This is a genomic window from Salegentibacter sediminis (assembly GCF_002078605.1).
Taxonomy (GTDB): Bacteria; Bacteroidota; Bacteroidia; order Flavobacteriales; family Flavobacteriaceae; genus Salegentibacter; species Salegentibacter sediminis.
The window spans coordinates 1-195,902 of sequence record NZ_MSJR01000007.1 but is presented as its reverse complement, the minus strand read 5'-3'; the positions used below and the strand labels follow the sequence as shown (position 1 = coordinate 195,902).

General features: G+C 40.8%; 165 protein-coding genes, 6 tRNA genes and 1 rRNA gene. 108 read left to right on the top strand and 64 right to left on the bottom strand.

Going from position 1 to position 195,902, the window contains the following annotated elements; genetic code table 11:
* Window positions 1-110 precede the first annotated feature (110 nt).
* The 11 genes from rrf to BUW93_RS11620 all read left to right on the top strand — a co-directional run bounded on the left by rrf (window position 111) and on the right by BUW93_RS11620 (window position 10,284).
* Window positions 111-219: ribosomal RNA gene (gene rrf, locus BUW93_RS11675) — 5S ribosomal RNA — on the top strand.
* 613 nt (window positions 220-832) lie between these two features.
* The gene (locus BUW93_RS11665) at window positions 833-1,354 is read left to right on the top strand and encodes a c-type cytochrome (protein WP_081211874.1); all 522 of its coding nucleotides are present in this window, start codon (window positions 833-835) and stop codon (window positions 1,352-1,354) included.
* Between the two features lie 88 nt (window positions 1,355-1,442).
* Window positions 1,443-2,036, top strand: a complete 594-nt coding sequence (locus tag BUW93_RS11660) for a fasciclin domain-containing protein (RefSeq protein WP_081211873.1) — start codon at window positions 1,443-1,445, stop codon at window positions 2,034-2,036.
* 38 nt (window positions 2,037-2,074) lie between these two features.
* Window positions 2,075-4,042: a Sec-dependent nitrous-oxide reductase gene (gene nosZ / locus BUW93_RS11655; protein ID WP_081211872.1), complete on the top strand. Its 1,968-nt coding sequence runs from the start codon at window positions 2,075-2,077 to the stop codon at window positions 4,040-4,042.
* A gap of 91 nt (window positions 4,043-4,133) precedes the next feature.
* Window positions 4,134-4,748, top strand: coding sequence for a hypothetical protein (locus tag BUW93_RS11650; RefSeq protein ID WP_081211871.1), 615 nt, complete (start codon window positions 4,134-4,136; stop codon window positions 4,746-4,748).
* Window positions 4,749-4,763: 15 nt separating this feature from the next.
* A complete protein-coding gene (locus BUW93_RS11645; RefSeq protein ID WP_081211870.1) occupies window positions 4,764-5,207 on the top strand; it encodes a nitrous oxide reductase accessory protein NosL in 444 nt (147 codons plus the stop codon).
* Window position 5,208: 1 nt separating this feature from the next.
* Window positions 5,209-6,450 (top strand): nitrous oxide reductase family maturation protein NosD, encoded by a 1,242-nt coding sequence (locus BUW93_RS11640; protein ID WP_081211869.1) that lies wholly within the window; start codon window positions 5,209-5,211, stop codon window positions 6,448-6,450.
* Window positions 6,444-7,151, top strand: a complete 708-nt coding sequence (locus BUW93_RS11635; protein WP_081211868.1) for an ABC transporter ATP-binding protein — start codon at window positions 6,444-6,446, stop codon at window positions 7,149-7,151. The genes BUW93_RS11640 and BUW93_RS11635 overlap by 7 nt, the downstream gene beginning before the upstream one ends.
* Window positions 7,144-7,926 carry an ABC transporter permease gene (locus tag BUW93_RS11630; protein WP_081211867.1) on the top strand — a complete coding sequence of 261 codons (783 nt, stop codon included), beginning with the start codon at window positions 7,144-7,146 and terminating at the stop codon, window positions 7,924-7,926. Before BUW93_RS11635 ends, BUW93_RS11630 begins: the two co-directional genes overlap by 8 nt.
* Window positions 7,927-8,006: 80 nt before the next feature.
* Window positions 8,007-8,729, top strand: coding sequence for an iron-sulfur cluster repair di-iron protein (gene ric / locus BUW93_RS11625; RefSeq protein ID WP_081211866.1), 723 nt, complete (start codon window positions 8,007-8,009; stop codon window positions 8,727-8,729).
* A gap of 355 nt (window positions 8,730-9,084) precedes the next feature.
* A complete protein-coding gene (locus BUW93_RS11620) occupies window positions 9,085-10,284 on the top strand; it encodes a hypothetical protein (RefSeq protein WP_081211865.1) in 1,200 nt (399 codons plus the stop codon).
* On the opposite strand, the gene BUW93_RS11615 is transcribed toward BUW93_RS11620, so the two are convergent.
* Entirely contained in the window at window positions 10,281-10,877 is a 597-nt protein-coding gene (locus tag BUW93_RS11615) for a Crp/Fnr family transcriptional regulator (protein ID WP_081211864.1), read from the bottom strand. The two genes, BUW93_RS11620 and BUW93_RS11615, sit on opposite strands and share 4 nt — an antisense overlap.
* Before the next feature lie 257 nt (window positions 10,878-11,134).
* Between BUW93_RS11615 and BUW93_RS11610 the strand changes: the two genes are divergently transcribed.
* From BUW93_RS11610 to BUW93_RS11525, 18 genes are all read left to right on the top strand, one after another.
* Window positions 11,135-13,279 carry a glycoside hydrolase family 97 protein gene (locus BUW93_RS11610; RefSeq protein WP_081211863.1) on the top strand — a complete coding sequence of 715 codons (2,145 nt, stop codon included), beginning with the start codon at window positions 11,135-11,137 and terminating at the stop codon, window positions 13,277-13,279.
* Window positions 13,280-13,468: 189 nt separating this feature from the next.
* A complete protein-coding gene (locus BUW93_RS11605; RefSeq protein WP_081211862.1) occupies window positions 13,469-14,257 on the top strand; it encodes a DUF5694 domain-containing protein in 789 nt (262 codons plus the stop codon).
* 97 nt (window positions 14,258-14,354) lie between these two features.
* Window positions 14,355-14,807 (top strand): SRPBCC domain-containing protein, encoded by a 453-nt coding sequence (locus tag BUW93_RS11600; protein WP_081211861.1) that lies wholly within the window; start codon window positions 14,355-14,357, stop codon window positions 14,805-14,807.
* A 59-nt stretch (window positions 14,808-14,866) separates the two neighbouring features.
* The gene (locus tag BUW93_RS11595; protein WP_081211860.1) at window positions 14,867-16,234 is read left to right on the top strand and encodes a TIGR00366 family protein; all 1,368 of its coding nucleotides are present in this window, start codon (window positions 14,867-14,869) and stop codon (window positions 16,232-16,234) included.
* 89 nt (window positions 16,235-16,323) lie between these two features.
* Entirely contained in the window at window positions 16,324-16,797 is a 474-nt protein-coding gene (locus BUW93_RS11590) for a hemerythrin domain-containing protein (RefSeq protein ID WP_081211859.1), read from the top strand.
* 273 nt (window positions 16,798-17,070) lie between these two features.
* Complete coding sequence (locus tag BUW93_RS11585) at window positions 17,071-18,384, top strand: TolC family protein (RefSeq protein ID WP_081211858.1); 1,314 nt, start codon at window positions 17,071-17,073, stop codon at window positions 18,382-18,384.
* Between the two features lie 49 nt (window positions 18,385-18,433).
* A complete protein-coding gene (locus BUW93_RS11580; protein ID WP_081211857.1) occupies window positions 18,434-19,504 on the top strand; it encodes an efflux RND transporter periplasmic adaptor subunit in 1,071 nt (356 codons plus the stop codon).
* Between the two features lie 74 nt (window positions 19,505-19,578).
* The gene (locus BUW93_RS11575) at window positions 19,579-22,842 is read left to right on the top strand and encodes an efflux RND transporter permease subunit (RefSeq protein WP_081211856.1); all 3,264 of its coding nucleotides are present in this window, start codon (window positions 19,579-19,581) and stop codon (window positions 22,840-22,842) included.
* A gap of 64 nt (window positions 22,843-22,906) precedes the next feature.
* The gene (locus tag BUW93_RS11570) at window positions 22,907-23,212 is read left to right on the top strand and encodes a hypothetical protein (RefSeq protein WP_081211855.1); all 306 of its coding nucleotides are present in this window, start codon (window positions 22,907-22,909) and stop codon (window positions 23,210-23,212) included.
* A gap of 240 nt (window positions 23,213-23,452) precedes the next feature.
* Window positions 23,453-24,061 carry a TetR/AcrR family transcriptional regulator gene (locus BUW93_RS11565; protein WP_081211854.1) on the top strand — a complete coding sequence of 203 codons (609 nt, stop codon included), beginning with the start codon at window positions 23,453-23,455 and terminating at the stop codon, window positions 24,059-24,061.
* Between the two features lie 3 nt (window positions 24,062-24,064).
* On the top strand, window positions 24,065-25,321 hold the full coding sequence (locus BUW93_RS11560; protein ID WP_081211853.1) for a TolC family protein: 1,257 nt from the start codon (window positions 24,065-24,067) through the stop codon (window positions 25,319-25,321).
* Window positions 25,322-25,346: 25 nt separating this feature from the next.
* Window positions 25,347-26,231: an HlyD family secretion protein gene (locus BUW93_RS11555; RefSeq protein WP_081211852.1), complete on the top strand. Its 885-nt coding sequence runs from the start codon at window positions 25,347-25,349 to the stop codon at window positions 26,229-26,231.
* A gap of 9 nt (window positions 26,232-26,240) precedes the next feature.
* A complete protein-coding gene (locus BUW93_RS11550; protein WP_081211851.1) occupies window positions 26,241-27,155 on the top strand; it encodes an ABC transporter ATP-binding protein in 915 nt (304 codons plus the stop codon).
* A gap of 3 nt (window positions 27,156-27,158) precedes the next feature.
* Window positions 27,159-27,893 carry an ABC transporter ATP-binding protein gene (locus BUW93_RS11545; protein ID WP_081211850.1) on the top strand — a complete coding sequence of 245 codons (735 nt, stop codon included), beginning with the start codon at window positions 27,159-27,161 and terminating at the stop codon, window positions 27,891-27,893.
* 18 nt (window positions 27,894-27,911) lie between these two features.
* Window positions 27,912-29,021, top strand: a complete 1,110-nt coding sequence (locus BUW93_RS11540) for an ABC transporter permease (protein ID WP_081211849.1) — start codon at window positions 27,912-27,914, stop codon at window positions 29,019-29,021.
* Between the two features lie 18 nt (window positions 29,022-29,039).
* The gene (locus BUW93_RS11535) at window positions 29,040-30,161 is read left to right on the top strand and encodes an ABC transporter permease (RefSeq protein WP_081211848.1); all 1,122 of its coding nucleotides are present in this window, start codon (window positions 29,040-29,042) and stop codon (window positions 30,159-30,161) included.
* Between the two features lie 37 nt (window positions 30,162-30,198).
* Window positions 30,199-30,597: a hypothetical protein gene (locus BUW93_RS11530; RefSeq protein WP_081211847.1), complete on the top strand. Its 399-nt coding sequence runs from the start codon at window positions 30,199-30,201 to the stop codon at window positions 30,595-30,597.
* A 2-nt stretch (window positions 30,598-30,599) separates the two neighbouring features.
* Entirely contained in the window at window positions 30,600-31,028 is a 429-nt protein-coding gene (locus BUW93_RS11525) for a DUF2141 domain-containing protein (protein WP_232778353.1), read from the top strand.
* 186 nt (window positions 31,029-31,214) lie between these two features.
* Here the strand turns inward: BUW93_RS11525 and BUW93_RS11520 are convergent.
* A tRNA-Phe gene (locus BUW93_RS11520) sits at window positions 31,215-31,287 on the bottom strand.
* A gap of 105 nt (window positions 31,288-31,392) precedes the next feature.
* Here BUW93_RS11520 and BUW93_RS11515 point away from each other — a divergent pair.
* The 6 genes from BUW93_RS11515 to BUW93_RS11485 all read left to right on the top strand — a co-directional run bounded on the left by BUW93_RS11515 (window position 31,393) and on the right by BUW93_RS11485 (window position 39,026).
* Window positions 31,393-32,124: a type III pantothenate kinase gene (locus BUW93_RS11515; RefSeq protein WP_081211845.1), complete on the top strand. Its 732-nt coding sequence runs from the start codon at window positions 31,393-31,395 to the stop codon at window positions 32,122-32,124.
* On the top strand, window positions 32,121-33,368 hold the full coding sequence (locus tag BUW93_RS11510) for a porin family protein (protein WP_081211844.1): 1,248 nt from the start codon (window positions 32,121-32,123) through the stop codon (window positions 33,366-33,368). Before BUW93_RS11515 ends, BUW93_RS11510 begins: the two co-directional genes overlap by 4 nt.
* A gap of 18 nt (window positions 33,369-33,386) precedes the next feature.
* Entirely contained in the window at window positions 33,387-34,760 is a 1,374-nt protein-coding gene (locus BUW93_RS11505) for a hypothetical protein (RefSeq protein ID WP_081211843.1), read from the top strand.
* Window position 34,761: 1 nt separating this feature from the next.
* Window positions 34,762-35,331, top strand: a complete 570-nt coding sequence (gene lptC, locus BUW93_RS11500; RefSeq protein ID WP_081211842.1) for an LPS export ABC transporter periplasmic protein LptC — start codon at window positions 34,762-34,764, stop codon at window positions 35,329-35,331.
* A gap of 189 nt (window positions 35,332-35,520) precedes the next feature.
* Window positions 35,521-36,810 (top strand): hemolysin family protein, encoded by a 1,290-nt coding sequence (locus tag BUW93_RS11490; protein ID WP_081211840.1) that lies wholly within the window; start codon window positions 35,521-35,523, stop codon window positions 36,808-36,810.
* Between the two features lie 95 nt (window positions 36,811-36,905).
* Window positions 36,906-39,026, top strand: a complete 2,121-nt coding sequence (locus BUW93_RS11485) for a peptidylprolyl isomerase (RefSeq protein ID WP_081211839.1) — start codon at window positions 36,906-36,908, stop codon at window positions 39,024-39,026.
* Window positions 39,027-39,083: 57 nt separating this feature from the next.
* Here the strand turns inward: BUW93_RS11485 and BUW93_RS11480 are convergent, their stop codons facing one another.
* Together BUW93_RS11480 and BUW93_RS11475 are read right to left on the bottom strand one after the other, a co-directional pair.
* Entirely contained in the window at window positions 39,084-40,004 is a 921-nt protein-coding gene (locus BUW93_RS11480; protein WP_081211838.1) for a GYDIA family GHMP kinase, read from the bottom strand.
* Entirely contained in the window at window positions 40,001-41,320 is a 1,320-nt protein-coding gene (locus BUW93_RS11475) for a hydroxymethylglutaryl-CoA reductase, degradative (protein ID WP_081211837.1), read from the bottom strand. The genes BUW93_RS11480 and BUW93_RS11475 overlap by 4 nt, the downstream gene beginning before the upstream one ends.
* 194 nt (window positions 41,321-41,514) lie before the next feature.
* On the opposite strand from BUW93_RS11475, the gene BUW93_RS11470 reads away from it, so the two are divergent.
* The 3 genes from BUW93_RS11470 (at window position 41,515) to BUW93_RS11460 (ending at window position 45,904) form a co-directional block, all read left to right on the top strand.
* A complete protein-coding gene (locus tag BUW93_RS11470; protein WP_081211836.1) occupies window positions 41,515-43,680 on the top strand; it encodes a S9 family peptidase in 2,166 nt (721 codons plus the stop codon).
* Window positions 43,681-43,695: 15 nt separating this feature from the next.
* Entirely contained in the window at window positions 43,696-45,267 is a 1,572-nt protein-coding gene (locus tag BUW93_RS11465) for a peptide MFS transporter (RefSeq protein WP_081211835.1), read from the top strand.
* Window positions 45,268-45,367: 100 nt separating this feature from the next.
* Complete coding sequence (locus BUW93_RS11460; RefSeq protein ID WP_081211834.1) at window positions 45,368-45,904, top strand: thioredoxin family protein; 537 nt, start codon at window positions 45,368-45,370, stop codon at window positions 45,902-45,904.
* Here BUW93_RS11460 and BUW93_RS11455 read toward each other — a convergent pair whose 3' ends face one another.
* Genes BUW93_RS11455 through surE form a run of 5 tightly spaced genes read right to left on the bottom strand, consistent with a single transcriptional unit; the run spans window position 45,905 to window position 50,713 of the window.
* Entirely contained in the window at window positions 45,905-47,977 is a 2,073-nt protein-coding gene (locus BUW93_RS11455) for a ComEC/Rec2 family competence protein (protein WP_081211833.1), read from the bottom strand. It abuts the gene before it with no gap.
* 52 nt (window positions 47,978-48,029) lie between these two features.
* On the bottom strand, window positions 48,030-48,536 hold the full coding sequence (locus BUW93_RS11450) for a C40 family peptidase (RefSeq protein ID WP_081211832.1): 507 nt from the start codon (window positions 48,534-48,536) through the stop codon (window positions 48,030-48,032).
* Window positions 48,537-48,543: 7 nt separating this feature from the next.
* Window positions 48,544-49,656 carry a lipid-A-disaccharide synthase gene (lpxB, locus tag BUW93_RS11445; RefSeq protein WP_081211831.1) on the bottom strand — a complete coding sequence of 371 codons (1,113 nt, stop codon included), beginning with the start codon at window positions 49,654-49,656 and terminating at the stop codon, window positions 48,544-48,546.
* Entirely contained in the window at window positions 49,657-49,938 is a 282-nt protein-coding gene (locus tag BUW93_RS11440) for a hypothetical protein (protein ID WP_081211830.1), read from the bottom strand.
* Entirely contained in the window at window positions 49,931-50,713 is a 783-nt protein-coding gene (surE, locus tag BUW93_RS11435; RefSeq protein WP_081211829.1) for a 5'/3'-nucleotidase SurE, read from the bottom strand. The genes BUW93_RS11440 and surE overlap by 8 nt, the downstream gene beginning before the upstream one ends.
* 146 nt (window positions 50,714-50,859) lie before the next feature.
* On the opposite strand from surE, the gene BUW93_RS11430 reads away from it, so the two are divergent.
* Complete coding sequence (locus BUW93_RS11430; protein ID WP_081211888.1) at window positions 50,860-52,986, top strand: carboxy terminal-processing peptidase; 2,127 nt, start codon at window positions 50,860-50,862, stop codon at window positions 52,984-52,986.
* Window positions 52,987-53,119: 133 nt separating this feature from the next.
* On the opposite strand, the gene rodA is transcribed toward BUW93_RS11430, so the two are convergent.
* The 6 genes from rodA to purH are packed head-to-tail and all read right to left on the bottom strand — an operon-like array spanning window position 53,120 to window position 60,169.
* Entirely contained in the window at window positions 53,120-54,370 is a 1,251-nt protein-coding gene (gene rodA, locus BUW93_RS11425; RefSeq protein ID WP_081211828.1) for a rod shape-determining protein RodA, read from the bottom strand.
* Window positions 54,371-56,239: a penicillin-binding protein 2 gene (gene mrdA / locus BUW93_RS11420; protein WP_081211827.1), complete on the bottom strand. Its 1,869-nt coding sequence runs from the start codon at window positions 56,237-56,239 to the stop codon at window positions 54,371-54,373.
* A complete protein-coding gene (mreD, locus tag BUW93_RS11415) occupies window positions 56,236-56,742 on the bottom strand; it encodes a rod shape-determining protein MreD (protein WP_081211826.1) in 507 nt (168 codons plus the stop codon). The genes mrdA and mreD overlap by 4 nt, the downstream gene beginning before the upstream one ends.
* On the bottom strand, window positions 56,735-57,556 hold the full coding sequence (gene mreC, locus BUW93_RS11410; protein WP_081211825.1) for a rod shape-determining protein MreC: 822 nt from the start codon (window positions 57,554-57,556) through the stop codon (window positions 56,735-56,737). The genes mreD and mreC overlap by 8 nt, the downstream gene beginning before the upstream one ends.
* Window positions 57,557-57,569: 13 nt before the next feature.
* The gene (locus tag BUW93_RS11405; protein WP_081211824.1) at window positions 57,570-58,598 is read right to left on the bottom strand and encodes a rod shape-determining protein; all 1,029 of its coding nucleotides are present in this window, start codon (window positions 58,596-58,598) and stop codon (window positions 57,570-57,572) included.
* Window positions 58,599-58,636: 38 nt separating this feature from the next.
* On the bottom strand, window positions 58,637-60,169 hold the full coding sequence (gene purH, locus BUW93_RS11400; protein ID WP_081211823.1) for a bifunctional phosphoribosylaminoimidazolecarboxamide formyltransferase/IMP cyclohydrolase: 1,533 nt from the start codon (window positions 60,167-60,169) through the stop codon (window positions 58,637-58,639).
* A 144-nt stretch (window positions 60,170-60,313) separates the two neighbouring features.
* Here purH and BUW93_RS11395 point away from each other — a divergent pair, with 144 nt between their 5' ends.
* Entirely contained in the window at window positions 60,314-61,567 is a 1,254-nt protein-coding gene (locus BUW93_RS11395) for an ABC transporter permease (RefSeq protein WP_081211822.1), read from the top strand.
* Between the two features lie 56 nt (window positions 61,568-61,623).
* Here the strand turns inward: BUW93_RS11395 and BUW93_RS11390 are convergent, their stop codons facing one another.
* Complete coding sequence (locus tag BUW93_RS11390) at window positions 61,624-62,082, bottom strand: GAF domain-containing protein (protein ID WP_081211821.1); 459 nt, start codon at window positions 62,080-62,082, stop codon at window positions 61,624-61,626.
* 90 nt (window positions 62,083-62,172) lie between these two features.
* Here BUW93_RS11390 and xrtF point away from each other — a divergent pair, with 90 nt between their 5' ends.
* From xrtF to BUW93_RS11320, 14 genes are all read left to right on the top strand, one after another.
* Window positions 62,173-62,718 (top strand): exosortase family protein XrtF, encoded by a 546-nt coding sequence (gene xrtF, locus BUW93_RS11385; RefSeq protein ID WP_081211820.1) that lies wholly within the window; start codon window positions 62,173-62,175, stop codon window positions 62,716-62,718.
* Window positions 62,715-63,158: an exosortase F system-associated membrane protein gene (locus BUW93_RS11380; RefSeq protein ID WP_081211819.1), complete on the top strand. Its 444-nt coding sequence runs from the start codon at window positions 62,715-62,717 to the stop codon at window positions 63,156-63,158. Before xrtF ends, BUW93_RS11380 begins: the two co-directional genes overlap by 4 nt.
* Window positions 63,159-63,257: 99 nt before the next feature.
* Entirely contained in the window at window positions 63,258-63,647 is a 390-nt protein-coding gene (locus BUW93_RS11375; RefSeq protein WP_081211818.1) for an HYC_CC_PP family protein, read from the top strand.
* 102 nt (window positions 63,648-63,749) lie between these two features.
* A complete protein-coding gene (locus BUW93_RS11370; protein ID WP_081211817.1) occupies window positions 63,750-67,502 on the top strand; it encodes an efflux RND transporter permease subunit in 3,753 nt (1,250 codons plus the stop codon).
* Window positions 67,503-67,528: 26 nt separating this feature from the next.
* Window positions 67,529-67,882 (top strand): four helix bundle protein, encoded by a 354-nt coding sequence (locus tag BUW93_RS11365; RefSeq protein WP_081211816.1) that lies wholly within the window; start codon window positions 67,529-67,531, stop codon window positions 67,880-67,882.
* A gap of 4 nt (window positions 67,883-67,886) precedes the next feature.
* Window positions 67,887-69,161: a TolC family protein gene (locus tag BUW93_RS11360; RefSeq protein WP_110688295.1), complete on the top strand. Its 1,275-nt coding sequence runs from the start codon at window positions 67,887-67,889 to the stop codon at window positions 69,159-69,161.
* A gap of 84 nt (window positions 69,162-69,245) precedes the next feature.
* Window positions 69,246-70,961, top strand: coding sequence for an efflux RND transporter periplasmic adaptor subunit (locus tag BUW93_RS11355; RefSeq protein ID WP_081211815.1), 1,716 nt, complete (start codon window positions 69,246-69,248; stop codon window positions 70,959-70,961).
* Window positions 70,962-71,073: 112 nt separating this feature from the next.
* A complete protein-coding gene (locus BUW93_RS11350) occupies window positions 71,074-71,622 on the top strand; it encodes a DUF3347 domain-containing protein (RefSeq protein ID WP_081211814.1) in 549 nt (182 codons plus the stop codon).
* A gap of 33 nt (window positions 71,623-71,655) precedes the next feature.
* Complete coding sequence (locus tag BUW93_RS11345) at window positions 71,656-72,150, top strand: DUF305 domain-containing protein (RefSeq protein ID WP_081211813.1); 495 nt, start codon at window positions 71,656-71,658, stop codon at window positions 72,148-72,150.
* A gap of 177 nt (window positions 72,151-72,327) precedes the next feature.
* Window positions 72,328-73,035, top strand: a complete 708-nt coding sequence (locus BUW93_RS11340; RefSeq protein WP_081211886.1) for a PepSY domain-containing protein — start codon at window positions 72,328-72,330, stop codon at window positions 73,033-73,035.
* A gap of 39 nt (window positions 73,036-73,074) precedes the next feature.
* Window positions 73,075-73,662: a DUF3347 domain-containing protein gene (locus tag BUW93_RS11335; protein ID WP_081211812.1), complete on the top strand. Its 588-nt coding sequence runs from the start codon at window positions 73,075-73,077 to the stop codon at window positions 73,660-73,662.
* Between the two features lie 59 nt (window positions 73,663-73,721).
* Entirely contained in the window at window positions 73,722-74,288 is a 567-nt protein-coding gene (locus BUW93_RS11330) for a helix-turn-helix domain-containing protein (RefSeq protein ID WP_232778352.1), read from the top strand.
* Between the two features lie 129 nt (window positions 74,289-74,417).
* Window positions 74,418-74,738 carry a four-helix bundle copper-binding protein gene (locus BUW93_RS11325; protein WP_081211811.1) on the top strand — a complete coding sequence of 107 codons (321 nt, stop codon included), beginning with the start codon at window positions 74,418-74,420 and terminating at the stop codon, window positions 74,736-74,738.
* A 58-nt stretch (window positions 74,739-74,796) separates the two neighbouring features.
* Window positions 74,797-77,712 (top strand): heavy metal translocating P-type ATPase, encoded by a 2,916-nt coding sequence (locus tag BUW93_RS11320; RefSeq protein ID WP_232778351.1) that lies wholly within the window; start codon window positions 74,797-74,799, stop codon window positions 77,710-77,712.
* 173 nt (window positions 77,713-77,885) lie between these two features.
* Here BUW93_RS11320 and BUW93_RS11315 read toward each other — a convergent pair whose 3' ends face one another.
* A complete protein-coding gene (locus tag BUW93_RS11315) occupies window positions 77,886-79,172 on the bottom strand; it encodes a UDP-N-acetylmuramoyl-tripeptide--D-alanyl-D-alanine ligase (protein ID WP_081211810.1) in 1,287 nt (428 codons plus the stop codon).
* Between the two features lie 66 nt (window positions 79,173-79,238).
* On the bottom strand, window positions 79,239-80,933 hold the full coding sequence (gene gldJ / locus BUW93_RS11310) for a gliding motility lipoprotein GldJ (protein WP_081211883.1): 1,695 nt from the start codon (window positions 80,931-80,933) through the stop codon (window positions 79,239-79,241).
* Between the two features lie 420 nt (window positions 80,934-81,353).
* Here gldJ and porV point away from each other — a divergent pair, with 420 nt between their 5' ends.
* The 9 genes from porV (at window position 81,354) to BUW93_RS11265 (ending at window position 90,708) form a co-directional block, all read left to right on the top strand.
* A complete protein-coding gene (porV, locus tag BUW93_RS11305) occupies window positions 81,354-82,508 on the top strand; it encodes a type IX secretion system outer membrane channel protein PorV (RefSeq protein WP_081211809.1) in 1,155 nt (384 codons plus the stop codon).
* Between the two features lie 122 nt (window positions 82,509-82,630).
* On the top strand, window positions 82,631-83,113 hold the full coding sequence (gene cdd / locus BUW93_RS11300; protein ID WP_081211808.1) for a cytidine deaminase: 483 nt from the start codon (window positions 82,631-82,633) through the stop codon (window positions 83,111-83,113).
* Window positions 83,114-83,222: 109 nt separating this feature from the next.
* On the top strand, window positions 83,223-84,224 hold the full coding sequence (gene pdhA / locus BUW93_RS11295) for a pyruvate dehydrogenase (acetyl-transferring) E1 component subunit alpha (protein WP_081211807.1): 1,002 nt from the start codon (window positions 83,223-83,225) through the stop codon (window positions 84,222-84,224).
* A 3-nt stretch (window positions 84,225-84,227) separates the two neighbouring features.
* Window positions 84,228-85,853 (top strand): pyruvate dehydrogenase complex dihydrolipoamide acetyltransferase, encoded by a 1,626-nt coding sequence (locus BUW93_RS11290; protein WP_081211806.1) that lies wholly within the window; start codon window positions 84,228-84,230, stop codon window positions 85,851-85,853.
* A 70-nt stretch (window positions 85,854-85,923) separates the two neighbouring features.
* On the top strand, window positions 85,924-86,898 hold the full coding sequence (locus BUW93_RS11285) for a M20/M25/M40 family metallo-hydrolase (RefSeq protein WP_081211805.1): 975 nt from the start codon (window positions 85,924-85,926) through the stop codon (window positions 86,896-86,898).
* Window positions 86,895-87,575 (top strand): SDR family NAD(P)-dependent oxidoreductase, encoded by a 681-nt coding sequence (locus BUW93_RS11280; protein WP_081211804.1) that lies wholly within the window; start codon window positions 86,895-86,897, stop codon window positions 87,573-87,575. Before BUW93_RS11285 ends, BUW93_RS11280 begins: the two co-directional genes overlap by 4 nt.
* A 6-nt stretch (window positions 87,576-87,581) precedes the next feature.
* Window positions 87,582-88,181, top strand: a complete 600-nt coding sequence (locus BUW93_RS11275; protein ID WP_081211803.1) for a SprT-like domain-containing protein — start codon at window positions 87,582-87,584, stop codon at window positions 88,179-88,181.
* Between the two features lie 3 nt (window positions 88,182-88,184).
* A complete protein-coding gene (locus BUW93_RS11270; protein WP_081211802.1) occupies window positions 88,185-89,267 on the top strand; it encodes a mannose-1-phosphate guanylyltransferase in 1,083 nt (360 codons plus the stop codon).
* A 4-nt stretch (window positions 89,268-89,271) separates the two neighbouring features.
* The gene (locus tag BUW93_RS11265) at window positions 89,272-90,708 is read left to right on the top strand and encodes a DUF389 domain-containing protein (RefSeq protein WP_081211801.1); all 1,437 of its coding nucleotides are present in this window, start codon (window positions 89,272-89,274) and stop codon (window positions 90,706-90,708) included.
* Here the strand turns inward: BUW93_RS11265 and BUW93_RS11260 are convergent.
* On the bottom strand, window positions 90,705-91,469 hold the full coding sequence (locus BUW93_RS11260) for an ABC transporter ATP-binding protein (RefSeq protein WP_081211800.1): 765 nt from the start codon (window positions 91,467-91,469) through the stop codon (window positions 90,705-90,707). The genes BUW93_RS11265 and BUW93_RS11260 overlap by 4 nt on opposite strands.
* 3 nt (window positions 91,470-91,472) lie before the next feature.
* Window positions 91,473-92,210, bottom strand: coding sequence for an MlaE family ABC transporter permease (locus BUW93_RS11255; protein ID WP_081211799.1), 738 nt, complete (start codon window positions 92,208-92,210; stop codon window positions 91,473-91,475).
* A gap of 115 nt (window positions 92,211-92,325) precedes the next feature.
* Between BUW93_RS11255 and pafA the strand changes: the two genes are divergently transcribed.
* A complete protein-coding gene (gene pafA, locus BUW93_RS11250; protein WP_081211798.1) occupies window positions 92,326-93,960 on the top strand; it encodes an alkaline phosphatase PafA in 1,635 nt (544 codons plus the stop codon).
* 1 nt (window position 93,961) lies between these two features.
* Here the strand turns inward: pafA and BUW93_RS11245 are convergent, their stop codons facing one another.
* From BUW93_RS11245 to gcvP, 4 genes are all read right to left on the bottom strand, one after another.
* Complete coding sequence (locus BUW93_RS11245; RefSeq protein ID WP_081211882.1) at window positions 93,962-94,813, bottom strand: glycosyltransferase; 852 nt, start codon at window positions 94,811-94,813, stop codon at window positions 93,962-93,964.
* 51 nt (window positions 94,814-94,864) lie between these two features.
* Window positions 94,865-95,386: a class I SAM-dependent methyltransferase gene (locus BUW93_RS11240; protein WP_081211797.1), complete on the bottom strand. Its 522-nt coding sequence runs from the start codon at window positions 95,384-95,386 to the stop codon at window positions 94,865-94,867.
* Window position 95,387: 1 nt separating this feature from the next.
* Entirely contained in the window at window positions 95,388-96,446 is a 1,059-nt protein-coding gene (locus tag BUW93_RS11235) for a 3-oxoacyl-ACP synthase III family protein (RefSeq protein WP_081211796.1), read from the bottom strand.
* A gap of 125 nt (window positions 96,447-96,571) precedes the next feature.
* Complete coding sequence (gene gcvP / locus BUW93_RS11230) at window positions 96,572-99,421, bottom strand: aminomethyl-transferring glycine dehydrogenase (RefSeq protein ID WP_081211795.1); 2,850 nt, start codon at window positions 99,419-99,421, stop codon at window positions 96,572-96,574.
* A 129-nt stretch (window positions 99,422-99,550) separates the two neighbouring features.
* On the opposite strand from gcvP, the gene BUW93_RS11225 reads away from it, so the two are divergent.
* Window positions 99,551-100,405, top strand: a complete 855-nt coding sequence (locus tag BUW93_RS11225; protein ID WP_081211794.1) for a UbiA prenyltransferase family protein — start codon at window positions 99,551-99,553, stop codon at window positions 100,403-100,405.
* 222 nt (window positions 100,406-100,627) lie between these two features.
* On the opposite strand, the gene BUW93_RS11220 is transcribed toward BUW93_RS11225, so the two are convergent.
* The 4 genes from BUW93_RS11220 to BUW93_RS11205 all read right to left on the bottom strand — a co-directional run bounded on the left by BUW93_RS11220 (window position 100,628) and on the right by BUW93_RS11205 (window position 105,197).
* Entirely contained in the window at window positions 100,628-101,179 is a 552-nt protein-coding gene (locus BUW93_RS11220) for a sigma-70 family RNA polymerase sigma factor (RefSeq protein ID WP_081211793.1), read from the bottom strand.
* Between the two features lie 125 nt (window positions 101,180-101,304).
* Window positions 101,305-103,335 (bottom strand): M3 family metallopeptidase, encoded by a 2,031-nt coding sequence (locus tag BUW93_RS11215; RefSeq protein WP_081211792.1) that lies wholly within the window; start codon window positions 103,333-103,335, stop codon window positions 101,305-101,307.
* A 211-nt stretch (window positions 103,336-103,546) separates the two neighbouring features.
* Entirely contained in the window at window positions 103,547-104,038 is a 492-nt protein-coding gene (gene purE, locus BUW93_RS11210) for a 5-(carboxyamino)imidazole ribonucleotide mutase (protein ID WP_081211791.1), read from the bottom strand.
* Window position 104,039: 1 nt separating this feature from the next.
* Window positions 104,040-105,197: a 5-(carboxyamino)imidazole ribonucleotide synthase gene (locus BUW93_RS11205; protein ID WP_081211790.1), complete on the bottom strand. Its 1,158-nt coding sequence runs from the start codon at window positions 105,195-105,197 to the stop codon at window positions 104,040-104,042.
* Window positions 105,198-105,318: 121 nt separating this feature from the next.
* Between BUW93_RS11205 and BUW93_RS11200 the strand changes: the two genes are divergently transcribed.
* The 3 genes from BUW93_RS11200 (at window position 105,319) to BUW93_RS11190 (ending at window position 108,072) form a co-directional block, all read left to right on the top strand.
* Window positions 105,319-106,434: an adenylate kinase gene (locus tag BUW93_RS11200; RefSeq protein ID WP_081211789.1), complete on the top strand. Its 1,116-nt coding sequence runs from the start codon at window positions 105,319-105,321 to the stop codon at window positions 106,432-106,434.
* A gap of 35 nt (window positions 106,435-106,469) precedes the next feature.
* Window positions 106,470-107,477: a GTPase ObgE gene (gene obgE, locus BUW93_RS11195; RefSeq protein WP_081211788.1), complete on the top strand. Its 1,008-nt coding sequence runs from the start codon at window positions 106,470-106,472 to the stop codon at window positions 107,475-107,477.
* A 73-nt stretch (window positions 107,478-107,550) separates the two neighbouring features.
* Window positions 107,551-108,072 carry a DUF4136 domain-containing protein gene (locus tag BUW93_RS11190; protein ID WP_081211787.1) on the top strand — a complete coding sequence of 174 codons (522 nt, stop codon included), beginning with the start codon at window positions 107,551-107,553 and terminating at the stop codon, window positions 108,070-108,072.
* A gap of 258 nt (window positions 108,073-108,330) precedes the next feature.
* Here the strand turns inward: BUW93_RS11190 and BUW93_RS11185 are convergent, their stop codons facing one another.
* The 3 genes from BUW93_RS11185 to BUW93_RS11175 all read right to left on the bottom strand — a co-directional run bounded on the left by BUW93_RS11185 (window position 108,331) and on the right by BUW93_RS11175 (window position 115,699).
* Window positions 108,331-109,791: a glutamate synthase subunit beta gene (locus BUW93_RS11185; RefSeq protein ID WP_081211786.1), complete on the bottom strand. Its 1,461-nt coding sequence runs from the start codon at window positions 109,789-109,791 to the stop codon at window positions 108,331-108,333.
* A 2-nt stretch (window positions 109,792-109,793) separates the two neighbouring features.
* Entirely contained in the window at window positions 109,794-114,317 is a 4,524-nt protein-coding gene (gltB, locus tag BUW93_RS11180; RefSeq protein ID WP_081211785.1) for a glutamate synthase large subunit, read from the bottom strand.
* A 239-nt stretch (window positions 114,318-114,556) separates the two neighbouring features.
* Window positions 114,557-115,699 (bottom strand): acyl-CoA dehydrogenase, encoded by a 1,143-nt coding sequence (locus BUW93_RS11175; protein ID WP_081211784.1) that lies wholly within the window; start codon window positions 115,697-115,699, stop codon window positions 114,557-114,559.
* A gap of 91 nt (window positions 115,700-115,790) precedes the next feature.
* Between BUW93_RS11175 and BUW93_RS11170 the strand changes: the two genes are divergently transcribed.
* The 15 genes from BUW93_RS11170 to BUW93_RS11100 all read left to right on the top strand — a co-directional run bounded on the left by BUW93_RS11170 (window position 115,791) and on the right by BUW93_RS11100 (window position 129,320).
* Window positions 115,791-116,855, top strand: coding sequence for an anhydro-N-acetylmuramic acid kinase (locus BUW93_RS11170; protein WP_081211783.1), 1,065 nt, complete (start codon window positions 115,791-115,793; stop codon window positions 116,853-116,855).
* 63 nt (window positions 116,856-116,918) lie between these two features.
* On the top strand, window positions 116,919-118,145 hold the full coding sequence (locus BUW93_RS11165) for a Glu/Leu/Phe/Val dehydrogenase dimerization domain-containing protein (RefSeq protein ID WP_081211782.1): 1,227 nt from the start codon (window positions 116,919-116,921) through the stop codon (window positions 118,143-118,145).
* 10 nt (window positions 118,146-118,155) lie between these two features.
* A complete protein-coding gene (gene nhaD / locus BUW93_RS11160; protein ID WP_081211781.1) occupies window positions 118,156-119,532 on the top strand; it encodes a sodium:proton antiporter NhaD in 1,377 nt (458 codons plus the stop codon).
* A 117-nt stretch (window positions 119,533-119,649) separates the two neighbouring features.
* The gene (locus tag BUW93_RS11155) at window positions 119,650-120,351 is read left to right on the top strand and encodes a MotA/TolQ/ExbB proton channel family protein (protein WP_081211780.1); all 702 of its coding nucleotides are present in this window, start codon (window positions 119,650-119,652) and stop codon (window positions 120,349-120,351) included.
* 1 nt (window position 120,352) lies between these two features.
* Window positions 120,353-120,745 (top strand): ExbD/TolR family protein, encoded by a 393-nt coding sequence (locus tag BUW93_RS11150; RefSeq protein ID WP_081211779.1) that lies wholly within the window; start codon window positions 120,353-120,355, stop codon window positions 120,743-120,745.
* A 1-nt stretch (window position 120,746) separates the two neighbouring features.
* Window positions 120,747-121,571: an energy transducer TonB gene (locus tag BUW93_RS11145; protein WP_081211778.1), complete on the top strand. Its 825-nt coding sequence runs from the start codon at window positions 120,747-120,749 to the stop codon at window positions 121,569-121,571.
* 30 nt (window positions 121,572-121,601) lie between these two features.
* Window positions 121,602-122,792: a bifunctional folylpolyglutamate synthase/dihydrofolate synthase gene (locus tag BUW93_RS11140; protein ID WP_081211881.1), complete on the top strand. Its 1,191-nt coding sequence runs from the start codon at window positions 121,602-121,604 to the stop codon at window positions 122,790-122,792.
* 64 nt (window positions 122,793-122,856) lie between these two features.
* Window positions 122,857-122,931 (top strand) — tRNA-Val (locus BUW93_RS11135).
* Between the two features lie 190 nt (window positions 122,932-123,121).
* Window positions 123,122-123,196 (top strand) — tRNA-Val (locus BUW93_RS11130).
* A gap of 46 nt (window positions 123,197-123,242) precedes the next feature.
* Window positions 123,243-123,491 carry a GIY-YIG nuclease family protein gene (locus BUW93_RS15180; RefSeq protein ID WP_081211777.1) on the top strand — a complete coding sequence of 83 codons (249 nt, stop codon included), beginning with the start codon at window positions 123,243-123,245 and terminating at the stop codon, window positions 123,489-123,491.
* Between the two features lie 531 nt (window positions 123,492-124,022).
* Window positions 124,023-125,309: an L-lactate MFS transporter gene (locus tag BUW93_RS11120; RefSeq protein ID WP_081211776.1), complete on the top strand. Its 1,287-nt coding sequence runs from the start codon at window positions 124,023-124,025 to the stop codon at window positions 125,307-125,309.
* Window positions 125,310-125,358: 49 nt separating this feature from the next.
* The gene (gene pflB, locus BUW93_RS11115) at window positions 125,359-127,599 is read left to right on the top strand and encodes a formate C-acetyltransferase (protein WP_081211775.1); all 2,241 of its coding nucleotides are present in this window, start codon (window positions 125,359-125,361) and stop codon (window positions 127,597-127,599) included.
* Window positions 127,600-127,704: 105 nt separating this feature from the next.
* Window positions 127,705-128,493 carry a pyruvate formate-lyase-activating protein gene (gene pflA, locus BUW93_RS11110; RefSeq protein ID WP_232778350.1) on the top strand — a complete coding sequence of 263 codons (789 nt, stop codon included), beginning with the start codon at window positions 127,705-127,707 and terminating at the stop codon, window positions 128,491-128,493.
* An 85-nt stretch (window positions 128,494-128,578) separates the two neighbouring features.
* Complete coding sequence (hemG, locus tag BUW93_RS11105) at window positions 128,579-129,130, top strand: menaquinone-dependent protoporphyrinogen IX dehydrogenase (protein WP_081211774.1); 552 nt, start codon at window positions 128,579-128,581, stop codon at window positions 129,128-129,130.
* Window positions 129,131-129,245: 115 nt separating this feature from the next.
* Window positions 129,246-129,320, top strand: a tRNA-Val gene (locus BUW93_RS11100).
* A 74-nt stretch (window positions 129,321-129,394) separates the two neighbouring features.
* Here the strand turns inward: BUW93_RS11100 and BUW93_RS11095 are convergent.
* The 7 genes from BUW93_RS11095 to BUW93_RS11065 form a co-directional block, all read right to left on the bottom strand.
* Window positions 129,395-130,396 (bottom strand): alpha/beta hydrolase, encoded by a 1,002-nt coding sequence (locus BUW93_RS11095; RefSeq protein ID WP_081211773.1) that lies wholly within the window; start codon window positions 130,394-130,396, stop codon window positions 129,395-129,397.
* Between the two features lie 120 nt (window positions 130,397-130,516).
* Entirely contained in the window at window positions 130,517-131,929 is a 1,413-nt protein-coding gene (locus tag BUW93_RS11090) for a TolC family protein (RefSeq protein WP_081211772.1), read from the bottom strand.
* A 29-nt stretch (window positions 131,930-131,958) separates the two neighbouring features.
* Window positions 131,959-133,308 carry an HlyD family secretion protein gene (locus BUW93_RS11085; RefSeq protein ID WP_081211771.1) on the bottom strand — a complete coding sequence of 450 codons (1,350 nt, stop codon included), beginning with the start codon at window positions 133,306-133,308 and terminating at the stop codon, window positions 131,959-131,961.
* Window positions 133,301-135,043, bottom strand: a complete 1,743-nt coding sequence (locus BUW93_RS11080) for a peptidase domain-containing ABC transporter (RefSeq protein ID WP_232778349.1) — start codon at window positions 135,041-135,043, stop codon at window positions 133,301-133,303. The genes BUW93_RS11085 and BUW93_RS11080 overlap by 8 nt, the downstream gene beginning before the upstream one ends.
* A gap of 3 nt (window positions 135,044-135,046) precedes the next feature.
* Entirely contained in the window at window positions 135,047-135,724 is a 678-nt protein-coding gene (locus BUW93_RS11075; RefSeq protein WP_081211769.1) for a TetR/AcrR family transcriptional regulator, read from the bottom strand.
* A gap of 153 nt (window positions 135,725-135,877) precedes the next feature.
* Window positions 135,878-136,501, bottom strand: a complete 624-nt coding sequence (locus BUW93_RS11070; RefSeq protein WP_081211768.1) for a c-type cytochrome — start codon at window positions 136,499-136,501, stop codon at window positions 135,878-135,880.
* 126 nt (window positions 136,502-136,627) lie between these two features.
* Window positions 136,628-137,458: a universal stress protein gene (locus BUW93_RS11065; protein WP_081211767.1), complete on the bottom strand. Its 831-nt coding sequence runs from the start codon at window positions 137,456-137,458 to the stop codon at window positions 136,628-136,630.
* 156 nt (window positions 137,459-137,614) lie between these two features.
* Here BUW93_RS11065 and BUW93_RS11060 point away from each other — a divergent pair, with 156 nt between their 5' ends.
* Window positions 137,615-138,079 carry an RNA methyltransferase gene (locus tag BUW93_RS11060; protein ID WP_081211766.1) on the top strand — a complete coding sequence of 155 codons (465 nt, stop codon included), beginning with the start codon at window positions 137,615-137,617 and terminating at the stop codon, window positions 138,077-138,079.
* An 86-nt stretch (window positions 138,080-138,165) separates the two neighbouring features.
* A complete protein-coding gene (locus BUW93_RS11055; protein ID WP_081211765.1) occupies window positions 138,166-140,112 on the top strand; it encodes a M1 family metallopeptidase in 1,947 nt (648 codons plus the stop codon).
* 122 nt (window positions 140,113-140,234) lie between these two features.
* Here the strand turns inward: BUW93_RS11055 and BUW93_RS11050 are convergent, their stop codons facing one another.
* The 3 genes from BUW93_RS11050 to cfa form a co-directional block, all read right to left on the bottom strand.
* Window positions 140,235-141,671, bottom strand: coding sequence for a nicotinate-nucleotide adenylyltransferase (locus BUW93_RS11050; RefSeq protein ID WP_081211764.1), 1,437 nt, complete (start codon window positions 141,669-141,671; stop codon window positions 140,235-140,237).
* A 38-nt stretch (window positions 141,672-141,709) separates the two neighbouring features.
* Window positions 141,710-143,251: a SulP family inorganic anion transporter gene (locus BUW93_RS11045; protein ID WP_081211763.1), complete on the bottom strand. Its 1,542-nt coding sequence runs from the start codon at window positions 143,249-143,251 to the stop codon at window positions 141,710-141,712.
* Window positions 143,252-143,495: 244 nt separating this feature from the next.
* Window positions 143,496-144,668 carry a cyclopropane fatty acyl phospholipid synthase gene (gene cfa, locus BUW93_RS11040; protein ID WP_081211762.1) on the bottom strand — a complete coding sequence of 391 codons (1,173 nt, stop codon included), beginning with the start codon at window positions 144,666-144,668 and terminating at the stop codon, window positions 143,496-143,498.
* Between the two features lie 152 nt (window positions 144,669-144,820).
* Here cfa and era point away from each other — a divergent pair, with 152 nt between their 5' ends.
* Window positions 144,821-145,702 carry a GTPase Era gene (gene era / locus BUW93_RS11035; RefSeq protein ID WP_081211879.1) on the top strand — a complete coding sequence of 294 codons (882 nt, stop codon included), beginning with the start codon at window positions 144,821-144,823 and terminating at the stop codon, window positions 145,700-145,702.
* Window positions 145,703-145,817: 115 nt separating this feature from the next.
* Window positions 145,818-147,125 (top strand): ribosome biogenesis GTPase Der, encoded by a 1,308-nt coding sequence (gene der, locus BUW93_RS11030; RefSeq protein WP_081211761.1) that lies wholly within the window; start codon window positions 145,818-145,820, stop codon window positions 147,123-147,125.
* Between the two features lie 134 nt (window positions 147,126-147,259).
* Here der and BUW93_RS11025 read toward each other — a convergent pair whose 3' ends face one another.
* Genes BUW93_RS11025 through BUW93_RS11005 form a run of 5 tightly spaced genes read right to left on the bottom strand, consistent with a single transcriptional unit; the run spans window position 147,260 to window position 150,408 of the window.
* Window positions 147,260-148,057 (bottom strand): TPM domain-containing protein, encoded by a 798-nt coding sequence (locus BUW93_RS11025; protein ID WP_081211760.1) that lies wholly within the window; start codon window positions 148,055-148,057, stop codon window positions 147,260-147,262.
* Window positions 148,058-148,498: a TPM domain-containing protein gene (locus BUW93_RS11020; RefSeq protein ID WP_081211759.1), complete on the bottom strand. Its 441-nt coding sequence runs from the start codon at window positions 148,496-148,498 to the stop codon at window positions 148,058-148,060.
* Between the two features lie 3 nt (window positions 148,499-148,501).
* Complete coding sequence (locus tag BUW93_RS11015) at window positions 148,502-149,098, bottom strand: LemA family protein (RefSeq protein WP_081211758.1); 597 nt, start codon at window positions 149,096-149,098, stop codon at window positions 148,502-148,504.
* 2 nt (window positions 149,099-149,100) lie between these two features.
* Window positions 149,101-149,430, bottom strand: coding sequence for a MerR family transcriptional regulator (locus BUW93_RS11010; protein WP_081211757.1), 330 nt, complete (start codon window positions 149,428-149,430; stop codon window positions 149,101-149,103).
* Window positions 149,431-150,408, bottom strand: a complete 978-nt coding sequence (locus tag BUW93_RS11005) for a M23 family metallopeptidase (RefSeq protein WP_081211756.1) — start codon at window positions 150,406-150,408, stop codon at window positions 149,431-149,433.
* Window positions 150,409-150,538: 130 nt separating this feature from the next.
* On the opposite strand from BUW93_RS11005, the gene alaS reads away from it, so the two are divergent.
* From alaS to BUW93_RS10990, 3 genes are all read left to right on the top strand, one after another.
* Window positions 150,539-153,151 carry an alanine--tRNA ligase gene (gene alaS / locus BUW93_RS11000; RefSeq protein WP_081211755.1) on the top strand — a complete coding sequence of 871 codons (2,613 nt, stop codon included), beginning with the start codon at window positions 150,539-150,541 and terminating at the stop codon, window positions 153,149-153,151.
* A 52-nt stretch (window positions 153,152-153,203) separates the two neighbouring features.
* Window positions 153,204-154,139 (top strand): GSCFA domain-containing protein, encoded by a 936-nt coding sequence (locus tag BUW93_RS10995; protein WP_081211754.1) that lies wholly within the window; start codon window positions 153,204-153,206, stop codon window positions 154,137-154,139.
* Between the two features lie 282 nt (window positions 154,140-154,421).
* On the top strand, window positions 154,422-155,036 hold the full coding sequence (locus BUW93_RS10990) for a DUF4230 domain-containing protein (RefSeq protein ID WP_081211753.1): 615 nt from the start codon (window positions 154,422-154,424) through the stop codon (window positions 155,034-155,036).
* Window position 155,037: 1 nt separating this feature from the next.
* On the opposite strand, the gene BUW93_RS10985 is transcribed toward BUW93_RS10990, so the two are convergent.
* From BUW93_RS10985 to BUW93_RS14960, 4 genes are all read right to left on the bottom strand, one after another.
* Window positions 155,038-156,795: an aromatic amino acid hydroxylase gene (locus BUW93_RS10985; protein ID WP_081211752.1), complete on the bottom strand. Its 1,758-nt coding sequence runs from the start codon at window positions 156,793-156,795 to the stop codon at window positions 155,038-155,040.
* Between the two features lie 126 nt (window positions 156,796-156,921).
* On the bottom strand, window positions 156,922-157,464 hold the full coding sequence (locus tag BUW93_RS10980; RefSeq protein ID WP_081211751.1) for a DUF4136 domain-containing protein: 543 nt from the start codon (window positions 157,462-157,464) through the stop codon (window positions 156,922-156,924).
* Between the two features lie 17 nt (window positions 157,465-157,481).
* Complete coding sequence (locus BUW93_RS10975; RefSeq protein ID WP_081211878.1) at window positions 157,482-159,470, bottom strand: urocanate hydratase; 1,989 nt, start codon at window positions 159,468-159,470, stop codon at window positions 157,482-157,484.
* 5 nt (window positions 159,471-159,475) lie between these two features.
* A complete protein-coding gene (locus BUW93_RS14960; RefSeq protein ID WP_157893318.1) occupies window positions 159,476-159,646 on the bottom strand; it encodes a DUF5522 domain-containing protein in 171 nt (56 codons plus the stop codon).
* Window positions 159,647-159,726: 80 nt separating this feature from the next.
* Here BUW93_RS14960 and BUW93_RS10970 point away from each other — a divergent pair, with 80 nt between their 5' ends.
* The 4 genes from BUW93_RS10970 to hemL are packed head-to-tail and all read left to right on the top strand — an operon-like array spanning window position 159,727 to window position 163,106.
* Complete coding sequence (locus tag BUW93_RS10970) at window positions 159,727-160,005, top strand: hypothetical protein (RefSeq protein ID WP_317042196.1); 279 nt, start codon at window positions 159,727-159,729, stop codon at window positions 160,003-160,005.
* Between the two features lie 33 nt (window positions 160,006-160,038).
* Window positions 160,039-160,974 carry a 1-aminocyclopropane-1-carboxylate deaminase/D-cysteine desulfhydrase gene (locus tag BUW93_RS10965; RefSeq protein ID WP_081211749.1) on the top strand — a complete coding sequence of 312 codons (936 nt, stop codon included), beginning with the start codon at window positions 160,039-160,041 and terminating at the stop codon, window positions 160,972-160,974.
* Window positions 160,975-160,978: 4 nt separating this feature from the next.
* A complete protein-coding gene (locus BUW93_RS10960) occupies window positions 160,979-161,809 on the top strand; it encodes a glucosaminidase domain-containing protein (protein ID WP_081211748.1) in 831 nt (276 codons plus the stop codon).
* Window positions 161,810-161,813: 4 nt separating this feature from the next.
* Window positions 161,814-163,106 (top strand): glutamate-1-semialdehyde 2,1-aminomutase, encoded by a 1,293-nt coding sequence (gene hemL / locus BUW93_RS10955; RefSeq protein WP_081211747.1) that lies wholly within the window; start codon window positions 161,814-161,816, stop codon window positions 163,104-163,106.
* Between the two features lie 87 nt (window positions 163,107-163,193).
* On the opposite strand, the gene BUW93_RS10950 is transcribed toward hemL, so the two are convergent.
* A complete protein-coding gene (locus BUW93_RS10950; RefSeq protein ID WP_081211746.1) occupies window positions 163,194-164,708 on the bottom strand; it encodes a GH3 auxin-responsive promoter family protein in 1,515 nt (504 codons plus the stop codon).
* Window positions 164,709-164,821: 113 nt separating this feature from the next.
* Between BUW93_RS10950 and BUW93_RS10945 the strand changes: the two genes are divergently transcribed.
* Window positions 164,822-165,616, top strand: coding sequence for a DUF2797 domain-containing protein (locus tag BUW93_RS10945; RefSeq protein WP_081211745.1), 795 nt, complete (start codon window positions 164,822-164,824; stop codon window positions 165,614-165,616).
* A gap of 78 nt (window positions 165,617-165,694) precedes the next feature.
* On the opposite strand, the gene BUW93_RS10940 is transcribed toward BUW93_RS10945, so the two are convergent.
* Together BUW93_RS10940 and BUW93_RS10935 are read right to left on the bottom strand one after the other, a co-directional pair.
* A complete protein-coding gene (locus tag BUW93_RS10940) occupies window positions 165,695-168,382 on the bottom strand; it encodes an AsmA-like C-terminal region-containing protein (protein WP_081211744.1) in 2,688 nt (895 codons plus the stop codon).
* A gap of 22 nt (window positions 168,383-168,404) precedes the next feature.
* The gene (locus BUW93_RS10935; protein ID WP_081211743.1) at window positions 168,405-169,109 is read right to left on the bottom strand and encodes a queuosine precursor transporter; all 705 of its coding nucleotides are present in this window, start codon (window positions 169,107-169,109) and stop codon (window positions 168,405-168,407) included.
* A 107-nt stretch (window positions 169,110-169,216) separates the two neighbouring features.
* Here BUW93_RS10935 and folK point away from each other — a divergent pair, with 107 nt between their 5' ends.
* Window positions 169,217-170,350 carry a 2-amino-4-hydroxy-6-hydroxymethyldihydropteridine diphosphokinase gene (gene folK / locus BUW93_RS10930; RefSeq protein ID WP_081211742.1) on the top strand — a complete coding sequence of 378 codons (1,134 nt, stop codon included), beginning with the start codon at window positions 169,217-169,219 and terminating at the stop codon, window positions 170,348-170,350.
* 11 nt (window positions 170,351-170,361) lie between these two features.
* Here folK and BUW93_RS10925 read toward each other — a convergent pair whose 3' ends face one another.
* Window positions 170,362-170,904, bottom strand: coding sequence for an RNA methyltransferase (locus tag BUW93_RS10925; protein WP_081211741.1), 543 nt, complete (start codon window positions 170,902-170,904; stop codon window positions 170,362-170,364).
* Between the two features lie 127 nt (window positions 170,905-171,031).
* Here BUW93_RS10925 and BUW93_RS14955 point away from each other — a divergent pair, with 127 nt between their 5' ends.
* The 12 genes from BUW93_RS14955 to BUW93_RS10870 all read left to right on the top strand — a co-directional run bounded on the left by BUW93_RS14955 (window position 171,032) and on the right by BUW93_RS10870 (window position 187,786).
* On the top strand, window positions 171,032-171,178 hold the full coding sequence (locus BUW93_RS14955; protein WP_157893317.1) for a hypothetical protein: 147 nt from the start codon (window positions 171,032-171,034) through the stop codon (window positions 171,176-171,178).
* Window positions 171,179-171,367: 189 nt separating this feature from the next.
* A complete protein-coding gene (mutS, locus tag BUW93_RS10920; RefSeq protein WP_081211877.1) occupies window positions 171,368-173,956 on the top strand; it encodes a DNA mismatch repair protein MutS in 2,589 nt (862 codons plus the stop codon).
* Between the two features lie 156 nt (window positions 173,957-174,112).
* Window positions 174,113-174,185: transfer RNA gene (locus tag BUW93_RS10915), tRNA-Gly, on the top strand.
* Window positions 174,186-174,231: 46 nt separating this feature from the next.
* Window positions 174,232-174,317 (top strand) — tRNA-Leu (locus BUW93_RS10910).
* Window positions 174,318-174,772: 455 nt separating this feature from the next.
* Window positions 174,773-175,822, top strand: a complete 1,050-nt coding sequence (locus BUW93_RS10905) for a LacI family DNA-binding transcriptional regulator (protein WP_081211740.1) — start codon at window positions 174,773-174,775, stop codon at window positions 175,820-175,822.
* A 122-nt stretch (window positions 175,823-175,944) separates the two neighbouring features.
* Entirely contained in the window at window positions 175,945-178,410 is a 2,466-nt protein-coding gene (locus tag BUW93_RS10900) for a hypothetical protein (protein WP_081211739.1), read from the top strand.
* A 32-nt stretch (window positions 178,411-178,442) separates the two neighbouring features.
* Entirely contained in the window at window positions 178,443-181,490 is a 3,048-nt protein-coding gene (locus BUW93_RS10895) for a SusC/RagA family TonB-linked outer membrane protein (protein ID WP_081211738.1), read from the top strand.
* Between the two features lie 27 nt (window positions 181,491-181,517).
* The gene (locus BUW93_RS10890) at window positions 181,518-182,990 is read left to right on the top strand and encodes a RagB/SusD family nutrient uptake outer membrane protein (protein WP_081211876.1); all 1,473 of its coding nucleotides are present in this window, start codon (window positions 181,518-181,520) and stop codon (window positions 182,988-182,990) included.
* 19 nt (window positions 182,991-183,009) lie between these two features.
* Window positions 183,010-184,134, top strand: coding sequence for a glycoside hydrolase family 130 protein (locus BUW93_RS10885; RefSeq protein WP_081211737.1), 1,125 nt, complete (start codon window positions 183,010-183,012; stop codon window positions 184,132-184,134).
* Between the two features lie 12 nt (window positions 184,135-184,146).
* Entirely contained in the window at window positions 184,147-185,457 is a 1,311-nt protein-coding gene (locus BUW93_RS10880) for a sugar porter family MFS transporter (protein WP_081211736.1), read from the top strand.
* A gap of 270 nt (window positions 185,458-185,727) precedes the next feature.
* Window positions 185,728-187,203 (top strand): exonuclease domain-containing protein, encoded by a 1,476-nt coding sequence (locus tag BUW93_RS10875; protein ID WP_081211735.1) that lies wholly within the window; start codon window positions 185,728-185,730, stop codon window positions 187,201-187,203.
* Window positions 187,204-187,273: 70 nt separating this feature from the next.
* Window positions 187,274-187,786 carry a hypothetical protein gene (locus tag BUW93_RS10870; RefSeq protein ID WP_081211734.1) on the top strand — a complete coding sequence of 171 codons (513 nt, stop codon included), beginning with the start codon at window positions 187,274-187,276 and terminating at the stop codon, window positions 187,784-187,786.
* Between the two features lie 228 nt (window positions 187,787-188,014).
* Here BUW93_RS10870 and BUW93_RS10865 read toward each other — a convergent pair whose 3' ends face one another.
* The 10 genes from BUW93_RS10865 to BUW93_RS10825 all read right to left on the bottom strand — a co-directional run.
* Window positions 188,015-188,434 carry a hypothetical protein gene (locus BUW93_RS10865; RefSeq protein ID WP_157893316.1) on the bottom strand — a complete coding sequence of 140 codons (420 nt, stop codon included), beginning with the start codon at window positions 188,432-188,434 and terminating at the stop codon, window positions 188,015-188,017.
* Complete coding sequence (locus tag BUW93_RS10860) at window positions 188,431-188,844, bottom strand: GreA/GreB family elongation factor (protein WP_081211732.1); 414 nt, start codon at window positions 188,842-188,844, stop codon at window positions 188,431-188,433. Before BUW93_RS10860 ends, BUW93_RS10865 begins: the two co-directional genes overlap by 4 nt.
* A 30-nt stretch (window positions 188,845-188,874) precedes the next feature.
* Window positions 188,875-190,155, bottom strand: a complete 1,281-nt coding sequence (locus tag BUW93_RS10855) for a Glu/Leu/Phe/Val family dehydrogenase (protein WP_081211731.1) — start codon at window positions 190,153-190,155, stop codon at window positions 188,875-188,877.
* An 8-nt stretch (window positions 190,156-190,163) separates the two neighbouring features.
* Window positions 190,164-190,328: a hypothetical protein gene (locus BUW93_RS14950; RefSeq protein WP_157893315.1), complete on the bottom strand. Its 165-nt coding sequence runs from the start codon at window positions 190,326-190,328 to the stop codon at window positions 190,164-190,166.
* A gap of 174 nt (window positions 190,329-190,502) precedes the next feature.
* The gene (locus tag BUW93_RS10850; RefSeq protein WP_081211730.1) at window positions 190,503-191,825 is read right to left on the bottom strand and encodes a sigma-54-dependent transcriptional regulator; all 1,323 of its coding nucleotides are present in this window, start codon (window positions 191,823-191,825) and stop codon (window positions 190,503-190,505) included.
* A 2-nt stretch (window positions 191,826-191,827) separates the two neighbouring features.
* Complete coding sequence (locus tag BUW93_RS10845) at window positions 191,828-192,925, bottom strand: sensor histidine kinase (RefSeq protein ID WP_081211729.1); 1,098 nt, start codon at window positions 192,923-192,925, stop codon at window positions 191,828-191,830.
* A gap of 159 nt (window positions 192,926-193,084) precedes the next feature.
* Window positions 193,085-193,903 (bottom strand): hypothetical protein, encoded by an 819-nt coding sequence (locus BUW93_RS10840; RefSeq protein ID WP_081211728.1) that lies wholly within the window; start codon window positions 193,901-193,903, stop codon window positions 193,085-193,087.
* A 108-nt stretch (window positions 193,904-194,011) separates the two neighbouring features.
* Window positions 194,012-194,416 (bottom strand): GNAT family N-acetyltransferase, encoded by a 405-nt coding sequence (locus BUW93_RS10835; protein ID WP_081211727.1) that lies wholly within the window; start codon window positions 194,414-194,416, stop codon window positions 194,012-194,014.
* Between the two features lie 20 nt (window positions 194,417-194,436).
* Entirely contained in the window at window positions 194,437-194,931 is a 495-nt protein-coding gene (locus tag BUW93_RS10830; protein WP_232778347.1) for a DUF1569 domain-containing protein, read from the bottom strand.
* 141 nt (window positions 194,932-195,072) lie between these two features.
* On the bottom strand, window positions 195,073-195,902 hold an 830-nt coding region (locus BUW93_RS10825), incomplete at its 5' end, for a hypothetical protein (RefSeq protein ID WP_198537009.1).

Here is a 195,902-nt window from a genome sequence, read left to right as displayed (position 1 = left end):
TTTGAATGCTTGACCTCCAGGTTTATCTATATTCTTTGTTTCTTAAATATGTCAACTCATTAGGAGTTGGATAAGACGTTTGAAGACGTTTTATGCCAAGCTCAACGACTTAAGGTGGTTATGGCAACGGGGCTCACCTCTTCCCATTCCGAACAGAGAAGTTAAGCCCGTTAGCGCAGATGGTACTGCTATTTGTGGGAGAGTATGTCACCGCCTTTCTTTTAAGACCCTTACATTAATTTGTAAGGGTCTTTTTTTTGAAATTAATTGAGATCCCGCTGGAAAGCGGGATTAATACCCATAGCTTTTTATACTGCTTGCAGGCACGGGTATGCGAAGGTGGTCATTCAATAGGTCACTACCCCGCCCGCACCGAAGGCTACGTTCGGGTGGGCTTTCTTTTAAGACCCTTCATCATGTATTTGGTTAAGGGTTTTTTTATGGGGTAAAGTGAAATGGTTAAAATGGCTATTAAATAATCCTGACAAGAATAAACTTGCAAGCCTGGTGGCCAGAGCGAACGAAATTTTGGGTTGAAATAGGTAGCTAAGCTACTAACTGATTGCATAGGCCTTTAAATATCGTTCCGGGATTATTGAAGACCCTTCTAAATTCCTTTAAAACAGCTCAATTTGTATTCCTACCATTAGAATAAATATGGAGAGAGCTCCAATAAAATTGGCAACCTCTTGCATTTTAGCTTTTTAGTTCTCTGTTAAAGAGAATAAAAGCATTTTTTAAAAAAATTGTACCTTCATAAGTATATGACTTAAGTCATAAAAAATAAGGCTAATACCCGGTAATTTTACAATTAATTAAATATCTAATAATTATGAAAAGTTTGCTAAAAACAACTGGAATTTTTGCAGCAATGTTGCTAATGTTTTCTTGTGGTAATTCAGAGAAAAAAGAAAAAGATGAAATTCGTTTAGACGACTACAAGGAAGCCCCTGCTCCCGAAGAAAAGTCTAGCACCTCCCAGGAATCTGAGGCCGATAGCGGAGACGATCTATCCAATAAAGGAATTGGGCCTATAAAAAATGTTGAGTTGGGAGATGGTATTGATGCCGATATGGCTTCCAACGGAGGAGATATCTTTAAAAATATGTGCTCTGCCTGCCATAAGATGGATAAGAAATTTGTTGGTCCTCAATTGGCCGGAGTATCCGAAAGACGTTCTCCTGAGTGGATTATGAACATGATTCTTAATCCTGAACAAATGATCAAGGAAGATCCAATTGCAAAAAAATTGCTTATTGAATCAAATATGGCAGTGATGGCTAATCAAGGACTCGTTGAAGATGAAGCCCGGGCGATACTTGAATACTTTAGACAATATGATGAGCAAAACTGATGATTCTCATATTTTTATAAGTATTAGCCTTATAAATTCGCAACGAATTAGCTTTTTGATTGAATAAACCTAACCAAACCAACAAATGATGAAATCAATTCCCTTTTTAATGATGACTTTCCTGCTGATAAGTTCTTCAGTGCTTATAGGATGTAAGGATAACACCAATGATGAGAGTGAGACTCCTGCCGAAGTTAATGAAGTAAGTAATGATGCCGGCTCAAATAAAGGTCAGGCCTTTATCGACGATGACAGTGAAAATCCAAACGCCTTACGCTTAGCTATGGATTCTGAAGATCATACCACTTTGGTGACTGCAGTTAAAGCTGCTGGGGTAGAAAATTCCCTGGTAAATGTGGGACCGCTTACGGTTTTTGCTCCAACCAATGCAGCTTTTGATAAACTTCCTGATGGCACCGTTGAAGATCTTTTAAAACCTGAAAATAAGGCTAAACTGGCTTATATCCTTAAAAATCATGTGGCGCCCAGCAATTATCCTATCGATATGCTTGAAAAAAATATCGAAAAAGGACGCACCCTTTATATGGCGTCAGGAGAAAATGTAGAAGTTAGTAGTGACGGAGAAGACATTATTGTGGGGGGAGCTAAAATTATAGCGACCGTAAAAGTAAGTAATGGATGGGTCCATGTAGTTGAAGACGTCATTTTACCAAAAGAATAATCAATCCAATTTCAAACAATAAATTAAAACCCAATCTAATGAAAAATATTTTTAGAATCGCGGTCCTGGGTGTCCTGGGGCTTATTATCCAATCATGTGGCAATGGTGGATCTTCTGATGAGAAATCCGGAGCTCTTACCTCTAACGCGGCAGACCGTGTTTACGTGGCACCGGGAGAGCATGATGAATATTATGCATTCCTTTCAGGAGGATATAGTGGGAACCTAACCGTTTACGGCTTGCCTTCAGGTAGAATGCTAAAAGAGATCCCTGTTTTTTCTCAGTTTCCGACCAATGGTTATGGATATTCTGAGGAAACTGTTCCGATGTTAAATACTTCTTTTGGCTTCGTGCCATGGGGAGATTCCCACCACCCCGATATTTCTCAAACAAACGGAGAACTTGACGGACGTTGGATATTCATCAACGAAAATAACACTCCAAGGATAGCACGTATTAGCCTTGAAACCTTTGAAACCGAAGAGATCATCGAGATCCCTCACAGTGCAGGGAATCACTCTTCTTCTTTCATTACTGAAAATACCGAATATGTGGTAGCGGGAACGCGTTTCTCTGTACCTTATCCTCAAGAGGATATGGCTATCGATCAAATGAAAGGAAACTTTAAAGGCCCTCTTACCTTTATCGCTATTGGCGATGACGGAAAAATGAGTATCGATTTCCAGCTGAAAATGCCTGGATTTAACTACGACCTTTCTCACCCCGGACGTGGAGATTCCCACGGATGGTTCTTCTTTACTACTTATAATACCGAAGAAGCACATACAATGCAGGAAGTTAACGCTTCTCAGAATGATAAGGATTTCATTGCTGCTGTAAACTGGAAGAAAATCCAGGAATATGTTCAAAATGGAGGTGGTGAAGAAATTGATGCTGAATATGCACACAACTATTTTGATCACAGCACCCAGTCGGCTACAACTACTATGGAAAGTAAAGTGCTTACCGTAGATCCAAGAGAAGTAGAAGGAGCAGTATACTTTATGCCAACTCCAAAATCTCCTCACGGTTGTGATGTAGACCCAACTGGAGAGTACATTGTAGGTAATGGTAAATTATCTACCGACCTTACTGTTCACTCTTTTTCAAAGATGCTTAAAGCTATTGAAAATGAAGACTTTGAAGGTGATGCTTATGGTATTCCTATTCTAAATTTTGATTCTACCCTTGCAGGAACCGTAAAAGAAGGAGGATTAGGACCACTACATACCGAATTTGATGGTAAAGGAAACGCTTATACAACTTTCTTTATTTCTTCTGAAGTTGTTAAATGGAAATTAGGAACCTGGGAAGTACTTGACAGACAGCCAAGTTACTATTCAGTTGGTCACCTTATGATTCCTGGAGGTAACTCAAGAGAACCTTATGGGAAATATATGATCTCTATGAACAAAATCACCAAAGATCGTTACCTGCCAACAGGACCTGAGTTAGAGCACTCTGCACAGTTATATGATATTTCCGGAGAAAAAATGGAACTTTTATTAGATTTCCCAACTCACGGAGAGCCTCACTATGCTGCCGGTATTCCTGCAGACAAAATTAAATCAAAATCTCAGAAAATCTACAGGTTGGATGAGAACGAGCACGAATATGCCGCTACCAGTGAGTCTGAGACAAAAATGGTTCGCGATGGGAATGAAGTTCACGTATATATGACTACCGTGAGAAGTCACTTCTCTCCAGACAACCTTGAAGGGATTAAAGTAGGAGATAAAGTATTCTTCCACGTTACTAACCTTGAGCAGGATTTTGATGTACCCCACGGCTTCGCTATGATTGGTGCAAACACTTCTGAACTCCTGATTATGCCCGGGCAAACAAAAACGATTACCTGGGAACCTAAAAAAGAAGGAGTATGGCCATTTTACTGTACCGACTTCTGTTCAGCTCTTCACCAGGAAATGCAGGGATACGTAAGAGTATCTGGCCAGAATTCAAATGTGCCATTGAAATGGACTTTGGATGATGAAGAGATTAATTAGTTTATTTAGTTGAAAACTGGTTGTTTTTTAGATTGAGAAAGGCGGGTGGATGGAAAATTTACCCGCCTTCTTTTAAAAATCCCCTTAACAAATGAAAAAATCAGGAATTTTAATGGTAATAGGTTCGGTGCTACTGCTCGGCCTCTTTATCTATCCACTCTGGAATATACAACTGGAAGCGCCACAGTATCCAGATCCTCTGGGGATGAATATTTATATTAGTGGAATACAGGGCGAAGAAGAATTTGATATACAGAATATTGACGGTATTAACCACTATATTGGGATGAAAAAGATCCCTACTCCTGCAGAAATGTGGGAATTCAATACTTTCCCGCTAGTAATTGGCGGAATGGCTGCCCTTGGTGTCCTGCTGGGAATTCTGGGCTTCTTTAAAGTTATTGGTCCAAACTGGTTCTTAGGTTGGCTCATTCTCATGACCATTCTAGGTATCTTAGGAATGGTAGATTTCAATAACTGGCTAACAGACTACGGTACTGACCTTGATCCTAAAGCCATTATGAAGTTAACCGACTCTGAAGGTAATCCATTAAGCTACAAACCACCCTTGCTGGGATCTCAGAAAATTCTGAATTTTACAGCGCATTCCTATCCTAGAGCAGGTGCCTATTTGATGTTTGCAGGAATGTTACTAACTTTAGTCGCCTGGTGGGTTGGAAAAAAAGCCACTAAAGGCCGAAGCTAAAGAAAAATTAAAGCTATGAAAAAGATAATTTACCTCTTTGTGTTGGGGCTGTTCACTGCATGCAGCAATGAACCCCAACCAATAGACTACGGCAATGATAATTGTGATTTTTGCGAAATGACCATTGTAAATAAAGCCTATTCAGCGCAGGCCGTAAGCCAAAAAGGAAAGCAGTATAAATATGATGCTATAGAATGCATGGTTAACGACCAGCTTCAGCATAATTATGATATGGCTATAAACCTGGTTGCCAATTTTGAGCAGCCTGGAACAATGATAGACGTAAAGAATGCCGGTTTTGTTATAAACGATAGTATTAACTCCCCTATGGGTGGCAATCTTGCTGCTTTTAAGAAGGAAAGTCCTGTTGTTAATAATGGATCTGAAGGAACATTTAACTGGGAAGAATTAAAGACCCATTTCCTTGAAAAGGATTCATTAACAACAAGTCGCCAATAACATGGGTAGATTATTTATTCTTTTTTTATTTTTCGGGTTAACAACAGCAATATCTCAGGCTCAGGAGATCGAAGTCTGTAAGACTTGTGAGGTGAAGACTATTCAGGCTGCTGTAGACATGGCCGAAAATGGTGATGTTATCCGCATTAAAAGCGGCATTTATAAAGAACACGATATCTCCATTATCGATAAATCCCTTAACATTATAGGAGAAGGCTTTCCGGTGATTGACGCCGAAATGGAAGGCACCGCAATAAGCATAAGAGCTGAAAATTTTTCTATAGAAGGCCTAAAGATTATCAATGTTGGGAGAAGTCATGTAAATGACTTCGCCGGAATCCTGGTTTCAAACTCTAAGAATTTTGAGGTGAAGAATAACAGGCTGGATCAGGTGTTTTTTGGTATTCTTTTAGAAAGGTCTTCCGAGGGGATTGTCTCCGGTAATAATATTACCAGTAATGCAAAAGACCAGTCTACTTCGGGTAACGGTGTTCATATATGGAAGTCGGAAAAAATAAGCGTAAAAAATAATGAAGTAGTTGGCCTAAGGGATGGCATCTACCTGGAATTTGTGAATAATTCTGAGATCATTGATAATATATGTAAGGATAACTTACGTTATGGTCTGCATTTTATGTTTTCAGATCACGATTTGTATAAGGGCAATGTTTTTGAGAATAATGGTGCGGGAGTAGCAGTGATGTATTCCAAATTTATAGATATGCAGGATAACCAATTCAGAAAGAACTGGGGGAGTGCTTCCTACGGTCTTCTTCTGAAGGAGATAAACGATTCAGAGTTAAAAAATAATATTTTTGAAGATAACACTATTGCCATTAGTGCCGATAATACCAACCGAATAAATTATATCGAAAACGATTTTAAGAACAATGGCTACGCCGTAAGGATACGTGGAGCTGTTTATGACAATAACTTTACACAGAACAATTTTTTATATAATTCCTTTGATGTCGCCTATACCGGGAAACTCAATGACAATAAATTCAGCAATAATTACTGGAGCGGCTATACTGGCTACGATCTTAATAAAGATGGGATAGGGGATGTGCCTTTCAGGCCTGTGACCCTCTTCTCTTTCCTGGTGAATAAAACTCCCGAAGCGATCGTGCTTTTAAGAAGTATGTTTATAGATATGCTGGATTTTTCAGAGAAAGTTTCTCCTATTTTTACTCCGGCCGATCTCATCGATGAACAACCCCAAATGAAAAGAATTCAATGGTAAGTATAACAAATCTGCATAAAAAATTCGGTTCCCTGGTGGTACTGAATGGGCTTAACCTTCAAACTCCCGAAAACGGAATTATAGCGGTGTTAGGTCCCAATGGCTCAGGGAAGACCACGCTTATAAAAAGTATCCTCGGGATGGTAATACCCCAAAAAGGAGAAATTGAAGTTAATGGGGAAAGGGTGAAAAAACACTGGAATTATCGAAAGAATATAGATTACCTGCCGCAAATAGCCAATTTCCCCGGCAACTTAAGGGTGTTGGAACTTATCGATATGATCAAAGATCTGCGTGGTAAAGAAGCGCGGGATGAGGAACTTATTGACCTATTTAAGCTGGAACCCTTTCTGGACAAAAAACTCAGTAACCTTTCGGGAGGGAGTAAACAGAAGGTAAACCTGGTCTTGTGTTTTATGTTTGATAGCCCGTTAATAATTCTGGATGAGCCAACCTCAGGCCTGGATCCAGTTTCGCTTATCCGCCTGCGAAAGCTTATTCAGCAGGAAAAAGCAAAAGGAAAGACCATTCTGATTACCTCGCACATTATGAGTTTTGTGGAAGAAATATCAGACAGGATTGTATTTTTACTGGAAGGACAAATCTATTTTAACGGGACCGTGGAGGAACTAAAAACCTCTACAGGGGAGAAGGATTTCGAACACGCCATTGCCAACATCTTAACCGAAAACCATGCTTAAAATATTAAAATATAGTTTTTACGACCTTTCCCGTAGCCTCTGGAGCTATGTGTATTTCTTTTTCTACCTGCTTTTAGGGGTAGTGTTGTTGTTTTTGAACAACGATCTCTCCAATGCCGTGATTACTCTTATGAATGTCATAATTATCCTGGTGCCGCTTATCGGGACCATCTTTGGAGTGATGTATTTTTATAATTCACGGGAATTCACAGAACTTCTTTTGGCCCAGCCGGTAAGAAGAAGCTCTATATTTTTGGGACAATATCTGGGCGTGGCTATTTCGCTATCTGCCAGTCTTATCCTGGGATTGGGTTTACCATTTATTATTTACGGCTTGTTCCAATCGGGAGCGATCTGGGATTTTGCCTCTCTTTTGATTTCTGGAGTTTTTCTCACCTTTATCTTTACCGCTATAGCTTTTAATATTGCTTTGTCTTATGAGAATAAGATAAAAGGTTTTGGTCTGGCAATCCTGGTTTGGCTTTTCCTGGCGGTGGTTTATGACGGCCTCTTTTTATTGTCGCTCGTGTACTTTCAGGATTATCCCCTGGATAAGTTCTCCCTGGTGGCAAGTATGCTTAATCCTATAGATCTTTCCAGGATACTTATCCTGCTGAAACTGGATATTTCTGCTTTGCTGGGTTATACCGGTGCTGTATTCAAGCAGTTCTTTGGCACCGGCTTGGGAGCATTTACGTCAATTGCAGTATTAATTTTATGGGTGATAATTCCTGTTTGGAGAATTAAATATATTTCAGCGAAAAAAGATTTTTAGAAAACTTTCCTTTTATGACTGCGCTCATATAATTTCCTGCCTTAAGATATGATATTTACACCGTGATTAAGACAAGAAATATGAATAGCATAAAAGATAAAACAGTAGCTGAGTTAGTTACTGACAACATAAAAAATGCTCATGTCTTTAAGAAATACGGAATTGATTTCTGTTGTGGAGGAGGAGAAAAACTTGAAACCGCCTGTAAGAGGAGAAAAGTAAACCTTAAAGATATTGAAAGAGATTTGCTTAATGCCTATAACCATGGCAGCAGGGAATATAAATATAATAGCTGGGAACTTGATTTCCTATCCGATCATATAGTGAATGTTCACCATCAATATGTAGAAGAAAGTATTCCGATGCTGCTTAATTATTGCGAAAGGGTAGTGCGTTCTCACGCTAATGAACAACCCGAGCTTAGGGAAATAGAGAATTTGTTTCATCAATTAGCCGGAGAATTAAAAACCCATCTAAAGAAGGAAGAATTAATACTCTTTCCCTTTATCAATAAGATGGTAAAAGCTGAAAAAGAAGGCACAAAGCTGGAGCGTCCGCCTTTTGGGAATGCCAGTAGCCCGGTGAAGATGATGGAGGAAGAACATGAAAGTGCCGGAGACCTTATTAGGAAAATAGCAGAGTTGAGTGATGGTTTCACTCCCCCGCAGGGCGCCTGTAACACTTTTAAGGCCTTTTATTCAAAATTAGACGAATTTGAAAAGGATCTGTATTTACATATCCATCTTGAAAATAATATACTTTTCCCCAAGGCACTAGCTTTGGAAAAAAAAGTGATGATTTAGTTTAGTGATTGCAAGCCGGCTGTTTCAAAGTGAAACATTTTGCTTTGAAGCAGCCATTTTTGAGGAATCACCCATTATGCTTCCGGTATTGCAGGAAGAAATGGAAACTTATTTAAGATTAGTTTAGTGATTGCAAGCCGGCTGTTTCGTGGCTCGCAGGTAAAAAAAATTGATAAAACTTTACTGCCCCAATAGTATCGATCAATAAACCTGTCGCCCTGGAGCAGCCTTTTTGTTTCGTTTAAATCCTCACTTTCATGGTAATTCATTAAGCCTATGAGAGGCTGAGCTACCTATCTTGATGCTACTGAGAGATTCATCTTTACGATGCTAATTTTCCTATCTTGCAAACCAAATGATCGTCATAAGAAAGCATATCAGCCTGGCTTTGGGATATTTTTTCCTGGTTGCCCTTCTGGGTGTGGTTTTAAGGTTGTTTTCCTTCGCCGATGTCCCTGCGACCTTTAGGTTTCTGGTGCATACGCATTCTCACGTCGCATTGCTGGGCTGGGTTTATGTGGGGCTCACCAGTATTATTTATATGCTTTTTCTTAAAAATGCCGGGATAGATAAAGTCTACCGGAGGATTTTCTGGTTTACCCAGCTCACAATCCTGGGGATGTTGGTGAGCTTTCCTTTCCAGGGTTACGCCTTATTTTCCATTATTTTCTCTACGCTTTTTCTTATTGCCAGCTACTTCTTTGCCTGGATGGTTTTTACGAAGACCCCGGTCGAATTCAGAACACGTTTCTCCTACAAATGCATACGCACATCGCTTATTTACATGATTATCTCCAGCGTTGGCCCCTGGGCCCTAGGTGCCATTATGAGTACCCTGGGGAGCACCTCTATCTGGTATAAGCTGGCCATATATTTCTATCTACATTTCCAGTATAATGGATGGTTTATACTCGCTTTATGTGGGATGCTTTTCTTTATTGTTGAAAATAATAAGCTGGAAATCCCCCGCAGGGATTTTAAATTGTTTTTTATCTATATCAATGTAGCCATCCTGCTCACATTTTTTCTATCGGTGTTATGGACACAGCCCAATACAATATTCTATAACCTGGCTGGTATAGGGGCGGTAGTGCAAGTGTTCGCATTTCTGAAATTTCACCGCATCCTGAAATTTTCCGGTTTGGGGGATTATATCGGGTCCTTTTCCAGGCAACTGCTTATAATTACCGCCTGGGTACTGGTGGTTAAGCTTCTTGCGCAGCTGTTCTCTGCCTTACCATATTTTGCCGATTTGGCCTATAGAACCCCCGATTTCGTGATTGCTTACCTTCACTGGACTTTCCTGGGCTTAATAAGCCCCGTTTTATTTGCTTTATTACAATATTTTAAAATGATAAGACTTCCAAGAATCGGGTTCTGGATATTTTTTGCCGGTTTTTTGGTTACGGAATGTATTTTGGTTTACCGTGGAATGGCAATGTGGCAACGCTGGCAAATGCCAGAAGATATTGCAGTCTACCTTTTCGCGGGGAGTTGTCTCTTCCCAATCGGGATAGGTTGGATTCTGCTCACCAACTTAAAAAGGAGCGCTTAGCGATATACCTTTCTTGATTTTATCTTTAGTTCACCTTTTTTTTCCAAAGATTTCGTAGCCCTTATTACCGTTTCTACCCTAAGCCCTGTTAGGTCGGCTATTTGCTGGCGGGTGAGGTCTACTTTATAAGAAAAAGGCTCCTGGAGTTTGTGCACGTGTTTCTTTAGGTAATCCAGTAAGCGTAAAATGCGGTGTTCGGGTTCCTGGGTAGAGAGTTCAGAAGCGATTATGGCTTTGTAATAGAGTCGGCTGGCCAGGGTTTTGGTGAGGCCCAGGTGAATTTCAGGATGGGAGGAAAGCAGGTCCAGAAATTTTAGTTTATGAAGTTTCAGTAGAACGGAATCGGTTATCGCTTCGGCATTAGCAGGGTATTTCACATTGGCTAGCAAGGGCGGCTCCCCAAAGCTCTGTCCGCTAAAGAACATTCCCTGAACAAATTCCTTTCCATCGTAATTGAAATTGTTCATTTTTACTTCCCCTGAAATCACCTGATAGTAATTATTGGCATTTTCGCCTTCAGAAAAAATAACTTCCCCTTTAGGGTATTCAACTCGTTTGGCTCCAAATTCTTCCAATACCTCTACAGGAATCATAATTATTTAGTTTAGGATGCCCACAAAAATATGAGAAAATTAAGAATTTAAGAGGTATTAAAAAATGAATTTCAGAATAGAACTAATGAAAGCTAAGATTTTAATATTTCTATTTGGGTTTTGATATGAGCAAAGTTAAAAACGCGGCCTAATATCTTGTTTTGCTGATATGGGTCATATCTTTGAGAAAAATTAAGGGATAATTTTGCCTGAATTATCTCATAAAAACCTTTAAATAGCCCCTGAAAAAATAAGATATGAAGAAATTAATATTATTCTCCTGTTTCTGGCTTGCTGCAGTAGGAATCACACTTGGTCAAGATATTAAATCCCCGGATGGGAACCTGGAAATGAATTTTAATCTGCAGGAAGATGGCACCCCCGTGTACAGCTTAAACTACAAGGGACAGGAAGTGATAAAAACCAGTAAGTTAGGATTAGAGTTAAAGAATGACGAACATTCTCTTTTGGCTGGTTTTAGTATTGAGGATACCGCTACCTCCCATTTTGATGAGACCTGGGAGCCTGTTTGGGGAGAGGAAAAAGAAATTAGAAATCATTATAATGAGCTTGAAGTAAATCTGAAACAAGCCGAAACCAACAGAAAAATGGTTTTGCGTTTTCGGTTGTTCGATACCGGGCTTGGTTTTCGCTACGAATTTCCGCAGCAAAACGAGCTGGGACATTTCGTGATCAAAGAAGAGAGAACCCAGTTTGCTATGGCGGGAGATCATACGGCTTTCTGGATCCCCGGAGATTACGATACCCAGGAATATGATTATATTGAGTCAAAACTTTCGGAGATACGGGGACAAATGGAAAAGGCCATTACTTCCAATCTCTCGCAAACCTCCTTCTCAGATACCGGGGTGCAAACCTCTTTAATGATGAAATCTGATGATGGTCTGTACATTAATTTGCACGAGGCCGCACTTATCGATTATGCTGCCATGCATCTTAACCTGGACGACGAAAAGATGATCTTTGAATCCTGGTTAACTCCAGATGTGAATGGAGATAAAGGCTACCTGGTTTCTCCTACTCAATCCCCCTGGCGTACTGTGATGGTGAGTGATGATGCCAGGGATATCCTAAAATCCAGAATCACCTATAACCTTAACGAGCCAATTGCTATAGAAGATCCTTCCTGGATTAAACCGATGAAATATATTGGGGTTTGGTGGGAGATGATCACGGGGAAGAGTTCCTGGAACTATACCGATGAATTTACCGCGGTAAAACTTGGAGTAACCGATTTTGAAGCAGCCAAACCAAACGGCCGTCACGCTGCAAATAATGAAAATGTTAAAAAACATATCGATTTCGCTGCTGAACATGGCTTTGATGGAGTGCTTGTAGAAGGTTGGAATGTGGGCTGGGAAGACTGGTTTGGACATTCAAAGGATTATGTTTTTGACTTTGTAACTCCTTATCCTGATTTTGATGTGGAGATGATCGAAGAGTACGCTAAGAGCAAGGGTGTAGAGATGATCATGCACCATGAAACATCATCTTCAGTTAGAAATTATGAACGCCACCTGGATACGGCCTATGCATTTATGAAGAAACACGGCTACAATGCTGTTAAAAGCGGTTATGTGGGAGATATTCTGCCACGGGGTGAGAACCACTATTCCCAGTGGATTGTGAATCATTACCAATATGCCCTGGAGAAAGCTGCCGATTATAAAGTGATGGTCAATGCTCATGAGGCGGTGCGTCCCACCGGAATTGCAAGGACTTACCCAAACCTTATCGCCAATGAATCGGCGCGGGGGACCGAGTACCAGGCTTTTGGAGGTTCTAAACCCAATCACGTGACCGTTCTCCCCTTTACGCGTTTAATAGGAGGTCCTATGGATTATACTCCTGGAATTTTTGAAATGGATATAAGCAAACTGAATCCCGATAATGATTCCCATGTGAATAGTACCATTGCCAATCAACTTGCCTTGTATGTAACCATGTACTCGCCGCTTCAAATGGCCGCCGACCTGCCGGAGCATTACGAGCAATTTCCCGATGCTTTTCAGTTTATCAAAGATGTGGCTATAGACTGGGATGAAAGTATCTACCTGGAAGCTGAACCTGGTTACTACCTTACAATTGCCCGAAAAGAAAAAGGAGAGGACAACTGGTTCGTGGGAAATGTAAACGGAAACGAAGAACGAATTTCCAAAATCTCATTTGATTTTCTCGACAAGAACAAAGATTATATCGCCACTATATATTCAGATGGTAAAAATGCGCATTACAAGGACAATCCTCAATCTTACGAGATCAGGAAAGTTCGGGTAAACCATAGATCCAAGCTTTCACAGTTATCTGTGCCGGGTGGAGGTTATGCCATCAGCATTAAGGAAGTGAGTAAAGATGAAGCAAAGCAGCTGAAAAAGTTGTAGGTTTTATCTGAAATAACATCTTGACCTAAACCCTCACTTTAACCGGTGGGGGTTTTTATTTTGACCATAAGTTTTTAAGCTTTAAGTTGCATTTCTATAATTTCTCTTAGAAATTTTATAGTTTTATAGGGTGTTAATCAAAGGACCCGCCCAAAGCCCTACCTTCGGCGGGATTTTTTATACCGTATTATGACCAATCCCAAATATCTTTTTCTTTTATTCTTTTTCCTCGGAAGTTTTTTCGCAGAGGCGCAAAATGAAGAGAGAATCAAAGTTTTAAATTTTGCTACTTCTCATTTAACCAATACTTCAGATGCCTATTCATCTTACGTAGACGTTAATAAACCTGAGGTAAAGGCAGATATAGGCAGGATCGTGGCCCAATTGGTTGAATTCAGGCCTACTGTAATATGTGTAGAGATCGTTCCGGAGGAAGATGAGGCTACTAACAAGACCTATCAAGCCTATCTCAAAGACCAGACTAATCGGGTGAATTATTCCGAAGAGATAAATGTTATCGCTTTTGAAGTTGGGAGACTGGCCGGCGTGGAAATGGTCTACGGAATAGATGCGCGTATTGGCTTCAACTACCCAAAACTTATAGAAATGGCCAAAAGACAGGATACATCCAGAGAGTTTTTAGAAGAAAGTATCAAGACTGTGGAATGGATTAATGCCCAGCCACTTTTGAGGCAATTTGAAGTTTATAATTCTGAAGAATTCAAATCAGAAACCTTTAATTTCTATAATTTCCTGGCTACTATGCAGTCGCCCGGCAATAATGAAGGCGCAGAGATCATTTCAGATTTTTACAAAAGGAACCTGAGTATGTATGCCAACTTTTCTGCTATTCCCTTAGAAAAAGACGATCGCGTGCTAATAATCCTTGGAGGCACTCATACTGCCTATTTCGACATTTTTCTGAAACACAATCCGAAATATAAACTTATTGACGCCACTGAATACACCGATTTTTAAAATCATATTTTCACCTATTTTCAGTTTAGATGTAAGGAAAGCCGGCATGCTGATTAAAAATTCACTAATTTGAGACTTCATAAAGAAGCCTTAACCAATGCAAAAACTACTTCAGGTAAAAGTTGCCCTGCAGATACAGAAATCGGCTGCCGAGGTGTTTGAAGCCATCGTCAATCCGGAGAAAATGAAGAATTATTTTATTTCAGAGAGTACGGGGCCAATGGAAGAAGGAAAGGTATTGGTTTGGAGGTTTCCGGAGTTTGAAGAGGAAGCCCCGGTGCGTATTGATAAAATTGAACAGGATAGATACATCTCTTTTTACTGGGATATAGATGAAGAAGAATTGCTCACCGAGATCGAACTGCGTCCTGCCGGAAATTATTCTACCGTGGTACATATCACCGAGAAAAGTAGGGAAAATGATGAAATGGGCATACAATGGTTACAGAATAACACCGAAGGCTGGGCAAATTTTCTAGCCTGTCTTAAAGCCTACCTCGAATACGGCATTAATCTTAGAGAAGGAGCATTCGATTTTCTGCGGGAATAATTTCAATTAGACTTAAACTTCCAAAATAATTACCTTAGCAGGTAAACCAAGCAAATAGAATGTCTGCCTCCCATTTCGTAGAAAAAGTATTTAAAAAACTCATTCCGGCACCATTTACCCTGGCCGTATTATTAAGCCTGCTTACTTTAATAATTGCTTTTTTGTTTACAGGTGACCACAATGGGGAATCGGCCGTGCAGATCCTGGAATTTTGGCAAGCAGGCATGTGGGACCCGGCGCTGCTAGTTTTTATGGTGCAGATGATGCTTATTCTTGTTCTGGGTCACGTCCTGGTATTAAGCAAACCGATGGCCTGGCTAACGAGTCAGCTTACCAAAACCGTTACCAACAACGCCAGCGCCGTAGTTATTGTTGCAATCTCTACTATGCTGGTGGCTTTTTTTAACTGGGGCCTGGGTTTGATCTTTGGGGCTATTATGGCCAGGAAGGTAGCCGAAGCATCACAGCAACGTGGTTTTAAGATCAATTACCCTCTCGTAGGGGCTTCGGGTTATGTGGGATTAATGGTGTGGCACGGAGGAATTAGTGGTAGTGCCCCTTTAAAAGCTGCCGAAAGCGGGCATCTGGCAAGCCTGTTCCCGGGTGGAGATCCGGCCTTACTCGCGCGGTTACCCGATAGTATTCCTACCGATACAACTATCTTCGCCAGTTGGAATCTCATCATCTTTGGGGTTTTGCTCTTGCTTATTCCGCTGGTGCTGTACTGGCTCTCCCGCACAGCCGGAACCTCCTCTGTAAAACTTAAAAGCCGGGAGAAAGTAAATCTAAATCAAGTAATTTCAGGAGCCGAAAGACTGGATCATTCCAAATGGCTAAGACTGATTTTTGGTTTATTGTTACTAAGCGCTTTTTTTGCCAGTTATACTGAAGAGCTATTAGCAGGAAACCTAACTCCAAATATGCTCAACTTCCTGATGCTTTGTTTATGTATTCTTATGCACGATTCCTTCGCTTCTTTTCTGAGAGCTCTGGAAAAGGCCATAGGTGGAGCGGCGGCTATTCTAATACAATTTCCCTTGTATTTTGGGATTATGGGGATTATGCGGGAAACCGGATTGGTTGCCGATATCGCTAACTTTTTTGCGAGCTTCGCTACAGAGGTAAGTCTGCCGGTTTACAGTTTCTTTAGCGCGGGACTGGTAAATATCTTCGTGCCCAGTGGAGGCGGGCAGTGGGCTGTGCAGGGGCCGGTAGTTTTAGAGAGTGCTTTAAAACTTGGGGTGCCACTCAACAAGGCGGTGATGGCGCTTGCCTACGGAGACCAGATCACTAATATGCTCCAGCCGTTTTGGGCATTACCGCTTTTGGCGATTACTAACCTGAAAGCCAGGGAGATTTTACCTTATACCCTAATTCTAATGTTGGTGGGAATTCTGGTATATGTTGGAGGCTTGTTGCTGATATGATCAATGCTGAGGCCTTAAAACCTTACCGGATAGGCTAAAGTCAAAAAATAATATAATCCTTATCTTAGAGCTGTATTAAATTTCTCAAAATGGCTGACGCACCTAAAAACAAACCTATTAAAAGACATAAAGCGATCCAACCTCTAAGCCGGGAACACCACCAGGGCCTCTTGCTTTGCTGGAAAATAGGTAAAGGTTTTGAAAAGGACATTGAGCCGCAGCGAATAAAAACTTATTTGGAGTGGTTTTGGGATAACCACCTCAAACTTCACTTTGAAATTGAAGAAAAATATGTTTTCCCGGTGCTTGGCCCGGATCATAAGTTGGTGAAGCAAGCTTTAGAAGAACACGAACACCTCAAGCATTTATTTCAGGCGAAAGAAAATCTTACCGAAAACCTTAAATCTATTAGGAGAGACCTGGAAGCACATATTAGATTCGAGGAGCGGATTCTATTTAATGAAATTCAGAAGCATGCTTCCGAAGAAGACTTCCAAAAACTTCAGGAGCATCACGACCGGGAAATTTCCTGCGAAATCTGGCAGGACGAATTCTGGATATAAGCGCCAATGTGCATAAATGTCCCTGTAACAAATGTTACCTCCCGGGGCTGTAAGGTTTTTCTATTTCTTTAGAAAAGTCGGGAAAAAACATTCGATTTTCACTTTGATACTCTTTGAATGGCTTGTTTTCAAAGGGTTTTGCTTCATGTGGTCCATTTCCTTTTTAGACGTTTATAGTGAAATTCTTCTAAATGTTGCTTGTTTGCTTAGGTAACAAGGGTTACAGGCTTAGCCTATACTGCGGGTTATTTTTGCCAACAAATTAAGTAACCCATGAAACAATATACATTCATTTTCCTATTAACAATACTGGCGGGAAGTTTTCTCTTTGCCCAGGAAACAACACCGCTCTCTAAGGAGGAGGTTTTGACCAGGGTTCTGGAGAATAACCGAAGCTTAAAGATATCTGAACAGGAGTTTTTCCAGGCCAGGGCAGATTACCGGCAAACAAATGCAGTTTTTTTGCCAAATATAAAGGCTTCCCATACGGGCTTTACGACAACTAATCCTTTGATGGCTTTTGGCTCTAAACTCAATCAGGAAATACTTACCCAAAGTGATTTTAACCCAATGTTGCTCAATGACCCGGACCGGGTTAACAACTTTGCTACTAAAATCGAGGTACAACAACCACTTATTAATGTAGATGGTTTTCTGCAACGCCAGGCTGCTAAATCGAAGATGCAAGCCACCGAATTAGAGGGAGATCGAACCCGGGATTACGTGTTACTGGAAGTAGAAAAGGCTTATATGGAACTTCAGTTGGCTCATAAGGCAGTTGCGGTTTTGGAGAAAGCCCAGGAAGCTGCTTTGGAGAATAAAAAACTGGCCGATAACAGTTTTGAGCAAGGCTACCTGCAACGTGCCGATGTGCTTGCTGTGGAAGTTCGCGTTAGTGAAGTGAACAACCAATTGCAAATGGCACGGAGTAACGTGCAAAATGCATCAGATTATCTTTCCTTTCTGATGAATGAAGAAAGCGGAAAAACCTGGATGCCTTCAGACCAACTGGAAGCTGAAACTCTTTATTCCGCAGAAAACCTGAGGCTTTCTGATGATCGTGCCGATATCCAGGCTATGGAATTCGCCACCGATGCTTATGAGAAAATGAATAAGGCTGATAAAATGGCGTTTCTGCCCCGACTTAATGCCTTCGGGAGCTATGAACTTTATGACGAGGATATTTTTCAGGGTGCAGCCAGTGGATATATGGTGGGCGCTGAGTTAAGTTGGGATCTTTTCCAGGGAAGCAAACGCTTCGGGAAAGCTCAGAAAAGTAAAGCTGAATTAGAACAATCCAAACTGGAGCTCGATCAATATAAGGCAAAGAGTCAAATGGAAATCAACAGGGCAAAACGCAATGTGGAAGATCTATATGATAAGATGAAACGCAGTGAACTTGCCGTAGAGCAATCAGAAGAAGCTTTTCGTATAAGAACCAACAGATTTGAACAGGGGCTTGAGAAAACTACAGATCTCCTGCAATCCGAGACCCAGTTTCAGCAAAAACAACTGGAATACTTCCAGACGATTTTCGAGTATAATTTCGCGAAGTCTTATCTGGAATTTTTAACAAAAGCAGAATAATCAACAATTAAATATAATTTCTCAAAAGGAGAAGAAATCACTATAAAAAATGAAAACAAGAATTTTACTCACTTTAGGCCTGGCAGCAACATTATTTATTAGCTGTGGCGATAATGAGAAAGAAAATATAAAAGAAGTTGCCGCAATTCAGGTAACAACAAGTACCCCTGTTTCGGCTTCAGGAGGAAAACTTAGTGTTAGCGGTACTGTGGAAGCAGAGAATAATGCTACCCTAAGTACCCGAATGATGGGCTATATCAATAAAGTACACGTAAATATTGGGGATAAGGTTAAAAAAGGTCAGGTTTTGGTATCTATAAACAATGCCGATCTTCAGGCAAAGAGAGCCCAGGTAAACGCTGGAATAAATGAAGCTACTGTAGCTTTTCAGAATGCTAAGAAAGACTATGAACGTTTTCAGGCTTTATTTGCTGAAAATAGTGCTTCCCAGAAGGAAGTAGACGATATCACAGCTAATTATGAAATGGCTAAAGCCAGATTGGAATCGGCTAAAGCGATGAAGAATGAAATCGATGCTCAGTTTGCTTATGCAAATATAAGAGCCCCTTTCAGCGGAGTTGTAACGAACAAATTCGTTGAAAATGGAGATATGGCCAACCCCGGAATGCCTTTAATCGCTATTGAGGCTCCAGGGGATTTTGAAATTCGTGCCAGTGTGCCAGAGGCTTCAATTGGAGCAGTAAAAACCGGGGAAGAGGTTGAGGTTCTTATCAAATCTCTTGACCAGGCTTTAAAAGGTAAAGTAGTGGAGGTAAGCAGTTCTTCCAGTAAGACCGGGGGACAATTCCCGGTAAAAATCGCCTTGGAAAAAACCGATCTTCCTGTAAGATCAGGGATGTATGCCACGGTTCAATTTCCTATTGAAACCGATGAAAAAACACAAGGGCCGGTAACTGTGTCTAAAGAAGCCATAATCACACAGGGAGACCTGCACGGGGTTTATACGGTAAGTCAACAGAATACCGCCATGCTTCGCTGGTTGCGATTGGGGCGTAGTTATGGCGACCGGGTAGAGGTGCTTTCGGGTCTTTCAGCAGACGAAGCCTATATTATTTCTGCTGAAGGTAAATTGTACAATGGTGCAAAGGTGAAAATGTAATTCAACCTGAAGTAATTAATCTGATATTATAAAGAATGTTCTTCCTTTTATAGGGGGACTGAAAAAATATAAAAATGAAAGAAGGTTTAGCAGGAAAAATATCCAGAGGTTTTTTAGACTCTAAACTCACCATCCTATTAATGATCGTATTTATGGTGATTGGGGTTTACAGTTCGTTTTTAATACCAAGGGAAGAAGAGCCCCAAATAGACGTGCCAATGGCCGATATTTTTGTAGGCTATCCCGGGGCAAGCCCGACCGAAATGGAATCGAGGGTAATAAAACCTTTAGAGAAAATCGTTTCCAACATAAAAGGGGTAGAGTATGTTTATTCTACTTCTATGCAGGAACAAGGGATGGTGATTGTACAATTTTATGTAGGAGAAGATATTGAAAGGTCTTACGTGAAACTCTACAATGAGATCATGAAGCATATAGACCAGATGCCTGAAGGGGTTACGCCACCTATGGTGAAAACGAGGTCTATAGACGATGTGCCCATGCTGGGATTAACGCTTTGGAGTGAAAACTACGATGATTACCAGCTGAGGCAAATTGCCAATGAAGTAAACCACGAAATAAGCAAAGTGACAGATGTTGCCGCAACCCATAAAATGGGGGGAAGGAACAGGGAGATTCGCGTGGTGATGGATAAAAATAAAATGGCTTCGGCAGGAGTTGATCTGTTAGGGATTAGCGAAAAGATAAAAGCCAATAATACCCAGATGAGCTCTGGGAGTTTTAATCGAAATGATACTGAATTCCTTGTAAACACCGGGAGTTTTTTACAAACCACAGATGATGTTGAAAATCTCATTGTAGGAATCAATCAAAATCAACCTGTTTATTTAAAGCAGGTGGCTCAGGTGCTGGATGGGCCCGAATTGCCTTCGGAATACGTTAATTTCGGGTTTGGACAGGCCGTTACTGCAATAGCTTCAGATTATCCTTCGGAATATCCGGCGGTAACCATTTCGGTTGCCAAAAGAAAAGGCGCCGATGCGATGAAGATTGCCGATTTGGTGCTGGAAAAAGTGGAACACCTAAAGACAACTATAATACCTTCAGATGTACACGTCGAGGTAACCCGTAATTACGGTGAGACCGCTTCGCATAAGGTTTCCGAATTATTACTGCACCTTATTGGAGCAATAATTGCAGTAACCATCGTGGTTATGTTGGCGATGGGCTGGCGCGGTGGTTTGGTAGTATTCCTTTCGGTGCCGGTAACTTTTGCCCTTACCTTGCTTAGTTACTACCTTTTGGATTATACCCTGAACCGTATTACTCTTTTTGCTTTGGTTTTCGTGACCGGGATTGTGGTTGATGACTCCATCATTATTGCTGAAAATATGCACCGGCATTTCAAGATGCGAAGGCTTCCCTTTAAACAGGCTGCTTTGTATGCGATCAACGAGGTAGGAAACCCAACCATTCTGGCGACCTTTACGGTGATTGCTTCGGTATTACCGATGGCTTTTGTAAGCGGACTGATGGGGCCTTACATGAGCCCGATGCCTATTGGGGCTTCTATCGCTATGATACTTTCTCTTTTTGTGGCGCTAACCATTACGCCATATCTGGGATATTTATTCCTTAGGGAAAAGGGAGATAAAAAAGGTGAAGCACCTACCGAAGGTAAACGGCTTGAGGATTCCAGTATTTATAAAATTTACAAAAGGCTGGAACAACCGCTTTTGGATAGTCCGGCGAAACGTTGGTCTGCCCTTGGTATTACTTCTGTTTTGCTTGTAGGTTCGGTATTGATGTTCTTTACGGAGACTGTATTAGTGAAAATGTTGCCCTTCGATAATAAGAACGAGTTTCAGGTGGTGATAGATATGCCTGAGGGAACCACCTTAGAACGAACCGCTGTAGTGACTAAAGAGATAGGTCAATATCTTTCTGGACGTCCTGAAGTAGTAAATTATCAGTCTTACGTGGGGACTTCGGCGCCTATAACCTTCAACGGATTGGTTCGTCATTATGATATGCGGGGAGCTTCTAATACCGCCGATATTCAGGTAAACATCACAGACCGAAGTGAGCGTAGTGCCCAAAGTCATGATATCGCAAAATTAGTGCGCCCGGATATTCAGAAGATCGCTTCAAAATATGATGCGAATGTTAAGATCGTGGAGGTTCCCCCAGGACCACCCGTACTTTCTACTATTGTTGCTGAAATCTATGGGCCGGATTATGAAAAGCAGATCGAGGTGGCTGGAGAAGTTCAGGATATATTGAACAACACCACCGATGTTGTAGATGTAGACTGGATGGTTGAAGCCGATCAAACAGAATTCGTTTACGAGATAGATCGTGAGAAGGCTATGCGATACGGAGTAGCTCCGCAGCAAATTGTTTTTACCTTGAACTCAGCCTTAGGTGATAATGCGGTAACACATCTGTACGATGAAGACGCTACTGAAAGAGTTGCGATTCAACTAGCCCTTGATGAACAGGAAAAAGCAAGTCCGGAGGCAATAGCCCAACTGGAGATAGTTTCTGCCCAGGGGAATATGGTGTCGGTTGGCGATCTGGTGAACATTAAAGAGAGCACCCTGGATAAAAGTATTTATCGCAAGAACCAGAAGCGTGTAGTTTATGTACTCGGAGATATGGCGGGAACCCTGGAAAGTCCTGTTTACGCTATTCTTGGTATGGAAGAAAAATTAAAAGAGATTCCATTGCCTGCAGGTTACACTATGAATGAACTGTATATAGAACAACCTGAAAAGGAGGATGATTATACGGTGAAATGGGATGGAGAATGGCAAATTACCCTGGAAGTTTTCCGGGACCTTGGAATTGCCTTTCTGGGAGTTATCATCATCATTTATATGCTGATCGTTGGCTGGTTCCAGGATTTTAAAACCCCAATTGTAATGATGGTGGCTATACCGCTCTCCATGGTAGGAATTGTGTTAGGGCACTGGATCATGGGAGCTTTCTTTACCGCAACCTCCTTTATCGGGATGATTGCCCTGGCGGGAATCATGGTGCGGAACTCCGTCCTGCTCATAGACTTTGTTAATTTAAGGTTAGAAGATGGAATTCCTCTTAAGCAGGCCATCATTGAAGCCGGTGCAGTGAGGACTACGCCAATCCTGTTAACTGCCGGGACGGTAGTAATTGGTGCCTTTGTGATTCTTTTCGACCCAATTTTCCAGGGTCTGGCAATTTCTCTAATGGGAGGAACCATTGGTTCTACTTTCCTTACTTTGCTGGTAGTTCCTGTTGTGTACTATTTGCTGGTAAGAAAGAAATATCCTGAAGATAAACAAACGGCCAGAAGAGCTAAGATCGAGGAAGATGAAACAAAGGAAATTGAAGGCTAATTGTCGTAAATTTAATTGGAAGATTAACCACAGTGTTTTTAAATACTGAAATAAACATAAACCGATGAAATTATTAATGGTAACTACAGTAGCCGAATATCAGAAAGGGGTGCTTAAACTCTTTAAAGAAGCAGGGATAGAAGCCTTCAGTACCTCTGAGATAGATGGCTATAAAAGTAACGATTCCCTAATCGCCACCCAAAGCTGGTTTCCCAGTGAAAAAGGAGGAAGTGAATCGCTATTGTATTTCTCTTTTACTAAAAATAAAAAGATAGACGAGTTTTTTAAGCTGGTTGAAGAATATAATAAACACCTGGAAACCGATAACCCTATACGGGTTGTTGTGTTGCCAGTAGAAAGAGCAATTTAGGAGGGATCCTGAATTTTGCAGGGAGGAGAATATGAAAGGAGTTAACATTAACTCCCAAATAATTTTTTCTCATATTAATTAGGTTTTTTAGGTTAGAGACCGCTCCCAGAAATGGGGGCGGTCTCGTTTTTTAAATCACTTTTTCAGCAATGGCAATTAAATTTTAACATTTTTATAGCCAGTTCTTTAAGTTTTCAATTTATCTTTGTTAACCAAATGGTTAAACCTTATAGTTAAAGAATGAAAGCTAAACACGAAAATACCGAGGCAGAGATCCTGGAGGCCGCGAAAAGTATCTTTCAACAGAAAGGAATGGCTGGAAGCAGGATGCAGGAGATTGCGGATAAAGCGGGAATTAACAAAGCGATGTTGCATTATTATTTCCGTAGCAAGCAGATGCTTTTTGAAGCCGTATTTAAAAATGCCTTTAAGCTTCTGGCTCCCCAGTTAAAGAAGATTTTGGATGAGGATACCGATCTTTTTGATAAGATAAGAGGTTTTTCAAACAGCTATATCTCCTTCGTGATAAAACATCCTTATCTCCCCAATTTTATAATACAGGAACTAAATAAAAACCCTGATTTTATTGATCGACTTAGAGCGGGTAAGGATTTTCCCAATATCAGGAAATTCAAACTACAGGTTGAAAACAATGTAGCCCGGGGCGTAATTAAACCTATTAGTGGAGAACAACTATTTATAAATATTATGTCTCTGAATATTCTTCCTTTTATCGCGAGTCCTTTGTTTAAAGGATTTCTCGATGCCAGCGATAAGGAATACCAGGCTCTCATGAAGCAACGGAAGACTGAAGTAGCCGAATTTATCATCAACTCCATAAGACTGTAGAAAATGAGATTTTTAAGTGTAATAATAATTTTTCTGCTCACTTTTTCTGTTGAAGCACAGCATATTCTTAGCCTAGAAGATAGTTATGAGTTAGCAGAAAAAAACTATCCCCTGGCCAGAAAAGTAGAGTTGTTAGGTGATAAAACCACAGCTGAAGTCGCAGAAATTCAAAAAGATAAGCTACCCAGGATAGACCTTAATGCCCAGGCGCATTACCAATCTGAGGTTATCTCTTTTCCGCTCCAGCTTCCTAACACCACCATGGAGGCACCAAATAAAGATCAATATAGAGCTAGTCTTGATGTTAACCAGTTAATTTATAAGGGCGGGAGTATAGATGCTAGGTTGGCATTAAAAGAAGCTGAATTAAAAGCCAGTCAGCAGGAGGTTGCTGTAGATTTATATCAGTTAAAAGGTCGGATAAATCAGTTATATTTTTCTGTGCTGCTATTACAGGAGCAGGAAATTCTTTTGTTATCTAAGCAGAAACAACTGCAGTCGCAAATTCAGGAGGTAGAAACCGGAGTGAAGTATGGCGCTTTGCTGGCATCTTCAGCAGATATCCTGAAGGCAGAGCTACTGAAGATCGATCAGCAGCTTGTCCAGGTGCGTGCCGATAAAAAGAAACTGCGTGAAAACCTGGCAACTTTGCTTTATACCGAAATAGATGAGAATGTCATTCTTGAAAAACCAGCCATTGGGGAGATAGAGTTCACCGGTAATAACCGGCCAGAATTGGAGCTGTTTGATCTGAAGAAACAGCAATTGGAAGCTTCAAAAGAAGTGATCTCAAAATCTACGGTTCCGAGTCTTTCGGGATTTGCCCAGGCAGGTTATGGAAATCCCGGATTAAATATGTTGGATAATTCTTTCCAGGATTTTTATATGGTGGGCTTAAGGGCTAGTTGGAATGTTTTTGATTGGGGGAAAAACAAAGAGGCTAAAAAGGCACTGGATATTTCCCAGGATATCATTGAAACCGAAAAAGAAAGCTTTGTGATTAACAACAATATAGAATTACAGGAAGCTGAAAATGAAATTTTAAAAATGAAGCAAACAATCGCTACAGATAATGAGATCCTGGCTATAAGAGAAAAAGTGATTAAAGCATCGGCATCACAATTGAAAAATGGAGTGATCACTTCTTCAGAATATCTCACCGAGTTTAATAAACTTTTTGAATCGAAAATTGATCAGAAAGTACACGAAATTCAGCTTGCTCTTGCCCGGGCGAATTTCAGGCTAGCAAAAGGCAATTAATAACTCAATTCAGAATCTATAAATAATGAAAAGAATAAGTATCATAATTACTCAGGTCTTGCTTTTTGGGGGGCTTGTTTCCTGCAGCGATGAGGAGAAAGCCGATGGTTACGGGAATTTTGAAGCCACCGAGATCACAGTCTCGGCCGAGGCAAACGGAAAGATAAAATACCTCAATCTGGAAGAAGGTATTCTCCTTGAAAAAGGAGAGTTAGTAGGGGTTATAGACACCTTGCAACTGCATTACAGTAAGAAACAACTTAGAGCTTCAAAAAGAGCTGTTTCTTCTAAATCGCGGAATGTTCTTTCCCAAATTGGAGTTTTGGAAGAGCAGCTCAAAACAGCTAAAAATGAGAAGGAGAGAATAAACAGGATGTATGAGGAAGAGGCAGCTACTAAGAGACAGTTGGATGAGGTTGAAGGAAGGGTTAATGTTTTGGAACAACAAATAAGAAGTGTGGAAACCCAGAATGCTCCTATTCTAAATGAACTGGAAACCCTGGATGTGCAAATTGCTAAAATCGAGGACCAGATAGAAAAAAGTAAAATTATAAATCCGGTGAAAGGAACGGTGCTTTCGAAATATGCTGAGCCTGGCGAGATTACCGCTTTTGGAAAGCCCATTTATAAAATCGCTGATCTGGACGAAATGACTTTACGGGTTTTTATAAGTGAGACTCAGCTTTCTGAAGTGAAAATAGGAGAGGAAGTGAATGTGAAGATAGATGCTGCTGAAGGTATGAAAACCTTCCAGGGAAAGGTGAGTTGGATATCCTCTTCGGCCGAATTTACTCCAAAAATCATTCAGACAAAAGAAGAACGGGTTAACCTGGTCTATGCGGTTAAAATTAAAGTGAAAAATGACGGTAGCCTAAAAATAGGGATGCCTGCCGAAATGTGGTTGGAATAAGGATCTACAATGAGTATCAGCATTAAAAATATCAGCAAATCCTATAAAAAGCTCAAAGCTCTTGACGATGTTTCCCTGGAGATAGAGCAAGGAGAACTTTTTGGTCTCATTGGTCCCGATGGGGCCGGGAAAACAACGCTTTTCAGGATTCTCACCACTTTGCTGTTTGCAGATGAGGGGACAGCGAGTGTGGCAGGATACGATGTAGTGAAGGAGTATAAAAGCATCCGCCGCTCGGTGGGTTATATGCCTGGGAAATTTTCTTTATATCAGGATTTAAGTGTAGAAGAAAATCTTAATTTTTTTGCAACCATTTTCGGGACGACTATAGAGGAGAATTATGACCTGATAAAGGATATATACTTACAAATAGAACCCTTTAAAGATAGAAGGGCAGGAAAGCTTTCAGGAGGAATGAAGCAGAAACTGGCCTTGAGCTGTGCTTTGATCCATAAACCGAAAGTGCTTTTTCTTGATGAACCTACGACAGGAGTAGATCCCGTTTCCCGAAAAGAATTTTGGGAAATGCTAAAGCGGCTACGGGAGAAAGGCATTAGCATTTTGGTTTCCACTCCTTATATGGATGAAGCTGCGCTTTGCGACAGGATTGCGTTAATCCAGGGAGGAAAAATATTAAGGGTGGATACTCCCGAAAATATTATTGAAAAACACCCAAAACAAATCTATAATGTTCGTTCCAGAGAGACTTACAGGTTAATTCAGGACCTTAAAGATTACCCGGGTAGTGAGAACGTCTTTGCTTTTGGGGAATTTATACATTTTACATCTTCAGAAGAAACATTTGAACCGCAGGAACTTCAGGAATATTTACTTGAAAAGAAACACGAAGAACTGGAGATCTACCCGGCTAATGCCAGTGTAGAAGACGTGTTTATGGATCTGGCTTCCTCTTCAGAAACTTAAGCAATGGAAAAGGAAAAAGTTGTAGAAGTAAACGAGCTCACAAAGAAATTTGGTGACTTCACTGCTGTGGATCATATATCTTTTGATGTTTATAAAGGAGAGATCTTTGGCTTTCTCGGCGCTAATGGAGCAGGCAAGACCACGGCTATGAAAATGCTTATTGGAATCTCTAATCCTACGTCGGGGGAGGCTAGAGTGAGCCATTTTGATGTACACCATCAGGCCGAGGAGGTTAAGAAAAATATCGGTTATATGAGTCAGAAATTCTCTATGTATGATGATCTAACGATCAGGGAGAATATTAAATTCTTTGGTGGGATTTATGGCTTAAGCAGGAAGCATATAAAAGAAAAGACAGCTAATTTGATTGAGGAATTGCAATTGCAGGAAGTAGCTGATTCTTTAGTGGGCTCCTTGCCTCTGGGCTGGAAGCAGAAACTTGCTTTTATGGTTTCCCTGTTGCACGAACCCAGAATAGTTTTTCTGGATGAGCCTACTGGCGGAGTAGATCCCATAACCCGCAGGCAGTTTTGGGAGCTAATTTATGCTGAAGCCAATAAAGGCACTACCATTTTTGTAACCACTCATTATATGGACGAAGCTGAATACTGTGACAGGGTATCCATTATGGTAGAAGGAAAAATAGAGGCCCTGGATACGCCTAAAAAACTTAAGCAAAGTTTTAAAACCGATTCTATGAACGGGGTCTTTCTCAAGCTGGCAAGAAACGTTGAATGAACCTAATTCGAACTTATAATGTTTAAAAGATTTAAGGGTTTTGTGAATAAAGAGTTCTATCACATTTTTCGTGATAAACGTTCTATGATCATACTTTTTGGAATGCCCATAGTGCAGATCCTGCTTTTTGGGTTCGCAATCACCAACGAAATAAATAATGTAGAAGTAGCGATTCTTGATAAGTCGGCTGATTCTGAAACTGAGGTTATCATCAACAAGATTAATGCTTCCCCTTATTTTAATATAGAAAGTGAAGTGCAAAGTGAAAAGGAGATCGGGGAGGTTTTCCGGAAGGGGAAAGTCAAGGCCGTGTTGGTTTTTGAAAAAGATTTTGCAAACAATCTTCAGGTTTTAAATCAGGCAAATGTACAGGTGATCACAGATGCTACCGATCCCAACACCGCCAACACTATAAGTAATTATGTTCAATCTATTCTTCAGCATCACAGTGAAGAAATTAATCTCCAAAATGAAGTTCCTTATAAGGTAGAAGTAAGATCACAGATGTTTTATAACCCTGAATTAAAGAGTGTATTCAACTTCGTTCCCGGGGTGATGACTGTGATCTTAATGCTGGTTTCAGCAATGATGACTTCAATTTCTATCACCCGGGAGAAGGAGCAGGGAACCATGGAAATTCTTCTGGTGTCACCTCTTAAACCAATTCAGGTAGTAGTTGGGAAGGTCTTCCCTTATATTTTTCTATCGGTTATCAATGCAGTAATTATTTTATTGCTTGGGTTCGTAGTATTCCAGGTGCCTGTGGAAGGCAGTCTTGTGCTCTTAGCTTTAGAAAGTGTTTTGTTTATCATTACAGCGCTAAGCCTTGGGGTTCTTATCTCCACCATTGCGGCAACTCAGCAAGCCGCTCTCATGATATCTCTGATGGGTTTAATGCTTCCGGTGATTCTATTATCAGGATTTATTTTTCCTATTTCGAGTATGCCTGTGCCGCTGCAGGTACTTAGTAATATTATTCCTGCGAAGTGGTTTATTATAATATTAAAGGGAATTATGCTCAAAGGGGTGGGAATTGCATTCTTGTGGAAAGAGACCCTTGTGCTTATCGCTATGGCCCTGGTTTTTATCGGAATAAGTGTGAAAAAGTATAAGATTAGACTGGAATAAAAAAGTCGAAGAGAGAAAATGAAAACCATAAAATACATAGTTCAGAAGGAGATTAAGCAGATCATGCGGAACAGGGGCATGTTACCTATTATTTTCGTAATGCCTCTATTGCAGCTAATTATCCTTTCAAATGCAGCTACCTTTGAAGTTAATAATATCCGAATTTCATATATAGACAATGACCAGACCTCGATCTCCCGGGAACTGATCAGTAAATTTGAAGCTTCTGAGTATTTTTCGGTCTCGGAGATGTACCGGTCTAAAAAAGACGCTGATGATGCTCTGAAAAAAGGAGAAATTGATGTAGTTCTTGATATTCCCCGATATTTTGAACGAGACCTTGTTAGGAATAAACATAATTCGTTGGCGGTGTATCTTAATGCTATTGATGGGGCCAAGGCTGGGGTGGAAAACGTATATCTTAACCAGGTCGTGAGGGATTTTAATAGAAAGATTTCCCTGGAAATAATTCAACCGGAGGATAAAATGCTAAAGCAAATGAATATTCTTAGCATTCCTTCTTTTTGGTACAATGAAACCCTCAATTACAAGACCTTTATGGTGCCAGGGATCCTGGTTTTATTGGTGACTATGCTTAGCCTTTTTCTTTCAGGGATGAATATCGTTAGGGAAAAGGAGATTGGTACTCTCGAGCAAATAAATGTGACGCCTATTAAAAAACACCAGTTTATCATTGGTAAATTATTTCCTTTCTGGGTGCTGGGAATGATAATTCTAACCGTGGGGCTTATAATCGCCAGGCTAATCTTTAATGTGCCTATTGTAGGTAATATTGGATTGATCTATTTGTTTACGGCGGTATATCTTCTTGTAATTCTTGGAATGGGGCTTTTTATCTCTAATTATACAGATACCCAGCAACAAGCAATGTTTATCGCATGGTTTTTTATGGTGGTGTTTATCCTGATGAGTGGTTTATTTACCCCTATTGAAAGTATGCCTGATTGGGCCCAGAAGATCACCCTGCTTAACCCCATACGATATTTTGTAGAAGTGATAAGGATGGTGATGCTTAAGGGATCGGGATTAGGGGATATTTTATGGCAATTTGGGGTGATGAGCTTTTTTGCTGTCGTTTTAAATGCCCTGGCGGTATGGAGTTACAGGAAAACAAACTAGATCCAGGAATTAGCTCTGAAAATTAATTAAGGACATTATGAAAAGAGTATTTTATTATATCACCCTGGGATTTTTTCTTGTCTTCGCCTTAATAAGCTTATACCTAAGTAGTAGTATAATCTTCGATTGGTTTGAAATGAGGGAAGCTCAGAGGGATTATGTGCTCTTTGTGGTATGGGTAAATTTTATCGCCTCTTTTCTTTATCTGGGTGCTCTTTACGGATTTTTCAGATATAAAAAGTGGACCTGGAAGATTCTTGGAGTGTCTGCACTCATGATTTTTGTAGCCTTTCTAGGTTTGCTTATTCATATAGATTCGGGTGGCGAATTTAAACTGGAAACTATTCGGGCGCTGGTATTGAGATTTTTTATTACTACTGTATTCGCAGTCTTTGCTTATTTTAAACTTGTAAAATGGAGAAAAACAATAAACTGATTTTGAAGTTAATTTTCGGCTTTTTCCTTTTGTTTTCGACTAGGGCAATTAGCCAGGAAACTCATTCTCTTAGTATAAAAGTTAGAAATCTTAGAAATTCTGACGGGAAAGTATTGTTTGCGCTTTATAATAAGGATGGGACGGTGCCGGATCAAAAACTGGAAAAGTATTTTAAAAAGATGGTGGGGGTAATTAATTCAGAATCGGCGGAGGTGACCTTTCATGACCTCCCCAAAGCCAGATATGCGGTATTTATCCTTCATGATGAAAATGAAAACGGCGAAATTGATAAAAGATTTCTTTTGCCGACAGAAGGAGTGGGGTATTCCAATTATAAGAGTCTGGGTTTAAGGAATCGTCCCAATTTTAAAGATGCCAGTTTTTTTCTGAAAGATGACTTTTCGACCGAAGTGAAAGTTATTTATAAATAAAACTGGAAGATAAAAGGTCTTTGATTTCTAAAGGCGGCGGGATTTTGAATGTAAATGTTTCTGAAATTTTTGAATTTTCTGGGATATTAATTGAGGGAATTTAGGTTAAGATTTTAATCGGAATAAAAACACTTCTTCTTAAAATTAAAAAAGCCCGAAAACACTGCGTGTATCGGGCTTTTAAGGTGGTGCCTCCAGGAATCGAACCAGGGACACAAGGATTTTCAGTCCTTTGCTCTACCAACTGAGCTAAGGCACCAGTTGCTTGTTTTAAGCGGTTGCAAATATAATTTCATTTTTATTAACCCACAAAGGATTTTTTAAAAAAATGCTTTTGTAATTTAGCGAATTCAAAAGAATACCAGTGAATTTAGTTGTAGATATAGGGAATACTTTGGTGAAAATGGCTGTGTTTCAAAATGCTAGCCTCCAGTATAAAATTGCCATTCCGGGAAAAGATTTTTTTCAAAAAACCGAAGAAATTTTTAAATCCTTTCCTCATATAAAGTATTCTATCCTCTCTTCGGTAATCAAAAACACCGAAAGGGAAGAGAATTTCCTCGAGGAACGCAGCGAACTTGTGATTTTGACGATGGATATTAAGCAGCCTTTCACCAATCATTACGCCACACCAACCACATTAGGAAAAGACAGGATCGCATTAATCGCTGCTGCGGTTAAGAATTATCCTGGTGAGAATGTGCTTGTAATCGATGCCGGAAGTTGCATTACTTACGATTTTAAAAACAAGAACGATGAGTATTTGGGTGGGGCTATCTCTCCCGGGCTCGCGATGAGGTTCAGGGCTATGCATGAATTTACCGGTAATTTGCCATTGGTTAAGGCCGTGGCAAACCCCGCAGCCACAGGGAATTCTACACAAAGCGCTATGAATTCAGGAGCGGTGAATGGAGTGCTTTTTGAAATCGATGGATTTATTAATTTGTATAAATCTGAAAATAAAGATTTAACAATTATTTTAACAGGTGGGGATATGCTATTTTTGTCAAAGCAATTAAAAAATAGCATATTTGCCAACTCTAATTTTCTATTTGAGGGTTTAAACTACATTTTAGAATTTAACAAGACTCAATGATTAAACGATTTATAGTAATCGTAGCTATATTAACTACGGCACTCGCCGCGGCACAGGAAAATATCTCTTCTCCTTATTCATATTACGGAATTGGTTTAACTAAGTTTAAAGGGACCATCGAAAACCGATCCATGGGCGGGTTGAGTGTGTTTTCAGATAGTATTCACCTCAATCTTAGCAATCCTGCCGGGTATGGGCGTTTAAGACGCACTACTTATTCTATAGCAGGAAGTCACGAACAGAGTAACCTGACGTCTGATATGGGAAGTGATAATGCCAAGATCACATCTCTGGATTATCTCGCTTTAGGTATTCCGGTTGGGAAATTTGGTTTTGGTTTCGGTCTCATTCCTCAAACTTCAGTTGGGTATCGTATTCTGGATTTTCAGGAGGAAGTAGCCAGCAGGCTTCAGGGGCGTGGAGGCCTTAATCGTGTCTACCTTTCTGGAGGATATGAAATAAATAAAAATTTCAGCATTGGAATGGATGCCCGCTATAACTTCGGAAATTTCCAGAATAGAAGAACCCTGATTAGGGAGGGAATACAATTGGGTAGCCGGGACATAAGCCGGTCAGATCTTAAAGGTTTGAGTTTTAATTTTGGTGCTGATTTCCAGACCAGGATGGCAAACGGACTCAAAATGCACGCATCAGCTACGTATTCTCCGGAAACCAGTCTAACTTCAGAAAATGAAAGAGAAGTTGCGACAATCGCCTTTACACAAAACGGAGAAATACCGGTAGAAGTTAGGGATCTGGAGGTGCCTGATTCAGAATATAATCTCGCAGAACAATTCACAATAGGTGCGGGCCTTGGTCGTCCCAATAAATGGTTCTTTGGTGGGGAATATGTTAAAACGGGACGTAATGCTTATCTTGACCGAACCAACACCCTAAATGAAGCCGCGGTGTATAATGATGCTGCACAATACAGGTTGGGTGGGTACTATATTCCTCAATACAACTCCTTAACCAGTTATTTTAAAAGAGTGGTGATAAGAGGAGGTTTTAGATATGAAGAAACCGGACTGAGCCTCAATAATGAGGACATTGATGAGTTTGGCATCACTTTTGGATTAGGATTGCCTATAGGACCAGGATTCTCTAATATCAACCTTGGATTCGAGTATGGACAGCGCGGTACGACAGATTCGGGATTGGTGCAAGAGGATATTTTTAAGGTTTCAGTGGGTTTTTCCCTCACAGAAGCAAGAAAATGGTTTGAAAGAAGAAAATTTGATTAACCACTATAACTCAAGAAAATGAAAGCGAAGTTAATAGCATTAGTATTTGGAGCCGTATTCGGTTCAAGTGTAGTAAACGCACAGTCCAATGATTGTGCGACTATGGCGGCATTGGCCTACGACGATGCAAAAGCAAAAAATTATGATAAAGCCTACGAACCTTTAATGAAGGTGAGAAAGGAATGTCCAAAATATAGCCTGGCCACTTTCCAGTATGGAGAGAGAGCCCTTAAGTATAAAATTGATAATGCTGAAGGTGAAGAAAAAGAGGATTATATTGAAGAACTTATCGGTCTTTGGGAAGAACGATTAGAGCTTTTTCCTCAAAAAACTTCAAAGGGTAAAGTTTACGGCGATATCGCTCAGCTTAGATTCGATTATAAAATAGGCGATAAAGAAGATCAATATGAAGCTTTTGATAAGGCTTTTACCGAAGATCCTGAAAACTTTACCAGTCCTAAAGGAATCTACGCCTACTTCTCACTTCTTGTAGATATGCAGGATGAGGGAGAACGTTCTCTTGAAGATGTATTCGCAAAGTATGATGATGTTATTGCTAAAGTAGAATCTGAAGAAAATGCATTGGCAGAAAGACTGGCTCCGCTTTTAGAGAAGCAGGAACAAGCCGAAACCCTTTCTGCTAAAGAGAAAACTCTCGTGAAAAATTCAGAGATTAATCTTAAAGCATACAACCAGGTAAAGAATGCTATTAATGGTAAATTAGGACAAAGAGCAGATTGTGATAACCTGATCCCTCTTTATACTAAAGATTTTGATAGTAAGAAAACAGATGTTGATTGGTTAAGGAATGCCAACGCACGACTTTCGGCTAAAGATTGTACCGAAGACCCGTTGTTTATGAAGGTTTCTGAGGCGCTTCACCAACTTGATCCTTCTGCAAATTCAGCATTCTCTTTAGGACAATTAGCTGAAGCTGAAGGAGACAGATCTAAAGCTCTTCAGTATTATAATGAAGCAGCCGAACTTGAAACAGACAACTCAGCGAAAGCAAGAATATATTACAGAATCGCTGGAAACTATAAAGACAGGGGGAGTTTTTCTCAGGCCAGAAATTTCTATAGAAAAGCCGTTAGTGCCAGGCCATCTTTAGGTAGCGCTTACTTGCAGATTGCCAGTATGTATGCACAGAGTGCCAACAGTTGTGGAAACACTACTTTTGAAAAAAGAGCTGTTTACTGGGCTGCTGCAGACTATGCAAGAAGAGCTGCTAGTGTAGATCCTTCTATTGCAAGCAATGCAAGACAGGCTGCCAGCAGCTATATGGGAAGAGCACCACAAAAATCTGATATCTTCCAGGAAGGTAGAAATGCCGGAGAGGCAATTCAGATAGGTTGCTGGATAGGCGAGACAGTTCGCATCCCTAATTTGTAAAATGAAAATCACATATAACCAAATACTTTCTGGCATTGTCACGCTATTGGGCGTGACAATGCTTTTTTCATGTCAGGGCAACCTAAGTGAGATCAGGGCCCTGGATCTTGAAGGCGATGCGCCTCAGGCCGAAGCCCTGGACCTAAATCTTAAATACACCGATTCCGGCCGGCTGGTAGCTACCCTAAAGAGTGAGCGCATGCTTGATTTTACCAATAAAAATTTCCCTTACCGGGAATTTCCCGATGGCCTTGAGGTGGAATTCTTCGATCCAGAGAATAAAAGCAGTACTGTTAGCGCAAATTACGGGGTGGTCTATGAGAAAACCGGTCTTATAGATTTACAGGGAGATGTAGTGATTTATACCAGTGATAGTACACGTTTAGAAGCTGAACAACTATATTGGGATCAAAATCAGGGATGGGTTTTTACAGATAGACCTAATAAAATACGCTTCCCTAATGGAGCGCTAAACGAAGGACAGGGTTTTGATTCTAATCAAAATTTCGGTAATTTTCGTTCCCGAACCAACGTAGGGGTTCAAATTATAGAAGACAAAGAAGATGAGTAAATATTATAAGTTTTTTGAGTATGCTTACCTTGTAATCGGGGCATTTTTCCTTTTTGAAAGTATCAGAATTTGGGATGCCGAACGGGGCAGGGCCTACCTTTTTATCTTTTTTGTAGTGATATCTATATTTATGTTCTTCTTTAAGAGGCGTTTTAGGCGTAAGTTTGAAGAGCGCAACAAATAACTCCGATGCAAAGCGAGATATTGATAATTATTCTTTCCCTGATCTTTTCAGCATTTTTTTCTGGGATGGAGATTGCTTACGTTTCTTCCAACAAGATCTACATTGAGATTGAAAAACGCCAGAATGACCTTCTCGCCAATGTGTTAGGAAGACTCACTAAGAAGCCCTCCAAGTTTATTGCCACCATGTTGGTGGGTAATAACATTGCCCTTGTGGTTTACGGGTTCTTTATGGGCGATCTCATTATGAGCTGGCTAAACGGGCTTCAACCTATAGAAAGCGGGTTTATTGAATACCTGATAACTGACCTTAGCCTGCTCACCCAAACAGTTATTTCAACTTTGGTGATTCTCTTTACCGCCGAATTCCTTCCCAAAGTTTTTTTTCAGATCTATGCGAATTCGATGCTGAAATTTTTCGCCATACCCGCATATTTTTTCTACATCCTCTTCACATTTATTTCTGATTTTGTTATCTGGATCTCAGATTTTGTGCTGAAGAAATTTTTTAAAACCGAAGGCGACGAAGTACAGCTGGCCTTCAGTAAAATTGACCTGGGAAACTTCATCAATGAGCAGATGGAAACTGTGGAAAACGATGAAGATGTAGATACCGAAATACAAATTTTTCAGAATGCGCTTGAATTTTCAGATATAAAGGCCCGGGAGGTTATGATTCCAAGAACCGAAATAATTGCTGTAGATAAAACGAAGGCCCCCAAAGATCTTATTGAAACCTTTACCGAAACGGGATTGTCTAAAATTCTCGTGTATAACGAAACTATAGATGATATTATAGGTTATATTCATAGTTTTGAATTATTCAAAAGGCCAAAATCATTAAAGTCTATATTGCTGCCGGTAGTTTTTGTGCCCGAAACCATGTGGGTGAAGGATGTGCTGAATATCCTGATAAAAAAACGTAAAAGCATCGCGGTGGTGATTGATGAGTACGGCGGTACCAGCGGAATGATAACCGTAGAAGACATTGTTGAAGAACTCTTTGGTGAAATAGAAGACGAACATGATTCGCCGGTACTCATTGAAGAGCGCTTAGATGAAAATCATTATTTATTCTCTGCACGGCTGGAGGTAGATTATCTTAATGAAACCTATAAAATCAATATTCCTGAAGGTGAAAACTATGAAACCCTGGGTGGTTTTATCGTGAACCATACCGAAGAAATCCCCCAGCAGGGCGAGCTGGTTTCTATAGAAGACTTCGAATTTGAAATCAAAGAAGTTTCCAATACTAAAATAGAATTGGTGGAACTAAAAATAAAACCCGCAGATTAAATCCGGGATCGTTAATATTTTGCTAATTATAAGTTTCATAATTAGCTTAAAAACGCTATTTTCGCCCACTATATTCCGATAAATAATAACTACAAATGGCAGTATTAAATAAAATCAGACAGCGTTCTGTTTTCTTGATCATTATCATTGCTTTGGCTCTTTTTTCTTTCGTGTTAGCCGATGTAATCCGTAACGGAGGTTTTTCTTCCGCTAAATCTCAAAATGTTATCGCAACCGTAAATGGGGAAGAAATAGATAGGGAAGAATTTGCCCGAAATGTTGAAAACTTCCAGCGCAATATGGGGGCAAATGCGAGTACAACACAGGCCGTTAACCAGATTTGGGAAACCAAATTGCGGGAGATTATCATTGATGAAGAACTTGAAGAATTAGGGGTGAGAGCCGAGCAGGCACAAATCAAGGAAATGATGCAGGCCCAAATGGGGAATAATCCAAATTTCACCAATGAAGCGGGAATGTTTGATGAAAACAGAGTTCGGGAATATGTGGCTACTATGAAGGCGACTTCACCGGAAGCCTATCGCCAGTGGCTGGATTTTGAAAACAGCCTTGGAAGTTCTGCCCGTGAAAATATATATTTCTCTATGGTAGCAGCCGGGGTTGGTGCAACCTTAACTGAGGGAGAGCAGGCCTACCGATTTGAGAATGATAATATAGATATGAAATTCGTTCAGATCCCTTATACTTCAGTTTCAGATGATGAAGTGGAAGTAAGTAAAGAGGAAATCAGAGATTATATCAAGAAGAATCCGGCCAAATTTGAAACTGAAGCCTCCAGAAACATTCAGTATGTGTTTTTTGAAGAAGTTGCTTCAGAAGAAGATCGTAAGGAGGCAAAAGAATCTCTTACCGCCTTAATGCAAACCAGGGTGGAATATAATTCTGCTGCTCAGGCCAATGATACCTTACCAGGTTTCAACGATACTACAGATTATGAGGAATTTGTTAATTCAAACTCTGATCTTCCTTACCAGGATAGATATATGTTCAAAAATGATCTTCCATCCGATCTTCGGGATGAGCTTTTTAACCTTGAAGTTGGAGAAAGCTTCGGGCCATACGAGCACGACGGATATTTTAAGATCAGTAAGATGGTAGATGCCAAACAAATTGCAGATTCTGCAAAAGCCAGCCATATTTTGGTGTCGTACCAGGGGCTTCAGTTTGCACCTAACGTGACCAGAAGTAAAGAGGAGGCTAAACAATTGGCCGATAGTATTGCAAATGTAGTGCGTGCAGACAAGTCTCAATTTGCCGCTTTAGCTGCCCAGTACTCCTCAGACGAATCCAACAAAGCCGACGGGGGAGACCTTGGGTATTTTGGTCCTGGTGATATGGTGCCAGAATTTGATTCTTATATTTTTTATAATAATGCCGGTGATATAGGGGTTATAGAAACCGATTTTGGTTATCACGTTATTCATATTGAAGAGCAAAGCGACAGAGAAAGAGCGGTGAAAATTGCTACCATAGCTCGTGAAATTGAACCTTCTGAACGTTCAAGGAACAACCTTTTTAATGAAGTAACTAAATTTGAAATTGCTGCACGTGAGGGTGATTTTTCTGAACAGGTAAAATCAGAAAATCTTGAGCTTAGAACGGTGAGAGATGTTAAAGCGCTTGAGGAAAACATCCCTGGTTTAGGCAACCAAAGAAGGATTGTGCAGTGGGCTTTTGAAGACGAGGCAAAAGTTGGTGATGTAAAAAGATTTGATACTTCTCAGGGGTACGTTGTAGCTCAGCTTACCGCTAAAAGGGATGCCGGACTTATGAGCGCTGAAAATGCATCATCTGAAGTAATCCCAATTCTTACCAAGCAAAAGAAAGCGGAGATTATCAAAAACAAAATAAGTGGGAATAGCCTTGAAGAGATCGCAGCTGCTCAAAACAGCAGTGTTCAGTCTGCCAACGCTATCAACCTGAATAGTCCAACTCTGCCGGGTGCCGGAAGCGAGCCTTCAGTGGTAGGTTCGGTTTTTGCTATGGAACCTGGACAGGTAAGCAAGCCCATTACAGGAGAAAAAGGAGTGTATGTAGTGGAATTGCTTAGCAGAAATGAAGCTCCAGCTATGGAGTCTTATAAGAGTTTTGCAGATCAGGAAACCGCGAAACGACGTCAGGCTGCAGCTCAGCGTGCTTTTGAAGCGCTAAAGGAAAAGGCTGAAATCGAAGATAACAGAGCCAGGTTCTATTAGGTTATTGAGCTGAAAAAATAAAAAGTATTAAAACGCCTCCTTGCCGGGAGGCGTTTTTTATAATACCATATTGCTAAAAGGGATAATGGTTTGGTAGTTTTTATCCCTGAAATATTGTTGGTCTTCCTTAGAGCCTGTGGCAAGAATAAAATCGCCGCCCCAGGCCCCAAGGCTTTTTATGCTTCCGGAGAAATCGGGGAATAGCCTGGTTTTAATTTTTGGCTGGTTGATCGCTTTTGAGATCAGGGTTTCGTGAAGATCCATTAAAAGTCGGAATTTAGACAGGCTTTCACATTGAAGAAATTGTTCTGTAAGTCCGGATATTTTCTCTGTAAGAACACCGATATTCTCTTGGGGTTGACTGCGATAATGAGCAATAGCTTCCCGGCTATTCTGTTTTTGATTGAGGTAAACGAAAAAAAGTTGTTCCCGGAATTGCGGGTCAAATTGGCTTTTTAAAACCGAGGCCTGGCCTTGTATTAATTGATAGGTAAATGCAGAATCCTGTTGTGCTGCGGCGATATCATAACCGCTTCCTCCAAATGTTTTTTCAAGTAGTTTATAGGCATCAATATCCAGCCAGCTTGCGATATTATTTATTAAAGTAGAGGAGCTGCCTAAACCCCAATTTCGATTAAACTCGAGTTTTGTTGTGATTTGGAAACCCTTGTATTCAGAAAAGAATTCAGGATTAAGATCTCTGGCCGCATTTAGGATTTCGAGCAAACGGGTATTAGTATGATCTGGCTTGGTATTTCCTTCCTTAAGTAAAAATTGATCTTTTTTAAAAATAAAATCACCTTCAAACCATTTTTCTCCATTTTCATCAAGGCTTGTCCAGGAAATTCCGGGTTTGTCTGTGTTGTTCACCTGCATTTCCTGGCCGTATTTGGTAGGTAAAGCCAAGGCTTTAGCTCCATCCAAAACGGCATATTCGCCCGTGATCAACAATTTTCCGTGGCTGTAAAATGTTTTCATTGCCGGCGTATTTTTTCAAGTTGTTCAATAACACTGCTATGGGTTACCGTGTGGTGTTTAAAGTAATCGGTTAAGCTAAGTTTCTCTTCCCGCGTGGCGTTTTGTTGGTTTAGAATGTTCATTAGGTGCATTTTCATATGTCCCTGCTGAATTCCGGTGGTGATGAGGGAACGAACTGCAGCAAAATTCTGCGCCAGTCCGGTAACAGCTACAATTTTCATGAGTTTCTTTGCTGAAGGTTGCTGCAGGATGTCCAGTGCTAATTTTACTAATGGATGCAGGCTTGTTAGTCCGCCAACGGTTCCCAGGGCCAGGGGGATTTCCATCCAGAAGGTGAATTGTCCGTTTTCTACTTTAGCATGGGAGAGGCTCGTGTAGTTTCCGCTTTTAGAAGCGAAAGCGTGTATACCGGCTTCCACCGCCCTAAAATCATTTCCTGTGGCCAACACTACTGCGTCAATGCCATTCATAATGCCTTTATTATGTGTCACCGCCCTGTAAGGTTCTACTTCTGCAATTTTTATGGCCTGAATAAATTTTTCGGCAAATTCCTGGCCACTCATTTTGTCGTCTTCAGAAAGCTCTTCTACAGGACAGGTAACTTCGGCTCTCACTATACAATGGGGCACATAATTGGAAAGAATGCTCATTATGATCTGAATTTCTTTTTCTTCTTCAGAAAAAGATTCAAACGCTTTGGCCTCCTCCTGGAAAACATCGGCAAACTTTTCAAGACAGGAATTAATGAAATTCGCACCCATCGAATCCTGGGTGTCAAAAGTGCAATGCAACTGAAAATAGTTGTTTAAGCTTTCGGTTTTATCTTTAAGTTCAATATTTAATACACCGCCCCCACGCTTTTCCATATTTTTGGTAATGGGCTTAACTGCTTCTATCATTTTCGGTTTTACTTCTTCGAAAAAACCGCTAAGTTTCTGTGGGTCACCTGTGTAGTGGAAATGCACCTGTCCGATTTTTTGGGTGTCGATCACTTCAGCCTTAAAACCACCACGTGACCTCCAGAATTTCGCTGCTTTACTCGCGGCAGCGATTACCGAACTTTCTTCAATAGCCATGGGCAGGGCCAAAAGTTCGTTGTTAATAAGGAAATTTGGAGCCAGGCCAAACGGGAGATAGAAGTTCGACAGGGTATTTTCGGTAAATTCGTCGTGGAGTTGTTGCAGCCGGGAATCTTCATTCCAGTATTGCCTAAGTATGCGTACATCTTCAGGTTGATCCTTGAGATAAGTTTCAGCAAGCCAGTCTATTTTTTCCTTTTTCGTTAATTTGGAAAAACCACTAATGGGTGAGATCATAATTCATTTTATTTTCGAATTGCAAAGATACAAAGCTTAGGTTTAGATAGCCGAAAATTGAAAATAGAGGATGATTTTTTTAAAAACTCTGATTATATTTTTCTTTAACAAATCCTTAGTATTTAACACTCTTCATTAACATATTTTGCTGAAATTTTAGTAAACTTGGGCAATGAGATTTATATCCGAAAAATATGAAATTTAAAAATATTGTACTGGGGTTGATAATTGGTGCATCCTCAGTTGTTTATGCACAAGATAAACAGATTACCCAGGAGGAGATCTGGGATGGAACCTTTAGACAGGAACGTTTACAATCTCTCCAATCTCTCGATAATGGTAAGGAATATGTGGTTTTAAATCGCGGAAATGGGACTGCCAGCATAGATGTCTATGCTTATAAAAGCGGCGAAAAAACCCATAGCCTTGTTTCCACGAATAATCTAGATGAGATTGATTCTTTCCAGGGTTTTGAATTAAGCGATGATGAAAGTAAAATATTGCTTTCTACTGAGGTGGAACAAATCTATAGAAGGTCTTCGCGCGGAGTTTACTATATCTACGACACTGCCGATGGCAGTCTCATAAAACTTTCTGATAAAAAAGTTCAGGAGCCCACCTTCTCCCCCGATGCTTCGAAGGTAGCTTACGTTTTTGAGAACGACATTTATATTTTCGACATCAGATCAGGAGAAGAAACCAGAGTTACTTCTGATGGGGAAAAGAACAAGATTATTAACGGAGTTACTGATTGGGTTTACGAAGAGGAATTTGCTTTTGTAAGAGCCTTTGAATGGAATAAAAACGGAAAAAGGATCGCCTTTTTAAGGTTCGATGAAGAAGATGTACCTGAGTTCTCCATGGATATGTTTGGAGAAAATCTTTACCCAAGACAGGAGGTATTTAAATATCCAAAAGCAGGGGAAGCAAATTCTGAAGTGAGCTTGCATTTGTATGAGCTGGCTACCGAAAAAACAGAAGATGTTGAATTAGGGGAGTATCAGGATTTTTATATTCCGCGAATAAAATGGACCCAGGATTCTGAAATTTTAAGCGTGCAGGTGTTGAACAGGCACCAGAATGAACTTGACCTGATTTTTGTTGATGCTGAAGATAATGAAGCAGAAGTGATTATGACTGAAACTGATGAAGCCTATATCGACATCACTGATAACCTAACCTTCCTGGAAGATAACGACTTTATCTGGACCAGTGAGAACGACGGCTGGAACCATATTTACCTTTATGATGAAGATGGCGAACTTGAAAATCAAGTGACCTCAGGAAACTGGGAAGTCACCAACTATTATGGCTATGATAAAAAGTCTAATAGAATTTTCTACCAGAGCACCGAAAACGGAAGTGTTAATCGAGATGTTTACTCTATTAAGCCTAATGGAAAAGGCAAAACCCGTTTAACCGACAAAACCGGGATGAATAGTGCCGATTTCAGTGCCGATTTCACCTATTTCATCAATTCCTTTACCAATACGGAAACTCCGTATGAGTTCACGCTACACAATGCTAAAAACGGGAAGCTGGTAAGGAAGATCAAGGATAATTCGGCCTTACGGGAAAAAGAAGAAGCTTATAATTTTTCCCCAAAAGAATTGAGTACTATAGAGGTTAACGGCAACGAACTCAATATGTGGATGATCAAACCATCAGATTTTGATGCTGATAAGGAATATCCATTATTAATGTTCCAATATTCAGGGCCGGGCTCACAATCGGTTTCAAATTCTTACTTCGGGACTAATGATTACTGGTATCAGCTACTTGCAGATAAGGGCTATATCATAGCGACCGTAGATGGAAGAGGAACTGGTCTTAAAGGAGCTGCCTTCAAAAAAGTAACTCAAAATGAACTGGGTAAATACGAAGTAGAAGACCAGATAGAAGCGGCCAGAGTTTTAGGCGACAGAGAATACATCGATGAAGATCGAATAGGGATCTGGGGCTGGAGCTACGGTGGTTTTATGTCTTCAAACGCTATTTTGAAGGGTAATGATGTGTTTTCACTGGCTATCGCGGTTGCTCCGGTTACAAGCTGGAGGTTTTACGATACAATTTACACTGAAAGATATATGACTACCCCACAGGAGAATCCATCTGGATATGATGAGAACTCTCCAATTAATCATGTGGAAAAACTTAAAGGTGATTATTTATTGATCCATGGGGGAGGAGATGACAATGTGCATCTACAAAATACCATGCGTATGGTAGAAGCTCTTATTCAGGCAAACAAACAATTTGAATGGGCCATCTATCCCGATAAAAACCACGGAATATATGGCGGAAATACAAGACGTCACCTTTACACTAAAATGACCAATTTTATCACTGAAAATCTTTAAACCAAATCTAAGTTAATGGCAACGACAACAACACCAGCGCCCCAAAAGGAACTTTTTGGGCATCCAATGGGACTTTATATTTTGTTTTTTACTGAAATGTGGGAGCGTTTTTCCTATTATGGAATGCGAGCTATCCTGGTTTTATACCTGGTAAGTGCAACTACCGATGGAAATGCAGGCCTCGGCTGGACCCAGGGAGAGGCACTTGCTCTTTACGGGTGGTATACTATGCTTGTTTATATCGTATCTATCCCCGGTGGTATAATTGCCGATAAACTCCTCGGACAGAAAAAAACCGTCCTCTGGGGTGGAATAATCCTGGTGGCAGGGCACACCATCCTTGCCGTGGAAGAAATGTGGGCGTTTTATACTGGTTTAGGGCTAATTATTGCCGGTGTAGGTATGTTGAAACCAAATATTTCTACTATGGTAGGAGGACTCTACAAACCTGGTGATATAAGGAGAGATAAAGGATTTACCATTTTTTATATCGGAATTAACCTGGGAGCATTTCTTTCGAGTTTAATCGTGGGGTATGTTGGAGAGCAGGTTGGCTGGCATTGGGGCTTCGGTCTTGCCGGAATCGCGATGGCTTTTGGTTTAATAGTTTATCTTTGGGGTCAGAAATACCTGGTTAACGTAGGTAACCTTTTATCACAAGCTGAAAGAGATGAAGGAGCTTCCCTTACCGGACTTTTTTCAGATCTTGCCAAGTCGCCACTTCAGTTGGTTATTACCGCCATACTAATGATCGTTTCCTTATATGTCCTGATCTTCGAATCCTGGGCTTATGGTTTGCTTTTTATCTTCCTAACTCTGGTTACTGCGATGATGCTTATGGTATATAAAGATCTTACCACGCAGGTTATGAAAGATCGCTACGTAGTAATGCTCTTATCGTTTATTTTGGTAATTGTATTCTGGGGTGCCTTTGAACAGGCCGGGGGTCTTATGAATATATATGCTTTAGAAAAAACCAATAGAGCTCTTCCATTTACCCTTCCCGGTATTGGGAATGAAGTTCCGGCATCCTGGTTCCAGTCATTAAATGCTTTATTTATAATCACTTTTGGAGTGTTGGTGGCTAATTTCTGGGCGAAACGAAAAATAAAGAATAAAGAAGCCTCTTCAATCTTTAAAATGGCAATAGGGGTTATTATAATGGGCTTAGGATTTGTTTTTATGGCTGCGGCTTCTGTGCAGTTTGAAGCGAATGGGTCTTCCGCAATGTACTGGTTAGTGCTTGCATATCTTTTCCATACAATTGGAGAGCTTAGTAGCTCCCCTGTTGCATTATCTTTCATTACCAAACTGGCACCTATGAAATATGCTTCCTTAATGATGGGGGTTTATTTTGCCGCAACTGGCCTCGGAAATAAAGTGGCAGGTATTCTGGGAGAATTTGCTGCTGAAGCAGGGGATTTGGCAATCTTTTCAGGGATTACCATATTTACGGTAAGCTTTGCGGTAATTGTGCTAATTATGCTTAAACCGCTAAAACGTCTAACTCATGGAGTTGAAGATGAAGAGCACGAGATGCTTGAGCATGAGAATTATGAAATTGCCGACTCCGAGAAGAAGTATTAAGTTAAATGACTTTATTTTAAGAAAAGCGTTCCTTAAATTTGAGGAACGTTTTTTGTTAGGATAGCGTTATAATTCGACTAAGGCCTAAAATATTTTATTTATGCATAAGATTTCAACGCTAATTTTATTGTTTTTTGCCACAGGCTTCCTTCAGGCCCAGGAGATTAACTGGATGACTATGAATGAAGCCCTGGAAGCTCAGAAAAAGGAACCTAAAAAGATATTTATGGATGCTTACACCACCTGGTGTGGCCCCTGTAAGATGCTTGATAGAAATACTTTTTCCAATAAAGATGTGGTTGCATATGTAAATGAGAACTTTTATGCGGTAAAGTTTAACGCCGAAGGGAATGAAGTAGTCAATTTCCCTGATAAGAAATTTACCAATCCTAATTTTGACCCCAATAAAAAAGGTCGAAATACAACTCATCAATTCACCGCAGCCCTTGGAGTAAGAGGTTATCCAACACTGGTGTTCTTTGATGAAGATGCGAATTTAATAGCGCCAATAACCGGTTATCGAACTCCGCAACAATTGGAGATTTATTTGAAATTATTCGGTACCGATGATTATAAAAAAATGACAACAAAAAAAGCTTTTGCTGAGTATCAGGAAAGCTTTGAAGGCACTTTTTAATTAAAGTTTAAGTGTTAGTTGATATAGAGCCTTTGGTTCTGTAGAAATGCGGAAAGCTCCCTTTTCACCCGTGTGGTGGAAAGGGACTTTTTGTTTTCGGCAGGTTTCTTTCCAACGCGCTACAAAACTATTGTAATTACTGCCATCTGCAATTACCTGAGCGGGCTTGATTAAATTTAAAACACGCTCCAGATTAATCTTTGGAGACTGGGTAATTAAAAGGAGTTCGGGTTTTAAACCCGGGATGTCATAGATCGCGCTGCTATCTATTATCAGAAGGTTTTTGTCTCTAAACCTCAGGACATTTTTAATGGTATCGCTTTCTATTTTAGTGATATTTTTTCCGGTTCTATAATCGCTTATAATTCTTTGTGTAGAAGCCAGACTATCCGGATTATGATAGACTTGCAAATTTCTGTTTTGATAAAGGCCTATTAAATTATTCCTGCTTTTATGAAAAATCACAGCTTCTTCAGAAAATTGGTTTTGCTTTTCATAAATATTGCTTAGCTGAAAACTGATTACTGCCAGAAGTAGGAAAACCGTCGTTTTGTAGGTTTTTTGAATCAGCAGAAAAAACAAGCCTAGAATTATTAAATATGCCGTAATACTTTGAAGCATAGAAAAAGAGATTTCTTTAAAGAGAAAATCTTCCTGCCCGGCCACCCAACCTACAAACTGATTCATATAACTTATCAGTTGACCATAGCTTTCGGCTAATTGCTCAGGTAAGGCATTTAGCAGGCTCAACAGGATCACTAAAATTCCTAAGCCCAGGATAATCCCCAGGGCCGGAAGAATTATCAGGTTGGATAAAAAAAATAGGGTAGGAAATTGATGAAAATAGAAAAGGCTAAGGGGTAGAACGCCGAGTTGTGCTGCTGCACTTACAGTCAGTAATCCCCACATATATCGCAAAACCCTGAATTTTGGTCTTACCAACCCATAGAAATATGGTTGAAAAGCCACAATACTGAAAACGGCGAGATAGCTTAGCTGAAAGCCCACCTGAAAAATGAAATAAGGCTTAAGGAGTAGCAACACAAAAAGCGAAACAAACAGGCTGTTCATCACACTGGTTTTTCGTTTTAATTGCATCCCTATGGCTACAAAGGAAAACATGCTTACAGCTCTAACTACCGATGGTGATAGCCCCGCAAGAAGCGCGAATCCCCACATTAATAGAAGTAACAGGATGGTTTTTATTAGCCTTCCCTGCGTTAAGTTTTCCAATGGTTTAAGCATGAGATTGAGAAAGAGAAGAATGATCCCCACGTGTAAACCTGAAACAGCAAGTATATGTAGGGCTCCGGCTGCAGCGTATTGATCGTAGATCTTCCTTGAAATATCTCTGCGTTGCCCCAGGAGCAAAGCCTGGATAATGCTCAATTCTTCTTCAGAGAAACTGGCAGCCTGAAGCTTTGTTATTATCCGTTCTCTTAAATTTTCAGCGAAACTTATGGGGGATGAGGTCTGTCCAATTTTCAGGATTTCTTTGGGATTAATTCGGAGCTGTTTCAGCACCGCCTGTTTCTCCATATAATTTTTATAATCAAACTGGTATGGATTAAGTGGAGAATTGATTTCAACTGGACGGTAGGGGAGCAGGAGTATATCTCCTATCTGGAATTCTGTTGAGTCCTTTTCTGTGCTGAGCAGAAGCTTCCCTTCTGTTATTCTTGTTCCCTGGTTTTCGTTCTTTAAGGTTTCAGCTTCGATTATGTAACGCTGATTATAGGAGGCTGGTTTTAATTTTTCTATGATCCGGGCCTGAAGCAAGGTCTTTTCTGAATTTTCCGGAGCATTAATGTAATGAAGCGAACGATTTTTGGGGTTGTGGAGACTGGTCGTTAAAAACCCCAGGAAAAAAATAAATAGGAACACCAGAATTCCGAAGAAAGCATCTGGGAAGATTTGCTTTCTGGCACGATAAAAAGCCAAAATAAAAACCGGAACAAGCAGGCTCACTATCCCAAAAAGGACCTGTAGCGAAATATCCAGGTAAAACCCAGCTATTATTCCCGGGACAAAGCTTAGGCTTAGTTTTATAAATGTGAAATTCAGAAATCGCATCGCTTAATTTAAATAGCGATTTGGGGAATAGACTAAGGAAGATATGAAAAATTTATAAAATCCGGCGTGCCATCACAAAATTGGTCTTCCAGTAATTGTTCTCCAGAGACGAAATAATCACTCCCCGGGAGGTAGAAGAATGAATAAACAGGATCTCATCTGCAACTTCTACCACCAGACCAACATGGTTAATGACCTTTCTTTTTTTGTTGGTTTCAAAGAATAGCAAGTCCCCCGGTGAGACCTCTTTAAGATATAGTCTCTGGCCTTTAAGGGAAAGATCGCGTGAGGTTCGGGGCAGCGGGATATCTTCTTTGAGAAATGAAGTGTAGATCAATCCGGAACAATCCATGCCTTTTTTGGTGGTTCCGCCGTATTTGTACCGGGTACCTTCAAACTCTAAGGCGTGGGAGATAATATTTTGTACCTGTTTGTTTGCAGGTTCTATGCGGGTGGCACTTTCGGTTTTTGTAGTTATCACTTTGGAGCGGGAAGCACCACAGGAGGTAAGTAGTACTCCAGAAAAAATAATTAGCAAAAAATTTAACCGAAACTGCATATCAGCTTTATTTAATCGTATCAAAAATTAGTTGAGCGGTCTTTTTGCTGGCGCCTTTGCCACCTAATTTTTGTTCCAGCAGGTAATAGTCTTCGAACATCTTTTTTCTATGTTCATCCTCCAGAATTTTAGTGAGTTCTCTCTTCAAGGAGGCCTTGTTGAAATTTCGCTGAATCAGTTCGGTTACTACTTCGCGTTTCATAATTAAGTTCACCAGAGAAATAAATTCCAAATTTACGATCTGTTTAGCGATATGGTAAGAGATAAAACTTCCTTTGTAACATACGACTTCGGGAACCTTAAAAAGTGCTGTTTCCAAGGTTGCTGTACCAGATGTTACTAACGCAGCATGAGATAGACTTAGTATCTCATAGGTTTTATTCATTACCAGGGTAACCTGGTTTTTCTTTAAAAATGGCCGGTAAAAATCTTCCTCCTGGCTTGGTGCCCCGGCGATAATAAACTGATAATCCGGAAAATCATTTGTGATGCTCAACATGATTTCCAGCATTTTGGTTATCTCTTGTTTTCGGCTTCCGGGAAGAATTGCGATAATTGGTTTACTACTTAAATTATGCTGTTTTCTGAAATTAGAGGCATCTACAAGTTTTTGGCTGGAAATTGCATCAATTAATGGGTGCCCTACAAAGTGAACCGGAAAATTATGTTTTTCTTCATAAAATTCTTTTTCGAAGGGAAGAATAACATACATCTTGTCGATATCCCTTTTTATTGCCTTAATGCGATTTTCTTTCCAAGCCCATATCTGCGGTGAGATATAATAGTGGGTTTTAAAACCCTGGGCCTTCGCCCATTTTGCAATGCGCATATTAAAGCCCGGATAATCTACAAAGATGATCACATCTGGCCGGTATTTACTAATGTCGTCTTTGCAGAAACTTATATTGCGAAGTATTGTTCTTAGATTTCCAATGACTTCAGCAAAACCCATGAATGCCAGCTCCCGGTAATGCATCACCAATTCTCCTCCTTGCTGCTGCATAAGATCGCCGCCCCAGAATCGGAATTCGGCATTGGGATCTGTTTCCTTCAGAGCTTTCATTAGGTTTGAGGCGTGGAGGTCGCCTGAAGCTTCGCCGGCAATGAGATAATATTTCATTTAAAATATTTTTGAGAATGCAATGGCCACGGCCGCTACAATAGTGGCGAGTAAAACACCCCTGGCGTGATAATGCTGTTTCTTTTTTAGGAAAACAAAAAATGGCAGGAAATTGAGTATGGCTCCCAAGGCGATGATTTTACCAATATAATCGTTGATTATAGCATCTTCTATAGTTTGGTCTATTCCATAAGCTGAAAAAATAAGAATATAAAGAAGAATACCTCCAATATTGAAAGCCAGTCCCACAAGAAAGCCTATAAAAATATCCTGCTTAATCATTGAGTTCCCAGTTATTAAGATCGTCCATGACATGGTGTGCAGTAAGGTCGAATTGAACCGGGACTACCGAAACAAATCCATTGGCAAGAGCCCACTCATCAGTGTCTTCGCCTTTATCCTTATTAACAAATTTTCCGGTTAGCCAGTAATAGTCGCGTCCCTGTGGATTAGTTCTTTTATCAAATTCTTCCTCCCAATGAGCATTGGCCTGGCGACACACTTTGATGCCTTTAATTTCGGAAGATTGGAGCTTAGGTAAATTCACATTCAGGACAACGCCTTTTGGTAGCCCGTGTTTTAGAACTTTGCGTGTAATGGCTTTGACAAACTTTTTTGAAGGCTCGAAATCGGCGGTTAGTGAATAATCCAATAAGGAAAAACCTATTGCCGGAATTCCTTCAATCCCCGCTTCTACCGCAGCGCTCATGGTTCCTGAATAAATAACATTTATCGAGGAGTTTGACCCATGGTTTATCCCACTAACACAAAGATCGGGTTTGCGGTGCAGAATTTCCTGAGTTGCAATTTTGACACAGTCGGCAGGAGTTCCTGAACAACTAAATTCTTTATGTTTATAGTTTTCCTTAATGGTAACGGGTTCACAGAATAAGGTGTCGCTAATGGTTATGGCGTGACCCATTCCGCTTTGGGGACTATCCGGAGCAACAACAATAACTTCTCCGAGTTCTTTCATAACCTCGATTAAGGCCCGGATTCCTGGAGCAGTAATTCCGTCGTCATTGGTCACCAGAATCAATGGTTTTTCTTTATCCATGCATTTTAAAATTATTACGGCTAAAATAGTAATTTCCTAAGGAAAGCCTATCTTAGTAGTTTAACAAATTATTAGTGTTGAGGCCGTGTCTTGGCACAATTTTTAATGTATTTTGGTAAGCCATTATGATGAAATTTATGCGATTTATGAAAAGGAACCCTAAAATTCTTGTAGTACTGCTTTTAATGGCAGTAGCTTCCTGTAGTTTTACTACCAAAAGTTTTGATGATCCCAATAAAGATAAAGTACTAATAGACCTGATAACCTATGTGCTTAATCAGGGACATTATGACGCTAAAGATGTTAACGACGAATTCTCAAAAGGAGTTTATAAAGACTACCTTAGGAACCTGGATGGTTCTAAGCGCTTTTTCTATGCAAGCGATATTGAAGAATTCGGCGAATATGAAGAATTAATCGATGACCATATCAAGGCCAAGGATATCAGCTTTTTTGACCTTACCTACCAGCGCTTGATGCAGCGTTCAGATGAGTCGCGCGAAATTTATAAGGAAATTCTGTCTTCTCCTTTTGATTTCGAAAAGGATGAAGAACTCAATACAAGTTTTGAAGATCTGGAATATGTTGATTCCAAAAAGGAAATGATAGAAAGATGGAGAAAACAACTTAAGTTTTCTACGCTTATCACTTTTCACGATAAAAAAGAAGAAGAAAAGCAGAAAAAGGAAGAAGATCCAGATTACACTATAAAATCTGATGAAGAACTAGAAAAAGAAGCGCGGGAAGTGACCCTTACTTCGCTAGAGGAGTACTTCGATTTTACCGACGACCTTGAACGTAAAGATTATTTTTCAGTATATATCAATGCGATCGTAGAGGAGTTTGATCCTCATACATTTTATTTTGCCCCGCAGGATAAGGATAGATTCGATATGGCAATGTCGGGTAAACTGGAAGGAATTGGGGCAAGACTTCAGAAAAAAAGTGACAATATTACCATTATGGAAGTGATCTCTGGTGGGCCAGCCTGGAGAAGTGACGAATTGAGCGAAGGCGACGTAATCCTGAAAGTAAAGCAGGAAGATGAAGATGAAGCGGTGAGCATTGTGGGAATGCGCCTGGATGATGCTGTTAAACTTATAAAAGGCCCAAAAGATTCTAAAGTTACTTTAACCGTTAGAAAAAAATTAATGGGAACCATAGAGAATATAACCCTAACCCGGGATGTAGTAGAGATTGAAGAAACATACGCCAAAACCTCTATGGTTGAAAAAGATGGGAAGAATTTTGGGGTGATAAATCTTCCGAAATTCTATTTCGATATGGAAAATTATGCCGAAAGGAATGCTGCTTCAGATATTGAAAAGGATATTGTTCGCCTTAAAAAAGAAGGTATGGACGGCCTTGTGCTGGATTTGAGAAATAACGGCGGAGGTTCCCTTAAAACCGTGGTAGATATTGCCGGATTGTTTATTGAAAAGGGGCCAATTGTTCAGGTTAAATCAAGTGGACAGAAAAAGGAAATTTTAAAGGATAAAGATCCGTCTGTTTTATGGGATGGCCCTCTTGTGATTCTTGTGAACGAACTTTCGGCTTCGGCCTCAGAGATATTAGCTGCAGCTATGCAGGATTATAAGAGAGCAGTTATCATAGGTAGTAAACAAACTTACGGGAAAGGTACCGTACAAAACGTGATAGACCTGAACCGTTGGTTAAGAAACAATGAGTACGGTGATTTAGGAGCTCTTAAATTGACTACTCAAAAATTCTATAGAGTTGATGGAGGTTCCACTCAGTTGGAAGGAGTAAAAAGTGATGTCGTGGTTCCAGATCGTTACAGCTTTGTAGATATTGGGGAAAAGGATATGGAAAACCCATTACCCTGGGATAAGATTGATGCCGCCGATTATGAGATTTGGGATGGTTATGTAAATTTTGAGGAAACCATTGAAGGAAGCAAACAAAGAATGAATGAGAACCAACAGTTAAAACTCATCGAGGAGAATGCCAGGTGGATAAAAACTCAAAGCGATAATAATGTTCATTCTCTTAATTTTACGGAATACAGCAAAAATGCCGAGGAGAACAAGCGAGTAGCCAAACGTTTCGATTCATTAAAAGAATATGCGACAGATCTTACGTATACCTCGCTGCCTTATGAAAAAGAACTTTTTGTAAGTGACACTATCTTAAAAGAGAAAAGAGACAGATGGCATACCAACCTAAGCAAAGACATCTATATTGAGGAGGCTCTGAATGTGCTTTCTGAGCTTAAGGTTAATAATATTAAAGTGGCCAGAATTAATAATTAATGGCGATAAAAAAATAAATGCCCCGGGAATTCCCGGGGCATTTTTGATTTTTAAGTATGATAAAACGTAAATATATCTATCCGGTTATAATTCTGTTGGTTGCGGCATTGTTGCTTCTGGCAGAACGTTGTAATTAAATATATGAAATTCTTTCGGCATCCAGTTTGATGAAAATAAACAGTAAAATGGTAAATGCCCAGAGGCCGGAGCCACCATAACTAAAAAAGGGTAGGGGTATTCCTACGGTTGGGAATATACCTATGACCATTCCTATGTTAACCAAGAAGTGCATAAAGATAATGCCTATAACGCTGTAGCCATATACCCTGCTAAATTGGGAGCGTTGCCTCTCGGCCAGATAGAGTAACCTAACCAAAAGCAATACGAATAGAAATATTACAAAACTGCTCCCCAGGAACCCCCATTCTTCTCCTACGGTGCTAAAGATATAATCGGTATGTTGTTCTGGTACAAAATGACCTTTGGTTTGAGTGCCTTCTGTCCAGCCTTTTCCAAACCAGCCTCCACTACCTATCGCAATCTCACTTTGGTTGGTGTTGTAACCTATTCCGCGGGAATCAACCTCCTTTCCCAACACAATATTGAAACGATCCCGGTGATGCTGTTTAAATACATTTTCAAACACATAATTAACCGAAAGGGAAAAGCCTATGGCAACCGTCATCAGGAATAAATATTTGAGAATATTAGGTCTCCTTTTGCGATTTCTTAAAAACATGAGTCCCCCAATGGCCAGGATCCCGCCTATAACCCAGGGGATGCCGAAGGCCAGGGTGGCCACAAAAAGAATGGCAGCGAAAAAGCCCAGTAGTAAGTAAGCAAAATGTAAGCCCTCCCGATAAAGAGGAAAGATGAATGCAAAATAAACCATCGCACTTCCTGCATCGGGTTGCATCATAACCAGTAACACCGGTAGACTTATAATGACAAAAACTTTCAGCTGATGTTCAAATTCCTTTAAATTAACCTGAATGCCACTTACGTATTTAGCTACCGCCAGAGCTGTGGCTGCTTTAGCAAATTCGGCGGGTTGAAGGCTAACGGGGCCCATGACGTACCAGGCGGTTTGGCCTGCAATGGTTTTTCCAAATACAAATAAGCCGGCAAGACTTAAGAGACTAATTATATAAATTACACTGGAAAAACGCTGATAGAATTTGGGTTCAATAGAAAGTACGATAATCAGAATAAAGAAACTAAGTACAATCCATAAGCCCTGCCTACCGTAAACCTGGTTAAGGTCTAGAAGATTACCGGTATTAACACCCAGGGAAGCAGAATATATGTTGGCCCAGCCAAAACCAACCAGGAGTAAAAAAATCAAAATTGTAGTCCAGTCGTAACCTGTTATACTTTTGGCCATTTATTGGTTAATTGTAAAGGGTTCGCCACTTAAGGGTTTGGCATATTCATCTTCAAGACTGTTTTCAAGGATCCACTTTTCCATATCGGTGCGGGTAATCTCTCCTTTAATATATTTCTCTACCATTAAACTGGCAATACGTCCAGCGTAACGACTCCCCCAATAGCCGTTTTCTACAAAAACAGCGAGAGCTATTTTGGGATTATCTACCGGAGCAAAAGCTACAAAAATTGAATGGTCGGTGAGCTGTACTCTTTTTCCATCTATTTTTGTGAAATTTTCTGCAGTCCCGGTCTTCCCGGCAATTTCAATCCCAGGAACCTGAAGGCTTCTTGCAGTTCCGTTTATATAAACCTGATGCATCCCTTCTACAACCGGTTCAAAATGCCGCGGCTCTATGGTTGTATGATTTTTCACCGTAAATTTATCCTCTTTTATAGGCTCGCCTTCAATTTCTTTTAAAATATGCGGAGTATAATACCAGCCACGGTTAGCAATGGTAGCAGTCATATTCGCTAATTGAATAGGCGTCATAAGTACTTCCCCCTGGCCAATAGCATTAGATAAGGTAGCTGTAGAATACCATTTATAGGTAGGGTAGTTGTATATCTTGTTGTAATAATCAGAATCGGGGACTTTGCCTGGCCGACCGGTACTCAGGTCATTACCCATAAATTGTCCAAGGCCAAAACTGCTTAAATGATTTTTCCAGGCGTCAATTCCTTCCTGAGGGCTCGGGTACTTTTCTATTATCCTGCGGTAAACATTAGCGAAATAAGAATTACAGGAGGTCGAAATGCCCGGAATCATATCCACAGGACTGCTGTGGGCGTGACAACCCATTCTCCGACCTCTTCCGTAGGAATAGCCATTATTGCAATAAAATTCATCTTCAGTGCTAACTACATCTTCCTGCAAGGCAATTAAGGCATTGAGGGTTTTAAAGGGAGAGCCGGGTGGATATTCAGCTAAAAGCCCTCGATCGTATAAGGGCCGGGCTATGGAATCGTAATAAAGCCTGGTATAATTTGGAGATCTTTTTCTACCCACCAGCAGGGAAGGATCGTAACTTGGAGCTGTTACCAGGGCAAGTATTTCTCCGGTAGCGGGTTCGAGAGCGACTATTCCGCCTCGCTTGTTTTGCATTAGTTTTTCGCCATATTCCTGTAATTTGGAATCGATAGTGATATTTATATCCTTACCTTTTTCAGGCAGGGTATCGAAAATCCCATCCTTATAAGGGCCGATATCTCTGTTAAACCGATCTTTTTGAATGTATTTTACTCCTTTTACACCTCGTAGTAATTCCTCATATACGCTTTCCACCCCGCTACGCCCAATGAGGTCACCAGATATATAATAAGGATTATCCTTTATGATCTGTTTGTTAACCTGGGCGATATAGCCCAGTACATTCGCACTATGATCTACCTGGTAATCTCGCAAAGAACGCTTCTGAATATAGAACCCTTCATATTTGCGCATTTTTTCCTGCAAAAAGGCATATTCACTTTTTGTGAGTTGAGGGATTATAACTGAAGGTAGGAGCGGAGAATAGATCTTGGCCTTATCCAGTTTTTTTCCGAGTTCATCCGGAGTGATATTCAGTATTTTTGAGAATTCGAGAGTGTCGAAAGGTTTCAGGTTTCGTGGAATCACCATGACATCATAGGAGGGCTGGTTTGACACCATAAGCTCTCCGTTTCGGTCATAAATGTAACCGCGTTGCGGGTAATCATAATTTATTTCTATAGCATTATCCTGAGACCTAAGTGCAAGGGAGGTGTCAATTACCTGTAGATAGAACACCCGGGCCAGAAAAATCAGGCCGGTTGTTAGAATTATTATGTAGAGAAGTAACTTTCTCATCTATATTTTTTGCTGAAAAGGCTTAGGCTTAAGATCACCAGAATCACGGTGAATATACTTGAAAATAACGTTTTTTTCAAGACCAGTATTATATGACTTAGGCTAAACATTTCCAAAGAAAATAAGATGAAATGGTGAATAAGAACTATTAATAAAATATAACTCAATCTCGCCCCAAAAGGAGTAGCCGAAAGTTTGATATTCTGGTGGTCATAACTCACCCCAAATGAAAATCTTAATAGGTTTGGACGCACAAAAGCCGCGATTAAACAGGCGGCAGCATGTATGCCACCGCTATCTTCGAAAATATCAATACTAAGTCCAAGTAGAAATGCGAGAATTAGAAAGAAACTCTGGTTAGCGTTAAAAGGATACAAGAGAATAAAAAGCACATACAAATATGGATTAATATATCCCAAAAAATTAATATTATTCAGGATCAGGACCTGCAATAAGATCAAACCGATGAACCGGGCGGTATTTGAAAGTATACTATTATTCATCTTGGGTTTCTAATGATAATATTAAATCCCGGTCTACATTTTCAATTACGTACACAAAGCCAATATTGGTCATATCGTTAAACAAGCGCACATTGATTTCATAATAGCTTCCACTTTCATCCATTTCATAATCCTCAATACTGCCAATGGGTAGGCCTTCGGGGAAGATAAGCGATCGTCCCCCGGTGGTTATAGTATCTCCCTGCTTTACCGGAGCCTGTCTGGGTACATCGATAAGCTGAACGAGATTAGGATCCCGGCCATTCCAAACCAGGCTTCCAAAATGATTGGTTTTACTGAGTTGTGCATTAATTCTGGATTCGGTATGCAAAATAGAAATCACTCTGGAAAACCTACTGTTAACCCGATCTACAATGCCTATAACCCCTTTGCTGGTCACCACCCCAAATTCAGGTTTAATTCCGTTTTCTTCGCCCTGGTTGATGGTGAGATAATTATCTGCCTTGGCGTAATTATTATTGATAACCCGGGCAGCTCTAAAATAATAAGTACCGTCAAATGAGGTGCTGTCACGGTAATTTTCGATTGAAATAGTATCGTTAAGATTGGTGAGGATATTTCGCAACTCCTTATTCTCCTGGAGTAAACGTTCATTATATTCTTCCAGATAAAGATAATCCTTGATATCACTGGTCCAGGAATAGACTCCGCCGGTTACCGCATTGGCTGAACTTATAAACCTGCTTTTATGAAAAGAATGAGTTTGGATCGTAAAAAACACAGATAATGCCAGCAGGAATAAGAACAAAATATTATTCTTATTGCGGATAAGAAAATTAAAAATTTGCTGCATAAGCTATCTTCTCCTACTTAATCAAAATTCCCTTATATCGGTTCAAAGTTTTTAGGGTTATTCCGGTTCCTCTTACTACGGCTCTAAGTGGGTCTTCGGCAATGTAAACAGGTAGATCTGTTTTTTGAGATAAACGTTTGTCCAGTCCTCTTAACATCGAGCCACCACCTGCGAGATAAATACCGGTGTTGTAAATGTCGGCGGCAAGTTCAGGCGGAGTTTGGGATAGAGTTTCCATTACCGCATCCTCGATACGAAGAATAGATTTATCCAAAGCCTTGGCAATTTCCCGGTAGGAAATATTAACCTGCTTTGGTTTTCCAGTAAGCAGGTCACGTCCCTGAACACTCATTTCTTCCGGCGGAACTTCCAGATCTTCAGTGGCAGCACCTATCTGGATTTTGATCTTTTCAGCAGTTCTTTCACCTACATACAGGTTATGCTGGGTTCGCATATAATAAACAATATCGTTGGTGAAAACATCTCCCGCTATCTTGATTGACTTATCACAAACAATTCCGCCAAGGGCGATAACCGCGATCTCGGTGGTACCTCCACCTATGTCAACGATCATATTTCCTTTTGGCTGCATAATATCTACGCCAATCCCAATGGCTGCTGCCATAGGTTCGTGAATAAGATAAACCTCTTTCCCATTTACACGTTCGGCGCTTTCTTTTACCGCCCTCATCTCAACTTCGGTAATTCCTGAAGGAATACAGATCACCATCCTTAAAGCCGGAGTGAACATTTTTTTCTTCAATGCCGGAATCTCTTTGATGAACATCGTGAGCATTTTCTCACTGGCATCAAAATCGGCGATTACCCCATCTTTTAAGGGACGAATGGTTTTTATGTTTTCGTGGGTTTTTCCCTGCATCATGGCAGCTTCTTTCCCTACCGCGGTTATTTTTCCTGAAGTCCGGTCGCGGGCTACTATTGAAGGACTATCTACAACAACTTTGTCGTTGTGAATAATCAAAGTATTTGCGGTTCCTAAGTCTATCGCTATTTCTTCAATGAGAAAGTCAAAAAATCCCATAGTATGTTAAGTGTTGAGGTTTGGTAAATGTAATAAAATTAATGTTTAAAATGGCGTGTTCCCGTAATCATCATAGCAATATCATTTTCGTTACAATAGTCGATGCTTAGCTGATCTTTTATAGATCCTCCCGGCTGAATTACCGCTGTAATTCCGGCATTTCCGGCAATTTCAACACAGTCTGGAAATGGGAAAAATGCATCGCTGGCCATCACAGCTCCATTTAGATCAAAGTTAAAAGAACGGGCCTTGTCAATACTCTGATTCAGGGCATCTACACGCGAAGTTTGGCCGGTTCCGCTGGCGCAAAGTTGTTTGTTTTTTGCCAATACAATGGTATTCGATTTGGTATGCTTGCAAATTTTGGAAGCAAATAACAAATCAGATAACTCAGCATCGGTGGGTTTATTGTTGGTGGCCTGCTTTAAATCTTCAAGAGCATCGGTTTTTGAGTCTTTATCCTGAACCAAAACTCCATTTAGACAGGTTCTAACCTGTTTTTTAGGAAGTTCTATGTCTTTTTGAACCAGAAGAATTCTGTTTTTCTTTCCTTTCAGAATTCCTTCAGCTTCCGCAGAAAAAGAAGGAGCGATCACAACTTCACAGAAAAGTTTATGAATCTCTTCCGCAGTAGCCTTATCGATCTCTTTATTGCTGATTAAAATTCCGCCGAAAGCAGAAACAGGATCTCCCGCCAGCGCATCGGTATAAGCCTGAAGCAAAGTATCTCTTTGGGCAAGGCCACAAGCATTATTGTGTTTTAAAATAGCAAAAGTTGGTGCTTCTCCTTTGAATTCGTTCATAAGATTTACCGCGGCATCAACGTCCAGCAGATTGTTGTAGGATAATTCTTTCCCGTGTATCTTATTGAAGATCGCATCAAAATCTCCATAGAAAAATCCTTGCTGGTGTGGGTTCTCCCCATAGCGAAGTTCCTGGCCGTTTTGGATACTTTCTTTGTATACTTTAATTTCATTTTCAGCATTAAAATAATTGAAAATGGCAGTGTCATAATGCGAAGAAATATTGAAAGCCTTAGCAGCGAAATTTTTGCGATCTGCAAGACTGGTTTCCCCGTTCTTTTCAAGGAGTAAATTTTCAAAACCCTTATAATCCTCCACGGAAGAAACACAAAGCACGTCTTTAAAATTTTTAGCCGCGGCACGAATTAGCGAAATCCCGCCAATATCGATCTTTTCAATAATATCTTCTTCTGAAGCGCCGGATGCAACTGTTTTTTCAAAAGGGTAAAGATCTACAACCACAATGTCTATCTGCGGAATTTCATATTCAGCAAGTTCCTTCACATCACTCTCGGTATCCTGACGGTTAAGGATTCCTCCAAAAACCTTTGGGTGCAGGGTTTTAACCCGTCCACCAAGGATAGAAGGGTAGGAAGTGACATCTTCTACAGGAATAACTTCTATTCCCAGGTCTTTGATGAATTTCTCCGTACCACCGGTAGAATAAATAGTGATACCCAGTTCATTGAGTTTTTTGGCGATAGGAGCCAGGCCATCTTTACTGAATACAGAAATTAAAGCAGATTTTGCTTGTTTTAAGTCGCTCATTGTGTTGTGTTTGATGAAGTGGCAAAAGTAAGTATTTAAGTAGCAAACATAAAAGCGAATGAATTTATTTATCACTAAAAATGTAACGAATTTTCAACACCGGCGTCTTATCTTGTGATTCCTTTAAATACGGCAGTTAACTGTATGTTTATATATCTTAGACTTTTAAAAGAGAGCTTCACATTTGCGGTAAACGCACTTCGAAACAATAAGCTGCGTACCTTTCTTTCTTTATTGGGGGTTACCATTGGTATTTTCTCTATAATCGCCGTGCTTGCTGCTGTAGATTCTTTGGAAAAAGAAATTAAAGGCAGTTTGAGCGCCCTGGATAACAGCACCATTATTTTAATGCGCTTTTCATTTGGTCCCACCGATATTCCGCAATGGAAGCGACAACAATTCCCTGATGTTTCTTACGATGAATATCAACATTTAAAAAGAAATTTAGCCGATCTCGAAGCCATAAGTTACGTGATTGGTGTACCATCAGAACCTATTAAGTTCCAGGATGTAACCAGCGAAAATGTTGATGTAGGTGCGGTAACCAGTGAATATTACGATATCGAGGCTTTTGAGTTAGACCTGGGACGGTTTTTTAACGAATCGGAGTCGGTAAGTGGCTCCCCTGTCATTGTTCTGGGCCATGAAATTGCAAATAATCTCTTCGGAAATTCAAATCCGCTGGGAAAGGAGGTAAGGCTTTATGGCCGAAAACTTCAAGTGATTGGAGTTTTAGAAAAACAGGGCGCCTCTCTCTTCGGAAATTCCCGGGACGGACAGGCCTTTGTGCCCGTTAATATGGTGCGCAGAATTTTTGGGGATAACAATAAAGGGGTTTTCCCGCAAATAATTCTAAAACCTGAAGATGGGGTAGATAACGCTGAATTTGTAGCGATGGTAGAACAACAACTCAGAAATTATCGCGCGATCAAGCCCGGGGAAACCAATACTTTTTTTATTAATCAATTACAGGGTTTTGCCGATTTTATAGATAATATAACCGGGCAGATGAATATCATTGGCCTAATCATTAGTGGTTTTTCGCTCCTGGTAGGTGGATTTGGGATCGCCAATATTATGTTTGTAAGTGTTAAGGAGCGAACCAACCTTATCGGAATTCAGAAATCCCTGGGTGCTAAAAATAAATTCATCCTCTTCCAATTCCTGTTCGAAGCGGTTATTTTATCAGTAATCGGGGGATTGATAGGGCTGTTCCTGGTGTGGGTGGTTTCAATAATCGCCTCTCAATTTACCGGCGATTTTGAATTCGTGTTATCACTCTGGAACTTAATGCTGGGTACTATAGTTGCTGCTGTAATTGGGCTGATTTCAGGAATTATTCCGGCGATCTCTGCTTCTAAATTAGATCCTGTTGAAGCGATTAGAACGGGAATGTAATTTGTAAATAAAAGCTTAGAAGTAAGAGCTCCGGCCTTTACTTCTAACTTCATTTTCTAACTTAAAACCTCGGCTACTTTCTCATTAACCCATTCCAAAAATCTTTCATCTTCAATATTGAAAGGATCTTCAGTGTTCGAATCGATATCGATCTGGCCTATATTTTCCCCATTTAAGAAAAGAGGAACTACGATCTCTGCTCTCACATTAATACTACAAGCGATGTAATTGGTTTGGGTTTTAACGTCGGGCACAACGAAATTCTCATTGGAAACAGCTACCTGTCCGCAAATGCCTTTTCCGAAAGGGATAATAGTATGGTCGGTGGGCTCCCCTGCAAAAGCCCGTAGCTTTAATTCTTCTTTGTCGCCGTTTTTGAAATAAAAACCTACCCAGTCGTAATAAGGGATATTTTCTTTTAACAAGTCACATACCTGCTCCAAACGATGATCTACAGAAAGTTCTTCGTTAGATAAAATATTTTCTACTGCGGGTTTTAGTTTCTGAAATGGCATAACATTGTATTTTAGTGCAAAAGTATTTAAAAATTTGCGCAGGCTGGCTGGCTTATTTGTATAAATTTGTTAAAAAGCCTCTTATCAGTCTTGCTTAAACTATTAGTAAAATACAAATCGGTAATTCGGTTTATACTCATTTTTCTGGGGAGCTATTTTGTTTTAAGCCTTTTCTACAACTGGTACCTGGATCTTTTTAGATCGGAAGTTTATTACCCCGACTATGTTACACATATGGTAGCCCGGCAAACCGAAATGCTTATAAACAGTTTTGGGTATGCCGCCCAGATAGAACCGCACCAGTATCACCTTTCTATGAAGTTGATGATCAACGACCAATACCTCGCTCAAATCGTAGAAGGATGTAACGCGATGAGTATCATGGTGCTTTTTGTGGCCTTTATCCTGGCTTTCTTCGGAAGACTCAAAACTACCCTGGCCTTTCTCCTTGCTGGTTTGGTTATAATTTATGCGATGAATATCATTCGAATCGCCATCCTATCTATCGGAATCTATGAATATCCTCAACATACAGAGTTTCTGCATAGCATTATTTTTCCGCTCATCATATACGGAACAGTTTTCTTACTTTGGATCCTTTGGGTCTATATTTATTCTAAAAATCAAGCCCGATGAGACCAATTTACCGCATACTCATAATTGGAGTGTTGGTTGTACTTCTGGCGCTGGTACGGGTTTTTGAAGAACATCTTTTTTACGATCCTATAAATGAGTTTTATCGCAGTGGATTATATATGCTCGATCAGTTACCTCAATATAAATTACCGGAATTGCTGCTTAATCTCAGCTTTAGGTTTTGGTTGAATTCTATAATTTCACTACTAATACTCTTTACAGCTTTCCTGGATAAGAATATTGTGAAATTTGCAGCAATTTTATTCCTCGCTTTTTTCGTGGTGGGTGTTGCAGCTTACGCGTATTTACTGCTGAACCTGGACCGCGGGCACGTCATGAGTCTGTTTTATGTGAGACGATTTCTTATTCATCCGGTTTTCATCCTAATTCTGCTCCCTGCTTTTTTCTATCATCAGCTTCAGAAAAGAACAAAACCATAATTTTAAAATTATTTTCGATAATCCTGAAATTCCTTAGATTTAAAGGTGCATATCTTTGAAAATGCCTTTATATCAAAAAAATAACTATTTTTGTGGTTGATGAAAAAAGCTTTTCAAAATAGCGGTTCTGTTTTATTAGCCCTGTTGGTGATGTTTTCTACATTCTCCTTCACGGTAGATAAGCATTTTTGTGGAAGCTTTTTAGTAGATAAAGCTATCTTTTCCGAAGCTGAAACCTGTGGAATGGAAATGGAGAATTCTGTAGATAACTGCTGCACCAACGAGAAAGTGGTGGTAGACGGGCAGGATGAACTCAAACATACCTTTGAATCCCTTGATTTTGAACAGCAGCTTTTTATTGCAAGCTTTAGCTTTTCTTATTTAAACCTTTTTGAAACCCTACCCAGGGAAGTTGTTCCATTTAAAGATTATTCCCCTCCCTTGATTGTCAGCGATATTCAGCTGGAAGATCAGGTATTCCTTATTTGATTATTGAATTTTAGATACTTACCGGTTCATCTTTGAATCCGGCAATAGCCTCGTTTATATCTGGCTTTTTAATTTATTCTAAAATTTGATAATTGAAATATTATGCTGAACAAAGGCATTAAATTCTTAATAGAAAATAAACTCGTAGCGGTTATTTTACTCGTCCTTTTTGTGGGGTGGGGTGTCGTAAATGCGCCATTTAACTGGGACACCGGCTTTTTGCCTTCAGATCCCGTGGCTGTAGATGCGATTCCCGATATTGGTGAAAACCAGCAAATTGTATTTACAAAATGGCCGGGGCGATCGCCTCAGGATATTGAAGATCAGATCACTTACCCCTTAACTACTTCCCTGCTAGGAATTCCCGGGGTGAAAACCATTCGGAGTTCTTCTATGTTCGGTTTTTCCAGTATCTATATCATATTTGAAGAGGATGTAGAATTTTACTGGAGCCGAAGTAGAATTCTGGAAAAGCTCAATTCACTTCCCTCTAATTTGTTGCCAGATGGCGTTAGCCCTGCGCTGGGGCCAGATGCCACCGGCCTGGGTCAGATCTTCTGGTATACGCTGGAAGGCCGCGATAAAGATGGAAACGTTACCGGTGGATGGGATTTACACGAGCTAAGAAGTATACAGGATTACTACGTGAAATATGCTCTTTCTGGAGCGAGTGGGGTTTCTGAAGTAGCTTCAATTGGCGGCTATGTTCAGGAATATCAAATAGATGTTAATCCAGAGCTCATGCGCCAGTACGGGATTGGACTTCAGGAAGTGGTTGTAGCTGTAAAAGAAAGTAATCGCGATATAGGCGCACAAACCCTGGAGATCAATAATGCCGAATACCTTGTTCGTGGTTTAGGTTACGTGAAATCTGTGGAAGATATTGAAAATGCGGTGGTTACTTCTGAAGATTATACTTCAGTAAGCATAAAAGATATTGCGAAGGTTTCCTTAGGTCCAGCCCAAAGAAGAGGTATTCTCGATAAGGAAGGGGCTGAGGTTGTCGGCGGAGTTGTGGTAGCCCGTTATGGCGCGAATCCGCTGGAAGTGATCAACAATGTTAAGGAGCAAATAGATGAGATTAGTCGTGGTTTACCTTCTAAAACGCTTAAGGATGGAACCGTTTCCCAGGTTACCATCGTGCCTTTTTATGATCGTACTGAACTGATAAAGGAAACCCTGGACACCTTAAACGAGGCCTTAACTATGGAAATCCTTATCACGATCTTAGTGATTATTGTAATGGTGTTCAATTTACGGGCTTCGGTACTTATTTCGGGCTTGTTGCCGGTCGCGGTTTTAATGGTTTTCATCTCGATGAAACTATTTAATGTGCCGGCTAATATTGTGGCTTTATCTGGTATCGCTATTGCTATTGGGACTATGGTCGATGTTGGCGTTATTTTATCTGAAAATATTCTCCGGCATCTTGATGAACGCAGTACCGATGAACATGGAAATAAGCTTTCTATTAATAATGTTGTTTATAATGCCACTTCAGAAGTTTCCGGAGCGATTTTAACTGCAGTGCTTACCACTATTATTAGTTTTATCCCTGTCTTTACTATGATAGGAGCCGAAGGGAAATTATTTAGACCTCTTGCTTTTACCAAAACCATGGCGCTGGTGGCTTCTTTAATTGTGGCTTTATTTATAATTCCGCCTTTTGCTGCAACTTTCTTTAAGAAAAGAACCGCAAAAGCCAGCGTTGGATATGTAATTAATGCGATTCTAGTCATAGCGGGACTCACTGCGATGGTCTTTGGTTATTTTACCGGGATCATTTTAGTAGCTTTTGGCGTAACGGGCATTTTGATACTTCAGAAAAAGATCACACCGAAAAGGGCAAATCTTATCAATATTGTAATCTCAGCTTTCGCCATTGTCTTTCTGTTGGCCGAATACTGGAGACCGCTTGGTTTTGACCGTAGCATTTTTATGAACCTTATTTTTGTTGGTCTTATCGCTTTTGGTTTGCTAGGCATTTTTACCGTTTTCAGAAGAAACTATACCCGAATTTTGACCTGGGCGCTAGCCAATAAAATCCTTTTTCTATCGATTCCCACGGTAATAGTGATTTTCGGTTTCTTAATCATGAAAAATACGGGCAAGGAATTTATGCCTTCTCTAAATGAAGGCTCCTTTCTATTGATGCCAACTTCTATGCCGCATGCCGGCGTGGAAGAAAATAAGCGAGTTCTGCAACAATTGGATATGGCTGTAGCCAGTATTCCTGAAATTGAAACCGTGGTAGGAAAAGCTGGTAGAACAGAATCTGCACTGGATCCGGCGCCACTTTCTATGTATGAAAATATTATTCAGTATAAATCGGAATATATGCGGAATGCGGATGGAGAGCGCCAAAGATATAAGGTAAATGAAGATGGTTTATTTGTGTTGAAAAATGGCAAGCTGGCACTAAATCCCAATTCTGATATTGACGAAGATGTCAATTATAAAGAAGCTAAACTGGTCACTGATCCTCTTAGTCTGAAACACGAGCAATTGCTGCCCGATGATGATGGGGAATATTTCCGAAACTGGCGCCCCGGAATAGAATCACCCGATGATATCTGGAACGAAATCGTACAGGTTACCAAATTACCCGGAGTTACTTCGGCGCCAAAACTTCAACCTATAGAAACCCGCCTGGTTATGCTCCAAACCGGGATGCGCGCACCAATGGGAATAAAAGTGAAAGGGGATAACCTGCAACAAATTGAGGCTTTCGGTATGAAACTGGAGGAAATCCTTAAAGAAGCTGAAGGCGTAAAAGATGAAGCTGTTTTCGCCGATAGAATCGTGGGGAAACCTTATTTATTGATCGATATTAAACGCGATCGCCTTGCCAGATACGGCGTGTCTATTGAAGATGTTCAGGAAATTCTGGAAGTTGCGGTGGGCGGAATGCAAATAACACAGACTGTAGAAGGCCGAGAGCGATACGGAGTTAGAGTACGTTATCCACGAGAATTAAGAGCTAACCCCGAAGATATTAAAGGTATTTATGTTCCTGTAGAAGCAGGAAGTCCTATACCATTAAGCGAATTGGTAAATATAAGATATGAAAAGGGGCCACAAGTAATTAAAAGTGAGGACACCTTTTTAATTGGATACGTGTTGTTCGATAAGCTAGATGGTTATGCAGAAGTAGATGTGGTAGAAATTGCCCAGGCAACTATTCAGGAGAAGATAGATTCGGGGGAATTGGTAGTTCCACAGGGTATCAACTACCGTTTTACTGGAACTTATGAAAATCAGCTAAGGGCAGAAAAAACCCTTTCTGTTGTAGTGCCTTTATCCTTGATTATCATTTTTCTGATCCTCTATTTTCAGTTTAAATCTGTTTCGACTTCCTTAATGGTGTTTACGGGAATTGCAGTTGCTTTTGCCGGCGGTTTCCTCATGATCTGGTTTTATGGCCAGGATTGGTTTATGAATTTTAACTTTTTTGGAGAGAACCTTCGTGACTTGTTCCAAATGCATACCATAAATCTGAGTGTAGCGGTTTGGGTAGGTTTTATTGCCCTTTTTGGAATTGCGACCGATGATGGAGTGGTGATGGCCACTTATCTTACCCAAACTTTCGATAAATATCTACCTGAAACTAAAGACCAGGTAAGAGCATCTGTAATAGAAGCTGGTGAAAAACGGATAAGACCTTGTTTAATGACCACGGCTACAACGATCCTTGCTTTACTACCAATTTTAACTTCAACCGGGCGGGGTAGCGATATTATGATCCCAATGGCTATCCCGAGTTTTGGTGGAATGCTTATCGCATTGATCACGCTTTTCGTGGTGCCGGTACTGTTTAGTTGGAGGAAGGAAAGTCAGTTAAAAGTGAAAAACTAAAAGTGAAAAACTAAAAATTTACAATTATGGCTAAAAGTATTTTAAGAGATAAAAGCTATTCGTTTGCTCTTTTGGTTATTCAGAGATATAAAATAATTATTAATGAGAAGAAGGAGTTTGTGATAAGTAAACAAATTCTAAGAAGTGGAACAGCAATCGGTGCGCTTATTCGTGAAGCAGAATTTGCAGAAAGTAAAAAAGACTTTATTCATAAAATGAGCATTGCTTTAAAAGAGGCAAACGAGACTATTTACTGGTTGGACTTATTGAAAGATTCAGAGTTTATTGAGCATTCAGTTCATAAGGACCTTCATGTTAACTGCAAGGAATTGGTAGCTATGCTAGTGAGTTCGATCAAAACTGCCAAATCTAAAATTTAGTAAGATGAGAAATTTTCAAATAAAATTTATTGGGCATATCGAAGGACGAAAGTTAAGCTTTAAAAGCCTTCTCGTACTTTTTACTCTTCACTTTTCGTTTTTAACCTATAACTCCAATGCCCAGCAATTAGAGTCTTATATTCAGGTGGCTGAAGAGAATAATCCGCAGATCCAGTCTTTTAATTTGAAATATGAGATTGCAGAGGAAAAGATAAACGAGGTAAACGCTTACCCTGATACCGAGTTTGGAATAGGGTATTTTGTGAGTGAACCAGAAACCAGAACCGGTCCGCAAAAATTAAGGCTTTCCGTTAGGCAGATGCTTCCCTGGTTCGGAACTATTACCGCAAGGGAAAATTATGCGGGTTCTATGGCAGATGCAGAATATGTGGAGATAGCTGTCGCCAAACGCCAACTGGCCCTTGCTGTAGCTCAGGCTTACTACCGATTATTTGCGAACGAGGCTAAACAAAAAATCTTAAAGGAAAATATAGAATTACTGGAGACCTTTCACGAACTGGCGCTTAATTCCCTTGAAGTGGGCAGTGCTTCAGCGGTAGACGTGTTAAGGCTTCAAATGCGCCAAAATGATCTGGCTCAGCAAAAAGAAAGCCTGGAACAGGAGTTTAATGCGGAAGAAGTACTCTTCAATAATCTGCTGAACCGGGAAGAAGATCTTTCAGTAGAAGTGGTTGATTCCCTTTTTATTCCGATTCGAACTGATGAGAAGGAAAGAGTAGCTGAGGTGCACCCGGAATTATTGAAATTCGACAAACTCTATGAATCAGTAGTAGAAGCAGAAAAATTAAATCTAAAAGATGCGGCGCCAAAATTGGGATTTGGGCTGGATTATGTTAGCGTCGCTGAACGTACAGATATGACTTTAGCCGATAACGGAAAAGATATCCTAATGCCTATGGTATCGGTTTCTATTCCCATATTCAACAGTAAATATAAGTCGGTTACAAAGCAAAATGAACTTAGGCAAAAGGAGTTAAAGGCACAAAAAGATCAGCGCTTAAATCTTTTACAAACCAGGTTAGAAGAAGCGGTGAGCATTAGAAACTCGGCAAGGATGACTGCGAATACTTTTATTGAAAATTTAGAACAGGCGAAAGATGCAGAAGATATCCTGGTAAGAAGCTATGAAACCGGCACTATCGATTTTAATGATGTGTTGGAAATACAGGAATTACAACTAAAATTTCAAACCGGACTTATCGAAGCCGTGAAGAACTATTATATGCAAGCTGCAGTAATCAATTACCTAAGCAATTAGATAGAGAATAATTTTTGTCAAGATCAGGACTAGGTTCAGCTAGACAAAAATATTAGAATTAACAGAACAAGTAATATTTAAAAAATGAAAAAATATATCGTTTATATCCTAATCCTTATCAGTGGCCTGGTGCTGGGATATCTTTTCTTTGGAACGGGAGACGTAAAAAACGGAAAGCAAGAAACCGAAGTCGCAGACGGGCATGATCATGAAGGAGAAACTACTCAAATGTGGACCTGCTCTATGCATCCACAGATTATGCAACCCGAACCCGGTGACTGCCCTATTTGCGGGATGGAACTTATTCCTGCCGATGCCAATGCCGATGGCCTTGGGGCAGATGAGTTTAAAATGACCGATAATGCAATGGCTTTAGCCAATATCCAAACCATTACTGTTGGTGGAGGGGGAGAAGTTGAAAATACTCTTAATCTGTCAGGTAAGATACAGGTAAATGAGGAAGCCAATGCGGTGCAGGTAGCCTATTTCACGGGAAGAATAGAAAACCTTAATGTTAATTTTACCGGTGAAAGTGTAAACAGAGGGCAGCTTTTGGCAACTATTTATTCCCCAGAACTTGTTGCCGCACAACAGGAATTGCTTACAGCCGCAAAAATGAAGGAAAGTCAACCCGCGCTTTATAATGCTGTACGAAACAAACTGAAATTATGGAAGCTTTCAGACGCTCAAATAAATGCTATTGAAGATGCGGGCCAGATAAAGCAGAATTTTCCGGTTTTCGCAACAGTATCGGGAACGGTTACTGAAAAATTGGTGCAGGAGGGAGATTATGTTGAACAGGGACAGCCTTTGTTTAAGCTGGCAAATTTGAATTCGGTTTGGGCGGTTTTTGATGCCTATGAGAATCAGATTTCTGGTTTAGAGGAAGGTCAAAAGATCATGGTAACCACCAATGCCTATCCCGATAAGGAACTGGAAGCTACCATTTCTTTTATAGATCCGGTTTTGAATACGGCTAGTAGAACGCTGCGGCTAAGGGCTGTTTTGGATAATAAAAATGAAAATTTAAAACCCGGAATGTTCGTTAGGGCAAAACTTCAGAGGAATACTGGCCAGGAGCCGCAGTCTACTTTAAGCATTCCAAAAACAGCGGTTTTATGGACTGGGGAGCGTTCCCTGGTTTATGTAAAAACCAGCCGTGATGAACCTGTTTTTGAAATGCGGGAAATAGAATTAGGCGCTACTTTAGGCGAAACCTACGAAGTATTATCTGGTCTTGAAGGTGGCGAGGAAATTGTAACCAACGGTACATTTACCGTAGATGCCGCGGCGCAATTGCAAGGAAAAAAGTCTATGATGAACCAGGGTAAAGAGAAAGAGGATGCTGCCGAAATGAAAATGAATTTGCCAGATACTTTTCAGAAGGATTTTACCGGTGTGCTATCAGCTTATTTTGATTTAAAAGATGCCTTTGTAAACACCAATTCTGAAGATGTTAAAGCTGTTGCTTCCAAAATGCTTCAGAGAACTGAAAATCTTAAAGTCGCCAATCTTGGAGCCATGGAAACCCAACACCTTACAAAGATTAAAAGTATGCTCGAAGCTATTTTAGAAAATGACGATATCGAAAACCAGCGGGATCACTTTATAGTGCTTTCAGAAAACATAATTGCTTTTGCCTCCAATATGGAAACCCTGGAAAACCCGGTTTATATTCAACATTGTCCTATGGTGAATAACAATAAAGGAGCTAATTGGTTAAGCCTTTCTGAAGAGATTAGAAATCCTTATTACGGAGAGGTGATGATGAATTGTGGAGATACACAAAGAGAGTTATAATTGTTTTTAAACTAATGTTAAAATTAATCATATTTATAGAGGTTTCACAAAACATTTACAGCCTAGGGATTGAGAGGTTGTAACTTAGAAGTTAACCTAAAACTAATCAAAAATGAAAAATAGAATTTTAAATTTTGGAGCAATTTTTTTAATGACTATTGCTCTAATGTCCTGTGTGGATAACAAGGGAAAACAATCGGTTGAGATAGACACTCCTGAAGAGGTTAAAAAAACGGAAAAAGAAACCGCAGATATCGCCGATCAGGATTTTATAGATGGAATGACGGGAAAGGTCTGGCATAACTACCTGGAGATAAAAATAGCATTAACCAATGCTGATGCAGGCCAGGTCCAGGATGTGGCTCAAAGTATGATCGCATCATTTTCAGAAGAACGAGCAGAGCTAAAAGCTATTGCCCAGGAATTATCTGAAACCGAAGAACTGGAAAAGCAAAGGAAATTATTCGCGGCATTTACAGAAAAAGCGGGACCTATGTTTGAAGATGCACTTTCCGGGGGAACTATTTATAAAAAGTTCTGCCCTATGGCTTTCGACAATAAAGGAGCCTACTGGTATGCCGATATCGAAGAAATAAACAACCCATATTTCGGTGATAAGATGCCCGATTGTGGTTCTGTGAAAAAGACGATTAAAAAGTAAAAAAAACTAATCAACTATAAAACCAAAACAATAATGAATTCAGAAGAAAAAAAACAGCACAAAAAGAGTGGTGGTAATTACGGCAGATTTTTCCTAATGCTCGGACTCTCTTTTTTAGCCATGTACATTACCATGTATTTTAATACTTATGAGTTTGATCATGTATATTTTAGCCTAACACGATTTTATATGACTTGCCTGGGAATTTCGGCAATGGCGGTAATTATGCTTTCTTTTATGCTCAAAATGTATAAAAACAAGAAAAAGAATATTGCCATTTATTTGGGGAGTCTTATCCTGTTCGTTTCGGCCTTGGGATTAGTAAGAGCACAGCGCCCAATCATTGGAGATGTACTATATATGAAAGCGATGATCCCTCACCACTCTATCGCGATTTTAACCAGTAAGCGTGCAGATATAAAAGACCCTGAAACCAAAAAATTGGCTGAAGAGATTATTGAAGCTCAGAAAAGGGAGATCGCGCAAATGAAAAAGATAATATACCGCCTGGAGAATGAGGATAAGTAGATCGAAGAAGCCAGAAATCCCAAAGCTTTTTAAAAACTAAAGGTTTTAAGTGGGGGAGGTTGAAGGTAGGAGCCATTAGGTTTTGCGTCCGCTTATTTTTATTTTAAAAGTTTAGATTATTCTATTTTTGCATTGAAAAAAACCCCATAGTATCAATTGCCTACAATACAATAAATGATAGTTAAACGAAAAACAGCCTTTAAACTAAGGCAGGCCCATCGTTACCTGGGACTTTTTATAGGAATTCAGTTCATTATGTGGACTATTAGTGGGATGTACTTTAGCTGGACCGATCTTGATGAGATTCATGGAGATCATTTTAGAAAAGAAGTGGTAAAGCCTGCCACATTTTCAAACCTGTCTGGTCCGGGACAAATACTATCGGGCACTCCGGTTAATTCCCTCGAGCTAAAGGATATTGGAGGAAGGGCTTTTTACTTAGTAAATGGCGAAAACCTGATCGACCCTAAAACCGGAAAGGAAAGGCCGGATATCACCCCGGAAGAAGCCTTGAGAATTGCGGGACAACATATGCGGGAAGATCTCGAGGTAAGCGGAATAGAATTGATCGAGGAAACCGGGAAACACCACGAATACCGAAGTGGCGCTTTACCGGCATACGTGATCTCCTACAAAGAGCCATCAGACCTTAAAGCATATGTGTCTGTGCAGGACGCTGCATTCAACTCGGTGCGACATAGAGATTGGCGTTGGTTTGACTTTCTCTGGATGACCCACACCATGGATTATGAAGGCCGGGATGATTTTAATAACCTGGTACTTCGAATATTTTCCCTTATGGGCTTAATTACGGTCTTAAGCGGTTTTGTGCTTTGGTACATTTCGTCTCCCTCGATGAGAAAACTTCAGAAACGATTTAAATAAGTATAATTTTAAACCCAAATAAGAATAAAAACAGAAACGATGAAAAAGAATTTAAAAAATCTAATGATACTTAGTCTGGTGGCAGGAGCAATAACTATGACCTCTTGCCGAAATACCGAAGAGAATAAAGATGAACCCGCAGAACCTATGCAAAACGAAATGCACCAGGAGGCTGAAATGGATGGAAGGGATCATAGCAGCAAGGAAACTAATAAATATCAGGGCGAGGCTATAAACGCTGAATTCAAAGATGAAAATACAGCCAGAGCCTATGAGTTTTATGTGGAAATTAAAGATGCATTGGTGAATACAGATGCGGAAACCGCAAAAACCAGGGCTCAGGAATTAAGTGAAATCGAAGCAAAAGAAGAGATTACTGCTGCTGCACAAGAAATCGCTTCCAGTGATGATGTGAGCAAACAAAGAAAAGCATTTTCTGATCTTACTGTGGCTATGGAAAATCAACTTGAAGGCGCTCTTGCTTCGGGAGAGATCTACAAACAGTATTGTCCAATGGCTTTTGAAGGAAAAGGGGATTACTGGCTTTCCAATTCAAAAGATATCTATAACCCGTACTATGGCGAAAAAATGTTGAAATGTGGTAGGGTAGATGCTACCATTAAATAAATAGCTTAACCTTCAGGGTGAAAAAAAGCCCTGAAGGTTTTCTTTAAATCTCCGGAAATTTGGATACTAAAATCCTGCATATTAAAAATATGGTATGTGACCGCTGCTTGATGAGTGTGAAAAACCTTCTTGCAGCACAAGGTTTGTCTTATAAGAGTGTGAACCTTGGCAGGATTGAGCTGGAGGAAGAGATTTCAGAAGAGCAGTTGAGTGTGCTGGAAAAAGAATTGAACAAGACTGGCTTTGAACTGGTTTTGGAACGTAGCGACAAGATCGTAAATGCTATTAAGGCGACGATAATTGAAATGGTTTATCATCGCAGTGATTTTGGAAACAAAAAGCTTTCGCAAATTTTAAGTGACAGACTTAATTACGATTACAGTCACCTAACCGGAATTTTTTCAAAAGCAGAGAATCAGAGTATTCAGAGTTTCCAGAATAAGATAAAAATTGAGCGTATCAAGGAACTTCTTGAATACGACCAACTTAGTATTGCCGAAATTGCCGATGAAATGGGTTACGGCAGTGCGGCTTACCTTTCCACCTTCTTTAAAAAAGAGACCGGCCTAAAACCATCGGAATATAAACAGCAATACACTTCCCGGAATTCGCTGGATAGTATCTAAAGCTTTGGGCTATTCCATTCCATTAATAAGGCCGATTTTCGATTTTCTTATAACTTCTTACCATAATTTTAAAAGCTTTTTCATAAGTGAGTGGTTACCTTTGGGGTAAACCAATAAAAAATAAAAGTTATGAGAAATGAGAAGTTGATTCATGCATTGGGAAATTGTATAAACCACTGTAATTATTGTGCCGATGCCTGTCTGGAGGAAGATGATGTGAAAAAAATGGCAACCTGTATCAGGACCGATAAGGTTTGTGCTGAGGTTTGTTCGACTCTAAACCAGGTGCTGGCAACCAATTACAAGAATGTAGACGGCCTGGTGAAATATTGTATCGAAGTTTGTAATGATTGTGCCGATGAATGCAGTAAGCACGAACACGATCACTGCCAGGAATGTGCAAAAGCTTGCAGGCATTGTGTAGATGCTTGCCGTACCTATTTGGCGTAAACATAGAATTTGAATAAAAACCCTGTCGAAACAGGGTTTTTTTAAGCATAATAATAAGATGAAACACAGCTATAACATAACAGGAATGACCTGTCTTGGTTGCAGGTCTCAGGTGGAATCGGCTCTTAGAAACGTAGAAGGCGTCAAAGATGCATGGGTAGATCTAGAAGAACAGAGAGCAGAAATTGAGATGGAGGAGCATATCCAAATTGAGAAATTTCAGCAAGCCCTCAATAAAATTCCGGGAAACTATGGGATTAAGGCACCGGGTCCTATGATTCATACCTATTCGGTAAGCGGGATGACCTGTAATGGCTGTCGTTCTCACGTGGAAGAAGCGCTTAATAAGGTAGAAGGCGTTGAGGAAGCAAAAGTAGACCTCGAAAAAGCCGAAGCCGAGATTAGGATGAAGAAACACATTCCCCTAAAGAAATTTCAAAAAGCCCTGGAAGAAGATGGTGGAAAATATGGGATTCACCCTCCCGGTCCTGTAACCAGGAAATTTTCGGTTAGTGGAATGACCTGTAATGGCTGTCGTTCTCACGTGGAAGAAGCGCTTAATAAGGTAGAAGGTGTTGAGGAGGCAAAAGTCAACCTTGGGAAAGCCGAAGCCGAGATTAGGATGAAGAAACACATTCCGCTTAAAAAATTTCAGAAAGCACTGGAAGAAGATGGCGGGAACTATCAGATTCACCAGCATGGAGAAGAGTTTAAAAGCGAAAAGAAAAAACCTAAGGCTGGTGGTACCGGGGTTTATTACTGTCCTATGCATTGCGAAGGTGATAAAACTTACGACCAACCGGGAGACTGTCCCGTGTGTGGGATGGATCTTGTGGAAGAAGCCAGGCTCACTCCAGCGGCCACGCAATATACCTGCCCTATGCATCCCGAAGTGGTTGAAGATGAACCGGGAGATTGTCCTAAATGTGGGATGGAATTGGTCCCCATGGAACCTGAGTCTTCGGAAAGTAAATCCTATAAAAAATTGCTGAAAAAGTTTAAGATCGCGGTGGCCTTTACTCTCCCCATCTTTTTAATCGCGATGTCTGAAATGATCCCGAATAATCCGCTTTACGATTTGTTGGAGATGAAATACTGGAACTGGGTTCAGTTTGTACTTTCCATCCCGGTTGTGTTTTATGCCACCTGGATGTTTTTTGAACGTGCATGGCGATCTGTAAAGACCTGGAATCTCAATATGTTTACTCTTATCGGAATAGGAGCGGGAATAGCCTGGATCTTCAGCGTTTTTGGACTCGTGTTTCCCGGGTTTTTCCCTGAACAGTTTAAGACTGAAATGGGTACCGTGCATGTGTATTTTGAGGCTGCAACGGTGATCCTAACCCTGGTTTTACTTGGGCAAGTACTCGAAGCACGTGCTCACAGCAAGACGAATACTGCCATTAAAGAATTACTGAAACTGGCTCCTAATAAGGCCATAAAAGTGGTTAATGGCGAAGAAAAGGAAGTCTCTATTAATGAGATCCATTCGGGAGATATTTTAAGAGTAAAGCCTGGCGATAAGATCCCGGTGGACGGAGTTATGGAAAAAGGAAATTCCAGTATTGATGAATCGATGATCACCGGGGAGCCCATACCTGTTGATAAAGTAAAAGGTGATAAAGTAAGTGCAGGTACCATAAACGGCAACCGAAGCTTTACAATGAAAGCTGAAAAAGTGGGTGAGGAAACACTTCTTTCCCAGATCATTAAAATGGTGAATGATGCCAGCCGCTCCCAGGCGCCTATTCAAAAACTGGCCGACAGGATTTCCGGCTATTTTGTACCGGTGGTTGTAATGATTTCCGTAATTACTTTTATCGTGTGGGCAGTTTTTGGGCCTGAACCGTCCTATGTATATGCTCTGGTAAACGCCATCGCTGTGCTAATCATAGCCTGTCCCTGTGCCCTTGGTCTGGCTACCCCAATGTCGGTAATGGTGGGTGTTGGGAAAGGTGCCCAAAATGGAGTTTTGATCAAAAATGCCCGTGCCCTCGAACAAATGGATGATATCGATATCCTAATAATCGATAAAACCGGCACCATAACCGAGGGGAAACCCAAAGTGGAAAAGGTGGAGCTTACTTCCGAAGGGAATAAAGAGGAGATTATTAAATTAATTGCCTCTGTAAATTCCCAGAGTGAACATCCTTTGGCAAAAGCCAGTGTGGATTTTGCCAGAGAAAAGGGGTTGAATTTCGATGAAACTTCAGATTTTAATGCTTTAACCGGAAAGGGAGTAACTGGTATGGTTTCAGGCAAAAAAGTCGGTATAGGAAACGATAAATTAATGCAGGCAGAAGGGGTGCAGATCGCTTCAGAAATAAAGGAAAAGGTTTTTGCTGAACAGGAAATGGGCAAAACCGTTTCTTATGTTGCTGTGGATGGCAAAATTGCAGGATATTTAACCATTACCGATCCGATAAAGAAAACCAGTCGGGAAGCGCTGAAAGCTTTGATGGACGATGGTGTTGAAATTTTAATGTTTACCGGCGATAATGAAAAAACCGCAAAATCTGTTGCCGAAGAACTTGGCTTAAGCGGGTTTAAAGCCGGAATGTTACCGGAGGATAAACAAAATGAAGTTAAAAAACTTCAGCAGCAAGGTAAGAAGGTGGCAATGGCAGGTGATGGGATAAACGATGCGCCAGCCCTTGCCCAGGCCAATATTGGGATCGCAATGGGAACGGGAACCGATGTTGCTATAGAAAGTGCAGAGATCACTTTGGTAAAAGGGGATTTAAAATCGGTGAAGAAAGCCAAGAGCCTAAGTAAAAAGGTGATGCGCAATATTAAAGAAAACCTGTTTTTTGCCCTCATCTATAATTCGCTTGGGGTGCCTATTGCAGCCGGGGTTTTATTTCCGGTTTTCGGACTTTTATTGTCCCCCATGATAGCTGCTTTGGCCATGAGCTTTAGCTCGGTTTCAGTGATTGCGAATGCCCTGAGGTTAAAAAACACAAGTTTGGACTAATTATAAAGCAGACAAAAATTTAAGATAATCCGGGATTTTCCTGGCAAAGGGGGCTGGACCAGCGGCGAACCCCCTAAAAGCCAGTTATTGGAGCCAAACTTAAAATATATTGTGTTTTGTTATCCATTATTTGCTGGCGGGCTTGTTACTAAGTTTTTCTGTAATAAAATACCTTATAACACAGTTACTAGATCTTCAAGGGCCAGGGCACGGGAACCTTTAATGAAAAAATTGCAATTCCTGAATTCGGTCATGCTGAAATGCTTTTTTAGATTCTCCGTGTTTTCGAATTTTATGACTGTAGGAGTAGTTGTTTTGGTTTTTTTGAAGTTTCTCCCTACAAGATAAACTTCATCGAACTTGCGGGATTCTGCCAGATCTACAATATCCTGATGTTCCCTTTCAGAGGTTGGGCCTAATTCCAGCATATCCCCCAATACGGCAATTTTCTGTCCTTTAAGCTTCATTTCCCCGAAGTTCTCTATTGAAGCACGCATACTTGTGGGGTTGGCATTGTAGGCATCTAAGAAAAGGGTATTGCTATTTTTTTTCAGAATCTGAGAACGATTGTTTTCGGGAGTATATTCTTCTATAGCCTCTTTTATCTCATTTAATGGAACTTTAAAGTAAAGACCGATGCAAAGAGCGGCGGCCATATTATAGGCATTGTATGTCCCTGTTAACTTACTCTTAAAGTCGGTTTGATTAAAATGAAGTCTGGCGGTTTGATCCCCGGAGATATACTTTACCTGAACCTTGGAGGTTCGTCCAGTCCCAAAGCCAAAATAATGTTTGTAGGGAAGCTGGGCTCTCTGGTTTTCATCATCCAGGTTTAAAAAGAGAAGTTTTTTATCTTTCTTCAAATAATTATATAACTCACTTTTAGCCTGAATAACTCCTTCCAGGCTGCCAAAACCTTCCAGGTGTGCTTTTCCAAAGTTGGTGATGTAACCATAATCTGGCTTAGTGATGCTGCAAAGAAATTCTATCTCTCCAGGATGGTTGGCACCCATTTCTATAATGCCTATCTGGGTACTTTCATCCATCTCCAGGAGGGTGAGCGGAACCCCAATATGATTATTAAGGTTTCCTTTTGTGGCTGCAGTCCTGTATTTTTTAGAGAGAACCGCATGCATAAGTTCTTTGGTAGTTGTTTTCCCATTGCTACCGGTTATAGCTATAATGGGAATGGAGAGGAATTTACGGTGAAAGGTAGCCAGATGTTGTAAAGCTTCTAAGGTATCCTTGACCAGGATATATTTTTCTGATGGGACTGCAAATTCCTTTTGGTCTACCACTACACAGGCTGCTCCTTTTTCAAGAGCTTCCGCGGCATATTGGTTACCATTAAAATTTTGGCCTTTCAGGGCAAAAAAGATACTTCCGGGAAGGATTTTTCGTGTATCGGTGCTAACACCGCTACAAACCAGAAAACGTTGATGGAGTTTGGCTATATTCATAAAATTAAAGCTAAAAAAAAGCCCTAAATAAATAGGGCTTTTTTAGAATATTTTAAAAATTAAGCTTTAATTCCGTGCTTTTTTATTTTTTTCCTTGGATTTTGATCCAACTCTGGACATTGCATTTCTAAATCCAATATAGTCGGTAGCCATATCCTGTGGGAAAAATCTACGTTGTGCCGGATCTAACCAGTAAGCGCGATCTCTCCAGGACCCTCCTTTATAAACTCTCACCTCGTCACTAATAAGTGTGGTGCGCTGTGCTGAATCGTAGCCTCTATCTACAGCACCCGTACTATCCTCATAGGTGATATTGTCGTAAGTTGGAGAGTTGTACATTCTTTTGGATGGATCATCTATTTCCTGGAAAGGTTGAAAATATCTCGAAGAACTCTTATCTCCATCACGGAAATCTCTTTGGTCACTATTGGTATAATTAGTGCGCATATAGGTGTCTTCCTCGGTAACAGGTGTTTGCAGGATCTCTCCAGGAAGATTTCTAGCCACAATCTGCCCGTTGCTTAAAGTATCAAAACGTACATCATCTGGAGTTACAATTTTCACACTTCCATCTTCATTGATCTCGTGTTTGGTGTAAACGTTACCTCTATAGTAGTTAAAATCATTGAATTCGTCGTCTACTATTGGTCGGTACACATCGGCAACCCATTCCGCTACGTTTCCTGCCATATCATACAGTCCAAAATCGTTTGGCTCGTAAGTTTTTACTTCAGCGGTAATATCGGCACCGTCATCACTCCACCCGGCAATACCTCCGTAGTCTCCATCTCCTTGTTTGAAGTTTGCTAATTGGTCACCTTGTCTTTTTATGTCTCCCGAACGCGTGTATTGCCCATCCCATGGATATTTTTTTCTTCCGCGGTAAACGTTGTAATCTCTTATGCCTACAAGGCCTAATGCTGCATACTCCCATTCGGCTTCAGTAGGTAGGCGATATTCAGGCAGGATTACCCCGTCTTTACGCTGAACAAAAGTTTGTCCGCCGATAGTATTGCCTTCAGCATCAGTATTGTCGGCGTTCCGTTCAATCATCTTTTCTGATTCCTTACCTCCCTGGCTAATTTCTGTATTGCCGCCGTAAACCTGGCTTGGAGCGTTAAGATAAGTTTCTGTATTAAAGGTAGAACCGGCGTTCACATCGGTATATCTTGCGCCCTCTTTTATATAGCCTTCCTCTTCCAGCATCAATTCGTTTACCCTGTCGGTTCTCCATTTACTGAATTCAACTGCCTGAATCCAACTAACTCCCACCACCGGGTAATTCGCATAGGCCGGATGGCGCAGGTAATTATTTACCATAGTCTCGTTAAAACCAAGTCGGTTTCTCCAAACCAGGGTATCTGGTAAGGCTCCTTTATAAATGTTTCTGTAGTTTTCTTCACTTGGAGGGAAAACGTTCTTTAACCAATCGAGATATTCCATATACATCATATTGGTTACCTCAGTCTCATCCATATAAAAAGACTGGACGTGCTGCTGGGTAGGGGTGTTGTTCCAATCATGCATCACATCATCCTGAACCCGTCCCATAGTATATGTTCCACCTTCAACAAAGACGAGGCCGGGACCTGTTTCCTGCTCCTTATAGTCGGTTTTGTATTGGAAACCACCATCTTTAGAGTTGATATCCCAACCGGTAGCCCGCGAATTATTCTTATAGTCCCGCGAATTGTTACAGCCTACAAAACTACCCGCTAAAGCGACAGCTATTAAGGCTTTTAAAGCAACATTAATTCTCATATTAATCATCTCTTTTTGGTAGAAATTTAGGCTTTGCAATATAGTAATTAACGATAAATGTACAAGATTATTTTATTTTAATCAGAATACCTTAAAATCTTATAAGTCCCTGATGTTGTTGAGTCTTTGCTGTTTTTTATAAACAAGCCCGCAAGCTAATTATAACGGCGGCTGTGTGCTTCAGATTCGGCAAAATTAAGAGTTTTTTGCCAAAGCTTCTTAGAAAGACGTAAAATATCTTTAGTATCCTTGCTGAGAATACAATAATTATCTGTAATTTAAGTTATTATTACTTACCAGTGCCCGATGATCTCCCCAAGGCTACCTAGATTTGATATAAGCTTATGATGTATATTTTAGCGCTAAGGCACTTTCTTAACGAGAATAATAATATATATTTGTTAATCATTAATTAATGTGATGAGAAAAATTACAATCTTACTGCTTGGGGTCTTTCTTGCAAATAACTTTTCTGCGATCGCGCAGAATGAGGAAAGAGATAGGGTGATAACCACTGCAGTTCCATTCCTAATGGTGGCTGCCGACGCAAGAGCCGCCGGGATGGGCGACCAGGGTGTCGCTACTTCTCCTGATGTTTTTTCCCAGCAATGGAACCCGGCCAAGTATGCTTTTGCTACTTCTGAACATGGAGTTGGTGTTTCCTATACTCCTTACCTAAGCGATATCGTTAATGATATATTCCTTGGGAATATAAATTACTTTAACCGTATTAATGAAAGAAGTGCTTTTGGTGCAAGCCTGCGCTATTTCAGTCTCGGTTCTATTGAGACACGTGGTACCAGGGAGCAAGAACCTCTTTTGGTTAATCCTAATGAGCTTACCCTAGACCTTTCTTATGCCTTAAGGCTAAGTGACCATTTTTCCATGGCGGTTGCCGGAAGGTACCTGCATTCGGACCTCGGATTGCAGGATGAAGCCGATCTCGGTGCAGCGAATAGCTTTGGTGTGGATATCGCGGCATATTTCCAGAGTAATCAGGTGACCTATACCGCTTTTGATGGCCGATGGAAAGCGGGCGCAAATATCTCCAATATTGGACCTAAAATGAAATATGATGATGCCGGTCAGGAAAATTTTATCCCAACCAATTTTAAGGTAGGAGGAGGTTTCGATTTTATCTTTGATATGGAGAATAGGTTAGGTACTTATGTAGAGTTCAATAAATTGTTGGTTCCTACTCCTCAGGATTTTAACGGTGACGGGACCATAAACGCTGAGGACGATGCCGAATATAATGATATTGGAGCTATATCAGGAATTTTTAAATCTTTTGGAGATGCTCCCGGAGGGTTTGGAGAGGAAATGAGAGAGGTGACCTGGGCATTGGGTGCAGAATATCTTTTCCGTGAGGCATTTGCTTTTAGGGCCGGATATTTTAATGAAAGTGAAACCAAGGGATCCCGACAGTTTCTTTCTTTTGGTGCCGGTTTCGCCTATGAGATGATAGATGTAGATATTTCATATCTATTCTCGACATCCAAAGTGCAGAGTCCTTTAGAAGGGACTTTAAGGTTTGGCCTTACATTTAATTTTGGGGATCAATATTCCTATTAAAAAGATTCCGACGGAAAAATTTCTAAAAAGTATCATATTTGTCTTTGATACTTTTTTTGGTTTAAATCCCTACTTTTAAAGACAAAGCGGGTTCTGTATTCTAAAGCTTCAAATAAAATTAAATGAAATCCTTTAATATATCTGCTGAATTTGAAATCTTCGATTCCTTTGATGAACTGCCTGATAAGATAGTAGCATTGATGAAAAAAACCTTTGAGGCGAGGGAAAAGGCTTATGCGCCGTATTCCAGGTTTCAGGTTGGCGCTGCTTTGTTGCTGGATAATGGAGAGATCATCACCGGGAGCAATCAGGAAAATGCTTCTTATCCTTCAGGCCTATGTGCAGAGCGTACCGCCGTTTATTATGCGGGAGCTAAATTTCCAGAGGCCAAAATTAAATGCATAGCAATTTCGGCTACTTCCCTGAAGAGACCGGTAACTTCACCGGTACCTCCCTGTGGAGCTTGCCGTCAGGCTCTGGTAGAATATGAGGTGAAGCAAAAAACAGATATGGAAGTTTATTTTATGGGGGAGACGGGAGCGATCGTGAAAGCTAAATCGGTAAAAGATTTGCTGCCGCTCATTTTTGATAATTCCTACTTATAACGTTTTCGTGATTTTTGGGTTAAAACTGTTTTCCATTCTTATTGAAAATAGTATTTTTGTTACCCGCTTGGCAAACCCTATCTGTCTGGCCTAAAATTAATAGAGTTAAATGAAGAAAATAACAAAAGCCACATATTTAAAGTGGTACGAGGATATGCTGTTTTGGCGCAAATTTGAAGACAAACTTGCGCAGGTTTATATTCAGCAAAAAGTGAGAGGTTTTTTACATCTTTATAATGGGCAGGAAGCTATTTTGGCTGGAGCTTTACATGTAATGGACCTGGAGAAGGATAAGATGATCACCGCCTATCGTAACCATGTGCAGCCCATAGGAATGGGTGTAGACCCAAAAAGGGTTATGGCTGAACTTTACGGAAAAGGAACCGGTACCTCCCAGGGACTAGGTGGCTCCATGCATATTTTCTCCAAGGAACATGGGTTCTATGGAGGTCACGGGATTGTAGGAGGGCAAATACCGCTTGGTGCAGGGCTGGCTTTTGCCGATAAATATTTTAAACGCAATGCTGTCACCCTTACTTTCCTTGGTGATGGAGCTGCACGTCAGGGGTCTCTTCATGAAACGCTTAACATGGCGGTGAAATGGAACCTTCCGGTAGTTTTCTGTGTGGAGAATAATGGATACGCCATGGGAACTTCGGTTGCCAGAACTTCCAAGAGTCTTGATATCTGGAAGATCGGTAATGCTTATGAGATGCCGTGTGGTCCTGTAGATGCTATGAACCCGATTAAGGTTGCAGAAGCACTTGATGAAGCGATAAAAAGAGCCCGAAAAGGAGATGGACCAACCTTCCTTGAGCTAAAAACCTACCGGTACCGTGGGCATTCGATGAGTGATGCTCAGAAATACCGTACCAAGGATGAGGTGGCAGAATACCAGAAAATAGACCCCATCACCCAGGTGCTGGATGTGATCAAGGAAAAGAAATATGCTTCAGAAGACGAAATAAAGGCTATCAATAAGCGCGTAAAAGACAAGGTCTCAGAATGCGAGAAATTCGCTGAAGAGTCTGATTGGCCTGAGAAAAACGTTATGTATGATGTAGTATACGAGCAGAAAGACTATCCGTTTTTAGCACATAAACCTGAATAAATTATGGCAGAAGTAATTAACATGCCGCGTTTGAGCGATACCATGGAAGAAGGCGTGGTAGCAAAGTGGTTGAAGAAAAAAGGAGATAAAGTAGAAGAGGGAGATATCCTTGCAGAAATCGAAACCGATAAGGCAACGATGGAATTTGAATCCTTTCACGAAGGTACGCTTTTGCATATTGGAATTGAAGAAGGAGAAACCGCTCCTGTAGATACGCTTTTAGCAATTATTGGAGAAGAAGGGGAAGATATTTCTGGTCTTCTTGAAGGTGGAAGTTCAGAAACTGATAAAGCTGAAGAGAAGGAGGAAAAATCTTCAGAAGAAAAAGAAGAAAGCGAAAACGAAAGTGAGGATAATGAAATCCCGGAAGGGGTGGAAGTGATTACTATGCCCCGTCTTAGTGATACTATGGAGGAAGGTACCGTTGCTTCCTGGATCAAGAAAGAAGGAGATAAGGTAGAAGAGGGCGATATTCTTGCCGAGATCGAAACCGATAAGGCTACCATGGAATTTGAATCTTTCTATTCGGGAACTCTACTTAAAATCGGAATTCAGGAAGGCGAAACCGCCAAAGTAGATAGTTTACTTGCCATTATTGGACCTGAAGGAACCGATGTTTCTGGAATTTCTACGGGAGGCAATGAGAAAAAGGCTTCTGCTGAGAAAAAAGAAAAATCAGAAGAGAAGAAAGAAGATAAATCTACAGAAAAGACTTCTGAAAAATCTGGGGATAAAAAATCTTCAGGAAGGATATTTGTTTCTCCCCTTGCCAAAAAAATGGCTGAGGATAAAGGTATAGATCTTTCTGAGGTAGAAGGAAGCGGTGAAAATGGTCGTATTGTAAAACGCGATATTGAAGACTTCAAACCTTCAGAAAAACCTGCGAAAGCGGAGGCTCCGGCTCAGGATAAGCCTGCGGCCGCGCAAGCTTATGTGCCTGCAGGAGAAGAAAGCTTTGAGGAAGTTAAGAACTCACAAATGCGTAAGACTATCGCCAAACGCCTTGGCGAGTCTAAATTTACCGCACCTCATTATTATTTGACTATCGAAGTAGATATGGCTAACGCTATGGCTTCGCGTAAGCAGATTAATAATATGCCGGATATTAAAGTAAGCTTTAATGATATGGTAATAAAAGCCAGTGCTATGGCCTTGCGCAAACATCCTCGGGTAAATAGCCAATGGACCGGGGAGACTACTAAAATCGCTAAACATATCCATATGGGCGTGGCCGTAGCTGTTGAGGAAGGTCTTGTGGTGCCTGTTCTTAAATTTGCCGACCAGATGTCAATGACACAAATTGGAGGAAATGTTAAGAGCCTTGCAGGAAAAGCCCGTGATAAAAAACTACAGCCTAACGAGATGGAGGGAAGTACTTTCACAGTTTCTAATCTTGGAATGTTTGGGATCGTAGAATTTACCAGTATCATCAATCAACCTAATTCTGCAATTCTTTCGGTTGGGACTATCGTGGAAAAACCGGTGGTTAGAGATGGGCAGATCGTTGTTGGAAATACTATGAAACTGACCCTGGCCTGTGACCACCGTACAGTAGATGGTGCTACCGGGGCTGCATTCCTGGAAACTCTTAAGGTTTATTTGGAAAATCCGGTGACGATGCTGGCCTAAAAGCCTTAATCATCGTATTCTATAACTTAAAAATCCCGCTTAATTGCGGGATTTTTTTATCTTTAACGATATGAGAAATTTTTTACTTTTATGGGGGATAATGATCGGTTTAAGCCTTTTTGGATGCCAGGGAATATCCCAAACGGCCACTGCAGAAAAACAACCTGAAACCGAAAATATAACGGAAGATTCTGTAGAATCTTTGTTGCATTATCTTGCTTCTGATGAATTGAAAGGTCGTGAAACCGGTACTGAAGGTATTGATCTTGCCGCCAGCAGGATAGCAACTATCTTTCAGGATAATGGTGTAGAAACCTACTATGAATCTTACCGGGATACTTTTCAGGTGGAAGATAAATATGCTTATAATGTAGTTGGTTTCGTAGAAGGTAAAGATCCTGAATTAAAGGATGAAATCATCATTTTAGGTGCGCATTACGATCATATTGGAGAGGGAAAAAAGGTAAATGGCGATATAATCGCTAATGGTGCGAACGACAATGCAGCCGGAACTGTTGCAGTTGTTGAGCTCGCCAGGCATTTTGCTGAAATAAAGGATAATAAAAGAAGCCTGATGTTTATTTTGTTTTCTGCGGAAGAAATGGGGCTTCGGGGATCTAACCATGCTGCTGAAAAATTAAAGGATGAGGGAGTTCATCTCTATGCAGTGCTAAACTTTGAAATGCTGGGAGTGCCTATGGAAGGGAAAGAGTACCTTGCCTATATAACCGGCTTTGAAATGTCTAATCTTGCCGAAAAATTCAATGAGTATTCTTCCGAAGAAGTTTTAGGATATCTTCCCCAGGCAGAGAAATATAAATTATTCCAACGTAGCGATAATTATCCATTTTACCAGGAATTTAAAATTCCAGCACAGACTATCTCAACCTTTGATTTTACGAATTACGAATATTATCATCATGTTTCTGATGAAGCAGGAAATATGGATTTTGAACACCTGAAAGATCTTATCGATGCTGTTAAGCCAGGAATTCAAAAAATGGCCAATAAGGAAGAAAAGGAGATAAAATTAAACGAAGAATGAAACAAATTGTTATAACAGGAACAAGTCGGGGAATTGGGTTTGAACTGGTAAAACTTTTTGCAGATGCCGGGCACAATGTTTTGGCCTTATCCCGAAATGAAAAGCCGGTGCGGGATCTTAAGCTTGAAAATGTTCACACTTTTTCCTGCGATATCTCAGAACCTTCAGGTTTGCAAGAAGCCGCAGATTATTTAAAGAGCAAGACCAAGAAGGTGGATATTCTTATAAATAATGCGGGTGCTTTGGTCAACAAAGCCTTTGAGGATATTAGTCTTGAAGAATTTGAGAAGATTTATAAAACGAATGTAATGGGCGTAGTTGGACTAACTCAAAAGCTGCTGCCATTCTTTCATAAGAACTCTCATGTGGTAAACATTAGCACTATGGGAGGAGTACAGGGGAGCGTGAAATTCCCGGGACTTTCTGCCTATAGTTCGAGTAAGGCTGCAGTAATTACTTTAACCGAATTACTCGCAGAAGAATTCAAAGAAACCGGTCCGTCCTTTAATGTGCTTGCACTGGGAGCGGTGCAAACCGAAATGCTGGCAGAGGCTTTCCCTGGATACAAGGCTCCGCTTTCAGCAAAAGAAATGGCGCAATATATTATGGATTTCAGTTTAACCGGGAATAAATATTACAACGGAAAATTACTGCAGGTATCTAATAGCACTCCATAATATTTAATGAAGCACATCCTTGAGAAATATTTACCTGTGCAGGCCATACCTGCTGTTTTTAACCTTATCAGGGAAAATAATGTTCATTTAAAAATTGTAAATGAACGCAAGACACGGCACGGCGATTACAGACGTATGCCTAATGGTTCGCAACAAATTACCGTGAATGCTAATTTGAACAAATACCGGTTCCTGATTACACTGGTGCATGAAATTTCACATTTGTTGGCTTTTGAAAAATATGGGAGAACTATTAAACCACACGGGTTAGAATGGAAATCTATTTTCAGGGAATTGATGCTGCCTTTTATAAGGCCAGAGGTGTTTCCTCAACGCCTTTTACCGGTTATAGCAAATCATTTTAGGAATCCTCGTGCCAGCAGTGATACCGATGCCAGACTTTCGGTGGCATTAAAAAGTTTTGATCCCGAAAATGATAAAAATTATATTTTTGAAATTCCTACCGGTGGGATTTTTAGAATTTATAACGGGAAGACCTTTAAAAAAGGCCCCAGGCGGATTAAAAGGTACGAATGCCTGGAAATAAATACAGGTAGGATCTATTTGTTTCAGCCCAATGCTGAAGTAGAATTATTAAAAGCCTGATGTATGAAGAATAAAAATTATTATGCGATTTTAATGGCCGGGGGTGTGGGTTCCCGTTTCTGGCCTGCGAGTACTCAGGCCAATCCAAAACAGTTTCAGGATATCCTGGGTGCCGGGAAAAGTCTTATCCAGGCTACCTTCGAACGGCTATCAAAAATAATTCCCCAGGAAAATATCTATATTCTTACCAATAAGGATTATACCCAGCTGGTTAAGGAACATTTACCACAGGTTAAAGACGAGCAGATAGTTCCCGAGCCTGCTTTGCGCAATACCGGCCCAAGTATCTTACTGGGGGCTCTTAAAATCAGGAAAAAAAATAAAGACGCATTAATTGTAGTAGCACCCAGCGACCACTGGATTGATGATGAGGTGGATTTTTGTGAAAACGTAGAGGCCGGGTTTAACGCAGTTGCTGAAGATGATAAACTTATCACTTTGGGTATAAGCCCTAATTTTCCTAACACCGGTTACGGTTACATCAAGTATAATTCTGAAGAGTCTACGAAGCTCTCCAGGGTTGAGGACTTTACCGAAAAGCCTAATTTCAAAAAAGCAGAGGAGTTTCTAAAAAGTGGTAAGTATCTATGGAATGCAGGTATATTTATTTGGAGTGCAAGCTTCATTATCGATTCTTTTAAAAAGCACCTTCCCGAGATGTACCGGCTTTTTGAAAAAGGGAGTGAATTTTGGAATACGGCTGAAGAGGAGGAATTTCTTAGAAAGAACTACGGTCTCGCCGATAATATTTCCATAGATTATGGTATCCTGGAAAAGTCAGACAAAGTTTTTGTAATTCCGGTAGATTTTAAATGGAACGACCTGGGTACCTGGGGCAGCCTCGAGAGAGAGCTCCCGCAGGATGATTTTAAAAATACCGTTGTGAATTCCAGGTTGTTGCCTTTGGATTCTTCGGGCAATATAATTAGTACCGAAAGCGGAAAGGTGGTGGTTCTCGATGGAATCAATGATTATATAATTGTGGAAACTGCTGAGGTTTTACTGCTGCTTCCCAAGGATAAAGAACAATCAATAAAAGAGCTCAGGGAGAAAGTTCAGGAGCGTTTTGGAAATAATTTAGCCTGATTACATGGATAACAATCAACCCGGGCAAAGCTCTTCAGATAAGGATAAGCCTCACGTAACCGAATTACGAAAGAACGCCCATGGTTTCTTCGAGAATCTGAAAATATTCATCAAAGACCTGCTTGAGATACGGGATGATACCGATAGAGAGTCTACCGTAGAAGCCGTTAAGAAGGATATCTCCTTTAAAGGGCACAATGCCTGGATCCTTATCTTTTCTATTTTCGTGGCTTCGGTGGGCTTAAATGTAAGCAGTACCGCGGTGGTGATAGGAGCGATGTTAATCTCTCCGCTAATGGGGCCAATTGTTGGGGTAGGCATGTCTGTTGCTATCAATGATGTTATAACCTTAAGAAAGTCTTTCATTAATCTTGGTTTAATGGTTGGACTTAGCGTTTTAACGGCTTACATCTATTTTCTCATTTCTCCCGTAAAAGAAGAAACTCCTGAACTGATTGCCCGTACTTATCCTACTATTCTCGATGTATTGGTTGCTATTTTTGGTGGGTTGGCTCTAATAATTGCCAAAACCAAAAAAGGAACTATTGCCAGTGTAATCCTTGGAGTTGCTATTGCTACTGCTCTTATGCCGCCTTTATGTACCGTAGGATATGGGCTGGCCATTGCCAATTGGTCTTATGCAGGAGGAGCATTATATTTATTCTCAATAAACGCCGTCTTTATTGCTCTGTCAACTTTTGTGGTAACCAAGCTATTAGGCTTCCCCCTGGTGAAATATGCCAATAGCCGGAAGCGACGGCGAACAGCTCAAATTGCTTCAACCATCGCGATAATTGTAATGATCCCTAGTGTAATTCTTTTCGCAAATTTGCTCCAGAAGCAACTTTTTGAATCTAAATCCAGGGAGTTTATCCACGAGGTGGTGCGCTACAGTGGTACTGAGACTATTAAGTTTACACAGGATTATCAGGAAAAGACTATTGATGTTTACCTTATAGGGCAAAGGGTGCCTCAGGGAACCATTGATACCTGGAAAGAGCAAATGGGCAGAGTAGAAGCTTTAAAGGAATCTGAGCTTATCATTCACCAGGGAGAGAGAGGGGGCGATATTAACGAATTAAGTACCCAGGTTCGAAGTGGAATACTTGAAGATCTGTATGTACGAAATCAGGAAATCATCGAGGATAAGGATGCCCGCATCGTGCTTTTGGAAAATGAACTCAGTAAATTTCGGGGAGATAATTTTTCATTTCCCGATTTAAGCAGAGAAATTAAAATCAATTACAGCGAAATTCAGGAGCTTGGTTATTCAAATCTCATCTCTACAAATTTCGATAAAACAGATACCATTCCCACTTTTACCGTAACCTGGGATCCGGCGATTTCGGCTGCGAAAAGAAAGCAGGAGAAAGAAAGGTTTGAAGCCTGGCTAAAAGTTAGGCTTAAACTCGATACCCTTGCCGTAAAAACGGTGAATTAATAGCCTTTCAACTGGGCAGTTCTAACCTTTTTAAAAAGTTTTGAGGAATAAATAAAATCGGTTACGGATTCATCTTCAGTTTTAAATACCATGTCTTTATTACCTTTCCAGGCTAAGACGCCGTCTTTCAGAAAAGCTATATTTTCACCTATTTCGAGCACCGAATTCATGTCGTGGGTAATAATGATCGTAGTAATGTCATATTCCCGGGTGATTTCCTGAATAAGATTATCTATTACCGTGGCTGTTTTTGGATCCAGTCCTGAGTTGGGTTCATCACAAAATAGGTATTTTGGACGGTTTACAATCGCCCGGGCAATGGAAACACGCTTTTGCATTCCCCCACTAATTTCTGATGGATATTTCTTTTCACTTCCTTCCAGGTTGACACGTTTTAGTACCTCCTGAACTCGTTTCATCAGCTTATTTCTGCTTTGTTTGGTAAACATGCGTAAGGGGAAAAGCACATTTTCTTCAACAGTCATCGAATCGAAAAGCGCTCCGCCCTGAAAAACCATCCCTATTTGCTTGCTAAGGTCTTTTTTTTCATCTTCACTGAATTCCGAAAAAGGTTTGCCATCATATTCAATGGATCCCTGATCAGGAACAAAGAGGCCCAACATGCATTTTAATAAAACACTTTTTCCTGAGCCAGACTGGCCGATGATGAGATTGGTTTTTCCGCGTTCAAAGACAAAATCTATCCCCTTTAAAACTTCCTCTCCTTCAAATGCTTTATGTAAATTTTTAACTTCTATCATCGCCTAGCTTAATAATAATTGGGTTACAATATAATTTGTTACGATTATCACTACACTCGTCCATACAAAGGAGGTGGTACTCGCCTGGCCTACTTCTAAGGCTCCACCCTTCATATAATAGCCGTGATATGCAGGAACAGTGGCGAGGATGAAAGCAAATAAAAAGGTTTTTACAAAAGCATAAGTGAGATGAAAGGGATCAAAATCATTTTGAAGTCCTTCTATAAAGGCATCGGGCCCAACAAATCCTCCCAGAACCGCTGCAGTATATGCACCAACAATCCCCAGAAACATGGAGATAGCGATCACGAACGGATAAGTGAGCATGGCAATTACTTTTGGGAAAATGAGGTAGTTTAAAGAATTGATCCCCATTACTTCCAGGGCATCAATTTGTTCGGTGACATTCATAGAACCGATACTGGAGGTGATATAAGACCCCACTTTTCCAGCCATAATTATCGAGATGAAGGTTGGGGCAAACTCCAGAATAACCGATTGCCTTGCGGCATAAGCTACCAGTGTTTTCGGGATTAATGGGTTGGTGAGATTGAGAGCGGTTTGAATTGCGACTACCCCTCCGATGAAAAAGGAAAGAAAGGCTACGATTCCGATAGAACTTATAATGAGATCGTCTATTTCCTTAAAAATAAGGTCTTTTAAAACCGATCTTTTAGTCATTCTGCCAAAGACCCCTTTTAACATTAAAAAATATTCTCCAATGGAGTGCAAATAGTTCATTCACCAATTTTTGTAAAGCTAAAATACTAAAAAATCAGTCCAAAGTATTTAACGTAGAATTAAACTTTAGCCTTAGAAGTTTAGTATTTTTGGGAGACTCCAAAATTTAATAAAAATGAAATATATTTTAATTCTTGCATTTAGCTTTTTGTTTTCTTTCCAGCTATCTGCCCAAAACAAAACCGAAAAAAAACCAAAACTGGTGGTTGGGATAGTGGTAGACCAAATGAGATATGATTATCTCACCAGATTTTGGGAACGTTATGGGGACGATGGCTTTAAAAGATTGATTAAGAATGGTTATAATTTTAAAAATCATCATTTTAACTATGTGCCTACTTATACCGGGCCGGGCCATGCTTCAGTGTGGACAGGAACAAGTCCTATGAATCACGGAATAATAGGGAACAGCTGGTTTAATAAATTTGAAGATCGGTTTGTTTATTGTGCCGGGGATGAAAGTGTGAAATCCGTAGGTACCAGCGATGATGCCGGGAAAATGTCTCCCCACAGGATGAAAACCACCAGTGTGGCAGATCAAAATAGGCTTTTTACCCAAATGAAGGGAAAAACAATAGGGGTAGCTTTAAAAGACCGGGGCTCAATCCTTCCGGCAGGACATACGGCCAATGCCGCGTACTGGTTCCACGGAAGAAATGAGGGGAAATGGATTACCAGTTCATTTTATATGGAAGAACTCCCACAGTGGGTGAAAGAATTTAATGCTTCAGATAAAGCAGAATCCTATTTTAAAACCTGGAATACCCTTTATGATATAGAAACATATGTTGAAAGCGGCGATGATATCAATGACTTTGAAGGTGGATTTAAAGGAAAATCTACGGCTTCTTTCCCTTATGATCTGGATAAACTAAAAAAAGAAAACGGGAATTACGAGATTATTAAAATTAGTCCCTTCGGAAGCGATCTTACCACCGATTTTGCCAAGGCTGCCATTGAAGGAGAAGAGCTTGGCCAGGATGAATATACCGATTTCCTTACCTTAAGCTATTCCAGTACCGATTACCTGGGACATAATTTCGGTGTGAATTCAAAAGAAGTTCAGGATGCCTATTTAAGATTAGATCATAATATCGCCGATATACTTGAGTATCTGGACGAAAAAGTAGGTCAGGGAAATTACACCATTTTCCTTACCGCCGATCATGGCGCGGTAGATGTGCCAGCCTACCTGCAATCGGTGAAGATCCCTGGGGGATATTTTAATGATGTAGATTTCACTGAAAAACTTCAGGATTTTGTTGCGGAAGAATTTGATGAAGAAGGGTTAATTATGAATGTTTCCAATGGGCAGGTATTTTTTAATTACCAAATACTGGAAGAAGCCGGAATTGAAGCAGAAAATCTGGAAAAAACCATCGCGGCCTATATTCTCAAACAGGAACAAATGGATAAAGTAATTACCAGAAGTCAACTTACATCGGGGAGCTACACCACGGGCATCCGGTCTTTATTGCAAAACGGCTTTAACCAGCGAAGGAGTGGCGATGTGATTTTTGTGCTGAATCCGGCTACTATAACTTATTCGAGAACAGGTTCCACCCACGGAAGCGGGTTAACTTACGATACCCATGCTCCTTTAATCTTTTATGGTGCAGGGGTGAAGCAAGGAAGTACTACTCAACGCTCAGAAATCCCTGATATCGCACCTACTGTTTCGGCTTTGCTGGGGATTGCTTTCCCTAATGGAGCTACCGGAAAACCACTCTTTATGATGCTTGATGAATAATTTAAAATAATTTACTGCGCATCTTTTTCCAGCGCAGCTTTCTTATAAAACGGCCTTCTTCTTCATTGGTAAGATAAGGCCGTTTTTCTTTCTTTGCTTTGAAAAAACCTTGCATATAATCACTGAAAAAGGATATTTTCCCTTTCCTTAAAGCAAGTTTGGCTGAAGCTATTAGGCTAATAATAAATCCATAACGCAGCCTGTAAAAGGCCTCGCCCTGGTTGTATTTTGAAGATTTGTTATAGTTTTTTCCGGTGGGTTTGAGGTGTTTCACCAGAAGCCTGTCGTTGGTTTTAATTTTCCAGCCATAATATTGTGCCAGAAGTTCGTCTAAAGTGTCCCATCCCATTGCAGGCTTTAAGCCGTCTATATCTTTAAAACAGGCTTTTCTGTAAGTTTTTAATGCTCCGCGAATATGATCTTTTCCGGTGAGGTTTTCCAGAACCCATTCACCGTTCTTCTCAATAACACAGAATCCACCGGCCATTCCTGTTTTTGGATCTTTGTGAAAATGCTCCGTGATGACCTCCAGGTAATTTTTCGGAAAAATTAAATCGGCATCAAATTTACAGATAAGTTCATAATCTTCATCAAGGCTTTCCAAGCCTTTATTAAAAGCGTTTATCACTTTACTTCCGGGTAGATGTTCTTCGCTTTCAGCACCTTTTTTTAGCAGGGATATTTCGGGATATTTTGAAGCGAATTCTGCTACAATTTCCGGAGTATTATCGGTAGACCCATCATCTACCACCACAATTCTATTTGCTTTAAAGCTTTGGTCAATTAGAGACTGGAGGGTTTTGCCAATGAAATTAGCTTCGTTATAGGCGGGAATAATTATATAGATCTTCAAATGCTGAACCTTAAAACTTACTGTCATTAAACTCTAAAAGAAAAACCTGGCTCAGGTTCTTTCAGCATAAATCGCATAGTATCTGGGGGTGAAATATCTTAAAACAGGCCTTAGCCCCAATTTATTGACCGGATTCGTCCATTTTTTCCTGCTTTTAATGGTCCATCCGGCCTTTTCCAAAAGCCAGTCAAATTGCCAATCCTCAAATTCATGAAAATGCCTGTCGCGCATATCGGTTTTGCTGCGGTAAGCACTCGAAAACCATAGTTTAAGAGGGACAGTTGCTACCAATTTTTTTGCTTTGATGTTGGCTAAAACGTTGTAAGGCGCCACCAAATGTTCAAAAATTTCAAAGGCAGTAACCACATTATATGTTGAGGTTTGCACGGCCTCGGTATGGAGATCGAGATCTTCTCCAGAGGTATTATCCACGTTAAAATTGTGGTTCCGCATGATTACACTAAATGGGTTTTCTACCCCTAGATCTAATATTTTTTCAGAAGGATCAATGTGGGCTTCCAAAAATTCCATCGTTTTTTTATAACGTTTATTAGGGAAGCTGTTTTCGTACATTTTAATATTGGTATACTATGGCATTGATATTCATTCCGGCACCTACACTGGCAAACATAATCACATCGCCCTTATTTAGCTCTTGATCGTCGATTTTACCCTTGCGAACCAAATCATAGAGCGTAGGCACTGTAGCCACACTGCTATTCCCCAATTCCTGAATAGTCATAGGCATTATATGATCGGGGACCGGTTCTTTGTGCATTCTGTAGAAACGCTTAATGATGGCATCATCCATTTTTTCGTTAGCCTGATGAATAAAAATCTTCTTGAGGTCTTTTATGTTTTTTCCGCTTTTTTCAAGACAGGATTTCATGGCTGCAGGAACGTGATTTAATGCAAATTCATAGATCTTGCGACCATTCATTTTAATATACCTTGTATCATCAGTTGCGCCCGTATTGTTTGATTTTCCGAAGAAAATATAATTGGCTTCACTAAAACTATGTGTAGCCGTTTCATGTGATAGGATGCCGCCCTCCTCTTCGGTGGCCTCCAGAACCGTTGCTCCGGCTCCATCTGAAAAGATCATAGAGTCTCTGTCGTGATGATCTACTACCCGGGATAAAGCCTCGGCGCCAATAACCAGACATTTTTTAGCCATCCCGGCCCTGATAAAAGCCTGTGCCTGTATCAATCCTTCGATCCAGCCCGGACATCCGAATAGAACGTCATAACAAACACACTTAGGGTTTTTAATACGTAAATGATATTTAACTCTGGTCGCAAGGCTGGGTACTGTATCGCTTTGGATATTATTTGCCTTAACATCACCATAGTTATGGGCAACGATTATATAGTCTAAAGTTTCCGGATCTGTTTTGGCATCTTCCAATGCCTTTTGTGCCGCAAGTGTCGCAATATCTGAGGTGGTTAGATTATCTTCGATATACCGTCTTTCTTCAATTCCGGTTATTGCTTTGAATTTCGCAATCGTGGTTTCATTATCATGCGGGAAACCAGAACCATCAGTATTTAAAAACTCATGCTCCTGAAAATCGGCATTTTTGGTAATAATGTTAGGGATATAACTTCCTGTGCCGCTTATTTTTATATTCATATGTCCGGGGCTTATCGGTTTAAGAACTAAATTAATAAAATGATCTGTAAAAGATATCTAATACCAATTTAATTTACATTATAAGACGAAAAATAAAGGCGAAACTTTCGTTTCGCCTTTATTTTTTATGCTTCGGCGTATTCTTCGGTGGGAGGGCAGGAGCACATTAGATTCCTGTCTCCAAAGGCTTCATCTACCCGTCTTACACTTGGCCAGAATTTATTGTCGGCGATGTAATCCAGCGGGAAAGCCGCTTTTTGTCTTGAATATGAGAATTTCCATTCATCAGAAGTAAGCATCGCTGCGGTATGTGGTGCATTTTTCAACACGTTATTGGTATCCTCTGCTGAGGTTTCTTTAATTTCCTTTCCAATAGAAATTAAAGCATCGCAAAACCGGTCCAACTCAGCCTTGCTTTCGCTTTCCGTAGGTTCTATCATTAAGGTTCCGGCTACAGGAAAAGAAACTGTAGGAGAGTGGAAGCCGTAATCTATTAGTCGTTTTGCGATATCGGTTACTTCAATTCCGTGGGCTTTAAAAGGCCGGCAATCCAGGATCATCTCGTGAGCTGCTCTTCCTCTTTCACCTGAATATAGGGTTTTGAAATATTCGTTCAGCCTTTCTTTTACATAATTGGCATTCAAAATAGCATATTCGGTAGCTTTCTGAAGACCTTTGCTTCCCAGCATTTTAATGTAACCATAAGAGATCAAACAAACCAGGGAAGAACCCCAGGGTGCAGAGGAGATCGCGCCAATGGCTTGCTCTCCGCCGGTTTTTATCACCGGGTTCCCCGGTAAGAATGGTTTTAGCTGTTCGGCTACACAAATTGGTCCCACTCCGGGACCGCCACCGCCGTGAGGAATAGCAAAAGTTTTATGTAAATTCAGGTGGCAAACATCAGCGCCAATAACACCGGGATTGGTTAGTCCTACCTGCGCATTCATATTGGCTCCGTCCATATAAACCTGCCCGCCATTCTCGTGAATAATAGTTGTGATCTCTCGAATAGCCGATTCAAAAACCCCATGGGTGGAAGGGTAAGTTACCATCAGTGCTGCTAGGTTGTCCTTATGCTTAATAGCTTTTTCCCTTAGATCGTCAACATCGATATTGCCATTTTCAGAGGCTTTGGTGACAACCACTTTCATTCCGGCCATCACTGCGGAAGCTGGATTGGTCCCGTGAGCCGAAGAGGGAATAAGACATATATTTCGGTGTCCTTCTCCACGCGATTCGTGGTAAGCTCTAATTACCATCAATCCGGCATATTCTCCTTGTGCCCCCGAATTGGGTTGTAAAGAGGTTGCCGAGAATCCCGTGATCTCATTTAATTGTTTCTCCAGTTCATGAAGCACAAAATGGTAACCTTGTGCCTGGTCCACCGGGGCAAAAGGGTGAATATTCCCCCACTGCGGATTGCTGAGCGGTAGCATTTCTGAAGCTGCATTTAGTTTCATTGTGCAGGATCCCAGCGAGATCATTGAATGGTTGAGAGAAAGATCTTTGCGCTCCAGTTTCTTGATGTAACGCATCAATTCGGTTTCAGAATGATAAGCGTTGAAAACCTCGTGGGTGAGAAAATCGGTTTTCCGTTTTAATTCAGCAGGTATTTTTTCCTCTTCTGAAAGTTCTTCAAGAGGAGATATATCCTTTGCTGCAAGTTGTGCGAAAACAGCCACAATATTATTGAGGTCCTCCAGATTGGTGGTTTCGTTCAGGGAGATAAGAACGGTTTCGGCATCAGGATAAAAGAAGTTTATCTCTTTTTTCTCTGCGATATCTTTTACATTGTTTGCATTAGCTTTTATCTGAAGCGTATCGAAGTAGGCAGAGTTTACTTGTTCAAATCCTAATTTCTTAAGTTCTTTCTCCAGGCTTACAGCTGAAGAATGAACTGTATCTGCAATATATTTTAATCCTTTGGGGCCGTGGTAAACGGCATACATACCTGCCATTACCGCCAGCAGAACCTGGGCGGTACAGATATTTGAAGTGGCCTTATCGCGTTTGATGTGTTGCTCACGGGTTTGCAGGGCCATTCGCAGGGCCTGATTGCCATCCATATCTTTGGTTACCCCAATGATCCTGCCGGGAATATTTCTCTTATATTCTTCTTTGGTAGCGAAAAAAGCCGCGTGAGGCCCACCATATCCAAGAGGGATTCCAAAACGCTGGCTAGTACCAACTACCACATCTACTCCCAATTCTCCTGGAGCCTGTAATTTAACCAGGCTGAGAATATCGGCCGCAACTGCGGTTTTTATTCCGGCATCCTGACATTTCGCAATAAAATCGGCGTAGTTGAATACCTGTCCTGATTTTCCGGGATATTGAACAAGAGCCCCGAAATATTCTTCTGAAAAATCAAACTCCTCATGATTGCCCACCACGATCTCTATTCCAAGAGGAATTGCACGGGTTTCAATTAAGGAAATACTCTGCGGTAAAACTTCTTCAGAAACAAAGAACTTGTTTATGTTTTCCTTCTTCTGCTTGCGATCTCTTAAAGCATGTAAAAGTGAAATAGCTTCTGCAGCTGCTGTAGATTCATCAAGTAGGGAAGCATTGGCGATCTCCATTCCTGTAAGGTCGCTTACCATTGTCTGGAAGTTCAAAAGAGCTTCGAGTCTTCCCTGGGCGATCTCTGCCTGGTATGGGGTGTACGCCGTATACCAACCGGGGTTTTCTAAAATGTTCCGTTGGATCACCGCCGGCATTATAGACTGGTGGTAGCCAAGGCCTATATAACTCTTGAAAACTTTATTCTTTGCAGCAAGTTTCCCAATGTGCTCGGCATATTGGTGTTCACTTAAAGCAGGAGGAAGGTTTAAAGGAGATTTTAAGCGGATATCATCCGGAATTGTTTCGTATATTAATTGCTCGAGGGAGTCTACGCCTATGGTTTGAAGCATGTCCTGTAGATTGCTTTCTTTAGGGCCTATGTGGCGTAGTGCAAAAGAATCTGTTCTCATTAAAATAAAGTTGTGTTTTGTGATGCAAAATTACGGATTTTAAACTTAATTTTTTAAAATTTAGAGTCTAGACTTGTTAAGATTTTACAGCTCTTAACCCACTGAATTCAGATTGTTTATTTTAGCCCGGTGAAGCCTTTTAAGAATATTTTTGATTTGTATGTAAACAGTAGTGTCCATGTGGCTTTGGCGGTGGTCGCCTTAAGTTTATTGAGCTATCTGGAATATGGGCTCAACGCCGATTTTCTCCTGCTTATTTTTATCTTCCTCGGAAGCATTACCGGCTACAATTTTGTCAAATATGCAGGCCTTGCAAAACTTCATCATAGAAGCCTTGCCCGAAACCTCCGTTTTATCCAGGTGTTTTCCTTTTTGGTTTTCCTTGGTTTGATTTATATCGCTTTTCTTCAAAGCCGGGGAGTCTTGTTGATGAGTGCTCTGCTGGGGCTTTTCACGCTTTTATATGCAGCTCCTGTGTTAACGCAAAACAGAAGTCTACGAGATCTGGCTGGGATTAAAATTTTTATTATTGCGGTGGTCTGGGCCGGGGTGAGCGTGATTCTTCCCTTGCTTGACCATCCTGAAGTTAGTATAATAGATAAGGTCCTTATGCTACTTCAAAGAGCTCTCTTTATAATAGTGATCACCTTACCCTTCGAAATAAGAGATCTGGAATTCGATGCAGCACATTTGGTTACTATTCCGCAGAAAATTGGTGTGAAAAAAACCCGCCTGTTGGGCTGGTTATTGTTATTTGTGGTTCTTGGGCTGGAATTATTAAAACGACAATTTCAAATAGTGAATTTTGGTGCTCTTGCAGGGGCGGCCTTCTTAAGTGCTTATGCCCTGGGGCTGGCTAATAAGAAACAAACTCAATATTTCGCTGCATTCGGGGTAGAAGCTCTGCCTATTGCCTGGGTACTACTATGGTTCAGCTTGAAGATGAGCCTTGTTTGGATATTTCCTGTTTTAGCTTCTCTTTAATATCTCGTTTCTCTTCACTAGTGCAGGCTTTAATCCTTGCTTTTTTGATTAATTGAGTGAGTTTGGAGTTTTTTGCAGAATAATCTCTGCATTTTTTGCAAAACAGATTATGAATAATAATGCTGGTTTTTTCCCTTATACTGGCCTCATTGTACTCTTTTTTGTCACAACAGTTGGCGGCATCGGAGCAATTGAGAATGAAAAATTTAGGTTTCTGCATAATTAAAGCCATTTTTTTTCTAAACAGGTGGCGAGAGCCGTTCGGGCTCTGTGAATTATTACCCAAAGATTAGACGGGGTGATTTTGAATTCATTACACACCGCTTCAGTATCGGCACCATCTATTGTTTTCATTTTAAATATTGCAGCATGTTTCGGGTTGATTTCGTCCAGGCACTCCAAAATGGCTAACCTCAGTTCTTCGTTTTCCATTTCATCTTCCGCACTGCGGTCAAAATCGTCAGCTACTTGCTCCTCGAGCCATTCCCCGTTGTTTTCGTCATCAGAATAATTTATGCGTACTTCGGCCTTTCCTTTTTGCGAATTAATCCTACGGTAATAATCAATAACCTTTCGTTTAAGGATAGAAATAAGCCAGGTGCGCTCAGAAGCTTTGCCCAAAAAGTTGTCTTTGGAATTAAGGCCGGCAAGAAAAGTTTCAGAAACCAGGTCGTTAGCAATCTCGCGATCGTTCACCCGAACAATTGCGTAATTAAAAAGGTAGTCGGCGTATTTGTCTACCCATTTATTGGGATCTAACTTATGTTTAGGCATGGTTTCTTGAATGTCCTTCCAAAATTAACAACTTTCCACCGATTTATAGTTATAAAAAATATAAGTTTAAATAGGGGGAAACCGGGTAATTGGTTGAAATCACTCAAAAACCCGGCCCTGTATTTCTATTTCTTCAGCAAGCCTGCTCTTTTTAATAAAGCATCCGGACTGGGCTCTTTCCCACGGAAACGTTTGTAAAGTGTCATAGGATGCTCGGTACCACCACGAGAAAGGATTACCGACTTAAATTTATTGGCAACCTCTCTGCTAAAAATCCCGTGCTCCTGGAAAAATTCAAAAGTATCGGCGTCGAGAACTTCGGCCCACTTATAGGAGTAGTACCCTGCTGAATAACCACCCTGAAAGATGTGTGAAAAAGCGGTGCTCATACAGTTTTCGGGAACATCCGGATATAATTTTGTGGGTTCAAAAGCTTTGTCTTCATGAGCTTTTACATCAGTAATATCGGTTGGGTCTATGCCGTGCCAGCTGAGATCCAGTAATCCAAAACTGAGTTGGCGTAGGGTTGCCATGCCTTCGTGGAAATTAGCCGATTCTTTTATCTTTTGAACCAGTTCCATAGGAATAATTTCTCCGGTTTCGTAGTGTTTAGCAAAGAGCTCAAGTGCCTCTTTTTCATAACACCAGTTTTCCAACACCTGGCTGGGAAGCTCTACAAAATCCCAGTAAACATTTGCTCCAGAAAGGCTTGGATAGATTGTGTCTGCCAGCATCCCGTGCAAGGCATGCCCAAATTCGTGGAAAAGGGTAGTGACTTCGTTGAAAGTTAACAGCGAAGGTCGGGTTTTTGAAGGTTTGGTGAAATTGCAAACTATTGATATATGTGGCCTTTCCTGTTTTCCGTCCTTTATATATTGTGATTTGTAACCGGTCATCCAGGCACCATCGCGTTTCCCGGGTCTGGGATGAAAATCGGCATAAAAAAGTGCAATTGGCTTGCCTTCTTCATCACTTACCTGGTATGTTTTTACATCTGGGTGATAAATGTCAATATCGGTTACCTCATCGAATTTAAGTCCGTACAATCTTCCGGCGATTTCAAAAACTCCATCAATCACATTTTCCAGCTTAAAATAGGGTTTTAGTTTTTCGTCGTCGAGATTAAAACGCTTTTGCTTAAGTTTTTCAGAATAAAAAGCGGCATCCCATTTTTCAAGCCGATCTATATTATCTAATTCTTTGGCAAAATTTTCCAGCTCGTTGAATTCCTCCTGGGCAGCCGGTTTTGCTTTTTCCAATAACTCTTCCAAAAAGTCGTTCACCTTTTCGGGCGTTTCTGCCATTCTTTCTTCAAGCACAAAATGGGCGTGAGTCTTGAAGCCAAGCAGCTGTGCCCTTTTATATCTAAGCCGTACAATTTGCAGAACATTTTCCCGGTTATCAAGTTCATCCCCGTGAAAAGCTTTAGAGCCGAAAGCCAGAGCCATTTTCTTGCGCAGCTCACGATTTTCTACATATTTCATAAAGGGTAGGAAACTTGGGTATTCTAAAGTGAAGATCCATCCTTCTTTTCCCCTGCTTTGAGCTACAGAACTTGCTTCCTCCATGAAACTCTCGGGGAGACCCTTCAAATCTTCTTCGCGGGTGATTTGAAGTTCAAATTTGTTAGTCTCAGCAAGAACATTCTCCCCAAATTTTAGGCTAAGGGAAGATAGTTGCTTATCGATTTTTCTTAGCTCCTCCTGTTTTTCTACAGGCAGGTTAGCTCCGTTTCTTGCAAAAGCCTTATATTTTTTGTCAAGGAGCGTTTGTTGCTCTGCACTTAACTCCAGCTTATCTTTTTGATTATAAACGGCTTTTACACGTTCAAAAAGGGCTTTGTTCAGAATGATATCATTTCTAAATTCCGACAATAAGGGGGACACTTCCTGAGCGATCTCCTGGATCTCCTTATTGGTTTCAGCCGAATTTAAATTGAAGAAAATACTGGTAACCCTATCGAGTTGTTTTCCTGAAAACTCAAGGGCTTCAATAGTGTTTTTAAAATCGGGTTTGTCTTCTGTTTTTGTTATTGCCTCGATTTCCCTGCGAGCCATTTCAATGGCTTCTGTAATGGCCGGTTTAAAATGCTCATTTTTAATAGCGGAAAAGGGGGCATATTCGAAGTCCTGTAATAGAGGATTTGAGTTATTCATAGATTGAAATTGACGTTTTTATAAAAATTATTAACGCAAAAGAGTGGTTTTTAACAAAATTATGTATATTCGAAGCTGAATTAAGAAAGTATTGGCAGTGCGATCTTCTTTTAAAGTTTTTCTGGATTAATATTTTAGAATGGTTAATAAATTATTTTACAGATTTTAGAACTAACACTGCTATAGGCCACGTCGAAAGACGTGGCTTTTTTTATTTCTCTTTCTTAAGTTTTTCAGCTCCATCGATCACTTTCTGCTTGAGACCTTCCTTATAAAAAATCACCTTATCTAAGGTGCATTTATCTGCAGTCCCTATGATTTGCGCAGCCAGGATGCCTGCATTTTTTGCCCCGTTTAGGGCTACCGTGGCCACAGGCACGCCGCCAGGCATTTGCAGGATGGAAAGCACAGAATCCCAGCCATCTATGGAGTTGCTGGATTTTACTGGTACTCCTATAACCGGAAGGGGAGATAAAGAAGCGATCATACCCGGTAAATGTGCAGCTCCACCGGCACCGGCAATAATTACTTTAATCCCTCGCTCGTGTGCTTTTTTTCCGTATTCGAATAATTTTTCGGGAGTTCGGTGGGCTGAAACGATGTCAACTTCAACTTCAATGTCAAAACCCTTTAATATGTCGATGGCGTCCTGCATCACCGGCATATCGCTGGTGCTTCCCATAATTACTGCTACTTTACTCATATTACTTGCTTATTACTTTTATTGAGTTTTTAACTTTCTCGGCGACCTTTCTGGCTTCAGCCAAATCCTTATTCACTATAGTCACGTGGCCCATTTTTCTAAAAGGACGGGTTATCTTTTTCCCATAGATATGGGGGGTAACCCCTTCCATTTCCAGGATCTTTTCGATATTTTTATAAACCACCTCACCTTCGTGATCTTTATCCCCAACTAAATTTACCATAATTCCACCAACTTTGCTTTCAGTATTTCCCAGGGGCAGGTCCAAAATGGCTCTAATTTGCTGTTCAAACTGGTTGGTATAGGAAGCTTCAATACTGTAGTGACCGCTGTTGTGTGGTCGTGGTGCAACTTCATTGACCAGGATTTCATCATCTTCGGTCTGGAACATTTCTACGGCCAGAAGTCCAACGTGATTAAAGGCTTTGGAAACTTTTTCTGCAAGTTTCCTTGCTTTTTCTGCCATCTTTTCGTCGATCCTGGCAGGGCAGATAACATATTCCACCTGGTTGGCCGTAGGATGAAATTCCATTTCTACCACTGGGTAGGTCTTGATCTCTCCGGAAGGATTTCTGGCCACAATTACGGCCAGTTCGTTTTTAAACGGAATAAGGCTTTCGGCAATACATTGACCGTTTGTAATTTGCTCAAGATCTTCTTTAGTTTTTATAACAGCAACCCCTTTCCCGTCATAACCGCCGGTAGCACTTTTCCAAACAAATGGCAGGGCTAGATTTTCTTTTTCAACAGCCGCGAGTAAGTCTTCCTTAGTGTTGAAAACCTCAAAAGCTGCGGTTGGAATATCTTTCTCTTTATAAAATTTCTTCTGAACCGCTTTATTCTGGATTTTATCTAAGGTATCTGCCGAAGGCCAGGTCTTTACCCCTTCTTTTTCGAGTTGTCTAAGCGCGTCTATGTTTACGCCTTCAATTTCAAAGCTAAGCACATCTACCTTCCTTCCGAAGTTTAAAACCGTTTCATAATCCATAAGATCACCCTGTTCAAAATAATTGCAGGAAATCCTGCAGGGAGCTTCCGGGCTGGGGTCCAAAACATGGGTGTGAATATCGAACTTACGGGTTTCGTAAAGCATCATTTTCCCCAGCTGTCCTCCGCCGAGGATACCGAGTTTAAAATCTGAAGAAAAATAATTTCGCATAAAAATTTCCTGTTTACGCAAAAATAAATTTTTAAGGCGTATTGCCCTACTTAATCTTACATAATTCGGCTAAGCTAGTAATAGAGAATCCTTATCTTTGCGTTTTTAAAAAATTTCAGTTTTGATAAAATTACACGATCTCAGTTTCGAACCATATATTTCAGAAGAAGAAATCGATGCAGCCATCACCCGGGTTGCCGCTCGTTTAAATGAAGATTACAAGGGAGAAAATCCTATTTTTTTAGGGGTGTTGAACGGTGCTTTTATGTTCGCTTCTGAAGTGATTAAGAGATTTAAAGGTGACTGCGAGGTGAGTTTTGTGAAGCTGGGATCCTACCAGGGAACCGAATCAACCGGGGATGTACAAACCCTGCTAGGCTTAAATCACTCTTTGAAAGGTAGAAAAGTGATCCTTCTTGAAGATATTGTAGACACCGGAAATACCTTGAATACTATTAATGGGATTCTGGAAGAAGAAGGTGTGGCAGGATATGAAGTGGCAACTTTGTTCTACAAACCCGAGGCTTATAAACGAGAATTCAATATTAAATATGTGGGACTTGAAATTCCCAATAAATTTATTGTAGGTTACGGATTAGATTATGATGGTCTTGGCCGAAATCTGCGGCAGGTATATAAACGCAAAGAAAACAAAATGACAAATTTGGTATTGTTCGGACCTCCCGGGGCCGGAAAAGGAACTCAGGCAACAATTTTAAAAGAAAAATACAAGCTGGTGCATATCTCTACCGGCGATGTGTTTAGATATAATATTAAAAACCAAACTGAGCTTGGGCTTAGTGCAAAGGCTTTTATCGATCGTGGCGAACTTGTGCCCGATGAGGTTACCATCAATATGCTTAATGCTGAAGTGGTTAAAAATGAAGGTTGCAATGGTTTTATTTTTGATGGTTTTCCCCGTACCGAGGCTCAGGCAGATGCCCTTGAAGCTCTCCTACAGGAAAAAGACACCGAAGTTAGTGCAATGATCGCCCTGGAAGTGGAAGATCACGTGCTTGTTGAGCGCCTTCTGGAGCGCGGAAAAACTTCAGGTAGGCCTGATGATGCCGATGAAACCGTGATAAGAAACCGAATCAAGGTTTATTATGATGAAACCGCAATTCTAAAGGAATACTATAAGAAACAAGACAAATACTATGGTGTCGATGGGGTAGGTTCTATTGATGAGATCACTGCACGACTTAGTGCCGTGGTAGACGAATTGATGAAGAAATAATATCGCGAATTTAAAGGCGAAAATAAGATTGAAATATGACTGAAGGGAATTTTGTTGATTATGTGAAGATTCACGTGGCCTCCGGAAAAGGAGGGAAAGGTTCTGCACATTTACACCGCGAAAAATATATCACCAAAGGTGGCCCCGATGGGGGAGATGGTGGTCGTGGTGGTCATGTGATTATAAAAGGCAACAAGAATCTCTGGACGCTTTTTCACTTAAAATTCAAAAGACACGTAAAAGCTGAACACGGCGGGAATGGGTCTAAGCAGCGCAGTTCCGGGGCCGATGGCTCTGATGAATATATAGAAGTGCCCCTGGGTACCGTTATCCGGGATACCGATACTCAAAAAATCCTCCATGAGATTACTGAAGATGGCCAGGAAATTATCGTCGCCGAAGGCGGAAAAGGTGGACTTGGTAACTGGCACTTTAGAAGTTCTACCAATCAAACTCCCCGTTATGCCCAACCTGGGATTGATGGTGAATTGGTAGATATAACCCTGGAGCTCAAAATTCTTGCAGATGTTGGCCTGGTTGGCTTCCCAAATGCAGGGAAATCTACTTTACTTTCGGTAATTACCGCGGCAAAGCCTAAAATTGCCGATTACGAATTTACCACCCTTAAACCCAATCTTGGAATCGTGGAATATCGCGATTTCAAAACCTTTGTAGTAGCGGATATTCCAGGGATTATCGAAGGTGCTGCTGAAGGAAAAGGGATAGGCCATCGATTTTTGAGGCATATTGAGCGCAATTCCACTTTACTCTTTCTTATTCCGGCTGATGCTCCCGATATCATAGAACAATACGAGGTCCTTTTAGACGAATTGAGACGTTATAACCCCGAAATGTTGGTAAAAGACCGATTGGTGGCCATTTCAAAAAGCGATATGCTTGATGCCGAACTCAAAGCCGAGATTAAAGCTGAATTGGATGAAAGATTAAACGCCTCCTGGTTGTTTATCTCCTCTGTTGCCCAACAAGGACTTCAGGAATTAAAGGACAGGTTGTGGGAAATGCTTAACAAGGAGCCTGTTTAATTCTTGTTAATACCTGAGGTTTGCCCCTCATTTTTCTGTAATTTTAAGCTGATACATTAAAAATACAGACCTCATGAGGGCTCTACCAATACTTCTTGTTTTTTTATTTCTTATGTCCTGTAATGCTCCACAAGCGGTGTATGATTACGACCAGGAAATAAATTTTTCTAATTATTCAACTTACGCACTTTTTCCCGATTTTCAGTCGGGCTTAAGTCAATTGGATGAAAAACGTCTCCTGACAAGCCTTGAAAATCAACTTCGGCAAAAAGGTTTCTCTGTTTCTTCGGAAGCAGATATGTATGTGAATGTCTATACCGATGAATTCCAGGAGCTAAGCCGCAATAGTCTTGGAGTTGGAGTAGGCGGCGGAGGCCGTAATGTGGGGGTTGGAGTTTCAGGAGGAATTCCCCTGGGTGGCCCTGAAACCTACCTGCAAATCACCTTCGATTTTATTGATGTAAAAGCCGATTCCCTTATTTGGCAGGCGGTGGTAGAAAGCAAATTTAATCCGGATGCTTCTCCCCAGCAGCGACAGGCCCAGTTTGAAAAGATAGTTCAGAAAGCCCTGGAAGGCTATCCACCCAAAAAGTAGTAAAAACCTGTTGGAATTGAGATTACCTTAATCTGTCCTGATAGCTGTCGGCTTTTATTCAGAGTCCTACCAAAGTGAAGTAAAAGGAATTCATCATTACACGATAAAAAGTTCGACTTATTAATATGAGCATGATGAGATGCCGGATCAAGTCCGGCATGACGATTGTTTCATTGTTGTAGTCGTCACCCTGAAGTTGATTCAGGGTCTCATAAACTTGCTTTAAATTAAGGCATGAATATTCCCTCTAAAGGCTCCTTACGCTGCCGGGAGATCCCCCGGCCCTTTTGTGGGTAATTTAGATTTTCCCATTAGGAATTTATCTACGTGAAAAGCTGCTTCCCTACCCTCGGAAATCGCCCAGACAATTAGGGACTGTCCTCTGCGCATATCGCCGGCTGCAAAAATGTTGGGGACATTGGTCTGGTAATTTCTTTCGGCTTTAATATTGGTTCGGGTGTCTTCTTCTAAACCTAATTGTTCAGCGAGGCTTTTTTCTGGACCTGTAAAACCCAGGGCCAGGAGAGCAAGATCACAGGGCCATTCTTTTTCAGAATCTGGTACCTCTTGTAATTGAGGTCTCCCATTTTCTCCCTTTACCCATTCGATATTTACTGTTTTCAAAGCCTTTAAATTTCCCTCTTTATCTTTGATAAATTCTTTGGTAGAAATACTCCAGTTTCGGTTTACGCCTTCCTCATGAGAAGAAGTTGTCTTTAAGGTGAAGGGCCAGTAAGGCCAGGGATTCTCTTTGCTTCGTTGTTGCGGTGGCATAGGCATGATCTCAAAATTAGTAACCGATTTTGCACCGTGGCGGTTGGAAGTGCCAACGCAATCTGAGCCGGTATCACCCCCCCCGATAACGATAACATCTTTTCCTTTAGCAGATAAGTCTTCGGTCATTTCGGCCAGGCCATCTACCACTTGGTTGTTCCGCTTTAAAAAGTCCATAGCCTGTACCACCCCTTTGGTATCTGCACCTGGGATAGGTAATTTTCTACGTTGGGTTGCGCCTCCACATAGCACAATTGCATCAAAATCCTTTAATTTTTCGATATCATAGTTCTTTCCCACTTCGGCCCCGGTTTCAAATTTTATACCTTCTTCCTCCATTATTTTCAACCTGCGGTCAATAATATGCTTTTCCATCTTAAAATCGGGAATCCCATAGCGTAGTAAACCTCCTGCTTTTTGATCTCTTTCTAATACAGTTACCGAGTGTCCGGCGCGGTTAAGCTGCTGTGCTGCGGCAAGGCCCGCCGGACCTGAGCCAACTACTGCTACTTTTTTTCCTGTGCGGTGTTTCGGGATTTGTGGAGTGATCCATCCTTCCTTAAATCCACGTTCCACGATGTATTTCTCAATAAGTTCGATAGACACCGGGGGTTCGATAATTCCCAGCACACAGGAAGATTCGCAGGGAGCCGGGCATAATCTTCCTGTAAATTCAGGGAAATTATTTGTGGAGTGTAAAATTTTCAGGGCTTTTTTCCAGTCGTTCCGGTAAACCGCATGATTGAAATCAGGGATGAGGTTGCCCAAAGGACATCCGCTGTGACAAAAAGGGATGCCGCAGTCCATACAACGGGCTCCCTGATCCTGGAGCTCCTCTTTACTCAGATCTTTGGTGAATTCCTGGTAATTTTTAACTCGTTTGGAGACTTCAATAGTATCTTCCGTTCGTCGTTCGTATTCTAAAAATCCTCTTAGTTTTCCCATTCTTATGCTGTTTTCAGTTCTGCTTCGGCATTTCTCAATTTCTCTTCCTCCAGTAGTTTCAATGCTTTTTTATATTCGGTAGGCATTACTTTTATGAATTTACCCGCGTTTTCTTCCCAGTTATCGAGAATTTCTGTTGCGAGTTCACTATCTGTATAGGCTTTGTGTTTTTCAATAAGTTCTTTTATTTCTGCTTTATTTTCTGCGGAAGCTTCTTCCAGTTCGATCATTTCCATATTAAAATTATTATGATCGAGTTTATCTTCAGGATTAAAAATATATGCGATTCCTCCGCTCATCCCTGCTGCAAAATTTCTTCCTATTTTACCCAGGATCACCGCTATTCCTCCGGTCATGTATTCACAGCCGTGGTCTCCAATTCCTTCGATCACTGCTTTAGCTCCTGAATTTCTTACACAGAAACGTTCACCACCGATCCCGTTGATGAAAGCTTCCCCGTTAATAGCACCATAAAGGGCGACATTCCCAATAATCACATTTTCATGAGATTTAAAACTTGCTGTTTTTGGTTTTTTAACGCTAAGGGTGGCCCCGGAAAGTCCTTTTCCGAAGTAATCGTTGGTATTGCCAATAACATGGAGGCTCACACCTTTTGTGGTAAATGCTCCAAAACTCTGGCCTGCCGATCCTGTGAAATTTAGGTTTAAGGTATTTTCAGGGAGACCTTTCTCTCCGTGTATTTTAGATATCTCATTGCTTAAAATGGCGCCGGTAGTCCTGTTTATATTACTGATTTCAAAATCAAGGCTCATTTTTTCTTTCCGGTAAATAGAGGGGTGTGCCTGCTTTAGAATCTCAAAATCAAGCACATTTTCGAGATTATGTTGCTGTTTTTGAGTATTGTAAAGTGGCATATCTTCATCAATCTTCGGTTTATACAGAATATTGGATAGGTCGATACCCTGGGCTTTGTAATGTTCTATGGCGCGATTCATATCGAGTTTTTGGTTTTGCCCCACCATTTCGTTTATACTTCTGAAACCGAGACTTGCCATGATCTCTCTTAATTCCTGGGCGATGAAATACATGAAGTTGATCACATCTTCCGGGGTACCCTTGAATTTCTTTCTAAGTTCGGGGTCTTGCGTGGCAATACCTACCGGGCAGGTGTTGAGGTGGCAGGCGCGCATCATTATGCAACCTGAAGCTACCAGTGGCGCTGTAGAAAATCCAAATTCCTCTGCGCCCAGTAAACAGGCGATAGCTACATCCCGTCCCGTTTTTAACTGCCCGTCACATTCAACCACGATCCGGTTTCGTAAATTATTTAAGAGCAGGGTTTGTTGGGCTTCCGCGATTCCCAGCTCCCAGGGCAAACCTGCGTGTCTTAAAGAGGTAAGGGGAGAGGCCCCGGTACCTCCGTCAAAACCGGAGATCAAAACCACATCGGCTTTTGCTTTCGCAACCCCTGCTGCGATTGTGCCTACACCAACTTTTGAAACCAGTTTAACGTTAATGCGTGCTTCGCGATTAGCATTTTTAAGATCAAAAATGAGCTGTGCGAGATCTTCTATAGAATAAATATCATGGTGTGGTGGTGGGGAGATCAAGCCTACATACGGAGTGGAATTTCGGGTTTTGGCGATGTCTGGATTAACCTTTTGTCCCGGCAGCTGGCCGCCTTCACCGGGTTTAGCCCCCTGGGCCATCTTTATTTGAATCTCACTGGCGCTGCTTAGATAATTAATAGAAACACCAAATCGGCCTGAAGCTACCTGTTTTATTGCTGAATTTCTCCAATTACCGTCAAGGTCTTTATTGAATCGCTGGGGGTCTTCACCGCCTTCTCCCGAATTGCTTTTTCCTTTCATCCTGTTCATCGCAATGGCCAGGTTTTCGTGTGCCTCCTTGCTGATGGAACCGAAAGACATCGCCCCGGTTTTAAATCGTTTTACAATTTCTGTCCAGGGTTCAACTTCGTCTATTGGAATTGGATTGAGATCTTTGAACTTAAACATACCGCGCAAGGTCATTAAGGCCTCGTTCTGGTCGTTAATGAGTTTTGAATATTCCTGGTAACTCTTAGGGTTATTTTGTTTTACAGCTTGCTGGAGTTTTGCGACACTGGCAGGGTTAAACATATGCCGTTCCCCGTTTCTTCGCCAACGGTAATCGCCACCTATATCAAGATCCAGCCCTGTGTCGGTTTCGGGGGGTTGAAAGGCTGCCTCAAAGCGCTTCTGGATTTCCTTTTCGATTTCGTATAATCCAATCCCTTCGATACGGGTTGGGGTATTACTAAAATATTTGTCGACAAATTTTTGATTAAGACCAAGGATCTCAAAAATCTGTGCACCACGGTACGAATGCAGGGTGGAGATCCCTATTTTGTTCATGATCTTCACAATCCCTTTTCCTATGGCTTTGTTGAAATTCTGAACTGCTTCTTCAGCGTCTTCCATATCAATTTCATTGTCTTCCACCAGCTGATGAATAATTTCATTCACCATATATGGGTTTATCGCACTGGCACCATAACCAAATAGAAGAGCAAAATGATGAGGTTCCCTTGGCTCGGCCGATTCGATCACAATTCCGAAGGAAGATCTCCTGTTATATTTTTTCACCCGGTGATGAACAAAAGAGCAGGCCAGGAGTGAAGGAATTGGAGCCAGTTTGGGATTCACATTTCTGTCGCTAAGAATGATCACATTACAGCCACGATCTACCGCATTATTGATCTCATATATTATTTCATCCAGGCGGGTCTCCAGACCGTTAAGCCCTTTTTCAGCTTCATATAAAATAGAAATCGATTCGGTTTTAAAATCGGGCTGATCAATGTATTTGATCTTATCGAGATCCTCGTTGGAAATCACAGGATTTTGTATGCGGAGTTTCTTCGCTTGCTCCGGAATAATATCGAAGATATTACGATCTTCTCCAATGGCCAGGCTAATGTCTGTTACGATTTCTTCCCTGATCCCATCCAGAGGTGGGTTGGTAACCTGGGCAAATAACTGTTTGAAATAATTGAAGAGGAGTTGCGGTTTATCTGAAAGTACTGCCAGGGGGATATCTGCTCCCATAGAGCCTATAGCTTCCTTGCCAAGAGTTGCCATGGGGGTGATAATGGTGCTGATATCTTCCAGGGTATAACCGAAAAGTTTCTGCCTGGTGTTAAAGTCAATTTTTTCCCGGGGGGTTTTATTTCCTGTATAGGGTACCTCTGCCAGGGGCAGCAGGTTGTTGTTTAACCATTTCCGGTAGGGCCTTTCTGAAACGATCTTGCTTTTCACTTCTTCGTCCCTGACTATCCTGCCTTCGTTCATATCTACCAGAAACATCCTACCGGGCTCGAGACGGCCGTGAAGTTCAACATTTTCTGGTTTGATATCCATTACTCCCGTTTCAGAAGACATAATTACATAACCGTCTTTAGTGAGCGTATAACGGGAGGGCCTAAGTCCATTTCTGTCCAGTAAGGCTCCAATGTAATTTCCGTCGGTAAACGGAATGGAAGCAGGGCCATCCCAGGGTTCCATAATACATGCATTGTATTCATAAAAAGCTTTCTTCTCCTCGCTCATAGAGGGATTCTTCTCCCAGGCTTCGGGCACCATCATCATAATGGCTTCCGGCAGCGAGCGACCGGTTTGAAGCAATAATTCCAATACGGTATCCATAGAAGCAGAATCTGATTTACCATCGGCGGTTATAGGGACGATCTTTTTTAGATCTTCGCCAAAGACTTCGCTTTCAAAAAGTTCTTCTCTGGCTTTCATCCTGCTAAGGTTTCCTCTAAGTGTGTTTATTTCTCCATTATGACACATATACCTGAAGGGCTGTGCCAGATCCCAGGTAGGGAAGGTGTTAGTCGAAAAACGTTGATGAACCAGGGCTAGTTTGGTTACTACCCCGGGTTCATTTAAATCTTTATAATAGACATTAATGTCCTGGGGCATCAAAAGACCTTTATAGATTATGGTATTGGTAGAGAGACTTGGTAGGTAGAAAGTATCAGCTTCAGAGAGTTCTGATTTCTCAATGCGGTGTTCGGCAATCTTCCGGGCTGCAAAAAGCCTGGCATTAAAGGTAGCTGCTGAAATTTCTTCGTCTTTGCCAATAAATACCTGCTGCATATTTGGCTCAGAAAGGGAGGCGATACTACCCAGGCAGGCTCTGTTAACCGGCACCTCACGCCAACCGATGATATTAAGCCCCTGGCCGGTAATTTCTTCTTCAAAGATTTCTTTACAGATATTTCGTTGATTGACCGCCCTGGGTAGAAAAACCATGCCTACCGCATACTCCTTGAAATCAGGAAGCTTGAATTCACAGTTTTCCTTAAAAAAATCATGAGGAATCTCTATGAGAATCCCGGCGCCATCCCCGGTTTTCCCATCGGCACTTACCGCACCCCGATGTTCTAACCTGATGAGGATATCAATAGCCTTATGAATTATATCATTAGTGCGTTTTCCTTTAAGATTGCAAATAAATCCTGCTCCACAATTATCATGCTCAAATTCGGGAGAATAGAGCCCCTGCTTTTTTAATTTCATGTCCTTATCGTCCTTAAGTAATTTTCGCTAAATTACCCAAAACCATAAAGAAAAAGAGGTGTATTAATGTTAAATCAGAAATAAATTCATTAAAAACAATTAAATCGATATAAAATGATAATCACTTAATTTGAGAAGGGATGCATTAAAAATCTTTTAAAATAGATCGATGGTATTAGGAGCGAAAAAAGCCCGGAACCAAAAAATGGGCCGGGCTTTTCTATCTAAATTAAGAATAATTAGTCCTTGAGAATAGAACGCGAAATTACTATTTTCTGAATTTCAGAAGTGCCTTCATAGATCTGAGTGATCTTGGCATCTCTCATTAAACGCTCTACGTGATATTCTTTAACATAACCATTTCCACCGTGGATCTGTACAGCTTCTATAGCCACATCCATTGCTGTTTTTGAGGCATGGAGCTTTGCCATAGCTCCTGAAAGGTCATAATTCTGATGTTGATCTTTGTCCCAGGCAGCTTTCATCACCAAATGTTGTGCTGCTTCGATTTGGGTGTGCATATCTGCCAGTTTGAAGGCGATAGCCTGGTGATTACAGATTTCGGTTCCAAAGGCTTTTCTTTCTTTGGAGTATTTTTTGGCTAACTCATAGGCGCCCGATGCAATTCCAAGAGCCTGTGCCGCGATTCCAATTCTTCCTCCCGAAAGGGTTTTCATTGCAAATTTAAATCCGAAACCATCTTCGCCTATTCTGTTTTCTTTGGGAACTTTAACATCGTTGAAATTAAGAGAATGTGTATCGCTACCCCTAATTCCCAATTTTTGTTCTTTTGGTCCTATTTCAAAACCTTCCCAACCTTTTTCAACGATAAAAGCGTTGATACCCTTATGTTTTTTCTCCCGATCGGTTTGGGCAATCACCAGATAATAATCGGCGGTTCCTCCGTTAGTGATCCAGTTTTTTGTCCCGTTTAAAAGATAGTGGTCGCCTTTGTCTATTGCCGTTGTTTTTTGAGAAGTAGCGTCACTTCCTGCTTCGGGTTCTGATAGACAAAAGGCGCCTAATTTTTCTCCGGTTGCAAGTTTTGTGAGATATTTCTCTTTTTGTTCAGGGCTGGCGTAGGTGTCAAGGCCCCAGCAAACGAGCGAATTGTTTACCGACATGACAACCGATGCTGAAGCGTCGATCTTGGAAATTTCTTCCATTGCCAGTACGTAGGAAACAGTGTCCATTCCTCCGCCGCCATATTCCGGGGAGGCCATCATTCCCAGAAACCCAAGTTCACCCATCATCTTCACCTGTTTTGCGGGAAACTCTTGTTTTTCATCACGTTCGATAACGCCGGGCAGGAGTTCGTTTTTGGCGAAATCACGTGCCGCATCGCGTATCATTATATGTTCTTCTGTTAGTTTGAAATCCATATTAATTTTGTTTAAGGAATACCTAAATTTGGTTCCCAAAGATAACTTTTTGATGTGTAATATTCAATTTACTTTCATTAATTTTACGAATATGAAAAAAGCGAATTATAAAATTTTAGGAGTAATGTCGGGAACATCCCTGGATGGTATCGACCTGGTGTATGTGAATTTTGATTATAAAAATGAATGGTCTTATAAGATCCTGAAGGCCGAAACCAGCCCCTATCCTCTTAATTGGCAGGAAACTTTGGCTGCGGCCATAAATTTTTCAGAAGAAAGACTTGAGGATCTCAACCTTAAATATACCCAGTATCTTGCAGAGGTGATTTCTCTATTCATTGAAAAACATCATATCACCGATCTCGATGCCATTTGCAGTCACGGACATACTATTAAACATGAGCCCGAAAACCAGTACACCCTCCAAATCGGTAATTTGGAAAAGCTGGCTTATCTAACCGGACAAAAGGTGGTTTGTGACTTTCGGGTACAGGATGTAAAACTAGGCGGCCAGGGAGCTCCCCTGGTTCCAATAGGAGATCGACTCTTATTCTCAGAATATAAATATTGCCTTAATCTGGGTGGATTCGCCAATATTTCTACGGAAGAGAAGGGAGACCGAATCGCTTACGATATTTGCGCAGTAAACACTGTGTTGAATCATTACGCCAAAAAGCTTGGGAAGGAATTTGACGAAGGCGGAAAATTAGCCTCCGCCGGGGAATTAAATGAAAAACTTTTAAAAGAACTGAATCAACTTCCTTTTTACGCGCAAAAACCACCAAAATCTCTCGGAATGGAATGGGTTTCAGAAGAACTATTCCCCGTTCTGGAGAAATATGAGGAGGATATCCCAGCCATTATACATACCTATTCTGTGCATATAGCTCAACAAATTGCAAGGGTTTTGGATAGGGATGAAAACTCGAATGTGTTGGTTACCGGGGGAGGTGCTTTCAATAGTTTTATTATAAAGGAATTAAAGGATAATTCTCCCTGCCATTTTACCATACCATCAAAAGAAATTATCGATTATAAAGAGGCCTTGATTTTTGGTTTGCTGGGAGTACTTAAAATCAGGGGTGAAATTAACACGCTCAAGTCTGTAACTGGTGCGGAAAAAGACCATTCGGCAGGAGTGATTTTTGAACTATAAATTTTATTGAAAAACCAATAATATGTAACTTAGTTTATATATTTGCTAAAAACTACACCAAAAATGAAGGAATTATTAAAAGTATATGAAAATAAGGAGCCGGAAATTGTATTTCACTGGCGGGATTCTGAAACCGATGCCGAAGGCTGGACGGTCATAAATTCATTACGTGGAGGTGCCGCCGGTGGCGGTACCCGTATGCGACCGGGCCTTGATGAAAATGAGGTGCTATCCCTTGCGAAAACCATGGAAGTGAAATTTACTGTTTCAGGGCCCGCAATTGGGGGAGCAAAGTCTGGGATAAATTTTGATCCTAACGATCCACGAAAAAAGGGCGTCCTGGAACGCTGGTATAATGCGGTTTCCCCACTTCTGAAAAGCTATTATGGCACCGGGGGCGATCTTAATGTAGATGAAATTAACGAAGTGATTCCAATTACCGAAAACTGTGGGGTTTGGCATCCGCAGGAAGGGGTTTTTAATGGACATTTTAAACCAAGTGAGGCCGATAAAATTAACAGGATCGGCCAGTTACGCCAGGGTGTGATTAAGGTTCTTGAAAATACGAATTACTCCCCCGATACGAGTCGTAAATATACCGTGGCAGATATGATTACCGGCTATGGAGTTGCAGAAGCAGTAAAGCATTACTATGGTATTTATGGTGGAGAAGTAAAAGGTAAACGAGCCATAGTCCAGGGCTTTGGCAATGTAGGCTCTGCTGCTGCTTATTATCTCGCGCAAATGGGTGTTAAGATTGTCGGCATTATTGACCGTGAAGGCGGTTTGATCAACCAGGAAGGTTTTTCTTTTGAAGAGATAAAAGAATTGTTTCTCAATAAAGAAGGGAATACCCTTAAGCACCCTAATCTCATCCCTTTTCAGGAGATAAACGAAAAAATATGGCAACTGGATGCAGAAGTATTTGCTCCCTGTGCGGCTTCACGATTAATCAATAAAGAACAAATTACCAGTTTAATCGAGCGAAAACTGGAGGTGGTATCTTCGGGCGCAAATGTACCTTTTGCCGATGAAGAGATCTTTTTTGGGCCGATTATGGAATATACTGATGAAAAAGTTAGCCTTATTCCCGATTTCATCGCCAACTGTGGAATGGCTCGGGTATTTGCTTATTTTATGGAGGGAAGGGTACAAATGACCGATGAATCTATCTTTAATGACACCTCCATGACCATAAAAAATGCTATTCAGAATACCTTCAATAGCAATAGCAGTAAAACGGATGTAAGCAAAACAGCCTTTGAGATTGCCCTGAAACAATTGGTGTAAATATTACTCGATGATTTCTTTTATAATAATCTTGTTTTTTCTGGGGTACCTGCTTATCACCCTGGAGCACCCCTTAAGGCTGGACAAAGCGGTATCGGCATTACTGATGGCAACCATTATGTGGGCTCTGATGGCTTACGGTTTTAATCAGGGTTGGTTCTCCATTATCAATTCTCATGGGGAGGTATTCAACATTCTTCAGGGTGACCCCACTTTGCAAAGGGACGGGTTTAATAATAACCTGATGCATCATTTTAGCAAGATCAGTGAGATACTTTTCTTTCTTATAGGGGCAATGACCATTGTGGAAATCATAGATCTTCACCGTGGTTTTGCCCTTATTAAAAAAAGAATTACAACCACTAATAAAAAGAAGCTGCTTTGGATAATTGGTGGTCTGGCTTTTGTTTTATCGGCTATAATCGATAATCTTACTACTACTATAATTCTGGTTACCCTATTAAGGAAACTTGTTCCCAAACGGGACTACCGGGTTTGGTTTGCGGCAATGATAGTAATTGCCGCTAATGCCGGTGGTGCCTGGTCGCCTATCGGAGATGTTACCACCACCATGCTCTGGATTAATAATAAAGTGACTACTCCCGGTTTAATTGAATATGTAATCATTCCTTCATTAATAAGCTTCGTTCTTCCGTTTGTTATAGGAAGCAGGCTCAAAGCCTTTAAAGGACAGACGGTGCTTAAAAAGGCTGTGGCAGATCCAGAATCTGAACGTCTTCTCAGTAGTAAGACCATGCTAAATGTGGGATTGGGCGCATTTGTATTTGTTCCATTATTCAAAGCCATCACCGGCTTACCGCCTTACATAGGAATACTTTTTAGTTTAGGAATGGTTTGGCTGGTTTCGGAATATGTTAAACCGATAAAGAATATTACCAAGGTCCAAAAATATCAGTATTCTACCAGTAAAGCCTTATCTAAAATAGAGTTCTCCAGTATCTTGTTTTTTCTTGGGATTCTTTTGGCCGTGGCTGGTTTGGAGAGCCTGGTATTTGGTTCAATAAATGGAGAAATGGCTGGGACTTTGCTTTACGCTTCAAACTCTCTTTCAAATGCTATTCCCAGTATGGATGTGGTGATAATATTGTTAGGAGTCCTTTCCTCGGTGATAGATAATGTGCCTTTGGTTGCAGCTTCGATTGCCATGTATGATTTCCCTCTCGATAGTTCGATATGGCATTTTATAGCTTATTCATCCGGAACCGGAGGTAGCATGTTGGTTATTGGATCGGCAGCAGGGGTAGCAGCAATGGGGATGGAGAAGATAGACTTTATGTGGTATCTTAAAAATATCGCTCCACTTGCGCTTATAGGATTTCTTTCTGGAGCAATTAGTTTCATCCTTATCGAGTATTTGTTTCTTTAGTCGCCGATTAATAATATTTTTATTCTGGTCAATGTAGTTGTGAGAATGCAATGGCTCAATTATATTTACAATTAAATTCAGATTCTCACGTTACAATAAAAAACCTAAATCGAACACATGCTATATTTTTTGCAGCAAGATGGTCTTGCCCAGGCAGCTCAGGATGCTGAACCTGTTGTAGAGGAAAAAACCCTTTCGTTATTTGATCTAATGTTAAGCGGTGGCCTTGGAGGTCAGATTATTATCATTATTCTTTTTGTGCTTCTATTTGCTGGAGTCTATATTTACTTTGAAAGGCTTTTTGCCATAAAAGCAGCCAGCCAGGTAGATAAGAATTTTATGCTGCAAATCAAGGATAGCGTTTTAAATGGAAATATTGAATCGGCTAAAATGCGCTGTGCCCAAAGTGATTCCCCTGTCGCCAGGCTTACAGAAAAAGGGATTTCCCGAATCGGGAGTCCGCTGGAAGATATAAATACCGCCATTGAAAATGCAGGGAGACTGGAGGTCTATAAACTTGAAAAGAACGTAAGTATTCTTGCAACCATCGCCGGAGCCGCGCCAATGATTGGTTTTCTGGGTACCGTTATTGGTATGGTACTTGCTTTTCATGAATTGGCAACAAGTAGTGGCCAGGCACAAATGGGAGCCCTCGCCGAAGGTATATATACAGCGATGACAACCACTGTTGCCGGACTTATAGTTGGTATTATCGCCTATATTGGTTACAACCACCTCGTAGTGAAAACCGATAAAGTGGTTCACCAAATGGAAGCGACCGCAGTAGATTTCTTAGACTTATTAAACGAACCTGCTTAATATGAACTTAAGAAGCAGAAATAAAGTTAGTGCAGATTTTAGCATGAGTTCAATGACAGATATTGTATTTCTGTTGTTGATCTTTTTTATGCTTACTTCTCCTGTAATTACACCTGAAGCCCTGGATCTGATTCTTCCTAAGGCCAAAGGTAAAACCACTACTCAGCAAAATATTGCGGTAAGTATTACCAAAGATCTTCAGTTTTATGTGAATGAAGAAAGGGTGAGTGCCAGCGCTTTGGAAAAAACACTTAAAAGCAAACTTGTTGGAGAAGAGAACCCAACAATAATTTTAAGGGCCGAAGAAGGAGTGCCTATAGAAAAGGCCGTAAATGTTATGGATATCGCCAACCGCAACAGTTATAAAATCGTACTGGCCGTAAAACCTGAATAAAATGGCAATGCTTGAAACAAAACACGAGAAAAAATCCTTTACCATCACGGTGGTACTTCACGTGCTTTTGATCATTTTGATGTTGTTTTTAGGTTTTAAATATTTAGATCCGCCCCCGGAAAATGGAATTGCGATAAACTTCGGTACTTCTGAAGTTGGTGCAGGCGATAATCAGCCCACCGAGCCGGTTAAATCTGCTCCACAGCAAACTACTGCTCCCGAACCCGTTTCCCAACCCGAACCGGTGATTGAAGAGGAAGTAGTAACCCAGCAAACTGAGGAAGCTCCAGTTATTGAAAAGAAAAAGGAGCCGCAACCGGTAAAAAAGGAAACTCCTGAAAAGCCTAAAGAACAACCCCCTGCAGAAAAACCCGAACCCAAACCCGATAAATCTACCACCGATGCGATGAGCAGTATTCTTAATGGGCCAGAGCGCAGTGGTTCAGAAACTGGCGGAGAGGGTGATGATAATGTAGCGGGAGATAAAGGTTCGCCAGATGGTGATCCCAATGCAAGTTCTTACTATGGAAACGGTGCCGGTCTCGATGGGGATGGTAATTACCGCCTTGGTGGCAGGAGAGCGCTGAATAAAGAGAAATTTGTTCAGGATTGTAATGAATCGGGAATTGTGGTGGTGCGTATTGAAGTGAACCGCTCAGGACAGGTTATCAACGCAACCCCGGGTGTAAAAGGGACTACTAACTCTGCTTCCTGTCTTACCGAACCTGCCAAACGTGCCGCTATGGCTACTCGTTTCAATAGCGATAACGATGCTCCCTCCAGACAGGTAGGGACGATTATTTATAATTTTAAACTCTCAGAATAGGTGAATACTTACAAAGATACTGTTGAGTGGATGTTTCAGCAGTTGCCTATGTACCAGAGGGTGGGGGATCAGGCCTTTAAAAAAGATCTTACCAAAACCCTTCAGCTTGCAGCACATCTGGAAGAACCTCATAAAAAGTTTAAATCTATACACGTGGCCGGCACCAATGGGAAGGGATCAACCAGCCATATGTTGGCTTCAGTTTTACAGGAAGCGGGTTATAAGGTGGGACTTTATACTTCGCCGCATCTTAAGGATTTCAGGGAACGTATTAAAATAAACGGCCGCCTAATCGATAAAAAATCGGTGGTAAGCTTTGTGAAAACTCATAAAGAGTTTCTTAAAGAAGCTAAACTTTCTTTTTTCGAAATGACCGTGGGTATGGCTTTCGAACACTTTGCCAAAGAGGAAGTTGATATTGCGGTAATTGAAGTGGGAATGGGAGGGCGTCTGGATTCCACAAACATTATTACTCCGGAAGTCTCTGTGATAACAAATATAGGTTTGGACCATACCGCTCACTTAGGGAGTAGCCTCCCTGAAATAGCCCGGGAGAAAGCCGGAATTATTAAAAAAGGTATCCCGGTGATAATCGGGGAAAAGCATAAAGAAACCACCCCGGTTTTTAAGGAAATCGCCGAAAAGCTAAATGCAAAATTAGTTTTTGCCCAGGATCTCCGCTTTTCTCAATATAGCACCGATCTTAAAGGAGATTATCAGAATAAGAATATAAAAAGTGTCCTGGGGGCGGTGAAGTTGCTCAGGGAAAAAGGATGGAATATTCCCGAAGAGTGCTTGAAGAACGGTTTAAATAGTGTAAAACTCCATACCTCCCTTCAGGGGCGATGGGATATATTGCAGGAAAAACCAAAGGTTATCTGCGATACAGCCCATAATAAGGAAGGGCTTAAGCTTGTTTTTAAACAACTTAAAGGAGAAGAATTTCAGCATTTGCATATAGTTTTAGGAGTGGTAAACGATAAAGATCTGGAATCTATTTTACCTCTGTTTCCTACCGGGGCTCAATATTATTTTTGTAAACCGGATATTCCAAGGGGGCTTGATTCAGAAGTTTTAGCTGAAAAAGCAGCGCGATTTAACCTGGTGGGGAGGGTATTCGATTCGGTTTCAAAAGCTTATGAAGTAGCTGTAGATAGTGCCCTGGATGAGGATCTTGTGTTTGTGGGAGGCAGTACTTTTACCGTTGCTGAAATAATTTGATTTTTTTTCTTTTTTCTTGGTGCAATAGAAAAACTAATCTATATTTGCATCCGCATTAAAGAATGGGCGCGTAGCTCAGTTGGTTCAGAGCACTTGGTTTACACCCAAGGGGTCAGGGGTTCGAATCCCTTCGCGCCCACTCCCATTCACAAGGCTTCTAAAGAAGCCTTTTTTAATGAAAGCTTAGGGCGCGTAGCTCAGTTGGTTCAGAGCATCCCGATTTTGCATCGGGAGGGTCAGGTTTGGAAAAAGGAAAACTTGATAATTCTAGATTGATTGCCCAGTTTTTGAGCGGCTTCCTTCAGAGGGAGATTTTATTGATATTTTAAGGGCGCGTAGCTCAGTTGGTTCAGAGCACTTGGTTTACACCCAAGGGGTCAGGGGTTCGAATCCCTTCGCGCCCACTTTTATTCCCAAATCCCAAAGTTTACCTGCTTTAGGGATTTTTTTATGCCGAAGTTTTACGTTTATATATTATTTTCTGAAGAGCTGAATAAATATTATATAGGTTCTACTCAGGATATTGCTATACGGTTGGACAAACATTTGCAAAGCAAGAAAGGTTTTACCTCAAAAGTGAAAGATTGGATTCTTGTGCGCTCTGAAGAGTTCAAGACAAGGACAGAAGCATTAAACAGAGAGCGCCAAATTAAAAAGTGGAAAAGCCGGATAATGATTAAGAAATTAATTGAAAAGTAGGGCAGTTGGTTCAGAGTATCCCGATTTCATATCGGGAGGGTCAGGGGTTTCCCGAAGTGAATTCGGGACAGGCAGAATCCCTTCGCGCCCACACTTAACGAAAGAAGGCTTCCTGTTTTTGGAAGCCTTTTCTGGTTTTATACTGTTGTTTCTTTAATTTTGATGAGCTCAGTGGGCTCAGAGCAATCCGAATATACCTCGGGAGAGTCATCGAAACTGAATCCGTTGGGTACGCCTGTCTTCCCAAATTTCCAATTCTGCTACTTCAGGAATTTTGTATGGATATATCGTAGCTCTATACCGACCACCTAAAAGCTGTTTAGATCGATCTTTAATTAGCCTTTTATTCCCTCCAAAAATTTAACTTTCATATTTCTTTTAACCTGAAAACGTTGTAGTTAATAACTATTGTCACCTGTTTTTCCTTACCTGACCATCCTCATATTTTCACCTCTTTTTCTGCTATTAATTTGTTTACAGATTGAGGTTCATTAACCGACATCAGAATAAACAAATCTTAAATAAAATATCATGGGAAAAGAAAAAAACCGTTGGTTAATCGCTGCCTCTGCTGTAGGAATTCACATCTCTATCGGCTCAGTTTATGCCTGGAGTGTTTACACTAAACCTTTGATCGAGCAGTTTGGCTGGGAGCTTAGGGATACTCAGTTCACCTTTAGTCTCGCCATATTTTTCCTGGGTATTTCTGCTGCCTTTTTGGGCCATTATCTCGAAAAGAAGGGACCTAAAAAATCTGGAATACTTGCAGCTATCTTTTTCGGAATAGGGATTGCAGGTTCGGGACTCGCCATATATCTGGAATCTCTTTACCTGCTGTATCTCTTTTATGGCATCTTTGGGGGAATTGGCTTAGGCCTGGGGTATATAACCCCGGTATCCACCCTTATAAAATGGTTTCCTGATCGGCGCGGATTAGCCACTGGACTAGCCATTATGGGCTTCGGATTCGCAGCACTCGTTAGCAGTCCAATAATTGTTTATCTGATCGCTGCTGTAGGCATTGCTAATACCTTTTTCATTATGGGGTCTGCCTATTTCACCATTATATTCGTTTCCTCTCTTTATCTTGCTCCACCACCAAAAGACTGGATGCCTGCAGGTTTCAAGGCTACAGTTGCAGCTGGAAAGAAGAAGGTTACCGAGGATCTTTCACAACTTACGGCTAACCAGGCTGTTAAAACAAGAAGATTCTGGTATTTATGGTTAATGCTTTTCATAAATATCTCATGTGGGATCGCGATTATTTCCGTAGCCTCCCCGATGGCTCAGGAATATGCTGGCCTTACGGTAATTTCAGCTGCTACTATGGTTGGGATCATGGGATTGTTCAACGGAGCCGGTCGAATTGGCTGGGCTACTTTTTCTGATAAAATAGGTCGTCCTGCAATGTATACGCTCTTTTTTGCTATCCAGATCATCGCCTTTTTTACCCTTCCCGGCATTACCAATGCATTGCTTTTCCAGGCGGTTATCTTCCTTATTATGTCCTGTTACGGAGGAGGTTTTGCTACCATTCCGGCTTATATAGGAGATGTCTTTGGCACTAAACAGCTTGGAGCCATTCACGGCTATATGCTTACAGCCTGGGCTGCTGCAGGAATGGCCGGACCTCTTTTCGCTGCCTGGTCACGTAGTGTTACAGAAAGCTATAATGGAACGCTTTACTTTTTCGCCGGACTCCTGGTAGTCGCATTTGGTCTGTCTTTGCTGACCCAAAAGGAAATTAAAAAACTAAAAAAGGAATCTGCAAATAGAAAAGAAAAACCTGTCGTAGAGCAGGAACCTGAATATGTATAGTCTAAAAATGTAATCCCATAAAGTATAAATAACTACTAAATATAAAACTATGATTGACGTGTCTAACAAGGTGCTTTCCCCACAGGATGAGGAGGTTTGGAACCAAAAAATTGATGTAAGGGATTTTGTTGTAAGAAATATCACTCCATACTATGGAGATGCTACCTTTCTTAAAGGAGCTACCGAAAGAACAAAGGAATTATGGCAGCTTTGCCTTGACGCTATGAAAGAAGAGCGGGTAAACGGCGGATGCAGATCCATAGACACCGAAACCATTTCTAGCATTACCAGCCATGGCCCCGGTTATATTAAGAAAGATCTCGAAGTAGTGGTGGGATTACAAACAGATGAACTTCTAAAAAGAGCCATGAAGCCTTTCGGAGGGATCCGGGTGGTGGAAGGTGCTGTTTCAGAAAAAGGTCTGAAAGTAGCCGATTGGGTGACAGAATTATTTAACTATACTAAAGACCACAACAACGCGGTGTTTTCGGCTTATGACTCCGAAATAAGAAGTTATAGGTCTCACGGTGTTCTCACAGGATTACCAGATAATTATGCCCGCGGAAGGATCATCGGAGACTATCGTCGTCTGGCTCTTTATGGAGCCGATCGTCTAATTGAGGTGAAACTGGCTGATAAAAAAACTATTGACGGGGAGATGGATGACCATAAGATCCGACTTCGCGAGGAAATAAACGATCAGATAGTGGCTCTAAAGGATATTATAAAATTAGGTGCTTTATATGGGCTTGATCTTGGTCGTCCTGCTAATAATGCCCGGGAAGCCATTCAATGGGTGTATATGGCCTATCTGGCTGCCGTAAAGGAGCAGGATGGTGCTGCTATGTCCCTTGGAAATGTTTCTTCTTTCCTTGATATTTATTTTGAAAGAGATCTCGCCAACGGATTTATTTCTGAAGAGGAAGCCCAGGAACTGGTAGATCAGTTTGTAATGAAATTGCGAATGGTGCGCCATCTTAGGCCGGGTGCCTATGATGAGATCTTTGGGGGTGATCCTACCTGGGTTACCGAAACCATAGGAGGACAGTTTGAAGATGGAAGGACTAAAGTTACCAAGAACTCTTTCCGCTTTCTGCAAACGCTGTATAATCTTGGGCCTTCACCAGAACCAAACTTAACAGTGCTTTGGGCAGATAATCTCCCCGAAGGATTTAAAAAATTCTGTACTAAAGTTTCTATTGATACCTCTTCCATTCAGTATATGAATGATGATATGATGAGAGAGTACCGCGGATCGGATGATTACGGGATAGCCTGTTGTGTTTCTCATCAGGACCTTGGAAAAAGAATCCAATTCTTTGGTGCACGCGTGAATTTACCAAAAGTCCTTTTAATGGCCCTGAATGAAGGTCGTGAAGAAATTTCAGGAAAAAAGATACTGAAAGACATTTCACCGATTGAAGGGGAATACCTGAATTATGATGAGGTAATGGAAAAGTTCAGGCCTGCAATGGCAGAAGTGGCCAGGGTATATTCAAAAACTATGAATATTATTCACTATATGCACGACAGGTATTACTATGAAAAAGCCCAGATGGCATTAATAGATTCCGATCCTGGTATCGATATGGCTTATGGTGCTGCTGGAATCTCGATTATTGCCGATTCTTTATCGGCCATAAAATATGCCCGGGTTAAGCCAATTCGGAATGAGGATGGACTTACAGTAGATTTTAAAATAGAGGGAGATTTTCCTAAGTTCGGAAATGACGATGACTGGGTAGATACCATCGCAAAAGATATTTCTCATTCTTTCTTTACCGAACTTGCTAAGCACAAATGCTATAAGAATGCACAGCCATCCATGTCTTTGCTTACCATAACATCTAATGTTATGTATGGTAAAAAGACGGGAGCCACTCCAGACGGAAGAAAAGCCGGCGAAGCCTTCGCTCCCGGCGCGAATCCTGTGCACGGGCGGGACACCCATGGTGCCATAGCTTCGCTAAATTCGGTTGCTAAACTTGATTACCGCGATGCGATGGATGGGATTTCAAATACCTTCTCTATAGTACCAAAGTCTTTGGGTAGCGCCCCTGAAGATCAGGTAGAGAACCTAATTACCTTGCTTGATGGCTATTTTTCTAATAAGGGACACCATCTTAATGTTAATGTTCTCAATCGGGAAACTTTGATGGACGCCTATGAGCATCCTGAGAACTATCCCCAGTTGACGATAAGGGTCTCAGGTTATGCGGTTAATTTTATCCGCCTGTCTAAAGCACATCAGTTGGAGGTGATCACAAGAACCTTCCACGAAAGAATGTAAGATTAAAGTGTAGCGCTTTGGGTTTGTACCGGTTTGATTTTTCCCTTTGAAGAATCATTCCGGTGCTGTTGCCCAACTCTCAATAACTTCTGAAAAGCTAAAAAAATGATCAAAAACGGAATGCTTGTTCCCCAGGATGCGACCCAACTCAATGAGGGAAGCTCAGATCAACTCAGAATCCATTCCATTGAGAGTTTTGGGACTCATGACGGCCCGGGAATCAGGATGGTGGTATTCGTGCAGGGTTGCCAATTTCGTTGCCTTTATTGCGCTAATCCCGATACTATGGATGTTAAGGGAGGTAGTTTTATAGAGATTGAAGAAATTGTGCAACGGGCGATCAGGCAGAAACGCTATTTCGGAAAAACCGGGGGAGTCACTGTTTCGGGCGGGGAGCCCTTGCTACAGCGGAAACCTCTGAAACAGCTGTTCAGGAGATTGCACGAGGAAGGGATTAATACAGCTCTTGATACCAACGGCAGGCTTATAGATACACAAACTAAAGAACTGCTGGAGGAAACAGACCTGTTGATGCTGGACGTGAAACATTTTAATGAAGAATGGCACCGGAAACTTACCGGGCTTTCAAATAAAAACACCTTCAAGGTAGCAGCCCATAGGGAAGAAACAGGAAAGCCGATGTGGCTTCGGTATGTGCTTGTTCCCGGCTGGTCTGATCAGGAAGAGTATTTGCACGAACTGGGAAAATTCTTTCAGGAATATAAACATATAGAACGAATTGATGTGCTGCCATACCATATGCTGGGAGTGCATAAATGGGAGGCCATGGGAATGGAGTATAAGCTTAAAGGAATTGAACCTCCTACTCAACAGAAGCTTAAGAATATTTCAGAAATATTAAAGAATTATTTCAGAGAGGTAAGGGTAAATTAAGTAAGCGGAGCATCGGTGATTAGGAGAAATAATGCTTAAGTCTTGCTGGATTTCCCTATTTTTATTCACCTAAAGTCAGGGTCTAATGGAAAAAAAGCTTGGCATCATCTATTCCAGTGTTGATGGGCAGACTAAAAAGATAGCTGAAGCCTTATTACAGGACTTGCGTGAGCAGAAAGTGGCAGCCAAATTGTACTCCATTGAGGATTTTGAAGAGCAGGTGACTGACTTTGATCTCCTGATTATAGGTGCAGGGGTACGATACGGGAAGCATAATATCAGGGTTCGGAAATTTGTTTTAAATAATAAAGAAAGCCTTAGCCGGATTACCACTGCCTTCTTTTCTGTTAATCTGGTGGCCAGAAAAAGCGACAGGAATTCCCCCGGGACCAATCCCTACCTGATCAAATTCTTAAAGGAGGTTAATTGGAAACCTGATTTTATGGCTGTGTTCGCAGGTAAACTCGATTACCGGGCCTATTCTATGCTAGACAGGATTATGATAAAACTTATAATGAAATTTACCCACGGTCCAACAAAATCAGATACTTGTATAGAGTACACGAACTGGGAAAGCGTGAGAGAGTTTGGGGAACTAAGCCTAAAGCAACTTAAGGGAGCCTCCAGCCGGTACTAATCCCGCCTGCTATTAAAGAATTTGAAAATTTTAGCATAAAAAATATTTTCAAAAGAGCCATCGCAAAAAAATGCTGTAAAAAGATTTTAAATCTTATTTTTGCTGATATCTAAAAGGGTGATTAGCTCAGTTGGTTCAGAGCACTACCTTGACAGGGTAGGGGTCACTGGTTCGAATCCAGTATCACTCACATTAAATCTTCGCAGCGCCCTACAGACATTGAGTTTGTGGGGCTTTTTCATAAATAAAAGGGATGAAACATGCTTAGGGAATAGTAATACCTAAATCCTCCTTTAGAAAAACCATGATTTCTTTCTCCACGCTTTTAGTATCCTTGGATTTGATATCGCTCCCAATAAAGTGCGTCTCAGGGGTGCTAAGCGCAACAAGTTTTTTTAAAGAATCTACTGTAGAAAAGGCTTCGTGAACTTCAGGATAAGAGCTTACTTCTACGTGATTATCTTTCTGAAAGTAATTCTCTTTGTAATAAAGCGTTAAGACCGGGCAGTTTAGTCTGGAAAAAGTTTCCGGCTTCATCGTAGACCCCACCAATATTTGTAGGTCTACCAATGCCTTGGATGGGTAAATCGTATCCCAATACTTCTCTGCGATTTTTTGTTCATGCTCAATTATTTTATGCTCCCCAAAGGAAACCAGGCCGGCAATTTCGTAACCCCAGGGAGAATTTAACACAAAGGAGCCGGTTTGGTCATCTTTAGTATTGGGTGCCAGGTTGATAAGCGCATAAACCATGTCGGGGTATGCTGCGGCCAACTTTATAGCCAGGGTGCCTCCTGTAGAAGTACTCATAATAATTACCTTCTTCCCAATCCTGTTCCCTATTACTAAAGCTTCTTTAGCAGAATTCCAGGCGGTCTCAGGCGTAAAATCTTTGAGGGCTACCTCAGGCTTCATCCCATGGCCTGCCCAACGTGCAAGATAAATATTTGCATTTAGGCTATCTGCAATATTCACATTCACGGGATAAGCATCCCGATAACTACCTGCAAATCCGTGCAGGTATACGATACTGTATTCTGTAACCTGCGGTGGTTCCTCCTGCCACTTAATTCTGGCCTGATTATCTTCCCTAAGAGCATGTTTAGCTTCCGTCTTTTTAAGGTAGTCTTCCAGAAGCTTCAAATTGGAAGAGGGAATTTCTGGTAGTTCCAATGTGTAATTTGGATTGATGGGTTTCGGACCGGAAAAGTAGGTTACAACCAATACCAGGAGAAGAATTAAAATAATCCAGTATCTTTTTTTCATTTGTAGAAAATAAAGCTAAACATTTGAGGCCTCTAAATTACACTTTTGAAAACAGGAAATTTTCCTGGCCTGATTATTTAAACATAGTTTTAGCTAATACCAATAACCTAAAATCTAAAATCACTCCCCAATCAACCCAAACCTATAAAAGGTTTTTAAACGGGCTATCCGATTCTTCGAAATATACTCAAAGAATTTATTTTGGGCATTTATATAGCTCATCTGCCTGGAATTCACCATAAAAAGTGAGCTTTCCCCTGCTCTGAACATACGCCTTTCGCCTTCCAGTAATCGTCTGGTATTTTCTACGTTCTGCCGGTAGATTTCCAATTGTTGGTTACTGGTTTTCCATTCGTTGAGGGCAGCCCTGGCTTTGTATTTCAGATTGGCGCGATAATTATCCAGGTCCAGCCGGGCATCGGCGATCTTGAGATTGGCCAGTTTAACTTTTCCCCGTTCTTTCCTTAAAAAAAGCGGCATTTCAAATTCAAGCCCAAAATTATAGTTGTTTAAGGAATATTCAGCGCTGGGAATCTTGTCTATGCTTTCGGTTAAAACATTGTACTTTAAGTTGAGCTCAGGTTTTAATTGTTCCCTGCTCCAGCGACGGTCTATTTCCAACTGATCTACCTTTAATCCACTGCGTCTAAGCTCGGGATGTTGCTCGATGAGCTCCTCGATATCTCCTAAAAATTGTTCATCGATAGGGATGCCTGTAGCCTCCTGAAAGGCCGGAATAGTGCCTTCGGCTATTTCAAGAGGAGTAACGCCTTCAAGCCAGAGATAAACCGAAATCAGCTCCGAAGCATTTTCAAACTCCAGCCGGGCTTCATTATAGCCTATGCGGTTGTTTTGTACCTGTATTCGAGCTTCGGTGGTGTCTATGGCTGCCACCTCTCCGGCGAGACTGCTTTGGCGAACCCCTTGATAACGTTCTTCGGCAATTTCTATAGCTTCCTTATAGGTTTGCATCACCGAATAACTTTCAAACCATTTCCAGTATGCTTTGCCTGCCTCATAGATAAGTTCGTTAAGCATTAGCTCCCGTTCCATTTGAGTCATTTTTTGAAATAGCTGTGCTTTTCTAAGTTCGGCTCGTCTTTCATCGATAAAAAGTCCTTCCCCCAGGGAAACCGAGATTCCGCCATACCAGAGCCCGTTTGCGGGAGTGAGGTTTTGCGGGTTGAGGTAAGCCCCCTCATTAAGATCGTAACCCCCGTGCAGCTCTATTCCAAACCAGGTTGGTATTTTTAATCCGCTTTCAATAATGCTATAATATTCGGTGCCTTTAAAATTCTTCTGTTTTGTGTTGTTAAAGATTTTAGGATCAAAAACGCCCCTGGCTTGCTGGATGTCGGCCTCTCCAATTTGTAATCGATTCTCGGCCTGTCGGGCTACCGGGTGATTTGCCTTTACGAGTTCGATATATTCCTCAAAAGTCAGGATGTTTTCTGCCTCAAATTCCTGTGCCCAGCCTGGGGAAATCTGGAAAATAGTTAGTAGTAGCAGAAGTATCTTTTTTAGAATGCTCATTTTAGTTTGTTGATTAGCAGAAAGGTTTTTTACTTTTTGTCTGTATTGTTTTCTTTGGCAGGAGCATAAAAATCGGGAGGGAAGCCATTAATATTTCTCCACAGCTCGTACCAGACGGGTACATTTTTAAGCAATACCATATTTGAAGTTCCTGCGCCTAATCGTAAGGCTTCAGGCCATTGTGCTTCTTCGGGATCGGGAGCGACTAAAACCCTATACCGCCCGTTTTTAGTGATGAACCTGTCTATGGCAAAGATCTCTCCGCCATATGTGCCGTAACTTTGCTCCGGCCAGCCCGAAAAAACAATCGCCGGCCATCCATCAAATTGAATACGCACGTCCTGGCCTTTTTGCAAAAGAGGCAGGTCCAGCGGTCGTACATACATTTCTACGGCCAACTGGTAATCGGCCGGCATAATGCTTACAATTTGATCGCCTTCCTTCAAGGTTTCACCAATCCCAGACTGGATGGCCTGGGTGATATAACCATTGGTAGGTGCCGTGATATAATACATTCCCTGTCTCACCGAGTAATTGGTGTATTGGTTCTCCAGCTTGGTGATCTCTGCTTCCGATTCATATAGGCCTGTAAGCGTAGTATATTTATCTGATTCAGCTTTTGCAACGGCATCACGATATTGTGCCTGGATAGAGCTCAATTCTACTTCAGCATTGATCACCTCGTTCTGGCTGGTGAGCAATTTATTTTGGGCAGAAATCATTTCGGCTTCTTCCTTTCGCATGCTAAGTCGGCGGTTTTCAAGATCGGTAAGGGATTTTAGTCCTTCTTCATACAAGCCGAGAATTCGCGCGTATTGTTCTTCAGCAATTTCATAATTAATGATAGCTGCCTGATAATCCATACTATCGCTTTCCACCTTCAACTTTGCCTGCTGTGCTTTATTTCGTGCCTGCTGCAATTTTAGCTGATTGGTTTCCAAGAGAGCTGCGATCCTGTTGTCCAGGGCTTTTACTTTCTCCCTGTAGGATCCAACGGCCTGCTCTTTAGCATTTAGTTGTGCCCGGGTTCGGTCTAAAAGATCAGGGTCAAAATATTCGTCCTTTATTTCTGAAACGAACATTATGGTATCTCCTTTTTTAACGTAATCGCCTTCCATTACAAACCATTTCTCTATTCTTCCTGCAATTATAGATTGAATGCTTTGCGGCCGATGTTCCGGCTTAAGTGCGGTTACCTCACCTTTGCTTCTTATATTCTGAGTCCATGGAAGAAACATACTTATTAAAATGAGCAGGAAAAATATGGTGATGAGGCGTTTAACCCATTTTCCAGATTTCCGGCTTTCAACCTTTTCAAGGCTACTGTAGGAAGTTTGGTTTACCTTGTCGGATATTTTATTTGATGATATATTAAGCATCTTCCTCGTTTTTAAATTCTTCTGAAAATTTCAATTCCTCATAGGTGCCGGTTTTAGTGATTTTTCCATTTGAAACAATGGCAATTCGATCACAGCGTTTAGCGAAATGTGCCTCAGATGAAACGGCTATCAGGGTCCAGTCCTGTTCTTCAGAAGTAAGGAAATCCATAATTTTAAGTCGTTCCAGGCGATCCAGATTGTCAAGAATATCCTCGATGAGCAATAGATTTGGTTTGCTTACAATACTTCTGGCAATTAGGAGCTTTGTAATAATACTGCGGGAAAATTTATAACCCTGGGGTTCTACGAAAGTATCGTAGCCTTTTGGAAGATTCCTGATAAAACTTTTTAGCTTTAGATGATTAACCGCCCATTTTACATTTTCGAAAGGAATATTTTTTCTTCCCATCGTGATATTTTCCAGCACCGTGCCTTCAAACAGGGTTCCCTGGGCAAAACATTCACCTATCACCCTTCTCATATCGGTAATATTTAAATTGGTGAGGGAGATCCCGTTGTAAGAAACTACTCCCTCTTTTACTTCATATAAACCTGCAATAAGTTTAAGTAAAGTTGCTTTTCCTGAATTGTTTTTACCAGCGATGAGAAATTTTTCCTTGTTTTTTACCGTCAGGGAAATACCCTCCAGAATTTTGGTTTCACTCCCGGGATAACTGAAGCTAAGATTTTCGGCTTGTACTTTCAGTCCCGGGGAAGTCAACTCTTCTTTTAGGTTTATTCCTTCAGACCTTTCCAGTTCAAGATCGGTTACCTCCCCGATTTTCTCCAGGCCTGTGAGCACGTCATAAATGGTTTCGAGGCTCACAATAAGCTTTTCTACAGCTTCCATTACCAAAAGAATAATGATCTCGGCCGCAACGAACTGCCCTATATTAATGGTTTGTTCCATAACCAGGAATCCACCCAGGATTAACAAACTTGCCGCCACTATCACTTTAAAAACCACCATAAAAGAATATTGGCGCATCAGGAGCTTAAAATGGCTTTCCCTGGATTTTAAATAAGAATCTACGTTTGTATTGGCCCTTTCCAAAGGCAGCTCTGTATCTCCCGCCAGTTTAAAGGAAGTGTTATTGCGACCTACTTCTTCAAGCCAGTGCGCAACTTTATATTTGTATTTAGATTCCTCTAGACTGGTAGAAAGGCCTTTTTTTACTGTAAAATGAAAAATTATGTAAATCAAAAACACCAGCAGGACACTGAAAACGATAAACAATGGGTGATAAAGCGATAAAAGAATTAAACCAAATATCACCTGCAATACAGCTACGGAAAAGTCAATAAGCAATTTAGGTAGTCCTTTTTGAACCGTCATTACATCAAAAAAACGGTTCATTAATTCAGGGACATAATGCCTATAAAGGGCTTCCATTTTTATCCTCGGGAGGCGATAGGAGAATTCGAAGGCTGCTTTTGTAAAAATTTTTTGCTGAAGGTTTTCAGTAATTCTAAATTGAAATATCCTTAAAATTCCTGTAGCTGCAACCCCCAGCACAACAAAAATAATGAGCAAAATCCATGAGGTAGTCATCTCCCCACCAATGATAAGGTTAACAATTGCTTGTATTCCCAGGGGTACAGATAAATAAACAAGTCCGTTGAAAATAGAGTAGATGTAAATGTTTATAATTTCTGACTGGTCTGGTTTTAATAATCTGAAGAGCCTCTTTAAGGGGCTCGGTTTTTCAGTATTTGTCATTCTGTCCTTGCTCATTTGTTAATCTTTAATAGCGTGAAAAACCATTGCCTTATAAAATTCGGTGACGGCATCCTCTCCCTTTACGATATCGGTTAATCCCGGCAAATGGTCTGCAAAAAAGCGCTGGTTGTGAGCCCCTTCAATAATGGTTGATACCAGCATATGGGGGTACTTGTAATTAGGATTTATTTCCAAAATTATATCGCTCACCCGGCCAACCAGCATTTTATAACCGGTATAAACGCCTGCTTTGTTTTCCTGGTCTACCTCTTTGGTTAGAAAAACTTTTGGGGATTCTGAAATTATTATATTCTGAAGCTTTACCTCATTAATGTGGGCGAAACTGTGGTCCTCATCAATAGGTTTGGTAAGCAGAATTATGGCTCTTTTAAGTTTTTCCTCAGGCGAATCTATATTGGCTGTTTTAAAAATAAAATGATACTCCAACCAACCCCAATACCATATGGTTAAGTATTGCAACAGCTTATGTTTACTCTCAAAATACCTGTAAACCGATGCTTCTGTAGATTTAATGGTTTTTGCCAGCTTTTGAAAAGTGAAATTTTCAAAGCCAATCTCCTCGATCAATTCTATACTCCCGGCTATAATGCGCTTTCCAAGAGGGCTGGATTCGGGGTCCTTCAAATAACTATGAGGGTTAACCTGAATGGAAATATTAGATAGAAATTTTTTCATAATATTAATTTCTACAAAAATAATAGTAAAACTATCATATATGCAAGTTGAACCATTGTTAATGTGTTGATAAATTTTAAAGCTTCAGGCTTAGGATAAAAAAATCCCTGTGCAGTAACTGCGACAGGGATTTTTAAGCTATTAAACATGGTTTTATAAGCTTATTAATTTTTGTGGTGGAATAGGTGCTGGAACAGAATTTTGCACCGGTTCTGTACTCATAAAATATTCATACATAGCCCGTAAATCTTCTTCTTTCAGGTTTTTGAAATTCTCCCAGGGCATAGGAGGCAATAAGGTACGACCATTTGGTTCGCCTCTTAATTTTCCTTCGGTTAGGGAGCGATTAAATTGTTCAAAACTCCAGGTCCCAATCCCCGTATCGTCGGAGGTGAGGTTGGCCGCAAAAGAAACACCCCATGGCCCAACTGCCGCAGTAAGATCGGGGTTCATTAACATCCAGCCTTTTTCCAGGGCGTCCTGGCTTATTGGGGGTAATTCATTTTTGGCCTGGTAGCCTGAAAAAGCGAGTTCTTTAATATATTCCGGGCCGCGCTCTCCCATGCGTTTTGGACTATGGCAGTCCTGACATCCTATAGTGTTAACCAGGTATTCTCCTCTTTTTACGAGCTGTTCCTGGCTTAGAGCAACCTTTTTTGTCTCCCTGCCCGCAGGTTGATATTCTTTTTTAGCTTCTGCATCTTTGCAGCTGCCTAACATACCTAATAGCAGCAAACAAATTGAAAAAGTGAGGACGGTGGTGAAAATTGGCTTCATAATAATGATTTTTGGTTAAAGGAGCTTAAAAAATAAAACAGGAAGCCTGGTACTTTGGGAAACAGGAAGCTTCAATAAAATACCTTAAAATAAAAATAAGTAAAAACCTTTATTTTTTAACCAAAATCATTTTTTCTGATTAATGCTCAGTACGGGCAGTTCGAAGTGGTTAATTATGTTCTCAGTAACCCCGGGCCGGAATATTTTTTCCAGGCCGGTATGCTGCCCTGTGATAGTAGCGAGCATGTCGGGTTTCTCTGTAGCGATATACATCCCAATCCCGCGCTCTTCACTTTTTGCATTATAGACGAATCGTTTTTCCTTGACATCGGTTTGCTCGGCCAGGAAGTAATCCATTGCTTTTTCAATTTGGTTGCTTTCCATAAAAGTGTAAGGCGTATTGATATATATTACCTCTATTTCCATTCCGAACTTTTTCGCCAGTTCCAGGATTTTGTTAAAGCTGTCCCGGGTTTCCTCCTGGAAGTCGGAGGCGATCCCTATCTTTTTTAAAGGTGCAGATTTATCGGTTTGTTTTACCGAGAGCACAGGTACTGGCGATTGCTTTAGAACATTCTGGGTGTTACTGCCCATTAGTTTTTGCATTCCTTTCTCGCCGTGGGTTCCCATAACCACGAGACTATACTTCTCCTTGCTGATGTAATTTTGAATTTCTTCAATTCCCTGGTTGAATAAGAGCAAAGAATTAGCTTCTACGCCAATTTTCTCGGCCCGGCGTTCCAGCTTTAATAATTCATCTTTGGCATGGCCTATAGCAGCCTTGGTTTCAGGATATAGATTTTCCTTTTCGAGGGAAAGTTTGCTCCAATCTACAGGGGTGTTGATGAGATGCAAAAAACTCACTTCAGAATTCATCTTTTTTGCGAGTTCCATTCCAATATTGGCAGCGTGGTTCGCGCAATCGGAAAAGTCGGTGGGTATAAGTACGCGTTTCATAAAACCTTGAATTTAAATTAAACCAAATCTCTCAACTTATGTAAAGTTAAAGCCTGAAAGCTCAATTTTAAATGATTTAAATCAGTTTTAAATTCTGGATTATCCGTGGGAATTCCATTTTTTATGATGTTTTAAAAACAGTATTTTTGATTTCTTATGGAGACAGATAACCTGAAACAGGGATTTTTTGGAATTGGAATTCAGAATGGGAAGACCCCCGAGAACCTCGGGGTGCTTTGGCGGTCTGCCCAAAATATGGGAGCAAGTTTTATTTTTACTATCGGAAACCGGTACCAGAAACAGGCCTGCGATACCCATAAGGCAGTAGGGGCCATGCCTTATTTTCATTATGAAAGTTTCGAAGATTTTTATGCGCATTTGCCCAAAGGCGCTATGTTAGTAGGGGTAGAATTAACCAAAAATGCCGTGCCGCTGGAGAGTTTTAAGCATCCAAGACGTTGTGTCTATTTGTTAGGTGCCGAAGACCACGGCCTTTCCAACCAGGCCATTGAAAAAGCTCATCATTTAGTGAAATTCAAATCTAAACTCAGCCTTAATGTTTCTGTGGCCGGTAGCATTGTGATGTATGACCGCGGAATGAAAACCGGGTTTTCGACCTGAGTCTCACAATGTCTTTTTCAGACTTAAAATTGGATATTTTAGGGCTTTCATTAAATTAGCAGGGATTAAAAACTAAACTAAAAATAATGAAGATCTTTTCAAGACTGATGTTGTCCTTTGCTGTAGCCGGAATTTTCGGTATTACTGCAACGGCCCAGGAAGTTGTGGTAAACAACCAGGCCGATTTTGATGAATTTATGGATCGCAGCGGTAACCGTTACAGAACGGCTACCGGGAAACCGGGGCCCGATTACTGGCAGAACGAAGCCGATTATGATATCGAGGCTAGCCTTAACGACCAGGAACATACCATTACCGGTAAAATTACGCTTACCTATACCAATAACAGCCCCGAGCCTCTGGATTTTATTTGGATGCACCTGGAGCAAAACCGTTTCACCGAAGATTCCCGTGGAACTTTAACCACCCCTATCCAGGGGAACCGTTATAATGGTGATATTGATGGGGGCTACACCATTTCCAACCTGGAAGCAAAAGTGAGAAGAAGTAGCTCCAATAAATATTTAATTAACGATACCAGAATGCAGGTTTTCTTTGATGAACCAATCCCGGCAAAAGGAGGGAAGGCTACTGTTTCTATGAACTTTAAATACAAAATTCCTGTTGAAGGAATGGACCGTATGGGTCGTCTTGATGTTGAAGACGGAACGATTTATGCCCTGGCCCAGTGGTTTCCACGGGCTGCCGTATTAGATGATGTGGAAGGCTGGAATATTGAGCCATACCTGGGTGCCGGAGAGTTTTATCTCGATTATGGAGACTACGATTATAAGATCACCGCACCAGCCAGTCATATAGTAGTGGGCTCTGGTACTTTGCAAAACCCGCGGCAGGTACTTTCCAAAACAGTGAAGGAGAGATGGGATCGAGCCGCGAAAAGCGATTCTACCGTTTACCTGATAAAACCAGAAGAAGTTAACGATATGTCCCTGAGAGCAAAACAGGAAGGAACCCTTACCTGGCATTATAAGATTGAAAATGCCAGGGATGTAGCCTTCGGATCATCTAAAGCTTTTATCTGGGATGCGGCGAGAATCAATTTGCCTGGCGGAAAGAAAGCCCTTGCACAATCGGCATATCCAAAAGAAAGCGACGGAGAAGGAGCCTGGTCTCGTTCAACCGAATATTCAAAGGCCTCAGTAGAGCATTATGCAGAAAAATGGTTTAATTATCCTTACGGTGGCGCAGTAAATGTGGCCGCACATATTGGGGGGATGGAGTATCCAGGACTAAATTTCTGTAGCTGGAAAAGCCAAGGTGCTTCTCTATGGGGAGTAACCGATCACGAATTCGGGCATAACTGGTTCCCAATGATCGTGGGTTCCAACGAAAGACGCTACGCCTGGATGGATGAAGGTTTTAATACCTTTATAAATCATTACAGCACTTTGGAATTCAACAACGGGGAATACCCTTCCACATTAAATCAAACCAGAAATATGATCGGGTGGTTTACCAGTGAACAAAGAGAGGGAATTGATACCTACCCCGATGTGACCAACTTAAGAAATCTTGCGATGACGGCTTACTACAAGCCGGCAATAGGTTTATTGTTGATGCGGGAATATATTCTTGGTGAAAAGCGTTTTGATAATGCTTTTAAGTCCTACATAGAGACCTGGGCCTACAAACATCCACAACCTGGAGACTTTTTTAACCATATGGAAAATGTAGCCGGGGAGAACTTGTCATGGTTCTTTAAGGGCTGGTTCTACGGCACCGGAAATATAGATATCGCTCTTACCGGAGTTCAGGAGTATCAGGGGAATTATGTGGTTAGCCTGGCCAATAGGGGTGAAATCCCAATGCCGGTGTTGATGCAAATAACTTACGAAGATGGTTCTTCAGAAGAAATTAAGCTTCCGGTGGAAATATGGCAGCGCGGGGATACCTGGAATTACCTTCACAGAACCGATAAAAATGTGGATAGCATTGAACTTGATCCCAAAAAACTGTTGCCGGACGTCAATTTTTCGAATGATGCCTGGCCACAATCCATATATGGAAATTAAAGAATAAATAATCGATATATACCAGGCTGTCTGTATTTTAGGCAGCCTTTTTTTATGCTTTTGCGATACCTTTCTGAAGCTAGCGCAATGGAAAAAGTCTTCCTTGAAAGAAAATATAGGATCTATTCCTTATGGTTTCTGAAAAGATTTTTCTCTTTGATCATTTTGGCAGTTTTCTCCGGAATCATCTTCTCCCATCCTTCTTTGCCTTCTACGATCATTTGGTGTACCTGTCGGGAATGGATATCCAATACCTTCGGCTCATAGTCGGTGATGTCTACCACCCGGTTATTATCCAGGAAGAACTTATAAAGTTCCTTGATACGGGGATGTACTTTTAAGTTTTTGCTGGTAACGATCTCCCCGGTTTCCGGATTTTTGAGTGGATAAAGATAGATCTTCAGGTTTTTAAAGAACAACTTCCCAAAAGCCTCCAGAATCCCTCCGCTTAAATGCCGGTAATACTTCTCGTCGAAAATATCAATCAGGGTGTTAACGCCCATAGAAAGTCCCATCTGTTCCTTGGTGTGTTGGGAGAAATATTCTACTACTTTATAATATTCCTGAAAATTGGAGATCATCACATTGTGACCAAGACTACAGAGCAGATCGGCCCGGTCCAGAAAATCTTTTTCGTCTATTTCTCCTTCAGACTTTAAGTTGGAAAGCGTTATTTCGAAAATCACTACAGTCTTTTCGGGATCTACCCTTTTTTCTTTTCTGAACAATTCCAGCGATTTCTCGTACATGTTCATATTCACATTGGTCACCGGGCGGAAACTTCCGCGCAGGGTTAGGATATTCTTCTTGTACAAGACATTGGCCGGAAGGACATTATTTCCTTCAGGGTTGAACATTACGGCTTCGGTGATACCGTCTTTAACCAGTTGAAGGCTCATCAGGCGGTTGTCCACCTCTTTAAAAACAGGTCCTGTAAAATTGACGGCGTCAATCTCGATCTTATCATTAGAAAGGTGATCAAAAAGATGCTTCAGCAATGCCTTAGGGTCATCATATTGATAAAACGCCCCATAGATGAGGTTGACCCCCAGGATGCCCAGGCTTATTTGCTGGTGAACCGCACTGTTTTCATGAAACTGCACGTGCAGAATTATACTGCTGTATTCCTCCCTGGGTTTTGTTTGAAAATTTATTCCAAGCCATCCGTGACCCTTATATTTTTTTGCCCAGTCAATAGTAGCAACTGTATTGGCGTAACTGAAGAATAATTTGTCTGGATGTTTTTCCCGGGAGATACGCTCTTCTATGAGTTTGCTTTCATAATTAAGCATACTCTTTAACCGGGCCTCCGTTACATATCTTCCTGTAGATTCCAAACCATATATCGCGTCGCTAAAATCCTTGTCATATGCGCTTATAGTTTTGGCAATGGTCCCAGAGGGGCTCCCAGCCCTGAAAAAGTTTCTCACCGTTTCCTGGCCGGCACCAATTTCTGCAAAGGTGCCATAGATATTCTTGTTGAGATTTATTCTTAAGGTCTTATTCTCTATTGAGATAATGTTCTCAAATTCAAGGTCTCCCTCATCAATTACAGACATATCCTTAGATTTATAGTTGCCCTATAAATTTACTAAACTTAAATCTTATCTGCTACTACTTTATAGGTTGGATCCTCAAGAATGTTAACTTCAATAATGGCATCAGCTTTATTTAAGAGTGCCCTGCAGTCGCTGCTTAAGTGCCTTAGATGAAGTTTTTTGCCTTGTTTGTGATAACGCTCGGTGAGCTTGTTAACGGCTTCTATTCCGCTCATATCTACAATTCGACTTTCAGAAAAGTCAATTACCACATGTTCCGGGTCATTTAAAATATCAAATTTATCGTTAAACGCCTGCACCGATCCGAAGAAAAGAGGGCCGTAAATCTCATAATGTTTAACTCCTTCTTTATCTATTCTTTTTCTGGCTCTAATTCGTTTGGCATTATCCCAGGCAAAAACAAGTGCTGAAATAATTACCCCAATCAATACCGCTAATGCCAGATTGTGGAGCACCACAGTTACTCCGGTTACCAGTACCATAACTATAATATCTGATTTGGGCATTCTTCTGAAAGTTTTTAAACTGGCCCATTCAAAAGTGCCAACAGCTACCATGATCATTAGCCCGGTAAGCGCTGCCATAGGTAGAAGCTCAATTACACTGGAGCCAAACATAATAAAGATGAGCAAACTCACTGCTGCTACGATTCCCGATAATCGGGCTCGTGCCCCTGAGGAAACGTTAATAAGGCTCTGACCCAGCATCGCGCAACCTCCCATTCCTGAGAAGAAACCTGATAAAATATTGGCGCCCCCCTGAGCTACACATTCCTTGTTCCCGTTTCCACGGGTTTCAGTAATCTCGTCTAAAATATTAAGCGTTAGTAAACTTTCTATTAAACCTACTCCAGCCATAATCGCCGCATAAGGTAAAATTAACATGAAACTATCTAAAGTAAATGGAACCATTGGGATATGAAAGGGTGGAAATCCGCCTTTTATAGAAGCCATATCTCCAACTGTTTTTGTGTCTATACCCATGGCTGCAACAATACCAAATACCACGAGGATAGCTACCAGGTTGGCCGGTACTACTTTGGTTAATTTTGGAAGGAGCCAGATGATTAGAATTGCGGTTATTACCAGTGTCAGGAAAGTATAAAGCGGGGTGCCGGTCATCCATTCCAGTTCTCCCGCTGCATTGGGCACTTTAAACTGGTCGAGTTGAGACATAAAAATAATGATCGCCAGGCCATTCACAAATCCGAAGATAACCGAATGTGGCACCAGCCTTATGAGTTTCCCGAGGCGCAGCACTCCAGCTAAAACCTGGATTAATCCTGCCAGAACTACGGTAGCAAAAACATATTCGGGGCCGTGAGATACAGAAATAGCCACAATTACGACAGCTACCGCCCCGGTTGCTCCAGAGATCATTCCCGGGCGACCTCCAAAAATAGCAGTTATTAGTCCCATTACAAATGCTGCGTATAAACCCGTAAGTGGGGATAGTCCTGCGATAAAGGCAAAGGCTACCGCTTCAGGAATTAAAGCCAGGGCAACGGTTAAACCCGCCAGAACTTCTGTTTTGTAGTCTACTTTTTGTGAAAAATCAAAAAGGTTGAAAATCTTTTTCATCTGGATAAAAATTTAAAATATTATGATTGGCGAAAGTTTTTTTCGCAGAATGATTGCAAACCGGGGAAGCTAAGCCCTCTTTAGGGCGGGGTAAGTGGCGACGATAGTATGTGTCTTCCGTGTTTCATAAGAGGCGGCAAAATTAGATAATTATTTGTAACCGGAAAGCTCCAATCTGATTATCTTTTAACTTTTGATACACTCTTAATTTATAGGAGATTAAATTATGAAAATCGGCAAAATTTTAATTTAAATTCTCATTGCTATAAACCTTCTGGAAAGAGGAAAATGAATCCGGGCGCACAGACTGATATATTTCTGTTGAATGAGGATGTGTGAGCACCAACTGCCATAAATTTAGTTTTTTAGCCCTGAAAGCTGCAGCACTCGAATTAAGGTAAAATTCCCACATCCTGTAAAAGATATCGCTATATTCTGATTTAATCTCTGGCCATGCTCGTTTAAAATTATCCATCCAGGCCATTAGGGTTTGGTCGTAATATAACCCGAAATTATGCCAGTCTTCCAGGATGAGAGTGCGTTCCATGGCTTGGCCTATTTGTCTTACTGAGGGGATCAAACCCTGCGGAAAAATATATTTGTTTATCCATGGATCGGTGTGGTACCTGGTGGAATTACCGCCTATAAAATGCAGTAGGCTAATGCCGTCTACTTTTAAAGCCCTTTTTATCACCTGCATAAAAGCTTCAAAATTTTTATGCCCTACATGTTCCATCATTCCAATGGAAACAATGCGATCGTATTTTTGAACCACATCCCGGTAATCCTGAAATCTGATTTCTACCGGCAAACCCTGGCACCGCTCGCTGGCTAGTTTTTGCTGTTCTTTAGATATCGTGATCCCGGTAACTTTTACGCCGTATTTTTCAGCGGAATATTTGGCAAAACCGCCCCAGCCACATCCTATATCCAGTACTGTTTGTCCTTTTTTTAATTTCAGTTTTTGACAAATGAGCTCCAATTTATGGCGCTGGGCTTCAGCCAGGTCTTTGGCATCATTCCAGTAACCACAGGAATAAATCATAAGCGGATCCAACATTTTCTTATAAAGATCATTGCCAATATTATAGTGGCTTCCTATAGACTTTAAAGATTTGCTTCTACTTTGTTGGTTGAAAAGTTTTGATTTTATCCAGAGTAATTTCATCCGGAAATTCGATTTGATTTTTTCCTCCAAATCAGCCCTGAAGAGGCGGTAAAACATCTTGTCTAAGGCCCGGCATTCCCACCAACCTTCCATGTAGGATTCTCCAAAACCCAGGGAGCCACGGCTTAAAACACACTGATAGAAATTTTCATTTTTTACCAGAATGTCCCAGGACCGGTTGCCGTTAATTGTTATTCCTGCCTCCTGTAATAAATTTTGTACGGCGGTTTTGTAGTCTGTTTTTGCCATATAAAATTGATTTTAAGGTTTAAAACCCTTAAACACTGAGTTTCACTAACTTAAATTTAATTGATTTTCGGGATATTTTAAAATTAAAACTCGTTTATAGCAATGTGGTTGCTGTTTATCTTGTTATTTTTGCCAAAAGAAATTTTAGCAAAATGGCACATAAGGCAGGATTTGTAAATATTATAGGAAATCCCAATGTGGGAAAATCAACACTGATGAATGCTTTTGTGGGCGAGAAACTCTCTATCATCACCTCCAAGGCTCAAACTACCCGGCACCGCATTCTTGGTATCGTAAATGGGGAGGATTTCCAGATGATTCTTAGCGATACCCCGGGAATTATAAAACCGGCATATCAGCTTCAGGAATCGATGATGAGTTTTGTGAAATCTGCCTTCGAAGATGCCGATGTGCTGGTCTATATGGTCGAAATCGGGGAAAAGGAGCTTAAAGATGAGGCTTTTTTCAATAAAATTATCCAGGCCGAGATCCCTGTTTTATTACTTCTGAATAAAATCGATAAATCCAATCAATCTGAACTGGAAACCCAGGTGGAACTATGGAAAGATAAGGTGCCTAATGCTGAAATATTTCCGGTTTCAGCCCTGGAAGGTTTTAATGTTGCCGAGGTCTTTAATCGCATCGTAGAACTTCTTCCAGAAGCACCGCCATTTTATCCCAAGGATACCCTTACCGATAAACCCGAACGTTTTTTCGTAAATGAGATAATACGTGAAAAAATTTTGATGCATTATAAAAAGGAAATCCCCTATTCGGTAGAGATCGATACCCAGGAGTTCTATGAGGAAGAGGATATCATCAGGATGCGAAGCGTAATTATGGTAGAGCGCGATACCCAGAAGGGAATCATTATTGGTCATAAAGGCTCGGCTTTGAAAAGGGTAGGAGTGGAAGCCCGGAAGGATCTTGAGAAATTTTTCGGAAAACAGGTGCATCTTGAGCTGTACGTGAAAGTGAATAAAAACTGGCGCAGCGACCAGAGACAGCTCAAACGTTTCGGGTATAACGATTAAATCAGATCGGGTGTATTCTAAAGCCCGTTTTTCAGACTAAAAAATATGCGGATTAGACTTTTCAGCTAAACCCGATTTTTTACACTAATTTTGCATTTTAATAAAAGAATAAGCTATGGGCAATATTGTTGCTATCGTGGGAAGGCCAAATGTAGGAAAATCAACCTTTTTCAACCGACTCATTCAACGCCGGGAGGCGATCGTTGATTCGGTAAGCGGGGTAACCCGCGATCGTCATTACGGAAAATCTGACTGGAATGGGAGGAATTTTTCTCTCATCGACACCGGGGGATATGTTAAAGGCAGCGACGATATTTTTGAGGCCGAGATCGATAAGCAGGTGGAACTCGCCATTGATGAAGCCGATGCTATTATTTTTATGGTAGACGTGGAAAGCGGAGTGACCCCTATGGATGAGGAAGTCGCCAAATTGCTCAGAAAAGTTGATAAACCCATATTTCTTGCCGTAAACAAGGTAGATAATAATAAACGTCTGGAGAACGCTGTAGAATTTTATTCTCTCGGGCTTGGCGAATATTTTCCAATTGCCAGTACCAATGGTAGTGGTACCGGAGATTTGCTGGATGCTTTAATCGAAGCCCTTCCGGAACAGGAAGCCGAGGAGGAGTCCGAACTTCCGCGCTTTGCAGTGGTTGGTCGTCCCAATGCCGGGAAATCTTCTTTTATCAATGCACTTATTGGGGAAGAACGCTACATAGTAACCGATATCGCCGGGACTACCCGCGATTCTATGGATACTAAATACAATCGTTTTGGTTTTGAATTTAATCTGGTAGATACGGCTGGAATTCGGCGAAAATCCAAGGTTAAAGAAAACCTTGAGTTTTATTCGGTGATGCGCTCGGTGCGCGCTATAGAAAATTGTGATGTTTGTTTGATCGTGCTGGATGCCACCCGCGGATTTGACGGGCAGGTACAGAATATTTTCTGGCTGGCAGAAAGAAACCGCAAAGGAATAGTAATCCTGGTGAATAAATGGGACCTGGTAGAAGATAAGGAAACCAATACCATGAAGGAATTTGAGGCCAGGATCAGAAGAGAAATTGAACCTTTTACCGATGTGCCGATCGTATTTATGTCGGTGCTTACCAAGCAACGTATCTATAAAGCTATAGAAACCGCCGTCAAGGTTTTTGAAAACCGAAGTAAAAAGATTAAAACCCGCGAACTTAACGATGTGATGCTGCCAATCCTGGAGCACACTCCGCCACCTGCGTATAAAGGCAAATATGTAAAGATTAAATTCTGTACCCAATTGCCCACCCCGCAGCCTCAGTTCGCTTTTTTCTGTAACCTTCCACAGTATGTACGCGATCCCTATAAAAGGTTTGTAGAAAATAAACTGCGGGAGAACTTTGATTTTAATGGGGTTCCGGTAGCTGTTTATTTTAGGAAAAAATAAAAGTCAATAAATTTTACACATAAAGAAGCCCGGCAGTAATAATGCCGGGCTATTTTTTTTGCTGAATATGGAGTTGAAAGAAAAAAACAGGCACGGGCAACTGAATCCTGGAGACCGTCTTCTGCCGGCTGAAGCTACCAGCTTCCTCCGGCACCGCCGCCACCAAAGCCGCCGCCGCCAAAACCTCCACCGAAGCCACCGCCGCCTCCAAAGCCACCACCAGAGGAGCTTCCTCCTCCAAAAGTACCGCGGCCAAGAGAGCTTAAGATAATAGCATCCAGTAATGTGCCTCCAGTGCTTCTGCGTCCGCCGTTGCGTCCGCCTTTGTTTTTATTGGCTAAGGATACGATAATAACTAAAAAGATGATTCCCAGAACCAGCAATTGTACAGGGATTCCTTCAGAATTACCTCTTCCTTGCGGTGTACCCTGAAAAGTTCCTTCCAATACCTGGAAAATAGCTGTGGTTCCCTTGTCGAGGCCTCCGTAATAATTATTCTGCCTGAATTCCGGCAGAATTATTTGTTCTATGATTTGTTTGGTTCTGGCATCGGTAAGGTATTCCTCCAGTCCGTAACCGGTAGTGATCCAGATCTTCCGGTCGTTTTCTGCCAGTAGAATCAGAAGTCCGTTGTCTTCTTTCGATTGTCCGATGCCCCATTCCTGGGCCCAGTGGGCCGCATAGGTGCCTTCATATTCTCCCTGCAAAGATTTAATGGTGACCACCACAATCTGGGTAGAAGTTGTATCGGCGTAGGAGATAAGCTTTTGCTCAAGCCGTTGTTCTTCCCCCGTGCTTAAAACATCTGCCTCATCATAAACACTGGTCTCTTTAGAGGGCTTTGGAGGAATGTCACGCTGGCTGTACCCCGAAAATACCAGGGCCAGTGAAAAAAGAATAGTGAATATGGACTTGAAGTGGGCTTGTAACATTTATTCTTTTGAAATAGTGTTGGAAAGTTCATTAGTGTTATCGGGGGACCAGGGGAAGTGCTCTTCCAGTTGTTTTCCGGCTTTAAGTACCCCGTCTACCAGACCTTGCTTGAACTTTCCTTTTTTAAATTGATTTACGATGGCATCTTTAGTGCTTTCCCAAAAATCGGGAGGAACTACCTCGTTAATACCACGGTCTCCATAGATTACAAATTTATGATCCTCTACGGCTACATAGATAAGCACTCCGTTTTCTTCTTTGGTGTTATCCATCTTAAGTTGGTGAAAGACCTCCATGGCCCGGTCGAATATATCCTTCTCCCCACAGGATTTTTCCAGGTGAACCCTGATTTCACCGGAAGTGTGCCCCTCGGCGATCCGAATAGCTTCTACTATCTCTTCTTCGTCCTTTTTGCTTAAAAAATCCTCTACCTTACTCATTTTCTAAAAATCAAATTCTACTTCTGGTGCGTTTTCTGCCCCTGCATCAGCCTGGAAACGCTCCATTTTTTCAAAACCGAACATCCCTGCAAAAATATTATTCGGGAACACCCTGATATAGGTGTTGTAATCGGCCACTGCCTCGTTATACCTGTCGCGGGCCACATTAATCCTGTTCTCTGTACCCTCAAGCTGTGATTGTAACTGCAGGAAATTCTGGTTGGCTTTGATGTCGGGATAGCGTTCCACACTCACCAATAAACGTGATAAAGCTGAACTTACTCCGCTTTGTGCCTCCTGGAATTGCTGGATCTGTGCTGCACTTAGGTTATCGGCATCAACATTCACAGAGGTAGCCCGGGAGCGGGCTTCTATAACATCGGTAAGTGTCCCTCTTTCAAAATCGGCAGCTCCTTCTACGGTTTGCACCAGGTTCCCGATAAGGTCATTCCGGCGTTGGTATGAGCTCTCCACATTGGCCCAGGCCATTTTGGCGTTTTCTTCTTTTTCTACGGCGGTATTGTTAACACCGGCGGTAAAACTATAAATTACAAAAACTACAATGGCAATAATAATTGCCGGGATAAGCCACTTTTTCATATTTACATTTGGTTTTTAAGGTCGGTTAATCTTGCTTTTATTCCTTCCAACTTACGAATTATTTCAAAATTGTTGAGCGTTTTATGTCCTTCTTCCTTCAGGTGGATTTTGGCTCCCTCCAGGGTGAATCCTCTTTCTTTGACAAGATGATAAATAAGTTCCAGATTCCTGATGTCTTCAGGAGTAAACTTTCGGTTCCCCTTGGCATTTTTCTTTGGTTTAATAACATCAAATTCCTTTTCCCAAAAGCGAATTAGCGAAGTGTTAACCTTAAAGGCGGTGGCTACTTCACCAATACTGTAATATCTTTTGTCGGGTAGGTTAAGATGCATTTAATCCAGAGATTGGTTTTCCTGTTGTGCTTTTTTCAAGACCTCATCAAATTCTTCAGGAGACAGATGTCCATAATAGAAATTAATAGGGTTTATACGTCTTTCGTCTTTAAAGATCTCATAATGCAGGTGTGGGGCCTGGGATCTACCTGTGCTACCCACATAGCCAATTACATCCCCTCGCAAAACGCGTTGCCCTACTCTCACATTGTATTTATGAAGATGGGCATACAAACTGGTGTACCCATAACCATGATCAATTCTTATATGATTTCCATAACCGGTAGAACGATTGTCTGCGCGCTTAACTCTACCATTTCCTGTGGCGTAAATAGGCGTGCCTCTTGGTGCGGTAAAATCCATTCCATAATGGAATTTCCTAACCTTGGTAAAAGGGTCGGTTCTCCATCCGTAGCCCGAAGCAATTCTGCTAAGATCCTCGTTTTTTACTGGCTGGATTGCGGGAACAGCAGAAAGAAGTTCCTCTTTTTCCCTTGCAAGCTCTGCGATCTCGTCCAGAGATTTAGATTGCACCACAATTTGCTTGGTGAGGATGTCCATTCGTTTATTGGTTTCAATTATGAGCTTGGAATTGTCGAAACCTTCCAGGTTGCGATACCGGTTAATACCACCAAAACCTGCCCGTCGCTGTTCCTCGGGAATAGGGTTGGCCTCAAAGTACATTCTATAAATATTGTTGTCGCGGTCTTCCACATTGGCCAGAACTTCCTGGATCTGGTCCATTTTTTTGTTGAGTAGCCCATATTGCAACTGCATATTTTGAAGCTCTCGTTTTAAGGCCTTTTCTTTTGGTGTTTCAATCTGCGGGATATTGAGATATAACACCAAAAGCAGAAAACCGGCGAGGAAAGACCCTAAAATACTTAGAAATATAATCCCTATGCGCCTGCCTTTTCGGCCTTCGATTTTTTTATAGGAAAGCGTCTCGCTATCGTAATAATATTTAACCTTCGACATGAGTCAAATTTATGCTATTTTTGCCTCCATTATGAGCAATTACCGTGCAAACTGTAAAGGCCTAACGAGCAAATATAAAAATTGTTTCAACGCCGTCACAATTTAATAAATTTTAGATTAGAACGTTTTGATGAAATCACAGGAAATACGTAACCAATTCTTAGAATTTTTTAAGTCGAAATCTCACCAAATAGTGCCCTCGGCACCTATGGTGATAAAAGACGATCCCACGCTTATGTTTACCAATGCAGGGATGAACCAGTTTAAAGAATACTTTCTCGGCAATACGCTGCCAAAATATACCCGGGTTACCGATACCCAAAAATGCCTTCGCGTAAGCGGAAAACACAACGATCTGGAAGAGGTGGGGATGGATACCTACCACCATACCATGTTTGAAATGCTTGGTAACTGGAGTTTTGGAGATTATTTTAAGGAGGAAGCTATTAACTGGGCCTGGGAACTGCTTACAGAAGTTTTTAAAATCAAGAAGGAAAACTTATATATTTCAGTTTTTGAAGGTAGCGAAGAAGATGGCCTGGGGCTTGATACTGAAGCCCTGGAAATATGGAAGAAAATAGTGCCTGAAGACCGTATTATCTACGGAGATAAAAAAGATAATTTCTGGGAAATGGGAGACCAGGGGCCTTGCGGACCTTGTTCTGAAATTCATATCGATATCCGTTCAGAAGCCGATAAGACAAAACAACCCGGTCGCGAACTGGTGAATGAAGATCATCCCCAGGTTGTGGAGATCTGGAACCTGGTTTTTATGCAATACAACCGCAAAGCCGATGGTTCCCTGGAAGAACTTCCGGCAAAACATATAGACACCGGAATGGGTTTTGAGCGTCTCTCCATGGTGTTGCAGGGCAAACAATCTAATTACGACACCGATGTCTTTACCCCGCTCATTAGCGAGTTAGAAAAGATTACTAATACCACTTACGGCCAGACTGAAAAAGCCGATATTGCTATTAGAGTGATTGCCGACCACGTTCGGGCAGTTGCTTTTTCCATTGCCGATGGCCAGTTGCCATCGAACACCGGCGCTGGTTACGTAATACGCCGAATCTTGAGAAGAGCAATTCGTTACGGATTCACCTTTCTCGATACCAAAGAACCATTTATTTATAAACTGGTTTCTACTTTAAGCAGCCAAATGGGAGAGGCATTTCCTGAGCTTGTTTCTCAAAAGAAACTTATCGAAAATGTGATAAGAGAAGAAGAGCAGTCTTTTCTTCGTACTCTTGATCAGGGGTTGGTTCGCCTGGAAAATATCATTGCTGAAACCAAAGGCAAAAAAGTTTCGGGAAAGAAGGCCTTTGAATTATACGATACCTTTGGTTTTCCTATAGATCTTACCGCACTTATTTTAAGGGAACGCGGTTTTGACCTGGATGAAAATAAATTTGAAGCTGAACTCAGGAAGCAAAAAGACCGCTCCCGTGCAGCAACGCAAATTACCGCAGGCGACTGGCAGGAGATTAATCCTGTAGCCGACGAGGCTTTTATCGGTTATGATGCGCTTGAAGCAGATGTGAAAATTGCCAGATACCGCAAGGTAGAAACAAAGAAACAGGGCGAGGTCTATCAGCTGGTGCTAACACAAACGCCATTCTACCCCGAAGGTGGGGGGCAGGTAGGAGATAAAGGCTTTCTGGAAGAAGCAGACGGAAATAGGATTCCCATCTTCGACACCAAAAAAGAAAACAACCTTATTGTTCATTTTACTAAAAAGCTGCCTGATAATCCGGAAGGAGATTTAATGGCGGTGGTGAATAAAACCCAGCGGGAGGCAACTGCTGCCAATCATTCGGCTACTCATCTCCTGCACCAGGCGCTTCGTAATGTATTGGGTGCTCACGTGGAGCAGAAAGGATCGCTGGTGAAAAGTGATTATTTGCGTTTTGATTTTTCCCATTTCAGTAAATTAAGTAAGGAAGAACTGGAGCAGGTAGAAGAATTTGTAAATAAAAGAATTGCCGAAAGGATCGCATTGAATGAGCAACGCAATATTGCTTTCCAGGAAGCGCTGGATCAGGGGGCTATTGCCCTTTTTGGGGAAAAATACGGTGAATCTGTAAGGGCTATCCACTTTGGGGAATCGGTGGAACTTTGCGGGGGAACTCACGTGAAAAATACCGGTGATATCTGGTATTTCAAGATCACTTCTGAAGCTGCCGTGGCCAGTGGGATAAGAAGAATAGAAGCGATAACAGGTGATGCTGTACGCGAATATTTTGCTGAACAAACCCAGGTGCTGGAAGAAATTAAGGATGAATTGAAAAATGCAAAAGATCCGGTGAAGGCGGTAAGTAATTTGCAGGAAGAGAATTCGGCCTTGAAGAAACAGGTGGAAGCCTTGCTGAAAGATAAAGCCAAAAACCTTAAAACCGAATTAAAAGCTGAAATAGAAGAAATCAATGGAATTAATTTCCTTGCCAAAATGGTAGATCTTGATGCTGGTGGTCTCAAAGACCTGGCTTTTCAGCTTGGGGACGAGAAGGATAATCTATTCCTGTTATTTGGTACAGAGCAGAATGGGAAAGCTCTTTTAAGCTGTTATATTTCGAAAGATCTGGTAAATGAAAAAGGTCTTAATGCAGGGCAGATCGTGAGAGAACTTGGTAAATATATCCAGGGCGGAGGAGGTGGCCAGCCGTTTTTTGCCACCGCAGGAGGTAAAAATCCCGCCGGACTTAATGAAGCACTTCAGCAGTCGAAATCTTATATAAAATAAGCTCCTCCCCGGCTTATTTTATAATCCGGAAAGTTGTTTAAATTTAAAAAATATGGAATTCAGGACCCGAATCCCGATTAAGGAAGAACAGCCAAAGATCGATTACGATTCCAGGCTCTTGCTTTTGGGTTCCTGTTTTGTTGAAAATATAGGAGCCAGGCTGGAGTATTTCAAAATTCGGAAACTACAAAATCCTTTTGGGATCTTGTTTCATCCACAGGCTATCGAAACTTTCCTTGAGCGCGTGGTCCTGGGTTATCATTATTCCGAAGAAGACGTTTTCTTTTATAACGAGCGCTGGCACTGTTTCGAGGCACATTCCAGCCTGAGCCACCCTGATAGGGAAGGAATCCTTGATACTTTAAATCAAAAGCTTGAGCAAACCCGGGATTTTGTGAAGCAAATGAGTCACGTGGTGATCACCCTGGGAACTGCCTGGAATTATACGAATCTTGATACCGGGCTTTCGGTGGCCAATTGTCATAAGCTTCCCCAAAAGAACTTTGAGAAGAAATTATCTTCTATAGCAAGTCTTAATCAAAACCTGGAAAAGATTTCAAAGCATATTGGACAGCTGAATTCTGAAGCAGAGCTAATCTTTACTATCTCTCCCATCAGGCACCTCAGGGATGGTTTTGTGGAGAACCAGTTAAGTAAATCTAACCTTATTAGTGCCCTGCATTCTGCAGAAAAAGGAACTTATTTTCCATCCTACGAGATTATGATGGATGAGCTTAGGGATTACCGCTTTTATGCTGAAGATATGTTGCACCCATCTCCGGTTGCAATAGATTATATCTGGAAAAGGTTTACTGAAACCTGGTTTTCTGAGGAGGCTATGATTACACTAGCTGAGGTGGACAATATACAAAAAGGTCTTGCCCATCGGCCTTTCAATCCGGAATCTGAAGCCCACAGAAATTTTCTAAAAAAACTGAGGCTTCTCAAAGAAAACCTCCTGAAAAAACATCCTTACTTAAAATTTTAATATTTTCTTTACTTTATACAAGCTTTAAATTCATCTTAAAATATTCTGTGTATAATTTTATTTTGTATTTTTATATAGAATTTTAGCTTTCAGAGTTTTAAGCTGGTTTCCGGTTTAAGTTTTGATAATTAAATTTCGTTTTCTAAAATTTGTTGGGGTAGATTTTAGAAGTTTTAACTTATGGACGGGTGGGGCCGTCCATAAGTATTTTATATAGTCGCCTAAACTTTCAATTTTGTGCAATCCTGCGAAAACAACCCCTTTTCTTCTAATTAAGGCTTTATGAGAAATTTTCTTATCGGTGCTGTGGTAGTACTTCTTATCGTATTTGGAATTAGATATTTTGAAAATCGTGATAATGAGCGGGACCGGCTCGAAGCCGATACCAGCCTGCTTCAGGAACAAATAAAGAACGTTGGGAAATTGGTGGTGACCGAAGGGACTTTCTCCCAGGTTTATTCTTATAAAGATTCCCGTAAATTCTATCTCGATATCTTTTCAGCCCAAAAAAAGGCTTTGATTGTGGTTAATGCCAAAGCTACGGTTGCCTACGATCTAAGCAAACTTGATGTTGAAATTGATGAAGAAAATAAAGTTGTTCGGATTTTGCATATTCCTGAGGAGGAGGTCACGATAAACCCGGAGATAAAATATTATGATGTTACCCAGGATTACCTGAACCAGTTTAGAGCCGAAGACCATAATAAGATTAGAAGCCGTATTGAAGCCTCCATAAGGAAAAAAGTAGATAGGTCAAGCTTAAAATCTAATGCGCAAAATCGACTGATCAGTGAGCTTCAAAAGATATATATTCTTACCAGCACGATGGGCTGGACCCTGGAATACAGGGACCAGCGCTTTTCAAAATCTGAAGATCTGGAGGAATTAAAATTCTAAACTATCCTGCAGTAATTTTATCGTCGATAAGTTCTAAACCTCCATCGATAAGATGACTTATATCCGGCCGTCTAATTTTAACCTTTTCCAGGTTCTGTAAGGCTTCTTTGGCTAGATCTTCATCTTTACCCGCAGTGAGCTCATATATTTCTAAACTAAGCAGCCAGTCGTTTGGATGGTGTTTAACCAAAAGATCGAGCACGGCCTGTAAAGAGAATTTTGCGTTTTTTCCTTCTCTTATGTTTCTAACAGAAGCATAGAGTTCTTCCAGTTCCTGGCGTTCAGGGGTTTTTTTGCTTTTAATGGTAGTGCTCGAGGGTTTGTGAGTAATGAGATCAAAGGACTTCGCATCGGCCGGGCCGGCAAAGGCCGAGATCACTTCTTTTCCCACCGCCATATCGTATTTTCCCCATTCGGGCTTAAAGAGGACTTCCTCACCATAAGTCACACTGCATTTTTTAAAGCTTATCAGGATTATTTTTCCTTGCAGATTCCGGGTGCCGGTAATGATTTCTCCCGAAACTTTTATTCCGCCTTCAAATTCAAGTTCTATTTTCTCTCCTTCGTAAATATCATAGGCCCGAAGATCTCTTGGGCTCATATCCTCGATAGCCAGGTTGATGCCTTTGAGGCTTCCTATCGGGGAGCCAAAACCATCGGGGTGAGTGCTCGTCCCGTGGCCAACCAATTCTTTCTCCCGGTGAGAGAGCGCGGTTTTTCCAGAGGTTTGTATATAAACAGGTCTACCTTCAAATTCAATAACCCGTGAAAAATCCCCGGAAATTTGAAGTCCCGTACTGAACTCGACAGTACCTAAGTTTTTCGATTCAATCAATTTCTGTATTCCTGAGAGGCCACCACGTCTAAGTGCCATTTTATTGGCAAACTCTTCCAGCACCGAGCTTAAATGTGCAAAATCAGGAGTGACGTAGAGCTGTGGCTGTGGTTTGGTGATATCGAAGTCCTGTTTACTGGCTTCGATAGTATATGGAATCTTTTTTACCTTATCGGTCATACACCAGGTGCTTTCGCCTATGGAAGATAGCAAGCCAGCCCCGTAGATCCTGGGGTTTTCAGGGCTGCCTATCAGGCCATACTCCACGGTCCACCAATGTAGGTTTCTTATCTGGGCCATTTCACTGGGTTTGCCCATGTTATTCTGAAGCTCATCCACTTTCTTCTCAGCTGCCTCAATTTCTTCCTGGGGGGTATCTTCGGCTTCTTTTATGATAGAAAGATGTCTTATTGCCTCATACATCTCATAATCTTTTGCGCTGGAAATAGCCTTGCAACCAATCTCTCCAAAGCGTCTTAAATACTCTGCGTATTCAGGGTTGGCAATAATAGGGGCGTGACCGGCACCTTCGTGAATAATATCGGGGGCGGGAGTGTATTCTATATGCTCCAGCTGGCGGATATCACTGGCGATTACCAATACATTATACGCCTGAAATTCCATAAATGCCGCTGGCGGAATAAAACCGTCTACCGCTACAGCCGCCCAGCCTATTTCCTGTAAAATGCGGTTCATCCCATACATATTGGGAATGCTGTCTATTGAAATTCCCGTTTGCCGAAGGCCCTGCAGGTAAGATTCGTGGGCCACCTTGCTCAGGTAGTCTACATTTTTTCGCATCACATAGCGCCATACAGCCTGATTTATTGGGGTGTAATCCTCGTAATTTTGTGGTTTTATGTACTGCTGAAGATGGGCAGGAAGCCTGTCCAGTATTTCATTGGATTCAATTTGATCTAACATAATCGCAAGGCTTTATTTTGATCTAAATATAAAGAATTATGCCTGAAATTAAGAATAAGTCAATGAAAACCCCTGTAAATTAAAAATGCCCCTTTAGTTGGGGCATTTATGACAATTTTTCTAGGGCTATTGGTCTGAGCCGGGAGGATATTTCTCCAGGATCTCCTGAACTATTTCATTGATCCTTTCCTGTTTTTTATTTACTTCACGGGCAAGGGCGGCGGTGCCCATTCCCTGCCAAACCAGTTCTTTCTCTTCAGCATCAATAAAGTCGATGTATAGGGTACCTTCGCTGGTGCGGTTCACAGTATTATAACCCGAACCCCAGTACCAGGGATGCCATCCCCAGCCATATCCCCAGCCCATCATATTGTTCTGGTAAATATTGATGTTCTCGTTGGTTTTGGTGAAGATGCTTACCAGCATATCGGGATTATCAGACTTGGTAAATCCTTTTGCCTGCATTTCCGATTCAATAGCTCTTAGAATTCGCTTTTTGTCCAGGTCTGAAATTTCAGCTTTATCAATTCCGGGCTTGAAAAATGCGTAGGTTTGGTAAGAATTGAAATCGGCTTCACGATCGTAATCTGAAGCAACCCTTACGCTGCTACAGGAGGTAAGAAAAACTGTAAGGAGCAGGATAACCGGAGTAATTTTTAAGAATCTCATAGGTGTAGTTTTTAAGTTTAGTCTAATAAGCGGGGATCTACCATATTCGGGATGCTGAGTTGTAAACGGGGCTCCATTTCCATAGCGCGTTTTGCCGTAAAAACCGCGCCCTCATTTCTGGCCCAGCTTCGTCGTGCAATTCCGTTATTTACATCCCAGAAAAGCATAGATTTTAAGCGCTCTTCGGACTCATTATTACCCTCAAGAATCATACCAAATCCACCGTTTATAACCTCGCCCCAGCCAACACCACCACCGTTATGGATGCTTACCCAGGTGGCTCCTCTAAAGCTGTCTCCAATAACATTTTGAATAGCCATATCGGCTGTGAATTGGGAGCCGTCATAGATATTAGAGGTTTCCCGGTAGGGGGAATCGGTTCCTGAAACATCGTGATGATCCCGTCCTAATATCACTGGTCCTATCTCTCCCCGGCTTATGGCATCGTTAAAGGCTTTGGCGATTTTTATTCTTCCTTCAGCATCAGCATAGAGAATCCTGGCCTGGGAACCCACTACCAGTTTATTTTCCCTTGCTCCTTTAATCCATTTAATATTGTCGGCCATTTGTTGCTGAATTTCTGCCGGGGAATTCTCTTTCAGTTCCTCCAGCACTTTTGCGGCTATGGCATCGGTTTTTCTCAAATCCTCATCCTTGCCGCTGGCACACACCCAACGAAAAGGACCAAATCCAAAATCGAAACACATTGGCCCCATGATATCCTGTACATAACTGGGATATTTAAAATCTCTACCGTTTTCTGCAAAAATATCGGCCCCTGCACGACCTGCTTCCAACAAAAATGCGTTTCCGTAGTCGAAAAAGTAGGTGCCTTTTGCAGTGTGGGAGTTGATGGCCTTCACCTGCCTGCGCAGACTATCCTGGACCTTCTTCTTGAACTCCTCCGGCTTTTCCGCCATCATTTTATTGGATTCTTCCAGGCTAAGACCCACAGGATAATAACCTCCAGCCCAGGGGTTGTGTAAAGAAGTTTGATCGCTGCCTAAATCAATATAAATTTTTTCCCTGTCGAAATGCTCCCATACCTCCACGATATTCCCCTGGTAGGCGATAGAAACCACCTCATTATCTTCTTTTGCCTGCTTTACCCTTCTACTCAGTTCCTGGAGATCATCGATAACTTCATCTACCCATCCCTGACTGTGGCGGGTTTGTGTAGCTTTAGGGTTTATTTCTGCACAAACGGTTATACATCCGGCTATGTTTCCGGCTTTAGGTTGTGCTCCACTCATCCCTCCAAGTCCGGAGGTAACGAATAGTTTCCCTTCCAGACCTTCTCCTGATTTAGCTATTTTTCTTCCGGCATTCAAGACCGTTATGGTGGTACCGTGCACTATTCCCTGCGGCCCGATATACATATAGCTTCCCGCAGTCATTTGTCCGTATTGGGTTACGCCCAGGGCGTTAAATTTCTCCCAGTCATCAGGTTTGGAATAGTTGGGAATCATCATACCATTGGTAACTACCACCCTTGGCGCTTTTTTATGCGAAGGGAATAAGCCCATGGGATGCCCGCTATACATCACCAGGGTTTGCTCATCATCCATTTGAGCCAGGTACTGCATAGTAAGCAGGTATTGGGCCCAATTCTGGAAAACAGCCCCGTTTCCGCCGTAGGTAATCAGTTCGTCGGGATGCTGCGCTACTTTTGGATCCAGGTTGTTTTGAATCATTAGCATGATTCCCCGGGCCTGAGGGGTTTTACCAGGATATTCCTGTATAGAACGGGCGTAAATTTTATATTCTGGCTTAAACCGATACATATAAATGCGCCCGTATTTTTCTAACTCCTCCTTGAATTCAGCTAATAGTTCTTTATGATGCCTGGGTTCAAAATACCGGAGGGCATTTTTTAAGGCCAGTTTTTTTTCTTCCTCTGAAAGTATCTCCTTACGATTTGGCGCATGGTTCACTTTGTCATTATAGGGCTTTTTCGCCGGTAAGTTTTCTGGTATTCCTTGTAATATTTGCTCTTTGAAACTCAGTTTTGTCATTTTTGGGAATTGGTTTTTTTATTGTATCCGTAAGGACAGTGACGACAACCACTTTCACAACAATAACCTCTTTTTAAGTGATATTGCTCGGTAAAGCAGCGGTAACCTTCGGGGGTGAGATAGTAGTCCCCTTCCTCTAATGGGATTCTTTTCTTTAAAAAACTCATAGCACAAAAATACAATTTCTTATCTTGAATGCGTGATATTGATCGTCAACAAATATTTGCTTGGCAAACAGTTTAAAGGTGTGAGCATCTGGCCTTTTGTGATCCTTAAAAACAGGGAGCTCAAAGATGATTACTATTTTATAAATCACGAAAAGATCCACCTTAGACAACAAATCGAGCTTTTTATACTGCCATTTTATATCTGGTATTTTATGGAATATCTTTTCAGACTTGTTCAGTACAGGGATACTTTTTTGTCCTATAAAAATATAAGTTTTGAGCGGGAAGCTTATACACAGGAGATGAAAGAGGACTATCTTTCTGAACGTAAATTCTGGGCTTTTTTACAGTTTTTATAGTCCTTCTGATAATGATTTTGAGATATTTGCAAAATGCCGGCAGCCTTAAATTTTGAGATAGATATTTCTTCTGAAAATCAGTTTATCACTGATTTCCCCAATAATATTTCCCTTTTTATAAAAAGGGAAGACCAGCTGCATCCTGAAGTTTCAGGGAATAAGTTCAGAAAGATAAAATATAATCTGCAGGAGGCACTTCGGCAAAGGAAAGAGACAATTCTCACCTTTGGGGGAGCTTATTCCAATCATATTACGGCCACAGCGGCGGTTGGAAAAATTTCCGGAATAAAAACCATTGGGGTGATTCGGGGTGAGGAACTGGGGGAAGATTTACCTAAAACTCTGGAAGGAAACCCCAGCCTAAAATTTGCTTATTCCTGCGGAATGCAGCTTCATTTCATTTCCCGTCAACAATACCGTGAAAAAACTACCGATGCTTTTCAACAGAAATTAAGGGATAAATTTGGTGACTTTTATATGCTGCCGGAAGGAGGTACCAATGAGCTTGCCGTAAAAGGTTGTAAGGAAATTCTTGGTCCCGGCGACGAAGAATTCGACTATATCTGCTGCGCGGTTGGAACCGGAGGAACAATTTCCGGAATAATCAAAGCCTCGGGTAAAGATCAGCGTATTTTGGGATTTCCGGCATTAAAAGGTGATTTCCTTTCTGAAGAAATACGTAAGTACACCTACAAAAACAACTGGGAACTAATACTAAATTATCATTTTGGCGGTTATGCTAAGGTGAATTCGGAATTGATAAATTTTATTAATAAATTCAAAAAAAAATATCAAATTCCACTTGATCCCATATATACGGGAAAATTAGTTTTTGGTATTTTTGACCAGATAAAAAAAGGGGAATTCCCTGCCGGGTCTAAGATCCTGGCCATACATACGGGCGGACTCCAGGGAATAGCCGGTGTTAGTAAAGCCTTAAGTAAAAAGAATCTGCCCTTAATCAACTAAGAAGATGAGGATAAAGTACATACTTTTATTGATTTTTGCCGCAGTTTTTGTGGTGTCCTGCGGGAGTAAGAAGAAGGTGGTTACCAAAAAGAAAAATGATTCGGGACCACATATAGAACTGCCGGAAACCCGCGACAATACTCACCGGGAATTAAGCAATCAGAAAATTGAAATTCTGGAACCTTCGGCCCGGCGCTATAGCGTAGAAGATTATATCAAAGATTTCTCTGGTATCGCCCAGGAAGAAATGCGTTTATATAATATTCCTGCCAGTATTACTCTTGCCCAGGGGATTCTGGAATCTGGAGCGGGCCAGGGCGATCTCTCCCGCCGTGCCAATAATCATTTTGGAATAAAATGTCACGACTGGGATGGCCCCAGGGTCTATCACGACGATGATGCCCGCGGGGAATGTTTTAGAAAATATAAGGATGCCAGGTATTCCTATCGGGATCACTCGCTGTTCCTCACCGAAAGAGCTCGTTATGCCAGCCTTTTTGATTTAAGTACCGATGATTATAAAGCCTGGGCCCGGGGGCTTAGAAAAGCCGGATATGCTACCGACAGAAAATATCCTGAAAAACTTATTGGTATTATTGAGCGCTACGAGCTTTACCGTTACGATGCCGATGTTCTAAAAAGACCTTCCCCCAGCTATACACATAACCCCGAACCTTCAGAATTAACCTACCGTGTTGAAAAGGGGGACACCCTTTACGGGATCGCAAAACGATACAATATTTCAGTAGAAGATCTGCAGCGCTATAACGACCTTAAAGATGCGAACTTAGCCGTAGGCCAGATCTTATATATTATTTCACCATCAGAATATTAAGAATATGATTTATAAAAGAAGCAGCGAACTCTTTGCCGCCGCCCAAAAAGTAATTCCCGGTGGGGTTAACTCTCCTGTACGCGCTTTTAAAGCGGTTGGGGGGGACCCAATTTTCGTCAAGAAAGCCGAAGGGGCTTATCTCTATGATGAAGACGGGAATAAACTTATAGATTACATCAATTCCTGGGGGCCACTTATTTTGGGTCATGCCCATAAGCCGGTGGTTGATGCCGTGGTTGAGAAAGCGAAAAGCGGAACCTCTTTTGGTACGCCAACAGAAATTGAAACTAAAATTGCTGAACTGGCGGTGAAGATGGTTCCCAATATCGATAAGATAAGGTTTGTGAATTCGGGTACCGAAGCTACGATGAGTGCAGTGCGTCTTGCCCGTGGCTTCACAGGCAAGGAAAAGATTATCAAATTTGCCGGGTGCTACCATGGCCACAGCGATTCCTTTCTTATCCAGGCGGGAAGTGGTGCAGTTACCTTCGGAACTCCAAATAGCCCCGGAGTAACCCAGGGTACAGCGAAAGACACCCTACTTGCCAGATATAATGACCTGGAAAACGTAAAGGAAGTGATCGAAGCAAATAAAGATGAAATTTCCTGCCTTATCATTGAGCCCGTTCCCGGAAATATGGGATGTATTCCACCCAGAGAGGGCTTCCTCGAAGGATTGAGGGAATTATGTGATGCCAATGATATCTTGTTAATTTTCGATGAAGTGATGAGCGGTTTCAGACTTGCACCCGGTGGGGTGCAGGAACGGCTTCGGGTTAAAGCCGATATCCTCTGCTTTGGAAAAGTGATTGGCGGGGGCTTGCCAGTTGGCGCCTTCGCAGCCCGGAATGAAATTATGGATTACCTGGCTCCAGTGGGCCCTGTATACCAGGCAGGAACTCTAAGCGGAAATCCACTTGCTATGGCTGCGGGCCTTGCAATGCTTACCGAGCTCGACCAAAACAGGGAGATTTTTCAAAGTATTGATGAGAAAACACAATACCTTCATCAAGGTATTGAAAAGGTGCTGAAGGCCAACGATGTGCCTCATACGATTAACCGGGTGGGTTCTATGATCTCGGTACATTTTGGAGATGAGCCTGTCTTCGATTTTGAATCGGCGGCTAAAGCGGCCTCCAACGGAATCTTTAATAAATTCTTCCACGGCCTTTTGGAAAACGGGATATATATTGCCCCCAGTGCTTTTGAAACCTGGTTTATAAGTGAAGCTTTGTCTTATGAAGATCTTGATAGAACCATTGAGGCGGTGAATAAAGTTTCGGGAAACTTATGGTAAAAAAGAGAGGTTTTTGACCTATTCATAAAAATGCCCCCAAGAAGTGCTTAACTATTTGGGGGAATTCTGTTTCCGGTCTTTATTTATTTATCTGTTCATCTCTAATAATTCTTCTACGTAATCCCTGGAATTCGAAAGTCTGGGGATTTTATGCTGTCCACCCAGTTTATCGTTTTTCTTAAGCCAGTCGTAAAAAAGTTTTTCACGGGCCTGGTGGATTTTTGGCATATTCAGGGTCATATTGTTGTAACGCTTGGCCTCATAATCACTGTTTACACTTTGCAGGGCCTTATCCAATTCAGTCTTAAATCGCTCGAAATCCCGGGGCTCATTTTTAAACTCAATTATCCATTCGTGAGCACCTTTCTCCCTGCCTTCCATAAAGATAGGGGCCACGGTATAATCTACGATCTCGCAATTGGTGACTAAGGAAACTTTTTTTAAGGCTTCTTCAGCATTTTCGATAATGAGTTCTTCCCCAAAGACATTGATGTGATGTTTAGTTCTCCCTGAAACCTTTATCCTGTATGGATTGGTTGAAGTAAAACGTACGGTATCTCCAATCTTATAACGCCAGAGCCCGGCATTGGTAGTGATTACCACGGCATAATTTTTCCCTGTCTCTACTTCAGAAAGGGGGATTACTTTTTCACTCTTGCTTCCGTAAGTGTCCATCGTAATAAATTCGTAGAAAATCCCGTAATCCAGCATTAAGAGGAGCTCTTTAGAATCATTTCTATCCTGGCAGGCAAAAAATCCTTCCGAAGCATTATAGATCTCATAGTATCTAAAATCTTCCCTGGGCAGAATCTTGTTGTATTGCGGTCCATAAGGTTCAAAACTAACCCCTCCATGGAAATATACCTCCAGGTTAGGCCACACCTCAAAAAGGTTCTCCTTCCCGGTTGCCTCCAGCACATTGTTGAGTAAGACCAGCATCCAGCTGGGTACGCCGGCAAGGCTGGTGACTTTTTCTTTTTTAGTTTCGTTCACTATGGCAGGCATCTTAACCTCCCAATCGTGCAAGAGGGAGACATCATTACTGGGGGTGCTGCTGTATTCTGCCCAAAAGGGCATATTGTCAATTAATATCGCTGAAAGATCGCCGTAGGAGGTGCCGTTACTTTTGTAGATTTTCTTGCTGCCTCCCAACCGCAGACTTTTTCCCGTGAATAGCTGAGACTGCGGATTATTATTGAGGTAGATGCAAAGCAGGTCCTTCCCCGCATTATAATGGCAGAGCTCCAGAGAATCTTCACTTACCGGAATGAACTTGCTTTTGGCATTAGTGGTACCGCTGGACTTGGCAAACCATTTAATAGGGGTAGGCCAGAAGATATTATTTTCTCCCTGGCGGCTGCGCTCTATGCAATCCTGGTAATCTTCATATTGCTGAATAGGCAGCCTGCTTGCAAAATCGGCGTAGCTTTTTATGCTGCTGAAATCATATTTCTTACCAAATTCGGTGTTTTTTGCCTTGTTAATCAGGTTTTTAAGGAGTTCCTCCTGTACCTCGTTAGGATATTTTATGAATAACTCCATCTGATGGATGCGCTTCTTTAGAAACCAGGAAGCAACGGAGTTTACTAATGGGATTGGCATTATTCTTTATATCTTTATACGCTGAACAAAGCATCAGCGGGGGTTGGCCGGTTAAAATTAGTCTAAACTGAGAAGCTTGCAAATCAACTTCGGTTAAAAATACAGAAAAATATATGAGATACGAAGGTGTGCTTACAAAAATGAGAACCGAAATTACCGATAAGGTACAGTATTACCTTATTTTTGAAGATGATTTCATCAATATGAATCAGCTTTTGGGGAAGCGCTTAAGTATTAATTTTCTTAGGTACCAGTGCCTTAACTGTGGCTTGCAGAAGAAGATCTTCCGACAGGGCTATTGTTACGATTGTTTTAATTCTATTCCCCAGGCAGGCGACTGGGTAATTAGTCCCGAGCTTAGTAAAGCTCATCTCGATGAAGAAGACCGCGATCTGGAATTCGAAAAGCGAGCGCAATTACAGCCCCACGTGGTTTATCTGGCAAATTCCAGCGATGTAAAAGTAGGGGTAACCCGTAGGTCTCAAATCCCTACACGGTGGATAGACCAGGGTGCTCACGAAGCTATTGAAATAGTGGAAGTTCCCAACCGCTACCTCGCCGGGATCACAGAGGTTGCTTTAAAAAGCCACGTTTCCGATAAAACCAACTGGCGTAAAATGCTTACTAATGATGTATTAGACCTGGACCTGGCGGAGATTCGTGAAAACCTGAAACAATATATCCCCGAAGAAGCCCGGGAATATTACCTGGCCAATAATAAAGAAACCGAGATAGAATTTCCGGTACTGGAATTTCCCAGAAAGGTAAAAACTCTTAACCTGGGGAAGACTCCATTCTATGAAGGCGTGCTAAAAGGCATCAAAGGCCAGTACCTGCTTTTTGAAGATGGCACCGTTTTTAACGTACGAGGTCATGAAGGCTTTGTGGTGGAGCTACAGGTGAAATAGCTTTTAAATAAAGAATAAAAACAAGCAGGCCGACATTGAAATGCCGGCCTGTCTTTATAACAAAATATTCAATACTAATTACTGCTCATTAGTAGTATCCTTTTTGGTCGTTCTTTTCCTTAGAATTCCTCCCAGAATGTCTCTTGCGGCTTCCTTCATTTGTTGTTCCTGGGTGGCTGTGGTGTCTCGGGTTTTTGGGGTTTGAGTCGGCCTTGCCGTGGTATCACTGGTGGCAGTGGTGTCGGTTTTTTGTTGCTGTCCGGTTCTGCCGCTTATTACATCTCTTATTGCCTGTTCGCCACGTTGTCTTAGATTCTCCTTTTGCTTCTCTACTATACGTTGGGTCAACTGACTAACAGCCTGTTCCATATTGATATTGATTTGAGGATTCTGGAATGTACCCTTTAGGCCGATTGGCAGAGCAACCACCATCTCACTAAGTTCCTCGCCGCTTAAACTGCTTAGACTTCGGCTTATTTGATTGCCAAGTAGGCGGGCAGGAATATCCAGATTGAGATTGTAATTCATGCTCATATCAAAGCCATGGCTTCCATCAACCCTAACATTTATCCCTTTAATATCAAAATCGAAAGGCTGTATCTCTACCATTCCATCCTTAAAGGTAAGATAGGTTTTTAATTTGCTCAGGTCGATATTGTCCAAATCTATGAATTCCAGTTGCTGGTCCAGTCTGGAAAGCAGCGGTAATTTCGCAGGGTCAACATCGGCGGTTAGTATTTCAGCCAGGGCATTTCCGGCAATTGTTTGTAATTGCGGAGTAAGATCGTCATAAAGACTACCTTTCAGTTTCAAATTGGTTTGCAACTTGCCTTCCAAAGCCTGGGCTACCGGAGCCAGGGCCTGTAAGGTTTCAAGGCTGGCAAAGGATTCAGCAATATTCAAGGCGTTTAGGTCCAGATCCATCTCAAAGGTTGAGGTCGTGCCTTTAGTGGAGACATTCCCATTTAGCCCAATGCTTCCGTCGAAAATTTCCGTGGAAATATTCTGTAGAGTAGCCGTTTCATTTCTTAAAATGATATTTCCCTTAGCATTTTTCAGCTCTAGATCGTCATAGATAAGGGTACCTATGTTAAAGGCAAGTTCGGTATCCAGAAAAGATGGAATCTTCACCGCTTCCCGGCCAGTCTGGACCTTTTGGGTCTTTTTCGCTGAGGTTTCAGGATCTTCGGTTTGCACCTCCTGGGTTTCCGCAACTACAAAATCGTTTATCGCAAAAGTATTTGAGTTTACCCTGAAATTACCTTTCAGGTTCTGCTCGGTAAAGAGAAAGCCCATTAAATTCTGGATTTCCCCCGAGGCCGTGAGGTCGGTGCGGCCAGTGGTGAGTTTAAGTTCAGGAACATTTACATTACCCTGGTTAAAGCTCATATTGGCATTGGCTATCTTCACTTCGTTGGGAATTTCAGGGGATTTATAACTGAAGTTTTTGATGCTGGCCGTACCCTGGCTATTCACATTCTGATATTGTTCTTTTTCAATGGAATTCATATCGAATTGCGTGGTCAGGTCGGCGGTGAGAATTCCGTTAAGGTCCTGTTCCAGCTCGAGCGGATAAGCCTGCTCCAGGCTGGCAAGATTAATCGTTCCTTTCAGCGCCATATCTACCAGCATATTGCCCATCAGGTTTTTTATGCTTCCATTCGTGCTGAACCTGTCCTGGTCAATTCTAAAAGTTACATCATCAAAAGTTAGGTAGGTGTCATTTACAAGCCCTGACTCATTTAAAATCTTCAGGTCAATATTGATATCGTCTACGCTTTTCGGAAGATCAGGGTATTTAAATCTCGCGTTGCTGGATTGGGCCCTGATGTCTATTTTCGGAATATAGGTCTCATCTACAATCCCGTGTATCCTTCCGTTTACCACGAAATCTCCTGAAGTTTCTACATCTTCAATATTCTTTGCATAGGTTTCAGGAATTACCGCCAGGAAGTTTTTAAAGTCTGAAGAAGGCGTCTGGAAACTAATATCCATTTCGTTGTTGTCTTCGTTTACCTGCACCCAGCCTTCAAAGTTAAGTGGTAGCTGATTCACGGTTGCTTGATTTTCCAGGAAGGTATAACGCATATTTTCCAGATCCATTTGTATCACCGCATCCAGGGCAAGCTTGTTTCTGTTTAAATAATTCACCCCGTCATAATCCAGTGAAACAAGAGCATCAGATTTTGTGTCCAGTTCGCTTTCCGCAAGAGAAAAATCTCCCGTGCCTTCGTGATTCAGGTCTTCTATGTCCAACAGCAGGTTTTGTCCCTCATCCCAATATTTAATTCTGCTGTCGTTAAGCTCGTAGTGTTTCAGATCAAAACTGAAACCGGCAGTTGAATCTGCAGTACTGGTGGTATCTTCAATGGCGATATCATAGTTGTTATTGCCCAGAGAATCTACCAGGATATTGATATAAGCCTTATTAAGCTTGAGCTGGTCGAGGCGTTTGGCTTCTTCACTGCCTTTAAATAACTCGTTAATAGACATTTCCAAAAGCAATTCCTCCCCAAGGGCCAGGGTGTCGCCTTCAAAAGGTTCGTTGTTGATTACGCTAATATCTTTGATCACTACGGTAGCCTGTGGAAAACTTCGTAGCAAGCTAAGATTGATGTCGGTGAATTCCACGCGGGCATCCACGTTTTGGTTGATGGTCTTTTTTACGTAATCTTTGATCTGCGCCTCAAATATAAAAGGGGCTGCAATAAGAATTACGAGGATTACCAAAATGACTATCCCGATTATTTTGAATACTTTTTTCATATTAGATGAATATTTATCAAAACTAAAATTCCAATTCTTTAAATTCTTCTCCCCACTTCATCCCAAAGCGTCTTCTCAGTAAATAAACCGATGCATAGAGCAACGGGGTGTCCAGCAGGGCTACAATCACCTTAAAAAGAAAACCGCTAAGGAGCAGGGCGCCAAAGAGTTCCCATTCGATCTTTCCAAAGCTGCTAAGCAAAAACAAGACCGAAAACGTATCTACAAACTGAGACAGAAAGGTCGAAAAGTTATTCCGTAGCCATAAATGCCGGCCTTTGGTTAGTCGCTTCCAGAAATGAAAGATACTAATGTCTATATACTGTGCCAGCAGGTAGGCGATCATAGACGCAAGAACAGCAATAGCGGTAGCTCCAAAAACCCTGGTGAAAAGAGCGTCGCCAATAGGTGACCACTCGGTGGCTGGTACTGCATCTGCCACATAGATTAATAGTAAGGAAAAGAACGAAGCGAAAATTCCGGTGGTCACCACCTGGTTAGCCCTTTTCTTACCGTACACCTCACTAATGATATCGGTGATGAGGAAGGTAAGGGGATAAGGCAGAATTCCCACAGATATCTCAAAGGTGTACAACCCGAAAAAATCCCAGGAAAAAAATTTCTGGAAGATCAGGTTGGAAACCACCAGGGATGAGATAAACAAGCCCGCCAAAATCAAATAAATACGCTGTGCCGCAAGCCTGTCTTTCGGGTAAAGTTCTGTCAAATTTTTTTGTTAAGTCTTCTAACAAATTTAAGGGTATGTGGTTTTGTTTTGCTTAATTTGCTGTGAAATTTACTGCTAAACCCTTATTAAAATTTTCTTAATTCAGTTTGAAACCCCCTAAGTTAGTATATATAGCGCTGGGAAGCAATCTTGGCGACCGTTTTGGCCTGCTTCAACAGGCCGTCAACAGCATCTACGAAGAGATTGGTGATATACACCAAATCTCTAAAATTTACCGCACTCCTGCCTGGGGTTTTAAAGGAGACGACTTTCTTAATGCCTGTATCGCTGTATCCACGCGTTTTTCGGCAAAAAAAGTGCTTAAGAAGCTGTTGAAGATTGAAACCCAGGCAGGCAGATTGCGTAGCGATTCCAAAGACTACCAGAATCGCAGTTTAGACCTGGATATCCTGATGATGGAAGAGGAGATTATCAATACTGAAGATCTTATCCTGCCGCATCCGCATATGCATAAGCGGTGTTTTGTTTTGCAGCCTCTGGCCGATATCGCCAGCAAGGAGATCCATCCCGTGCTGAATATTTCTATTGAAAAAATGCTGAAGCAGCTTAATGATGCTGATGAAGTTACGCCTATCGAGGAGAAACTGATGATTCCGAACAGGAAATTCCGATTTACCGACTGTAACTATATCGCTGTTGAAGGAAATATCGGGGCGGGAAAGACCAGTTTTTCCACGATGGTTTCCCAGGATTTTAATGCCAAGCTCATCCTGGAACGCTTTAAGGACAATCCTTTCCTGCCAAAATTCTACGAGAATAAAGAGCGTTATGCTTTTCCTCTGGAGATGTCTTTTCTGGCCGATCGCTATCAGCAACTGGCCGATGACCTTGCTCAATATGATCTTTTCAAGGATTTTGTGATTTCAGATTATGACGTTTTCAAGTCGCTGATCTTCGCTAAGATCACCTTGCACGAAGATGAATACTCTCTCTACCACAAGTTGTTTCACCTTATGTACAAAGAATTGGTGAAACCCGATCTTTACATTTACCTCTACCAGAATACTGATCGCCTCCTGGAAAATATCAAAAATCGAGGTAGGGACTACGAGCAGAATATCCAACCCGATTACCTGGTGGAGATCAACAAATCTTATTTGAGTTTTATAAAATCACAAACCAAGCTAAAAGTTCAGATCATCGATATCTCAGAGAAAGATTTTGTGAATAAGCGCAAAGATTATCTAGATCTTCTGAGTGAGATAGAAGTAGGAACTTAAGAAAAACCTTCTTATTTTACGGCTTTAATTTTGGAGAATAGATCCCAAAGCACCACACCTACGCTAACGGCTATATTTAAGGAATGCTTACTGCCCAGCTGCGGAATTTCAATAATCCCATCGCTTGCCGAAACTACTTTTTGTTGCACCCCTTTTACCTCATTGCCGAAGACCACTGCCAGTTTTTTTCCTTTTTCCGGTTTAAAATCATCCAGCATCACTGCGCCCTCAGCCTGTTCTATGGCGAATACTTTTACGCCTTCCTGCTGAAGTTGGGTCACGATATCCAAAACATCTTCAGCATATTGCCAGCTTACAGTATCGGTGGCGCCCAATGCTGTCTTCTGAATGTCTTTATGAGGAGGCTGGGCCGTGATTCCGCAGAGGTAGATCTTTTCGATCAGGAAGGCATCTGAAGTTCTAAAAACCGACCCCACATTGTTTAAGCTCCTGATGTTGTCCAGGATCACGATTATAGGAGTCTTGCTGGCTTCTTTGAATTCCTCTAGCGTTTTACGGTCCAGTTCGCTGTTCTTTAATTTCCGGTTTTGCATAGGGTCAAAATTAGGGATTTTAGAAGCAACGAGGAAAGCCTTTTATACAAGCCCGGATAATTTTAAGAGCTTTAGGAAAAATGTCTTATTTTAGAAAACTACTAACTTACTAAAATTCACTTTTCTAATGAGTAAACAAAGAGATCGCAAGGTATTATCCTTCCTGGGAGGCATAATTATACTATTTCTAATCTTCGCTTTTGTAAATCGTGACGAAATTAAAAAAGGTTATGAAGCAGGTAAGGATAGATACTGCGAAAACAGGTGTGATTAAACTCCTCGGACTAATTTTTCTATCATAGCCTCTACTTTTTAACGCTGACTTGAGCGGCTTACTACCTGTGGATAAATTTTCCACAAGAATTTTCATTTTTTTTAAAGTCGCAGCCAGAATGTTTATTTTAGCAGCTATCTAAACCTCAAAGTTGTGTCAGCAAAAAAATCGCCTAAAGTAACCCCTTTAATGAAGCAGTACAACGCTATTAAGGCGAAGTATCCCGATGCTTTGTTGCTTTTTAGGGTAGGCGATTTTTATGAGACTTTTGGGGAAGATGCGGTGAAAACCGCCCGAATTCTAAATATTGTATGTACCAATCGTAACAACGGCAGTGAACGTACCGAACTGGCCGGGTTTCCGCATCATTCCCTGAATACTTATTTGCCAAAACTGGTGAAGGCCGGGGAACGGGTAGCGATCTGCGATCAGTTGGAAGACCCGAAAATGACCAAGACCATTGTAAAACGCGGCGTTACAGAACTTGTTACGCCCGGGGTTGCCATGAGCGATGAGGTATTGCAAAGTAAATCGAATAATTTTCTTTGTGCGGTACACTTCGGAAAAAAGATCCTCGGGGTTTCCTTCCTCGATGTTTCTACCGGCGAATTCCTGACCGCTCAGGGCAATCCTGAATATATAGACAAGTTATTACAGAATTTCAGCCCCAGTGAGGTTTTGATTCAGAAGAAATTCAAGAAGGATTTTGCAGCTTCCTTTGGGCATGATTTTCACTGTTTTTATCTCGATGACTGGGTTTTTAAATCTGATTTTGCTTACGAAACCTTAAACGGGCATTTTAACACCAAGTCTCTTAAAGGCTTTGGGGTAGAGCACCTGGAAGAAGGAATTATTGCCTCTGGTGCCGTACTGCATTACCTGGACGAGACCCGCCACGATAAACTTCAGCATATAAATTCGGTTAACCGAATAGCTGAGGAGGAATATGTGTGGATGGACCGTTTTACCATAAGAAATCTCGAGCTTTATCACTCTACCGCAGCCAATGCCGTGACCTTGCTGGATGTGATCGATAAGACTATTTCCCCGATGGGAGGGAGGCTGCTGAAGCGCTGGCTGGCTCTTCCTCTGAAGAATACCGAGAAGATCAAACAACGACATCAGGTGGTGGAGTTTCTTCTGGAAAATCCGGAAGTTCTGGAGAAAATTCAACAGCATATAAAACAAATAAGTGACCTGGAGCGCCTTATCTCCAAGGTCGCAACCACCAAAGTAAGTCCGCGGGAAGTAAATCAGCTTAAACATTCATTAGATGCTGTGGTGCCTATAAAAGCCCTGGCTTTGGAATCGGAGAATGAAGCGATTAAGATTATCGGGGACCAGCTTCACGATTGTAATTTACTTCGGGAGAAAATAGGGCAGAGCCTTAATGAGGAGGCGCCCGTGAATATTCTAAAAGGAAATTGCATTAAAGAAGGTTTTTCAGAAGAACTGGATGAATTGCGGAAGATCGCTTTTTCGGGTAAGGATTACCTCGATAATATGGTGGAGCGGGAAACCCGCGCTACTGGAATTTCCTCTTTGAAAATCGGAAACAATAATGTGTATGGCTACTATATCGAGGTGCGCAATACGCATAAAGATAAGGTGCCCGAAGAGTGGATTCGAAAACAGACCCTGGTAAATGCGGAGCGTTATATCACGGAAGAGCTGAAGGAATATGAGGCTAAGATCCTTGGTGCTGAAGAAAAGATCCTGCATCTGGAACAAAAGCTTTTTGCACATTTGGTACAGTGGATGGGCGATTATATTCAGCCCGTGCAACAAAATGCGCAGCTTATCGCCCGATTGGACTGCCTGGCTTCTTTTGCGCTCCAGGCAGGGACCGAAAAATACTGTAAACCTGAGATTTTGGATGGTTATGAGCTGGAGATCAGCGAGGGCAGGCATCCCGTAATCGAAAAGCAACTTCCAATTGGCGAAAATTATGTAACCAACAACCTTCACCTGGATAGGGAAAACCAGCAGGTGATTATGATTACCGGGCCCAATATGAGTGGTAAGTCTGCTATTTTAAGGCAAACCGCCTTGATCGTACTTATGGCTCAAATGGGAAGTTTTGTACCGGCGAAAGCGGCTGAAATAGGATTGGTAGACAAGATCTTCACGCGGGTGGGGGCCAGTGATAATATCTCTATGGGCGAATCGACCTTTATGGTAGAGATGAACGAAACGGCCAGTATTCTTAATAATATTTCAGAGCGTAGCCTGGTGCTACTCGATGAGATTGGTAGAGGAACCAGTACCTATGATGGAATATCGATTGCCTGGGCCATTAGTGAATATCTTCATGAGCATCCTGCCAGGCCAAAAACCCTGTTTGCAACCCATTACCACGAGCTAAACGAGATGTGCGATACCTTTGAGCGCATCAAGAACTTCAATGTTTCGGTAAAAGAGTTGAAAGACAATGTGCTTTTTCTTCGGAAGTTGGTGCCGGGAGGCAGTGAACATAGCTTTGGGATACACGTGGCCAGGATGGCCGGGATGCCGCAGCAGGTGTTGCATCGGGCGAACAAGATCCTGGAAAAGCTGGAGAAATCCCATTCTATGGAAGACTCGGGTGAGATTCTGAAGAAATCGGCTGAAGACGAGCTGCAGCTGAGTTTCTTTAATCTTGACGATCCGCTGTTGGAGGAACTCAAGGAGGAACTGCTTCAAATAGATATAGATACGCTTACTCCTGTAGAGGCGCTGATGAAGCTAAATGAAATTAAACGAATGCTGGCCGGGAAGGCTAAAAAGGCCAGAACTTAAGTGCGGATGCATTGAAGCTTAAGCGCTTAGTTTTTTTGATTCAAAAACTCGATTCTTTTTTATTGAAAAGACTTTGACATTATAAGATTTATATTAAATTTGCATCCGCAATAGCAGTTGCGATCACGATTGAAATCGTGGTAGTTCTTTTAAAACGCGAAAATAGCTCAGTTGGTAGAGCGCCACCTTGCCAAGGTGGAGGTCGCGGGTTCGAATCCCGTTTTTCGCTCAGAAATATTGAAAATGAACCCCGGTTTATCGGGGTTTTGTTTTTCGCTCGGATGGTGGAATTGGTAGACACGTTGGACTTAAAATCCAATGACCAGCAACGGTCGTGCGGGTTCAAGTCCCGCTCCGAGTACTTAAAAAAAACCTGTAATTGCGTTGTTAATCAATGCGTTACGGGTTTTTTTATTTCTGGTTGCCAAACCATATTTTGATTTTATACAATTTCATTCGATAGATTTCCAGGCAGATTGGTTTTTATATAACTTAAAGGGAATATTCCGGGGCTTTTCTGCCAAAAGAACCTCCTTTCATTTTTGAAAAGACGGTTTAAAACCAAACATCACTATAGATCCCCGTCTTTACCAAAATGAATTTGGCATGGGCTGCGGTGGTGGTAGGAGAGTGTACTTTTGAAGAGATTCATTCCTTCGATGCCTGGAACCTAGATATGAAAATATAAGGATCAGAAAAATGTTAGCCTTTAATGGGAAAAGATATGGGTAATTTCAATTTTATACATTTGCTCTAATTAATTTCTATTCCAGCTTAACTTTTCTCTTATACTCTAATCCGAAAAACTCCGAAATAATGAAGCGAAATAAAAAAATATCAATGAAGGATATTTCGAAGGAATTGGGGATCTCCATTACTACGATTTCCTTCATTATTAATAAAAAAGCAGAAAATAGGATTAGTAAAGAGGTAATAAAAAAGGTTGAAGATTATATTGAGAAGGTTGGTTACAAACCTAATTCATCGGCTCAATCATTAAGAACTGGTAGATCCAAATCTATTGTATTCATGGTGGAGGATATCTCAGACCCTTTTTTCTCCGCCATTGCAAAAGAAATGGAAGAGATCGCTTTCAAAAATGGCTACAATATTATTTACTGCAGCACCGAAAACGATCGAGATAGAACTTTAGAACTTATTTCTCTTTTTAAAGACAGGCAAGTAGATGCATTTATAATAACCCCTCCTGAGAATTTTGAGAAAGACCTTAAAAATCTGATCTATGAAGAGCATCAAAATGTGATGGTTTTTGACAGATATTTTAAAAATTTCAAGCATAATTATGTAATCCTTGAGAATTTTGAGGGAGCTCAAAAAGCAGTGGCCGGATTTTATGAATCGGGAAGAAGAAATATTGCATTTGTGGGAATAGATTCACAATTATCCCCGTTGGTTGAAAGGCATGAAGGATATTTAGAAGCGATCAAAAATTTTGATTTACCTACGTATGAATTATTTTTAAAATTTAACGAGGTAAAAACCCCAGGGGGGATGAACGCCATTAGAAATTTTCTGAATGAAAATCCCAAGATAGATTCAATCCTTTTTGCCACTAATAATCTTGCAATTAATGGTTTACGGGTAATTCGTGAAAAACAAATTAAAATCCCTGAGGACCTGGCTATAATATCTTTTGACGAAAGAGATGTGTTTGAGCTTTATTCTCCACCTATAAGTGTAATCGCTCAACCAATTTCTGATTTAGCCAAAGAACTTATAAATGGAACTCTTGAAATTCTTGCTTCAAAAAAAGAAAGGAGGCATTTCTTTACAAAAGCTTTACCAGGAGAATTAATCGTAAGGGAATCCTTACATCAATTAAATAAAGAAAGCTCCAATCCTTAAGATTAGATAATTCTAATTTTTCAAACTTGTTAAATAATTTGGTAGATATAGCTTAGCTTTTTATATTAGCTGCTTAGTAAAACGTTTTACTAAACCGTTTTCGACTAGTTTAATTATTGTTTATGCGATTAGAATCACTACTCTTAGGTTTTTGTTTGTTAATTTTTTCCAGTATTGGTTATTCCCAGAATTTGGATTTCGAAATTAAGGGAGATAGAGAAACCGGTTATTTTGTTCAAATTTTGGATGGGACGGATGAGTTAATAGGAAATCAAGGAGAATTCAATCTGCAACTCTCTAATTTAGATAGAAGTGTAAGTTTTAAGATTGAAAACTGGAAGGCTGCTTCCTATGAAAATACGGTAAAAGGATTTATTTTAAAGAAAGCCCAATATCTAAAGGATTTTGATTCTAATTTGTATTCCGAAGTAGAATATGAAAAAGTAAGTCCATCCCTGATCAAAAAAACTTTAAGAATTAGTCAGAACTCCATTCCTAATTTCTACTATTCTGTAGATTTCACTAATATACCTGCCTTTACGCCTCAGAAATATGTGAGTTTTGAATATGGGAATTTTGAAGGAGGAATGGTTCATGAATTATATCCTTCAGCGGGTTTTATTACTAATGAGGATGAGGTAGTTGGTTTTCTAACAAACCCGGGGTACCAAAACAATTTTACCAGAACCACAAGGAGACGTTTTTCAGGTCGGGGCGGAGGAATGGTAGGAATGCGCATATTACCAGATGCAAATTTACTTTCGACAGCAACCCCAAAAGAGCAGGATAATGGGAAACATTATATCAAATACACATATGGAGAAGCTCTAAATTTAGACCATGGTGAAAGCTCAGAATTGCCAATTCCGGATTTGTTTTCTAAAACCGGAAATTTAAAGCTAAAGCAAAAGGATTCCCTTATTGAAATGACTTTTCCTAAAGGGGAAAAGGCTGGAATAGAATTTCTGTCTGGGATGAAACCTCAAAAAATTTACAGCATTTCATTTTCTGCAAAAGGGGACATGCCTCTGGCTCTGAAACTATATAATTATAAAAATGGAGTTGAAGGATCTGAACTGGAACACGGCATAAAATATATCGACGGGTTTCCTTTAGAGAAAGATAGTTGGCAGGAATTTAAGGCGAGTGTTATGGTGCCTTATACAGAAGCGGAAGATGTTAAAATGTTTATAGGAAGGACCAATGGCTTAAGTGGATCTCTTAACATTAAAAATCTAAAAATACAGGAACATGAACCTTACCGATTCGATTATAATAGGCTGCCAATGGGAGATACTATTGAAAAAGTTACCTATGTTTTTATGAGGCCCTGGAAGGATCAGAAGGATTTCAAGGTTTCTTCTCAGGTTAAGCTGGCTGAAGGGATGGGGTTCGAAGGGACAGAAGTAGAAAAAATGCTGTATGCTAATTTTCAAATGATGACCTGGATAACTTCAATTGATGATGAAAAACCTTTTAATGTGCCCAATCTGAATTATTCTCCGGATATGTACAACAGGGATTCTTTTTGGTCTGTAATCTCTACATACAATAAAGAACTGAATGTTTCAATCTGGAATCAATGGGCGGCCACACAAACTCCGGAGGGTGCAATAGGAACTATAATCACTCCTTATATGGGATCTGTTGAAGCCAAAGATAATGAAGCAACTATAGAATGGTTGGTTTGGGGGTTGTTGAATAAAAGAAGATTTGGCGTTGAATTACCACAAGAGAAAATTCAACTTGCGGCAGATTATATATTAAATGAGTTTGATGAAAACCGGGATGGGAAATGTGCTTCGCATTTTTCAATGAGTCAGGTAGACGTTATGGAATACCATCCAAAGACAGAACGAATGGCTGCAAATCAGGGAATGTTTGCGGTTGCACTTAAGGCCATTCAAGCTCTGGGTCTGGAAATAGAAGAAGACTATGTAAAAAAGGCGGAAGAGGAGTATCGAAATTTTTATGATAAGGATAGGAAGCATTTACTCTTTGATTCTAATTACCCAGATCTTATAAGTGTTACCGACCTGGTTCCTGAATTCCTGTCACTTTGGGTTTTTGAAAAGCCTATGCTTACTAATGAAATGGTTCAAAATCATTTAGATCAGATTCCAGCATTAAATAAGGTTGAAAATTCTGTGCATCCTGAGATAGGAACAACGGCCCCAATTATTGTTAGGTTAACTAATGACGAAAAGGGATATACATATATGGATGAAAATTATCAGCCTTTTGGGGAGTTTGGGTCTAATAATTACGGAGATAACAGTAGGGACGGGTTTTATTATAATGGGGGTAGTTGGCTAAGAGCAGAATATACGGCATATGCGGTAGGATATTGGCACGGTTGGAAGCCCGCGAAGAAACGAATGGAGAATCGATTATGGGCAGAAAAAAATCTTAATCCGAATTGGCCTTACAGCAAGGAATTTATTCCAACCAAATGGGAATCCTATGATGAATGGTGGCCGTCTACCAAAGGTCTTAGCTGGAATGTTTTTATTCTAATGGCTAATGAATTCGTAGGGAATAGAAAGCCTGAAATGGACCCTGATTTTAGAAAAGAAAATAAATACTAACATACTGGATTACTAACTTAAATTGAAAAATTATGAAAAAAAATAGTTTAATTTTTAGCCTGGTGCTAATACTGGCAAGTGTTAGCTGGGGGGCTACTTTTGCCCAAACTGTGAGTGGTGTTGTAACCGCCGCAGATATTCCCATTCCGGGGGTTTCAGTGGTTGAAAAGGGTACCAACAACGGGGTAGTAACCGATTTTGATGGCAATTACAGTATTGATCTTGATGATGCTAATGCCGTTTTAGTTTTTTCCTATGTTGGTTTTCAGACTCAGGAGATAAGCGTAGATGGCAGACAGCAAATAGATGTATTTCTTGAAGATGAAGTATCACAATTAGATGAACTAATTGTTGTGGGGTATAAATCCCAAAAAGGAAGAACTATTTCGGGAGCACTATCTTCCGTTAATGTGGATAATCTCGAATCCAGAAGGGTGCCTGAGGTTACTCAAGCGTTGCAAGGTCAGGTTGCAGGTGTTAATATAACTCAGAGTACCGGTGCTCCTGGAGATGAAGTTGAAGTAAGGATTCGTGGTAATGGTACCATTGGAAATAATAATCCGCTGTATGTAATTGATGGAATTCCTTCCAGAGAAATCTCTTTTCTTAATCCGTCTGATATTAAGTCGATGACTGTATTAAAGGATGCTTCTGCAGCTTCTATTTATGGTTCCAGAGCAGCAGGGGGTGTAATTGTTATTGAAACCAAGAGCGGAAGTGACCGTAAGGGTATCCAGGCAAATTATTTCACTGGTTTTCAAAAAGTGACCAATCTTCCGAATATGCTCAATGCTGAGCAATATATGCAAACCGTTGAGCGTGCTTGGAATAATGCCGGTTATGAAGGAGAAAATCCTTATACAGCAGATTTAAACAGATCTGATTTTGCTGATGTAGATTATCTTGATGAGCTTTTTGAATTAGGTCGAACACATTCCGCACAAGTAACTGCTTCAGGGGGGAATGAGAATACAGGTTATTTCTTATCTGGAGGATATTTTGGTCAGGATGGGCCAGTGGTTTACGATAATGATCAATATAAAAGAATTAATTTTCGCTCAAATGTCCAGTCTAATGTAACTGATAGATTTAGAGTGGGTGCCAATTTGCAAGCTTCATATGAATATAAAGATAGAATCTCATCCAGTGGTGACGCTCCTGGAATTATAAGACACGCATTTTTACGTCCTCCTATTATTCCTGTTAAAAAAGACCCTTCTGATCCAACTTATTCTGAAGAAGATCCTTTTACAGATTTACCATTTTATCAAGGGCCTGATAGTTTCGAAAGCAGTAAATATGAATATTCCCAAAATCCTATAGCCCTGGCTTATTTTACAGATGATGCCGCAAGAACATTTAAAACTTTTGGTAATCTCTTTGCGGAATATAGTCTCCTGGAGGATAAATCATTAACATTCAGAACAAACTTCGGAGCAGATATTAACTTTATTCATAATAAAGCCTTTGGTGTTAACTTCGGGGATGACGATGGAGGGGGAGCAGCCCGGGATAGAGGTCTAGGACGACAAAACAGACCTAATAGTCTCGGTGAAACCAGAGGGGAAGATATCACTCTAACCTGGAATAATAGCTTAAGTTATTCCAAAGAATTTGATGAGCACTCTATTGATGCTTTAGTAGGATCTGAATTCATTACTTCCAGATTATCCAATTTAAATGCATCCCGTACTCGATTCGATTTTACTCAACCGAATTTCCGTTATATCGATTTTGGTGATACAGAACAGGATTTATGGAATGGAGGTCTTGCAGAGGAATGGTCATTATTTTCATTCTTTGGAACTGCCACTTATTCTTTCCAGGATAAATATATGGTTACTGCGAATCTAAGAGCAGATGCTTCATCAAGATTTGCCGAGGAAAATCAGTGGGGATATTTCCCATCATTCTCTACAGGTTGGATGATTTCAGAGGAAGAGTTTACTGAAGACCTGACCTGGTTATCAGAATTGAAATTAAGAGCGAGTTGGGGACAATTAGGAAACCAGGAAATCCCGAATTTTGCTTATTTAACATTATATAGGAGAGATGCCGACCGTTATTTGATAAGCCGTTATGGTAACCCTGATCTAAAATGGGAAACCACGACCCAAACTAATGTTGGGTTAGATTTCGGAATAATCGATAATAGGATATACGGTAGTGTAGATTACTTTAAAAAGGAAACTACTGATATCTTATTGCCTATTTCCCTGCCAAACTTTGTGGGGGATGTTTCTCCAACTTTCCTAAATGCAGGTGAGGTAAGTAATAGTGGACTTGAATTTGCCTTGTCATATAGAAATTACGATAATGAATTTAAATATTCAGTAAGTGGTAATATAGCTACTTTGAAAAATGAGGTGAATTCTTTACATCCAAACCTACCTTACATAAATGGAAGGGTTACCCGTACCCAACCAGGGGAAGCCTTGAACTCATATTACGGATTTATCCAGGAAGGAATTTATCAAAATGAGCAGGAAATTGCAGATCATTTAAGTGGTACATCCAATCCGGCACAACAACCTGGAGACATTAAATTCAAAGATTTAAATGGCGACGGAAGAATTAATGATAATGACCGGGATTTTATTGGGAATCCAAATCCAGAATTAAGTTTTGGTTTGAATGCAGGCTTTGATTACAAAGGTTTTGATTTCAGTTTGCTTTTTCAAGGCGTGAGTGGTGTTGATCGATATAATGATTTGAAAAAGATAATCGATTATGATACCCGTCCATTTAATTTCACAGATAGGGTACTTGAAAGTTGGGATGGAGAAGGTTCAACAAATACTATCCCTCGGGTAAGCTTTACTGATAACGGCAGTAGCCGGATTTCAGATATTTTTGTTGAAGACGCTTCTTATCTTAGGTTAAAAAATATTGAATTGGGTTATAGCCTAAGTCTACAGGAAGAAATAGGTGTAGAAAGCCTTAGGGTTTATACTTCCGGCCAAAACCTCTTTACTATAACCGATTATTCTGGGCTTGACCCCGAATCAACAGATTTGATTGATTTTGGAACTTACCCCCAATCATTGACAATTTTATTTGGGGTAAATATTACCTTATAGAAAGGCTTGAAATTAAAAATTCATAAAATGAAAAATATAACGAAAACAGTAATTATAGCCCTTAGTGTAGTACTTTGGGGCTGTGAATTAGACGAAGAACCTATAGGTTTAATAACCAAAGATCAGATAAGTGCTGAGCCTACGGCGAGCACGATTACCTCGAGTGTAAATTCTACTTATCAACTTCTTTCCAGTACTTTAAATATTGTTGGGGAATGGGCCTGGGATGATGGACAGGTAACAAAGAATGATTTTATACTTCAGGATATTGCTGCAGGAGATATGAATAAAAAATGGAATCCAGATGGAGACCAGGCTTGGATGGACGAAATTGCAGCCTTTAATTTCACTTCTATGAATGGAGCATTTAATGGAGCCTGGAGTTATGATTATGAAGGAATATCCAGAGCAAACCAGGCCATTGCTACCTTAGAGAATACTGAAGTTGTTGCTACCACCAGTTTATCTGATGCAGAAAGAGAAAGGTTGTTGGGAGAAGCCTATTTTTTAAGAGCATTCTATTATTTCGATCTTGTTAATCTTTTCGGCGATGTTCCCTTATTAACTGAACCATTAGAGGATTTCGGTGCAGCTTACGAGGTGTCTGAAAGAGCACCAAAAGAGGAAGTTTTAACTTTGGTAAGTAATGATCTGCAAGCCGCAGTAAATCTTTTACCAATGGGGAAATATTCAAGTCCCTCAGAACCCTGGAGGGTTTCTATAGGTGCAGCTAAAGCAATGCAGGCTAAACTTGCTTTATATGCTGAAGAATGGAATTCTGTGATAAGTCTTGTTGAAGAATTACAATCCTGGGGTTATTATTCCTTAAATCCTCATTATTATGATTCCTTTGATGTTTCCAAGGAATTTCAGGAAGATGAAGTGATTTTTGCTTATGATCATCAGGAACAGCAGAATCCCGGAAAGGGGAACGGACTTGCTGCCTTAATGGGATGGGGTTTTGTAGCTCCTACTGATGATTTTGTAGAGGCATTTGAGGAAGGAGATCCAAGGTTGAAATATACCGTGGATAGTGAAGCACAATCTGTAAATAAACTATTAGGTTCAACAGATGGACAGTATAAAGGGAATGATGATTCACCGGGTAACAGAGTATATATAAGATATGCCGATGTATTGCTTTGGAAAGCAGAAGCACTAATCGAAATAGGGGAAGTAGAAGCCGGTCTGGAAATTATTGATCAAATAAGGGAAAGAGCGGAGAATACTCCGGCTTTAGATGGAGCCTCAACCAGTCTCGCTGAAGTATCAGGACAGGGTTATTCCCAGGAAGAGGCTATAGAAATTTTAAGACACGAACGAAGACTTGAACTTGGATTTGAATCACATCGGTTCAATGATTTAAGACGATGGGGTATTGCTGAGGAAGTTCTTACGGAAATGGGGAAAAATTTCCAGGAATATAATTATCTGTATCCAATTCCGCAGGGTGAGATAGATAAGAGTGGAGGTCAAATAGAACAGAATCCCGGTTATTAATTAATAAAATGAATTTATAATGAATAAAAGTTATATAGTAATATTTGGATTCCTGATTAGTTTAATAGGCTACAGTCAGGAAACCTTAGAAAAAGGCACATTAGAGAAAGAATGGATGATGGGCCCCTTTGAAAGATTTGAAGATCCAAAACCTATCATTAAAAAGGATAGTACAACAACATTTATGGATCCCATGACTGATAAAGAAATCAGATGGGAATCTATGGCCACCTTTAACCCTGCCGCTATAGTCAAAGATGAAAAAATCCATGTTTTGTATAGAGCAGAGGAAAAATTAGGTGAAAAAGAGATAGGAGGACATACTTCCAGAATTGGACTGGCAATTTCCAGCGATGGGGAAGAATATAAAAGAATGAAGGAACCTATTTTTTATCCGAACGATGATCATCAGAAAGAATTTGAATGGACGGGAGGTACAGAAGATCCAAGGATTGTAGAAACCGAAGATGGGCTGTATGTTCTAACCTACACTCAATGGAATAGAGAATATCCAAGATTAGCGGTCTCTACATCAAAAGACTTAAAAACCTGGAATAAACAGGGCCCTATATTTGAAGAATGGAAGGATGGCAAATATCATAATACGGAGACTAAGTCAGGAGCTATAGTTACAGAGCTGAAGGATGGAAAGCTTGTAGCTGCAAAGATCAATGGCAAATACTGGATGTATTACGGAGTACCTCATATTTGGTTAGCTAGTTCCGATGATTTAATCAATTGGGAACCTGTTGAGGATTATGCGGGGAATTTAGCTCCTGTATTAAGTCCCAGACCCGGATATTTTGATTCCTGGTTAGTAGAAGCAGGACCACCACCGGTTTTAACCGAAGATGGAATTGTAGTAATGTACAATGCAGGGAACTCCCAAAATATTGGGGTTAAAGATTTAGGAAATAGAATTTACACAGGGGGACAAGCTTTGTATGATGCAGATGAACCATGGAAACTTCTTGATAGATCCAATGAGCCTTTTATTCAGCCTGAATTACCTTTTGAAAAATCAGGACAATATGAAGATGGAACAACGTTTATAGAAGGTTTAGTGTACTTTGAAGATGAGTGGTATTTATATTATGGTACGGCAGATAGTATGGTAGGCGTGGTAAAAACAAATAACGACTAGAGAAATTCTAATATGGGTTTAACTAAAAAACTCCTAACCGGAGCAATTGTTTCTAGCTTAGGAGGATTGTTATTCGGTTTTGATACTGCAGTAATTTCGGGTGCGGAGCAAGGTCTAAAAGTATTTTTTGACCTTGATCCCGTCGCCCATGGATTTACAAATTCAATTGCTTTAATAGGAACTATTATTGGGGCTATTTTTGCTTTCTGGCCTGCGCAAAAATTAGGTAGAAAAAAATCACTCTTATTTATTGGATTTCTATTTGGGTTGTCTGCGATTGGGTGTGCCTTAACCAGTAACTGGGAGCTATTCCTATTATATAGATTTTTAGGAGGGCTAGGGGTAGGAGCATCCTCAGTTATAGCTCCGATGTACATCTCCGAAATTTCTCCTGCCACCCATAGGGGACGTTTAGTCGGGTTGTTTCAATTCAGTATTGTATTTGGAATTTTATTAGCTTTTATATCTAACTATTTTATAAAGATCCAGATAGAGGATGAAGCCTGGAGATGGATGTTAGGTGTTGAAGCCATTCCTGCAATAATATTTTTTATGCTCACATTCTTTATTCCAAGAAGTCCACGATGGATGATAATAAAAGGCAAGGATGAGGAAGGTCTTCATATTTTGAGACAGTTGGGTGATCTAAAGGCAAAGGAAACCTTTAACAGTATCAAAAACTCCTTACACCAGAATGTAAAAAAGGATAGTCTATTTCAGAGTAAATATTTCAAACCTTTACTTCTAGTTTTCCTAATGGCCACTTTTAACCAGTTTTCCGGTATTAATGCAATAATGTATTATGCACCAAGGATTTTTGAGATGTCTGGAATCGCCCAGGATAGTGCTTTTCTTCAAGCAGCAACTGTAGGATTTGTAAACATGGTTTTTACTATAATAGCGATGACTCTTATTGATAAGATTGGAAGAAAAAAGCTTATGGTCTGGGGAACCTTAGGTATGATTATTAGTTTGATTTTTAGTGCCTTTTATCTAAATGAATCTGAAATTGGATCAGGTTTATTAATTATACCCATTTTAATTTTTATAGCAAGTTTTGCTTTTTCTCAAGGAGCAGTTATTTGGGTTTTCATATCTGAAATATTTCCTAATCGAGTAAGAGCATCCGGACAATCCTTTGGTACTTTCATTCACTGGTTTTGGGCTGCTATATTAACATGGTTGTTTCCGGTGGTAGCTGATTTGCCAAATGGAGGTACTTATGCTTTTGGTTTTTTTGCGGTAGCCATGATATTTCAGTTATTATTTGTTTTTAAATTGTTTCCGGAAACTAAAGGAAAGACTTTGGAAGAAAATGTTTAGTTTGAACAAGCTGATTAGGAAAAGCCTGATGATATCATTGGAGAGAAGACTATAATGGTTTTAGGCCACATAGTTCATTCGAAGATATGTCCCCCAATTAATACATCGAAAAGAAAATAATAGCTCAGATTTTCTACTTTTAGCCAATTCGAAAATTGGAAGAGCTCATTCCATTCTTACCCAACGTCCTGCCTAAGGATTAGAGTGTAGGAGAATAGAAATAAATAGGATTTTTTCCACTCCTTTGGATTTTTTCCTATTTTTACCCTTATGGAAGAACAGTTATTTGCAGTGATTGATGTTGAAACCACGGGAGGGGGAATAAATGGAAATCGGCTTACCGAAATCTGTATCGTGTTGCTACGCGGTTCTAAGGTGATCGATAAATTTACCAGTCTTATCAATCCTGAGAAGGAGATTCCGGGACATATTACGGCGCTTACCGGCATCGATAATGATCTGGTGGCTGAAGCCCCTAAGTTTTATGAGCTTGCCAAAAAGGTAGAAGAATTTACCCGGGACGCGATCTTTGTGGCGCACAATGTGAATTTCGATTATAATGTGCTGCGCAATGAATTTAAAGAATTAGGCTTCGAGTATACCCGAAAGAAACTTTGTACCGTCCGTTTATCCCGAAAACTCATTCCCGGATTATTCTCCTACAGTCTCGGTAAATTGTGTGATTCCATAAACATACCTCTTTCTAATCGCCACAGGGCCGAAGGAGATACCGATGCTACAGTAATCCTTTTTCAGCGTTTGTTGTCACTGGATGATGAATACCGCGTGATCAATTCTTTCCTGCACGCCAGATCGCGCCAGGCTACCCTGCCGCCGCATATTGACTCAGACCAGATCCATAGTCTGCCTGAAAGTTCAGGGATCTATTTATTCAAAGACAAACAACATAAGGTGATTTATGCAGGGAAAGCCAGGGATATTAAAAAACGTGTGGTCTCGCATTTCTATGACCGGATGAGCAAGGAATATCACCTGGGGCAGGAAACTTACCATATTGATTATGAAACTACCGGCAACGAATTGGTGGCCCTGCTCCTGGAGGCCGAATGCATCAGGAAGTATTATCCCAAATTCAACAAAGCACAAAAAAAGCCAGGACCGGTTTACCAGATCGTGAGTTATATTAATCAGCGGGGTGTCCTGCAGCTGGCCCTGGAAAAGACCAACAAAAGGCGAGAATCCATAGGGATTTTTTACAGCCGTGCTTTGGCACTAGAAAAGCTGGAATTCCTTTGTCGGGAATTTAAACTCTGCCCTAAATACTGCAGTCTGCAAAGCAACGTGAGAGAGTGTTCCCATTACAGCATCGTGAGTTGTGAAGGAATTTGTTCCGGGAAGGAAGAGGTGGAAGCATACAACGAGAAAGTAACGGCAGCCATCACTTCTATTACAGAGGAATCCTCAACTTTTGTGATTAGGGAGAAGGGCAGGCATTTTGAAGAAGAGGCTTTTATTCTTGTAAAAGAAGGCACCTACCAGGGCTTCGGATTTATTGATACTGAAACCCAGGTGAACCAACCGGAAGACTATGAGGCATTTTTAAAACGGCAGTCGGCAACCTATTATACGCACAAGATTCTGAGTAATTATTTGCGTAAGCAGGGAGCACCAAAGCTGATCTTTTTTGAAAACCAATCGGACTCTAATTCGATACAACCGGTGTCTAAGTTAAATAACAATTCCCTGATCAAATCAAAGCACGGCAGCCTGGCCCTGGAATTTTAGCGAGGCATGCTCATTGGGCTTAACCTAATAGTTCCTTAATTCTTTTAGGTAAGTCTTAGATGTAATAAAAATGCCCATTTACAATATTGGGGTATCGAAGAAAAGGGCAGGGATTTGGGGTGGCGAAGCAAGGGAAAACTACACAGATTTTTATGGGGGTTTTCCTGTAATTTTAACCAAAAAAGCTATGGAACGAATACCTTTAAGGGAATCGGCACGCTATGATTATTTTGACAACAGAGAGCTTGCTGATGATATGTTGGAATTTACGTTTGGGTATTTCTATAATGGTTCAAGGCAAGGCATCCATAGCAATATTATTGAATTATCGGTGGTGACCTGGATTATGGATCATTCGGAGAATTTGTTCATCCGGTATTGCAGGTATGGAGGATCAAAATATACCTGGAAAGAAAAGATCACAGATCAGCTGAAGATTTTAATGCGGGATATTGATATTAGCGAAGGATTAATTAATGGGCAACTGAGGTTTTTTGAGGTAGATCAGGAACAGTATTTTAAACGGGATGCATTTGAAAAGAAATTTTTGGAGTTGCGGTCCCGGATGAAGTCGGTTAGATGAAATTTAAGCTAAGAGCATTTTCAGGGAATTTGAGTTGTTTTGGTTTAAGAAATAGTGATTGAAGCCTGGCCCTAAATAATTGAACAGTGATATGCTGGAAATTTGGATTGTATTTAAAAAAAAACCGCCTTTTCATTTGTGAAAAGGCGGTTACCAACCATGTTTGGTAAGATAGACCGGGGATTGAGATCCCATCCAGCCCTCTAAAATCAAACAGTAAAGCCTCTTTTAACCGGGATTTATTTCAATATATTTATATATCAGGTATTTCAATTCCCTAAACACTTTAAAGTGTTTGGTAAGGGTTTTCTTAAAGATCAAATGATCTTTAAGGTAGAAATTTTCACACTGAACATCATCACATTCTTTCAAGCCTTCTTGTTTTATATTGTATTCCTGAAAGGTCTTTAGATGTATCTCATTTATCTTCCTTACTCCTATTAGCTGATCTTTTAGATATTGTAAATCTTCAAGATTGATCTTTAGCTTTAGTTCATCAGTAAAACCAGAACTGAATAATTCAAGAAAAAAATCAATTTCGGTATTTATAATTTTTAAACGTTCTTTCCATTCCGAAGATTCAGTTTGGATACTTAATAACTGCACCTCATGATCGTCATAATGGTCCTGAAATTTATCTATCATCATTTTTTTGTTTCTAATTTTACTTCCTGCTGTCTTACATCCTCAATGCTAATAATATTTTCCCCTGTAGGAAAATTCCATTTCAACGTGTCCCCCCTGGCGTAACCAAAAAGTGCCAGCCCCATTGGGGCAAGAATTGAAATTTTGTTTTGCCTGATGTCGCTTTTCTCCGGGGTAACTATCTGGTATTCCCTTGAAACGTTGAAAGGGGTGGTAATGCTTACAAATGAGTTAAAACGCACCACGTCATCGGGCATCTCTTTATTGCTTAAAACACGGGCATATTTCAATTCTTCGTTTAATTTATGAATGGAGTCCTTATAATTTACATCCTTGTAATATTGGGCCATTGAGATTATACGGTTCAAGTATTCCTTTTCTTTCTTTTCAATTATTATCACACCGTACTTCATCTGTTCTATTTTTAAAATATTATTTACTGTCTAAGGAAAAATTCCTCTTTGGTTATAGGCGGTTTCTATTCTGGAAATCGCAATTACATAGGCAGCGGTTCTCCAATCTGTTTGAGAATCATTCACTTCGGTTTGAACTTTTTTAAATACCTGCAATATCTTTTTTTCCAGTTTGTTCATGACCTCGTCGAGTTCCCATAGCTCCCCGTTACGATTTTGTAACCATTCAAAATAGCTTCCTATCACTCCTCCAGAATTACATAGAATATCAGGAATTATTGTGACTCCTTTTTCAAGTAGAATTTTTTCTCCTTCAGAAGTTGTAGGCCCATTAGCACCTTCGGCTACTATTGGAGCCTGTATCATATAAGCATTGTCATCGGTGATTTGATTTCCCAGCGCTGCGGGGATAAGAATATCACACTCCAGACCGAAAAAGCTCTCGGGATCAATTTCATTAGCACTAGAAAATCCTTTTATAGATCCTTTTCGTGGGCTGGAGTGCTGTGATAATTCTTCAACTGCAATTCCGTTTTCATTATATAAGGTTGCGTGAGCATCCTGTACGGCGATTAGTTTTGCACCGTCTTCGGTTAAAAATTTGGAGGCCCAGTAACCAACATTACCAAATCCCTGAACGATAAAAGTTTTCCCTTTCAGGTTTTCACCTTTAGATTTTATTAATTCTTTAATCGTAAGATACACCCCAAATCCGGTAGCCCGATCGCGGCCTTCGAGACCGCCAGAGCCAACAGGTTTTCCTGTGACCACATGTTGATTTTGAGATCTTTCGGAAGAGGAAATCGTAGACATATAGGTGTCTGCGATCCAGGCCATAGTTTGGGCATTGGTATTCACATCGGGAGCGGGAATATCGTGTTCAGGACCAATATTCTCTCCCAGGGCATAGGTGAATCTTCTTGTAATCCTTTCCAGCTCGGCATCAGAATAGTTACGGGGATCAATTTGGATTCCTCCTTTTGCACCTCCGTAAGGAAGGCCTGCAAGCGAAGTTTTCCAGGTCATCCACATCGCCAGGGCTTTTGCAGCATCCACATCTACGGTAGGATGATAACGCAGGCCTCCTTTGTAAGGACCTAAGGCATTATTGTGTTGAACTCTGTACCCGGTAAAAACCTCTACCTTTCCATCATCCATTTTTACAGGAAAATGGACAATTATTTCATTATTGGTGATACCAAGTATTTTTCTAATATTAGAATGCAGGTTAATGATGTCGGCGGTTTTATTGAATTGTTTTAAAACCGTTTCGTACATGCTTTGCTTATTTACTGTTTGAGAAGTTGTCATATTTTATTTTATTCAAAGTGTTCACAATATAATTTCCTGGTTTCTTTCCAGGTGCATTGATGTCTCAAATCGCAGTTGAAACACAAACTCTTAAGAAGATCATTTCCCGGTCTTGGTAAATTATCGGGCAGTTCCTCCAATACTTTCGTGACCGGCATTTCAGGCATATTCATAAATATTCATTTTAAGTTCCTTCCACTTAAGTCAAAGCCTGTGCCCGACAGAAAATCCATGAGGGATGTGCGTCATAAAACACTGATTTTCAGTATAATGAAAATTTAAAGGCATTTAAATTTTTAAAATGGACTGGAGAGAAGTCACCCGGGCGGAGAGAAATTACCCGGAAATTATTTGAGCTTTTCGCGAAGGGTTTTGCGATCTATTCCTAATATTTCAGCAGCTTTGGTTTTATTCTGTTCGGTCATCGCAAGAACCTTCAGAATATGTTGTTTCTCTATTTCCTTCAGACTTATTAAGCCGGGATCTATTTCGGGCATTTGATGCTTCACCCAGGAGGGTAATTGGGCCACGTCTATAATATCCTCACTCATTATTATAGAGCGTTGAATTACATTTTCCAGTTCCCTGATATTCCCGGGCCAGTTATATTTTTTCAGGATTTCAATAGCCTTCGGACTAATTTTAAGTTCCTTTTTGCCGTATTCGCTCTGGTATTTCTTTAAAAATGTGTGGGCTAAAGATGGGATATCCTCTTTGCGGTCTCTTAAGGGCGGGACCTGGATATCTACAACATTAAGCCTATAAAAGAGATCTTCTCTAAAACTGCCATTTCGCATCATTTCCTGGAGATCGTTATTGGTGGCAGCGATGACCCTTAGGTTTATTTTATCGGTATTTCTGGCCCCCAACATTCTCACTTCTTTTTCCTGGAGCACCCGCAGCAAACTTACCTGTACTGCCTGTGATGCTGTCCCAATTTCATCCAGAAAGATTGTGCCGCCGTTTGCAGCCTGAAAGTAACCCGGCCTGGTTTCGTTTGCTCCGGTAAAAGCCCCCTTCACATAGCCGAAAAGCTCAGACTCCAACAGGTTTTCAGGAATAGCTCCACAGTTTACGGCGATGAATGGATTCGCGGCATAGGAGCCTTTATAATGTATGGCCCTGGCCACCAGCTCTTTTCCCGTTCCGCTTTCTCCCTGAATGAGAATAGTGGCACGGTTGTTTTTAACGCGATCAATAAGGTCTACAATCTTATGAAAAGCCGGGGATTGTCCTACCATTCCCGCATAGACTTTTGTTTCTGTCTGAGTAGGGCTTTCTTTTTTAGGACTGAATGTAGCTTTGGCAAGGGATTTTTTTACTGATTTAAGGAGTTCCTTTCGGGTAAATGGTTTAGATAAATAATCCAGGGCTCCTGCCTGTATAGCCTCAACAGCACCATCGACTGAGGGAAATCCGGTAATTACCAGTTTTGGGAGATCCGGAAAATTATCAGAGGCATATTTAATAAGCTCCATTCCATTTAAACCCGGCATCTGTAAATCGGTTATTAATAATTCAATCTTGCTGTTCTTAAGTATATCCAGGGCCTCCAGTACCGATGAGGCTTTGTAAACGTGATAATTTTCTGCTTTGAGATTGCGTTGAAGGACCTCCAACATATCAAAGTCATCATCTACAATCAGAATATTTTCCTTATAAACCTGCATAACTATATTTTTATAGGCAAACGGACTTTAAAAATAGTGCCTTTGGGAGTATTATCCAGAGCTTCTATTTCACCCCGGTGGCTTTTAATTATTCCGTGCACAACACTAAGCCCAAGGCCCGATCCCTCCCCAATGGGTTTGGTGGTAAAAAACGGCTCGAAGATGCGGCTTTTATTTTCAGGCTTTATACCACTTCCTTGATCAGCAATTTCCAAAAATAAATTGGGATCATCCCTGTAGATATTTATTTTAATAAGAGAGCCCTTGGGTGAATGATAAATAGCATTAATCAGAAGGTTAAAGATCACCTGCGTTAACTGTATAGGATCTATTTGCATTTTTAATTCAGGATCCTCATAGTTCAATTCATAGCTAATCCCGGCTTTTTTGAAATTTGGTTCCATTAAAGCCAGGGCCTGGGTTACCACGGGTTTTATGCTGGTAAGTTGAATATTCTGTGGCATTTCACAGGAAAAAAAGATGAGTTTCTTAACCACTTCACGAGAATGCACTGCGGCCTTAATAATCTTTTGAGCATCTTTCTTTATTTGTTTATCTGTGGTTTTGGACTCAATAAATTCAGCAAACCCAAGGATGTTTCCCAGAGGAGTATTAAGCTCGTGGGCGATTCCTGCGGTTATTTCTCCAAGAATACTCAGGCGGTCGTTTCTTTGGGCTGTTTGTTTAATGCGCTCCTCTTGATTCTTCACATGTAGGCGTTCCAGGAATAATGTGATCTCATAAGCTACTTTATCCAATAGGCGCTGTTCTTCTATTAAAAAATGTGCAAGTGAGAGATCTTTAGATGGGTAATGAACCCTGATAAACCCGATATTCTTTTTAAAGAGTTTTATACTGCTTTCCTGGAAGTGAGATTTATCAGGAACAGGCCCCGTACTTTTTTTCTGATCCTCAATTTTTATCTCTACAGTAGCCTGGGAAGGAAATCTCCAGGCGTTTTTTAGAATGTGAATAATAGCCTCAATAGTATCAGCAACCGATTCGTTGTGCTCTCTTATGGCAGAGGAGACTTTATACAAACAAGAGAGTTCTTTGATGCGTTCCTGAAGTTTTTCCTCAAGGGAGATATTGAAGGGCATAGGCTAAAAGATGTTTAAGAGCTCTCCAACAAAGGTAAAACATTTTTAAGCCAAAAGTAGTGGTTGAAATAAAGCAGCCTTTTTCAAGCCTTAAATAAAGGAAAAAACTGCCCCAGGTTTGATTTTGGCTTTAATGTCAATAGATGTAGTATCGTTTTTCTAGTCCTTAAATAATTGATGATATAAATCTTTAAAAGTGGGGTCATTAGGATCTTTATAATTGGGATCTGGAAGTTCAAAGGTTAAGGTGTCTTCATATTTTACAACCTGTAAATCGAATGTATTTGCATTTTTAATGATAAGGAAAGGCTCGTTTAAATCTGTAAATGACGGATTTCTATGGGACTGACTCCCAATAATAGGCTGGTTTTTGATTTTAAACCAATCTGGTTTATCAGAAACTAATTTAGTGCCCACCGGAATTATGAGCTTATTATTTAAAAAAGCGGTACCATGGTCAATCCTCTTTTTTCTTACCTCCAGGTGAATTTTTGATGATTTTTCTAAAGTATAATAATTATCATATGCTGTGGAGCTATTGTAAAGCATTACTGCACCGAATAAGATTAATACGAAAACTGATATTATTACAATTGGTGAAATAGCGAATTTTTCTTTTCTCAAAGAAGTTGATCTTTTTGAAGGAAGTTTTTCTGTGTTTAATTTTTTATCTCTTAACAGACCCTTATTTTGAATGCTTTGAATGATTTTCTTTGGATCATTATAACTCCAAAAAATTATATTTTTGTCGTACCCGGAGATCTTATGTTTAATTTTTATTCCTTGCGCTATCCATGGGAAATAATAGACTTCTTCGATATTTACCAGATCTTGAGGATAGAATATTAAGTTTTGAAATCCTGTATTGTTGAGTTCAAGTTTTTCCTCACTAATAATTAATGAAGCAAACGGAATAGTTAAATTCCTTGACCCTATTCTAGATCCTCCTATATATTTGATGTTATCTTTTTCCTTCAAATTAAACTCACGGTATTTCTAAAAAAATGTAGGGGAACGGATTTTGTTAAGGCAAGTAGGGGCATGGGAACTAGGTGATTTCTTTTCACTTTTTTAATTTTATATTCCTTATTTAGTTCTTGGAATTATAAACCCATTATTAACTTTCTTAAACCCAATTTTTGGATAGTATTCCATAGCCATAGGTGCAGAAAGTAAAATTAATGCAGTTTCTTCCCCAATTTCTTTTTCTGTTAGTTTTATTAATTGCTTACCAATTCCTGCTTTTTGGTATTCACTTTTCACCGCCAAATCCGATAAGTAGCAGGCATAGCAAAAATCGGTTATTGAACGTGAAATTCCAATCAGTTCGTTATTTAGCCAAGCGGCGGTTATTATCAGGTTAGAATTTTCATACATTTTTGCTATTCGATCGCTATCTTTTGTAGGTCTTTTGATTCCTGAATTATCATAAACTTCGATTATTTCAGATATTTTTGGAAGCATTCCAACTTTATATTTTATGTCATTCATTTGATCGCCACGGGCTTTTTTTATACTCCAAATTGTCTTAAATGATGATCAGTATGCTTGTAAGCTAAGATTCCTATTTGTTCTTTTGTCATTTTGCCAAAGAAGTCGTGGACAAAATTCGGATTGTTATAGTTTTCATATTCACATAACAATGAAATCCATTTTGATTTTTCAGCTTCCAAATCTCCATTCAATTCCTTTGCTTTGAACTGGGCAGATGTAGGAATATTTTTGTCAAAAGGCTTTTCGTCTTTTATCATTTTTTTCAATGCCATCTTCCCAAATATTTTTCCCATAAAGGTTTGTTTATAGGTGTGGTTTCCTTTTCCAAGAATCCACCCATTCCAATACGTATTATGTTTTAGCATTTGGTAAACGTTCATTTTTCCCCATTCGGCTTTTTTATTTTGATTGATTCGTCCAATTCTGCCAATGAGTTCATCCCTATTATTTTTGTCGAAAATTGTTTTCATCATTAATTTGTTTACCGCTATTTTTTTCAAGCTTGTTGCCAACGTCTCCGGTTAACGCAAGTAGCGGACCCGGGGAACTTGAATTTTTCGGTTATGTTATCTTTTTAAAGGTAGTCAAAACTGTAATTTTTTGATGGTCTGCCGCTATTTGCTCGTTAACCGATATTGCCAACAGTATTTTATTTAGGCTTCGTTTTTTGGTAATTGCTTAAAAACTTTTAGTGCTTTTTTTAGTATTTGAAAATAAGGTAATCTACGCTCAGCGAAGTGATTCATATCCATTAAACCAACAGTAGAATTTGCATCTCCAATTTTGGTAGCATTACCTTTTATGCCATAATCATGAGATTCAATTTGATAAATAACTTTTATATCAAACTCTTCATCTGAATATTCTAATTCTTTATTTGAAGGTCTTAGGGTTGAATTTTTATAGTCTAAAAGCATTATTAAGTTTCCTAGTCTTAAATTCCAATAGGAATTGTAAGTCGACATTTCTATTAATGGAAATTTTCCTATCGTATTATCAATAGCATTCAATAAGTTATCAATACCTCCATATAGTTTTGATAAAATATCAAAGATTAAGAAAATAGGAGTTGAACTCGTGTAAATATTAAATCCTTTACCTGCTTTTATTGTTTGGTCTGATGGAATATATGGATTTTTTAAAAACGCAATTAGATTACGCATGCTTAAGGAATTTGAGTTTATAAAATACTCTAAAATAAAAGCTAATTCCTTTGAATAATAACTATCAAAATTTGCTTGAATATGAGCTTGAACGATATTATTATTTGAATTGATACTACTGAAGAATTTTTTAAAACTAGCAATAATTACTTTGGAGAATTTATATTCGAAAATTTCTATGGAGTAAAACTTATCTATATAGCCGGTAAAATCAATATCTGTCCCATAACGATTGTGAAAAATCCCCCTGATGTTATCTATATCGCAAATCAGAATTACTTTATCAAAACCAAACTTGTTTTCTCCATCTAGATCGTAAT

Coding starts and splice junctions, on each gene's coding strand:
- BUW93_RS11010 (WP_081211757.1), bottom strand. CDS start 149,430: ATGCATCTTAACCTACCCGACAAAAGATATTACAGTATTGGTGAAGTA.
- nosZ (WP_081211872.1), top strand. CDS start 2,075: ATGAAAAATATTTTTAGAATCGCGGTCCTGGGTGTCCTGGGGCTTATT.
- BUW93_RS10960 (WP_081211748.1), top strand. CDS start 160,979: ATGAGGATAAAGTACATACTTTTATTGATTTTTGCCGCAGTTTTTGTG.
- BUW93_RS11660 (WP_081211873.1), top strand. CDS start 1,443: ATGAAATCAATTCCCTTTTTAATGATGACTTTCCTGCTGATAAGTTCT.
- BUW93_RS11255 (WP_081211799.1), bottom strand. CDS start 92,210: ATGAACTATTTGCACTCCATTGGAGAATATTTTTTAATGTTAAAAGGG.
- BUW93_RS10980 (WP_081211751.1), bottom strand. CDS start 157,464: ATGAGATTCTTAAAAATTACTCCGGTTATCCTGCTCCTTACAGTTTTT.
- BUW93_RS11470 (WP_081211836.1), top strand. CDS start 41,515: ATGAAATTTAAAAATATTGTACTGGGGTTGATAATTGGTGCATCCTCA.
- rodA (WP_081211828.1), bottom strand. CDS start 54,370: ATGGCCAAAAGTATAACAGGTTACGACTGGACTACAATTTTGATTTTT.
- BUW93_RS11510 (WP_081211844.1), top strand. CDS start 32,121: ATGATTAAACGATTTATAGTAATCGTAGCTATATTAACTACGGCACTC.
- ric (WP_081211866.1), top strand. CDS start 8,007: ATGAATAGCATAAAAGATAAAACAGTAGCTGAGTTAGTTACTGACAAC.
- BUW93_RS11285 (WP_081211805.1), top strand. CDS start 85,924: ATGAGAAATTTTTTACTTTTATGGGGGATAATGATCGGTTTAAGCCTT.
- BUW93_RS11350 (WP_081211814.1), top strand. CDS start 71,074: ATGAAAAATAGAATTTTAAATTTTGGAGCAATTTTTTTAATGACTATT.
- purH (WP_081211823.1), bottom strand. CDS start 60,169: ATGAGCGACTTAAAACAAGCAAAATCTGCTTTAATTTCTGTATTCAGT.
- obgE (WP_081211788.1), top strand. CDS start 106,470: ATGACTGAAGGGAATTTTGTTGATTATGTGAAGATTCACGTGGCCTCC.
- BUW93_RS10880 (WP_081211736.1), top strand. CDS start 184,147: ATGGGTTTAACTAAAAAACTCCTAACCGGAGCAATTGTTTCTAGCTTA.
- BUW93_RS11580 (WP_081211857.1), top strand. CDS start 18,434: ATGAAAACAAGAATTTTACTCACTTTAGGCCTGGCAGCAACATTATTT.
- BUW93_RS11475 (WP_081211837.1), bottom strand. CDS start 41,320: ATGATCTCACCCATTAGTGGTTTTTCCAAATTAACGAAAAAGGAAAAA.
- BUW93_RS11345 (WP_081211813.1), top strand. CDS start 71,656: ATGAATTCAGAAGAAAAAAAACAGCACAAAAAGAGTGGTGGTAATTAC.
- BUW93_RS11315 (WP_081211810.1), bottom strand. CDS start 79,172: ATGAATATAGCCAAACTCCATCAACGTTTTCTGGTTTGTAGCGGTGTT.
- BUW93_RS10950 (WP_081211746.1), bottom strand. CDS start 164,708: ATGCCAATCCCATTAGTAAACTCCGTTGCTTCCTGGTTTCTAAAGAAG.
- BUW93_RS10835 (WP_081211727.1), bottom strand. CDS start 194,416: ATGAATGACATAAAATATAAAGTTGGAATGCTTCCAAAAATATCTGAA.
- hemL (WP_081211747.1), top strand. CDS start 161,814: ATGATTTATAAAAGAAGCAGCGAACTCTTTGCCGCCGCCCAAAAAGTA.
- BUW93_RS11025 (WP_081211760.1), bottom strand. CDS start 148,057: ATGTTACAAGCCCACTTCAAGTCCATATTCACTATTCTTTTTTCACTG.
- pflA (WP_232778350.1), top strand. CDS start 127,705: ATGATCAAAAACGGAATGCTTGTTCCCCAGGATGCGACCCAACTCAAT.
- BUW93_RS11085 (WP_081211771.1), bottom strand. CDS start 133,308: ATGCTTAATATATCATCAAATAAAATATCCGACAAGGTAAACCAAACT.
- BUW93_RS11490 (WP_081211840.1), top strand. CDS start 35,521: ATGCAAAGCGAGATATTGATAATTATTCTTTCCCTGATCTTTTCAGCA.
- BUW93_RS11165 (WP_081211782.1), top strand. CDS start 116,919: ATGAAGGAATTATTAAAAGTATATGAAAATAAGGAGCCGGAAATTGTA.
- BUW93_RS11535 (WP_081211848.1), top strand. CDS start 29,040: ATGAAAACCATAAAATACATAGTTCAGAAGGAGATTAAGCAGATCATG.
- BUW93_RS10995 (WP_081211754.1), top strand. CDS start 153,204: ATGGAATTCAGGACCCGAATCCCGATTAAGGAAGAACAGCCAAAGATC.
- BUW93_RS11045 (WP_081211763.1), bottom strand. CDS start 143,251: ATGAAAAAGATTTTCAACCTTTTTGATTTTTCACAAAAAGTAGACTAC.
- BUW93_RS11650 (WP_081211871.1), top strand. CDS start 4,134: ATGAAAAAATCAGGAATTTTAATGGTAATAGGTTCGGTGCTACTGCTC.
- BUW93_RS15180 (WP_081211777.1), top strand. CDS start 123,243: ATGCCGAAGTTTTACGTTTATATATTATTTTCTGAAGAGCTGAATAAA.
- der (WP_081211761.1), top strand. CDS start 145,818: ATGGGCAATATTGTTGCTATCGTGGGAAGGCCAAATGTAGGAAAATCA.
- BUW93_RS11485 (WP_081211839.1), top strand. CDS start 36,906: ATGGCAGTATTAAATAAAATCAGACAGCGTTCTGTTTTCTTGATCATT.
- BUW93_RS11320 (WP_232778351.1), top strand. CDS start 74,797: ATGAAACACAGCTATAACATAACAGGAATGACCTGTCTTGGTTGCAGG.
- BUW93_RS11615 (WP_081211864.1), bottom strand. CDS start 10,877: ATGATTCCTGTAGAGGTATTGGAAGAATTTGGAGCCAAACGAGTTGAA.
- BUW93_RS11055 (WP_081211765.1), top strand. CDS start 138,166: ATGAAGATCTTTTCAAGACTGATGTTGTCCTTTGCTGTAGCCGGAATT.
- purE (WP_081211791.1), bottom strand. CDS start 104,038: ATGAGTAAAGTAGCAGTAATTATGGGAAGCACCAGCGATATGCCGGTG.
- era (WP_081211879.1), top strand. CDS start 144,821: ATGGCACATAAGGCAGGATTTGTAAATATTATAGGAAATCCCAATGTG.
- BUW93_RS11630 (WP_081211867.1), top strand. CDS start 7,144: ATGCTTAAAATATTAAAATATAGTTTTTACGACCTTTCCCGTAGCCTC.
- BUW93_RS11095 (WP_081211773.1), bottom strand. CDS start 130,396: ATGAAAAAAAGATACTGGATTATTTTAATTCTTCTCCTGGTATTGGTT.
- BUW93_RS11240 (WP_081211797.1), bottom strand. CDS start 95,386: ATGTACGAAAACAGCTTCCCTAATAAACGTTATAAAAAAACGATGGAA.
- BUW93_RS10965 (WP_081211749.1), top strand. CDS start 160,039: ATGCCGGCAGCCTTAAATTTTGAGATAGATATTTCTTCTGAAAATCAG.
- BUW93_RS11595 (WP_081211860.1), top strand. CDS start 14,867: ATGTCTGCCTCCCATTTCGTAGAAAAAGTATTTAAAAAACTCATTCCG.
- gcvP (WP_081211795.1), bottom strand. CDS start 99,421: ATGAGAACAGATTCTTTTGCACTACGCCACATAGGCCCTAAAGAAAGC.
- BUW93_RS10940 (WP_081211744.1), bottom strand. CDS start 168,382: ATGAAAAAAGTATTCAAAATAATCGGGATAGTCATTTTGGTAATCCTC.
- BUW93_RS11280 (WP_081211804.1), top strand. CDS start 86,895: ATGAAACAAATTGTTATAACAGGAACAAGTCGGGGAATTGGGTTTGAA.
- BUW93_RS11460 (WP_081211834.1), top strand. CDS start 45,368: ATGCATAAGATTTCAACGCTAATTTTATTGTTTTTTGCCACAGGCTTC.
- BUW93_RS11545 (WP_081211850.1), top strand. CDS start 27,159: ATGGAAAAGGAAAAAGTTGTAGAAGTAAACGAGCTCACAAAGAAATTT.
- BUW93_RS11275 (WP_081211803.1), top strand. CDS start 87,582: ATGAAGCACATCCTTGAGAAATATTTACCTGTGCAGGCCATACCTGCT.
- BUW93_RS10850 (WP_081211730.1), bottom strand. CDS start 191,825: ATGCAGGTTTATAAGGAAAATATTCTGATTGTAGATGATGACTTTGAT.
- BUW93_RS11145 (WP_081211778.1), top strand. CDS start 120,747: ATGGCAATGCTTGAAACAAAACACGAGAAAAAATCCTTTACCATCACG.
- BUW93_RS11220 (WP_081211793.1), bottom strand. CDS start 101,179: ATGCCTAAACATAAGTTAGATCCCAATAAATGGGTAGACAAATACGCC.
- BUW93_RS14955 (WP_157893317.1), top strand. CDS start 171,032: ATGAGTAAACAAAGAGATCGCAAGGTATTATCCTTCCTGGGAGGCATA.
- BUW93_RS11325 (WP_081211811.1), top strand. CDS start 74,418: ATGAGAAATGAGAAGTTGATTCATGCATTGGGAAATTGTATAAACCAC.
- BUW93_RS11450 (WP_081211832.1), bottom strand. CDS start 48,536: ATGCAGTTTCGGTTAAATTTTTTGCTAATTATTTTTTCTGGAGTACTA.
- BUW93_RS11590 (WP_081211859.1), top strand. CDS start 16,324: ATGGCTGACGCACCTAAAAACAAACCTATTAAAAGACATAAAGCGATC.
- BUW93_RS11080 (WP_232778349.1), bottom strand. CDS start 135,043: ATGAGCAAGGACAGAATGACAAATACTGAAAAACCGAGCCCCTTAAAG.
- surE (WP_081211829.1), bottom strand. CDS start 50,713: ATGGATAAAGAAAAACCATTGATTCTGGTGACCAATGACGACGGAATT.
- BUW93_RS14950 (WP_157893315.1), bottom strand. CDS start 190,328: ATGAATATGCCTGAAATGCCGGTCACGAAAGTATTGGAGGAACTGCCC.
- BUW93_RS11365 (WP_081211816.1), top strand. CDS start 67,529: ATGGCTAAAAGTATTTTAAGAGATAAAAGCTATTCGTTTGCTCTTTTG.
- BUW93_RS11405 (WP_081211824.1), bottom strand. CDS start 58,598: ATGGGATTTTTTGACTTTCTCATTGAAGAAATAGCGATAGACTTAGGA.
- BUW93_RS11455 (WP_081211833.1), bottom strand. CDS start 47,977: ATGCGATTTCTGAATTTCACATTTATAAAACTAAGCCTAAGCTTTGTC.
- pdhA (WP_081211807.1), top strand. CDS start 83,223: ATGAAGAAAATAACAAAAGCCACATATTTAAAGTGGTACGAGGATATG.
- mutS (WP_081211877.1), top strand. CDS start 171,368: ATGAAGCAGTACAACGCTATTAAGGCGAAGTATCCCGATGCTTTGTTG.
- BUW93_RS14960 (WP_157893318.1), bottom strand. CDS start 159,646: ATGAGTTTTTTAAAGAAAAGAATCCCATTAGAGGAAGGGGACTACTAT.
- BUW93_RS11150 (WP_081211779.1), top strand. CDS start 120,353: ATGAACTTAAGAAGCAGAAATAAAGTTAGTGCAGATTTTAGCATGAGT.
- BUW93_RS11550 (WP_081211851.1), top strand. CDS start 26,241: ATGAGTATCAGCATTAAAAATATCAGCAAATCCTATAAAAAGCTCAAA.
- BUW93_RS11555 (WP_081211852.1), top strand. CDS start 25,347: ATGAAAAGAATAAGTATCATAATTACTCAGGTCTTGCTTTTTGGGGGG.
- BUW93_RS10985 (WP_081211752.1), bottom strand. CDS start 156,795: ATGTTAGATCAAATTGAATCCAATGAAATACTGGACAGGCTTCCTGCC.
- BUW93_RS11620 (WP_081211865.1), top strand. CDS start 9,085: ATGATCGTCATAAGAAAGCATATCAGCCTGGCTTTGGGATATTTTTTC.
- BUW93_RS11640 (WP_081211869.1), top strand. CDS start 5,209: ATGGGTAGATTATTTATTCTTTTTTTATTTTTCGGGTTAACAACAGCA.
- porV (WP_081211809.1), top strand. CDS start 81,354: ATGAGAAAAATTACAATCTTACTGCTTGGGGTCTTTCTTGCAAATAAC.
- BUW93_RS10905 (WP_081211740.1), top strand. CDS start 174,773: ATGAAGCGAAATAAAAAAATATCAATGAAGGATATTTCGAAGGAATTG.
- BUW93_RS11020 (WP_081211759.1), bottom strand. CDS start 148,498: ATGAGTAAGGTAGAGGATTTTTTAAGCAAAAAGGACGAAGAAGAGATA.
- hemG (WP_081211774.1), top strand. CDS start 128,579: ATGGAAAAAAAGCTTGGCATCATCTATTCCAGTGTTGATGGGCAGACT.
- BUW93_RS11370 (WP_081211817.1), top strand. CDS start 63,750: ATGCTGAACAAAGGCATTAAATTCTTAATAGAAAATAAACTCGTAGCG.
- BUW93_RS11585 (WP_081211858.1), top strand. CDS start 17,071: ATGAAACAATATACATTCATTTTCCTATTAACAATACTGGCGGGAAGT.
- BUW93_RS11440 (WP_081211830.1), bottom strand. CDS start 49,938: ATGATTAAGCAGGATATTTTTATAGGCTTTCTTGTGGGACTGGCTTTC.
- BUW93_RS11375 (WP_081211818.1), top strand. CDS start 63,258: ATGAAAAAAGCTTTTCAAAATAGCGGTTCTGTTTTATTAGCCCTGTTG.
- BUW93_RS11185 (WP_081211786.1), bottom strand. CDS start 109,791: ATGGGAAAACTAAGAGGATTTTTAGAATACGAACGACGAACGGAAGAT.
- BUW93_RS11575 (WP_081211856.1), top strand. CDS start 19,579: ATGAAAGAAGGTTTAGCAGGAAAAATATCCAGAGGTTTTTTAGACTCT.
- BUW93_RS11505 (WP_081211843.1), top strand. CDS start 33,387: ATGAAAGCGAAGTTAATAGCATTAGTATTTGGAGCCGTATTCGGTTCA.
- gldJ (WP_081211883.1), bottom strand. CDS start 80,933: ATGAGAATTAATGTTGCTTTAAAAGCCTTAATAGCTGTCGCTTTAGCG.
- BUW93_RS10990 (WP_081211753.1), top strand. CDS start 154,422: ATGAGAAATTTTCTTATCGGTGCTGTGGTAGTACTTCTTATCGTATTT.
- BUW93_RS11215 (WP_081211792.1), bottom strand. CDS start 103,335: ATGAATAACTCAAATCCTCTATTACAGGACTTCGAATATGCCCCCTTT.
- BUW93_RS11260 (WP_081211800.1), bottom strand. CDS start 91,469: ATGATAGAAGTTAAAAATTTACATAAAGCATTTGAAGGAGAGGAAGTT.
- BUW93_RS11140 (WP_081211881.1), top strand. CDS start 121,602: ATGTTTCAGCAGTTGCCTATGTACCAGAGGGTGGGGGATCAGGCCTTT.
- BUW93_RS10860 (WP_081211732.1), bottom strand. CDS start 188,844: ATGAAGTACGGTGTGATAATAATTGAAAAGAAAGAAAAGGAATACTTG.
- BUW93_RS11120 (WP_081211776.1), top strand. CDS start 124,023: ATGGGAAAAGAAAAAAACCGTTGGTTAATCGCTGCCTCTGCTGTAGGA.
- lpxB (WP_081211831.1), bottom strand. CDS start 49,656: ATGAAATATTATCTCATTGCCGGCGAAGCTTCAGGCGACCTCCACGCC.
- cdd (WP_081211808.1), top strand. CDS start 82,631: ATGAAATCCTTTAATATATCTGCTGAATTTGAAATCTTCGATTCCTTT.
- BUW93_RS11360 (WP_110688295.1), top strand. CDS start 67,887: ATGAGAAATTTTCAAATAAAATTTATTGGGCATATCGAAGGACGAAAG.
- BUW93_RS11395 (WP_081211822.1), top strand. CDS start 60,314: ATGTTTATATATCTTAGACTTTTAAAAGAGAGCTTCACATTTGCGGTA.
- BUW93_RS11050 (WP_081211764.1), bottom strand. CDS start 141,671: ATGTCTGTAATTGATGAGGGAGACCTTGAATTTGAGAACATTATCTCA.
- cfa (WP_081211762.1), bottom strand. CDS start 144,668: ATGGCAAAAACAGACTACAAAACCGCCGTACAAAATTTATTACAGGAG.
- BUW93_RS11265 (WP_081211801.1), top strand. CDS start 89,272: ATGGATAACAATCAACCCGGGCAAAGCTCTTCAGATAAGGATAAGCCT.
- BUW93_RS11270 (WP_081211802.1), top strand. CDS start 88,185: ATGAAGAATAAAAATTATTATGCGATTTTAATGGCCGGGGGTGTGGGT.
- BUW93_RS11530 (WP_081211847.1), top strand. CDS start 30,199: ATGAAAAGAGTATTTTATTATATCACCCTGGGATTTTTTCTTGTCTTC.
- BUW93_RS11005 (WP_081211756.1), bottom strand. CDS start 150,408: ATGTCGAAGGTTAAATATTATTACGATAGCGAGACGCTTTCCTATAAA.
- BUW93_RS11480 (WP_081211838.1), bottom strand. CDS start 40,004: ATGAAAACATTTTACAGCCACGGAAAATTGTTGATCACGGGCGAATAT.
- BUW93_RS11065 (WP_081211767.1), bottom strand. CDS start 137,458: ATGAAACGCGTACTTATACCCACCGACTTTTCCGATTGCGCGAACCAC.
- BUW93_RS10945 (WP_081211745.1), top strand. CDS start 164,822: ATGAGATACGAAGGTGTGCTTACAAAAATGAGAACCGAAATTACCGAT.
- BUW93_RS11155 (WP_081211780.1), top strand. CDS start 119,650: ATGCTATATTTTTTGCAGCAAGATGGTCTTGCCCAGGCAGCTCAGGAT.
- BUW93_RS10845 (WP_081211729.1), bottom strand. CDS start 192,925: ATGCCCTTCAATATCTCCCTTGAGGAAAAACTTCAGGAACGCATCAAA.
- BUW93_RS10925 (WP_081211741.1), bottom strand. CDS start 170,904: ATGCAAAACCGGAAATTAAAGAACAGCGAACTGGACCGTAAAACGCTA.
- BUW93_RS11170 (WP_081211783.1), top strand. CDS start 115,791: ATGAAAAAAGCGAATTATAAAATTTTAGGAGTAATGTCGGGAACATCC.
- BUW93_RS11465 (WP_081211835.1), top strand. CDS start 43,696: ATGGCAACGACAACAACACCAGCGCCCCAAAAGGAACTTTTTGGGCAT.
- BUW93_RS10855 (WP_081211731.1), bottom strand. CDS start 190,155: ATGACAACTTCTCAAACAGTAAATAAGCAAAGCATGTACGAAACGGTT.
- BUW93_RS10885 (WP_081211737.1), top strand. CDS start 183,010: ATGAATAAAAGTTATATAGTAATATTTGGATTCCTGATTAGTTTAATA.
- BUW93_RS11560 (WP_081211853.1), top strand. CDS start 24,065: ATGAGATTTTTAAGTGTAATAATAATTTTTCTGCTCACTTTTTCTGTT.
- BUW93_RS11205 (WP_081211790.1), bottom strand. CDS start 105,197: ATGCGAAATTATTTTTCTTCAGATTTTAAACTCGGTATCCTCGGCGGA.
- BUW93_RS10870 (WP_081211734.1), top strand. CDS start 187,274: ATGCCCATTTACAATATTGGGGTATCGAAGAAAAGGGCAGGGATTTGG.
- BUW93_RS11570 (WP_081211855.1), top strand. CDS start 22,907: ATGAAATTATTAATGGTAACTACAGTAGCCGAATATCAGAAAGGGGTG.
- BUW93_RS11075 (WP_081211769.1), bottom strand. CDS start 135,724: ATGAAAAAATTTCTATCTAATATTTCCATTCAGGTTAACCCTCATAGT.
- pflB (WP_081211775.1), top strand. CDS start 125,359: ATGATTGACGTGTCTAACAAGGTGCTTTCCCCACAGGATGAGGAGGTT.
- mreC (WP_081211825.1), bottom strand. CDS start 57,556: ATGCAGCAAATTTTTAATTTTCTTATCCGCAATAAGAATAATATTTTG.
- BUW93_RS11290 (WP_081211806.1), top strand. CDS start 84,228: ATGGCAGAAGTAATTAACATGCCGCGTTTGAGCGATACCATGGAAGAA.
- BUW93_RS11090 (WP_081211772.1), bottom strand. CDS start 131,929: ATGAGCATTCTAAAAAAGATACTTCTGCTACTACTAACTATTTTCCAG.
- BUW93_RS11235 (WP_081211796.1), bottom strand. CDS start 96,446: ATGAATATAAAAATAAGCGGCACAGGAAGTTATATCCCTAACATTATT.
- BUW93_RS10890 (WP_081211876.1), top strand. CDS start 181,518: ATGAAAAATATAACGAAAACAGTAATTATAGCCCTTAGTGTAGTACTT.
- BUW93_RS10875 (WP_081211735.1), top strand. CDS start 185,728: ATGGAAGAACAGTTATTTGCAGTGATTGATGTTGAAACCACGGGAGGG.
- BUW93_RS11430 (WP_081211888.1), top strand. CDS start 50,860: ATGAAAAGGAACCCTAAAATTCTTGTAGTACTGCTTTTAATGGCAGTA.
- lptC (WP_081211842.1), top strand. CDS start 34,762: ATGAAAATCACATATAACCAAATACTTTCTGGCATTGTCACGCTATTG.
- BUW93_RS11380 (WP_081211819.1), top strand. CDS start 62,715: ATGAGACCAATTTACCGCATACTCATAATTGGAGTGTTGGTTGTACTT.
- BUW93_RS11355 (WP_081211815.1), top strand. CDS start 69,246: ATGAAAAAATATATCGTTTATATCCTAATCCTTATCAGTGGCCTGGTG.
- alaS (WP_081211755.1), top strand. CDS start 150,539: ATGAAATCACAGGAAATACGTAACCAATTCTTAGAATTTTTTAAGTCG.
- BUW93_RS11390 (WP_081211821.1), bottom strand. CDS start 62,082: ATGCCATTTCAGAAACTAAAACCCGCAGTAGAAAATATTTTATCTAAC.
- BUW93_RS11605 (WP_081211862.1), top strand. CDS start 13,469: ATGACCAATCCCAAATATCTTTTTCTTTTATTCTTTTTCCTCGGAAGT.
- BUW93_RS11635 (WP_081211868.1), top strand. CDS start 6,444: ATGGTAAGTATAACAAATCTGCATAAAAAATTCGGTTCCCTGGTGGTA.
- BUW93_RS11015 (WP_081211758.1), bottom strand. CDS start 149,098: ATGAAAAAGTGGCTTATCCCGGCAATTATTATTGCCATTGTAGTTTTT.
- BUW93_RS10895 (WP_081211738.1), top strand. CDS start 178,443: ATGAAAAAAAATAGTTTAATTTTTAGCCTGGTGCTAATACTGGCAAGT.
- BUW93_RS11190 (WP_081211787.1), top strand. CDS start 107,551: ATGAGGGCTCTACCAATACTTCTTGTTTTTTTATTTCTTATGTCCTGT.
- BUW93_RS11060 (WP_081211766.1), top strand. CDS start 137,615: ATGGAGACAGATAACCTGAAACAGGGATTTTTTGGAATTGGAATTCAG.
- BUW93_RS11175 (WP_081211784.1), bottom strand. CDS start 115,699: ATGGATTTCAAACTAACAGAAGAACATATAATGATACGCGATGCGGCA.
- BUW93_RS11335 (WP_081211812.1), top strand. CDS start 73,075: ATGAAAAAGAATTTAAAAAATCTAATGATACTTAGTCTGGTGGCAGGA.
- BUW93_RS11600 (WP_081211861.1), top strand. CDS start 14,355: ATGCAAAAACTACTTCAGGTAAAAGTTGCCCTGCAGATACAGAAATCG.
- BUW93_RS11565 (WP_081211854.1), top strand. CDS start 23,453: ATGAAAGCTAAACACGAAAATACCGAGGCAGAGATCCTGGAGGCCGCG.
- mreD (WP_081211826.1), bottom strand. CDS start 56,742: ATGAATAATAGTATACTTTCAAATACCGCCCGGTTCATCGGTTTGATC.
- BUW93_RS11070 (WP_081211768.1), bottom strand. CDS start 136,501: ATGAAGCCAATTTTCACCACCGTCCTCACTTTTTCAATTTGTTTGCTG.
- gltB (WP_081211785.1), bottom strand. CDS start 114,317: ATGAAATTAAAAAAGCAGGGGCTCTATTCTCCCGAATTTGAGCATGAT.
- mrdA (WP_081211827.1), bottom strand. CDS start 56,239: ATGAGAAAGTTACTTCTCTACATAATAATTCTAACAACCGGCCTGATT.
- BUW93_RS11610 (WP_081211863.1), top strand. CDS start 11,135: ATGAAGAAATTAATATTATTCTCCTGTTTCTGGCTTGCTGCAGTAGGA.
- BUW93_RS10900 (WP_081211739.1), top strand. CDS start 175,945: ATGCGATTAGAATCACTACTCTTAGGTTTTTGTTTGTTAATTTTTTCC.
- BUW93_RS11540 (WP_081211849.1), top strand. CDS start 27,912: ATGTTTAAAAGATTTAAGGGTTTTGTGAATAAAGAGTTCTATCACATT.
- pafA (WP_081211798.1), top strand. CDS start 92,326: ATGAAATATATTTTAATTCTTGCATTTAGCTTTTTGTTTTCTTTCCAG.
- BUW93_RS11665 (WP_081211874.1), top strand. CDS start 833: ATGAAAAGTTTGCTAAAAACAACTGGAATTTTTGCAGCAATGTTGCTA.
- BUW93_RS10865 (WP_157893316.1), bottom strand. CDS start 188,434: ATGATGATAGATAAATTTCAGGACCATTATGACGATCATGAGGTGCAG.
- BUW93_RS11645 (WP_081211870.1), top strand. CDS start 4,764: ATGAAAAAGATAATTTACCTCTTTGTGTTGGGGCTGTTCACTGCATGC.
- nhaD (WP_081211781.1), top strand. CDS start 118,156: ATGATTTCTTTTATAATAATCTTGTTTTTTCTGGGGTACCTGCTTATC.